Raw genomic sequence first — 230,686 nt, 5'->3', positions numbered from 1 at the left:
GGAGTGACCCAGCTCCTCCCTGCGCGCTACGAGGCGGAGGCCTCGGTGCTGGTCAGCGCCGAGCAGACCAACGAGGACAGACCGGCGGATCTGGCCCTCGCGCAGAACCTCACGCCCACCATCGCCCGACTGGTCGGGTCCCGGGAGGTAGCGCTGGAAGCGGCGCGTTCACTGCAACTTCCCGAGCGGGCCGTGCTCGGTCACGTCAGCGGCGAGTACGAACTGGGCCTCCAGATCATCACCGTGCACGCGAGCGCCGGCACCGGCACGCAGGCCGCCGCGATCGCGAACGCCGCCTCCCGCGCCGTCAGTCAGCAGCTGGGCCGCCTGGACATGGGCGGTTCCACCAGCATCAACGCACGGGTTCTCGACACCGCCAGCCCGCCGGCCCGGCCGGCCTTCCCGAGGCCGCTGCTGAACGGCGTGCTCGGAGCCCTGGCCGGGCTGCTGGCCGGTTGGGGCGCGACCATACTGCGCGACCGGTTCGACAGCCGGCTGCGCGACATCGGCCAGATCGAGGCGCGCCTGGGCCTGCCGGTGATCGGGGTGCTGCCGAAGCTGCCGCGCCGCTTCGCCCGCCATCACGCCGCCGCGCTGTACGCCCGCACCAACGTCGCCGACGCGGTGCGCGCCACGATCTCGACGCTCAGTGTGCTCACCGCTCCCCTGCCCCGTCGTCGGCTGCTGGTGACCAGCGCGCACGACGACGACGGCAAGGCGTTGGTGACCGCCCTGCTCGGTCTCGGCATGGCCGATGAGCACTGTCGGGCCACGCTGGTGGACGGGGCGGTACGGGACCCGGTGCTGTCGGGACACTTCCCGGAGGCGCCGCACACCTGGCAGCAGGTGCTGGCCCAGAAGTGCCCGCCGGTGCGCCTGGTCGACTTCCCCACCCTGACCGTGCTGCCGGCCGAGCCCCGCGAGGGCGCCGACACGGAGGCCCTGCACGAGCTGGGCGGCCTGCTCAACGCGCTGGGCGAGGACGAGGACTGCGTGATCGTCCACGCGCCGCCAATCCTGGCCGGACGGGAGATCTCGGCGTTCGCCCAGCACGCGGACGGCGTGCTGCTGGTCGTTCGCGCCGGCCGGACGAACCTGGACGACAGCACCCGGGCGGCCCGGCTCGTGCAACAGCTCGGGCTGCCGCTGGCGGGTGTCGTGGTGATCGGTGCGGTGCCCCGACCGGACCACCGCTCGAGCAGCGAGCAACCGGCCCTGGTGCCGGGCGCGACCCAGGATGCCCTGGCCCTGCCGGCGACGAGGGCGGGCGCTCAGGGCGCGGTCATCCGTGAGCTGGTCAGCGCCCTGATCGAGGACAAGTCCGGGCCGCCCGGACGGCACCGCCGACAGAGCTCGGGTGAGTCGGCCCCGGCCGGCAGGACCGTCGAAGGTAGGACGGTCGAGGGCACAACGGTCGAGCGCACGCCCGTCGACCGCAAGCCGGTCGAAAGCGCGACGGCCGGCAGCGTGCCGGTCGAGCGTCAACCGGTCGAGAGCACCGGGGGCGGCGTCGTGGCGCCCCCGGAGGCGCCGGCCGAGCCGACCCGGATCGAGGATGCCATCACCCAGCCGAACCCGGTGGTGACGGATGCCCCGGACCGGCCCGAGCAGGTGCCGACGCCCACCGCCCAGCCCGAGCCCGCGGCTCCGGCCTGGGGTGGCTCCCCCGCCGTGGCGGGTGTTCTCGGCCGACCGTTGGCCCGGCCCGAGACGGTCTGGCGGTCACCGGTGGTGGAGGCAGCGCTGCCGGAGCCTCCCCCGAACGCCCCGGTGGCCAACCAGACGGACCGCTGGCCGGCCTTCGGGCAGCAGTGGCTGGCCGCCGGGCGGCCGAGCGCGGAACGACCCTCCACCGGGCCCATCGTGCTGCGACGGGCGGTAGCCGTCGGCGACGCCGATCGCTGGGGCTGACGACGGCCGGAGCAACGGTCGGCGGCCCCGCCCACGACAGGCGGCCCGACCAGCTGGCTACAAACCACACTGAGAAGGAGACAGGCCGATGAGTGAGATGTTGATACCCACACAGGCGTCCGAGCCGTCGCTGGACGACCCCCGCGCCCTCTACTGCGATCTGCTCAAGAAGGCGTTGACCCGCTATGTCTTCCGCGAGACGTGGATGCCCTACCACCCACGTCAGGGCTCCCTGCACGGCCGGATCCTTCAGCACGGCCGGCACCTGCTGCGACGTAAGGGCCTGGAGCTGGTGCTCCAGTTCCCGTTCGACGCGGAGGCGCGGGCCACCGGCCGGGACTGGCCGCCGGAGGCCGAAACCATGATCGGGCTGCGGCGGCTGGACAACCTGGAGCGATGCGTCAAGGACGTGTTGGAGCGGGGCGTGCCCGGTGACCTGATCGAGACCGGTGTGTGGCGGGGCGGGGCGGTCATCTTCATGCGCGGGATGCTGCGCGCCTACGGCGACCGGGACCGGACGGTGTGGGTCGCGGACTCGTTCCGCGGCCTGCCGAAGCCGGCTCCCCACCGGGTCGAGGACGTCGAGGACGCGCTCTGGCAGGTGCCCTTCCTGGCGGTGTCGTTGGAGCAGGTGAAGGCGAACTTCGAACGGTACGGGCTCCTCGACGGCCAGGTGCGGTTCCTCAAGGGCTGGTTCTCGGACACCCTGCCGACCGCGCCGGTGGAGCAGATCTCGGTGATGCGTCTCGACGGGGACCTCTACGACTCGACGATGGTCGCGCTGCGCTCGCTCTACCCGAAACTCTCCGTCGGAGGCTACGTGATCATCGACGACTACCACGCGGTACGCGGCTGCAAGCAGGCCGTCGACGACTTCCGCGCCGAACACGGCATCGAGGACGAGCTGCACCAGGTGGACTGGACCTGCCGCTACTGGCGGCGGTCGCGCTAGACCTGGCCCGACAAGAGTCGGCGGGTGGGAGGTCCTGGGACCTCCCACCCGCCGACTTGCTACTCGTGCTCAGTTGGCCGGTGGCGTCTGCGGGTTGGCCGCTACCCACTGCGCCACCCGGTCCTCGCGCAGGGCGGCGAAGAGCGCCGGGGCCCGGACCTCGTCCAGCCGCACCGCGGACCCGGCCGGGGTCTGCAGGTTCGCGTCGCTGAACGGGACGGTGACGAACTGGACGGTCTCCGGCTTCACCTTGCGCAGCAAGAGGGCGAGGTCGGTGAGGTTCAGGTCGCGGTCGACGACAAGTGATTCGGCCGCGGTGGTGAGCACCCGGTCGAGTCGGGTCGGGCTGGTGAGCAGATCTGTCGCGGTGACCCGCTCGGCCAGGGCGCGTACCACGAGCTGCTGGTCGTGGATGCGGCCGAAGTCTCCGCCGGGCACGCCGTGCCGCTGTCGCATCAGGTCGTCGGCCGCCTTGCCGTCCAGGTCGTGGCAGCCGGCGGGCCAGGTGGTGCCGGTGTCCGAGGACTTGACGGTGTACGGCAGGCACACGTTGATCCCCTCCACCGCGTCCACCAGCTTGCGGACGGCGGCGAAGTTGGCCACCAGCACGCCGTCGAGTGGTAGCCCGGTGAGCTTGGCGACCGTCTCGGCGGCCAGGGCGGCTCCGCCGAACGCGAACGCAGCGTTGATCTTGTTGGGGCCGCCGGCCCAGGTCTGCCCCGCCGCGGGCACGTCGACGTAACTGTCCCGGGGGATGGAGACGACGGTGGCCGCCTCTCGCGCGGCGTTGACGTGCACCAGCATGATGGTGTCCGACCGCTGCCCGGGGTAGAGGGCCTGGTCCGGCTCGCCGTCGCGGGAGTCCGACCCGAGCAGCAGCAGATTGAGCGGCCCCGACTCCCACCTGCGGTCGTCGTGGGTGCCCTGGCCGAGGATGTCCTCGCGCTGGACCCGGCCCTCGTACCGGTGCTTCAAACCGAAGCCGACGGTGACGAGGCCGGCGCAGAGCACGCCGAACATCAGGAGCAGGGCGAGGCCCGCCTTCTTCCACCCGGCCATCGCCCGCCACCTCGACGGCGCCGGCGTGGCCGTGCGTCCGGGGATACCGGTCACCATCTTGACCACCTCTGCACGAACTATCGGGACGCTGAACCTGTTGTGTGGCAAGGGATGCAACCGCTCGGGACACGTGCCTGCCACACTCATGAAGCATTTAATCACTCTTTAGGGTCTCTATGCCGCTTTATCCTATTTGACCGGTTCTGCGGTGCCATTCTGGCCTTCGAGTTAGCGAGGGAGTTGGCATGTACGGAGTACCCACCAAGGGGCCACACATCGGAGGTGGCCTTGCCGCCACCGGGGTTGCCGTTCAGTCCTGGTTGCTGGTCGGCGTCGGGCTGGTAGTGCTGGGTCTGGCACTGTGGCTCGTCGCCATGTTGGGCCGCGAGCGATGACAGGTTCCCGACGCGGGTCGTGGCTGCGCGCCAGCGCAGGTGGCCTGATCGGAGTCGCCGCCGCCGTCGCCATGCTCTGGCGGTGGCACGACATCGCCAGCGCGGAGGCGTGGCTGAACGCCCATCTTGTCAACGCCGTCGGGTTGGCGGACACCAAATCCATCGGCGCGGCCGTGATCTTCCCACTGGACGAGCGCTGGGTCGGCTTCATGGTCTCCAGCGGCTGCTCGGTCGCGATGTTGTTGATCCCGCCGATCGTGCTCGCGTCGACGTTGATCGGGTTCCGCCGCATCTCCCTGACGCGTGGACTCAACGCCCTGGCGATGGCCGTCGCGCTGCTGGTCACGGTGAACCAGATCCGACTCGGCGCGGTGGTGGTCTCGATGCAGACCTGGGGCTTCAAACTGGGCTACGAACGCAGCCACGTGCTGATCGGCTCGGTGATCACGACCGCCGGTCTGATCGCCGTCACGATCCTCTTCGTGGTCCTGGTCAGCCGGACCAAGCGGATCTCCGGGACGGTCGCCGGTGTCCACTGAGACGCAGTCGCTCGCCCTGCTCAACACCGCGGCGTTCCTGCTGTGCGTCAGCTTCTGCGCGTACGTGCTGAGCATCCTGGTGTTCCACCTGAAGAGCGGACGTAGTCGGGGCGGCAGCCCGGACGGCTTCGACTGGCACATCATCGTGCCGTGCCGCAACGAGGCGTCGGTCATCGGCGACACCGTGCGGCGTCTGCTCTGCGACTTCCCGCAGGCGACCGTCTGGTGCGTCGACGACGCGTCCGACGACGGCACGCTGGCCGAACTGGCGGCCTTCACCGACCAACCGCGGGTTCACGTGATCCAGCGTCAGCTACCGGACGCGCGACAGGGCAAGGGCGCCGCGCTCAACGCCGCCTGGCGACGCATCGATCAGTCGTTGCCCGCCAACGCGGACCGTGGTCGGGTCATCGTCGGGGTCCTGGACGCGGACAGCCGACTCGACCCCCAGGGTCCGGTAGCCCTCTCCGGCCGTCAGTACTTCGGTTCGGCGCAGGTCGGGGCGGTACAGGTGGAGGTGCGGATGCTCCAGTGCGCGCCGCGCCGGTACGCAGAGCCGACCGCGGTCAGTCGCTGGGGACGGCTGCTGGTCAGGCTCCAGGACATGGAGTTCCGCGCCCCGATCGCCGCCATGCAGTCGCTGCGGCGACGCACCGGCAGCGTGGCGATGGGCGGCAACGGGCAGTTCACCCGACTGTCCCTGCTCAACGAGATCGCCGACCAGCACGGCACACCGTGGCACGGCGCCCTCCTTGAGGACTTCGAGCTGGGCCTGCACATCCTGCTGGCCGGGGGCCGCACCGAGTACTGCCCGGAGAGCTGGGTGGCCCAGGAGGCGCTGACCCGGATCCGCCCGCTGGTGCGGCAACGCACCCGCTGGGCCCAGGGGTCGATGCAGTGTGGCCGCTACCTCGGTAGGGTGCTGCGCTCGCCACGAATCGGCAACTCGGCCACCCTGGAGATCGCCCACTTCCTGGCCGCACCGTGGACCCAACTGCTCGGCACGCCGATCTACATCGCCTGCCTGGTGGTGATGTCCTACTACATCGACAACACGATGGGTGGACTGCGCGGCTGGTGGAGCAGTGGCGGCTGGGGCGTACCCCCGTTGGTGCTCGTCTTCGGCATCGGACCCTTCGCCCTGTGGGGCATCGTCTACCGGATCCGTTGTGAGCCGCAGCTGTCGATTCCCAAGGCCCTGCTGCTCGGAGTCTGCCACTGGCTGTACAGCTACGCCCAGTCAGTGGCGGTCTGGCTGGCCTTCGCCCGCATGGTGACGGCCCGCACGGACTGGCAGAAGACCGCCCGTGCCTCCGATCCGCCGCCGGCCCCGGCTCGGGCCGTGGGTCGAGTGGCCGTCGGCCAGACGGCCGTGGGCCGGGCCGCCGTGCCGGCCCAGCCGCGCCGGGCCCAGCAAGCACGCCGGTCGGGCCGCAACGACGGGCCACGGTCGATCCGACCGCCCCGGCACCTCAGCCACCTCACGCACCTCACCACCACCCCCACCACAGACCGCCCCGCAATCGCCCACATCAGAAAGTAGACATCTATGCCACGAGTTAGATCCGGTCTCGCCCGCACCGCCGCGGTGCTGGCCGGTGGTCTCGCCATGGTCGTCCTGGCGGCCTCTCCGGCGATGGCCGACACCTCCCAGTCCTCCGCCTCGGCGCTTCAGATCAGCCTGCTCGGTGGTGGCCTCGCCAGCTCCGGCACGGCGTCGGCCACCAACGACGGCACCACCGAGTCGATCTCCGGTAACCAGAATCCCCCGCTGGCCGTGCTCGGCGCGCAGACAGTCATCACCGCCGGGGTGCTCGCCCAGAACGTCCGGGCCTTCAACGACGGCACCTCGGCGGCCTGCGCCGGCGTGCTCGGCACCGGCGGCTCGATCACCATCGGTCCCGGCGGGTCGTGCCTCGTCACGCCCGGCGCGGCGGTGACGCTGACCCTCGGCACCAGTGGCCTCGCCTCGATCTCGCTCGTCGCCGACGCCATCTACTCGTCGTGCACCGCCACCAGCAGCCCGTCGGCGACCGGCACCGCGACCCTGGCCAACGCCCGGATCGTCTCGACGCTGCTGGGTATCGAGACGACCCTGCTCAACCTTCCGATCAACCCGGCGCCGAACACCGGGCTGAGCATCCCGGGGCTGATCGACCTGACCCTCAACGGCCAGTCCACCTCGGGCGTCGGTCAGCTCACCGTCAATGCGCTGAACCTCACGGCGCTCGGTGGAGCGCTGGCCGGGGTCAGCATCGGCACGTCGAGCTGCGGCGCCAACGCGGTCGCTCCCCCCATTCCGGTGATCCCGCTCGCCGGGGCACCGCTCGCGCTCGGTCTCGGCGCACTCGTGGCCGGCACCACCGGCGGGTTCTCGCTCTACCGGCGTCGCCGCGCGGCGGCCAGGAGCTGACCCGACATGTGTGCGAGCAGCTCGACACCGCGAGAGGTCCTGATCCTCGCCGGCACCAGGCCGGAAGGAGTGAAGACCGCGCCTCTGATCCACCGTCTCCTCGATGATCCGAGGTTCACGGTACGGGTGGCGGATACCGGTCAACAGCCGGGACGCGTCGCCGAGGCACTCGCCCCGTTCGGTCTCCGCCCGGAGGTGAGTCTGCGCCCGCAACGGCGTACCGGCTCGCTCGCCGAACTGGCGGCGGCACTGATCACGGGCATCGACGAGCTGCTCACACACCACCGTCCAGCGGCGGTCGTGGTGCAAGGGGACACCACGACCGCCCTGGCCGGCGGGACTGCCGCGTTCTGGCGGCACGTCCCTGTCGTCCACCTGGAGGCCGGACTGCGGACCAACGACCTGGACCGGCCGTTCCCGGAGGAGGCCAACCGGGCCATGCTCGCCCGTATCGCCGCACTGCACCTGGCGCCAACACAGGCGGCCCGGGCGAACCTCATCGGTGAGGGCATTCGCTCCAGCGCGATCGTGGTGACCGGCAACACCGTCGTGGACGCCCTGCACGACCTGGTCGAGCGCGGCATGGCCCAGGCACCGGACTGGGTCGACCCGGCCCGCAAGCTCGTCGTGGCCACCGTGCACCGACGAGAGAACTGGGGCCACGGGGTCGCGGCCACTGTGGACGGACTCCGTCGCCTGGCGCAGGCGTGCCCCGACGCCCAGATCGTGATGGTCGCCCATCCGAACCCGCAACTCAGCGCGGAGGTCGCCACGGGCCTCACGGGCGTGACCAACGCCCGGGTCACGCCACCACTGCCGTATCCACAGATGGTCGGGCTGTTGCGGGCGGCCGACCTGGTCGTCACCGACTCGGGCGGGCTCCAGGAGGAGGCCGCCACCCTCGGGGTGCCGTTGTTGGTCACCAGGGAGACCACGGAACGTCCGGAGGCCCTGACACCGGGCCGCGGCGAGTTGGTGGGCACCGATCCCGAACGGCTCCTCTCGGCCGGGCTCCGCCACCTCGCCAGCGGGCGGACCGCCGTCGTAGGGTCACCGTTCGGTGACGGGCGGGCGAGTGACCGCTCCGTCGTTGCCCTGGCGGGGCTGCTGAACGTACCGGCCCGTCGGGTCGTGCAGCGTCGCCGCACCGCCGCCGCCGTCAGCTGACGTCAGGCCGATACGGACAATCATCTAAATTTCGGGACAAACCTCTTTTACCCACTGATAATTGGCACATCGATCGGCAGCGCTCCGATCCGTCGGTCCAACAGTTCAGTGATCAGAGGAGTCGTCAGGTGCAGGCGAAGTTGAACGGGCAGCGTTCCGCGACGCTGCAGGGCAGATACTCCGCCCAGCACAACGCCTTCGGCGTCCTTCGCCTGGCGATGGCGTGTGGCGTGATCATCGCGCACGCCGGCCCGCTCGGCTTCGGCCAGCACAACCTCGGCGCGGCCACCTTCGGCCGGCAGAGCGACCTCGGCACCCTGTGCCTGTACGGATTCTTCCTGATCTCGGGCTTCCTCATCACCGACAGCGCGCTGCGCTCCACGCTGCGCCAGTACGTCCGCGCCCGCCTGCTGCGGGTCTTCCCCGGGTTGTGGGCCTGCCTGCTGGTCACCGCGTTCGTCTTCGCGCCGCTGGCCGCGCTGTACGAGAACGGCAACCTCGACGGGTTCTGGGGGCACCCGGAGGGGCCCTTCGACTACGTCACGACGAACTTCCTCGCCTCGATGGAGCAGTTCCCCATCTCCGGGTTGCTGGCCGACACCCCGTACGGCCTGATCGTCGGCGGGCCGAGCGCGTTCGACGGTTCACTGTGGACTCTGCGGTACGACCTGGCCTTCTACGGGATCGTCGGCATCCTGGTGGTGACCTCGGTGCTGCACCGGGCACCTCGCGCGGTGCTCGTCCTCACCGCCGTCTGTTACGCCCTGGTCCTGCGCGACTTCTTCACGGCGCCGACCTGGAGCTCACGTCCGCCGCAACACGGCGCGATCGGGCCGTTCCCGCTGCTCGGCGCGTTCGCCGCCGACTGGACGCTGATGCTCGGCTTCCTGTTCCTGCTCGGTGCCGCCGCCCGCCTGTACGCGCACCGGATCCCGATGACCAGGGAGCTGGCCGTGCTGGGCGGCATCGCGTTGGTCGGCTCGCTGTCGCTGGGCGGGTTCTTCGCGGTGGGCCTGCCGGCGTTCGCCTACCTGGTGCTCTTCGCCGCCGTCGCGCTGCCGAAGCGGGTGTCCGCAATCAGCCGCCGGCACGACTACACGTACGGCATCTACATCTACGGCTTCCCGGTGCAGCAGATGATCGCCCTGCTTGGCGGGGCCCGGTTCGGGATGCTCGGCTACATCGTGCTGAGCCTGCTCGGTGCCCTCCTGTTCGCCGTCCTCTCCTGGCACCTGGTGGAACGGCCCGCCCTCGGGTTCAAGACCGGCAGCGGACGCGCACGGCACCGGCGCGCGGGCCGCACCGCCAGCCCGCACGCCGTGCCGATCCCCAGCCCGGTGAGCGTCAAGGGCGCCGAGGCGCGCGCCGGCCGACACAAGGCGGGTGCCCGGCACAGCCGGTCGTCGAAGGACACCCCCGCCACGGCAGCCACCCCGCGCCGCGCGAATCGACTCACCGGAACGGCGGCGTCGTTCCTGGCGGTACCCGTACGGACCAGGAAGGACCTTCCGTTCGACCCGGTGAAGACGCCCACCTCGCACGCCCGGTCGGGTCGATCACACCGCGCGCCGACCACCTCGACGACACCGCCCCGCTGATCACGATGGGGCCGGAGCCAGGCTGGCTCCGGCCCCAGCACCGTCCGCAGGGGCGACCGGCTGACTCAGGCCGAGAAGTTGCGGAACAGCAGGGACGCCAGGGCGAGCGCCAACGCCAGGTTGAACACTGTGGCACTGGCGAACACCGCCACCGGTCGCCAACCCGCCTCCCGCAGCGACGCGACCCGGACCTCCAGGCCGATGCTGACGAAGGCCAGGATCAGGAACCACACCCGCAGGTCGTTGACGATGGCGATGGTGGCCTTGCCGTCCGCGCCAGCGGCGTCGAGGTACCAGGTGGCGATGACCGAGGCCGCGATGAAGCCGAGGACGAACTTCGGGAACCGCGTCCACAGCTCACCGAGGCCCGGTCGGGCCGCGCCGGGCCGTCGTTCCACCCGCAGTGTGAAGTACGCGGTGAGCGCGACCGCCACCACACCCATCAGGGCATTCTGGGTGACCTTGACGATGCTGGCGATCTGGAGCGCCTCCTCACCGGCCAGCGCTCCCGCCGCGGTGACCGCCGCCGTGGTGTCGATGTTGCCACCGATCCAGGCGCCGGCCACCGCGTCGGAGAGCCCGAACACATCGGCCAACCAGGGCAGGACGAAGATGGACGGCAGCGCGAAGACGATGACCAGACTCGCCGTGTAGGCCAACTGCTCGCGGCGCGCCCGCACGGCGCCGGCGGCGGCGATCGCCGCGCTGACTCCGCAGATCGACACCGCCGACGCGAGCAGCGCCCGCAGCTTGTCGTCGAGGCCGAACCTGCCGGCCAACCACCAGGTGAACAGGAACACCCCACTGATCAGCAGAATCGCCTGGGCGATCGCCGGGCCGGCGGCGCTGGCGATGACGGCCAGGTTGATCGACGCCCCGAGCAGCACCAGCCCGGTCTTGATGAAGAACTCGGTCCGGAACGCGGCGGCGATCCGGTCCCGCCACCCGAGCAGCGTGACAGCGACGTTGCCGAGCAGGCCGAGCAGGATCGCGTACACCGGGTATTCGATCGCCGCTCCGATGTCCTCGACGGCGGTGCCCTCGGCCCAGGCCGGGACGTTCTGCTCCAGATAGCGGGTGAGCGCGGCGAGACCGACCACGATCAGCACGCCGAGCACTGTCCACGCCCAGAACGCCCCGTCACGCGCCACATTTGTCGGCTCGACGGAATCGACCGCGGTCGACGACGTGTCGCGCTCGCTCTCGGTGGGTGCGTCGTCGGCGGAGGTGCCGGGCTCGTTCCCGGTGCGGGTCGCGTCGGCGGTCATCAGGGCACCAGCCCGGCGGGGATGGCACCGAGCAGGACCAGGGCAAGCAGGCCCAAACCGAGGATGGTGGCCGCCCAGTCCTCGTTGAACGCGAGCCGGGAATCTCCGGCGGTCTCCGGATTGGGCGGTGACGGATCGGTGGTCATGACGTACCTCCAGGAATGGCCCGATCCGGCCGTGGCGGGATCGGTTGAGGGGCGAGCAGGCAAGACGGGGCCCCGGTGACCGCACGAAGGCCGCCGGGTCGGTCGGACCACGGGGCGGCGGTGATTCGGCAGCGGGGCCAGAGGAAGGGTGCGGGTGGTGCCAGCCGGTCGGTGGTCAGCGACCCGGACAGAGCTCGGAGGCGACCCGCATCAGGTCAACGGCCCGACGCGAGGTGAGGAACGGACCGTCCGGCATTGGCCCATTTTCCTATCGAGTCGATAGGAATTCAAGACCGTGAGCGAGATTCCCCGCCAGCCGTCGGCGGCAGGCGGAGGCCTGAGCCGGCGGGATCAGGCCCTGTCCCTCTGTGGACGGAGCCCGTCCATGATCACCGACACGTAGCTCTCGGACAGCGCTCGTGATGCCGAATCCGACTTCGCGATCGCGTAGGTCACCTCACTGATCAACACGGTGACGACGGCGATGTCGATGTCGGTACGGATCGCACCGCCGTCGCGGGCCCTGATGATCAGGTCGAGCCCGACCTCGTTCAGGGCGGCTCGCTGCACCGCCGTGCGCGGAAGCTCCATTCCCCCGAGCCGCTCGCCCGAGATCCAGTGCGCGGACTGGAAGGCCATCACCTCGGTGAGGAAGCTTCGAAGAGCCAGTTCGGCATCCGGCTCGCGCAGCGCGTCCCGGCCGCGCTGAATGAGCGGTTCGAGCAACTCGGCCACTGCCGCGTCGATGAGAGCGTCCTTGCCGCCGAAGGTACGCACGACAGTGGCCGCTCCCACGCCCGCCCGCTGCGAGATCGCGTCAACGGTGATGTCGACGCGCCCCGCGGCGAAGAGGGCCTTCGTCGCCGCCAGCACGCGTTGGCGATTGCGGACGGCGTCCGCCCTGCGTCGGGTCACGCCATCGGCGGCAGGGGTTGACATCTGAAACGCCCATTCCATATCGTGAAGTGGAACATCTATTTCATTTAGCTTACGAAAGCCTCACCGGACCGCGCAAGCGGTGAACATGCCACCGGCGTGCTCCTCGCTGCGCCGGCAAGGAGACGTCGATGAACCAGCGGATTCTCATCTCCGGAGCCGGCATCGCGGGGCCGACCCTGGCGTTCTGGCTGGCCCGGCACGGCTTTGCGCCCACAGTGGTCGAGCGTGCGCCCGGCCTGCGTGCGGGCGGCAACGGTGTCGACGTACGCGGGCGGGCTGTTGACGTCGCCGAGCGGATGGGGATCATGCCGCGGGTCCGGGCGGCGGCAGCGGACGTCATCGGCATGTCCTTCGTGGACGGGGACGACCGGAGTGTGGCCCGCATCGACATGCGGGCAATCCAGGGCAGGGCCGCCAGCACCGAGGTCGAGATCATGCGCGGCGATCTCGCGGCGATTCTGCACGAGACGACACAGGACGATGTCGAATACATCTTCGATGATTCGATCCGCACCTTGAACCAGGACGACGATGGCGTGACGGTCACCTTCGAGCGCGCTCCGACCCGCCGGTTCGACCTGGTCGTTGGCGCCGACGGCACACACTCCACGGTGCGGGATCTGGCCTTCGGCCCAGAGTCGCAGTTCCTCAGACACCTGGGGCACTACTTCGCATCCGCCAACGCGGACCCTGGCCTGGGTGAGCAGCGGTGGGTGACGCTCTACAACCGGCCGGGCCGGGCTGCGGGAATCTATCGCTCGGGCAACCACTCCTCGGCGAAAGTGAACTTCCTGTTCCGCAGCAAGCCCCTGAGGTACGACCACCGCAACGTCGAGCAGCAGAAGCGACTGCTGAGAGAGGCGTTCGCGGACATGTCATGGCACGTCCCGGAACTGCTGGCGGGCGCACTCACCGACCCCGACTTCTACTTCGACGCACTGAGCCAGGTGCGGATGACGTCGTGGTCGTCGGGGCGCGTGGCGCTCGCCGGGGACGCCGCGCACTGTGCCTCACCGGCTGCGGGTGCCGGGGCGACGCTGTCTCTCATCGGCGCCTACCGACTCGCGGGAGAACTCGCAACCGCTGGCAGGGACCATCGGACCGCCTTTCGCCGGTACGAACAGGGCCACCGAAGGATGGTCCAGCGGAGTCAGTCGAACCTCTTCATCGGCATGATCGCGCCGAAGAGCCGGGCCGGCATCTGGGCTCGAAACACGATGGCCCGACTCCCCCTGCTCGGAGCCATGGCGGGAGTGGAACGACGCCTACAACCGAGGCTCCTGCCGCTGCCGCACTATGGGTCGGCCGCCGGGTCTCAGTCGAGCTAGGCAACCACCCGCAGTAGGCCGGGGCCCCGACGAACCAACCCAGAGGGGCCGGAGCCATCGCCGGCTCCGGCCCCGTCGGTACGCCCGATCCCCGCTACGGGGTCGGGTACTGGGCCAGATAGATCGGAGCGCCGACCTTCGTCATGTCGGCGGCGTCCCCGACGCCGTTGACCACATGGTCGATCGTGCCGGCGCTGAGGTTGACGGTCATGATGTGGTGCAGCCGCACCCCGGGCCGGTTCGGGACCTCGAAGCCGTTCTCGGTGTGGATCGACGGGTTGTTCTGGTTGAACACGTACACCCCGCCGCCGTACAGGGTGTGGTGACGCACCCGGTCACCGACCTTGTACCCGGCCCAGCCCTCGACCGCGCCGTTCATCCAGTCGGCCTGCGTCGGCGGGTCGTACGGCAGCTCGTTCTGGTAGAGGATCGTGGTGCCGTGCTCGCCGTTCCAGACCGTGTTGTAGCGCTGGAAGTGCTCGACGAAGAGGCCCGTCGCTGTCACGTGGTCGCCGTTGATGACAGCCCCGTAGCGGCCGGTGTTCGTACGCCAGCGGTCGGTGTCACCGTTGACGCCCTCGGTGAAGCCCTCGACGCCGTGATCACCACGCCACACCCAGGTGTGGTCGATGAGCACGTTGTCGCTGTTGACCTCCAGCGCGGTGTTCGTCCGCCCGATGTGCGGGCCGCCGACCCGGAAGTACACGTCGGAGAGCGTGGTCGGGTTGTGCGGGCTGCTCGCGTTGCGGCCGTGCTCGCGGCCGACCCGCAGCAGGACCGGCGACTCGACGAGGCCGGCGTCGATCGTGACACCGGCGACGATCACCCCGGGCACACCGGCCACGTCCAGCGGGATCGCGCCGTTCACGGCGGTCAGCGTGGCGTGCCCGATCCCCAGCACCACGGTGTTCGGACGCCGAACCTCGATGCTGCGCGCGATGTCGTACGTGCCGGGCGTGAGCAGCAGGTGCTTGCCGCGCGCCAACTGGCTGTTGATGACGCGTACCGAGTCCGACGGCTTGGCGATGAAGAAGTCGCCGATGCCGATGGTGCGCCCCGGCGTGATGCCGTCAGCCCAGGAGACGCCCCGGCTGTCGCGCTGCGCGGCGGGCACCCGCACCTGGTAGCGACCCTTGCCGTCGACGAAGAGGTAGGGCTTCTCCCGGCTCAGCGGGGTGGTCTCCACTGTGGTGTACGGCGGGTCGGGGAACGTGGCGTCGTCCGGCGCGCCCTCGACTCCCGCGAACACCTGGTTCCACACCGCGTTGGACCAACTGCCGACCTCGCTGTTGCGGGTCAGCCACTGTTGCTGTGAACCGTTCGTCGTGGCCGGCAGCCGGGAGTCGGCGATGAACCCGCCGCTGGCGTACTGCGGGCCGGCCGTGCAGTAGTCCATCAGCGACAGACCGCCGCCGCCGATGTTCAGGCGGCGCATCGACACCGCCTGGGAGACCGCCCAGAAGTTCGCCGACGACCGGCAGTCATCCTGGCCGGCCGCGTTGATGGTGAGCGAGAGGTTGGACAGGGTGCGCCAGAAGTTGACCAGCGCGAGGCAGTTGCCGGTGCCGCCGTCGGCGAGGCAGCGGTTGTAGACCTCCAGCTTGCCGTTGACGGTGACGTCGGTGGGCGAGGCGCCCAGGCCGGACACCTCGGTGTAGTAGCCGACCTTGGCCTGCAACGGCTGCGCGGCCGTGCCGTACGTGCCGGGCTTGAACAGGTAGGCGTGCCGCTCGGTGCCCATCTCGTTGTCGACCTGCCGGGCGTGCGCCGCGTCGAGGGTCTGCTGGATCTCGCCGACCGGCATGGACGGGTCGAAGATCGTCACGTTCGGGCCGAAGTCGGGTGCGCCGTGCGTCGGGCGGCCGGCGCTGGCCACCGTGCTGGTCATCGTGGTGGCGGTGGTCAACACCAGGGCGAGCAGGAGGGTACGACCGGATCTCCGGCGTACGCGTCGGGACAGGGTTGTCACGTGGTTCGTCCTCTCCGCTGGCCGGCGTACTTCCGGCGCAGCTGGGGGCGGTGAGAGCGCTCTCTGAGTCCTACGGCCGACGGTGGGGTCGCACCGAGGGTTGACATGTTTCTACCCCCTGAGCCGGCCGCGCGCCATGACCAGGGACGGGCGAACTTCGTCATGCGGTAATGCGGGCTGGCTCGTTGTCAGCCACGCAGCACCGACGCAAGCATGCCCAGGAGGGCCTCGTTGCGGCGGCCGGTGCTGAGCGGCGCAGTTCCGTTCCCACCGAGACGTGGATCAGGCCGGGGCGCATTCATCAGCGCACGGCAGACGGGTCGCCGGCCCGCCCATTCGAACGCTGACGCAGCTCCGGCCCACCCTCCTGCGGAGGGCGGGCCGGAGCGATGGCGCGAGAGGCGCAATGGCGCGTAAAGGCGCAATGGCGCGAGAGGTCAGCGCACCCGACGGCGGCCGTGGGTACCGGCGACGATCGCCACGCCGACAGCGGCGAAGGCGACCTGCAGCATCAGCTCGATCCAGTCGATTCCGCTGGTCTCGTCGACGCCGAGGGCACCGGCGACGAGTGTGCCGAGGATCGCCGCGACCACACCGATGAGCAGTGTCAGCCAGATGGGGATGTTCTGCTTGCCCGGTACGACCAGCCGGCCCAGCGCGCCGATGACCAGGCCGATGATGATGGCGGCAAAAAAGCCGGAAATTTCCACGGGAAGCCGTCCTTCAAGAGAGAGATGTAGTCGCCGGCTTGATTGCCCCAAGCAACCAACCCCAAAACATCCCCCAGCCCCGCCCCGCCCACGCACCCCCCAGCCCACGCGATCTTGCACTTTGTGCTGCCGTAATGCGGCTTACGCCACGTATGTCAACGCAGAAAGTGCAAGATCGCGGGAGAGTGGGTCTCCCGGACGGCGGCACCCCCCTACGCCGTCGATCATGGAGTTGTGGTGGTGCACAGAACGGTTGTTAGGGGCTAAAGCGGCCACCATAAGTCCATGATCGACGGAGTGGGGGGGTGCGGGGGTGCGGGGGTGCGGGGGTGCGGGGGTGCGGGGGTGCGGGGGTGCGGGGCGGGGGTGCGGGGGTGCGGGGCGGGGCGGGGGTCGGCGTTGGTGGGTCCCTCTGTGGGGCGGGAGCGGGTCGGTGGTCTCCGTCTGTCGTGGTCTGCTTTGGGTCGCCGGACCGGCGCTAGGATGACCGCCGTGCAGTTCGGGGTGCTCGGGCCGCTCGCCGTGACCACGGACGTCGGCGAGCCGGTGGTGGTGCCCGGCACCAAGGTGCGGGCGTTGCTGGCCGACCTGTTGGCCAACCGCAACCAGGTGGTCTCGGCGGACCGCCTCATCGACGATCTGTGGGGTGACGACGCACCCGCCAATCCGACCGGGGCCCTCCAGGTGCGGGTGTCGCAGCTGCGCAAGGCGCTCAACGATGCCGAGCCCGGCGCCCGCGAGCTGGTCGAGTCCCGGCCACCCGGCTACCTGCTGCGGGTCGACGCGGTCGACGTCGACCGCTTCGACGAGCTGGCCCGCTGCGCCGACGTCGACCGGCTGACCGAGGCCCTCGCCTTGTGGCGCGGCGAGGCGTACGCCGACGTGGCCGACGCCGAGTTCGTGCGGGCTGAGGCGGCCCGCCTCGCCGAGCAGCGCCTCGTCGTTCAGGAGCGGTTGGCGCAGGCCCGGCTGGCCCGGGGTGAGCATGACCTGGTGGCCGGTGACCTGGCTGAGCTGGTCGCGAGGCATCCGCTGCGCGAGGGCCTGCGGGCGGTGCACCTACGGGCGTTGTACGCGGCCGGCCGCCAGTCCGAGGCGTTGGAGAGCTATGCCGAGCTGCGGGCCCGACTCGCCGAGGAGTTGGGCCTCGACCCCGGCCCGGAGCTGGTCGCCCTGCACCGCAGGATCCTCGAACAGGACGCCAGCCTGAACGCCCCGCCGAAGGCCGCGATCGTCCGGGGCAACCTGCCGGCCCCGCTCGACGAGTTGATCGGGCGGGACGAGGCGCTGGCCGAACTGCGGGCGCTGCTGCCCCGGCAGCGGCTCGTCACGCTGGTCGGCCCGGGCGGCGTCGGCAAGACCCGGCTGGCCACCGAGACGGCCCGCGCGGCGTCCTACCCGGACGGCGTCCGACTGGTCGAGCTGGCCCCGCTCCCGGCCGGTGACGCCCGCGTCGCCGAACAGGTCCTCGGCGCTCTGGGCGCACACGAGGCCGTCGGAACAACCCAGTCCCCCGCCGATCGGTTGGTCACGGCCCTGCGGCACCGGCAGTTGCTGCTCGTGCTGGACAACTGCGAACACGTCATCGAACCGGTCGCCGAGCTGGTCGCCCGGCTGCTGCGCGACGTACCCGGGGTGAGCGTGCTGGCCACCAGCCGGGAGCCGCTCGGGCTGACCGGTGAGCTGCTCTGGGAGGTACCCCCACTGCCGGTGCCCGACGACGGTGACCTGGACGCGGTCCGGCGCTCGGCGGCGGCCCGGTTGTTCGTCGCCCGGGCGGCCGCGCAGCAGCGCGGTTTCCGCCTCGACGAGCCGACCGCGGCGGCGGTGGCCCAGCTGTGCCGCCGCCTCGACGGGCTGCCGCTGGCATTGGAACTGGCCGCGACCCGGGTCCGCGCGCTGGGCGTACGCGGGGTGGTGGACCGACTCGACGACCGGTTCCGGCTGCTCACCTCCGCGCAGCGGGACGTGCCACAGCGGCAGCGGACGCTCACCGCGGTGATCGGTTGGAGCTGGGACCTCCTGGACGAGTCCGACCAGGTGGTGCTCGCCCAGCTGGCGGTGTTTCCGGACGGCTGCACCCCGGAGGCCGCCGAGGAGGTCTGCCGAACCGACCTGGACGCCCTCGCCCGGCTGGTGGACCGATCGCTGGTGGTGCTCGACGATTCCGGCGCGGCCCCCCGCTACCGGCTGCTCGAATCGGTGGCCGCGTTCTGCCTGGAACGCCTCGCCGACGCCGACGAGGTACGTGGGCGGCACGCCTCCTACTACACCGAGCTGGCCGAACGCGCCGACCCCGGGCTGCGCGGGGCCGACCAGCAGCGGTGGCTGGCGCTGCTCGACACCGAGCTGGCGAACCTGCGGTCGGCGCTGGCGCACGGTGGCGGGCTGCGCCTGGCGGTCGCGCTGAGCTGGTTCTGGTTCCTGCGCGGCCGGCTCACCGAGGCACGGCGGGCGCTGGCCGTGCCCGGCGACGCGGAGCAGGAGGCCCGCGCGGCACCCTGGCGGGTCGGCTTCGCGCTGTCGCAGGGCGAGGTGATCGCACCGGACGACGTGCGCGCCGCCGTGGCCGCCGACCCGGACAGCCACGCCGCGTGGTTCGCTGCCAACGCGGTGATCGAACACGGCGACCTGGCCCTGGTCTCGGAGCTGCTACCCACCGCCGCCACCGACCCGTGGACCGAGGCGGCGGTGCTCACCTCCCTGGCCCACATCGCCCACGCCAGCGGTGACCAGGCCACCCTGGAGCGCACCGCGACCCGCAGCGCCGCGCTCTTCGCCGACCTCGGTGACCGGTGGGGTCGGCTCCGGGCGACGGAGTGGGTGGGTGGGCTGGCGGACATGCGCGGCGAGCACGAGCGCGCCGCCGCGCTGCACCGGGAGGGGCTGCGCTGGGCCGAGGAGTTGGCGCTGTGGCCGCAGGTCTGCGCCGAGCTGTCCTGGCTGGCCTGGCTCGCCGTGCAGACCCGCGACTACGCCCAGGGTCGGGAACTGGCCGAGCGCGCCTACGACCTGGCGGTGGAGCAGGGCTCGCCCGGCGCCCTGATCTTCGCGGAGATGAGCCTCGGGCTGGCCGCCCGCCGCGACGGCAAGCTCGACCTGGCCGTCACTCACCTCAGCCGCCTCGCCGACCTGGGCCGGGGAGAGAGCCAACCCGCGCTCTACCTGCCGATGGTGCTGGTGGAGCTGGGCTACGCGGTCGAGCAGGGCGGCGATCCGGACGCCGCGTTGGCCCTGCACGTCGAGGCGTTCGAGGTCGCCGAGGCGATGGCGACGATGCGCGACGCGGTCGGCCCGCTGGAGGGGATGGCGGCGGCGGTGCGCTCCCCCGAGGTTGCCGCCCGGCTGCTGGGCGCCGCGGCCGCCGCCCGGATCGCCACGCAGTCCCCCGCCGCGCCGGCCGAACGCGACGACACCGACCGGGTGACCGCACGCCTGCGGGCCGAACTCGGGCCGGAACGCTTCGACGCGCTGCTCGCCGAGGGCGCGCGGCTGAGCCCGGGCGAGGCCCGGGCCCAGCTCTGATTGGCGCTCAGGAGGTCACCTTCGGCTGGTACGAGGCGACGATCACGCCGCTCTTGTGCACCCGGGTGTCGACCAGGTCGAACGACGCCTTGACGTCGGCCAGCGGCGTGGTGAGGCTGGGGCCGCCCTCCAGCACCGGGTGGATCCAGAACCGGACCTCGTCCACCAGGCCCGCCCGGATCAGCTGGGCGGTGACCGAGCCGAAGCCGTACTGGATGATGTTCTTGCCCGGCTGGGCCTTGAGCGCGGTGACCGCCTCGACCAGATCGCCCTGGAGCACCTCCGTGTTGTTCCAGGTGGGGTTGGTCAGGGTGGTCGAGGCGACGTACTTCTTGACGTTGTTGAAGTACGCGGCGCCCGTGGTCGGGTCGCTCTCGTCCCTGGTCGGCCAGGCGGCGGACATGCCGTCGTAGGTGGCCCGGCCCATCAGCATCGCGTCGGCCTCCTCGGTCTGCGCCCCGGCGAGGCCGGCGGCCTCCTCGTCGAAGTACGGCATGGTCCACATCGGGTTCTCGATGACGCCGTCGAGGGTGATGTAGGTCGAGTTGACGAGCTTGCGCATCGGGATCTCCTGGGTCTCGGTCGTGCTCTCCGGTGACACCCAGAACTCTGCCGGAGCCCGCTTACGATTCGCTTCAGGTGCGCTTACCGGCGTCGTCGACCGGGCCCTGCTCCGGGCCGGTCGACGGGATCGGCAGCGCCTGCGGGGTCACCGTGCCGCCGCCGGTCGAGTGGGCCGGGGCGGGGCGGTCACCGCCGCGGCTGTGCAACCGTCCGCGCCCGGCCGGACCGGGCCGCCGGGTCACCTCGACGGTCACCATCCGCACCGGCGGTGGCGGCGCGGTGAAGCGCCCGACGCCCCACCGCACCCAGATCGGGATCCGGCCGGCGTCCGCCTCCGCGCGCAGCTTCTGCACCGTACGGGCCCGGTCGGTGTGGTCGACCTCCACCACGACGGGCGGACCGTCCGGACGGGCACACGCCACGTCGAGCACCGAGTGCCGCTGCTCCAGCGGCGGTGGCAGCGGCAGCACGCTGGGCGCGCGCCGGTAGACCCGCCAGCCCTGGGCCTCGGCCCACCGCACCACCGAGTCGATCAGCCGCGCGGTGACCTCGTCGGTGTCCAGGTCGACGAAGGTGACTTCGGCCAGCCAGCGACCCAGGTCCGCGGCCAACCGCTCGTCCTGCGCCGCGACCTCCACCGGCGCAGGATAACGCCTCAGCCGACGACGGTCGCGGTCGCGGCGAGGTGCCGGGTGAGCCAGCCGGTGGTGGCCGTACGGGCCGCCTCGGCGTTGGCCCGCGACAGGAAGTCGTGCCCCTCCCCGGCGAGCACCAGGTGCCCGTGCGGCACACCCCGGTCGGCGAGGGCCTGGGCGACCTGGGCCGACTCGCCCGCCGGCACGTTGGTGTCGTTGGCGCCGTGGATCAGCAGCACCGGCACGTCCAGCCGGTCGATGTGGGTCAGCGGGGAGAGGTCGCGCAGCAGGTCGGCGTCCCGGTGCGGGTCGCCGTACTTGCTGACCGCGGCGGCGGCGATCCACGGCTCGGTGCCGGCGAAGAAGGTCCGGAAGTCGGAGATGCCGCACTCGGCGACCCCGGCGGCGAACAGACCGGGGAAGTTCACCAGCACCGCGAGGACCAGGTAACCGCCGTAGGAGCGGCCCAGGACGCCGAGCTGGCCGGGCCGGGCGACGCCGGCGTCGACGAGGAAGTCGGCGCAGGCCGCCACGTCGGCGATCGCGCCGTAGCGGCCGGCGAGGTTGTCGGCGGCGACAAACGAACGGCCGAACCCGGACGACCCACGGACGTTTGGCGCGAAGACCGCGATGCCCTGCGCCACCAGGGCCTGGAACAGCGGGTTGTAACCGGGACGCTCCTGCGCCTCCGGCCCACCGTGCAGGCTGATCGCCGTCGGCCAGGGACCCGGCCCGGCCGGGCGGTAGAGCCAGCCGGAGAGCGGTAACCCGTCGCGGGCCCGCAGGTCGACCAGTTGCGGCGCGACACCCGCGTTGTCCGTACGCGGGACGCCCGTGTCCGGCCGCAGCGGGCGCGGCGCCCCGGTCGACGGGTCGACCAGCCACACCTCCCGGGGCTGCACCGGCCCCTGTGCGGTGAGGCAGAGCAGGCCGCCGTCGGCGGCGAAGACGGCGTCGCCGAGAACCTCGCCGGGGGCGGCGACGGCCCGCTGCACACCGCTGGCGAAGTCGAGCAGGCTCAGCTCGCTGCGCCCGCCGTAGGTGTTCCACAGCAACGCGCCGCGCTGCCCGTCCGCGCTGGGCGTGACGTGTTCCAGCTCGGCGTCCGGTCGTCCGGCGAGCCGGGTCGGCGGCTGCTCCGGTCGGGTCAGGTCGACCCGCACCAGCGCGGCGAGTTCGGAGTACGCGTCGGTGCGGGCCAGCACGCTCGTTCCGTCCGGGCCGAACCAACCCTGGTCGGTGCTGCCCCGCCCGGTGTCCGGGAAGAGCCGCCGGCGGACGCCGGTGGCCACGTCGAGCACCTCCAGCCAGCGGGCGTTACGGGGGCCGCGGCGCAGCAGCGCGGTGCCCGCGTCCGGGGTCACGTCCAGGAGGGTGAGCAGGTCTCCCTGGGCGAGCACCCGCCGGTGCCCGGTGGCCGCGTCGACAAGCAGGGCCTGCCCGTGCTCGTCGGTTTCGGTGACCGCCAGCACCGCGCCGTTCGGCAGCCAGCCGGCCAGCGCGGCGCTACGGCGGCCGAACCCGGCAACCTGGTGGCGTCGCGTGCCGTCCGGGCGCAGCACCCACAGCTCGGTGCGGGGCGCGCCACCAGGGGCGACGACACAGGCCAACCACTGGCCGTCCGGGGACCAGCTCAGCGCGAGAACCGGTTCGTCGCCGACGGGCAGCGCGACGGGCGCACCCGCGTCGACCTCGCAGACCCAGACGCCGGGCGTGCCGGCCCGGTCTGAGAGGAACGCCACCCGGCGGCCGTCGGGGGACGGCGCGGGGGCGGAGTCCTCGCTGATCGGCACCGGTGGTGACACCGGCCGGTGGCTCGCGGGTCGGGGCCGCCGGGTGGTGCGCGGCGGCTCAATCCGTACGCTCATCTAAACCCCGATCCGCTGCAACCAGAGCTCCAGCAGCCCCAGCTGCCAGAGCGCGTTGGAGCCCAGCGTGGTCCGCCGGGCGTTCGGCGCGTCCAGTAACTCCTCCAGGTAGTCCTTGCGGAACAGGCCCCGCTCGCGCGCCGGCCGCGCGGTCAGCGCGTCCCGCACGTCGTCGAGCAGTGGACCGGAGAGGTGCCGGATGGCGGGCACCGGGAAGTAGCCCTTCGGCCGGTCGATCACCTCGTCCGGGACGATGCCCCGACTCGCGGCCTTCAGCACCCCCTTGCCGCCCTGCGCCAGCTTCATGCTCGGTGGGCAGGCGGCGGCCAGCTCGACCACCTCGTGGTCGAGGAACGGCACGCGGGCCTCCAGCCCCCAGGCCATCGTCATGTTGTCGACCCGCTTGACCGGGTCGTCGACAAGCATCACCAGGCTGTCCAGGCGCAGCGCCGCGTCCAGCGCGGTGTCCGCGCCGGGCGCGCCGAAGTGCGCGGCGACGAACTCCAGGCTGGCGTCCTGGTCGAGCATCCACTCGGGCGCCAGGTGCCCGCCGAGCGCGTCGTGGCGACGATCGAAGAACACCCGGGCGTACGCCTCGACGGCGTCCGCGCGGGCCACGTTGGCCATCGGCGGGTACCAGTCGTAGCCGGCGAGAATCTCGTCGGCGCCCTGTCCGGACTGCACCACTGTGATGCGCTGCGAGACCTCCTCGGAGAGCAGGTGGAACGCGACGCAGTCGTGGCTGACCATCGGCTCGCTCATCGCCGCGATGGCCTCGTGCACGGCGGGCACGAACCGCTTCGCGCCGATGCGGATCTGCTGGTGGTCGGTGCCGAAGTGGCGGGCCATCAGGTCGGAGTAGTGGAACTCGTCGCCGCTCTCCCCCGCCGCCGCCTCGAAGCCGATGCTGAAGGTGGCCAGGCCGGTCTGGCCCTGCTCGGCCAGCAGGGCGACGATCAGACTGGAGTCGAGACCGCCGGAGAGCAGCACGCCGACCGGCACGTCGGCGACCATTCGCCGTCGTACGGCGGTGCGCAACGCCGCCATGAGCCGTTCCTGCCACTCCTCGGCGGACATGGTGGGGGCGGCGGCCCGGTTGAACTGCGGCCGCCAGTAGGTGGTGTCGGTGCTCCGGCCGTCTGCGGTGATCACCCGGACGGTGGCCGGCGGCAGCTTGCGGACCCCGGCGAGGATCGTGCGCGGTGCCGGCACCACCGAGTGGAAGCTCATGTAGTGGTGCAGCGCCACCGGGTCGAGGTCGGTGTCCACGTCACCGGCGGCGAGCAACGCCGGCAGGGTCGAGGCGAAGCGCAGCCGGCCCGGCCCCTCGGCCAGATAGAGCGGTTTGATGCCGAGCCGGTCCCGGGCCAGCACCAGGGTGTGCGTGGCCAGCTCGACCAGGGCGAACGCGAACATCCCGTAGAACCGTTCGACGCAGGCCGTCCCCCACCGGTGGTACGCCTTGAGGATCACCTCGGTGTCCGAGGTGGACCGGAAGGAGTAGCCGGCGGCGGTCAGCTCGTCGCGCAGCTCCCGGTAGTTGTAGACGCAGCCGTTGAAGACCACCGCCAGACCCAGCTCGTGGTCGACCATCGGCTGGGCGCCCGCGTCGGACAGGTCGATGATGCGCAGCCGGCGGTGAACCAGGGCCACCGGTCCCTGCTGCCACCGACCCTCGCCGTCCGGGCCCCGGGAGGCCAGGGCGGGGAGCATCCGCTCGACGGCGGCCAGGTCCGGTGACGCCCCGTCGAGGCGGAACTCGCCTCCGATACCGCACATGGCTCACACCTCTCATCGGCTGGATCCGCTGGGTGCGCTGACCGGTCCAGGCTTGGCGGACCGGGTTGCGTCCCGATGACGGGTGGGTCAAGCGTCGGTTACGCCGACGGTTCGTCGGCTCCACCGAGCAGCCAGGTGTCCTTCGAACCGCCGCCGCGCGACGAGTTGACGATCATGCTGCCGGCCGGCGCCACCCGGGTCAGCGCCACCGGCGCGACCTCTGCGGTGTCGCCGAGGAACACGAACGCCCGCAGGTCGACGTGGCGGGGAGCCAGCGCGGTGCCGTCGAAGACCGGGTGGGTGGTCAGCGCGATCATCTCCTGGGCGATCCACCGGTGCGGGGCCGCGAGGATCTGCTCCCGGACGGCGTCCAACTCCTCCGCCTCGGCGCGGGGGCCGATCACCACCCGGTCACCGCCGTACCCGTCGACCGGCTTGAGGACCAGCTCGTCGAGCCGGCCCAGCACCTCGGCCCGCTGCTCGGGCAGCCCACACAGGTACGTCGGCACGTCCCCGAGCAGCGGCTTCTCGCCCAGGTAGTACTCGATCAGCCGGGGCACGTACGCGTACAGCGCCTTGTCGTCACCGACGCCGTTGCCCAGCGCGTTGGCCAGTGTGAGCCGCCCGGCGTGCACGGCGGCGAGCAGCGGCCAGCCCAGCGGCACCCCGTCCGCGCCGGGCGCGTGCAGCAGCGCCTCCTCGTCCATCCGCAGGTAGATCACGTCGACCTCGCGGCGGCAGCCCTCGCGGACCAGCCGGACCCGGCCCTCCTCCACCAGCAGGTCGCTGGTCTCGGTCAGCGGCACGCCCATCTCGTCGGCGAGCAGCCGGTGTTCGAACCACGCCGGGTCACCGGGGCCGCTGCTGAGCACCACCACGGCGGGGTCGTCGGCCGCGGCCGGCGCGGCGGCGACCAGCGCCCGGTACAGCATCGCCGGCGTCTCGTCGGCGGGCAGCAGATCCGCCGGCACCGGCAGTTCCGGCAACACCGCCTGGGTCAGCCGACGGTTCTGCACCGCGTAGCCGATCCCGGAGGGCACCCGCAGGTTGTCCTCCAGCACGTACCAGCCGCCGTCCGGGTCCCGGACGAGGTCGGTGCCGGACACCTGGGCGCGGGTGCCCCGCCGGCCCATCAGCGCCCCGGTCGGGCGCAGGCCGGGTGAGGACTCCACCACCCACGCCGGCACCACACCGTCGGCCACCACCGCCCGGTCGGCGTAGACGTCGCGCAGGAACGCGTCGAGGGCGCGGGCGCGTTGCACCAGGCCGGTACGCAGGGTCCGCCAGTCGGCGGCGGGCACCACCCGGGGCACCAGGTCGACCGGGAAGAGCCGGGTGCTCGCCTCGCCGGCCACGCTGAACGTCACGCCCCGGGCCCGCTGCTCCTCGTCCCGGTCGTGTTCGCGTCGACGCAGGGCCCCGGCGCCGAGTTGGCGTAGGGCCGCGAGCATCGGGGCGTACGCCGGTTGCGGTCCGGCCGGTCCGAAGACCTCGTCGCCGGCGTCGGCGTACGTGGGCAGCGCCGGCGGCGTCGGCGTACCCGGCAGCGGCCCGCGGACCCGGCCCCGGGTCTCGTCGAGCAGCAGGTCGACCACGTCGGCCAACCGGCCCCGTCGTTCGTACGCCCGCCGCTGCCGGGCGGCGGAGCTGCCGCGTTCCAGCGCGTACCGGGTCAGCTCGCTGACCTGCTCCCAGTCCCCGGTCGCCTCCAACTGTGGGCGCAGGTCGCTCACCAGGCGGCGGACCGCCTGGGCGGCCGGCACGGGTCGGGCCGACCGGGGCAGATCGAGCAGGTCACCTTCCAACCCGGAGCGGGCCGCCCGCCACACGGCGGCGCGCAGCACCGGTGGTCGCACGGCCGTACGCTCCACCCCGGCGCGCAGGGCGGCGACCTCCCGTCGGACGAGCGCCCGGAACAGACCGGTGAGCAGGACGATGGTCTCCACGTCGGCGTTGGCGTCGGTGATCCGCAGCTCCACTGTGGGCACGTGCGCCGACGGCCGGACGTCGAAATAGATCATGGCGGGGTCGGTGATGGTCTCGGAGGAGATCAGCTCGGCGACCAGCGCCTCGTGGTCCGCGGCGCTGGTCACCTCGCCCGGGTCACCGGCGGTGGGCCACCGCTGCCAGACCAGGGACCGCACGCTGGCGTAGCCGCTGTCCTGGCCCATCCAGTACGGCGAGCTGGTGGAGAGGGCGAGCAGCACCGGCAGCCACGGCTGGACCCGGCGGGTGACCGCCACCGCCAGGTCCCGGTCGGAGACGCCGACGTGCACCTGCGCTCCGCAGATCAACTGCTCCCGGGCGAGCATCTGGTACTCGTCGAGCATCCGCCGGTAGCGGGAGGTGGGGGTGACGCTGGGGTCGCCGTCGGCGCGCAGCGGCACCGTACCGGCTGCCACGATGCCCAGACCGGCCCGGTCGGCGACGTGGACGGCCGCCTGACGCAGCCCGGTCAGCTCGGCGCGGATCTCGTCCAGGGTGCGGCAGACCGCGGTGTTGGTCTCCACCACGCTGCGGTGCAACTCGGCGGTGAACGAGGCCGCCGGCAACCGGTCGAGCAACTCCCCGGCGCGGGGCACCAACTCCCGGGTGTGCAGATCGACGACGTGGAACTCCTCCTCCACCCCGAGCGTGGCCAGGTCCGCCGGGTCACCGTCGTCCAGCGACAGGACCGGATTCGTACGGGGGGCGGGCAGCGTCCGGCCGTTGCCGGACCGGCTGACCGGCTCGTCGTACGTCGGCGCGTTCGTGGTGTTGTCGGCCATGGTCACCCCGGTTCGCGTGTCGGTGGTCTGGCTGTCCGACGAGCGTTCCCAGGGTTGGTACCGGGGGTGTTTCCGGCGCGTTAAGGTGACGCGCCCGTTCTGTCCGCGCTGCTCAGCGCTGCGCGGCCGGGTACTCGATGGTCGCGGCGACCCGGTTGGCGGTGGCGGCGCCCAGTTCCCGTTCGGTGAGCCACAGCCCCAGATCGAGGCCGGCCGACAGCGCGCCAGCGGTGACCCGGTCACCGTCGTCGACCACCCGCTCGTCGAGGACGGTGACGTCGTGGGCGCGCAACTCGTCGTACGCGTTGCGGTTGGTGGTCGCCCGCCGGCCGGTCAGCAGGTCGGCGGCGGCGAGCAACAGCGCACCGGTGCACACCGACGCCATCCACTGCGCCGATGCCGCCACCGCGGCCAGCTTCGCCGGCAGCACACCCCGCTGCGCCTGCGCCCAGGCACCCTCGGGTGCCCGGTTCAGCCATCCGCCACCCGGGACGATCACGCCGTCTGCCTGACCCAGCACCTCGGGCACCTGGAGTTGGACACCACGCATGCTGGTGACCAGCCCCGATCGTTCGACCGCGACCAGCGCCACGTCGAAGCCAGCCATCGACAACACCTCGAACGGTCCGAAGACGTCCAGTTCGTCGAAGCCGTCGAACACCACGATCTCGATCCGCATACGGCCCAGGATCTCCTGCTGGCCGGGCGGCGGCGAGTGGCATCCTTGCCACCATGCGTAAGCATCCTGCCAAGCATCGGGTCGTCGTCCTCGCCCTACCCCGGGTTGTCGCCTTCGATCTGACCATCGCGACGCAGGTGTTCGGCCATGAGGGCCACGGCCGGTACGCGATGACGGTGTGCGCAGTGGACGGTGGTTCGGTGTCCACCACCACCGCGGGCCTGGAGCTGACCGTCGCCGCGACGCTCGGCGCGCTCGACGACGCCGACACGGTGATCGTGCCCGGATTCCGCCGTAGCCCGGCACCGCCGCGTGCCCTCGAGGCGTTGCGGCACGCACACCGCCGTGGCGTCCGCATCGCGTCGATCTGCACCGGCGCCTTCGCGCTGGCCCAGGCCGGTCTGCTCGACGGCCGCCGCGCGACGACCCACTGGGCGCACGCCGATGCGCTCGCCCAGGAGCATCCAGGGATCGTCGTGGACGCGAGTGCGCTGTACATCGACGAGGGTGAGGTGATCACCAGCGCCGGACTCGCCGCTGGTCTGGACATGTGCCTCTATCTCGTCGGCCGCGACCACGGTCAGGCTGCCGCCATCCAACGGGCTCGCCACATGGTCACACCGCTGCACCGAGCCGGTGGTCAGGCCCAGTTCATCCCGGTCGGCGTTCCGGGTGAGGACGACGAGTTGGCCGAGGTCATCACGTGGGCGAGCAGCAACCTGCACCGCCCGATCACCGTCGCGGACCTTGCCCGGCAGGGTGTGATGTCCAGCCGTACGCTGCACCGCAGTTTCCGGAGCCGGTTCCGGATGAGCCCACGAGCGTGGCTGATCCAGCAACGGCTGCGGGCCGCCTGCGCCCTGCTGGAGAACGGCGGGATCACCATCGACGAGGTCGCACGGCGTACCGGCCTGGGCACGGCGACAAACCTCCGCGCGCATTTCCAGCGGGCTTTCGCCACCACCCCTACCGCGTACCGGCGGGCCTTTACACAGTGACCGTCCGACGGTGGCCGTGGCGCGGTGGTGGTGACAGCCGGTGGTGTCGGGGTGTCCCACCGGCCTGGACACCCCGACACCAGCAGTCTCGATTCGATCAATCCCGGTCAAGGAGCGGCCGGGGTCACCTCATGTTGGCCACCACGAACGGCGCGTGGCCGTGCAGGTAGTTGGTCCACCCACCGGTCACCGGCGCTCCCGGGCTGAGCAGGTTGGTGGTGTCGGTGCCGACGTCGAGCTTCCAGGCCGTCCAGGAGACGCCGTTCGCCTTCATCCAGTCGATCCAGGACTGCGCCTCCGGCAGGCAGGCCCGGCCGTCGAGACCGCCATCGGCGTTGCTGGCCCCCCACTCCGTGACGAACAGCGCCAGACCCGCACGGATCGCCGCGTCGCCCTTGGCGCGCAGCGACGCCCCGTGCGTGCAGGAGTAGAAGTGCAGGGTGTACATCAAGTTGGTGCCGGTGACCGGGCTGGCCGCCGCGACGTCCACGTCCTGTGACCAGGTCGGGGTGCCGAGCACGACGATGTTGTCCGGGTCGGCGGCGCGGATCGCGGACACCACGGCCTGGTGGTACGGCTTGATGACGTTGGTCCAGCTGACCTGGAGTGGCTCGTTGTAGGGCTCCCAGATGACGTTGGGCAGGTGGCCGTACCGGCGGGCCAGGTCACCGAAGAACGCCACCGCCTGGGACTGGTTGTTCTGCGCCTCGTGCGCGTGCCAGTCGACGATCACGTAGACCCCGGCGGTGACCGCGTTGTTGATGATGGTCTCCACCTGCGCGCGGGCCTTGTTCGGGTCGCTGAGGTACGCCCCCGCCGGCTCCACCCCCATGGCCGCGCGGATCACCTGGAGGTTCCAGTTGTCCCGCATCCAGCGCAGCGCGGAGAGGTTCTCGGCGTACGGGGCGGTTTCCCAGTTGAGCCACATGCTGCTGATGCCCCGTAGCTGCACCCGCGCGCCGTTCTTGTCGCACATCGTCGTGCCGCAGACCCGCAGTTGCCCGTGCCGCTCGACCGGCGTGCCGGTGGTCGGCGGCGGCGTGGTGGGCGGCGGGGTGGTCGGGGGCGGCGTGGTGGGCGGCGGGGTGGTCGGGGGCGTGCCACCGCCGCAGGACGCGCCGTTCACAGTGCAGTTGAGCGGGGTGCCGGTGCCGTTGGCAAGGAAGCCGAACGACGTTGACGCGCCAGCACCGAGAGTGCCGTTCCACACCACGTTCGTGAAGGTGTGGTGGCTGCCTGAGGTCGTCTGCTCGGCGTTCCACGACTGGTTGATGCTCGTGCCGGCCGGCAGGTCGAACTCGACCCGCCAACTGGTGATCTGGGCGGAGGTGTTGTTGGTGACGGTGACCTGCCCCTGGTAGCCGTTGCCCCAGTTGTTGGTCACGGAGAACACGGCGCTCGCCGCGCTGGCCGGGGTGGCGACCATCGCCACCGCCCCGGCGAGCAGGCCGGCGATGGCCAGAGTCGTGACAAGTCTCAGTGCGCGCATGCTGAACCCGCTTCGGATCGACGGTGGTGGTCTGAGGCGGGGCGGCGCCTGGGCGCACAATATCGATCAACGACTATGGGAGCAAGGTGGGAGCAGTGGTCGGAGGGATCAGCACCGGCGTCCCACACCAGGCCCGGCCCCGATCAGGCCGGTCCCCGCGGCGCTCAGGAGGCTCGGCGTACCCGGTAGGCCAGGTGGGTGACGCCGTCGCCCTCGACGACGCTGAACGGTCCGTCCAGCTGAAGTGGGGCGATCTTCAGGTCGGCGAAGAGCGGGACGCCGGCACCGAGCAGGACCGGGACGAGGTCGACGTGCACCTCGTCGAGCAGGCCGGCCTCGACGACCTGGGCGGCGATGGTGCCCCCGTTGACACCGACCTCCTTGTCCCCGGCGATCGCCTTCGCCCGGGCGATCGCGCTCTCGATGCCGTCGCTGACGAAGACGAAGGAGTCGTTCTCGGCTGCCCAGCCCTCCGGCACGCTGTGGGTGACCACAACGACGGGCACGTCCAACGGATGCCGCCCACCCCACCCGCTGGTGATGTCGAAGAGCCGCCGGCCGACGACGAGCGCCCCGGTCCGCTCGGTGAGGGCCCGCAGGTGCCGGGCGCTCGTGGCGGAGGTCCGAAAGGTCAGCTCGGGGTCGGCCGTCGGCGTCTCGACGTCGCCGTTCTCGTACCACTGGAAGAGGTACTCGAAGCCACCGTGGGACGCGTCCGCGATGTAGCCGTCCAACGACATCGTCGCCCCGGTCGTCACCTTCGTCATCGATCCACTCCTCGGTCCGTGCCGTGTCGGCTCGTCGACGAGGCCGGCTGCTCCGGCCCTCAATCAAAGGTCGAAGCCGGCGCACCGTCCTCGACACGTCGGCCGAGCTTTCCCCCAGTGTCGACCGAGGCCGTCAGGGGCGCAGGGCGTTGAGCACGAGGTCCGCGTACCGGCGCCACACCGCCGGGTCGCGCTCGTCGAGCACGATGAGCTGCCGGACCGCTCCGCAGAGGATCACCCGGATGTCCTGCTCGCCGGCGTCCGGGCGGATCCTGCCGGACGCTCGGGCTGCCGCCACCAGCTGCCCGATCAGGGCCAGGATGCGCGCGGCGGGCACCAGCCTGCCCTCGAAGAACGCGTCGGCGAGGACCCGGTCGCGGGCGAGGCGTCCGAACAGGTCGGGCACGAAGGAACACCACTCCCGGTACGCGTCGGCGCCGTCGAGCGCCGTTCGGATGCGCTGCTCCAACTCCTGGAACTGCCGCTGGACGACCGCGACGATCAGGTCATCCTTGCTGGGGTAGCTGCGGTAGACCGTCGCGCGTCCCACTCCGGCCCGCTCAGCCACCTGCGGCACCGTCACCTGGAGGCCCTGCTCGGTGAAGAGCTCCCGGGCGGCGGTGATGACCCGCTCCTGGTTGCGACGGGCGTCCAGACGCCGATGGGGAGTCTCCGGGTCGCTCGGCGTCGGCGGGGTCATGGCCTCAGTCTGCCCGCTCGGTCTCGTCGGTCAGCAGCGGCTCGTCGCCGTACACGGTGGTGAGTTCGACGTTGAGCACCGTGGCCACCCGGCCGAACGACCAGTAGTAGCCGATCACCTGGAGCACCTCCACGATCTCGCGCTCGCTGAGGATGTGCCGCACCTGGTCGAAGAGGTCATCGGAAACGCGTGGTGACCGCACCACCTCGGCGGCGAACCGGATAAGCGTCCGGTCGTACGCCGGCAGGTCCGGGTTGTCGGTGTCCCGGCTGCTGATGATCTCGCGAGTACGCTGGTCGACGCCGGCCGCCTCGGACATCGGGCCGTGCTGGGCTGCCACGAACTCGCACCCCGCGTACTCGGCCACCGTCAGGATGACCAACTCCCGCGAGCGGGCGGGCAGCTCCAACGAGGTGAACTGCGCCCTCGCGAGCTGGATGAAGAGCTTCACGGTGCCGATCGAGTGGGTCATCATCTTGACCATCGGATCGGGCGGCAGGGCGGACAGGAAGTCGCGGACGTCGGCGGGAATCGCGTTCGGGTCGGGGTCGGTGAGGCGGGGCATGACTCTCTCCTGTTTCTGGTCGTCGAGGTGGGTCAGGCGGGCAGGTCGAAGCCCGTTTCGCTGAGGTGGCGGAACCGACCGTCCTCGGCGTACGACCCGAAGATGGCGATCTCCCGCTTGGCGGTCGACCCGTCGACCAGGGTGATCTCGAAGACGTGTCGTTCGGCGCAGCGGAGACCGTCGCGCAGCTCGTCGAGGACCCGCACGGTGCCGCTGACGATCTGACCCCGCACCTGGGTCACCATCTCGACGAATCCGGCCCGGTCGAGGGTCTCGCCGTCGCTGCGGTGGGTGTAGTCGGGGGCGTAGAACTCGTCGAGCGCCTCGGTCAGGTCGCGCGTCGGCTCGAAGACCACCGCGCGCAGGGCGTCGCTGATCAGTACCGGTTTCATGGGGCTCCTCCTGGGTCACTGTCGATCACATCCGGACTCGTGGGTCCGCTTAACGTCCACCGTACCGGACTCCCGAGTCCACTTCTGGTGAGTGTCGTCACGTACCCCAGGGAGCGGCTGTGCCCGCCACGGCGGGTGCGGGTCCGCCGCTCCGGTCGTAGCGTGGGCGCATGCGAACCACCACGCTGGGCAGCACCGGACCCGAGGTCGGCGTCATCGGCCTCGGCTGCATGGGCATGAGCCACGGCTACGACATCACCGGCCCTCGCGACGACGACACGTCGATCGCCGTCATCCGACAGGCACTGGACCTGGGCGCGACGCTGATCGACACGTCCGACGTGTACGGGCCGTACACCAATGAGGAGCTGGTCGGGCGAGCGCTGGCCGGCGGGCACCGGGAGCGGGCCGTACTGGCCACGAAGGTCGGCCTGGTGCCCACCTCCCCCACCGGCGGCCCCGGCAACTCACTGAAGATCGGCAACAACGGCCGCCCGGAGCACATCCGGTCGGCGATCGACGAGAGCCTGCGCCGGCTCGGCACCGACCACGTCGATCTCTACCAGCTGCACCGGGTCGACCCGGAGGTGCCCATCGAGGAGTCCTGGGGCGCGATGGCCGAGGTCGTGGCGGCGGGCAAGGCCCGGCAGCTCGGGTTGTCCGAGGTGACTGTCGCGCAGATCGCGCGGGCCCAGACGGTGCACCCGGTCGCGTCGGTGCAGTCCGAGCTGTCGCTGTGGACCCGCGACCCGTTGGCCGAGGTGTTGCCGTACTGCGGCGAGCAGGGCATCGCCTTTCTGCCGTTCTCCCCGCTCGGTCGCGGTTTCCTCGCCGGCCGGTTCACCTCGTTCGACGACCTGCCCGCCGAGGACTTCCGGCGTGGCCTGCCGCGCTTCCAGCAGGACGCGCTGCGCGCCAACCTCGCCATCGTCGCCCGGGTCCGGGAGATCGCCGACCGGGCCGGCGTCAGCCCCGCGCAGGTCGCCCTCGCGTGGGTGGTCGCCCGGGGGGACCAGGTCATCCCGATCCCCGGCACCAAGACCCCGAAGTACCTGGTGGACAACTGCGCTGCCGCCGACGTGCGGCTCAGCGCCGAGGATCTGGCGGACCTGGACGCACTGCCCGCACCCGAGGGTGGCCGCTACTAGGGCGGATGTCCTACCGCTCTGGCGGCCCGGCACCATGCGGCCGGGCCGCCACCGGCGGGCCGAACCGGACCCCGACACCTGGCGAGTAGAGCACGCTCACCGGTGGCCCGACCGGTGCCGGCAGCCCGGCGGCGGCGACCAACTCGTCATCGAGGTGCAGCACCTCGGCCCGGTGCAGTGGCCAGCTCGGATGCCAGTTCGGCAGGTGCAGCGTGCGCCCGTAGGCCCGGGTGTGCAGCCCCCAGCGGGCGGTGACGAAGTGTTCGAGCGGGGTCGGCTCAACGATCCGCTCCCCCACCCGCACGACCATCTGGCTCGACGCGCCCGCCGGCCCCGGCCACCGTCGCCGGCAGCGGTAGGTGCGTCGGTCGCCGTCGCGATCCAACCGCATCGACGACCAGAGGTACGGCAGGCGCAGCGTCGCCCGCGCCACCAGCACCGGCACCAGGCGGGACGCGTCGAGCGACCGGAACACGACCGCTCGTCGGCCGGCGTCGTCGACGGAGTAGAGCCGGACGTTGGTCTCTGCGAAGGTGCCGAAGTACGGCACCCCCGGGCCACGGCCGAAGCCCAGCCCGACCATCCGAAAGCCGATCAGGCCCACGTAGCTGACCCCGTCCACGATGTCCGGACGGGTGCCGGCGGGCAGCAACGGCGCGACGAGGGCCGGAGCGACGGCCCAGTGCAGGAAGGTGAGGTCCTCCCAGCGCTGCCGCAGGACCGCCCAGGGGAACGCCTGCCGGGGCGCGTGGTCGACCGGTTCGGGATGCACGCTCTCATCCTGGCCCAGGCGGCAGGCCGGCGTGGTCTCAGGCGTGCGGACCAACGCTGACGGTGCCGATGGTCAGCGACGCCTCACCCTCCAGGATCTCGCCGACCCGGTCGACCTCCTCCCCCAGTGCGCGCTGCCGGGCGGCGCCGAGCGTCCGCAGCGGCTCGACTGTGACGTGGATCGAGCGCCCGGATCGGCGTTGATGCCACACACCGGCGACCACGCCGTCCATCAGCAGCACCGGGTAGTTGCCGGCCTGGCCACCGTTGAGCGCCCGCTCGGCGGCAGCGCCGGGGTAGAGCCGTTCGCGGGGGTGGCAGCCGACCGCGTACGCGTCGAAGTACGGCAGCAGCCGCAACCCGGACGGCCCGTCGTCGGGGAAGACGGTGTCGTCGGCGGCCACCCAGGCCCGGGTGCCCTCGACTGCCACCTCGGTCAGATCGAGCGAGTCGAACAGCAACGTCGCCCAGGCCGGGGGCACGGCCATCCACCGGGCGAACTGCGCCGGAGTGGCCGGCCCGTACGCGTACAGGTAGCCGCGGACGAGGGCGGCCAGAGCGGCGGGACCGGGCATCGGCGCGAAGTCGGGCAGCCACCGGGTCGGGCTGGTGTACGTGCTCGCCCGGCCGCGATTCGGGCCGAAGCAGACCACCCCACCCCGGGTGGCGGCGGTCATCGCCGCGACCCACCGGGGCCATTTGTCCTGGAACGCCTCCATGACCAGGTCACCCGCCCACGGTCCGGTACGGGCGACGACCTCCTCGGTCAGCTCGGCGGTGGTCAGGTCGGCCTCGGCGACCGCGTCGGCGATGGCCGCGAGGACCTGCTCGGTCTGCCGGGGCGTCAGCAGGGACACATTCTGATCCCAGGACGGTGCCGGCAACGCGGTCAGCGCCCCGACCCACATCGGCAGGTCCGCCGCGGCGAGCAGGTGTACGGTCCCGCGTGGCCCACGGGTCTTGACCAGTGTGCGGTCCGTCCACAGTGCCCGTCGTACCAGGGCACGGGTCGCGCCCTGCACCCGCAGCCCGATGGACAGCTCGGCGGCCGACGCGATCTGGGCGTGCGCGCCGCACATCGCCGACACCACGTCGGCGACGCTTCCGGCGTCCGGTGCCGCGTCCGCCGCCGGCGCGCAGAGCCGGTGCCGCGCCAGTCGTCGGGCGGACACCTGCGCCCAGCTCAGCTCGATCATCGCAGGCCCTCGAAGAACGCGCGGATGTCCGCCGCGTGCGCCAGCGGTTCGTCCATCGCCACGAAGTGGCTGCCCGGGTTGCCCTCCGGCCAGTGGACGATCGTGTTGTCTCGCTCGGCGAGGCGGCGCATCAGCGCGGAGCCGCCGCCGTACACACCGGACGGCACCCGCCGCTGGCCCGTCGGCCAGGCGAAACCGCCATCGTCGGCGACGGTGAGTCGCTCGTACATGGGCCACGACGACGTTCCCGACGTGCCGGTGAACCAGTAGAGGCTCACATTGGTGAGCAGGTGGTCCCGCTCGATGGCCTGCTCCGGCGTCGGCACCGTCATGGTGAACTCCTTGAACTTCTGCATCATCCAGGCCAGCAGCCCGACCGGCGAGTCGTTCCAGGCGTACGAGAGGGTCTGCGGCGCTGCCCGCAGCAGCGCGTGATGGTCGACGCCACCGCCCATCCACTGCTGCATCTGCTCCCACTCGGCACGTTCCGCCGCGCTCATGTCCGGCACGTCGGCGGCGGTCGGGAAGCCGAACCCGCCGTCGATGTGCACGCCGACGACCTGCTCCGGCGCCACCGCTGCCACCCGTGGCGCGATGTACGCACCGAGGTCGCCGCCCTGGGTGCCGTAACGGTGGTAGCCGAGGCGGGCCATCAGCTCGACCCACATCCGGGCGAGTCGGTCGATGGTGAACCCGGCCGGCGGCGCCTGCGAGAAACCGTAGCCGGGCACCGACGGCACGACCACGTGGAACGCCTGCGCGGGATCCCCGCCGTGAGCGCGTGGGTCGGACAGCGGGCCAATCAGCTCGGTGAACTCGACCACGGAGTTCGGCCAGCCATGTGTCAGCAACAACGGCAGCGCGTCCGGCTCCGGCGAGCGGACGTGCAGCACATGCACCTCCAAGCCGTCGATCTCGGTGACGAGCTGGGGGAAGTCGTTCAGGCGCGCCTCGTGGGCCCGCCAGTCGTATCCATTCGCCCAGTACTCGGTCAGCTCGCGCAGGTACGTCACCGGCACCCCACGGCTCCAGCCGGTGCCGGGCAGCGAGCGGGGCCACCGGGCTCGGGAGAGCCGGTCACGCAGGTCGTCGAGGTCCGCCTGCGGAATGTCGATGCGAAAGGGCGTCATGCCGGGAACGCTACGGCTCATATAGGACAGCTTCTGGCACACATCGCTGGCATTCTGGAATCATGTCCGACACCCCCGCCCGACTGCTGGGCCTGCTGTCGCTGTTGCAGACGCCCCGCGAGTGGCCCGGCAGCGAGTTGGCCACCCGCCTCGGCGTCAGCCTGCGCACCATCCGCCGCGACGTGGAGCGATTGCGCGACCTCGGCTACCCGGTGCAGGCGACGATGGGCGCGATCGGCGGGTACCGCCTGGTCGCCGGCAAGGCGATGCCGCCGCTGCTGCTCGACGACGACGAGGCCGTGGCAATAGCTGTCGGTCTGCGCACCGCCGCCGGTCACGCGGTGGCCGGCATCGAGGAGGCCTCGGTACGGGCGCTGGCGAAGCTCGAACAGGTGCTGCCGTCCCGGCTGCGGCACCGCGTCAGCGCCCTGGGAGCGGCCACCGAACCGCTGCTCACCTGGGACCGACCGACTGTCGACCCGGACCACCTGAGCGCGCTGGCCGCCGCCGTCAACAATCGTGAGCAGCTGCGGTTCACCTACCGCAGTCGCGACGGCGTGGACACCCAACGGCTCGTCGAGCCGTACAAGCTGGTGTCGGCGGGTCGGCGCTGGTATCTGGTGGGCTACGACAACGACCGCGACGACTGGCGGATCTTCCGGCTCGACCGGATCACCGACCTGCGGCCCACCGGGATCCGGGTCACCGCCCGGCCACTGCCGGCCTCCGACGCCGCCTCGTTCATGACGGAGAAGCTGCTTGAGCTGACGCCCGTCTACCGGGCGGTGGTCACGCTGCACGCGCCGATCGAACGGATGGCGGGCCCGCTCGGCGGCACCGGCGTCGATCTGGAACCGATCGACGCGACCTCGTGCCGGTTACGCAGCGACGCCGACACCCTGGAGTGGCTGGCGTGGCGTCTGCTGACTCTCGGTTGCGACATGGAGGTGCACGAGCCTCCCGAGCTGCTCGCGCACCTGCGGCAGATCGGCTCGCGGGCGACCCGCGCCGCCAGCTCGCCCGCAGCGTAGGACGGCCGGCGGCCCGGGGCATCGGCACGCCGGTCCGCCGTACGCTTGATGGAGCACAAGCGTTCAGAACAGGTGTTTCGGGGAGGAACTGGGCGTGACGCAGAGCGACGGGGAGCTTGTCGTACTCGCGCAGGCGGGAGACGCGGCTGCGCTGGGGGCGCTGCTGGCCCGGCACGAGGCCGGGATGCGGGCCGTCGCGCTGAGCGTCCTCGGTTACGGGCCGGACGCCGAGGACGCGGTGCAGGACACGATGGTCGTCGCCCTGCGTCGCATCGGCGAGGTCCGCGACCCGAGCGCTGTCGGCCCCTGGTTGCGAGCCATCGTCCGCAACAACAGCAGGATGGCGTTGCGCGGGCCCAGAGCCCTCCCGGTCGCCGAACCCGAGTGGTTCACCCGCCCCGCCGACACACCCACCCCGGAGGAGGCGCTGGACCGGGCCGCGATGCGCGACTGGGTGTGGCACTCCATCGGGCAACTGTCCGAACCTGACCGGCTCGTCACCCTGCTGCGGTACTTCAGCGACGCGTCCTCGTACGAGCAGATCGCGGCCGTGTGTGGCGTGCCGGTCGGCACCGTCCGCAGCCGCCTCAGCCACGCCCGCCGGGCGCTCGCCGGCGGCCTGCGGACGGCGGCGGACGCCGCGCACACGGACGTCGCCGCCTCGAACGACTCGCGGTGGCGGGCGGGCCGCGACATGATCACCACGGCGATGGGCGGCGACTTCGAGCGGGTGGTCCGCGAGAGCTGGTGGCCGGACGCCGAGATGATCGTGCCTGGCGGCCCACGCGGTGGCCGTGACCTGGCGATCAACGGCATGGACCGCGACCTGGCCGCCGGGGTACGTCAGCGGCTGCGCAGCGTGGTGGGCAGCGGCGACGTGCTGATCTGGGAAACCGACCTGATCAGCCCACCCGACGACCCGGAACACTGCCCACCCGCGGCACTGTGGTTGCAGGTGCTGCGCGAGGGCCGCGTACGCCAACTCACCCTCTTCCACCCCCTCCCCGCGCTGGCCTGAAAACTTCCTCCGACCGAGCGAACTTTCCCCGCGACCCGCGCATCTGGTCTGCGTCATGCACCAGTTGCCGTGTCGGCGGACGCCGCGCGGGTCTCGGATCGGGAGATAGTTCATGGGTTTCACCAGCCACGACGTCAGCGCCCTCGCACCCGGTGCCCACACGTTCACAGTGGATGGCGTTCGGCAGGTCTACCACGTCGCCGGCACCGGTCCGGTCTGCGTGGCGCACTCCGGCGGCCCGGGCATCGAATGGGCGTACCTGCGGACGCCCAGCCTTGAGACGCACTTCACGATGGTCTACGTCGAGCCGGTGGGCACTGGCGCGTCGGGGCAGCTCGACAACGCCGACGATTACCGTCTCGACACGTATGTCCGGTTCCTGCACGCCGTCGTCGAGCACCTCGGCGAAGACCGGGTGTACCTCCTCGGTCACTCGCACGGTGGCTTCGTCGTCCAGCGCTACGCGCTCGCCCACCCGGACCGGATCGCCGGCCTCGCCCTGTACGACACCTCACCCGTCACCGGCGCCGAGTTCTGGGGCGAGGCCATGGCCGGCCTCGCCGCCTACCCGCAGCGGCACCCGGACCGGCCGGAGGCGGCGGCGGTCCCGGCCGCCTTCGCGCAGATCGGCGGCGCGACGGACGACGAGTCGTTGGGGGCCGCACTGCGGGCCGCCCTGCCGGTGTACTTCGCGGACTTCTGGGACCGACAGGACGAGTTCGCCCCGTTTCAGGCGGCTGTCCGGATCTGGGCGACGCCGGCCGGCGCGCAGGACCCCACGCCCTTCGACGTGCGGGAAAACCTCGGTGAGATCACCGTGCCCGTCGTGGTGATCGTCGGGACGTACGACTTCATCTGTGGCCCCCGCTGGGCCGAGCAGTTGCATGCGGGGCTTCCGGACTCGCGACTGGTGACGCTGGAGCGAAGCGGACACTTCGCGCACATCGAGCAGCCGGTGGAGTTCACCGACGCCGTGGCGGAGCTGCTGAAGCGTTGACTCACAGCGGTGCCGCCCGTCCCGAGGTCCGTTCGTCACAGCGGGCAGACCTCGGGGTGCGGGTGCGTTGCACGGTCATAAGCTGATCGCTTTGCTGCACCGTGACGAAGAGGAGACCGCCGTGAGCCAGACCGAACGGATGGATTCCGTCGACGAGTGGAACGTGGCCGAGGACGACGGGGTCCTGGACGCCTCCGACACCCTCGACGACGACCGGGTCGGCGACCCCCTCGACACCGGCATCATCGCCGAGGACCACTGGACGGCGGCAAACCGGTTCGGCACCACGCCGGCCGAGGCGCGGGCTGGCGAGTCCCTGGAGCAACATCTCGCCCAGGAGGTGCCGGATGTGGACCCGTACGCCGAGGGTGGCGACGACGAGGACGAGCTGACCCGCCGGGGGTACGAGGCGGAGGCACGCGCTGGCCGTCTCGTCGCCTACGACGAGGGCGTTCGAGAAGACGACGAGGCCGAGTCGGTGGCGTGGGACGCCGGCATCGACGCGGGTGCCGCCAGCGCGGAGGAAGCGGCGATCCACCTGGTCGAGGACCCGGACGGGCCCGGCGACGGTCCGTTGCGCTGACGCCGTACCCGCCGCGCTCGGCACCGGAGTGGGGTGACGAGCGCGGCGGGGTCGGTCAGTGGATGACGACGGGCGTCCTGACCTGCTCGCCCTGCGGGTCGTCGAGCTGCGCCGGCTGACGTCGGCGCGGCAGGAACGCCGCCGGGATGATCGTGAGCACGACCAGCGCGAACGCGACCCAGAACGTGCTGGCGAACGAATTGGCGGCGAAGTCGAGCCCGCGCTCGATGAGCGACGGGTCCACCGGCATCTGCTGAAGCAGCTCCGGCCGCTGCTGGGAGGCGATGGCCAGCCCGGCCTCGGTGACCGGCTTGCCGCTCTCGTCCACCAGGCCGGGGATCGGCCGGGAACCGTTCAACTCGTTGGTGAGGATCACCGACATCACGGCGGCACCGACCGAGCCGCCGATCTGCTGGAGGATGTTGACCAGCGTCGAGCCGCGCGCCACGTCGTTGGCCGACAATGTCCGCAGTGCCGACGTCATGATCGGCATCATCGTGCCGCCCATGCCCAGACCCATCACGAACAGCGAACCGCCGAGCAGCCAGTACGAGGTCTGCGGGTCGACCTGGGTGAAGCCGAAGAACCCGACGACGATGAGCCCCAGCGCGAACGGGACGGTACGCCCGATCGGCACCCGGTCGGCCAACGTGCCGGCGATCGGCATGGTGATCATCGCGCCGATGCCCTGCGGGGCCATCAGCAGGCCGGCGGCCAGCGTCGATTCACCGCGCACCTGCAGGAAGTAGCTCGGGAACAGCAGGCCGGCGCCCATGAACGCGATGATGAACACGAACATCGTCACCGACGCGATGGTCAGACTGCGGTTGCGGAACAGCCGCAGGTCGAGCAGCGGGTGCCGGGGCTTGAACGAGTAGAGCACGAACGCCACCACCAGCGCGCCGCCGACCAGCATCGGGGCCCAGACCTTGGCCTCGGCGAAGGTGCCCGCCTCCGGCAGGGACGAGACGCCGTAGAGGAACAGCGCGAGACCCGGCGAGAGCATGAGCATGCCGACGAAGTCGAACGACTCGGACGGCTCGGGCGCGTCCTTCGGCAGCGCGAACTGCGCGTAGATAAGGGCGATCAGGCCGATCGGCAGGTTGATCAAGAAGATCCAGTGCCAGCTCGCGGTGTCGATCAGCCAACCACCGAGGATCGGGCCGCCGATCGGCCCCAGAAGCATCGGGATGCCGAGGACGGCCATCAACCGACCGATCCGGTGCGGACCGGCCGCCCGGGTCATGATGGTCATGCCCAACGGCATGAGCATGCCGCCACCGAGGCCCTGCAGGACCCGGTAACCGATCAGCTCGCCGATCGTGTCGGCCATGGCGCAGAGCCCCGACCCGATCGTGAACAGGGTCAGCGCCACCATGTAGAGCCGCTTGGTGCCGAACCGGTCCGCCGCCCACCCGCTGAGCGGGATCACGGTGGCGAGCGCAAGGGTGTAGGCGGTCATGGTCCAGGCGACGCGGGCGTAGGACGCGTCGAACTCACTCTGGAATTTGGGCAGCGCCACGCTGACCACCGTCACGTCGAGGATCGACATGATCGCGCCAAGGACGACGACGCCCGCCACCTTGAGCACCGCGGCGTCGAGTTTGTCCGATGTCGCGAGAGATTGCTGTGTCACTAACTCTCCTGAAGTCGATTGAGCCGGCCGACGGTGGGCGGTGGCGGCGATGCCGCGCCAACCGGGCGCGGGGCGCGACGTGCCAGGACGACGACGCGCGGAGGAAGACTAACCGCCCTCTGTGACGATTCGCCGCCGGATTTCGTGACGGACCGGCCGCGTATCCGATCGGCCGTCGGAACTGTGGCCGGACGTCGGGGTGGCAATCAGCCGGCACGGCCGCGAGATGGTGCCCCTGCGTAGCCGGCGATGCCGCCCTCTTCGCGTCGGTGGCCGCGCGGGATCGGGGCGGCGGGCGGCCCAGATGCTGAGGCGAGCTGACCGCCCCAGACGGCCCCGACCCACGCCTGTCGGTCGACATCGGGACCCGAACACCCGCCCCGCCCCGCACCGCCCCGCACCGCCCCGCACCGCACCGCCCCGAGATCGTGCTGGATCGTGGATGTAGTGGCCTCGATCGCCCCGCACACCACTACAACCAGGATTTAGTGCGATCTTGGGCGCGGGCGCAGGCGCGGGCGCAGGGCGCGGGCGGGAGTGCGATCTTGGGGTGGGGCGGAACACCGGGGCGGGGCCGGTCTGTTGCACTCGATGTGCCTGTCGATTCGCCGGCACCCACCGATCGGAGACACCCGTGGACCGCGCCCAACTCGCGAGCTTCCTGCGTACCCGCCGGGAGGCCCTGCAGCCCGAGGACGTGGGGTTGCCCCGGGGCCCTCGTCGGCGCACCGGAGGGCTGCGGCGTGAGGAAGTCGCCACGTTGAGCGGGATGTCCACCGACTACTACAGCCGGTTGGAGCAGCAGCGCGGGCCGCACCCCTCGGAGCAGATGCTCGCCGCCCTGGCCCGGGGCCTGCGGCTCTCCCTCGCCGAACGGGATCACCTGTTCCAGCTCGCCGGTCACGCCGTTCCGCGCCGGGCGGTGCGGGCCGACCACGTGAACCCGGGAATGATGCGCATCCTCGACCGGATGCACGACACCCCGGCCCAGGTGGTGAACCACCTCGGCGAGACCCTGGCGCAGACCGCGCCGGCCGTCGCCCTGCTCGGTGACGAGACCAGGTACACCGGTTTGGCGCGCAGCGCGCACCACCGCTGGTTCACCGACCCGACGGCACGGCAGCTGCACCCGGCGCAGGATCACCAGACACAGAGTCGCCTGCTCGTGGCGCACCTGCACGCGGCGTACACCCGTGACGGGCGCGGCTCACGGGCCGCCGCGCTCGTCGACGACCTGCTGGCCAGGAGCCCGGAGTTCGCGCAGCTCTGGCGGGAGCACCCGGTGCCCGCCGGCTACTGCCCGCCCAAGCACTTCGTGCACCCGGAGGTCGGGGCGTTGGAGCTGCACTGCCAGACGCTCGTGGATCCCGACCAGTCACAGACGCTGTTGGTCTTCACCGCCGTACCCGGGTCGCCGAGCGACGAGAAGCTGCGCCTGCTGGCCGTCATCGGCGGCCAGCTCGTCTGAACGCGATCAGCTCGGGCGGGGGTAGCGGGCTGGGCTGACCCCCAGGTAGCGCCGGAAGTGGCGGGTCAGGTGCGCCTGGTCGAAGAAACCGGCCGCGACGGCGGTCTCGACGGGCCGCTGCCCGGCGAGGAGCAGGCGACGGGCCAGCTCGACCCGACGGCCGGTCAGGTACGTGTGCGGTGGCACGCCGTGCGCCTGGGTGAACGCCCGGACCAGGTGGGTCGGGTGGGCGTGCAGCAGCTCCGCGGCCTCCCGAAGGGTGACGCCCTCGACGGTCCGGGCGTCCAGCAGCTCCCGTAGGCGCACCGCGAGGCCGTGTCCGGCCGGCTGGACACCGACCGGGCAGCGCTGGCGGAGTTGGTGGCGGAGCCGGTCCAGGATGAACGCGAGCCGGCTCTCGGCCTCGAACTCGTCGCCGGGTGCGGCGAGCACCTGGTGCAGGTGGTGGACCCGATCGCGCAGCCGCGGATCGGCCAGGTCCGGCTCGTCGACGGCCCGCCCGACCAGCTCGGCGTCGAGCACCGAGGTGTCGAGGTACAGGACCCGCTTGCGGAAGCCGTCGGGTGTGGCGGATCTGCCGTCGTGCGGCACGTACGGCGGGAGGAGGGTGACCGACGTGCGCAGCGCGCCGTGCCGGTGCCGGTCCAGGTCGAAGCGGACCGCGCCGTCGTCGACGATCAACAGCGTCCACACCTCGTGGATGTGCCGGGGGTAGGCGTGGTCGACGAAATGGGCGTGGAAGACCTCGGCGACCCCGGCTACCGCGGGTCGCCACGCGCTGACGTGCGAGCCCGCCGGGCGGGTGGCCACGCTAAGAACGTACAAGACCGGTAGGTGTTCGGGCGGGCAGGCTCGACGCCATGACCGAACCGATCCGCTTTCCCACCAAGATCGCCGTGCTGCTCCGCAACGACCTGGCGGGCTGGCAACGGCTGAACGTCACCGCCTTCCTGGTCAGCGGCATCGCGAGCACGCTGCCGGAGCTGGTCGGCGAGGAGTACCGCGACGCGGACGGCACCGGCTACCTGCCGATGTTCGGTCAGCCGGTGCTGGTCTTCGCCGGGGACCGGGCGACGTTGGTCGGCGCGCATTCGCGCGGCCTCGCTCGTGGCCTGCGGCTGGCGATCTTCACCTCCGAGATGTTCGCCACCGGCAACGACCGGGACAACCGGGCCGCCGTCCAGGCGGTCGGACGGGAGAAGCTCGACCTGGTGGGCCTGGCGTTGCACGCGCCGCGCAACGTGGCGGACAAGGTGCTCAAGGGGGCGTCCATGCACCCGTAATGGCATCCGGGGCGACGAAGACATTGATATCGGCCTGTATGACTGTAATGATTAACACACTTTACAGTTGTTTCGCCGCCCCGGAAGGACCCCCACATGGCGCGACGATCGGCCGGGCTCACGCCCCGCCACCCCCGCATCAGACTGATCTCCGCGCTCGCCGCGGCCCTGCTGGCCGTACCGACCGGTCTGGTCGTCGGCGCATCGCCCGCCACGGCGGCCGCGACGGGCACCATCACCGGGTACGGCGGCAAGTGCGTCGACGTGGCCGCCGCGAGCTCGGCCAACAACACCGCAGTCCAGCTCTTCACCTGCAACGGCTCCACCGCGCAACAGTGGACGGTCGGCGACGACGGCACGATCCGGGCGCTGGGCAAGTGCCTGGACATCGCCGCCGCCAGCACCGCCAACGGCGCCCGGGTGCAGATCTACGACTGCAACGGCACCGGGGCGCAGCAGTGGTCGCCCAACGCCGGGCAACTGGTCAACCCGACCTCGGGCAAGTGCCTCGACGCGACCGGCCAGAGTTCCGCCGATGGCACCCCACTGCAGATCTGGAGTTGCACCGGCACCGCCAACCAGACCTGGACGCTGCCCACCGGCGGCGGCACCACACCACCCCCGTCCGGTGGTTTCACGCACCCCGGCGTGCTGGTCAGCCGGGGTCAGCTCGACTTCGTCCGCGGCCGGGTGCAGGCCGCCGCGCAGCCGTGGGCGTCGGCCTACAGCCAGATGATGGGCAGCCGCTACGCCTCCCTGTCGCGCACCCCGGCGCCCCGTTCGGTGGTCGAGTGTGGTTCCTACTCCAACCCGAACAACGGCTGCACCGACGAGCGGGAGGACGCGATCGCCGCGTACACCGACGCGCTCGCCTGGTACGTCACCGGGGACGCCCGGTACGCGCAGAAGTCGATCCAGATCATGGATGCCTGGTCGGCGACGATCACCGCACACACCGGCAGCAACGGCCCCCTGCAGACCGGCTGGGCCGCCTCGGTCTGGCCCCGGGCGGCCGAGATCATCAAGTACACGTACACGAGTTGGCCCAACGCCAACCGCTTCGCCACCATGCTGCGCAACGTCTACCTGCCGGTGGTGCGCAACGGCTCGAACAGCAACGGCAACTGGGAACTGACCATGATGGAGGCCGCAGTCGGCATCGCCGTCTTCCTGGACGACCGGAGCGCCTACGACGCGGCGGTCACCCGTTTCCTCAACCGCACCCGGGCCTTCATCTACCTGCCCAGCGACGGCGCGTTGCCGTACACGATGCCCGGCAGCGGCCTGGACACCAGCGCGGAGATCATCGGCTACTGGCAGGGCCAGTCCACCTTCGTCGCCGGCCTCGCCCAGGAGACCTGCCGCGACTTCGTCCACACCGGGTACGGCATCTCCGCCATCTCGCACGTCGCGGAGACCTCCCGGATCCAGGGACGGGACCTGTACCCGCAGGTCGGTGAGCGGCTGCGCCAGGCGCTGGGCTTCCACTCGCGCTACCAGCTCGGCGAGGCGCCACCCTCCTGGCTCTGCGGTGGCAGCCTCACCCGGGGCCTCGGGCCGATCACCGAGGTCGGCTTCAACGCGATGAGCACCCGGTTGGGCAACGTCATGACCAACACCCAGACCCTCACGCTCCAACAACGTCCGGCCGGGACGAACAACCTCTTCGTCGCCTGGGAGACGCTGACCCACGCCAACAACCCCAACTGACCAGGCCGTCGTCGGGTGGCGCCGAAGGCTCGGCGCCACCCCACGACGGTGCTCAGTTCTCGGCCCCCAGCGCCTCCACCGGGCTGACCCGCGACGCCCGACGGGCCGGCAGCACCCCGGCCAGCGCGGTCAGCCCGACCAGCACCACGAAGAGCCCGGCCAGCGGCAGCAGCGGCGCGGTCAGCGGCGCCTCGATCCCGAGGGTCTGGACGGCCAACCAGGCGTACGGAATGCCGAGCACCAGGCCGATGGTCGCGCCGATCACCCCGTACAGGCCCGACTCGACGGTCAGCATGGTGCGCAGACCGGTCCGGGACAGCCCGATCGCCCTGAGCAGACCGGACTCGCGAACCCGCTCCACCACCGACAGCGCGGTCGTGGAGCCCACGCCGACCACAGCGATCAGCACGGTCAGGCTGACCAGACCGACCGCGATCCAGACCAGGGTGCGCACCAACGCGTCGTTGCGGTCCCGTTCGTCGGCGAGCACCGCGAGGCCCACCCCGTCACTGCCGCCGATCGCCTGCCGCAGCGCCCGCACCCCGGCGGTGCGACCGTCCTCGCCGGCCCCGGCCGCGTCGGCCAGCAGACCGGTGTACGCGGCCGGCACACCGAGCCGGTCCAGGTCCGCCGGATCGGCGAGGATGCCCGCGTGCAGCGGCCCGTCACCGGGCAGGACCGCTGCCACCCGCACGTCGACCCGGCCGGTGGCGACGGCGAGCGTGACCGTGTCGCCGGCCCGCAGACCCGCGTCCCGCGCGACCCAGCTGTTGACCACGATCCGGCCGGGGCCACGATCGGTCAGGGTGCCCTGGGCCACGTCCAGGGCCTTGGTGCTCGGCAACGCGGCCAGGTCCAGGTCGCTGGTCGGATAACCGGCCTCGACGTCGCCGAGCTTGTCCGCGCCGCGCAGCAGCCGGGCGTCGTCGACCCTCCGGTACGGCACCACCCGGGCCAGCGCACCGCGCGCCGCCTCGGCCCGGGTCACCACGGCCGGCGGCAGGGTCCCACCGTTGGTCGTGACCTCGAAGTCGGTCGGAGCCGACAGCGCCATCTCGCGGTCGGCGAGGATCTGCAACGACGCGCCGCCGATGACCACCCCGGAGATCAGGGTCACGCCGAGGGCGACCACGACGGAGACCGCAGCGGCGCGGCGTGGGGCACCGCCGATCCCGCCGACCGACATCCGCCCGATCGGCCCGAGCTGGCGCAGCGGCCAACCCACCACGGCCAGCACCGGGCGCACCAGCAGCGGGCCGAGGGCCACCAGCGCGAAGAACGCCAACGTGCCGGACCCGATCAGCAGGAGCAGTGGCATCGACGCGTCGTAGTTCGACTGCTCCGGCTTCGGCAACCGGCTGATCGTCCCGACCGCCGCCAGGATCGCGCCGACGGCCAGGAGCAGCCCGAAGGCCAGACGCAGCACGCCGATGCCGCGGCGGCCGGCGGTGGTGCTCGCCGACCGTAGGGCCTCCAGCGGGGAGACCCGGGCGGCGGAGAGCGCCGGCGCCAGCACGGCCAGCACGGTGATCACGACAGCGCCGATCACGACCGTGACCGCCGCCGCCAGCGGCAGGCCCGGCGTGGAGACCTGGTGGCCAGCGGCGCGCAGGACCGGCGGCAGCGCGTACCCGAGGGTGAGGGCGCTGGCGACCCCGACGACGCCGGCGACCAGCCCGGTCAGGGCGCCCTCGGCGGTGAGGGCCCCCACCAGGGTGGCACGACTCGCGCCGACCGCCCGCAGCAGCGCGAGCTGCCGCATCCGCTGGGCGAAGACGATGCGGAAGGTCGAGGTGACCACCAGCGCGGCGGCGGCGACCGCGATGGAGACGAACATGCCGACCAGGATGAAGAGTTTCCCGACCTGCTCGGCCACCGCGTTGGCCTCGGCGTCGCGTACCTCGACACCGGAGCGGATCGGCTGGGCGGCGACCACGGCGGTCACCCGTTGGCGGACCGCGTCGGCTTCGGTGCCGGGCGTCACCCGCACGTCCACGCGATCCACGGCCGTCAGTCGCGCCCAGCCGATCACGGCGCTCTCCGGGGCGTACGCGTCGTAGCCGGCGTCGGCGGTGGTCTCCACCATGGCGGTCACGGTGAGCGGAGCGGGCGCGCTGAGTTCGCCGCCGGTACCGCTGGTGGTGGTGCCGACCGACAGCCCGAGCCGCTCGGCGGTGCGCGGGGTGATCGCGATCTGGCCCGGGGCGTCGGGGTACCTGCCCTCGACGACCCGGACCGTGCTCAGCAGGCCGGCGCCCGGATCGGACTGCAGGTTGAGGTATCCCTCGCCGATGGAGACCCCGGTCGAGACCCGGGCGACCGCCTCGGCAACCCCGGGCACGGCCCGGATCTGCTGCACGTCGCGCACTGTGGGTGGCGGCACGTCGACGCTGCCGATCACCAGGTCGGTGACGGCCGGGGTGCCGCTGAGGTTGTCCCGCACGGTCCGTTCGGTGATCTGTTGCACCAGCACGGTGCCGAAGACGACGAACGACGCGACCAGGATCGCCAGGCCGGTCAGGATCAGCCGGCCGGGCCGCCGGGCGGCGGCGGTCGTCTGGGTACGCAGCACTGCCGCCCTCATCGGCGGGCCGCCAGGTCACGCAGGGCGTCGGTGACCGACACCTGGTTCGGCTTGTCGATCTCACCGGCCAGCCGCCCGTCGGCGAGCAGCACCACCCGGTCGGCGTACGCGGCGGCGATCGGGTCGTGGGTGACCATGACGACAGTCTGGCCGAGGTCGCGTACCGAGTCGCGCAGGATGGTGAGCACCTCCGCGCCGGAGCGGGAGTCGAGGTTGCCGGTCGGTTCGTCGGCGAAGACCACCTCGGGGCGCGCCACGAGCGCCCGGGCGAGCGCGACCCGCTGCTGCTGACCGCCGGACAGCTCGCTGGGCCGGTGGTTCAGGCGGTCGCCGAGGCCCAGCATCCGCACCAGGTGCGCGAGGAGTTCGGCGTCGGGCTGCCGACCGGCGAGGTCCAGCGGCAGGGTGATGTTCTGCGCGGCGGTGAGCTGTGGCAGCAGGTTGAAGGACTGGAAGACGAACCCGATCCGTTCCCGGCGTACCCGGGTCAGCGTCCGGTCCGACTGGCCGGTCAGCTCCGTGCCGCCGAGCAGGACGCGACCGGAAGTGGCCGTGTCGAGGCCGGCGAGGCAGTGCATCAGGGTCGACTTGCCGGATCCGGACGCGCCCATGATGGCGGTGAACTCGGCCCGGCCGAAGCCGACCGAGACCCCGTCCAGGGCACGGACGGCCGTGTCGCCGCTGCCGTACACCTTCACCAGGTCGACCGCGGCTACCGCGGTGTGGCTGGTCTCCGGCGGGGCGTGGGTTGTCATCGTTCCTCCAGTGGCTGCGTGGTGACCGGGAAAGCCTCGCCGCGACCGGCGGGCGGGCGCATCGGCCCGGGGCCGGGTATCGCCGGTGCGGGGTCTGCCTTTTGGCCGATCCGACACCTCCGTCCGGCTGGCTACGCTGGGTCACCATGAGCACGCCGGATCTTCGACGATGGTGGGTACGCCTGGCCCAGACCGCCGGGCTGGTGGCCATGGGGCTGCTCGCCCTCTTCGACCTGCGGTACAGCTCGCCCACGAGCCTGGCCGCCCTGCTGCTCCTGCTGGTACGGGTGGGGCTGGCGGTGGCGACGGTCCCGCTCTGGCTGCCGGTGCACCGACCGGGCTCCCGCCGGCTGCCGTTGGCCGCGCTGATACTCGCCTCGGCGTCACTGGTCGTGACCGCGGCGATCGTGATCATTCCCGACGGCCGCTACGGGCTCGGTGGCGGCAGCTGGGGGCTCGCCGAGTCAGCCGGGCTGATCGGGGTGGTCTTCGTGGTGACGCGCTGGGGCGCGCCCCGACTCGCCCCGGCGGCGGCGGTGGTCGCCGGGCTCGCCGTCGCCGCGCTGCCGCTGCGTTCCGGCGCCGACAGCCTCCTGGTGATCTTCGGTCTGCTTCAGGTGATCGCCGCTGCCGGCGCCGCCGGGGTGGGGCTCTACCTCCGCGTCGTGGCCGCCGGCCGGGAGCGGGCCATCGCCCTGGTACGGGCCGAGCAGCGTGCGGAGTTCGCCCGGGACCTGCACGACTTCATCGCCCACCACGTCACCGGCATCGTGGTGCAGGCACAGGGCGCCCGGTTCGTCGCCGAGCAGGACCCGCAGCGGGTGATCGTCGCCCTGGGGCAGATCGAGCGGGCCGGCGCGGAGACGATGGCCTCGATGCGGCGGATGGTCGGCATCCTGCGCAACCCCGACGCCCCGCCGGACGCGCCGCTGGCGCCACTGGCCGGGGTGACCGAGCTGGAACCGCTGCTGACCGGGTTCAACGGCGCGGCGAACGCGCCGGCACGACTGCACGTCGACGGCGACCTGAACGGACTGCCCGTGGAGGTCTCGACGTCGGCGTACCGGGTGGTGATGGAGGGGCTGACCAACACCCGCCAGCACGCGCCGGACGCGCGGTCCGTGGCCGTGGCCGTGCGGCGTACCCCGGACTGGTTGCTGGTCCGGGTCGCCGACGACGGCGCGTCGCCGCGAACCGCGCCGGCCCGGGGGCACGGCTTCGGCCTGATCGGCCTCACCGAGCGGGTACGCGCCCTCGGCGGCACGATCACCGCCGGGCCCGGCGTCACCGGTGGCTGGGTGCTCGACGCGGCGTTCCCGCTCCACGTGGCGGTGGCCCGGTGATCCGGGTGCTGATCGCCGATGACCAGGCCATGGTCCGGACCGGCTTCGGCATGATCATTGGCGCCCAGTCGGACATGGAGGTGGTCGGCGAGGCCGCAGACGGCGTCCAGGCCGTCGAGCTGGCCCGACGACTGCGCCCGGACGTGGTGCTGCTGGACATCCGGATGCCCCGCCTCGACGGTCTGGAGGCACTGCGGCTGCTCGCGGGGCCGGGCGTCGCCGACCCGATCCGGGTGGTCGTCGTGACGACCTTCGACCTCGACGAGTACGTGCACACGGCGCTCTCCAACGGCGCGTGCGGCTTCCTGCTCAAGGACTCCGGCCCGGCCCTGCTGGTGGAGGCCGTCCGCGCGGCCGTGTCCGGAGACGCGCTGATCAGCCCCTCGATCACGGTACGACTGTTGGAGCACCTCAGCTCGCCGGCCCCGGCGCGCGACGACGGCGGCCTGTCGCCACGGGAACTCGACGTCGTGAAGCTCGTCGCCCGGGGCCTGACCAACGCCGAGATCGCCACCCAGCTTTTCATCGCCGTGGGCACGGTCAAGACCCACCTGGCGAGCGTGCAGATGAAACTCACTGCCCGCAACCGGGTCGAGATCGCCGCCTGGGCCTGGGAACGCCGCCTTGTCGGCTGACGGGACGACGCCCTGGCCACCGCCCACCTATCATCGTCATCAGTCGATGACTGGTCCGCTGCGGTCACTCGAAGGCGAGGCGATCAACCATGCGCGATCATCCCAGGCGCGGCGCCCGGTCCAGGGCCGCCGCACTGGCCGCCTGCACGCTCACGGCAGTCCTGATGGCGACGGGCGCGACCCCGGCGTACGCGGCCGCCGACGACACCGAGCCTCCCACCGCCCCCGGCCCGATCACTGTCGCCGCCGTCGACACCACCTGGGTAGAGCTGACCTGGGCTGCCTCGACCGACAACGTGGGGGTGGTCCGTTACCCGGTCTCCGCGCGATTCGAGGACAGTGGTCTGACCTGGTCCACCGACACCAACAGCATTCGGATCACCGGCCTGCGGCCGTCGCGCACGTACACCTTCTTCGTGTCGGCGCTGGACGCGGCCGGCAACGGCTCACCGTCGAACCCGAGCCTGCGGCTGACCATGCCACCGGGGGACGACCAACCGCCGGGCGCGCCGGGTCAACCGGTGGCGTTCGACGTCACCGCCACGGCGGTCCGGCTGCGCTGGGCGCACTCGGTGGAGAACGCGGCTCTGGAACGGTACGAGGTGTTCCGGGTGGACGCAGGCGGCGCTCTCACGCTGGTCCGCGACGTTTCCCAGTACCCGCCGGTCAACAGCGCCACGATCAACGGGTTGGCGCCGAACACCACGTACACCTTCGTGGTGCGGGCCCGCGACGAGGTCGGACTGCTGTCCGCGCTGTCCGCACCAGTCACCGTCACCACCCTGCCGCCGCCGCCGAGCTGTGCGGTCCGGTCGATAGTGGGGCAGTGGTCCGACGGGTTCGTGGCGCGTCTGGCGGTCACGAACACCGGCCCGACGGCGATCGACGGGTGGACGATGAGGTGGCGGTTCTATGCCGGCCAGCAGGTGCGCAGCCTGTGGGGCGCGGAGGTGGTCGACCGCGACAGCAGCTACCTGCGGGTGCGCAACGTGCGCCACAACAAGGTGATCCCGCCTGGCGGCACCGCGTCGCTGGGGCTGGTCGCCACCGGCACGCAACTACCGGAGGAAATCACGCTGAACGGCGGCATGTGCACGGTGGCAGACGAATAACGCTCGCCTCCGGGGTCTGGCGTGCGCCGCGACATCTTGCGACGCTAACGCCTGTGTATGACTACGACCTGTTGGTGCTGGGCTCCGGGCCCAGCGGTCAGAAGGCCGCGATCGCCGCCGCCAAACTCGGCAGGCGGGTCGCCATCGTGGACCGCCGCGACATGATCGGTGGGGTGTGCATCAACACCGGCACCGTGCCCTCCAAGACCCTGCGCGAGGCCGTGCTCTACCTGACCGGCCTGAGCCAGCGCGACCTGTACGGCAGCAGCTACCGGGTCAAGGAGGACATCACCGTCAGCGACCTGGCGGCCCGGACCCAGCACGTCATCACCCGGCAGACCGACGTCATCCGCAACCAACTGTCCCGCAACCGCGTCACGATGATCACCGGCACCGGGCGTTTCGCCGACGCGCACTCGATCTGGGTCGACGGCGGCTCCGGCCGCGAGTCCAAGGTGACCTTCGACAAGAGCGTCATCGCCGCGGGCACCCGCCCGGCCCGCCCGGACAGCGTCGACTTCGACGACCGGACGATCGTGGACTCCGACGGCGTCATCAACCTCCAGGCCGTACCCCGCAGCATGGTCGTGGTCGGCGCCGGCGTGATCGGCATGGAGTACGCCTCGATGTTCGCGGCGCTCGGCACCAAGGTGACGGTGGTGGAACGCCGCGACCGGATGCTGGATTTCTGCGACGACGAGATCATCGAGTCACTCAAGTACCACCTGCGCGACCTGTCCGTGGCGTTCCGCTTCGGCGAGGAGGTCGCCGCCGTGGAGAAGCACCAGACGGCGGCGCTGTGCATCCTCAAGAGCGGCAAGAAGATCGTCGCCGACACGGTGATGTACTCGGCCGGCCGGCAGGGCCAGACCGACGACCTGGCGCTGGAGGCGGCCGGGCTGGAGGCGGACCGACGCGGCCGGATCACCGTCGACGCCAACTACCGCACCGCAGTGGAGAACATCTACGCCGTCGGCGACGTGATCGGCTTTCCCGCGCTCGCGTCCACCTCGATGGAGCAGGGTCGGCTGGCCGCGCAGCACGCCTGCGGCGAGCCGATCCGGGAGATGCACGGCCTGCAACCGATCGGCATCTACACGATTCCGGAAATCAGCTTCGTCGGGCAGACCGAGGCGCAGCTCACCGAAAGCTCGACACCGTTCGAGGTGGGCATCGCCCGGTACCGGGAGTTGGCGCGGGGTCAGATCGTGGGCGACTCGTACGGCATGCTGAAGCTGCTCGTCTCCCCCGACGACGGTCGACTGCTCGGGGTGCACGTGTTCGGCACCGCCGCCACCGAGATCGTCCACATCGGTCAGGCGGTGATGGGCTGCGGGGGCACGATCAACTATCTCGTCGACGCGGTGTTCAACTACCCGACGCTGGCCGAGGCGTACAAGGTCGCCGCCCTGGACGCGTCCAACAAGATCCGCAACATCACCCGCATCGACGGCTAGCCACCACCGCCGACCTCGACCAGCTCCGCCAGCTGAATGCGGTAGTCAGGGCAGGTCGAGATGTCCTCGTGCGAGCAGTTCAGCCCGGCCGCGAGCAGGTCGAGCGCCGAGCGCAGCGCCGCCATCCTGGCCTGCACCGCGTCGTGGTTACGGCGCAGTACGTCCTTTCGGGTGGCCGGGTCACCTGCGGCGAGGAACGCCCGGATGTCCGACAGCGACAGGCCGGCCTGCTTCGCGCGCAGAATCGAGGCCACCCTGAACAGGTCGTCGCGGGTGTAGCGGCGACGACCGCCGGTGACCCGGACCGGGCGGAGCAGGCCCACCGACTCCCAGTGCCGCAAGACGTGCGCTGGCAGGCCGAAGTGGTCGGCCACCTCGCCGATCGTCATCGGGCTTGACTTCATGTCGACATTAAGTCCCAGGCTGGCAGGCATGTCCAGTCTTCTAGCTGCCCTCGATGTCATTGAGAGCGAACCCACGGCCGTCGCACTGCGCGCCCGTTCCTACGAGTTGCTCGGCGACCTCACCGGCCGAACCGTCGTCGACGTTGGTTGTGGCAGTGGCCGTGCCGTCGGCGAGCTGGCCGGGCGCGGAGCCCACGCGGTCGGGGTTGACGTCGATCCCGAGATGATCGCCGTGGCCCGCGCGCGCTGGCCTGCCGGCGAGTTCCACGTCGGCGACGCCACCGAGCTGCCGATCGAGACCGGATCGGCCACGTACTACCGGGCGGACAAGGTGTTGCACGTGCTCGACGATCCGGCGCGGGCCGTGGCCGAGGCACGGCGCGTGCTCACACCGGGAGGTCGAGCCGTACTGCTGGGCCAGGACTGGGACCTGATCGCCATCGACTCGGACCAGCCGGAGACCACTCGCCGACTGGTCCACGCGCGGGCAGACTCGCTCCCGTCGCCGCGCGTTGCCCGCAGGTATCGCAACCTGCTTCTCGACGCCGGCTTCACCGACCCGGTCGTCGAGGTGCACAGCGCGGTGTTCACCGAGGACACCGCGCTCAAGCTGTTGCAACGGATCACCGACGAGGAGATCTGGCTCGCCGAGCAGGCCGAGCGCGCCCGGACGAACCGAATCCTCGTCGTCGTCCCGATGTTCCTCGTCGCCGCCCAAACCTGACACCAGCATCTCGACGACGGTAAAGCCCCTACCCACCTCATCCCCTACCGCCTCTCCTGGTGATCAAGAGGTTTCCGTCATCCGATCTGGCGTGTCGTGACGGAAACCTCTTGATCAACGAGGGCAGGGGTGGGTGGGGCCGGTGCGGGGCCCTGCCCCCCGCACCGGCCGGTGGGTGCGTCAGCCTGCGGAGCAGGTGGGGCTCAGGCTGCCGGCGGTGCCGTTGGCCTGGAACCCGAACTCGGTGGACTGCCCGGCACCGACCTGACCGTTGTAGGCGACGTTGGTCCAGTTCGTCGTGCCGCTGTTACCACTGCGGTTGGCGCTCCAGGCGTTGGTGACTGTGGCACCGGACGGCAGTCCGATCGACACCGTCCACCCGTTGAGCGCCGACGAGCCCGCGGTCACCCGTACGTTCGCCACGAAGCCACCGTTCCACTGGTTCACCGACACCGTGGCGGTGCAGCCACCCGTGCCCGGCGGCGGCGTGGTGGGCGGGTCGGTCGGCGGGTCGGTCGGCGGGTCGGTCGGCGGGTCCGTGGGCGTGGTGCCGTTGTTCAGCGCGGCGAGAACAGCGTCGTACGCGGGCTTCTTCGAGCCGTTGCTGTTGAACAGCAGCGGGGTCTGCGAAGCGCGCCACGAGTCACTGTCGCGGATGCCCCACACCGTGATGCCGTTGCAGCGGGCAACGGCCAGGCAGTCCTCGACGACGCTGCGGTACGTGTTCGCCGAAGCGCCCTGGATGTCCAGCTCGGTGATCTGCACGTCCACACCGAGCGCCGCGAAGCTCGACAGGGTGGTGCGGTAGTTGCTCACGTACGGTGAGTCGTTGTTGAAGTGCGACTGGAACCCGACGCAGTCGATCGGCACGCCACGGGCCTTGAAGTCGCGCACCATGTTGTAGACGCCCTGGGTCTTGGCGTGCGTCCAGTTGTCGGTGTTGTAGTCGTTGTAGCAGAGCTTTGCGCCCGGGTCTGCGGCACGCGCCGCCCGGAACGCCGCCTCGATCCAGTCGTTGCCGGTGCGCTGGAGGTTGGAGTCGCGACGGCCTCCGGAGCTGCCGTCGGCGAACGCCTCGTTCACCACGTCCCACGCCACGACCTTGCCGCGGAAGTGGGTGGCCACCTGCGTGACGTGGTTGAGCATCGCCTGCCGCAGCGCGCTGCCGCTCATGCTCTCCATCCAGCCGGGCTGCTGCGAATGCCACGCCAGGGTGTGACCCCGCACGTTCATCCCGCGGCTGCGGGCGTGGTTGACGATCTGGTCCGCCGCCCCGTAGCTGAACTGGTTCTGCTGCGGCTCGGTGGCGTTCATCTTCATTTCGTTCTCGGCGGTCACCATGTTGAACTCACGGTTCAAAATCGTGGTGTACGCGCTGTCGGAGAGCTTGAAGCCGGCCACCGCCGTACCGAAGTAGCGACCCTTCTCGGCGGCGGACGCGCCGAGCGTCGTCCCGGCCGAGGCGGGCGCCGTCGCGAACAGCGCCATGCCGGCGGCGAGGGCACCCGCGCCGGCCAGCGCGACTGCGGCTCTGGATGCCGCCTTCCATCTCGGACTTCTCATCGTGTGACTCCTTTGAGGGTGGTGGGGTGGGAGGGGAAATCAGGACACCGAACAGGCGGCACCGTTGAGCGCGAACGAGGTGGGCTTGCCGGTGCCGCCCTCGTGCGTGGCCTGGAAGCCGATCTCGACCGACGCGTTCGGGGCGATGGTGTTGTTGTAGGAGACGTTGCGGGCGGTCACCGCGCCGCTCACCGGGGCGTACTGGGCGTTCCAGCCGCTGGTGATGCGCTGTCCGCTGGGCAGCGTGAAGGTCAGCGCCCAGCCGTTCACGGCGGTGGCACCGGTGTTGGTGATGACCACGCTCGCGGTGAAGCCGCTGTTCCAGGCGTTGACCGTGTAGCCGACCCGACAGGCGCCGTCGGTCGGCGGCGGAGTCGTCGGCGGCGGAGTCGTCGGCGGCGGGGTCGTCGGCGGCGGGGTGGTCGGCGGCGCGGTGCCGTCCAGCCCGAAGAAGCGGATCACCTGCGCGGCGTCGACCGGCAGGTTGTGCGTGACACCCTGCATGCTGATCGCCTCGACCGGCGCCATCGGGCCGCTGCTGCCGTAGCGGGTGCGGGTGTGGCCGGACTGCGGGGAGTCGGTGTACGTCGGGGTCTGGCTCAGCCCGTGCACGTTGGTCCACTGCTTGACCTGCTCGCCGAAGTTCGGATAGCGCAGCGTCTCGTCGTTGGTGCCGTGCCAGATCTGCATCCGGGGTCGCTGGCCGGTGTAGCCGGGGTACGCCTCCCGGACCAGGTCACCCCACTGCTGCGCGGTCCGGATGAGTTGCCCGTTGGCGCACTGGCTGTTCCACTCCGAGGTGCCGCCGGTGGCGAAGCAGGCGAACGGCACCCCGGCGAACGAGGAGCCTGCCGCGAACACGTCCGGGTAGACGCCCAGCATGACGTTGGTCATCATCGCGCCGGACGAGGTGCCGGTGGCGAAGATCCGCGCGGGGTCGGCGGAGTAGCGCTGCTTCACGTAGTCGACCATCGACATGAGCCCGACCGGGTCGCTGCCGCCGCCACGGCGCAACGCCTGCGGTGAGTAGACGTCCCAGCACTTGCTGCTGCGGGTTGCCGACGGGTAGATCACGATGAACCCGTACCGGTCCGCGAGGGAGGCGTACTGGGTCCCCGAGTGGAACGCGGGGCCCGTCCCGGTGCAGTAGTGCATGGCCAGGAGGATCGCCGGTCGGGTCGCCACCCGGTCCGGGACGTACAGGTGCATTTGTAGGTTGGTGGGGTTGGTGCCGAAGTTGGTCACCTGCGTGAGCGTCGCCGCCGACGCGGGAGCGGCGAACGTCAACGCGGCGGCGGCCAGTGTCACGGCCGCCATGACGACGCCAAGCATTCTCGTCTTCAGTGTCATCGTCGCGATCCCTTGCGGAAAAAGGCGCGTGGAAGGGGACTTAAGTCGAGGACTGCCCTTCGCCCGACCTTGACCGCGGCTCGCGTGACCATGTCAGCTTCAATCGAGCACACTCGATTGTCAAGACTTCCGGAAACCTTTCGCCGCAACGGTTCTGGCGGCCACCTGCGCGGCAATGGGCATCGGCGGGCGTCTTCAGCGCCGCTGGGTGGCGATGAATTATCGGCACGTTTTCGGAACCTGCCAGGCCGCCGCTGGGCACACGGCACAACGGCGACCCGACCGGATGACCCGGCCGTCCGCACCGCCGCTCAGTAGATGTCCCGCCCTCGCTCGTCCGGCACCCCGGACTTGCGGTAGAAGTACGTGTTGATCTGGTCGCGCCACTCGGTGGCGCAGCGCACCTGCTCGTCGAGGCGTTCGGCGACCCGCTCGTACACGCTCGGGTCGATCATCCCGGTCAGCGTCTGCCACCTGCGTCGCATCACCATCACCTCCTCGACCCCGGCGAAGTGGGTGTCGTAGATGTGCTGGATGACCGTCGAGCCGCTGTGCAGCACGTGCCCGTACGGCACGTGGTGGAAGAAGAGCAGCAGCTCGTCGGGGCAGGTCTCGGGTGACTCGTACACCTGCGCCCAGTACGGCGGGTACTGGCCGGCGAAGCCGGTGCCCGACGCTCGGCTGCGGTCCACGCCGACGCCGTCGCGGTCGGCGAAGTGGTAGGTGCCCCACCGGGTGTACTCGTACCCGTCGATGCCGGGACCGTAGTGGTCGCCGGGGTTGACCATGAAACCGACACCCAGCGGGGCGGTGTAGCGCTCGTACGTGCGCCACGAGTCGTCCATGATCTCGTGCAGGATCCGCCGCACCAGCTCCGCGTCGGCGGTCGCCGACGGCGGAAAGGTCAACGTGATCCACTCGTCGAGGATCGCCGTCGGGTCCCGCCGAGGGTCCCAGGCCAGCCGGCCGAACGCGTACAGGTTGGCCTGCGCCAACGGATGCCCGGTCCAGAAGAGGTCGTCGCCGACGTTGGCGACGGCGACCATCCCGCCGCCCGCCGCCGACTCCCCCGTGACCACGTCGGCGATCGTCCGCCCGTCCGGCCCCCAGGGAGCGAAGCCGAGCACCTCACTCCACCACGGGCCGAGGTGGCAGACGTGCCGCTGTTGGCCCGTGTACTCCTGAGTGACCTGCAACTCCACCGCCAGCCGGGTCGCCGGCATCGCGGCGAACACCGGTGACACCGGCTCGCGCGGCTGGAAGTCCACCGGGCCGAACTTCACCTGGACGACCACGTTGGTACGGAACCGCCCGTCGAGCGGGGCGAAGTGGTCGTACGCGGCCCGAGCCCGGTCGGTGGACCGGTCCCGCCAGTCCTGGTGGTGGTTGTAGACGAACGCCCGCCAGTGCACCACTCCCCCGTGCGGGGCGAGGGCCTCGGCCAGCAGGTTCGCCCCGTCGGCGTGGTCACGGCCGTACGTGAACGGGCCGGGTTGCCCCTCCGAGTCGGCCTTCACCAGGTAGCCGCCGAAGTCCGGGATCCGGTCGTACACCCGTCTGGTGGTTCCGGCCCACCAGAGGCGTACGTTCTCGTCCAGCGGGTCGGCGGTCGGCAGGCCACCGAGGAGCACCGGCGCGGCGAAGCTGACCGACAGGTGCACCCGGATGCCATACGGGCGCAGCGCGTCCGCGATCTCGGCCACATCCCCGATCCGTTCGGTGAGCAACAGCGCCTCGGTGCGGGCCACATTGACGTTGTTCACCGATATCGCGTTGATCCCACAGGACGCCAGCAGCCGCCCGTACTCCCGCACCCGGGCCAGGTCGCCGCGCGGACGGCCGTCCTGCCAGAAGATCGAGCCGCCCGCGTACCCCCGTTCGACCTGGCCCATCACCGGGTGCACTGCCACGTTGTCCCAGTGGTTCAACATCCGTCGGCGCAGCGCCGGCTGGTGCCGCTCCGGGGGTCGGGCCGGGTCGAAGGCCGCCGCGCAGAGCCGGACCACGTGGAAGAGCCCGTACAGCAGGCCGGCGGGCGCGTCGGCCAGCACCACCGTCACGTCGCCGGCCCGCGCCAACACGAAACCCTCGTCGCCGAGCGTCCCGCCGTCGCCCAGCTCGACCAGCGCCGCCTCGCCGGCGGCGCGGGCCGCCTCCACCGCCGGATTGGGCAGCTCGGCGGCGTCGCGCAGGGCGATCACCAGGTCGACGTCAACGTCCCAGGACGGGGAGTGCCACACCCGTCCGCCGTAACGGGCGCAGGCGCGCGAGACCTCGTTGAGGACGGTGTCGACGAGCAGCCCCTCGCCGTGCAGGAGGATGCGACGCGCGCCGAGCGACCGGAACGCCTCCGGCGGCAGCCAGGCCGGGTGGACGCGCGGTTCGTCACCGTCCATCGACTCCTCGACGAACATCAGCTGCTCCAACTCCACCGACTCTTCGGCGTTCACCGGTCCTCCTTCAGCACGACAACCCCGTACGCCGGCAGCCGCAGGGCGCCGCCGGCCGCCGTACGGTCGCCGGTGAGCAGGTCGACGCCGCCGGTCCGGGCAGTCACCTCGACCGGCTCGGCGCGGTGGTTCAGCAGAAACAGCAGCCGCGACCCGTCCGCCGCGACCCGCACGGCGGATTCCAGGTCCGGCACGTCCGGGTAGGGCCCGAGCAGATCGTGCCGGGCGAGCACCTGCCGAACCACCCAGGACACTCCGGACTGGTCCAGCCCGGTGGCCACGTACCATCCGTCGCCGGCGCCGAAGGAGTTACGGGTCACCGCGGGGGTGCCCGCGTAGAAGTCGGCCTGGTACGTGCCGACGACCTGCGCGCCCTGCGGGATCACCAGCTCGAACAGCAGGCTCGCGTCGACGTCGACCTGATCCGCGCCGTCGCCGAGGCGGACCGTGTTGACCACCTCCGGGCCGCGGGCGTCCCACTCGTCGACCCGGACGCCCATGAGCTGACCGAGCGGGCCCGGCACGTCCATCAGGAACGCCTGGTCGTTCTCGTCCACCCGGCCCGACAGGTAGGTGGTCAGCACCGACCCTCCGCGCGTCGCCACCGCCTCCAGCCGCTGCGGCAGGTCACCCTTGAGCAGGTGCAGGGCCGGGGCCACGACCACGTCGTAGCCGGACAGGTCGGCGGTCACCGCGACGACGTCCAGGTCCACACCGGCGTCCCAGAGGGCCCGGTGGTACGCGAGCACGACCTGCTGGTAGCGGACCAGCCGGGACGGGCCGTCGGACAGCTCCAACGCCCACCAGCTGTCCCAGTCGAACAGCAGCGCCACCCGGGCCGGGGTCCGCGCGCCCAGTGACGCCGGGCCGAGCCGTTCCAGTTCGGCGCCCAGCTCGGCGACCTCCCGGAACACCCGGGTGTCGGAGCGACCGGCGTGCCCGATGACGGCGCCGTGGTATTTCTCGCTGGCCCCACGGGAGGCACGCAGCTGGAAGAAGAGGACCGCGTCGGCGCCGTGCGCCACCGCCTGCCAGCTCCACAGCCGCATCAGACCGGGGCGCTTCAACGGGTTGACGTCACGGCACGCGGTGAAGCTCGGGGTCTGTTCCATCAGCCAGAACGGCTGGCCGTCCTTGAGCCCGCGCATCAGGTCGTGGGTCAGCGCCATCCGGGCCGCCGACGCGTCGTCGGGCGGGTAGTTGTCCCAGGAGACGAAGTCCAGATGAGGGGCCCAGCGGTGGTAGTCGATCGGGCGGTACATGCCCATGAAGTTCGTGGTCACCGGCAGTGCCGGGCTGGACTCCCGGATGGCCGCCTTCTCGTCGCGGAAGTTCGTCAGCATCGCGTCGGAGGTGAACCGCAGGTAGTCCAGTGTGATGCCCGGAAACGCCGTGTGATCCGGACCGCGCCAGTGCTCGGTCAGCGCCGAGGGCGGCTCGATCTCGTCCCAGTCGGTGAAGGTGTGCGACCAGAAGGTGGTGTACCAGGCCTCGTTCAGCTCGTCGAGGGTGCCGTAGCGGTGGCGCAGCCAGTTCCGGAAGCCGGCCGCGCACAGAACGCAGTAACAGGCGCCGCCGTACTCGTTGCCGACGTGCCAGGCGAGCACCGCCGGGGTGTCGGCGTAGCGACGGGCGACCCGGCGGGCCAGCTCCGTCGAGAGCCGGCGGAAGATCGGCGAGCTGGGGCAGGAGTTGTGTCGCTGGCCGAAGCGGTGCTTGCGGCCCTCGAAGTCGGTCCGGGTCACCTCGGGGTACGCCTTCGCCAACCACGGTGGGTGGGCTCCGGTGCCGGTGGCCAGGCAGATCCCGCGTCCCTCGGCACTGGCCCGCTCGACGATCCTGTCCAGCAGCGCGAAGTCGTAGGTGCCCTCGGCGGGTTGGGTGAGCGCCCAGTCGAACACCCCGAGGGTGACCAGGTCGATCCGTGCCGTGTCGAAGAGACGGTAGTCCTGCTTCCACACGTCCTCGGGCCACTGTTCCGGGTTGTAGTCGCCCCCGAAGGGCACCTTGGCGCTGAGGGGCAGGCTCATCTGGTGAACTCCTCCCGGATCAGGTGGATCATCGGGTCGCCGACGCGCAGGTACGCCAGCACCGCGATCGACGCCAGCAGCATCAGCACCGCTTCGGAGAAGACCGCGGTGATCCCGGCCGCAGCGGCCAGCAGCAGGGCGCTGCCGACGGGAACACCGGGGGTACGTACGAGGAAGTGCACGGCCAGCCGGAGCACGTCGCGGGTGCGGAAGTCGAACAGCGAGGTGATCACCAGGGCGTTGGCCGCGCAGAGCGTCACGCCCACTCCGATCAGCACCAGCGGCACCGCCCACCAGCTCGACAGGCCGACAGCGTCGCGGTAGGCGAGGTTCACGGCGAGCACTGTCAGCCACAGCAGCGTCGGCACCCAGACGCGCAGCACGCCGAGCACGTTGGCCCGGTAGCCGTGCCAGAACAGGGTGGCCGGGCGCAGGTCGGTCAGGTCGGTTCGCTGGTGGCGCAGGGCGTACAGGGCGGCGGAGATCGCCGGGCCGACCGGTACCAGCAGGAGCGCGGCCAGCGGCAGGTTGCTCGGATCGCGGCCCAGCACCAGCAGCGGAAGCAGGGCGGGCAACGTGGTGAGCAGCAGGAGCAGCTCGACCACGAGCAGGATGTAGACGCGCGAGGTGATCCGCGACAGTGGCCCGTCGCCGAACTGTCGCCGGGTCTGAGTCGCGCCACTCACGCTCGCTCCCTCCGGTCGACTGAGCTGATCCGTGGTCGCCGGGGTCCGGCCGGGCCGCACCAGGCGACCCGACCGGACTCCCGCCGATCAGCCGTTGTTCTTCTGGAACCGCTCGTACGCCTTGTTGACCAGGTCGATGTACTGGTCGGAGTTCTTGGCCTTCAGCTCGGCCACGTACGCGTCCCACTCACTGAGCGGACGCTGACCGAGGGCGAACTTCAGCGTGTTCTGGGTGACGAAGTCCTTCAGCGGCGTCTCCCAGAGCGACACCTGCTCGCGCTCCTCGTCGCTCAACGGGGCCGGCGGGGGCACCACCCTCGGCTTGCGGGCGTCCATCACCTTCTGGAACTCCAGCTCCTCCGGCGAGAAGAACCCGCGAACCAGGTCGGGAGTGCCGCCGTAGGCGAAGACGCCGTTGTGGAAGCCGAAGTCCTTCTGCAGGTGCTTGGGCGCCTCCGGGTTGAGCCCGAGGAAGTCGACCCCGGGGTTGAGCGTGCGCTTGCCGGACGCGTCCTTGGTGAAGGTCGTGCCCTCGACGCCCCAGCGGGCAAACTCCAGGCCTGCGTCCGAATACCACAACCAGTCGATGAACTGCATCATGGCCACGAAGTTCTTGCTCTCCCGAGCCTTCGTGGAGATCATGATGCCGTTCTCCAACCGGGGGAACGGGTTGATCTCGCCAGCCGGGCCGATCGGCAGCGGGATCTTGGCCATCTTGGCGTTCGGCAGCGTCTTGGCCAGGTCGGGGCGGTGGTTGTTGACCAGGGTCTGCGCGTTGCCGGTGACCACGAAGGACTTGCCGTTGGCGAGCTTCTGGCGGGCCTGGTCGTCGGTCTGGGTGAAGCTTTCCGGGTCGAGCAGGCCCTCGGCGACGAGCTTGTGCAGGTAGGTGACCATCTGCTTGTACTGCTCGGACGCGCCGGTGTAGCTGAACTTCTTCGCCGCCGGGTCCCAGGTCGCGTGCTGGTAGTCCCAGCCGGCCTGGGTGCCGTGAGCGGAGCCGAGGATGTTCAGCAGCGCGCCGGTCGGGTTGGGCTTGCTGAAGAGGTCGGAGTACGGGTAGACGTTCGGGTACTTCGCCTTCATCGCCTTGAGCACCGTGTACAGCTCGTCCCAGGTCTTCGGGACCGCCAGGTTGAGCTCCTGCATGATGTCGGTGCGCACCAGCACCGTGTAGTCCTGCGTGGGCTTCTCGTGGAGGCCGGGGAGCAGGTAGAACTTACCGTCGGACTGCCGCAGGTTGTCGATCTCCGGCTGGAGGTTCCACTTGGTGATCTTGTCCTTGAGGTTGGGCATCAGGTCCAGGTAGTCGCTCACCGGGAGGATCGCCCCGGAGGACACGAAGGCGTTCTCCTGCGGGTGGTACGTCTTCGGAATGATCAGCGGGGCGTCACCGGCGCCGATCAGCAGGCTGCGCTTCTGCTCGTAGTCGCTCAGCGGCACGGCCACCGGATCGATCTTGACATTGGTCCGCTTGGTGAGCTCCGACCAGAACAGCCAGTCTTCCTTGAGCGGGTAGAACGTGTGGTTGTTGTAGAGGGTGGAGAACGAGAGAGCCTCGGTGGCCTTGAACTGGTCGCCGATGCCGTAGTTGGCCATCGCGCCGACCCGGTTCTCGGAGAGGTCGGTCGACTCACCGGGGTCCTCGGAACAGGCGGTGGCAAGGGAGAGCGCGAGCAGACCCGCGGTGGCCAAGGCCAGGCGGCGCCCCGTCTTGTGGAGCATGGCTCGTCCTTTCGGTGGTGGGGTTTCGGTGGGGAAGCGGTGCGGCGCCGGCGTCATCCCTTGACCGCGCCGAGCATCACGCCGCGGACGAAGTACCGCTGGACGAAGGGGTAGACCGCCAGGATCGGCAGGGTGGTGAGCACGATCGTCACGGCCTGGAGTGTGGCCGCGGCCTGCACGACGTCGGCCTCGGCCGCGCCTGACTGCTGTGCGTCGGTGGCACCCGCGATCAGGTTGCGCAGGTACACGGTGACCGGCAGCAGATCCTGCCGGTCGATGTAGAGGAACGCGGTGAACCACGAGTTCCAGAAGGAGACCGCATAGAAGAGCACCATCGTCGCGATGATCGCCTTCGACAGCGGCAGCACGATCCGCAGCAGGATGCCGTACGTGTTCAGCCCGTCGACGGCTGCGGCCTCCTCCAGCTCGCTCGGCAGACTCTCGAAGAACGCCTTCATGACCAGCAGGTTGAACACGCTGATGGCATTGGGGATCACCACGGCCCAGATGGTGTTCTTCATGCCCAGGCTGGTGACCAGCACGTAGTTGGGAATCAGGCCACCGGAGAAGAACATGGTGAACAGCGCGACACCGACGAGCACTCCGCGTCCCTTGAGCTGCGGCTTCGACAGCACGTACGCGTAACAGGTGGTCAGCACGATCGAGATGAGCGTCGCGACCACCGTGTACACCACAGTGTTGCGGTAGTTCGTCCAGAACATCGAGTCGGACATCACCAGCTTGTACGCGGTCAGGTCGAACCCGCGCGGGAAGAAGGTGACCTTGCCGGCGATGATGTACGCCTCTTCGCTGAGCGAGCGGGCCACGATGTTGAGGAACGGGTACAACGTCACGACCACGACGCCGAGCAGGACGACGGTGTTGACGACGCGGAAGATCCGGTAACCCCGGCTGTCGTCCGGCCCGCGCGTCTTCGGGGCGTCGATCTTCGTACCGAAGGTCACCACAGGCTCGTCCCCACAGTGCGACGGGAGATGATGTTCGCCGACAGGACGAGGATCAGCCCGATCACCGCCTCGAAGAGGCCGATGGCAGCCGCGTAGCTGAAGTTGCTCGACTGGAAGCCCATCCGGAACAGATAGGTGGAGACCACGTCGGCCGTCGGGTACGTCAACGGGTTGTAGAGCAGCAGGATCTTCTCGAACCCGACGGCCAGGAAGCTGCCGATGTTGAGGATCAGCAAAGTCATCATCGTCGGGCGGATGCCGGGCAACGTGATGTGCCAGGTCTGGCGCAGCCGGCCGGCGCCGTCGATCCGGGCGGCCTCGTACAGGTCCTCGTCGATGGTGGTGAGGGCGGCGAGGTAGAGGATCGTGCCCCAGCCGACCGTCTGCCAGACCTCGGACGAGACGTAGATGGTGCGGAACCACTCGGGTCTCTGCAGGAACGCCACCGGGTCGCCGCCGAACAGGCTGACGAGTTGGTTGGCCGTGCCCTCGATCGAGGTCAACTGCATGACCATCGCCGCCACGATCACGATCGACAAAAAGTGCGGCAGGTAGGACACGGACTGGACGAACCGCTTGAAGCGGCGGGCCCGGACCTCGTTGAGCAGCAACGCCAGCACGATGGGCAGCGGGAAGCAGAACAGCAGGGTCAGCGCCCCGAGCACCAGGGTGTTGGTGAACACCTCCCAGAACGTCGGGTCGCTGAGGAACATCCGGAAGTAGCGCAGCCCGACCCAGTACTCACCGAAGATGCTGCCGCCCGGCTTGAACCGACGGAACGCGATGATGTTGCCGATCATCGGCAGATATCGGAACACCAGGAAGAACAGCAGCGGCAGGATGGCGAGGGAGTAGAGCTGCCAGTCCCGGCGCAGTGCCTGCCGCCAACTGCGACGGCGTCGTGGCGAGCGCGGGGCAGGGCTCTGCGCCCGCTGCGGAGGACTCGGCGGCGCCGGCGGCGGTGGCCGCAGGGTGGATGTCATCCGTGGCCTCCTATGCCGACTGCGCAGCGGCCACGAGGGGCTCGACCCGCACCGAGGTGAGCAGTTCCCGCTCGAAACCGACCTGGCGTTCGGAGCCGACCAGTCGCAGCGGCAGGGCCGCCGCCACCTCGCCGCTGGAGCGGCCGAACCGCAGCTCGACGTCGCCGGGCTCGACGATCCGTCTGCCGGTCAGCCCGGTGAACGACGCCACGTCGGCAGGTACGCCGAACGTCACGTGCGCCACCTCGCCGGGCGCCAGCGGCAGCCGGGTGTAACCGATCAGCCGGACCACCGGACGGGTGGTCTGCGCGACCGGGTCGTGCAGGTAGAGCTGCACGACCTCGGTGCCGGCCCGCTCACCGGTGTTGGCGACGGTGATCCGCACCCGTACCTCGCCGTCGACCGGCCAGGCGGTCGGATCTTCACGCGGTTCGACCACAGTGGCGTCGGACCACTCGAAGGTGGTGTAGCTCAGCCCGTGGCCGAACGGGTACGCCGGGCTCGGGTCGATCGAGGAGACCTTGTTGCGCCGGCCGAGCGGTGGCGCGAGGTAGGTGCTCGGCAGCCCGCCGGCGTCGCGGGGCACGCTGACCGGCAACCGTCCGGAGGGGTTGACCGCGCCGGTGAGCACCTCGGCGAGTGCCTGCCCACCGAGCTGGCCGAGGAAGAACGCCTGCACCACGGCCGCCGCGTCGTCGAACTCCGGGCCGAGCGCGTACGGGCGGCCGGCCATCAGGACCAGGACGACAGGGGTGCCGGTGGCGAGAACGGCGCGGACGAGGTCGCTCTGCACGCCGGGTAGTCGCAGGTCGACGGCGTCGCAGCCCTCACCGGAGGTGCCCCGGCCGAACATTCCCGCCCGGTCGCCGACGGCCAGCACGCACACGTCGGCGGCGGCGGCAGCGGCGACCGCTGCCGGGATGCCCGAGGTGTCGTCACCGGTGACGGTGCACCCCGGCTCGTGGGTGAGCATCGGGACGCGCCGGGCCAACTCGTCGCGCAGTGTGGGGATGGCCAGGCCGAGCCCGAAGTCGCTGTGGTTGACGCCCACGTGGTTGGGGAACGAATAGCAGCCGAGCATGCCCATCGGGTCGTCGGCGACCGGGCCGACCAGGGCGACCCGGCTTGCCACGGCCAGCGGGAGGACGCCGGTGTTGCGCACCAGGACGACTGACTCCCGGGCCAGGCGAAGGGCAATCTCCTGGCTGGCCTCGTCGTCGAAGCGCAGGGACGCCACGTCGTCGGGCAGCTCCTGCCAGCCCTCGTCGAGCAGACCGAGCTCGATCTTCTGGATCAGCACCCGCCGCAGCGCGCAGTCGATCAGCGCCTCGTCGACCTCGCCGCGGCGGGCCGCCTCGACCAACGGTTCGCCGAAGGCGTCCACGGTGGGCAACTCGACGTCGATCCCGGCCCGCAGGGCGAGCCGGGCCGCGTCCGCGGCATCCCCGGCGACTCCGTGCAGGGTCTGCAGGAACCGTACGGCGAAGTAGTCGGCCACCACTGTGCCGGTGAAGCCCCACTCGTCACGCAACAACCCGGTCAGCAGCCCACGGTCAGCCGCGACGGGCAGGCCGTCGATCTCGGCGTAGGAGTTCATCACCGAGCGGGCGCCGCCGAGGCGCAGCGCCATCTCGAACGGCGGCAGGATGACGTCGGCCAGCTCGCGGCGGCCCATCGGCACCGGCGCGAGGTTGCGTCCGCCTCGGGAGGCGGAGTAGCCGGCGAAGTGTTTCAGCGTGGCCACCACACCGGCCCGCTCCAGGCCCCGCACGTAGGCGGCACCTGTCGTCCCGACCAGGTAGGGGTCCTCGCCGATCGTCTCCTCGGTACGACCCCAGCGGTAGTCCCGGGTGACGTCCAGCACCGGGGCGAGGCCCTGGTGCACACCGGCGGCCCGCATCGACCGCCCGATCCGATCGGCCATCGCCTCGACCAGTTCGGGGTCGAAGGACGCGCCCCAGCTCAGCGGAGTCGGGTAGACGGTGGCCCGCCACGCCGCGAACCCGGTGAGGCACTCCTCGTGCACCTGCGCCGGGATGCCGAACCGACTGGCGGCCACGATCTGCGCCTGCGAGGCCGCCAGTGACCGGGCGCCGAGCACCGGGTCGACCGGGGCGGTGCCGAACGGACGGGTCAGCTGGCCCAACCCGTACCGGATGACAGTGCTCCACGGCGGCAACTCGCTGATCATGTCCGACTGGTGCGGTGCGACGCCCTCGCCGCTGGCGTCGGCGCCAACCCAGACCCCGACGAGCTGGGCGATCTTCTCTTCGAGGGACATCTTCGGCAGGAGCGCGTCGGCCCGCTCGGTCGGCGACAGCCGCTGATCACGCCACGGCGCGGCGCCGCCGTCGGAGAGCGACTGACTTCTCATGCCCTGACCCCTTAGCTCCGGCCACATCCCCGTGCCCTGGTGGAACCAGTTCCGTGGCGGACGTTTCTCACGATCCGAAACTTTCCGGAAACCTGCGTAACCTTTTCGGCAACCTAAGTGTCCCATCGATGCCTGTCAAGTGTCCCAATCGGACTACCAGGGGATGTTTCCTGCACACGGTGAGCCCGCGATCGGCGTTCCGTTGCCAACGAGCCGCGCGATGTCCAGCCAATGCGCAGTCCGAGTGCGGCAACTACTGGCGTGAATGTCCCATCATGTTAAGGTCGCCCGAAACTTTCGGATGTTGTATGAGGCCGCGATGACAGAGCACCGCCCGCTCGACCCACCCGCCTCCACCACCATCGCAACCATCGCCAACGATGTCGGCGTCTCGGTCGCGACCGTGTCCAAGGTCCTCAACGGCCGCGGTGATGTCGCCCCCGGCACCAGAGCCCGGGTGGAGGCGAGCCTCGACCGCCACCAGTACCAGCGCCGCGCCCGGCGACAGGCGACCAGCGGCGGCCGGGTGGACCTCGTGTTCCACGAGTTCGACACGGGTTGGGCCATGGAGATCCTGCGGGGCGTCGAGGCGGTGACCTCAGCGGCCGGCATCGGGCTGTCGATCGCCCAGCTCGACGGCGCGCACCGCCCGCCGGCACGATGGTTGGAGGCGTTACTCGCCGACCGCCCCCTGGGCGTGGTGTTCGTCCTCTCCCACCTGGCCGAGGCCCAACAGCAGCACCTGCGCCGGCAGGGCATTCCGTTCGTCGTCGTCGACACCGACAGCGCCACCTCGGCCTCAGTGCCGACCGTCGGGTCGAACAACTGGAACGGCGGCCTGCTCGCCGCCCGGCACCTGCTGGAGCTGGGGCACCGACGGATCGCCATCATCTCCGGGCCACCCGACGTGCTGTGCAGTCGAGCCCGCGCGGCCGGCTTCCAGTCGGCCCACGACGAAGCCGGAATCGTGGTCGATCGCGAGCTGATCCGCTACGGCAGTTTCTCCGCCGGAGCGGGGCACGCCCACGGGCTGCAACTGCTCCAGCGGCCGGACCGACCCACGGCGATCTTCGCCGGGTCGGACATTCAGGCCATGGGGGTGCTCCGGGCCGCCCGTCAGTGCGGCCTGCGAGTGCCCGAGGACCTCTCGGTGATCGGGTACGACAACCTGCCGGTCTCCGCCTGGACCGACCCGGCGCTCACCACGATCAACCAGCCGTTGCGCGACATGGCCGGCATCGCCACCCAGATGTTGCTCGACCTGACCAGGGGGAACGAGCCGGCGACCAGCCGGATCGACCTGGTGACCGAGTTGGTCCTCCGGGAGAGCACCGCGCCCCCCGCCCATCCGCACTGACCCCGGCCCCTGCGAGGACCCGTGCCCCACACCGCCTCCACCTTCGACGACCTCCAGCGGTACGCACCCGAGGTCGCCGAACCCGACGACTTCGACGAGTTCTGGCGGGACACGCTCACCGGGGCGGCAGCCGTACCGGTGCTCGTCGACGTCCGCCCCGAACCCACCGACCTGCGGCTGCTCGACTCCTGGGACGTCACGTTCGCCGGCTTCGGTGGTGACCCGGTCCGCGCCTGGTACACCCGCCCGGCCGGGGTCAGCGAACCGCTGCCGGCCGTGGTCGAGTACGCCGGCTACGGGCGCGGGCGCGGTCTGCCCCACGAACGCCCGACCTGGGCGGTGGCCGGGTACGCGCACCTGCTGATGGACAACCGGGGACAGGCGGGGCAGCACGGCGCCGGGGACACCCCCGACCCGCACGGCGCGCCCGGCGGGCCCTGGCCGGCCACCTGGGGGATCCTCGATCCGCGCACCTACCACTACCGCCGCCTGATAACCGACGCGGTGCGGGCGGTCGAGGCGGTCCGCGCGCTGCCGGGGGTCGAGGGTGACCGGGTCACCGTGGTCGGCAACAGCCAGGGTGGCGGCATCGCCCTGGCGGTGGCGGGTCTCGTCGAGGATCTCAGCGCGGTGCTGACCACCGCCCCGTTCCTGTGCGACATGCGCCGGGCCGTCGCGCTCACCGACCTCGCGCCGTACGGCGAGATCGCCCGGTACCTGGCGGTGCACCGGGAGGCCCAGGAGGCGGTGTGGCGCACGCTGTCCTATGTCGACGGGGTGAACTTCGCGCGTCGGGCGACTGCGCCGGCGCACTTCGGCATCGGCGGACGCGACACCGTCTGCCCGCCGCGAACCGCCTTCGCCGCCTACAACCACTACGGCGCCGCGAACGGGAGGCCGGTCCCGCCCGAGCGGGAGATGCACGTCTACCCGTTCAACGGCCATGAGGGCGGCGAGGCCGTGCACGTGCGGCGTCAGCTGCGCTGGCTGGGCTCGGTCCTCCATCCAGCGCGGGCCTGAACGCCCGAGGCATCGTCGGGTGCTGATGCGTTGCCGGTGTTAGCGATAACACGCTATGGTGCGTCAGGCGAGGTGCAGGGCACACCTCCGCCACGGCTTCCCGGTCCGTCCCGCCAGATCCTCGACGGCCGGTGCCCGCCGTGCATCGCCACGACCACCAGTGCAGACGTCCGGGTTGTTGGTCGTGCCGCGCACCCCACCTCCGCGTACCGCGTCATGACGGCAGCCGTCTCGCCGGTGGCCGCTGATGTCGCGCACCCCCACCAGAGGAAGTCCCATGCGCAGTCCAACGCTCGTGCAACCCGTCCCTCTCGCACCGACCGGCAACGCACCGACGTCGAGGCCCCGGCGGGCTCGTCGATGGTGGACGGCCCTGGCCGCCGTCGCCGCCATTGTCGCCGCCGTGCCGATCGCGACCACTCCCGCCAGCGCGGAGTCCAACGGCGGCGTGCGCGTGATGCCGCTCGGCGACTCGATCACCGACGGATTCAACGTCCCCGGTGGTTACCGGATCGAGTTGTGGCAGCGGTTCACGTCCGGTGGTTACCGGATCGACTTCGTCGGCTCCCAGTTCAACGGGCCAGCCAGCCTCGGCGACCACGACCACCAGGGCCACTCTGGCTGGACCATCGCCCAGATCGACGCCAACGTGGTGAACTGGTTGCGGGCCACGAATCCGCGGACCGTGCTGCTGCACATCGGCACCAACGACATGTACGGCGACACGTCCGGGGCCCCGTCCCGGCTGGCCACTCTCGTCGACCGGATCACCAACACCGCCCCGAACGCCGACGTGTTCGTCGCGACGATCATCCCGAAGTCCGGCGCTGACAACCAGGTCCGGGGCTACAACGCCGCGATCCCCGGGATCGTGCAGAGCCGGGCCGCCGCCGGCAAACGCGTACACCTTGTCGACATGTACCGCGCCCTGACGCTCAGCGACCTGGCCGACGGGGTGCACCCGAACGCCACCGGCTACCGCAAGATGGCCGCCGCCTGGTACGACGCCCTCCGTGCGGTGCCCGGCAGCATCGGGGGCGACACCCCTCCGACCACTCCCCCTCCGACCACGCCCCCGCCCACCACGCCCCCTCCGACCACGCCCCCGCCGTCCGGTGACTGCCGCGTCTCGTACACGATCAACGCCTGGAACAGCGGTCTCACCGCGTCGGTCTCGGTGACCAACACCAGCAGCACGCCGGTGAACGGTTGGAGCCTGGCGTTCACGCTGCCCGGTGGGCAGAGCATCACCAGCGGGTGGAACGCCACCTACTCCCCGTCCAGCGGAGCGGTGACCGCCCGAAACGTGTCCTACAACGCGACGATCGCGCCGAACACCTCGGTCGACATCGGCTTCCAGGCAACCCACACGGGTGGCACCGGTCGGCCGGCCGCATTCACCCTCAACGGCACCGCCTGCACGCTCGCCTGACACCAACCGTCGCGGTGCCGGGTCACACCGGCTCGGCACCGCGCCGACGACCGCCGACGCGGGGGTCGAGCGGTCACTGCTGCGCAGCGCCGTAGAGCCGGCTCACGGTCTCGGCCACGCAGACGGGCTTGCCGCCGCTGTCGCTCTCCACGGTGACCGTCACGACCAGCTGCACACCGCCGCTGACCGGCGACACGTCGGCGATGGTGGCGGTGGCCCGTACGGCGGCGCCGACCCGCAGCGGCGCGGGGAAGCGCACCCGGTTCAACCCGTAGTTGACGCCCATCGCCACCCCCTCGACCCGGTAGAGCCCGCCCGCCAACGCCGGCAACAGCGACAGGGTGAGGTACCCGTGGGCGATCGTCCCGCCGAACGGCCCCGCCGCGGCTCGGACCGGGTCGAGATGGATCCACTGGTGGTCGTCGGTGGCGTCGGCGAAGAGGTCGACGCGGCTCTGCTCGACGCGCTGCCACGGACCGGGCCCGAGGCTCTCGCCGGTCGCGGCGGCCAGCTCCTCGAACGAGGTGAACACTCTCATGCCGGATCTCCCTACAGGTACTAGAAGGCGTTGACGCCGGTGAGCGCGCGTCCGATGAGGAGTTGCTGAATCTGACTGGTGCCCTCATAGAGCGTGGCGACCCGGGCGTCGCGCAGATACTTGCCGACCGGATACTCGTCGATGTAGCCGTACCCACCGAAGACCTGGACCGCGTTGTTGGCCGCGCGGACGGCGGCCTCACTGGCGAAGAGCTTGGCCATCGACGCCTCGGTGGCGAACGGCTGGTCACTGTCGATCAGGTCGGCCACCTGCCACACCAGCAGCCGGGCGGCGGCGGTGTCCACAGCGATGGCGGCGAGCAGTTGTTGGACGAGCTGGTGCCCCGCGATCGGCTTGCCGAACTGGGTGCGCTGCCCGGCGTAACCGACCGCCGCGTCGAGGCAGCCCTGCGCGATGCCGACGCACCCGGCGGCCACCGACATCCGGCCCTTGGCGAGGGTGGCCAGGGCCAGCCGAAATCCGGCGCCTTCGGCGCCGAGACGGGCCGTGTCGGGCACACGCACCTCGTCGAAGCCCAGCTCGCCGGTGGCCTGACCGCGCAGACCGAGCTTGCCGTGGATCTCCCGCCGGGTCAGCCCCGGGCTGTCGGTGGGCACCAGGAACGCGGTGATTCCTCGGTGCCCGGGGCCGCCGGTGCGGGCGAAGACCAGCGCGACGTCGGCCGTGGTGCCGTTGGTGATGAACATCTTCGTGCCGGTGAGCAACCAGTCGGTGCCGTCGCGGACCGCACGGGTGCGCAGTGCGGCCGCGTCCGAGCCGCTGTCCGGCTCGGTCAGCGCGAAGCAGCCGAGTGCGGTGCCGGCGCAGAGCCCTGGTAACCACTCGGCCCGCTGCTCCGCGCTCCCGTGCGCGGCAATCGACTTCGCGACCAGGCCGAGGGAGACCGAGACGATGCCACGCACCGCCGAGTCTCCCCGGCCCAGTTCCTCCAGGACCAGGCAGTACGCGAGGTGGTCGCCGCCGGAACCGCCGTCGGCCTCGGCGATGGTCAGCCCCAGGAAGCCCAGGTCACCGAGCATGCCGACGATGGCGGGGTCGACCGATTCGCGGCGGTCCCAGGCGGCTGCGTGCGGTAGCAGCTCGCGGTCGGCGAACTCGGCGGCCAACTGGCGGACCGCCGCCTGCTCGGCGGAGAGGGTGAGGTCCATGACGCACAAACTAGCGGTGATAGTTAAACGCGTCCAGACCGGGCGTTCACCGGTCGGAGCTCAGACCGGCGTGCCGTTCGGCCGTGAACGCGCGGGCCAGCTCGGTCCGCGAACGGATACCCAGCCGGTGGAACACGTTGCGCAGGTGGTGGTCGACCGTACGGGTGGAGAGGAACATCCGGGCGGCGATCTCCCGGTTGGTGGCGCCCTCGGCGACCAACTCGGCGATCCGCAGTTGCTGGCCGGTCAACAACCGCGCCGCGGGCAGGTCCGGCGGACCGATCGACTCCCCGGCCGCCCGCAGCTCCGTGGTGGCCTGCTCGGCCCAGCACTCCACCCCGAGCAGGCTGAACATCTCGCGGGCCTGGTGCAGGTGCGTCCGCGCGTCGCGAGGGCGTCGACTGCGGCGCAACTCCTGACCGAAGAGCAGTTCGGTGCGGGCCCGCTCGAACGTGCCGGCCTCGGTGGGGTGCAGGCGCAGCGCCGCCTCGAAGTCCCGTTCCGCGTCGGTGCCGCCCCGAGGGGCGAGCAGTGCGTGGCACCGCGCGGACAGGGCCCGGCGCAACGGGCTCGCGGTGCTGCTGGCCCACCTGTCGAACGCGGCGAGCGCGGCCGTCGCCGCCGGCCGGTGCGCCAGGTGCGCCGCCGCCTCCACCAGGTACGGAGTGGCCATCACCTGCACGAGGACCTGACCTCGGCGCGTGCCGAGCCGGGACAGCGACGCCAACCGGTCCGCCGCCTCGGCATGCCGGCCGTCCACCAGGTCGAGCACCGCCAGGGCCCACGCGGCGAGCGCGTGCGGGCGGCTGCCCGGCGTCGGCGACTCGCCGATCTCACGAATCCGCCGCAGGCTGGTCTCCCGATCGGCCCGGATCGCGGCGAGGACGGCCAGCATGCCCAGGTGGACGTTGGCGCAGTTGACCTGCCCGGTCGCCCGGGCGACGCGCAGCCCGTCGCGGGAGGTCTCGGCCGCCGCCTCGTGTCGACCCAACCAGTACTCGGCGACCGCCCGCAGCTCCAACGCCCGCGACAGCATGGACAGCTCACCCCGTTCCCGGGCCAGCTCGACCGCGCGTTCGGCGAGCCGGTGGGCCGCGCCGTCCACGGCCACCAGCAGTCCGGCCGCCGCGGCGCAGCTGAGCGCGGTGGGGGTCAACGCCGAACCGGTCAGCCGGTCACCCAGCACCACGGCGCGGCGCAGCGCGGGCCCGGCCCGCTGGTGGTCGCCCCGCAGGGTCGCCGCCACCCCGGCGATCAGACAGCCCATGACCTCCAGGGCCGGCGGGTCGCCTGGGCGCCGTAACGCCAGCGCCCGCCGTCCGACCTCGGCGTAGCGGTACTGGTCGCCCGTGAAGCAGACCGCCTCGCCGGCGCGTACCAGCCCGGTCAACGCCAGGGCACGGTCGGTGCCGGCCACCGCCGCGGTGGCGGCCAGCAGTGTGGCCGACGCACTCGAGGCGGTGCCGCAGCGCAGTTCCAGCTCGCCGCGGAGCAGGTCGGCGCGGCCCCGAACGACCGGGTCGACGCCCACCGCGCGGAGGCGGTCGAGCAGCAGCCGGGCCTCGTCGGGTTGTCCCCCGGCCCAGGCGTACCGGGCTGCGGCCAACAGACGGGTGGCGGTCAGCCTCGGCTGGTCGCTCAGTTCGGCGGCCCACCGCAGGGCCATCGAGGCGGCAGCCCAGCCGTCGGATCCGCCGACCGCCGCCTGTTCCAACTCGGCGGCGAGGGCCGGATCGGCACCCGCGGTCGCGGCGGCGAGGTGCATCGCCCGGCGCAGCCGTTGCCCGTCCGCGACCAGCACCTCGGCGAGCAGTCGATGCGCCGCGCGGCGCTCCGCGAGCGGCGCGCTGGCCGCGATCATCGTGCGCACCAGCGGCTGCGGGAAGGTGACGCCGCGTTGCTCGACGCGGACCAGGCCGGCGACCTCCGCCGGGGCGAGCGCCTCGACCTCGGCGCCCGCGGCCGCCGCGGCCCGAATCAGGGTGCCCGGCTCGCCGTCCTCATCGAGCGCGGCGAGCAACAGCACCCGTCGGGTCTCCGGGGGCAGCCGGTCCAGCCGGGCACGGTACGCGCGACCCAGCGCTCCGTCCGCCGGTGGCGCGGCGGGCAGCGACTCCTCGCCCCGCCACTGCCCGGCGGTCAGGACCTCGGCGAGGTCCACCAGCGCCTGCGGGTTGCCGCCGCCGACCGTGGCCAACGCGGTCAGTGCCGACGCGGCCGGCCGGTCGGGAAGCCGGTCGACGCTCTCGCGCCCGGCCAGCCGATCGAGTCGATCGGTGAGGACGGCGCGGCTCTCGTGCTCGGTCAGCGCGCGCAGTCGGTGTGCCGGTATCCCGTCGAGGTTGGCGGTGACGTCGGCGGTGAGCAGGACGGCGAGCGGCAGGTGCCGCAGTCGGCGGGCCACGAACGCCAGCACCTGCGCGGTCTGCGGGTCACCTCGGTCGATGTCGTCCATCGTGGCGAGCAAGGGCCGGTCCCGGGCGGCGGCGGTGAGCAGCCCGAGCACCGCCATCGACAGGGTCAACTGCCGGTCGGCCGGGCAGCTCTCCCCGGCGAGCGCGCGCCGCAGCAGATGGCGCTGCTCGTAAGGGAGCGCGGCGGCCCGGTCGAGCACCGGGTCGACCAGACGTTGCAGGCCGGCGTACGGCAGGGCGGCCTCCTCGGCGAGCCCGCTGCCGGCGAGCACTGTGCAGCCACTCTCGGCGTGTCGATGGGCGTAGCCGAGAAGCGCGGTCCGGCCCGATCCGGGCTCTCCGCGCAACAGCAGGGCACCGCCGGCGTTGGTCATGCCGTCGAGCAGGCTCCGGACAGCCCGGCACTCGTCGTCCCGGCCACGCAGCACGGTTAGTTGCACTCTTGATGCAGTAACCATGCCTGCCAGTGTTACCCATCGGAAACCGAATGGAAAGAGGGGGCGATATCGGGCCGGGCCGGAATCAGTCGGGCGCGACCTCGGCCAGCAGAGCGCCCACGGTCCGGGCCATCACCGCGCGGGCCTGGTCCACGCCGAGACCGAGCCCGTAGCGCAGCATCGACCAGGCCTGCCAGGTGCTCGCCGCGACCAGGGCGTTGAGCAACTGGTCCCGTCCCGCCCCGGCCTCGGCCAACTCGACGGCGAACAGCTCCTCGACCTCGTCGCGGACCCGTTCGATGTGCTTGAGACGGTTGCGGTGCAGCTGTTCGGAGACCGGCTCACGCATCTGGGCGGCCCGCGCCGACGGCGCGATGAGCTGGAGCAGCCGAGCCCGCTGCCGGCAGTACGCGTCGACCCGCTTCGCCAACGGCAGCCCGGGTGAGATCGGCCGGTAAGCGGCGTCCTGCTGGCGGAGCACCTCCGCGCCGCTGGCCTCGAAGAGCGTCTCCATGTCCTTGAAGTTGGTCCAGAGGGTGCGCAGCGAGATGCCGGCCCGCTCGGAGATGCGCTCCCCGGTCGGGCGGAGGTCGCCCTCGGAGATGAGCGCGAGATGCGCCTCGACGATGGCGGCGCGGGTCCGCTCGGCGCGGGCGGTACGCCCGTCGACCCGACCGGCCACATCGACTGCGTCCATCCGCCCTCGCCCCCTCACCGCCACGGCGTCCCCCGACGCACCGCCGAGTCTAGACAGGCGTTGATCAGCGGCTCCGGACGCTCCGCCGACGCCGTCATCCGGCCCGGCCGGTCAGCGAGACGCCGCCGTCGCAGACGATGGTCTGCCCGGTGATCCAACTGGCGTCGTCGGAGGCCAGGAAGGCGACCGCGCCGGCCACGTCGGACGGCAGACCGAGGCGCCCGAGCGGGTACCGCGCGGCAACCTCGGCCTCCCGTCCGTCGTAGAGGGCGGCGGCGAAGCGGGTCTTCACCACGCCGGGAGCGACAGCGTTGACCCTGACCGTCGGGCCAAGCTCCACGGCGAGGCTGGCGGTGAGGTGGTTGAGCGCGGCCTTGCTGACCCCGTAGCAGGCGATGCCGGGCGACGGACCGAGCCCGGCGATCGACGAGACGTTGACGACGCAGCCACCGCGCTCGCTCATGCCGGCGGCGCAGATTTCCTGCACCCAGCCGAGCGCGGCGACCACGTTCACGTCGAGGATCTTGCGGGCCGCGGCCAGGTCCAGCTCGACCAGCGGGCCGTGCACCGGGTTGATGCCGGTGTTGTTGACCAGCAGATCCACCGGTCCGAACGCCGCGGTCACCGCGCGCACCGCGGCGGCTCGATGCTCGGGATCGTCGGCCCGGCCCGGCACCGCGAGGGCGTGTGCCGGACCGCCGAGGGTGGCGACCGCCTCGGCCAGCCCTTCGGGGCGGCGGGCGGTCAGGCCCACCCGGGCGCCTTCGGCGACGAGGCGTTGGGCGATGGCCAGGCCGATTCCGCGACTGGCGCCGGTGACGATGGCGGCCCGGCCCGCGAGCCGGCCCGAATATGCATTCACGGTGCAGATAGTAGGAGCATCGATCGGTATCGGTCAACGCCTTCGACGGTCGGCCGGCAGGCCGTGCCGGCAGCACGCGCGCAGCCGTCCGACCGGGCGTGGTCAGCCGGGACCACGCCCGGTCGGACGTCGGGGCTGCGGGGCCTCAGGAGACGGTCGGCACCCCGTTCGCCGGCGGCGCAGCCGGGGTGGCGGTGTACTCGTTGACCGCCCCGTCCGCCTCGTCCGTCTCGTACGCCGGCCCGAAGTAGCTCTGCACTCCCCCGCTCACCCGGCTCAACCGCTGGCCGCCGTACCCGGAGTGGTCAGTGGCGGAGAAGCGCAGCGGCACCAGCCCGGGGCCCTGGAAGCCGCCCTTCTGCACGGCGTCGAGGACCTTCTCCCGGGTGAGGTCCTTGCCGGCGGCGAGCAGCGTCTGCACGAAGAGATAGCCGACCGACATCCCGTAGACGGTGTTGCCGTCGAACGGCGCGTCCCCGTTGTGCTCCTTGTTGACCTTCGTGAAGAGCTGGATCCACGGGTTGGCGGTGTCGTTCTGCATCGGCAGGTAGTTGGTGCCGACCATGCCCTCCAGCAGTGGCGCCGCCGCGCCGAGCTGCTTGGCCAGGGTCGGGTGGTCGGCGCCGACGTTGGAGACCAGCCACTGCGGCTTGAAGCCCAGCCGCGCCGCCGTGCCGACGGAGAGCGCGGTGAAGCCGGGCACCGTGGCGAGCACGACGACCTGGCAGCCGGCCGCCTTGAACGCGCCGATCTGCGGCGCCACGTTGGTGTTGCTGGTGACGTAGGTCTGCTTGGCCACCACGGCACCGGCGCCGAGCACCTTCTCCACGCCGGCCAGGCTGTCCCGGCCGAAGTCGTCGTCCTGCCCGAGGAAGCAGACCTTCTGGCCGGCCAGGTTCGCCTTCGCGTAGTTGGCCAGGATCTTGCCCTCGACCGTGTAGTCCGGGTTGAACCCGAACGTGCCCGGATACTTGTCCGGTTGGTCCCAGCTGCGGCTGCCGGAGGCGACGAAGAGGTCGGGCACCCGGTTGCTCTTGAGGAAGTCGAGCACACCGGTGTGCGTCGGCGTGCCCAGACCGTTGAGGATGGCGAAGACCTTGTCCTGGAGGACGAGCTGGCGGACCACCTGCTGGGTGTTCGCCGGGTTGTAGCCGTCGTCCATGATCTTGTACGTGATCTTGCGGCCGTGCACGCCACCGTTGGCGTTGACGTAGTCGAAGTACGCCTTCGTCGCCGGGGCGATCTTCGAGTAGCCGGCCGAGGCCGGCCCGGTCAGCGGCATGTGGGTGCCGACGACGATCTCGGTGCCGGTGACGCCTGGCACCGACGCCCCGCCGGAGCCGGGGCCGTCGTCGCCGCTACAGCCGGCAGCGGTGATGAGCAGGGCAAGGGTGCTGGCGATCGCGAGGCCGCGATGCGCTTTACGGTGCATGGGAAACACCGACCTTTCTCGGTCCGGTTTTCTGGGGAACGGTGTGGTGGTGGGGCGCCCGGCCGAGGCCGGACCGAGGACAGCTCAGGAACGCCGGGTCGGCCGCCTGGCCAGCAACGCCCGGCCGAGACGCGACAGCAGACCCTGCACACCGCCGGGGGCGGCGATCATGACGACGATCAGGGTGAGTCCGAAGATCGCCAGGGGGAGATTGCCCTCCATCCGCTGCGCCACCGCGGGCGAGAGCGTGAGCATCCCGGTCAGCGAGTGGGTGAGATCGGGCAGGGCGACCAGCAGGACCGCCCCCCAGAGCGCGCCGGTCAGTCGACCCAGGCCACCGATCACCACGGCCATCAGCAGGAACAGTGACAGGGTCAGCGAGAACGCGCCGGGTGAGACGCTCTGCGCGAGCACCGCCAGCAGCGCGCCGCCGAGCCCGGCGGTGGCGGCGCTGACCACGAAGGCGAGAACCTGGGTGCGGGCCACGTGGATGCCGGCGAGGCGGGCCGCCACCTCGTCGTCGCGGACCGCCCGGAAGGTCCGCCCGTACCGGCTGCGGATCAGGTTCGCCAGCAGCAGCAACGCGAGCAGGGTGGCCGCGCCGGTGACCCAGAGCTGCCACCGCTCGTACGGGAAGTACGGGCCGAGCGACAGCGGCGGCGGCTCCACCGGCACCGACAGCCCCTGCTCGCCGTTGAACACGCCGTCGAAGGTGACCGCCAGCGCCGGCACCACCACGGCCACCGCGAGGGTGAGCCCGGCCAGATAGGGGCCGCGCAGCCGGGCCGCTGCCACACCGACCACCGCGCCGACCGCGACCGTGCTGACGATCGCCGCGGCCAACGACAGCGGCAACAGCCAGCCGCCGGTCATTCCGCGGTCGGCGAACGCGGTCTGGCACAGCGCCACCGTGTACGCACCGGTGGCCATCAGCGCGCCGTGCCCGAGCGACAGTTGACCGTTGAGCCCGGTGAGGACTGTCAGCCCGGCGGTCGCGCACAGGTAGGCAGCCACTGTGGCGAGCTGGAAGTTGCGGAACGGCTCGACGGAGTAGCTGACCGCCACCAGTAGCAACCCGGCGGCCAGCACCACCGCGAGGTGGCGCAGCAGGGTGGAGCCCCGTCGCCGGTCGACAGGCCGACCGGCCGGGTCGTCGAGCTGCTCTCTCGGCGGCACGGCCGCCTTCGTGGCGCTCACACCCGCCTCGCCACGACCGGGGCGAACAGCCCACCGGGCCGGACCAGCAGCACCGCCAGCAGCAGGACCAGCACCGCGAGCGGGGTGAGGTCACTGCCGGCGTAGCCGCTCACGTAGGAGAGCAGCAACCCCACCACCAGCCCACCGACCACCGCCCCCGGTGGACTGTCCAGCCCGCCGACCACCGCCGCGGTGAACGCCGAGACGAACACCAGGTCCATCGCGTGCGGGTGCAGGCCCAGCTCGGTCGGCAGGACCAGCATGGCGGCCAGCGCGCCCACCCCGGAGGCGAGCGCCCAACCGAGGGTCAGCATCCCACCGACGTTGACCCCGAGCAGCCGGGAGACCTCCGGAGCGAAGGCCGCCGCGCGCATCCGCAACCCCACCGGGGTACGCGCGAACATCCAGGCCAGACCACTGACCACCACGCCGATCGTGGCGAAGACGAACAGGTCGTACGGGGACAGCACGGCGACGCCGCCCACGGTGAGGGCGGACCGGCTGAACGGGGCCTCGGCGGGGCGGAACTCACTGCCGTACACCATTCCCAGCACGGCCTGAATCAGCAGCACCAGCCCGAGCGCGACGATCACCGGGTTGAGCGGTGAGGCGTGATCGACATGCCGCATCACCACCCGGTCCACCAGCGCGCCGAGCAGCAGGCCGGCGACGATCGCGACCACGAAGCCCAGCCAGTAGGAACCGGTAGCGGTGCTGACGGTGTAGGCGACGTACGCGGCGGCGACGGCCATCGCCCCCTGGGCGAAGTTGACGACCCGCGCCGCCCGCCAGATGAGCACCAGGGCCAGCGCGAACGCGGCGTACACCGCGCCGCGGGACAGGCCGTCGACGGTGAGGAAGACGAAGCGGTCCAACAGTCCTCCCTCCGGGGGACGAGATGGTGGTCAGAAACCGAGGTAGGCGTGGCGCAGGTCGACGTCGTCGCGTAGCCGCGCCGCCGGGGCGGCGATCACCACCCGACCGAGGGACATCACGACGCCCTGGTCGGCGACGGCGAGCGCGCTGCGCACGTTCTGCTCGACCAGCAGGACGGTCAGGCCGGTGCGGTCGCGCAGTTGGCGGAGCAGGGCCATGGTCCGGGCGACGACCCGTGGCGCCAGGCCGAGCGACGGCTCGTCCAGCAGCAGCAGGCGGGGTCGGCCGACCAGGGCCCGACCGAGCGCCAGCATCTGCCGCTCGCCGCCGGAGAGCTGGTGACCGAGGTGCCGGCGGCGTCGGGCGAGCGGCTCGAAGAGCTGGTAGACCTCGTCGAGGGCCCGCCCGGCGTCGGCCCGGTCGCGCCGCCACAGCCCGCCCAGCCGCAGGTTCTCGTCGACGGTCAGCTCGCTGATCACGCCTCGACCCTCCGGGACGTGCGCCATGCCGCGTCGGACGAGCTGCTCCACCGGCGTGCCGCGAAGGTCCTCGCCGGCCAGCAGGACCTGGCCGGCGGCCGGGCGGATCATGCCGGAGAGCGCCCGCAGGAGAGTGGTCTTGCCGGCGCCGTTGGCGCCGACGACAGCGGCGATGGTGCCGGCCGGGACGGTGAGGTCGATGGCCCGCAACACGGGCGCGGCGCCGTAACCGGCGACCAGCCCTCGCACGACGAGCAGATCGGTGCCGCTCACACGGCACCTCCTTTCGTTCGCGACTGCGGGGCTCGAAAACCCGGCTCACTCCTCGCGCTCACGGTGAGACCTCTTCCTCGACGGTGGCACCGAGGTACGCGTCGGTGACCGCGGGGTCGTCGCGGATCTCGTCCGGGGTGCCGGCGGCGATGACCCGGCCGAAGTCGAGCACCACGAGTTCGTCGCAGACGGCCATCACCAGGTCCATGTGGTGCTCGACCAGGAGCACGGCGCAGGGGTCGGTGTCCCGCCGGGGCAGTTGGCGGACCAGCTCCCCCAGCTCGGCGATGTCGTCCGCCCCGAGGCCACCGGCCGGCTCGTCGAGCAGGAGCAGCCGGGGCCGGGCGGCGAGCGCGCGGGCCAGGGCGACCCGCTGGCGTACGGCGAAGGGCAGGGTGGTCGGTGCGGCCCCGGCATGCTCGGCGATGCCCAGCTCGTCGAGGATGGCCAGGGCGTCCGCGCGCAGCCGGCGTTCGTCGCGGTCGCTGGCCGGCAGCCCGAGCAGTGCCGGGACGAAGCCGGCACGGGCGGTGTGCGAAGCGCCGGTCATCACGTTCTCCAGCACGCTCAGCCCGGCGAAGAGCCCGGTGCCCTGGAGGGTCCGGGCGATGCCGAGCCGGGTCAGCCGGTGCGGCCGTGGTCGCAGCGGCCGGCCGTCGAGGGTGAGTGAGCCCGTCTCCGGTGCGACGAAGCCGCAGATCACGTTGAACAGCGTCGTCTTGCCGGCGCCGTTGGGCCCGATGACGCCCACCACCCGGTTGGGTGGCACCCGCAGGGACACGTCGTCGAGGGCGGTGAGGCCGCCGAAACGGACGCCGATGTGGTGCAGTTCAAGGCCGCGCTCCATCACCCATCCCTCTGTCGTGGCGGGTGTTTATTTACACTCGCAGTGTACGTTTCTCGGGTTAGGCGTCAAGACCTTCAATGCCCCCTTCACGCACGTGGACGGGGCGGCCGCCAGCGGCGACCGCCCCGTGACCGCCGTCAGGCGCTGGGACAGGTGTTGCGGTACTCCTGGATCTGCGAGCCGCTCGGGCCGGGGCAGAGGAACTGCTCGTAGCGGGTGTCGTCGTCGACGAACCTCTTCAACCAGGCCACCATCTGCCGCGCGGTCGGCGTGTTCGTGGTCTGTGGGAAGAAGTGGCTCGCCCCGTTCAGCTCCAGGTACGCCTTCTCGGCGGAGGACGGGATGCTGTTGTAGAACGGCACCGAGTGCGTCGCGACCGGCGCGACGCTGTCGCTCTCGCCGCCGATGATCAGCGTGGGCACCCGCAGCTCGGACCAGCTCTTGTCCGTGTTCCACGGCGCCAGCGGCACCGCCGCCTGCAACGACGGCCGCGACGAGGCCGCCTCCAGGCTGCCTCCGCCACCCATCGAGTGACCGGCCACCGCGAGTCGACTGCTGTCGATCCGGGTGCGCACCGAGCTGCGCTGGGTCAGGTAGTCCAGCGCGGCGAGCAGCTGACGGCCCCGACTGTCCGGCTGGTCCAGCCGGGTGTTCGTCTCGATGCCGATCACGACGAAGCCGTGCGAGGCGATACGCGGTCCGAGCCAGCTGATGCTGGACCAGGCCGCTGTGTAGCCGGGCGAGATGGCGATGGCGCCGAAGGTGCCCTCGCTGGTGCTGGTCGGGTAGTAGATGACGCCGCCGCCGAACCCGGTGACGCTCAGCGAGGACACGCTCTGCGACGCCGTGGCGAACGGTCCGCGACTGGCCTCCAGGATCGAGGTGGTCGGGGCGGGGCCGCGCTCGTACGGGCCGGCGGCCTGGGCGGCGCTGGACGACCCGGCCAGGGCGCCGCCGGCGGCCAGGACGGCAGCCAACGCGAGCCGGGTGGCACGGGCTGTGACGGAACGGGGACGGGTGGTGGTTGGTGAGGACACGTCGGGCACTCCCTAGAGTCGAGGGATATCGACGTGTGTCAGTTTTGGCTGCTCCGCCGATCCCGGCATCGGCGAAATCACCAGTCCGGACGTGAAATGCCGAGATCAGTCGTGTTTCGACCCTCTGACCAGGGGTAGCAGGGCAGGCGCCGGCCCGCCCACGTGCCATGGAGAGGTTCATTCAGTGGATTCCAGCAAGCCCGCCGAGGCGGCCAAGAACGCCGTGAAGAACGCCTCAGGAAAGATCGCCGACGCTCTCAGCCCGGATGTCCCCGGTGCGCCGGGGAGCGCGCCACCGACCGTCGAGGAGCCGACGACGCCGCACGACCCGCTGCCGCCGAAGCCGGAACAGGGGGCGCCGCAGACGCGCACGCCGACCGGCGCCGAGACCGGCGCGCCGACGACCGCGAACGGTCAGCAGGGGGCCTACCTCACGACCGCGAACGGGGCTCGGCTGCGCGACACCGACCACTCGCTCAAGGCCGGCCCCCGCGGCCCGGTGCTCCTCCAGGACCACCACCTACGCGAGAAGATCACGCACTTCGACCACGAGCGCATTCCGGAGCGTGTGGTGCACGCCCGCGGCGCCGGCGCGCACGGGGTGTTCACGGCGTACGGCGCCGCCGAGGCGGTCACCCGTGCCGGCTTCCTCAAGAAGGGCCGGGAGACCGACGTCTTCGTCAGGTTCTCCACTGTGCTCGGTTCGCGGGGTTCGGCGGACACGGTCCGCGACACCCGTGGCTTCGCCACGAAGTTCTACACCGACGAGGGCACCTTCGACCTGGTCGGCAACAACATGCCGGTCTTCTTCATCCAGGACGCGATCAAGTTCCCGGACATCATCCACGCCGGCAAGCCGCACCCCGACCGGGAGATCCCGCAGGCGCAGAGCGCCCACGACACCTTCTGGGACTTCGTGTCGCTGCACACCGAGGCGCAGCACCACACCATGTGGAACATGTCCGACCGGGGCATTCCGCGTTCGTACCGGACGATGGAGGGCTTCGGCGTGCACACCTTCCGCCTCGTCAACGAGGCCGGGGAGACGGTGCTGGCCAAGTTCCACTGGAAGCCGAAGCTGGGCGTGCACTCGCTGACCTGGGAGGAGGCCCAGCTGCTCGGCGGCATCGACCCGGACTTCCACCGACGCGACCTCTACGACGCCATCGAGGCCGGCGCGTATCCCGAGTGGGAGCTGGGCATCCAGGTCTTCCCGGACACTCCCGAGGAGACCTTCGCCGACATCGACCTGCTCGACCCGACGAAGATCGTGCCGGAGGAACTGGCCGAGGTGCAGCCCATTGGGCGGCTGGTGCTCAACCGGACGCCGACGAACTTCTTCGCCGAGACCGAACAGGTCGCCTTCCACCTCGGTCACCTGCCTCCGGGCATCGACGTCACCAACGACCCGCTGTTGCAGGGCCGGCTCTTCTCGTACCTCGACACGCAGCTCACCCGGCTGGGCGGGCCGAACTTCACGCAGATCCCGATCAACCGCCCGCACGCCGCCGTGAACGACATGCTGCGCGACGGCTTCCACCAGCACGCCGTGCACGCCGGCGTCGCACCGTACCGGCCGAACTCGCTCGACGGCGGCAACCCGTTCCCCGCCGGGGACGCCGAGCACGCCTTCGTCGACGTGCCGGTCACCGTCGCGCAGGCACCGAAGGTACGCGCGAATCCGGCCTCGTTCGACGACCACTACAGCCAGGTCCGCCTGTTCTGGCTGAGCATGTCGCCGGTCGAGAAGGAACACATCATCCGGGCGTACACCTTCGAGCTGGGCAAGTGCTACCACCAGGCGATCAAGGAACGCCAGCTGCAGAGCCTCGCCAACATCGACGCGGTGCTGTGCGAGCAGGTAGCCACCGGCCTGGGCCTGCCCGCACCCCAGCCGACCGTCGTCCTGCCCGACGTCACGCCCAGCCCGGCGCTGTCGCAGGTCGGTCGGGAGTGGCCGAGTGACGGCCGGACCGTCGGAATCGTCGTCGACCCCGCCGGCGACCTGGACAGCGTCGACGAGGTCCGCCGGGCGGTGTTCAGCGCCGGCATGGTGCCGCTGCTGATCGCCCCGCACGGCGGCATGGTGGGCGACCTGCCGGTGCAGCGCACCTTCGCCACCGGCCGGTCGGTCGAGTTCGACGCGGTCCTGCTGGCCGGAGCGCCGACACCCGCACCGGATGCCCTGCCCGCCCGCGACGCCAAGGCGGGCAGGCCCGCCCCGGCCACAGTGGACCCCCGCGTGCTGCTGCTCGTGGAGGAGTGCTGGCGGCACGCCAAGGCGATCGGCGCCTGGGGTGCCGGCGTCACAGTGCTGGAGCAGGCCGGCGTCGCCGGCACCCCGGGCGTCGTGGCGGCAGGCTCGGGCGCCGAGGCGCTGACCGCGGTGCAGCAGTTGATGGCCGCGCACCGGGTCTGGGAGCGGTTCCCCGCAGCGGTCGCCTGACCCCACCACCGACGAGGGCCGTCCTCCGCAGCACCGGGAGGACGGCCCTCGTCGCTCGGCGAGGCGGAATCAGCCGATGTCGGCCAACCGGGGCAGCACCTCGTCGCCGAGCCGCCGGGCGAACTCGACCGGGTCCCGATCCGGCGTCACCTGCACCTCGCTCACCCCGAGCGCCGCGTACGCGGACACCTCGGCGAGGAACGCGTCAGTGTCGTCCAGCGGCGCCTGGGAGGCGACCACCGTCTTCTCGATGGTGTCGTAGTCGCGGCCCTCGGCGGCGCAGTGCCCGCGCAACACGTCCAGCTTGCGGGCGATGTCGTCGATGCCACCGCGCCCGAACAGGTTGCAGGCGTCGGCGTACCGGGCCACCAGCAGCAGTGTCTTCTTCTCGCCGCCACCACCGATCATGATGGGCGGACGCGGACGGCTCAACGGCTGCGGCGAGTTGATGGTCTCGGCGAGCTGGTAGTGCTTCCCGTTGAACGGGCCGTCGTCGGCACTCCACATCTGAAGGCAGACGCGCAGCGTCTCCTCCAACCGCTCGAACCGCTCGGCCACCGGGACGACCGGCACACCCAGCCCGAGCTGCTCCCGCTCGTACCAGGAGGCGCCGATGCCGAGGCGGGCCCGGCCGCCGGAGAGCACGTCGAGGGTCGTCACGGTCTTGGCGAGCAACCCCGGGTAGCGGTACATCACGCCGGTGACCAGTACGCCCAGTGTCATCCGCTGGGTCATGGCCGCGACGTAGCCCAGCGTGGTGTACGCCTCCAGCATCGGCTCCTCGGCCGCGAACACCGCGTCCATCTGGAAGAAGTGGTCCATCACCGTGAACGACGCGACCCCGGCCTGCTCCGCGACTGTCGCCGCCTGCGCCAGGGTCGGCGCGATCGCCGCCGGGTCGGCCGGGATCGAGTAGTTCCAGTAGTGCAGTCCGAGCTTCATGTTCGGCACCTCCGCAACGAGCCTAGTGCCGTCCGACGTCCGCCGGGGGCGGCTCGGGACCGCCCTCGAATCGGGTCCTGCGCCGTCCATTACCGGATCATGACAATTCGTGGATCACGTGCGGATATCCGGCTGGCAGCTTTCGGTGCGTGATCCCACAGCCCACCAGGTCCCGGCCCGCCGAACTGGAGCCCGACGCGACGCGCGTCCGGTCTCGCCACCGCCAACGGACCGGACCCGCCAGTGTCTCCGCGCCCGTCGCCGCCGGATCACACCGGGCGCAGTGGGCGGACGCGGCGAAGGGCGTCTGCATCGTCCTCGTCGTCCTGTGGCACGTCGTCGTGAAGGACTACCTCCAGATCGACTGGCACGTCGGCGTACCGGTGCCGGGCTTCTGGGGAACGCTGGGTGAGCAGTTCCTGCCACTGCGGATGCCGCTGTTCTTCACCATCTCGGGCGTCTTCGCGGCGAACGCCGCCCAGCGGCCGTGGCGGGTCGTCGCCCGCAGCCGGATCGCCGGTTTTCTCTACCTGTACGCCGTCTGGCTGCTGATCCACACCGTGATCCTCGCCGCCGCGCCGGAACTGCCGACCGACCGCGCCACTTCGGCGCTCGGCCTGCTGGAGCAGCTCACCGTCACGCCGTCCAACCTCTGGTACCTGTACGCCCTGGCGCTGTACTTCACGATCGCCAAGGTGACCCGCCGGGTGCCCCGGGCGCTGGTCCTGGTGCCCGCCGCCGCGTTGTCCGCCGTCGCCGCCGCCGGCCTGCTCGACACCCCGGGCAACCGCGCCGGCCTCTACCAGAACCTGGTCTTCTTCCTCGCCGGGCTGTACCTGCGGCCGCAGATCCAGCAGTGGGCCGCCACCGCCAACCGCCGCCGGCTGGTGCTGACCTCGGGTGGCTACGTCCTGACGCTCGCCGCGATGGCGGTGACCGGCGCCCAGCAGTGGTTCGGAGTATGGCCGGCGGTCTCGGTGGTGGCAGTGATCTTCGGCATAACCGCCGCTGCCCGGCTGTCGCGATGGTCGGTGCTCAGCGAACCGCTGGCTAGGCTCGGCCGCATCACCCTGCCGATCTACGTCATCCACATGCCGGTCCTGGCCCTGCTGCACCGGCTGTTGCTCGTACCGGTTTCCGGGCTGGGTGGGTCCGCTCAGGGCCTGATCGTGCTCGGTTATCCGATTCTGCTGAGCGGGTTGGTGATCGGTCTGAGCCTGGCCGTTCACCGCGGGCTGCTGGCGGTTCGCGCGGGCTGGCTGTTCGCGCTGCCCGGCAGGCGCACGGTGGGGGCGGCCGGATGAGCGCCCTCGCCGAAGCCCTGGTCGACCTCGACGCGATCGCCAGCAACGTACGGACGATCGCGTCGGTCGCCGGCACCGGACTGATGGCGGTGGTGAAGGCCGACGGGTTCGGCCACGGGGCGGTGCAGGTGGCCCGGGCCGCGCTGCGCGCCGGCGCCTCCTGGCTGGGAGTGACCTCGACGGCCGAGGCGCTGACCCTGCGCGAGGCGGGTGTGACAGCGCCCACGTTGAGCTGGCTGCACGGTCCGGATGACGACTTCGGTATGTTGATCAAGAGTGGCGTCGACGTCGGCGTGTCCACGACGACGCACCTGCACGCCGTCGCCGACGCGGCCTGCCTGCTCGGCGCACCCGCGATGGTGCAGCTCAAGGCGGACACCGGGTTGTCCCGCAACGGGGCCGCCGGGGACGACTGGCCCGAGTTGGTCGGTTGGGCCCGCAAGTACGAACGAGAGGGCGGGATCCGGGTGCGCGGGGTGTGGTCCCATCTCGCCGACGCCGACCTGCCGGGCGCCCCGGCGCTCACCCGTCAGGTGGCGATCTTCGAGGAGGCGCTGCGGACCGCCCGGTCGGCCGGCCTGGACCCTGATCTCGTCCACCTGGCCAACTCGGCCGCCGCGCTCTCCGCACCGCGGACCCGATTCGACCTCTGCCGGATCGGGATCGCCCTCTACGGCGTGGACCCGTTCGGCGTGAGCGGTCCGGGTGAGTTCGGGCTGCACCCCGCGATGACTCTGCGGACGAGCGTGGTCAACGTCAAGCGGGTACCGGCCGGCACGGGCGTCTCCTACGGACCCGACCATGTGACCGGCACGCCGACCACGCTGGCGCTGCTGCCGCTCGGCTACGCCGACGGGCTGCCCCGTGCCGCGGGTGGCAGCGCCTCGGTGTGGCTCGCCGGCCGGCGGTGCCCGATCGTCGGGCGCATCGCCATGGACCAGTGCGTGGTCGACGCCGGGGATCTTCCCGTGACGATCGGCGACCCGGTCGTGGTGTTCGGCCCGGCCGAGGGCGACCAGCACCCGCCGACGGTCGTCGAGTGGGCCCGCTGGGCCGACACCAACCCACACGAGATCTTGACCGGCATCGGGGCCCGGGTGGCTCGCGAGCACCTCCACGGAAGGGCACGGAACTCATGACAACCCGACTGGCAGTGCTGTACGGCGGGCAGAGCGGCGAGCACGACGTGTCCTGCCGTTCGGCGGCGAGCATCCTCGCCCACCTGGACCGTGAGCGGTACCAGGTCACCGAGGTGCTCATCGACCGCGACGGCGGTTGGCACGTCGGCGGTCGACCCACGCCCCTGCCCGCGGCGTTGCGTGTCCTGCGCGCCCAGGACGTGGTGTTCCCGGCCCTGCACGGCCCGTACGGCGAGGACGGCACCGTGTCGTCGCTGCTGGAGTGGCTCGGCGTGCCGTACGTCGGCAACGGCGTCTTCGCGAGCGCCGCCGGCATGGACAAGGGGGTCACCAAGCGGCTCCTCGCGGCGGAGGGTCTGCGGGTCAGCCCGGGGGTGACACTGCGTGCCGGCGAGGCCCTGTCGGCCGAGGACCAGCGTCGGCTGGAGCTGCCGGTCTTTGTCAAGCCGGCCCGTGCCGGGTCGAGCCTGGGCGTCGCCAGGGTGGACGACTGGGCGGGGGTTCCCGCCGCGCTGGAGCAGGCCCGCCAGGTCGACCCGAAGGTGCTTGTCGAGCAGGGGGCGCGGGGACGCGAGATCGACGTGGCCGTCCTCCAGCACCCGGACGGTCGGGTGCAGGCCGGGCCGCCGCTGGAGATCCGGGTGACCGGCGCCGGCTTCTTCGACTACGACGCGAAGTACGACGGCGGGGCGACCTTCCAGATTCCCGCCCCGCTCGACGCGGCGACCACCGAGGTGCTTCAGGACCGGGCGATTCGCGCCTTCCAGGCCCTCGACTGCCGTGGGCTGCTGCGGGTCGACTTCTTCCTGCCCACCGAGGGGTCACCCGAGCCCATCGTGAACGAGGTCAACACGTTCCCCGGTTTCACCGCCGCGTCCCAGTTCCCGCAGATCTGGCAGCAGGCCGGCATCGGCTTCGCCGCCCTGATCGACATCCTGATCGCCGGCGCGCTGGCCGACCAGGACCACGGCCACCACAGCGGGTTGCCCCGGCCGCAACGCGCGGTCGACCACCTGGTGTGAGTCGGCGCCCGGTCACCTGATCGGGCACGCCCGAGGCCCTCGGTCGCCGTCCGACCCGACGACGGTGACGGTGGTGTTGGTGGTCGCCGCGCTGACCTGCGCCGCGGCGGCGACCGTCGTGCAGATGATCTGGTCGACCGCCTGCTCTGACAACGCTCGCGCGGCGATGTCCGCCCGCACCGTGAGGTCACCGGTCCGACCGGTTCCCGCCGTCACCGTGACCGGGTCCAGGCCCGCCGGAACGTCGCTGGTGAAACCCTGGGCACGTTCGTTCGCCTGGGGACCGGCCGCGAGCAGCGATAGCGCGGCGGCGGGCGACGGGGCCGTGTTGACCGGGCGGAGGACCAGCACCAGTTCGCCCCGCGCGAGCAGGTAGAGCCAGGCACCCTGGGCGGAGCCGCTGACCGGCGGGCGACCGGTGATGACAGTGCTGGGTCGTACCCCGCAGCCCGCCGCGACCAGCGTCAGAAGCAGTCCGCCGGCGAGCAGCGCGCGGCCCGTCCGTCGGCCGGTCACCCGGCACCTCCGGTGTCGGCCGTTTCGCGGGGCAGGCGGAGGGTGAACACCGCGCCGCCGTGGGTGCCGTTGCCTGCGACGAGACTCCCCCGTCGCTCCCCGTGGCGGTGCAGGCGCGCGTTCTCCCAGGAGATGGCGAGACCGAGGCCGCTGCCCTCGGAGCGGGTTCGCGCGGTGTCGGCCTTGTAGAGGCGGTCGAAGACGTGTGGCAGCACCTCCGGGTCCAGTCCGGGCCCCCGGTCGGCCACCTCGATGGTGACCCAGTCCGGGTCGGCGCCGAGTCGCACCGACACCGGCTCGGCACCGTGCCGGAAGGCGTTGCCGACCAGATTGGCGACGATGACGTCCAGTCGGCGGGGGTCCAGTCGGGCCACGATGCCGGGTGGCAACTCCGTTCGTACCCGGTCCAGCCAGCCGCGGATCCGCAGGGTCGCGGTGACCGCCGCGGCCACGTCCACGTCGTCCAGGGCGAGCCGCGCGGTGCCGGAGTCGAACCTGCTGATCTCGATGAGGTCGTTGACCAGTTGGGTGAGGTTCTGCGTTTCCTGGCTGACCAGCCGGGCGGCCCGGCCCGCGTCCCCGGGAAGGTGTTCCGCCTCCTCGTCGAGCACGTCGGTGACCGCCGTCATCGCGGCCAGCGGCGTCCGGAGTTCGTGCGAGACGTCGGCCACGAAGCGGCGGGCGTCGGATTCCAACCGCCGCAGCTCGCCGACCTGCCGCTCCAGCGTGCCGGCGGTGTCGTTGAAGGTCCGTGCCACATCCGCCAGTTCGTCGGCGCCCCGGACCGTCAACCGGGTGCTCAGGTCGCCCTCACCGAGGCGGCGCGCCGCTCGGCTGAGGTCGCGGACGGGTCGCAGGACTCCACGGGCGGACAGCAGGGCCAGCAGGACGGCGAGGACCAGGGACAACCCGCCGGTCAGCCATGCCCCGCTGGCGAGCTGGTCGATGCTCTGCTGCTCGGGCACGAGATTGCGCACCGAGTAGACCTCCAGCCCGGACGGGCGGGACGTGCCGTCCGAGCGGTCGAGTGCCAGCTGGGTACCGATGAGCAGCGCGGGCTCTCCGTCGAGTGAGACCCGCTGCCAGGCGATGCGACCGTCATGGACCTTCTGCCGCAGCTCGGGGGTGAGCGGGTCGGCGAGGTCGGGGCCGCCCTGCGCCCGCATGTCCCGGTAGACGACCACCGCGAAGCTCTCCCGGTCGCTGAGGCGCTGGGCCAACTGTTCGAGGTCGTCCTGGGTCGGCGGCAGCTGGACGATCGGGTAGACCTTGGTGATCTGGTCGGTCAGCGACATCACTGCGGCGTCCTGCGCCTGCTGCAGGATGACGGTCCGAGCCTGGAAGTAGCTGCCACCGGCCACCGCCACCGTCGTGGTCACGCCCAGCAGCGCGAACGCCAGGAGGAGCCGGACCCGTAGACCCGAGACCCATGCGCCGGCCCGGCGCCACAGCGTCACAGCGGCCCGAACCGGTATCCGAAACCACGCACCGTCTGGATGAAGACCGGCGCCGACGAGTCGGCCTCGATCTTGGCGCGTACCCGCTGGACGCACGCGTCCACGAGTCGCGAGTCGCCGAGATACCCGTGCTCCCAGACGGCCTCCAGCAGCTGCTGGCGGCTGAGCACCTGGCCCGGCGTGTGCGAGAGTTCGAGCAGCAGCCGCAGCTCCGTCGGCGCGAGGCTGACCGGCGTTCCGTCCTTGCTGACCACCAGCGCGGCCCGGTCGATGGTCAACTCACCGTGCTGTTCCGGGCCGGTCCGGTCGCCGCCACGCCGCGAGTCGCCACCGGTCCGTCGCAGCACCGCGCGGATGCGCGCCTCCAGCACCCGGGCCTGCACGGGCTTGACCACGTAGTCGTCGGCGCCGGCCTCCAGGCCCGCGACCACGTCCATGTCGTCGTTGCGGGCGGTGAGCATGATGATCGGCAGGTCGCCGAGCTGCCGGATCCGGCGGCAGACCTCGAACCCGTCCATCCCGGGCAGCATGAGATCGAGGACCACGACGTCGGACGAGGTCGTGCGCAGCCGCTCCAACCCCTGCTCACCGGTGCCCACCGCGTGCACGGTGTGGCCCTGTCGGGTGAGCGCCAACTGCAGTCCGTCGCGCACCGTCTGGTGGTCTTCGATCAACAGCACCTGGGACATGTCGGTAAGTATCCCATCATGAGATCTTTCGGGTTTCGGTCGTCGACGATGGCTGCGGAGGGCTCCGCGGAGAGAGCGGCACCGCGAAACCCGTCGAACGCACCAGGAACACCACCGCCCCCACCAGCGCCATCGTCGACGCGGCCGCGACCACGATGGCGATCAACAAGCCACGCTGCACCGAGGCGGCCAGACCGGGCACGACCACCAGCAGCGCCCAGACCAACACGACCAGCCCGACTGCCGCCTCGGCCACCCTGCGCCAGAGGCTGCCACCGTCCGAACCGCCTGTCGTGTCGCGGTCGCCGGACCAGGTCGCCAACGCTGCCGAGGCCAGGCAGAACACTGTCACCCCCAGCAGTACGCCACCGAGCACATCGCTGAACCGGTGCCAGCCCGCGATCATCGTGGCGGCGGCGATCACCGAGACCCCGGCCGCGCCCGGCGCCGCCAGCCAGCGCCGGGCCCACCCGGGCAGAACCAGCATGAACGCCAGCAGCAGGGCGGTCGCCGCCGCGACATGGCCGCTGGGAAAGCTGTTGTGGGTGGTGGAGCTCAGGACCTCCAGATCCGGGCGGGGCAGCTCCGATTTCACCGCGCCGGCCAGCTGCACCGCGCAGACGACTATGCCCACACCGACGACACCCGCCACCAGCCGCCGGCGGAGCACACCCACCAGCAGCACCACACCGAGCAGTGCCGCGATGAGGGTCGGGCTGCCGAAGGTGGCCAGCACGGTCTTGGCCGGGCCCACCAGCACGGTCTGCTGCTCGTAGCCTCCGCCCCGCTCGGCGCGCGGCAGGAGAACCCCGTCCAGCCACTGCCCGGGGTACGTCCGCACGAAGACGGCGGCGGTGAGGGTCAGGGCAACCAGACCGGACAGCGCCGCCGCGAGCAGCCGAAGCCCCAGAGGCACCGCGGCGCGGGCGTGGGGCAGCGGTCGCGCCGGACCGGGCGTCGACCGCCCGACGGAGTACAACGATCCGATGGACATGGCGACCATGCTTGCTTCGGCAGGTCCGTACCCCGTCCTCGAATTGTCTTGGTTCTGTCACAACCACCCCCACCGCTTCCGGAAAGCGGATCGTCGGCGGTGCGGCCGGGCGGGCCTGGACGGCTCGATGGGATTCACATGCTTACATGCAACTATGTTTTACCCAGCCGAGATCAGCCACCACTAGGGTCAGGGCGCCGATCGATGTTTCGGTCGGCGGTGCGAAAAATCCATCCGGAGTGAGTTGGGGAACCGGAAGGTGTTGGCAAATGCAGGGAACTCCAGCGGCCAGCCTGGTCATCGGCATCGCATCCTCGCCGGCCGAGCGGCGACATCTGGCCCGGCTGCTCGGCGGCAGTGACGCCTTCCTTATCGTCTCGACAGTCGACCAGGCACGAGACTTCCTCGGGGTGGTCGAGGCGCCTGCCGCCCCGGCTCCCCCGACCACCGCGGCGCTCGCCGAGGTGACGCCGAGCCCACAGCCACCGCCACCGGATCTGGCCGTCGACTCCGACCGCCGGGTGTTGCGCTGGCGCGACCAGGAGATCGACCTGACCCGGCTGGAGCACGACGTCCTGCTCTGCCTGGTGCACGCGCCCGGTCAGGTCTGGACCTACGAGCGCCTGCACCTCGAGGTCTGGGGCAACCGGCACCTCGGCCGGGGCTCCGACATCCACTCGGTGGTCCGCCGGGTGCGCGGCAAGCTCGCCAGTCTCAACGCCGCGGCGACGATCCACTCGGTACGCGGCGTCGGCTTCCGGCTCGCGCCCGTCTGATCACCCCGGGCGCGGTCCGGCCCGCCTGGTCGGGGACCAGGCGGGCCGGACTTCTTCGGCTAGTGCTCAGGCGTCAGCACCTGATGGGCGCCAACCCGAAGTTCTCCACCGTCGGGGTGGCGGTGTCGATCCTGGTCTGACGGGTCTGCGGCTTCCAGCCGTCCTTGGCCACGATCATCGTGAGCGGGTTGTTGCGGCGGTCCACCCAGTAGGCGTACTTGCCCGCGGCGTCGGTGGCGAAGGTGTACGACGCCGCCCACGAGTCGACCTGCACGACCGCGCCGGTGAGCGGCGAGGTCGCACCCTGGCAGCTGGTGCCGGTGACCGTACCCATGAGCTTGCCCCAGGTCTTCGGGGGGTTCGCGGTCATGGTCACCGCGACCGGTGCCACCGAGTACGGGGTGTTCTCGGAGATCGCGACCGCGCCGGAGTAGGTGCCCGGCTGGTCCACGTTCGCCGTCAGACCGACGGTGACGGTGACCTTCGCACCCGGTGCGAGGGTGACCGCCGACTTGTCGATGGTCATCCAGCTGACGTCGGCCGCCGACTCGGAGCATCCCTCGAAGCCCGGGAGCACCTCGCTGTCCGGGGCCGCGTTGAAGCTGCCGGACGAGCCGCCGATCTTGTAGAAGCCGCACGCCGCGCCGCCGCGGTACCGCGCGGTGTTCGAGTTGGGCAGGTTGGACCACGAACCGGCGGCCGGGTCGAAGGCGAAGCCGGCGTTGCTGATGGCCCCGCCCTGCGAGCCGCCGACGACGAGGAGCTTGCCGCTGGCGACGGCGTACGAGCTGGCCCAGTTGTCGGCCGGCGCGTCGGCGACGGCGGTCCAGGTGTTGGCACCCGGGTCGAAGGCGTAGCTGGATTTCTGCGCTGCGGATCCGTCGTTGCCGCCGGTGCAGTAGAGGACGCCGTCGATCCCGCCGCAGGAGGCGAAGGCCACCGACTTCGGGTAGTTGGCCATCGTCTCCCACGTGTCACCGGTCGGGTCGTACCGGACGACGCTGTTCGACATTGGCAGACAGGCCGCCGTCGTGCAGCCACCGACCGCGTACAGCTTGCCGTCGACGACGGCCTGACCGGCTGCGGCCCGCGGTGCCGGGTTGTCGGCCAGTTCCGTCCAGGTGTTGGCCCCCGGGTCGTACGACCAGGTCGCGGAGTCCGGGCCGGAGTCGCCCCAGCCACCGCTGACGATGATCTTGCCGTTCACCACGCCCGCGGTCACCGCGTTACGCGCGCCGGGAAGGTCGGCGATCGCCGTCCAGGTCTGCGCGGCCGGGTCGTAGGCGTAGTTCTTGGTGGTGGAGGCCTCACCGTCGCCACCACCGATCGAATACACCTTGCCGTCCAGGTTCACCACCCGGTTGTCCATGATCGTGGCCGGGTAGTTGGCGATGTCGGTCCACGGCGCCGCCTGCGGGCCGGTCGCCGCGCCAGCCGCCTTGGCCTCCTTGCCGGACGCCTTGGCGGCGAACGACGTCGGTACGGTGAGCCGCTGCTCCGGCGCGCCGCTGGACCCGAGCACCTGCTGCCGGGTGACAGTGGAGCCGTCCGCCCGCAGGAGTTCGAACCCGTTGTCCCGCTCACCGAACTTGACCTCGACCGGCGCGCCGCCGGTGTTCGTCACAGTGAACGACTTGCTGGTCTTGCCGTTGGGCATCTGGAGCGTGGCGCTCAACTGCGTCGGCGTCACCGCCAGTCGACCGGCCGCGAGCTGGAAGTTCGCGGTGGTCGCCCAGTCGGCCTCGACGTCGACCTGCTTGGTCTGGCTGACGTAGTTGCCGGCGGTCGCCGTGAACGGGTGCTCGCCGGTGAGCGACGAGTAGATCCAGTAGAAGCCGTCGGCCAGCCCCGGGTCGTCCGGGGTCGCCACGGTGACGGCCTTCTCGGCGGGCCGGTCCTTGCTGGTGACGGTCGCGCCGTTGACGTAGCTGTCGTCGTTCTTGTCGCGGACGTTGCCGACGACCAGACCGCCGTCGACCGGCACGCAGAGGACCTGGCTGCCGATCAGGACGTTGTCGACCTCCCACCACCACTCGTACGAGGCGTCGTAGTAGTGGAACCGCACCTGCACCTGCGCCTTACCGGCCGCCTGCGGGATCGGGATCTCGGTCAGCTTCGGCCCCCGGACGTCCGTCTCCTGCCGGAGCACGTTGGTCCAGGTGGCACCGCCGTCGATGCTCAGGTCCACGTCGGCGGTGTCGTCGTTGAGCTGGTTGAAGTCCTGGTTGAACCGGATGACCGGGGCCGTGACGCTGGTCAGGTCGACCACCGGGCTGACCAGCGAGGTGTCCTGGGTCGTGCCGGCCCCGTACGCGTCGCTGTCGATCATCGCGAAGTTGCCGCTGCCGCCGGTCAGGTTGCCCCGGTCGCCGTCGTCGGTGAACTTCCAGACCTGACCGCTGCCCGCGTTGTCGACGACGGTCCAGCCGGCCGGCGTGGTCGTGGCGTCGAAGGTCTCGTACTCACCGTCGGAGCCGTTCGTGTACCCGGGGGCGGTGGTGCAGGCGTTGCTGTCCACCGGCACGGCGACGTTGGCGGTGACGTTGCCCGAGCCGACCACGACCTGCTTGGTGACGGTCTGGTAGCCCGGGTACTGCGGCTCGTACTTCAGGGTGTACGTCTGCCCGGCCGGCAGCTTGATGCTGTAGCGGCCGTTCGACGGGGTGGTGTGGTCGTAGACGCCGGACACCCCCGTCACGGTCACCTTGGCGTACAACGGCCAGCCGTGGCCGGATCCGTCGGTGACCGCTCCGGTGACGTTGACGCTCGGCACCGCCGTGAGGGCGACGTTGAGCGTCGTGGTCGCGCCCTTGGCGACCGTCGCCGTCTTGGTGGTGCTGCCGTACCCGAACGCCGCGACGGCGACCTGGTAGTCGCCGGCCGGAAGCTGGGTGGAGAACTTGCCGTCGGCACCGGTGGTCAGCTCACGCTCGGACGCGCCGGTGAGCGTCAGCGTCGCCCCGGCGATCGGGGCGCCGGAGGTCGCGTCGGTGACCGTGCCGGCCAGCGTGCCGATGTCGCCGGTCGGGGCGGCGTTGAGCAGGGCGAGGGCGTCCAGTCGGCCTTCGCCGTAGACGTTGTTGTCGGCGGCGGTGCCGCCACACTGGTCGTCGGCCTTGTCGATCGCGGCGCCGTTGAGCAGCGCGCGGGTCGCGTTGACGTCGCCGACCAGCGACGGCGCCGCCGAGTACAGCAGCGCGATCGCGCCCGCGAGGTGCGGTGCGGCCATCGAGGTGCCGCTGATGGTGCCGTAGGCGCTGCCCGGGATGCTCGACCGGACGTTCACGCCCGGAGCGGAGATGTTGGGCTTGATCTCGCCGTTCTGACCGACGCCGCGGGCGGAGAAGCCGGCGACGTTGTTGTTGACGTCGTACGCGCCGGTCGAGTAGTTGCTGGCGAGGCTGCCCGGCGAGCCACTGGTCTCGCAGGCCGGCCCGCTGTTGCCGTTGGACCAGGTGCCGAAGATCCCGGAAGCGGTCCAGGCGTCCGTCACGTCCTCCATGAACGGCTCGTTGGACGGGTCCCGGGTGCCCCACGAGTTGTTGATGATGTTCGGGCGCTTGCTCGCGTCCGCGTTCTGACCGTTGAGGTCCAGCGGTTCGAGCATCCACTGACCAGAATTGATCAGAGCGGCGTCACTGGGGCAGCAACCGTTCGCCGCGATCCACTTGACCCCGGGGGCGACACCGATCTGGTTCGCGCCGTCGGAGCCGGCCATGGTGCCCATGGTGTGCGTACCGTGGCCGTCGCCGTCACAGGGGGCGGTGGCGCAGGCCCCGGTCGCGTTGGCGGCGTTGAACCAGTTGTAGTTGTGGTCGAACGTCCCGTCGCCGTTGTTGCCGCGGTAGGAGTTCACCAGCGCCGGGTGGTTGAACTGCACACCGGTGTCGATGTTCGCGATGGTGATGCCCTCGCCCTTGACGCCGTACTGGGACCAGACGTCGTCGGCGTTGATGTTGGCGATGCCCCACTCCAGGGCGTTCACCGTCTTCTCGTCGGTGCCCTTGGTCGTCTCCGGCACCTTGTACGAGACCGGGGCGTAGAGGCCCTCGACCTCCGAGTACCCGGCGAACTTCTGGGCCATCGCCAGCGAGCCGCTGTTCACCTTGATGGCGTTGGTGGCCCAGAAGGTCTGGTATTTGGTGCCCGAGCTGTCGAGGTCGGCCCGGATCTTGCCCTGGCTCGCGGCGGCCGTCTTGCGCAGCGCGTCCGCCACCGCCGTGCCACGCTTCGACCAGTCCTTGATGGCGCTGGCCTTGCTCAGGTCGGCCCGGTCCTTGAACCGGATCCAGAAGTCCCCTTCACTCTTGGCCTGGAGCTGCTTGGCGAGCTCCGGTCGGATCTTGTCCCCGGTCTGGGCGCCCGCCCCCATCGCACCGCCCGGCGCGGCCTGCGCGCCCGAGCTGATCGTCGCCAAGCATGTCGCGGCGAGGATCGTCGCCGCGCCGGCGCTCACCAGTGATCTGGCCGCGCGCCGCCATTGTGGACGTCTGAACATCGGTGCTGCCTCCCTCAGAACGACCCAGGGTGTAATGGGCCATGGTGGACCTCCCCCATGCACCGCGCGGGTCACGCCGGTTGCCCGAGTGGACACTATGATCGAGAAGAACGGACGATCAAGAACTTGCCGTGAGCAACTTGTCGCTAAGAGTTGCCCTGGCTGGCGGCGTGCTTGCCAATCATTGTCAGAACCATGACGAGAGCTGGGCAGGGATGCCCATCGATCCCGGGCGGTGCGGTGGCCGAGGACGACGAGGCAACGGTGAACAGGGGCGATCCGGCCGACGAGCCGTTCCCACTGCTCATCGCGGTGACCCCGTCGCCGGCCGAGCGCATCCGGCTCGCGGAGCTTCTCGACGGCATCGCACCGCTGCTGCTGGTCGCCGACCTCGACGAGCTGCGCCGGCTGATCGCCGCCCCGCAGCAGGCAGCCGCCCCGTCCGAACCGACGCCGGCCGCCGCCCTGGTGATCGACTCGGCCCGCTCAAGCGCCCGCTGCGGTGACCGTGAGATCGACCTCACCCGCCTGGAACACGACCTGCTGACCTGCCTGATCACCGAGCCGGCCCGGGTCTGGAGTTACGCCGAGCTGCACCGGTCGGTCTGGGGTGACGAGGGGCGCGAACGCAAGGCGGACGTACAGTCGCTGGTCAAGCGGTTGCGGCGCAAGCTGCACGACCTGGGCACCAAAGCCACCATCGATGTGGTGCGCGGTGTGGGGCTGCGGCTGACCGATCACCAGCAGGCGCGGGTCGAACGGGCCTGACAGCGACATCGCCTGAGCAGAGGGGCAACGGGTCAGATCAGCCCGGCCCGGGCCCACAGCAGACGCCCCGGCCCAGCGACCAGGCCGACGTCCGCCAGGTTGGCGTGCACCCGCGCCGCGGACCAGCGCAGGGTGGCACGCCAGTGCGGGTTGGCGCGGGCAGCGGCCCGGCCGACCGCCGGTGGAATGCCCACGGCCGCGTACACGTCGGGATGGACCAGGCGGTTGGCGATCGTGTGGGCTGCGCGGCCGACCAGCAGTCGGGCGTACGCCATGCCCACCGGACCGGTGGCCGCGACCGCGGCGGCCAGCTCCTCGCGGGCGAACCGGACGTGTCGCGCCTCCTCCACCACATGGATGCGGGACACCATCCGGATGAGCGGCTGGAGTGACTCGTCCGCCATGATCTCGCGCTGGAACGCGTCGAGGATCTCCTCCGCGATGAGGATCGCGGCGTACATCCGAGGGCCGCTGGCGGTGGCCTTGAGAAACCGCCCGAGGTGGTGGTCGACAGTACTCGCGCGGTAGACGGGACAACCCATCGCCTCGATCAGCCGGCCGAACATGATGGAGTGTCGGCACTCGTCGGCGACCTCGGTCAACGCGTACTGGGCCTGCCGGCTGGTCGGGTCGGCGCGGTAGTACTCCCGGATCAGCATCTGCATGAGGATCGTCTCGAACCACAGCCCGGCGCTGGCCGCGCTGGCCACCTCGTGCCTGGTCAGCTCGACGCGCTGCTCCTCGCTGAGCTGGTCCCACAGCGGCGTGCCGTAGAGGCTGCTGCGCTGTGGCGGGAGCCAGTAGGCGCCGGGGGTGTGCGGGGCGTCCCAGTCGATCTCGACGGTGGGGTCGTAGCTGGTCCGCAGTGAGGACGTGAGCAGGCGCTCGGCGACTGCCGCACGCCCGGTTTCCGCCGCCTCCATGGCTCCTCCATATTGACGTGACGACCAGTAACTGTTACGAGTAGTAGCATGCAACCGCCGCTCACCGGTGTCAATGCGTCCGACCCGCCTGCCACGCCCCCCGACGGCAGCCCGAAAGCAAAGGGCAACGGCCGCCGGGACCGCTGGGCAGACCATCGTGAGCAACGACGGCAGCAGCTGGTCGGTGCCGCCGTGCAGGCGCTGCTGCGGCACGGGCCGGAGGTCGACATGGAACAGGTGGCCGCCGCCGCGGGCGTCAGCAAACCGGTCCTGTACCGCTACTTCGCCGACAAGTCGCAGCTCTGGGTCGCTGTCAGCGAGGTGGTGGCGGCCCGGATGGTCGACACCATCGCGCCCGCAGTCGAACAGGTCCGCGAGGAACGTGACCTGGTCGAAGCGACGATCGACGCCTACCTGGGCGTGATCGAGTCGGAGCCGAGGCTCTACCGGTTCCTCATGCACCAGTCCGGCGACCCCGGCATCCACCAGGTGATCGCCGGCACCAGCCGGCAGGTGGCCGCCGGGCTCGCCCGGGTGATCGGTGACCGACTACGCACGCTGGGCCTGGACGCCGGCCCCGCCGAGCCCTGGGCGTACGGCCTGGTGGGTTTCGTACAGGCGGTCGGCGACTGGTGGACCACGCACGGCCAACCGATCAGCCGGGCCGCCCTCACCGACTACCTGACCGCCCTGCTGTGGAGCGGCATCGAGGGGGTACGGGCCAGCGCCGACCTGCCGCACGAGCTGACCCGCGCCCACGAGCGGATCGTGCCGTGAGCTACCACGGCCCGGCGGGTGTCGAGGGCACCACGGTGCGGGTGCACCTCAGCGGGCGGTGGGAGCCGGTCGACGGCCGCTTCCACTGGGGCGGACGGATCGAGCCCGAGCCACGGGTGGCCCAGCTGCTGCGCTCCGGCCGGCGCGACGTCGAGGTGCGCATCGCCGACCGCGTCCGGGCGGCCCGACTGGCCGAGGTCGATCCGTGGGGCGGCGTGCGAATCACCGGCGTGGGCGATCCGCCCTGGCCGCCGGTGGCCGACCCGACAGCGCCCGAGCTCACGGAGGAGTGAATGGAGACAGACGTTGCCATCATCGGCGCCGGCTTCGGTGGCCTGGGCGCCGCCATCCGCCTACAGCGGGCCGGGTTCACCGATTTTGTCGTCTTCGACCGGGGCGAGGACGTCGGCGGCACCTGGCGTGACAACAGCTACCCGGGCTGCGCCTGCGATGTCCCGTCGCACCTCTACTCGTTCTCCTTCGCCCCCAACCCCGGCTGGTCGAACACCTTCTCCAGCCAGCCGGAGATCTGGGACTACCTGCGCGGCTGCGTCGACCGCTTCGGCATTCGTCCGAGGCTGCGGTTGCGCCACGAGGTACTGGAGGCGAGGTGGGACGACCAACGCCAACGCTGGCTGCTGCGCACCTCGGGCGGCGACCACAGCGCCCGGGTCCTGATCTGTGCCGCCGGCCCGCTCAGCGACCCGGCCATCCCCAACCTGCCCGGGATCGACGAGTTCGCCGGCACCGTGTTCCACTCCGCCCGTTGGCGGCACGACCACGACCTGACCGGCCGGCGCGTCGCGGTGATCGGCACCGGCGCCTCGGCCGTGCAGTTCGTGCCACAGATCCAGCCGACGGTCGAGAAGCTGACGCTCTTCCAGCGCACTCCCGCCTGGATCATGCCGAGGCTGTCGCGCCGGATCAGCGGGGTCGAGCAGGCCGCGTTCCGCACCGTGCCCGGTGCGCAGCGGGCCGCCCGGGCAGGGCTCTATCTGCTACGCGAGAGCATGGGCCTGGGCTTCCTGCACCCGGCGGTCAACCGCGTCGCCTCGCGCCGGTCCCTGCGTACGCTGCGGCGTCAGGTTCCCGATCCGATCCTGCGGGACAAGCTCACCCCCCGCTACGCGATGGGCTGCAAGCGAGTGTTGATCTCCAACGACTACTGGCCGTCGCTCACCCGGCCGAACGTCGACGTGGTCACCGCCGGCATCGCCCGGATCGTGCCGGACGGTCTCGTCACCGACGACGGCGTCCACCACCGGGCGGACACCATCATCCTCGGGACCGGCTTCCACGTCACCGACTCCCCCGTCGTACGGCGCATCCACGGCCGGGCCGGGCAGAGCCTGGGCGACGCATGGACCCCCAGCATGCACGCGTACCGGGGCACGGCCATCGCCGGCTTCCCCAACCTGTTCTTCCTGCTCGGCCCGAACACCGGGCTCGGTCACACCTCGGTGGTGCTGATGATCGAGGCGCAGCTGCGCCTGGTGCTCGCGGCCCTGCGTCACATGCGGGCCAGGGGCATCCAGGCCATCGAGCCCACGGCGCAGGCGCAACGACGCTGGACCGAGCGGGTCGACCAGAAGATGACCGGCACCGTGTGGGCGACCGGTTGTCAGAGCTGGTATCTCGACAGCACCGGCCGGAACACCACCATCTGGCCAGGCTTCGCCACCAGCTTCCGGATGCGGCTGCGCCGGTTCCGGCCGGCCGACTACCAGGTCGCCACGGCCAGGAACACCCCCAACGACACGGAACGGGAGCACGCCGATGCGGTATGACCTGGCGGGCAGGACGGTGCTCATCACCGGTGCGGCGCGCGGCATCGGGGCGCAGATGGCCCGCGAGGCCGTCGCCCGGGGCGCCCAGGTCGCCGTCGTCGGTCTGGAGGGCGAGCTGCTCAAGCAACTCAGCGCCGACCACGACGCGCACTGGTACGAGTGTGACGTCACCGATCAGGCGGCGTTGGACGCGGCGGTGGCGTCCACTGTCGACCGCTTCGGTGGCATTGACGTTGTCGTGGCCAACGCGGGCATCGCCAACCTCGGCACCGTCGCCGTGGGACCGGTCGACGCGCTGGTCCGTACCGTCGAGGTGAACCTCTGCGGCGCGATCCGCACGGTCAGCGCGGCGCTGCCGCACGTCACCGCCGCTCGTGGCCACGTCCTGATCGTCTCGTCTGCCGCCGCCTTCACGGCGATGCCCGGGATGGCCGCCTACTGCGCGTCCAAGGCGGGCGTGGAGCAGTTCGCGAACGTGCTGCGCCTGGAGACCCGCCTGCGCGGCGTCACCGTCGGCACGGCGCATCCGATCTGGATCGACACCGACCTGGTCCGCGACATCCAAGACGACCTGGCATCGTTCCGCGCCACGCTGCGCCGGCTGCCGTGGCCGCTGTCCACCGTCGTGCCCGTCGAGCAGTGCGTCGAGGCCCTGCTCCACGGCATCGAGCGCCGCAAACGCAAGGTGTACGTGCCACGGTCGCTCGCCCTGGTGCAGGCGCTGCGGCCGGTGGTGCTGAGCGGCCTCTCGGACGCGTTGATCACCCGGTTCGGCGGCCGGACGATGGTCGACCAGATGGAGGACGAGGTGCGCCAGCTCGGGCGTTCGTTCGGCCGGACGTCGGTGGGAGAGCGGTCGTGAGCATCCACTTCCGGCGTGCGGGCAGCGGAGAGCCGCTCGTGCTCATCCACGGCATCGGTCACCGTCATCAGGCGTGGGAGCCGGTGTTCGACCGGCTCACCGCCCACCACGAGGTGATCGCGCTCGACCTGCCCGGCTTCGGGAACTCTCCGGTGCCCGCAACCGGCATGCCCGCCGACATGGCCGCCACCGTGGCCGGGGTCCTGCCGGCGCTGACCGAGTGGGGGCTGGAGCGTCCGCACGTCGCCGGCTACAGCCTCGGTGGGGCGATCGCCCTGGAGCTTGCCGCCACCGGGGCCGTCGCCTCGGCCACGGCCTTCTCCCCCGCCGGTTTCTTCACCCCGGCGGAGCGCCGGCGGGCGCTGGCCATCCTCCGGATGTTGCGGGCCAACTCGTACCTGCCCACCACGATCATGCGGGTCGCACTGCGCTCGGCGTACCTTCGGGCGTTGTGCTTCGCGCCGCTGATGGCCCGCCCGACGCTGCTGGATGTCGAGCGCGCGCTGGGCGACGCGCTCGCCCTGCGACGCGGGGTCGGCTTCAACGCCGTGGCCCGAGCCGCCCGCGACTATCGCTTCGACTGCCTTCGGCTGTCCGACCCGACGGTGCCGGTGACCATCGGCTGGGGTGACCGCGACCGGATATTCGGCGTCCACCAGGCCGAGCGGGCCCGTGCGGGCCTGCCGGCGGCACGGGTGGTGACGCTGCCCAGTTGCGGGCACGTGCCGATGAGCGACGACCCGGACCTGGTCGCCGGGCTCATCCTGGAGACCACCGGCGCCGTGCCCCGCACCGAGCGGACGATCCGTCCGGCCCCGACCAGCATCGCCAGTCAGGAAGATCACTTCACACTCTAAAAACTTGCAGGCTGTGCAAATTCGCTCCTAATCTCGCTCGCGTGACCGACACCGACCAAGCCGCGCCCGGGCGTCGCGACCGCAAGAAGGCGCAGACGCGGGCCGCGCTGACCGCCGCCGCGCTGCGGCTGGTCGCCGAACGCGGCCTGGAGCACGTGACGGTGGAGGAAATCAGCGAGGCCGCGGACGTGTCCTCGCGGACCTTCTTCAACTACTTCACCTGCAAGGACGAGGCACTCACCGACGATCCGGCGCTCGACGGCAACCCGGTCGTGGCGCGCCTGGCGGCCACACCTGCGCAGGTGCCAACGTTGCAGGCCGTCCGGCTGGCCCTCGACGAGGCGATCGACACGATCCAGGCCGACCGGGAGTTGTGGCGGCTGCGGCTGGCGGTCATCACCCAGAACCCCGCGCTGCTGCCCCGGCTGGTGCCCGGCAACATCGCGACGGAGCGAGCCATGGTCTCGGTCATCGCCACCCGCCTCGGCGTAGGTCCCGACCACGGCCTCCCGCCGCTCATCGCCGCTGTCACCAGTGCTGCCTTCCACACCGCGATGCTGCGCTGGTCCGCCGGCGACGACACCCGCCCCCTGCGCGACTTCGTGGACGAAGCCTTCTCCGCGGTGGCCGCCGGGCTGCCGGATCCGCCGTCCCCCTCCTGACCCGCCACTCCCCGCCCCGCCGCATCAGCTCCGGGGCCAGTCACCCCGCCACAAACCCGCCAAGGGAGCGTCAATGACCACCACCGTCCCGCCCGCCGACACCGCCGAGGTCGGCACGCGCATGTCGCGTCGGGAGGTTCTCCAGGCCCTTTCCGGCCTGATGGTCGGCATGTTCGTGTCCATCCTCGCCTCCACGGTGGTGGCGAACGCGCTGCCGCGGATCATCGCGGACCTGAACGGCAGCCAGACCGTCTACACGTGGATCGTCACCAGCGAACTGCTCGCCATGACGGCGACGGTGCCGCTGTGGGGCAAGATGGCCGACCTGTACAGCAAGAAGCTGCTGATCCAGTTGTCGCTGGGACTGTTCGTGGTGGGTTCGCTCATCGCGGGCTTCACGCCGAACGTCGAGGTGCTGCTGCTCAGCCGTGTCGTCCAGGGCATCGGCGCCGGCGGCATGACGGCGCTGGCCACGATCGTCATGGCGGCGATGATCCCGCCGCGTGAGCTGGGCCGCTACGCCGGCATCTTCGGCGCGGTCTTCGGTGTGGGCACCATCGCCGGTCCGCTGATCGGCGGACTGCTCGTCGACACGTCGTGGCTCGGCTGGCGCTGGTGCTTCCTGATCGGCGTCCCGTTCAGCATCATCTCCATCGCCCTGCTCCAGCGCACCCTGCACCTGCCGGTCGTCCGCCGCAAGGCGAAGATCGACTGGCTGGGTGCCCTGCTCATCACCTCTGGTGTCTCCACGCTGCTGATCTGGTCGTCCCTGGTCGGGAACAAGTTCGAGTGGGCCTCCGGCTGGACGGCACTGATGGTCGCCGGTGGTCTGGTCCTGCTGGCGCTGGCCGTGCTCGTCGAATCGCGGGCCGCCGAGCCGATCGTCCCGCTGGGCATCTTCCGCAACCGCACGGTCTCGCTGGCCACGGTCGCCAGCGTGCTGGTCGGTGTCGCGCTGTTCGGCGGCACCGTCTTCCTGTCCCAGTACTTCCAGATCTCGCTCGGCAAGTCGCCCACCGTCGCCGGCCTGATGAGCCTTCCGATGATCTTCGGCCTGCTCGTCTCGTCGACGATCGCCGGACAGCTCATCACGAAGTACGGCCGGTGGAAGGCCTACCTGGTGGCAGGCGCCGCGGTGATGAGCGTCGGGATGCTGCTCCTGGGCACCATCGACGCCGACACCAGCGTCGTCGTGCTGTCGATCTACATGGCCGTGCTGGGCATCGGCGTCGGCATGCTCATGCAGAACCTCGTGCTCGCCGCGCAGAACGACGTACCGGCCCACGAACTCGGCGTCACCACCTCCGTGCTGACGTTCTTCCGCAGCATGGGCGGCGCGATCGGAGTCAGCGCCCTCGGCGCGGTCCTGGCAAGTCGGGTGACCTCGCTGACGACCGAGCGGCTCGGTCCGGCGGCGACCGCCGGCGGCGGCTCCGCCGAGGTGCCCGACCTGTCCACGCTGCCCGAGCCGGTGCTGCGCATCGTGCAGGACGTGTACGGCATCGCCACCGCGGACCTCTTCCTGGTCGGCGCGCCGTTCGCGCTGCTCGCGCTGGTCGTCGTGCTGTTCATCAAGGAAAAGCCGCTGCACACCCTCAGCGGGGACGAACGACGCGTCCAGGAGGAGGCGGCGGCAAAGGTCGCGATTCACTAAGTCGTACGCCAGCAGAACGGGGGCGGGCCGGTTGGCCCGCCCCCGTTTCGCGTTTCTCGGTAACGACATGGTGTGAACGCGTTGCCACGTAACGTGAGATTGAGCCGGTCAACGGCTGACGCCAGACGTGCGCCGGGCCGCCACTGCGGCGGCGCCGCTCGGCCAACTGCCGGGTCGGACAGCTCGGCAACGTCGCGGCCTGTTCGGCCGCAGGAGGTGTGGACGATGCCCATGCTGTCGGTCTTCGATCCTCGGCACACTGTCGCTCCCCCGGGATACAGCCGCTGGCTCATCCCGACCGCGGCACTGGCCGTGCACGTGTGCATCGGCCAGGTCTACGCGACAAGTGTCTACAAGAACTCCCTCATCGCGCACTTCGACGTCAGCCAGACGGCGATCGGGGCGATCTTCAGTATCGCCATCGTCATGCTGGGCTCGTCGGCGGCGGTGGGTGGCCGTTGGGTGGAGAAGAACGGACCGCGCCGGGCGATGTTCGTCTCCGCCTGCTTCTGGGCCGTCGGGTTCCTGGTCGGCGCGCTCGGCATCGCGACCCAGCAGCTGTGGCTGCTCTATCTTGGATACGGCGTCATCGGTGGCATCGGGCTCGGCATCGGCTACATCTCGCCGGTCTCCACACTGATCAAGTGGTTTCCGGACCGCCCCGGCCTCGCCACCGGGCTGGCCATCATGGGGTTCGGCGGCGGCGCCCTGGTCGCCGGCCCGCTCGCGCGCCAACTGCTCTCCCTCTACGACTCCGGCTACAACCCCAACAACCCGGCCGCCGTGGCGTCGGGCCACGCCCTCGTGGCACTCTTCGTCACGTTCGGCATCGGCTATTTCGTGATCATGATGTTCGGCCCGTTCAACGTCCGGGTTCCGGCGCCGGACTGGCGGCCCGCCGGGTTCGATCCCGCGAGCGTCGCCACCCGACCCCTCGTGACGACGGCGAGCGTGTCGGCGTCGAACGCCGTGCGTACCCGGTCCTTCTGGTTGCTGTGGATCGTGCTGTTCTGCAACGTCACAGCGGGCATCGGCATCCTGGAGCAGGCAAGCCCGATGATCCAGGACTTCTTCCGGGACAACGGGACCGCCACCACGGTCTCGGTGACGGCGGCGGCCGGTTTCGTGGGGGTGCTGTCGCTGTTCAACATGGCGGGGCGGTTCGTCTGGTCGACAACGTCCGACCTCATCGGCCGCAAACCCATCTACATGGTCTACCTCGGCGTCGGCATGGTGCTGTACCTGCTGCTCGCCGTCGCGGGCCACTCGGCGACCGCGGTCTTCGTCCTGATCGCCGCCGCGATCATCTCCTTCTACGGCGGTGGCTTCGCCACCATGCCCGCCTACCTGCGTGACCTGTTCGGCACCTTCCAGGTCGGGGCCATCCACGGCCGGATCCTCACCGCCTGGTCGGCAGCGGGCGTCGCCGGCCCGCTGATCGTCAACGGGATCCTCGACACGCAGGGCAAGCCCGGCACGCTCACCGCGGCGGCGTACCGGCCCGCGCTGTTCACCATGGTCGGCATCCTCGCCATCGGGTTCATCGCGAACCTGCTGGTGCGTTCCGTGCCCGAACGGTTCCACGAACCGGACCGAGGACCGACCTCGCCCGTGGCGAAGGCCACCGTCACCGAGCCGGTCGCGCTCGGGCGGGACAGCCAACCGCCCGCGCCGCCGCACGTCGGTAACCAGACCGGGCGGCTCTGGTTGTCGTGGCTGCTGGTCGCGGTGCTCCTCGGGTACGGCATCATCCAGACCGCGATCACCGCCGCGAAGCTGTTCACCGGCTGACGCGTGGCGGTCCGTCGCGGGCCGGACCTCCTGCAATCGCTACGGAAAGGCACCCCGTTGAAGGGGCGCCTTTCCGTTGCGCTGATCCGCTCAGGGCCGGGTCGCCGACCGCTTCTCGGCGAGCCGCTCCCGTTGTGGCAAGACCGTGTACTTCGGATCGCGCGCCGACACCCGTCCCGCCTCGAAGACGCCGAACCGGGTGGCCACCGACGATGCCACGAGGGCGGCGCCGGAGATCGCCGCCAGCACCCGGCTGCGTCGGCTGAACAGCGCGGCGACGGTACCCACGCCGAGCAGCACGTCACCCGCACGGACCAGACGACCGCTGCGACCCTGCCGGTAGGGCTCACCGGTCAGGCCCAACCGCTCCATCCGGCGACCGCCGAGGTACTTGATGGTCGCCGCGACGACGGCGAGTCGCCGCAGCGGAGCGGTCTGGGCGGCGGGCGCCGCGATGAGGCCGACCCCGGTGGCGGCGGCGAGCGCGCTGCCACCGAAGACGAACGGCAGATAGGGGTACGCCTCGTGCCAGGCAGGTACGGCGGTGTCGGCGAGCAGCACCCCGGTGTACGTGGCCAGCGCCGGGGCGGTGGCAGCCGCGGCCAGCCCGGCGATGTCGCCGACTGGTGGTGCCAGCCGGCGGGCGAGGCCGAGAACACCGTGCTCGGGGAGCAGCGGCGCCAGCTCGGCGACCGCGGCCACACCAGCGGCCGGGCCGAACACGGCGAGGATCCAGGTGCCGACCGACATCGGCGACGTCACCTTGACCACCCGGAGCATGTGATGGAAGCGGGCCGGCCGGCCTAGGTCGTGGACCAGCAGGTACGTACTGGCGGCGACACCACCGAGGGCCGTCCAACGGCCCACAGTGCACAGCCCTGGTCGTCCGGTCAGTTGGGCGGCCCCGCCGATCAGTGCGCCTCCGGCGGCGAGACCTCCGGTGAACAGGTAACCGGCGATGTCGTACTTCCACACCGGCGGCTTCAACACCGGCCGGCCGTAGTAGGAGGCGAAGTTGGCCGGCGGCACCGTGAGCTGCTCACCGCCGCGGGTCATGACCGCCTGCCCAGGAATGCGACAACAGTGGCGGCGGTCATCGCCAGGGCGGCCAGGCCGGCACGCTTCCACATGGCCGGCAGGTCGCGGGTGGTCACGATCGGATCCGGTGGCAACCCGTACACCTCCGGCTCGTCCAACAGCAGGAAGAAGGCGCCGTCACCACCGACCCCGTCGTTCGGGTCGTGCCCGTACAACCTCGCCTCCGGCACGCCCCGCTCATGCAGCTTCGCCACCCGCGCGGCGGCCCGATCCCGCAACTCGTCCAGAGCGCCGTACTGGATCGACTCCGTCGGACACGCCTGCGCACACGCAGGGGTCATGCCCGCGCCCAACCGGTCGTAGCACAGCGTGCACTTCCACGCCCGGCCATCGGCCTTGCGTTGATCGATGACGCCGTACGGGCAGGCGGAGATGCAGTAACCGCAGCCGTTGCAGATGTCCTCCTGCACCACCACAGTGCCGAACTCCGTCCGGAACAGCGAACCTGTCGGGCAGACATCCAGGCAGGCCGCGTGGGTGCAGTGCTTGCACACGTCCGACATCATCAACCAGCGAAAATCCGTCCGCCCCTCCGCGCCGGAACCCCTCCCCGGCGGCTGCGCACCCGGCATCCCCAGGAACTCCGGTCCGCCCGACATGCGGGCAGCCGCACCGGGCGAGCCGGTGGGCAGGCCGGGGTCCGTTCCGGTGTCGGTGCTGGTACGCGCGCCGGCCGCCGCCGTCACCGGGCTGATCGCCGGCCCGTCCGGGTCCCCCGCGAACGCCGGAGTCGCCCAGCCGGCCGAACGGGGCTGCTCGACGAACGCGACGTGCCGCCACGAGTTCGCTGTCAACGCACCGGTGTTGTCGTACGACATGCCCAGCAGGTCGAGCCCACTCTCGGGGACGCCGTTCCACTCCTTGCAGGCCACCTCGCACGCTTTGCAGCCGATGCAGACGCTGGTGTCGGTGAAGAACCCCATTCGCGGTGGCGGGTTGTCGTAGCCGGCGTCCGGTGCGGGGTCCAGCGGCCCGTACAGGGCGTTGGCGTGGGGCATGGGTCAGAGCTCCTGGTCCGGGCCGCTGTCGGCGGAGTCGGTCGTGACCTGCGGTGGATAGTGCGGGCTCAGGTCGCCGGACCGTCGTCGGTAGTCGACGACGAGTTCCTGCAGCTCCAGGCCCCTGGGTCGGCGGCCGGGCCGGATGTCGCAGGTGCCGACCTTGCTCTCCTGGATGAGCACGTTCGGGTCCAGGCTGATGCCGAACAGGTCGTTGGCCGAGTCGCCGGTGACCAGTCCCTCGTAACCGAAGTGGTACGGCAACCACACCTGGTGGATGATCCGGCCGTCCACCCGCAACGGGGTGAGCCGATCGGTCACCAGCACCTTCGCCTCGATCGCCGCACGGGCGGTGGCCAGGTGCGCCCAACCCAGGTGGGTGAGACCACGTTCGGCCGCCAACTCCGGCGACACCTCGACGAACATCTCGGGTTGCAGCTCCGCGAGGGGCGAGACCATCCGGCTCATCGCACCGGCGGTGTGGTGCTCGGTGAGTCGGCTGACAGTGAACACGTACGGGAACACCTGGCTGTGCGGTTCCGGCGGGCTCGGGTTGAGCGTGTTGATCGGGTGGGTGTAGACCTTGCGGGTCGGGTTGGCCTGCTGTCGGTAGAGCGGGTTGCGCACCGGCGACTCGACCGGCTCGTAGTGGGTGGGCATCGGCCCGTCGAGCACGCCGGTGGGCGCGTACAACCAGCCTTTGCCGTCTCCCTGGAGGATGAACGGGTCGTCGCCGGCGATGCCCGCCACGCCCGAGGCGTCGTGCGCCGGTCGGTAGGACGGCGGTTTGGTCTTCTCGAAGTCCGGCACGTCGTAGCCGGTCCACTCGCTCTTGTCGGCGTCCCACCAGACGTAGCGTTTGCGCTCGGACCACGGGTTGCCGTCCGGGTCGGCGGAGGCACGGTTGTAGAGGATGCGCCGGTTGGCCGGCCACGCCCAACCCCACTCGGGTGCCACCAGGGACTGCTCCGAGCCGGGTTTGCGGCGGGCCGCCTGGTTGACACCGTCGGCGTACACCCCGGTGTAGATCCAGCAACCGCCGACGGTGGATCCGTCGTCCTTCATCTCGGTGAACGACGCCAGCGGACGGCCGGTGGCCACGTCGTACCCGTTGATCTCGCGCAGCACCGCCTCGGCGCTGGGCTCGGCGTTCGGGCCGTGCGTGGGGTAGTCCCACGCCAGGTCGAGCAGCGCACGGTCGCGCGGCTTCGTCGACGTCGCCAGCCGTTCCCGGATGACGCGACCGAGGTGGTAGAAGAACCACAGTTCGGAGCGGGCGTCGCCTGGCGGTTCGACGGCCTTCTCCCGCCACTGCAACAGCCGTTGGGTCTGGGTGAAGGTGCCCTCCTTCTCCACGTGGGAGGCGGCCGGTAGGAAGAACACCTCGGTGCGGCACCCCTCAGGGGCGATCTCGCCGGTTTCGATCTCCGGCGCGTTCTTCCAGAACGTGGCGCTCTCGATCTCGAACAGGTCGCGGACCACGAGCCAGTCGAGGTTGGCCATACCGAGACGCTGCGCCCGGCCGTGCGCCGAACCGACCGCCGGGTTCTGCCCGAGCAGGAAATAGCCCTTGATCTTCCCGTCGATCATGTTCAGCACCTGCTGGTAGGTGCCGTGGTCACCGGTCATCCGCGGCAGGTAGCCGTAACAGAAGTCGTTCTCCGGCGTCGCCGCCTCACCCCAGTACGCCTTCAGCAGGTTGACGCCGTAGGTGCGGGCGTTGCCCCAGAAGCCCTTCTGCCCGGGGTGCGCGATGCTGTCCACCCACTCGTCCAGGGTCGGGTGTTCGGCGTGGTGCGGCATCGGCAGATAACCGGGCAGCAGGTTGAACAGCGTCGGGATGTCGGTGGACCCCTGGATGCTGGCGTGCCCGCGCAGGGCCATCACCCCGCCACCCGGGCGGCCCATGTTGCCCAGCAGGAGCTGGATGATCGCGCCGGTGCGGATGTACTGCACGCCGACGCTGTGCTGCGTCCAGCCCACCGAGTAGACGAGCATGCCGGTCCGGTCCCGGCCGGAGTTCTCCGTCCACGCCCGGGCCAACTCCAGGAACTTCTCCTGCGGGACGCCGCAGACCCGTTCCACCATCTCGGGGGTGTAGCGGGCGAAGTGCCGCTTGAGGATCTGGTAGACGCAGCGTGGGTGCTGCAACGTCTCGTCACGTTCGGTCTCGCCGCCAACCGGCGCGCCGTGCGACTCGTTCTCCAGCCCGGACGCCGTCTCCCGCTGCGTCTCGCTGTCGCGGGTCGTCTGGTCCTGCGGGTGGCCCTGGTAGCGCCAGCTGGCCTGGTCGTAGGTGGCGTTGTCGTCGTTGAAGCCGGAGAAGAGGCCGTGCAGGTCCTCGGTGTCGGCGTACTCCTCGGTCACGATCGTCGCGGCGTTGGTGTATGCGACGACGTACTCCCGGAAGTCCAGCTCGTTGTCCAGGATGTAGCGCACCACCCCACCGAGCAGCGCGATGTCCGTGCCCGCCCGGATCGGCAGGTACGAGTCAGCCAGCGCGCTGGTGCGGGTGAACCGCGGGTCGACGTGGAAGACCTTCGCGCCTCGACGCTTGGCCTCCATCACCCACTGGAAACCCACCGGGTGTGCTTCGGCCATGTTCGAACCCTGGATGACGATGACGTCGGAGTTCGACAGGTCCTGCTGGTACTGGGTGGCGCCGCCACGACCGAAGCTGGTCCCCAGACCGGGGACGGTGGAGGAGTGTCAAATACGGGCCTGGTTCTCGATCTGGAGCGCCCCCATCGCGGTGAACAACTTCTTGATGAGGTAGTTCTCCTCGTTGTCCAACGTCGCCCCACCCAGACTGGAGATACCCAGCGTCCGGTTGAGCGGTCGACCCTCGGCGTCGACGTCCTCCCAGGTCTGCTCGCGGGCGGCCAGGACCCGATCGGCGATCATGTTCAGCGCCGTGTCGAGGTCGAGGTCCTCCCACTCGGTGCCGTACGGCCGACGGTAGCGGACCTTGGTCTGCCGCAGCGGACTGGTCACCAGGCTCTTGCTCGCCGCGCCCTTCGGACAGAGCCGACCCCGCGAGATCGGACTGTCCGGATCACCCTCGATCTGGCTGACCCGCCCGTCCTTCACGAACACCCGCTGACCACACCCCACAGCGCAGTACGGGCAGACAGAACGAGCCATCGAATCGGCGTCATCGGTACGGGCGGTCAGCGCCCGGGACCCATCGGACTTCGCCGCGGCGCCCCGGCCCAGCGGGTCCGGGCCGGTGAGCTGGCGATAGACCGGCCAGCCCTCGAACCAGCTGCGCACCCCCATCGCCGCACCTTCCCGACCAATCCCGCCAAATATGAACACTCTGACGTTAGTTGAGGTGCCGGCCCGGCCGCAGCGACATCACCAACAGTCATGCCTCTCCCAGCCCTTCGGTACGGGCCGGAAGAGGCATGGGTTACAGCGCTGGTCAGTGCGGCTGCGGCTGGCCGACGTGTTGATCGCTGAAGGTCCGGTAGCGGCGCAGCTCCCAGAACAACCAGCCGATGCTGATGATCGCCAACACGACGAAGACCAGGGAACCGGAGAACGTGTCCCAGAGGGTGTGCAGGACGACGACACCCAGGAACGTGCCGATGAACCCGAAGAGCCGGGCGACGCTCGGGCTCGCCAGCAACGCCCAGAGCGCGCCGGCGGTCAGCCCGGTCCAGGCGGTGTGACCGGCGGGCGCGGTCAGACCCCGGATGAAGAGCGTCTGCTCCACCGCGCCGATGTTGCCCTGCGAACTCAGCAGCGCGCTGAACGCGTAGCCCATCGTCTCCAGCGCGGCGAACCCCATGCCGGCGGCGATGCCGATGATCAGCCCGTCGGAGGGCACCCGGCGACGACGCTGGGCCACCACCGTGAACAGCAGTACCACCGGGACGATCAGCTTCGCCGACTCCTCGATCAACGCGACGAACAGCATCGGCAGGGTGCCGAGGCCGCGCAGGGTGTCGTACTCCAGGGTGCCGGCGACCACAGTGCCGATCACACCGCCGAAGAACGCCGACGTCACCAACACCGAAGCCGGCACCTGCCAGCGCCCGGTCCGGGCCTGCGCGAACGTCAGGAACGTCAACGGCACCAACGTCGCGCCGAGCAGGATCAACGCCGGTACGAAGTTCGGATTCTTGGTGCTGACCAGGGTCCGCAGCACCGCCAGATAAAGGATCAGCCCGATGACGAGCACCCCGACCCACGCCCACCGGCGCCAACGATCAGCCATACCGCGCAGTCTGGCGGACCAAGGTTACGAAGACCAGCTCCGGCCCCGACATCTGACGGCTCCCCACCGGCGGCGAAGTCCCTCTGTTCCGGGGCGGCGATCCACGCGAGTGATGGCTACATTGCACGGCAGCGCGATCCCTCTGCGCGGCAATGCTCTCCCCGGCACCAGCAGCCGGGCTGCTCCTGCATGTCCGAAGTCAGCGCTTCTGGAACATCACCGCCGCCACTTCCGCAGTCAGCCTGATTGCCCAATCGAGCTGCGGACAGTTGTCGCGGCTTCGGCACTCCAGGCACCCACCCACCCGCCATGGGCGGTCGAGTGCGCGCGTCCAATGCGTGTCCAGAACCCTCTTGGCGGTGAACAGTTCGGTTGCCGTGGAGATCGGCTCGTCGATCGGCATGGTCGGCACTCTCCCCGCGATCATGGTTAGCCCCACCTGGGGGCAGAGTCCGTTGGTCCTACTCCCCAGGTGGGTATGCCGCCGGGAACCTAGGAGTTTGCCGAAACCAGGGAACCCGACTACCCGACCAACCTATTCCTACCTGTAGGAGCAGGTCAAGCTAGAGCGCGGAACTTGTTGGAACAGGTTTGCGCGTGATCGAATTGAGGTGCCGAAACCAGGGGACCTATGGAGATCGACTCATGCCGACCGAGAAGGTGGACTACCGGCGCATCGCAACTGAGATCGCCGAGAAGATCAAGTCCGGAGAGCTCGCGCCGGGCGAGAAGCTACCGTCCACGCGGGAGCTCGCCGAGCAACACAGCGTGCACATTTCCACGATTAACCGGGTGATGACGATCCTCAAGGACCGCGAGTTGGTCGAGGGGTATCCCGGCAAGGGTGTCTATGTGGCCGAGTCCAAACAGTCGAGTTAGTCATGCCCCGGGGACGTCACCCGGCCCGAGATCCGGCATGGTCGGCAAGCCATTCTGTCGGCAGGGTGATCGTGTGGAACCACTCACGCGGCACCTGATCGAAATACGGCCCCTTGAGCACCGGCGTTCCGCCGCCGAAATGGTCGGCGGCTGCGGCGGCTCGCCTGACGTTGAACCACCAGCCACCAATCGCCCGGGATTGGACGATCCTGCCACCCTGGACGATACCTACGTTACGGTTCGGTCTGCCGCGAGTGCTGGTCGTCCAGATCAGGCCCTTGAAGTGGATGATGAAGTCGATGTTCGACCAGGATTCGCGCGTCGCCGGCCGGCCGAAGTCATCCGGACCCAGGTAGACGCCCTGCTCATCAATGGCGAAGAGCAGTTCCCGCCGCAACGCGCTGAGCACGTGACGACGCGACATGGCGAGGAAGGTGACCTCGAACCCCAGGCCGATGATGAAGAACATGAAGCGCTCGGTCAGGTCCTGCAGACCGATCACGATGGCCGTCACCGGCAACAGGCTGTACAGCACCACCGTGAGCCCGGCCCGGACCCGGCTCCGTCGGACCACGTACGAAGCTGTATTCACTCTCACGACTACACGGTAGCGAGCACCGCCACCGCTCCTCGTTCTGCGTAGGCTCACGGCTGTGCGCCCGTTGCTGATCGCCGAGACAGTCCTGGCGCCGTCATCCATTGTGGAGCGTTCGACCGGCGCGGGTTTGCTGGTGTGGAACGATCGCTCGCTGCGCGTGTTGGACGCGGACCTGACCGTCGCGCTGGCGTGGGAGCCCTCCGACGAGGACCCGATCCTGGCCGTCGGCGTGGCTCCGGACCGGTCGCGGTTCGCACTCTTGGGACCACGACAGGTGCAGGTCCGCAGCGCCGACGGCCGCGTCCGGTGGGCGGTCGAGCACGGCAGGGCCTTGTCGACAGGTTGGCCCCGGCCAACCTGTCACCTGAGCGGGGACAACCTGCTCTGGCTGTTCCTGCCCGACGGGTCCGGCGACCAACTCGTCGTGCTGGACGCGTCCGGCGGCGGTGCGGAGGTCGACCGGCGCCTGCTTCAGACCGTTGAAGGCTCCGCCACATTCGTCCTGGACGCCAATCGACAACACGTCGGGCTGCACATCTCGGTAGGACCGGAGACCTGTCTCAGTTACCGCTGGACGACGGACGATCGGCGGCTGCTCGCCGGGCACACCTTGAACGGCTGCCTGGCCGACATGAATGCCAGCGGGAGCTTCTATCTCTCCATGCCGCACGGCAGCGGCTGGATCGCGATACGCGATGGTGCCGACGACAGTGCCCGGGTGGAGCGCCGCTACGACGACATCCCCGAGTTCGGAGACTCCGACGACTACCGGATGCACGAGGCCGCAGCGGTCGTATCCGACGACTGGGTGATGGTCGGCGTTGCCACCGACCAGGGCGACGCTGAGCAGCATCTCCTGCTGTCCACCCGCACGCTGCGCCCGCAGACCGTCATGGACTACGGCATGGACGTCCCCCAGAACTCGATCCGGTCCTCCGGTGGGCAGGGCCACTGGTTGACGTACGACGCCCGCCTCGGGGTGCTCCGCCTCTGGCAACTCCGGGAGCCACACACGGACGAGGTCGAGGGCCAGCTCGCGCTGCTGTAGAGCTGTGGATCAGGGGCTGCCCGGTTGCGGTCGGCGATCCCACAGCACCAGGCCGGTGAGCAGCATCGCGACGCCCAGACCGACCATCGCCAACCCGACCGCCGTGTGCGCGCTGCCGCTCAGGTGACCGGCCACGATCCACCCGCTGTCGATTCCGAACGCCAGCGGCATGAGCCCCTGCGGGATCACCGGGATCCACCCGAGCGTCAGCAACCCCAGCGCCCACGCTGTCGACGTGTTCTCCCGATACCACTGCACGTCCCAGGTCAGCGGGAGCGCCGCCTCCGGGGGCCGGCTCCGCTGACCTGCCGCGGCGAGCACCGTCGTGCCGCGCTGGGCGAGCCGCTCGTCGGCCAGCCACACGCCACCCCACCAGGTCGCCACGCCGGACAGCAGCCCGACCACCGGTAGCAGCGGTGCCGTCTCCGGCGGACCCCAGATCATCAGGGCGAGCACCGGCGCGGCGGCGAGCAGCCCGGCAGCGGTGGCGACCAGCACGCTGACGATGTCGGTCGGGTTGTCAGCCGCAGTGGGGTGCCGCGGGTCGGCCACCGGGCGTACGCGCAGCAGCGACACCCACACCGGCGCCGACGCGCCCGCGCCGAGCAGGGCCGGCAGGGTGGAGAGCGCGGCCAGCGGGTCGACGTCGGGGGCGAGGATGATGCCGACGACGGTGAGCAGCACGCCGATCGGAGTGACCAGCACCAGCCAGGCCAGGGCACGTCCCCGGACCTCGGCCCGTTCACCGCCCGGTGTGGTGAACGGCAGCCACAACGCGGTGCCGTCCAGCCCGACCAGCCCGGCGGACATCGCCGCCGCGCCGAGCACGGTGAGCGTTCCGGCCCAGGGCAACAGCAGGTCCACGTCCGACAGCAGCGGCAGCCCGGCGAGCAACGCCCCGTACACCACAGCGAACGCCAGATACTGCAACCGCAACGGGTGCCGCATCCAGGACCGCAACTCGCGGCCGACTACCGCCCGCGTCGCGGCCGGGACCCATCCCGGCCACTCCCGCTCCGTCGTGGCCGGTGACGCCGCCGTGGTCCGGCGCGGCCGGAACGGCACGCCGGTGGCGATCACCCGTCGGACGAGCATGATGTACGCGGCGGCGCAGAGCGCCACGATGCCCACCAGGGCTGCCATCAGGCGCAGCCCTTGCCCGGATGGCCCGGTCACGGCGTCGATCGGCCAGGCGCTCGGCACGTACCCCATGGCCCGGACCACGTCCTGCGGCGCTGCCACGAGCAGTACCGACACCCATGGGAAGACGGCCCAGAGCGACCCGGCGACACCCATCGCCGTACCGGTGAGGACGCCGGTGAGCAGCGCCCCGGCCGGACCACCGGCGTGGCCGACGACCTCCAGCGCGATGGCCGAGCCGATCAGCCCGAACAGCCAGAGCAGCACCGCGCCGAAGGCGGTGACGAGGACCGCGACGGTGCCGTACCGGGCGGCGTGCACCGGCAGGGCGGCGAGTGCCACCAGCGAGACGGCCGGGCCGACCCCGATCGCCGACGCGGCGAGCAGGCCGATCGCGGCCGGGACACCGCCGATCGGCTCCAACCGCAGGTGGGCCGGGCGGACCCGGCCACGCCCGCCGCCGAGCAGCAGCGGCAGGACGATCCAGCCGAGAACCCACGCCCCGGCGAGCAGGCCGAGAGTGTGCTGGTCACCGTTGAGCGCGTACCGGATCAACCAGGCGGCGGCGAGCAGACCGACCAGGCCCGCCACCGTGGGGCCAGGGTGTTCGCGCAGCGAGCGACGGAACATCGTCGCGCGCATCCGGGCCGGTACCGTGATCGCGCCGAGGGTGCCGCCCCGCCCTCCGGGGACGGTGGACTGCGCGCTCATCGTGCCCCGGTCAGCCAGTCCAGACCGGCGCTGCCGGAGGCTTCGGCGCCGACCAACTCGACGAACCGGTCCTCCAGGCTGCTGCCAGCGGCGACCTCGGCGACCGACCCGGCGGCGACCACCCGGCCCTGATGGATCACGGTGACCTCGTCGCACATCTGCTCGACGAGCAGCATCGAGTGGGTGGACAGCACGCAGGTGCCGCCACCGGCCACGAACCGGCGCAACACCCGGCGAATGGTGGCTGCGGAGACCGGGTCGACCGCCTCGAACGGTTCGTCGAGCACGAGCAGTCGCGGCGCGTGCAGCAGCGCCTGGGCGAGGCCGAGCTTCTTGCGGGTGCCGGTGGAGCAGTCGGCCAACGGGGTGCCGGCGCCCTTGACCAGGCCGAGCACGTCGATCAGTTCGGCCGCCCGCTCGGCGGCCTCCGCCCGGGGCAGCCCTCGCAGCCCGGCGCTGTAGCGGAGCAGTTCGGCGCCGGTGAGGCGCTCCGGGAAGTCGAGGCCGTCGGGCAGCACGCCGGTCAGCGCGCGGGTCAGGCCGCGCTCGCGCAGCGCGTCATGGCCGAGGATCCGGATCTCCCCGGAGTCCGGAGTGACCAGGCCGACGGCCATTCCGATGGTGGTGGACTTGCCGGCACCGTTGGGCCCGACGATGCCGTGGAAGGTGCCGGAACGCACGGTCAGATCGATGCCGTCCACCGCGCGATGCGCCGCGAAGGTCTTGACCAGGCCACGGATCTCGAGTGCCGGGGGGATCACGCGCCGAGCATAGGTGACCTTCGACGATCGCGTAGTCCGCTGATCAACCGTCCACGGTGGCGACAACAGATCAGGCGACGTGCACCAGCCGGAAGCGTTCGGTCACCACCAGGGTGTCGTCATCCACTGTGAAGTCGGGATCGCCCAACTCGGCGCGTACCTCGGCGCTGTGCCAGAACGTCTCGTGCCCCGCACGCCACTGCGCCACCGACTCGTCGCCCTCCCCCTCGGCCAGGGCGTGTGGCAGGTCGACGTCGGCGAGCCGGACCACCCGTACGTCGGTCAGCTCGATGGCCGCGACCCGGCGACCGGCGGAGTCCACCACGGCCGACAGTTGACCCACCTCGGGCAGTGGCTCGTTCGCGCACTCGTACCCGATCAGCAGGCCCGTCGTCGAGGTCTTGGCCCCGGACAGGATCGCGCCCACGAGCTTGTCCCGCAGTGGCCCCGGAAACGCGAACTCGGCAAGCGGAAGATCATCGAGGTCCATCCGCGGAGCGTACGCGACCCGGCGCGCCGGGCCGGACCGTCGTCGACATGCCCACGGCGACGTGGCACGGTCTGATCATGGCCACCTACGATGTCGCCCTCGTGCTGCTCGTCGATCAATCGGGTGCGGTGTTGCTGCAGCACCGCGACGAGGATGCGGTCGTCTCGCCGGGCCAGTGGAGCCTGCCCGGTGGCCACGTCGAGCCCGGCGAGTCACCGGAGGAGGCGGCCCGCCGCGAGTTGCTGGAGGAGACGGGTCTGACCGCGGGTGAGCTGCATCCGCTGTGGAGCGGTCCGCGTCCGTACGAGGCCGGCTTTCCCCACACCGTTACCGTCCACGTGTTCCGTGGCACCACCACGGCTCGACAGGAGGACGTCGTCCTCGGTGAGGGGCAGGCCATGGTGTTCGTCCCCCGGGACGAGGTGCTCGACCGCGAGTTGGCGGTCTCCGCCGCGCTGGTCCTGCGCCTGATCTAGACCAGTCAGGTGTGGTGGATCGGGGTCGCCAGGTCGCTGAGCGGGCGTCCCGTGCCGCCCCAGGTCTGGGCGGTGATCTCGGCGGCGATCGCCACGGCCGTCTCCTCCGGTGTCCGCGCGCCCAGGTCCAGCCCGATCGGTGAACGGAGTCGGGCCAGCGCGCTCTCCGGGACACCGGCCTCGCGCAACCGGCGTATCCGATCGTCGTGGGCACGTCGGCTGCCCATCGCGCCGATGTAACGGGCCGGTGTGGCGAGGGCGACCTGGAGCAGCGGCACGTCGAACTTGGGGTCGTGGGTCAGGACGCAGAGCACCGTGCGGTCGTCGACGGTCGTCGACTCCAGGTACGCGTGCGGCCAGCGGACGACGAGGTCGTCGACGTCCGGGAAGCGCGCACGGGTGGCGAACACCGGGCGGGCGTCGCAGACCGTCACGTGGTAGCCGAGGAACTTGCCGATCCGGGCCATCGCGGCGGCGAAGTCGATCGCGCCGAAGACGATCATCCGGGGTGGCGGCACGTACGACTGGACGAACACGGCCACCTCGTCGCCACGCTGCTGCCCCTGCCGGCCCAGGTGGATCGTGCCGGTGACGCCGAGCGCGAGCATCCCGGTCGCCTGCCGGGCCGCCGCGTCGTCCAGATCGGGTGCGCCGAGGCTGCCCGCGACCCGATCCGGCCAGATCACCAGCTGGGCGTTCTCGACCGATGCGGTGGCGACCGGACGGCCGTCGCGGATCGCGGCGAGGACCTCGTCGAACTCGGCCATCGCCACGCTCGGTTGCACCAGGACCTGGATGGTGCCGCCGCAGGTCAGCCCGACGTCCAACGCGTCGTCGTCGCTGACGCCGAAGGTCTGGGTGCGCGCCGTGCCGGTCTGGATCGCGGCCCGGCAGAGTTCGTAGACGGCACCCTCGACGCAGCCGCCCGAGATGCTTCCCACCACGTCGCCGTTCGCCGAGACGGCCATCGCCGCGCCAGGTTGCCGGGGCGCGGACTGCCAGGTCCGGGCGACGGTCGCGACGGCGAACGCGACGCCCTCCGCACGCCAGCCGGCCAGCCCGTCGACGATGTCCCGCATGGCCGCACGATCCGCGAGCCCCGGCGGCACCGTCAACGGTGACCTAAGCAACTGCTTAGGTCACCGTTGACTTTGACCCCCGCCGGGCAGAGATTCTGCCGGACTACGGAGGTGCGACATGCAGGTGCCGGCACCGTTCGAGTACGAGCGAGCCACCAGTGTGGACCATGCGATCAGCCTGCTGGAGCGGTTGGGCGGGACAGCCCGCCTGATCGCCGGCGGGCACAGCCTGTTGCCGATGATGAAGCTCCGGCTGGCCAACTTCGACTATCTGATCGACATCAACGACCTGCACGGCGAGTTGGGCTACGTCGAGGCGGGCCCCGATGAGGTCCGCATCGGTGCGCTGACCCGGCATCGGGAGCTCCTCGAATCCCCCGTGCTGGCGACGGCGTTCCCGATCTTCGCCGACGCCGAACGGGTGATCGCCGACCCGGTGGTGCGCAACCGGGGCACGCTGGGCGGCTCGCTGTGCCAGGCCGACCCGTCCGAGGACCTGTCGGCGGTCTGCACGACGCTGGACGCGCGGTGCGTGATCCGTGGCCCGGGCGGCACGGAGCGGGTCGTGTCGATGGAGGAGTTCCACGTCGGGCCGTACGAGACGGCCGTCGCCGACGACGAGATCCTGGTCGAGATCCGGCTACCGGTACGGCCCGGCTGTGGCAGCGCGTACGCCAAGGTCGAGCGCCGGGCCGGCGACTGGGCCGTGGTGTCGGCCGGCGCGGCGGTGTGGCTCGACGGCGGCGCGATCGTCGACGCCCGGGTCGGGCTCGCGGCGGTCGGCCCCAACACCACCGGCATCCCGGCGATCTCGGCGACGCTGCGCGGGCAGGAACCCTCGGAGAGCCTCTACGAGCAGGCCGGGGCGATCGCCGCGGACAGTTGCGACCCGGTGACCGACCAGCGCGGCAGCGCGGACTACAAGCGGCATCTGGCCGCCGAGCTGACCCGGCGGACCCTGCGCCGGGCCGTCGAACGGGCGAGGAGCTGAGCATGCAGGTCACCATGACCGTCAACGACGTCGAGGTCACCCGGGAGATCGAGGGCCGGCTGCTGCTGGTGCACTTCCTGCGCGACGTGCTGGGTCTGACCGGCACGCACTGGGGCTGCGACACCAGCAACTGCGGCACCTGCGTGGTCTGGCTCGACGGCGAGCCGGTGAAGTCGTGCACTGTGCTCGCCGCGATGGCCGGCGGCCATCAGGTGCGTACCGTCGAGGGCCTCGCCAAGGGCGCCGAGCTGGACCCGATCCAGCAGGGGTTCATGCAGTGCCACGGTCTGCAGTGCGGTTTCTGCACCCCGGGGATGATGATGACCGCGCGGGCGCTGCTCGACCGCAACCCCGACCCGAGCGAGACGGAGATCCGGGAGGCGATCTCGGGTCAGATCTGTCGGTGCACGGGTTACGCCACCATCGTGCGCTCGGTCCGCTGGGCCGCCGTGGCGGAGGCGCAGGCTGCGGCCCAGGTCACCGAGACCACCGAATCGTCCGAGGCTGGCGAGATCGACAACGCCGGCCAACCCGCGGAGGCCGTCGCATGACCACTGTGCACGAGCGCGTGGACACGTTCCACGACAACGACCAGAAGCCCGTCGGGTACGGCCGGATGCTGCGCAAGGAGGACCCGCGCTTCCTGCGTGGGCGCGGCCGGTACGTCGACGACGTCCAACTGCCCGGCATGCTGCACCTCGCTATCCTCCGGTCGCCGGTGGCGCACGCCCGGATCGTCAGCATCGACACCAGTGCCGCCGAGGCGTCGCCCGGGGTGAGGGCTGTGGTGACCGGTGCGATGCTGGCGCAGCAGAACCTGGCCTGGATGCCGACGCTCTCCAACGACGTGCAGGCCGTGCTCGCCACCGACAAGGTGCGCTTCCAGGGCCAGGAGGTGGCGTTCGTCGTCGCCGACGACCGCTACGCGGCACGTGACGCGCTGGAGCTGATCGACGTCGAGTACGACGTCCTCGACCCGGTGATCGACGCGCGCCGGGCGTTGGAGTCGGACGCACCGCTGATCCGCGACGATCTGGACGGCAAGACGAACAACCACTGCTTCGACTGGGAGACCGGCGACGAGGCGGCCACCGAAGCGGTCTTCGCCCGCGCGGACGTCGTGGTCAGCCAGGATCTCGTCTACCCCCGGGTGCACCCGGCGCCGATGGAGACGTGTGGGGCGGTCGCCGACTACGACGCGGTCGACGGCAAGCTGCGACTCTGGTCGACCACCCAGGCCCCGCACGCGCACCGCACCCTCTACGCCATCGTGGCGGGCCTGCCCGAGCACAAGATCCAGGTGATCTCGCCGGACATCGGCGGCGGGTTCGGCAACAAGGTGCCGATCTACCCCGGGTACGTCTGCGCGATCGTCGCCTCGATCGTGACCGGCAAGCCGGTGAAGTGGATGGAGGACCGCTCGGAGAACCTGATCAGCACCGGTTTCGCTCGCGACTACATCATGCGCGGGGAGATCGCCGCTACCCGCGATGGCCGGATCCTCGGCATCCGCACCAACGTGCTGGCCGACCACGGAGCGTTCAACGGCACCGCCGCCCCGGTGAAGTACCCGGCGGGCTTCTTCGGGGTCTTCACCGGCAGCTACGACATCGAGGCCGCATACTGCAAGATGACAGCGGTCTACACCAACAAGGCACCCGGTGGCGTCGCGTACGCCTGCTCGTTCCGGATCACCGAGGCGGTCTACCTGGTCGAGCGGATCGTCGACTGCCTCGCCGACGAACTCGGCATGGACCCGGCCGAGCTGCGGTTGAAGAACTTCATCCAGCCGGAGCAGTTCCCGTACACGACGAAGACCGGCTGGGTGTACGACTCGGGCAACTACGAGCCGACGATGCGGCTGGCGATGGAGATGGCCGGCTACGACGAGCTGCGCCGCGAGCAGGCCGAGAAACGCGCCCGGGGCGAGCTGATGGGCATCGGCATCGCGTTCTTCACCGAGGCCGTCGGCGCCGGGCCGCGCAAGGACATGGACATCCTCGGGCTGGGCATGGCCGACGGCTGCGAGCTGCGCGTCCACCCGACCGGGAAGGCAGTGGTACGCCTCAGCGTGCAGTCGCAGGGTCAGGGCCACGAGACGACGTTCGCGCAGATCGTCGCCGAGGAGATCGGGATCCCACCGGCGGACATCGAGGTGCTGCACGGCGACACCGACAACACCCCGTTCGGCCTCGGCACGTACGGCAGCCGTTCGACGCCCGTCTCGGGCGCGGCGGCGGCCCTGGTGGCCCGGAAGGTTCGCGACAAGGCCCGGATCATCGCCTCGGGGATGCTCGAGGTGTCGGTCGCCGACCTGGAGTGGGAGAAGGGCGCGTTCCACGTTGCCGGTGACCCGGGCAGGTCCGTCACGATCCAGGACATCGCCCTGCGCGCGCACGGTGCGGGTGACCTGCCCGAGGGCATCGAGGGTGGCCTGGAGGCGCAGATCTGCTACAACCCGTCGAACCTGACCTATCCGCACGGCGCGTACATCTGCGTGGTGGACATCGACCCCGGCACCGCGCAGGTGAAGGTCCGACGGTTCATCGCTGTCGACGACTGCGGCACCCGGATCAACCCGATGATCATCGAGGGGCAGGTGCACGGCGGCCTGACCGACGGGGTCGGCATGGCGCTGATGGAGATGATCGCGTTCGACGAGGACGGCAACTGCCTCGGCGCGTCCCTGATGGACTACCTGATCCCGACGTCCCTCGAAGTGCCCGACTGGGAGACCGGTTTCACCGTCACGCCGTCGCCGCACCACCCGATCGGCGCGAAGGGCGTGGGCGAGTCCGCCACCGTGGGGTCGCCGCCCGCGATCGTCAACGCGGTCATCGACGCCCTGAAGCCCTTCGGCGTCCGCCACGCCGACATGCCACTGACGCCGTCGCGGGTCTGGGACGCGATGCGCGGCCAGGCCCGGCCGCCGATCTGAGGAGCCGAGGATGACCACCATCGCCGAACGCGCCCGGGAGCTGACCGACACCCGGGAGCCGTTCGTCCACGCCACAGTGGTCCGCGCGCAGGATCCGACGTCGGCGCGGCCGGGCGACGACGCGGTGATCCGGTCCGACGGCTCGATCGAGGGCTTCGTGGGCGGCGTGTGCGCGGAGAGTTCGGTGCGGGCGGCAGCCCTCGACGCCCTGCGCGACGGCACCGCCCTGCTGCTGCGGGTGCTGCCGGAGGGCGCGACCCCGTTCCCGGAGACGCCGGGGGCTCGGGTGGTGGTGAACCCGTGCCACTCCGGTGGGGCGATCGAGGTCTTCCTCCGGCCGATGCTGCCGGCGCCGGCGCTGCGCGTGGTCGGTGACACCCCGATCAGCGCCGCCGTGACGACACTGGCCGCGTTCCTCGACTTCGACGTCGTCACCGCCGACGACAGCACCGGCTGCACCGCTGTGGTGGTGGCCGGGTTGGGCAAGGGCGAGCCGGCGGCGATCCGGGCCGCGCTCGACGCCGGCGTCGGGTTCATCGCGTTGGTCGCCAGTGGTAGACGCGGCGTGGCCCTGCTCGACGAGCTGGGCCTCACCGACGCGGAACGCGCCCGCGTCCACACCCCGGCCGGGCTGGAGATCGGCGCGCGTACACCAGCGGAGATCGCCCTGGCGATCATGGGTGAGGTGGTCCGGGCCATCCGGGTGGACGGGTCGGCCCCGGCCTCCGGAGCGCCGGCCGCCCGACCTCAGCAGGCTGTCGACCCGGTGTGTGGGATGACGGTGCTGGTCGGGGCAGAGACGCCGCACACGCGCGTCGACGGGCAGGACTTCTGGTTCTGCTGCGCCGGTTGCCTCGCGAGCTTCACGGCGGCGTGACAGGTGTTCCTGACCGGCGTGGTGCTCGCCGCTGGAGCCTCGGTGCGGCTCGGCGAGGCCAAGCAACTGCTCCCGTACCGGGGGCGGACGCTGCTCGACGCCACAGTCGACCTGGCCCGCTCGTGCGGCTTCGACCAGTTGCTCGTCACACTGGGCGGCGCGGCGGGCGACATCCGCGACCGGGTGGACCTGACCGGCTGCCAGGTCGTGCAGAACCCGGCGTTCAGCACCGGCTGCGGGTCGTCGGTGCGCACCGCCGCGCGTGCGGTGGACCCGCGCGCCGACGCCCTCGTGCTGCTCCTCGGTGACCAGCCCGGCGTCCGCGCCGCGGACGTCCGCCGGGTCGCCGCGGCCGGCACCCCGCTGGCCGTGTGCCGGTACGCGGACGGCCTGGGCCATCCCTTCCGCTTCGGCCGCGAGGTCCTGCCCGAGTTGTACGACCTGCACGGCGACAAGGCCGTCTGGAAGCTGCTGCACTCCGGCCGCCACCCGGTGACCGAGGTGCCCGTCGACGGGCCGGTGCCGATCGACGTCGACACCCGGGCCGACTACGAGCGCCTGCTGGCGGGCGAGGCATGAGGGACGCCCTGGCCGTGCGGCACCGCCTCGACGCCGTCGACTACCTGGTCGACGACGGCATGGCGATGGCCCTGTTCCTGGCCCTGCGCCTCGGCCGGCCGCTGCTGCTGGAGGGCGAGCCGGGGGTCGGCAAGACCGCCGCCGCGAAGGCGTTGGCCCGCGCGCTGGAGACACCGCTGATCCGGTTGCAGTGCTATGAGGGGCTCACCGCGGGCGAGGCGCTCTACGAGTGGAACTATCAGCGGCAACTGCTGGCGATCCGGCTCGCCGAGGCGCACCACAGCCGGCTCACCGACGCGGACCTGTTCAGCGCCGAGTACCTCCAGGAACGGCCGATCCTGCGGGCCGTACGCCACCAGGGGCCGGTCCCGCCGGTGCTGCTGATCGACGAGATCGACCGGGCCGACGACGAGTTCGAGGCGCTGCTGTTCGAGTTCCTCGGCGAGGCCGGCATCACGATCCCCGAACTCGGCACCTTCACCGCCCGGACGCCACCGGTCGTGGTGCTCACCTCCAACCGCAGCCGGGAGTTGCACGACGCGCTGCGCCGCCGCTGCCTCTACCACTGGATCGACTTTCCCGAACCGGCCCGCGCCGTGGAGATCGTCCGCCGGGCCGTACCGGGCGCGGCCGGGCCGCTGATCCAGACGGCAGTGCAGTTCGTCGGCGGCGTACGCCACCGGGAGTTGGAGAAGGCGCCCGGCATGGCGGAGACCATCGACTGGGTGGGCGCGCTGTCCGTGCTGGGTGTCACCGACCTGGCCGCCGACGGTGTCGCGCAGACCATCGGCACCATCGCCAAGACCCCCGACGACCGCGCCGTGGTCGCCGCCGCGCTCGGCGCCTACCAGGAGAGCCCACCATGAAGATCACCAACGAGTTCGCGGTCACCGTCCCGATCGACCGGGCCTGGGCGGTGCTCACCGACCTGGAAGGGCTCGCGCCGTGCCTGCCGGGCGCCCAGCTGACCGACGTCGACGGCGACGTCTACCAGGGCCGGGTGCGGGTCAAGGTCGGACCGGTCGTCTCGGAGTTCGCGGGCACCGCCCGCTTCGTCGAGAAGGACGACGCCGCCTACCGCGGGGTGATCGACGCGAAGGGCCGCGACGCCCGCTCGACGGGGAACGCGTCCGCGCTGGTCACCGCCCACCTGCGGCCGGACGGCGACCGGACGCTGGTCAGTGTGGACACCGACCTGAAGATCTCCGGCAAGCTGGCCCAGTTCGGCAGCGGCATGATCAAGGAGGTGTCGGGCAAGCTGCTGGCCCAGTTCGTCGCGAACCTGGAGGCCAAGCTCGCCGCCGAACCACCGGCCCCGCATCCGCACGCCCAACCCGTGGCGGCCACGCCCACCGTGCCGCCCGCGCCCACCCCGGCGGCGTCCTCGTCAACCCCGGCGGCGTCCACCGCGCCGATCGAGCCGACTCCGGCCGCGTCCGCCACGGCGGTCGCCACCACGCCCAGCACCGCCGCCGTGGCACCCTCACCCGTCGAGCCGTCACCGGTCGGGCCGTCACCCGCCGGCCCGTCGCCGGTCTCGTCACGGCCAGGTTCGCCGCCGCCGGACGCGTCGTCGCCGGTCGCGTCGTCGGGCATCGCGCCGTCGGCCGTCGGGCCGTCGGGCGATGCCGTACGTGTCGCGCCAACCGCCGAGCCGGAGGCGCTCGACCTGCTCAGCATCGCCGGCGGGTCGGTCACCAAGCGTCTCGTACCGGTGGTCGTCGGTCTGGTCGCGGTCGGCGCGGTGATCGCCTGGCTGGTCGCGCGCCGGTGAGCCAGGGCGTGCTGCGCGGCGTCGACCGAGCCGCGTTCGCGGTGGCTCTCGCCAGCCGGCTGCGCCGGGCCGGGGTTCCGGCCGGGCTGACCGCCGTCGACGACTTCGTCCGTGCGCTCGCCGCCAGCCCGCCCGACTCGATGTCGTCGCTCTACTGGACCGCCCGGATCAGCCTGGTGCGACGGCACACCGACGTGCCCGCGTTCGACCGGGTCTTCGCGGCGGTCTTCGCGGACCCACCACCGTTGCCCCGACCGCAGCGGTCCGCGCCCCCGGCCGACAGTTCCGACGACGTGTACGTCCGGGTGCCGGCCGACACCGACGACGCGGGGCCGGGCGGCGGCCTGCCCTGGGCGACACTGCCGCCGGTGGTCGCCGAGACCCCCGAGCACGACACCCCGCTGCGACTGCCCGAGCGGCGCCCGAGCGCCCACACGGGGCTCGCCGACCGTCCGTTCGACGAACTCGACGCGGCTCAGGTCACGCAACTCGGCGACGCCCTGCGCGCGGCCGTAGCCGGCTGGCCGACCCGACGCACCCGGCGGCACACCGTCGGCCCGGCCGGCGCCCGGATCGCGTTGCGGGCCACCATCGCCCGGTCCCGGCGTACCGGCTGGGAGCCGATAGAGGTCGTCCGGGCGCGCCCGGTACGGCGGCCACGCCGGGTCGTGCTGCTCTGTGACGTCAGCGAGTCGATGCGGGCGCAGGCCACCGCGTACCTGCATCTGATGCGGGCGTTCGCGGTGGTCGCCGACGCGGAGGTGTTCGCGTTCGCCACGACGCTGACCCGGCTCACAGTGGTGCTCCGGCACACCTCGGCGGCAGAGGCGGTCGCACAGGCCAGCGCCGCCGTGACCGACCGGTACGGGGGCACCCGGATCGCCACCAACCTGCGCGCCCTGCTCACCTCCCACCACGCGGACGCCGTACGCGGGGCAGTGGTGGTGATCGGGTCGGACGGGTGGGACAGCGACCCGCCCGACGACCTGGCAGCGGTGATGGCCCGTCTGAGCCGCCGCGCGTACCGGATCCTCTGGTTGAATCCCCGCGCCGGCGCGCCCGGCTTCGCCCCTCGCGTCGGCGGGATGGCCGCCGCACTCCCCTACTGCGACCGGATGCTGCCGGCCGGCACCTTCCAGGACCTGCTTGTCGTCGCCCGTCAGCTCCAGAGCGTCACGTGCACCGACGGCCGGAAATGGCCGACGCTGACGCCCGCGCCGCGCATCATCGCCTGAATCGCCCTCGGCGTCGACGAGAAGCGCGACAGCTCCTCGGCGGCCGACATCGAGCCGGGGGTGGCGAGCACCTGCGCATGCCACACCGCCTCCATCGTCGCGTGCGGCCCCAGCACCTGCCCGAGCTGGCCCTGACGGATGTCCGGCGCGACGGTGAACGCGAGGGCCGGCGCCACCCCCCTGCCCCGCTTGGCCTCCCCCAGCGCGGCCGCGTGGCTCTGGAACAACTGCTGCCGCTCGTCCGGCACGGCGAGCCGGCGCAGCAGCGCCGGGACCGCGCCCCACTCGGTGGCGGCCGACGGCCCGAGCAGCCAGGTCTGTTCCCGCAGCTGCCCCGGTGACGCCGCCATGCCGGCCAGTGGATGCTCCGGACCGACGGCGATCACGAGCCGGTAGTTCATCACCGGCCGGCAGTCGATCGCGCTGTCGACGACCGACGGTTGCGGCCCGATCGCGATGTCCGCGGCGCGGGTCAACAGCAGCGACTCGAACGCCCCCGGGTTGCGCACGCTCAACTCGACGTCGAGGTCGGCGGCGCGCTTCGCGAAGAGTTCGATCAGGCCCGGCGCGGCGAACTCCGCGAACAGGCTCGACGCCGCGACCCGCAGCATCCGTCGGCCGCGCGTCGCGGCGCTGACCTCCAGGATGGTGCGGTCCTGCAGGCCCAGCAGTTCCGCCGCCCGACTGGCCAGCCGCAGCCCACCCGCTGTGAACGCGAGGCCCGCCGCCGTCCGGGCGAAGAGCTTGTCGCCGAACTCCTTGCGCAGTTGGGCGATGTGCAGCGACACCGCCGACTCGGAGACCTGAAGCTCCGCGGCGGCCTGTTTGACCGAGCCCAGCCGGACCACGGCGACGTACGCGCGCAGCTGTGTCGGGGTCATCGGCCCTCTCCCCGGCGATCCGTGGCTCGGCTCGGCGTCGAGACGAACGTCGATCATCCCGCGCTGGCCCGCGCCACCGCCAGCACCCGATCAGTCGGTGGTGACCGCCTGGTTTCCGGACACGCAGTACACGTCGCCGGAGTTCGCGGCGTGCGGCAGGTCGTGCAGGTGCGTCGCCAGGTCGGTCGCGGACGTCCACCGTTGGAAGGCCATCGACTTGTCGTCGCCCACCGCGATGTCGAAGCCGTCGAAACCCAGCGCGGTCAGGCGATCGAGACACCGGTCGGCGACCGCACGCGCGATGGTGGTGAACTCGAACGACAGCGCGGGCAGCGGGCGGGTCAGGCCGGCCAGCACCTCGTCCTCGAAGCCCTCAACGTCGATCTTGGTGAAGGCCGGCACGCCGTACGTCTCGATCAGCGCGTCGACGGTGACCACCGCCACCTCGATGTCGGTGTCCCACACCTGGCCCTCCCACCCGCCCGCGCCCTCGGCCGCGAGGACGAAATCCGGTGAGGCGGTGGACACTGTGGGGTTGGCGGAGTTGACGTGCAACCGGGTACGCCCGGGGAGCGCGCCACACGCCGCGTCGATCACCGTCACCTGGTCGTCGTCGGCGTAGATCGCCCGCAGGGCGCGCAGACACAACGGCTGCGGTTCCACAGCGACGACCCGGGCACCGAGGCGACGGAAGCTGGCGATGTGATCGCCCACGTGGGAGCCGATGTCGAAGACGAGGTCCCCGCCGTTGACGAAGCGGGAGTAGAAGGCGTCCATCCTCGCGTCCCGCTCGGGATCGCCGTAGTAGACGTCCAGCGACCGGTGCAGCAGGGACAGGGCCGGGTCGCTCCGGAGCGCGGCGATCCTGGTGGCGGTGCTAGCCGTCATCTGTCTGGGTCCAGTCCGTGAGAGAGGTGGCCGGGTCACGGCCCGAAGGCGGTCAGGAACCGGTCCCGGAAGGCGTCCATCCGCCAGACCGGCGCCTGCGGCCCGGGCTTCAGCCCGTCCTGCCAGCCCCACCCGGAGATCCGGTCCAGCACGGCCCGGTCCCGGGTGATGATCGAGATCGGCACGTCGTGGCTGGCGTTCTCGCCGGTGACGACCGCGGCGGGCTGGTGGTCACCGAGGACGATGAACACAAGGTCGTCGTCTCCGTAGGTCCGCACGTAGGAGATGAGCGCGCCGAGGGTGTACTCGATGGACTTCCGGTAGTCCGCCCGGATCTGGGCGGTGTTGCGGCGCTTGTCGTCCGACCTGCCCGCGCCGGCACCACGGTAGACCGCGCCGTCGCCGACGTCGGCCCAGTCGAGCAGCGGCGGGACGGGCGTCCAGGGCGCGTGACTCGACACCAACGCCAGCTCGGTCATCACGTTGCCGTCGCGCTTCGCCTGCTCCAGGCGCTGCCAGCTGGCCAGGGTGTACTGGTCGGGCGGGGTGCCGAAGCTGAACTTCGGGCCTCGGTACGCGAGCGTCCTGGCGTCGTAGAACCGGTCGTAGCCGAAGAAGGAGCCCTCCGGCCACGGCTTGGTGACGGCGGGCATCACGCCCACGGTCTGCCAGTTCGCGCGTTGGAAGGCGCGGTTGAGGGTCATTCGGTCACTGGCCAGCAGGGTGCGGTGGCGCTGATCGTTGTCGATCCAGAGTCCGGAGAGCAGTGTGTCGTGCGCGAGCCAACTGCCGCCACCGAAGGTCGGCGAGGTGAGGAAGCCGCTCTGCGCGGCGAAACCCGTCGCGCTCAGCTGACTGGTGCCGCGGTCGAGGACCGCACCTACCCACGGCGCGAACTCCGGGTCCTCGACGGCGTCCCGGCCGTAGCTCTCCACGAAGGCGACGACCACGTTCTTGCCGCGCAGCGCGGTCAGTAGCTGGTCGCCCGGGGTGTCGCCGAACGTGTCGGCCTCGATCAGGGCGCCGAACGTCTCGCGGTCGTCGAGGCGCAGGCGCACCTGGAAGCCGTGACCGTTGGCCAGGGTGGTCGCGGACGTATCGGCGACCGGTACGCCCTCGACCACCCGCACGTTGAACGCAGCGCAGGCCACCCAGACGACCACCAGCGCGGCAACGACCCGGGTGGTCCCGGTGCGGTGCCGGACCACCACCCCCCGCAGTCGCCGCATCGACAGCGTGACAAGTGTCGGCAGGACCACGACCACCACCGCCAGGGTGACCGCGGCACCGATGGCGGCCGGCCGGCCGTACGACTCGCTGAGGAAGGCGAATCCCTCGTCGAGGAGCGCCCAGTCGAGCACCGGGTCGAACGCCCGGCTCAGCGATGCGGTGAATCCCAGGTCGAGCAGCTTCAACAGGCCGAGCAGGCCGAGAGCCACGCCGGCCAGCGTCGCGACCATCCGGCTGCCACGAGACGGTAGGGCGAGCAGGAGGGCCACGACCAGTAGCGCCTCCAGGGGGATCCGCGCGAACGCCGCCGGGTTGAGCCGGCCGTAGTCGTACGGCACGGTGAGGACGAGCAGCACGAGCAGTGCGGCCAGCACGGTCGTCAGCCGGGCGGCGATGGAGCGTTTCGGCTGCTCCTCGACGTCGGCGCCGTCGGCGGTGCCGTCCGAGACCTCTACCTCCATGGCCCTCCGTCCCTGGCTCGGCAGCCGACGTACGCGCGTCAAGAGCGACAACCCGGGCATCCTTCCATGATCTTTATTGGTCGCGGCGTCCGGGAGGCTCAGACGCGAGCGGTCCCGCGTCGGGCGACGGTGACCGTGGGACGGTCCGACCAGGGCAGCCCGTCCGGCCGGCCCGAGCCCAGCGCCGTCGCGGCGCTCGGGGCACTGTGGCTCGCCGAGTTGCCCGCGTGGACCGTCGCGGCCGGGGTGGCGTGGGTGACGGCGCGGCGGCGGTGCCGGGTCGTCCAGAGCCAGGTCACGTCCCGCCCGAACGACTCGACCAGCAGCGCCACCGACACCACCAGCACCATTGTCGTCAGCGGCGCGGGCAGCACGTCGGCCATCGCCACCGTCAACACGACGCCCTGGATCGCGGCGACGACCTTGCTCCAGTAACGCGGCGGCGCGGATCCCCGCATCCACTCCAACACCCAGGTCGCGGCGCCGTAGAGGTAGCGCATCGCGCCGATCACGAGCACCCAGCCACCCACCGCGGGGGCCACGTGCAGGCAGAGCACCAGAACCAGGACGGAGTCGATCTCCATGTCGAAGCGCGCGCCGAGCTCGCTGGTGGTTCCGGTACGGCGGGCCGTGTACCCGTCGACAGCGTCGAGGGCCAACGCCACGCTGGTGAGGACGACCATCAGGGTGACCGGCGCCGACCGGCCGAACGAGTCGGCGGCCAGGGCCGTCACGCCGCCGACGAGGATCGCCCGACTCAGTGTCACCCGGTCGGCCGGGCTGAGCGCACCCGCGCCCGAGCGGGACATCCCGCGGCTCAGCAGGGCGCACAGGACCACCCCGTACGCCAGCCCCGCCAGCCAGCCCGCCGCGCCCAGACCGACCGTCTCCGCCAGCAGGGCCAGCAGGCCGATCTGCACGAGCAGTCCGATGACCGGACCAGTTCGAACCGTTGACATCGTGCCTCCGCGACTCTGGTGGGTGACCCTGACCGTCATCACGGAAAATATGACCGATCGGTTCATTCTGAACGCGACCCGCAGGGGTCCCACACAGAGACCTGCCCCTCGGCCGGCCGGTTAATCGTCCACCGTGGGTGCGGGTCGACAGCCGGTCCGTCGGTCAGGGCGCCGGCCGGGTCAGCACCTCGGCACCGTCGTCGGTGATCGCGATGGTGTGCTCGCTGTGCGCCGTCCGGCAACCCGTCGCGCTACGGAGGGTCCAGCCGTCGGCATCGGTGACCAGCGTGGCGGTGTCCGCCATCACCCAGGGCTCCAGCGCCAGCAGCAGCCCCGGGCGTAGCCGGTAACCGCGACCGGGGCGCCCGGTGTTGGAGACGTGCGGGTCCTGGTGCATCGTCGATCCGACGCCGTGACCGCCGAACTCCGTGTTGACCGAGTATCCCGCCGCCGTGAGAACCGAGCCGATCGCGTGGGAGATGTCACCGATGGGAACGCCGGGGCCGGCGGCGGCGATCCCCGCCTGCAACGCGCGCTCGGTCGCGTCGATCAGCGCGACGCTCTCCGGGGGCCGCACGTCGCCCACGATGAAGCTGATGGCCGAGTCCGCGACGACTCCACGGTGGGAGACGGCGAGGTCGAGCGAGAGCAGGTCCCCGTCGGCGAGTGGGTAGTCATACGGCAACCCGTGCAGTACGGCGTCATTCACCGACGTGCAGATGTAGTGGCCGAACGGCCCACGCCCGAAGGACGGCTCATAGTCGACGTAGCAGGACTGCGCCCCGGCCTCGGTGATCATGGCCTGCGCCCACCGGTCGATGTCCAGGAGGTTGGTGCCGACCACGCAGCGGCTCTTCAGCGTCTGCAGGATGCTGGCGACCAACGCGCCGGTGTCCTTCGCTCGCAGCACGTCGGTGGGGCTCAGGATCTCGATCATGCAGCGCCTTCCTCTGGCAACCAATAAGTATCCCGGCCATATTATCCCGGTACTAGAATCGGGGCATGGTCAGGTTGCCGCTCACTCCCGAAGAGCTCGAACGCGGACAGCGCCTCGGCGCGCTCCTGCGTCGGGCCCGTGGAGAGCGTTCGATGCTCCTCACCGCGCTGGACGCGGGCGTCTCGCCAGAAACCCTTCGAAAGATCGAGTCCGGCCGGATAGCCACCCCGGCCTTCCCGACCATCGCGGCGATCGCCGACGTCCTCGGACTCTCCCTCGACGCCGTCTGGTCGGAGATCAACACGTCGGACGGCAGCACCGAACTCCCCCGGCCGACACGCGGCGCCCGCGAGCGGTTGGCCTCCTAGCGCGCTGCGGTCGAGCCGGTTGACGCCGCCTCGGTCAGAACCCGAATGCACTGCGGGCTGTCCCGGCGCTGCCGGCAACGCGCTTCCCACGATAGTTAACCTAACAGTGATTCTTCCCGATCGGCATCGGGCAGACGCCCGACTGCGCAGGTCAACGACGGTGGCTAAGTTCGCCCAATGCCCACCAACATGATCAGTGCGGAGTCCGCGGGTACCTGGACGCTCGGCGACCTGAGCGTCAATCGGATCGGATTCGGCGCAATGCGCCTGACGGGTAACGGCAGCGCGGCGAGCGACCGCGCGCGGGTCATCGGACTGCTACGCCAAGCGGTCGACCTCGGTGTTAACCACATCGACACGGCGGCGTTCTACTTCTCGCCACTCCGGTCCGCCAACGAATTGATCAACACTGCACTGTCGTCGTACGCCGATGACGTGGTCATCACCACGAAGGTCGGACCGGGCCGCGACCCCTCGGGAGAGTGGCTGCCGCTGGCCCGGCCGGATGAGCTGCGTGGACAGGTCGAGGAGAACCTGCGCCAACTCGGCCGCGACCATCTGGATGTCGTGAACCTGCGCCAGCACGGACTGGAGTCGGTGGCGGAGCACTTCGGCGCGCTGGCCGAGCTCCGTGACGCCGGACTCATCCGGCATCTCGGCCTCTCCAACATCCGTCCGCAACACCTCGCGCAGGCGCAGGCGATCGCCCCGGTGGTCTGCGTGCAGAACACGTACGGTGTCGACACCCGACGTACGCAGGATCAGCTCGTGCGTACCTGCGGCGACCAGAGCGTCGCATTCGTGCCGTTCTTCGCGATCGCCGGCGACCGACGTGAGGCCGGCGGCGTGGCCGCCAACACGGCAGTAGAGGCCATCGCGCGCACGCACGGCGCGACGCCCGCACAGGTACGGATCGCATGGACCCTCAGCCGCGGCCCTCACCTGCTGGCCATCCCCGGTACCGGCAACCCCGATCACCTGGTCGAGAACCTGGCCGCCGGGGCGCTGGTCCTGTCGCCGGACGAGTTGGCCAGCCTCGAGTAGCGGCCCCGGCAGGATGCAGCCCCGCCCACGACCCGACGGGAGGCCCGTCACTGTGCAGGCAGCGACAACGCCCGTTCCCACCCCTCCGCGCGACACCTCGTGGCTCGTTGCCCGAGGACTCATCCCCGATCACGGCCCTCGGCGCGTCCTGGCCTTCGCGACCTTCGTCAACATGCTCGGAAGTGGCATCTTCATGGCCAGCGCCGTGCTCTTCTTCACCCGATCCGTCGGGCTTCCCCTTGCGCAGGTCGCTCTGGGGATGGGCATCGCAGCGCTCGTCGGGATGCTCGCCGGGGTTCCGGTGGGGCATCTCGCCGATCGTCGAGGCCCACGCGAGATCTATCTGCTGACCCTGGTCATCCGAGCCGCCACCATGGCCGCTCTGGCCTTCGTGCACACGTTCTGGCCGTTCGTCGTCCTGGTCTGCCTGACCCAGCTCGCGCACTCAGCCGGCGGGGCGTCTCGCGGTCCGCTGGTGCGTGGCTTCGGCGGCACCAACCTTGGCCAGTATCGGGCCTATCTACGGTCGGTCGCCAACCTCGCGGGATGTTGCGGCGCCCTCGCCGCCGGCGCCGCAGTACAACTGGACACCCGCGCGGCCTACCTGGCCCTGGTCGTGGGCAACGCCGTCAGCTTCGTGGCCTGCGCCGCCATCATCACTCGGCTGCCCTCGCTGCCGCCCGTACCAGCGCCCCAGCTGACCGGGCGCTGGATCGCACTGAAGGACAGGCCCTTTCTGGCAGTCACCGTGCTCGACGCCATCCTGGGGATACAGGGCCAGGTACTGGTCTTCGCGCTGCCAGTGTGGATCATCTCGCAGACCGACGCGCCACGCTGGTTCGTCGGGGTGGCCGTGCTGGTCAACACCGCCCTCGTGGCGACGCTGCAAGTCAGAGCGAGCCGGGGAGTCGACTCCAGCTCAGCGGCAGGTCGGGCGATGCGCCGCTCCGGGTTGGCGTTCCTGATCGGGATGGCCCTGATCTCCGCCACGTCGGCGATGCCCGGATGGGTAGCCGTCACGGTGATCACGCTGGGGGTCGCCGCACACACCGTCGGCGAGCTGTGGCACGCGGCGGGCTCACTCGAGTTGCAGTTCCGGCTCGCCCCCGCGCACGCGCAGGGGCAGTACATGGGAATCTCAGGACTTGGCACGGGCCTGGCCAACGTCGCCGCCCCTTCCATCCTGGGCCTGCTCTGCATCGCCTGGGGCGCCCCCGGCTGGCTGCTGATGGGCGGCATCTTCGTAGCGGTCGGGCTCGCCGCCCCGGCGGTCGTCCGATGGGGCGAGCGAACGCGCCCGGACTCAGCGGAGGCCACCTAGCCTCGTGACACGACGAGAGCTGGTCCCGGTCGACGGACGACCGGGACCAGCGGGTGGTGCGCTCAGGAGGCGGCGATGCCCTCCATGCCGATGCCGTCGGCGAACGTGGGCAGACCCTCCACAGTGGTGACGAGATTCAGGGACCCGTCCTCGTGCACCTTGTAGCCCTGCACGTTGCCAGCGGTGGCGTTCTGCACGTACAGGAAGCCGTCGCTGGTGGTCATGTCGATCGACCCACCGTTGGTGTCGGCGGCGACGTTCTTGACGAGTTCCAGCTTGCCGTCGTCGTCGACCCGGTAGGAACTGATGGTGGAGCTGCCGGCGTTGGCGACGAAGAAGTAGTCGCCGACACGCTGGATCCAGCACGTCGCCTGCTGCCCGTTGGGCACCGACGGGCCGACCTGGTCGAGCGCGCCGTCGTCCTCCAGCTCGAACCGGCTGACCGCGTTCGCGCCCGACTCGGTGACCAGCAACGAGTCATCGGTGTCGAAGGTGAAGCCGAACGGGGCGTTGCCCGCGTCGCTGACGACGGGGTTGCGGGACAGCTTGCCGTTGCGACCGATCTCGTAGCTGAACATGACGTTGGCGGCCTTCGTCGACACCAGGACGAACTCGCTGTCCGGGTCGATCTTGACCTGGGCCGGGGCGGTCCCGAACGCGGGCGGGTTGCCGTTGTGCAGCCCGAGCGACCGGTTGGCGTCCTCGATCCGTGACAGGCGCCCCTTAAGCAGCTCGAAGCCCTGCACCGAGCCCTCGCCGCCGGCGTTGAGGACGTAGACGAGGTCGCCACGGGCCGCGACGCTGACCGGCAGCAGACCGCCGGACCAGATGACCTGGAGCTTGTGCAGCCTGGTGCCCTCGACACGGAAGACCGTCACCGTGTTGCTGCCGGCGTTCACGGCGAACAGCAGTCCGCGGTGGTAGGTCAGGGAGCCCTGCGAGGCCAGCGCGTCGAGCGGCGCGCCGATGGTGAAGCCGCCCAGCCCTCCGGTCTCGTACTCGCCCGCCTTGGTGAGACGGCCGTCCTCGTCGCGGTCGTACACCTTGATGGTGTTGCCCTCGGCCTTGTTGGTCTGGACGAAGACAGCGCCCTCGACGCCGTCGTGGTGATCACCCCCCTTGCGGTCGTCGTGGTACCCGGGGCCACCGCCATCGGCGAAGGCGGCCCCGGGGATCGATCCGATGCTGGTCAGACCTGCGAGGAGGGCTGCCGCGAGCGCGACACTGCGCTTCATCACTGACTCCTTGTGCACCCGAAGGGAGGAATACGAGTTTTCCTCTCCTTCGAAAGCTATCGGAGCAGCTAGGCGGGTTGGTCGCAGTTACCCTAAAGCGGTAATTCCATTGCGATTTGCGAAATGACGAGACGAACGGGCGACTGTGGCGCTCGTCCGCCACAGCGCACGGGGCCGCACGGTCCGCAAACCGACGGTGATGGCGTGTCAGAACCACCGGATGGGATGCTGCACTGGTGATTCGCCACCACGCCGTCTGGGTCGGTCTGGCGATCGGGCTGCTCACCTGCTGTTCCGAGCCGCCGTACGCACTCCCCGACCGGGACGCGGCTGAGGTGCAGGCTGAGGAGGCGCGTCTCGCTACGCTCCTCCCCGCCGAGTTGCTGGGCGGGCCAGGCACCTGCGAGGTTCGGCTGCTGGGGCGAGACGGTTCTTCGTCGTTCGCCTGGGCGCACTGCGAAGCAGCACCGGGGGTCGGGATCGTCTCGGGAGTCTCCGTACCGGTGCGGGTGGACGGCGATCGCGTCACGCAGCCCGGCGATGGGAGCGAATACTCCGCGAGCGTGCGTCGCATGTTCCCGGAGCGGCTGGCGGAAAAGGTCCTCGACGACGACACCGACGTGCGGCCCTGACTGGTTCGGGCGACAACGACATCGCTGAGGCTGGACGCGGCGAGGTCCGGGGTCAGCGCGGGTCGGGCCACCACGGTTCGAGGAGGGTGGGGTCGGCCACGTACTGCCCTACCTGCGTCCGCTGCTCCGGAGTCAGCGACAGCGCCTGGAGTCGGGCGCCCCACTCGGGCACCCGGTCGGCCTTGTCCAACGCGGTGGCCAACTCGATGAGGCCGGCCAGCGCCATCGCCTGCTCGACCACCGGGGCGTCCTCGGCGCGACGGCGCATCCCCGAGTCGAGGGCCCGGTAGGCCGCCCGGTCGTCCATCTTGAACTCGCGCAGGATCCGCGCGTTGTCGAGCACCCGGGCCAGCCCGTCAAGCTCCGTCGACCCGCCGTACTCCACGTCGTCCGGTTCGTCGCGCTGAATGAAGACGATGGTGTTGCCGGACGGGTCGACGATGCTGAACCGCGACGCCCCGGCCCGGTAGCGGGTCATCCGAGGCAGGCCCTTGACCAGCACCTTGCCGTAGCTGCGGCGCATCGCCTCGGTGAACGCCGCGTGGTACGGCCCCACCGCGTCCACCATCACCAGGCACCCGCCGGACTGCTCCTTCGCCGGGTCGAGATCCTTCGGTGCCGGCCCGTAGTGCAGCTGGAACCCACTCCAGGTGAACGCCAGGTACACGTATGGCCTGAGTTGCTCATAAGCCACCTCGAACCCGAGGGCCCGCCAGAACGCCAGGGTCTCCTCCGGGGCTGGGCAGTGCAGCAGCGGCACCGTGGTCTCGTTCGGCTGGACACGGTCCATGTTGGTCGTCATCGTCACTCTCGGTCCGGTCGACAGGCCGGCCATTGTGCCAGCACCACCGAGCGGCTTCGACGGGTTTTGTCTCCTACCAGGGGAGGAGGACCGCTCCGACCACCGGCCGCGACCGGGGCTCGAGGTCGGACGCGATTGGCGTACGCGGCCACGAGCATCTACAGACATGACAACAGTTCTGCGCCGGGCGACGCGCTGGAACCGCCCACTGATGTTCCTGGTATCCGTGATGGCGGTGCTCGGCGTCGTCGCCGTCGTCGGCATCCTCGTCGACCCGCGCGTCCTCACCGGGGCGCCGATCTGGCTCAAGCCGTTCAAGTTCGCGGTGTCGTTCGTGCTGTACGGCGCGACGCTCGCCTGGATGCTCTCCCTGCTGCCGCGGCGCAGCCGGGCCGTCGAGAGGGCGGTCGTCGTCATCGTCGCGGTGGCGGTCGTCGAGAACGCGTGGATAGTCGGTCAGGTGATACGCGGACAGGCCAGCCACTACAACGCCACCACTCCGCTGAACACCATGTTGGTCGCGTCGATGGGCGCGGCGATCATGGTGCTGTTCTTCGCGCACCTCGTCATCGCGATCGTGGTCCTGATCCAGCGGATTCCCGATCGGGTGGCCGCGACCGCCGTCGGGTGGGGGCTCGGGCTGTCCCTGCTGGGCATGCTCGCGGCGGTGCCGATGGTGCTGCCGATGCAGGACCCGGGGATCGAGGGGATCGGCGGGGCGCACAGCGTCGGGGTGACCGACGGTGGGCCGGGGTTGCCTGTCGTCGGCTGGAGCACCACCGGCGGCGACCTGCGGATCGGGCACTTCGTGGGGCTGCACGCCCTCCAGGCGCTGCCGATCCTGGCGATCCTGCTGACCCGGTTCGCGACGCGATTGGACGAGCGCACCCGCGTCCGGCTGCTTGTCGTCGCGGGCGGCGCGTACGGCGTACTCACTGTGTTGTTGACGTGGCAGGCGCTGCGCGGACAGCCGCTGCTGCGGCCGGACGCCGGCACGCTCGCCGCGGTCGCGGCACTGGTGGTCGCGACCGCGGCGAGCGTGACCGGCGTGGTGCTGGCCCGCCGACGTCGCCCGGAACTGGCGCTGGCCGCGTGACCGGGACGCTGTTCTCCCTGACGTTCGCGGTGGCCGCGCCGTTCTGGGCGCTGATGATCCTGCTGCCGCGCTGGTCGTGGACCGCTCGGATCATCGCCTCGCCGCTGATCGTGCTGCCGGTCGTGGTGATCTACGCGCTGCTGGTGCTCCCGGCGTTCGGCGAGGTGCTGCCAGCCGTGGCGTCGCCGACCCTGGCCGGGGTGCGGGACCTGCTCGGTACCTCCGACGGTGCGGCGGCGGGTTGGGCGCACATGATCGCGTTCGATCTGTTCGTCGGGCGGTGGGCGTGGTTGGACAGCCGGGAACGGGGGGTACCGGCGCTGGTGATGGCTCCGGTGCTGGTGCTGACCATCCTGCTCGGGCCGCTCGGCCTGGCCGCGTACCTCGCGGTCCGGACCCGGTGGCGGCGGTCGGCGGCCGCCGCCACCGGCTCACAGCACCTAGGCTGACGACCGTGAGCTGGCCGGGGCGACTGTTCGACATGCGGGACGCGCTCGTGCGAATGGTGCTGCTCGACCTCGCCGGGGTGTGTTACCTGTTCGTCGTCCCGCACTCCAACAGCACGCCCACCACGGCACAGTGGATCCTCGCACTGCTCGCGTTCGCCGTGGCGCTGGTGGCGCACCGGTTGCCGGTGCTGAACCTGGTGGCACAGGCCGCCCTGCTGGCGGTCGGGATCAGCCTGGTCGACGACTTCACCATCAACCAGGTTGGTGCCAGCTGGGCGCTGCTCGAGGTCACCATGCGTGCGCGCCACGCGCGGCCCATCTGGCTGGCCGCCGTGCTGCTTGCCGTGGTCGACCTGACCGACTCGATCGGCGACCCGCCGCGCCGGTTCGCCTCCGGGGTCGTCGGGCTCGCCGTGGAGGTCGGCGTGCCGGTCCTGCTCGGCCTGGTCATCCGCACCAACCGGGAGTTGGGCCGGCAGGCCGTGGAGCGGGCCCTGGCCGAGCAACGCCAGCACGAGTCCGAGAGCCGCGCGGCTCGCGCCGACGAACGCAGCGCCATCGCCCGCGAGCTGCACGACGTCGTGGCGCACCATGTGGCGTCGATGGTCCTGCGGGTCGGCGTGGCCCGGCACGTGCTCACCGACCTCGACCCCCGGGTGGGCGAGGTCTTCGACGACGTGCACGGCACCGGCACCTCGGCCCTCGCGGAGCTGCGCCGGCTGGTCGCGGTGCTGCGCAACCCCGACGGGGTACGCGGCGACGCGGCGCTGACCGCTATCGAACCGTCCGCGCTGCCGGCGGCGATCGGCGCGTCCATGGATCGGGCCCGGCAGGCGGGTGTCATTGTGGAGGCCGACCTCGACCCGGCGATCGGTTCACTCGACGCGGTGCGCGGCATGGCGGTGCTGCGACTCACGCAGGAGGCGCTGACGAACGTGGCCAAACACGCGGGGGCCTCAGCGATCGCGCATCTCGTGGTCGCCGTCCGGGACGGCTCCGTGCACTGGGAGGTCACCGACAACGGGCGCGGCGGGGGGCCGGCGGCCGTGCCGGCCGGTGGCGGGCACGGCATCACCGGGATGCGCGAGCGTGTCGAGGTCCTCGGTGGCCGGCTGGAGGCGGGCCGGACCGGCACCGGGTGGCGGGTGCGTACCGTCCTTCCGGCAGTGGCCGCCGCGTCCACCGACGCGCCGGTCGGGTCGGTGCCCCGCGAGCGGGAGGCCCCGGCCGGGTCGCCCGCGCCGGAGCCGGCGTGATCCGGGTGCTGCTGGTCGACGACCAGCACCTCATCCGGGCCGGGCTGCGCATGCTCTGCGATGCTCAACCCGACATCGAGGTCGTCGGGGAGGCCGACAACGGCCGCGAGGCGATCCCGCTGGCCGGGCGGCTCCTCCCCGACGTCGTCGTGATGGACCTGCGGATGCCCGGCGTCGACGGGATCACCGCGACCAGCCGGATCCTCGCCGAACGCCCCGCCACCCGCATCCTGGTGCTGACCACGTTCGGCGACGACGAGCACCTCTACCCCGCGCTGACCGCCGGAGCGTGCGGGTTCCTGCTCAAGGACGCGCCCCCGACCGAGTTGCTGGACGGCATCCGCCGGGCCGCCGTCGGTGACAGCCCGTTCAGCCCTGAGGTGCTGCGCCGCCTCGTGCAGCGCGCGGTGCACGCCCGCCCGGGGTCGCCACCGGCTCTGCCGGGCCTGACCGCCCGGGAACGGGACGTGCTCGACCTGGTCGCCGAGGGATTGTCCAACACCGAGATCGCCGACCAGCTCCACATCGGTGTCACCACTGTCAAGACCCACATCACCAGCCTGATGACCAAGACCGACAGCCCCAACCGGGTACGCCTGGCCCTGTTCGCTCGCGGCGTCTGACGCTCAGGCCCGCACGCACGGCGTCTGCGGCTCAGGCCCGCATCCGCGCGGACACGGCGATGACGACCACCAGCGGCACGATCAGCAGGGCCGGGGCGACGACCGGCAGGTGCAGAGCGACAAGGGCGCCGACCGCCGCGCCGACCATGAGGGCCAGCAGCACCTGGGCCTTGGGACGCAGGCTGGTCCACGGGCTGCGCGCGGCGACCCCGGCGATCAGGCTGGTCAGCGTGCCGGTCAGGTACGTGGAGGACAGGCCGGACACCCCGAAGCGTTGGATCGCACTGCTCTGCACGCCCAGCGCGACAGCGGACAGCATCAGCAGCGCCAGGTGGACACCCGCGTCGGGGGTGTGCAGGGTGACCTCCCAGACGACGGCGAACACCACGAACACCGACAGCTCCAGGACCAGCGCCCAGGTGACCCGCCGGGGCCAGACCGGATCGTCGGGCTGCGCCGAGCCGACGACGCGGGCGCCGGCGAGGACACCGACGATGAAGCTGACGATGGCGCAGCCCGACGTCAGAGCCAGGTCGGCTTCACCTCTGCCGGCCGAGAGCCCGAGCAGGACCATGTTGCCTGTCATCACGCTGGCGAAGGCGCCGCCGAGGGCGAGGAAGCCGAGAGCGTCAGCGCTCCCGGTGAGGAAGGTGAGGACGACGACGAGCGCGTGCCGTCGCCGCAGCAGGCGCTCGTCCCGGGGCGGGGTGACGTGAGGGCGGGTGACGCGGGGCGCTGTGCTCGACACTGTCGGCCGCCTTCCGATAATTGTTCTTCGTATACACTTTGTGCGGACACGTTCACGGAGAGGCGACAAGGTGGCTGAAGACCTACGGGACAAGCTCGGCGCACAACACCTGCCGCTCCGCGATCAGGTCCTCGCCGCGCTGCGGACCGCCATCATCGACGGCGACTACCTGCCCGGGGAACGGCTGACCGAGGACCGGCTCGCCGAGGACTTCGGCGTCTCCCGCAACCCCGTCCGGGAGGCGCTGCGCGTCGCCGAGGCGGAGGGATTCGTCGTGATCCTCCCCCGCCGGGGAGCGGTCGTCGCCTCACCGAGCAGCGGGACCATCACCGACATGTTCGCCGTGCGCGAGCGACTGGAAGCGCTGGCCGCCCGGCTGGCCGCCGAGCGGGCCACAGCAGCCGACGTGGCCTCCCTACGTGCCCTGCTCGACCAGGGCCGCGAGGCGACGCAACGCCACGACCTGGCCCGGGTCGCCGAGCTGAACAGCACGCTGCACCTGCGCATCCTCCAGATCAGCGGAAACCCCTGGCTGTCGTCGATCGCCAAGTCGCTCTACCTCCATGTCCAGTGGGTCTTCCGGCTCGGAGCGGCCGAACGAGCTCCACACTCCTGGGCCGAGCACATCCAACTCGTCGACGCCATCGAGTCGGGCGACGGTGACCGCGCCGAGCGGGCCGCGCTCGACCACCTCGAAGCGGCATCCGCCGCCGCGTACGAGAACGCCGAAGGCGGCTACGGCACCCGCTGACGGGCATGCGGCTGCGGCACCCGCTACCGGCCGCACGCGTAGCCCTGCATCCCCCGCGGGTTCGCACCGGCGGCCAGCACTCCCGTCGCCGGGTCACGGGTCACCGCGCAGAGCCGACCGAGGCTCCACCCGTCGGTGACCCGCACCTCGTGCCCGTACGCCCGCAGCGCCGCCAGCACACCCTCGTCGAGCCGGTCCTCCACCACCAGGACACCGGGCTCCATGTCGCGGGGATAGAACGAGCCGGGCAGGCTGACCGTGTGCCACGCCGGCGCGTCGATGGCCTCCTGAAGGCTCTGCCCACCGACGAGGTGCCGCACCAGGAATGGCAACTGCCACTGGTCCTGCTGGTCGCCACCGGGGGTGCCGCAGGCCAGCACCGGCTCACCGTCGCGGTGCACCATCGTCGGGCTCAGCGTCGTACGCGGGCGGCGGCCCGGCGCCAGCGACGAGGCGAGCCCCTCCTCCAGCCAGAACATCTGCAACCTGCTGCCCAGCGGAAAGCCCAGCTCCGGAATCGTCGGCGAACTCTGCAACCAGCCGCCACTGGGGGTAGCCGAGATCATGTTGCCCCATCGGTCGACCACGTCCACGTGACAGGTGTCGCCCCGGGTCACCCCGTCCGACTGCACTGTCGGCTCTCCCGTTGTGGCATCGGTCGGTCCGGCAGGTCGGGCGGCACCCGGTTGGACGTGGGCGGGCAGGCGCGGCTGCGCCCCGTCCGGGCGGCCCGGCCGCAACTCCGCCGACGCGCGATCGCCGATCAGGGCGGCCCGCTCCCGCGCGTACTGCGGTGAGAGCAGCGCCTTGGCGGGCACGTCGGCCCCGTCGCCGTACCAGGCCTCCCGGTCGGCGAAGGCGAGCTTGAGCGCCTCGACCTGGGCGTGCACACCCGCGGCGGTCGCCGAGTCGTACGCGCCCGGGTCGTCGAGCGCGTCCAGGGTGGCCAGCGACTCCAACAGCACCGGGCCCTGGCCCCAGAAACCGGTCTTCGCCACCGAGTAGCCCTGCCAGTCGAGGGTGGCGGGCGGCTCCCAACTCGCCGAGTACGCGGCCAGGTCGTCGCCGGTGACCAGCCCGGCGTGCGGGCGTCCGCTGGAGTCCTGGAACGGTCGCCGGCTGAACGCGTCGATCGCCTCGGCGACGAAACCCGTGCTCCAGGCCCGGCGGGCGGCCTCGATCTGGGCCTCCCGGTCGGCACCGGCCGCCCGTCCCGCCTCGACGAGTCGGCGCAGGGTGTCCGCGTACGCCGGGTTGGTGACCAACTCCCCCGCGGCGGGCGGTCGGCCGCCGCGCAGCCAGAGCGCGGCGGAGGTGGGCCAGTGTTCCTCGAACAACGACCGGACGGCGGCCACCGTGTCACCGACCCGGCCCACCAGCGGGTGCCCGGCGCCGGCGTAGCCGATCGCCGGCTCCAGCACCTCGGCGAGGGTGAGCGTGCCGTGCTCGCGCAGCAGCAGGAGCCAGGCGTCCACCGCACCGGGTACTGCCGCCGCGAGCGGCCCAGCACCCGGGATGAGGTCCATGCCGAGGGACCGGAAGTGCGCGATGGTGGCGCCGGCCGGGGCTGGCCCCTGCCCGCACAGCACCTTCGGTCGGGGGTCCCGCGCGGTGGCCACGATGGCCGGCACCTCGCCGCCGGGCCCGTTCAGGTGCGGCTCGACCACGTGCAGCACGAATCCGGCGGTGACCGCCGCGTCGAAGGCGTTGCCCCCGCGTTCCAGGATGCCCATGGCCGACTGGCTGGCGAGCCAGTGGGTGGAGGACACCATGCCGAAGGTGCCCTGCAACGTGGGTCGGGTGGTGAACGTCATGACAGCACCTCACTGGGATCTGCGGTACGAACGTCGGGACCGGTGCCGTCCGGCCGGACCAGGTGGCAGGCGGCCATGCCGTCGCCGATGGCGGTCTGCGCCGGCACCTCCGTCGCGCACCTGTCGAAGGCGAGCGGGCACCGGGTCCGGAACCGGCAGCCGGACGGCGGGTCGAGCGCGGACGGCAGGTCGTCGCCGAGCAGCACCGGCTGACGGTGGCGCTGACGCACCGGGTCGGCCACCGGCGCGGCGGAGAGCAGCGCCTGCGTGTACGGGTGTGCGGGCCGGGCGAAGATCCGCTCGCGGCTGCCGGTCTCGACGAGTTGACCCAGGTACATGACAGCGATGTCGTCGGCCAGGTACTCGACAGCGGAGAGGTCGTGGGTGATGAAGAGGCAGGCGAACCCGATGTCGCGTTGCAGGTCGGCGAGGAGGTTGAGCACCGACGCCTGCACTGACACGTCGAGCGCGCTGGTGGGTTCGTCCGCGATGAGCAGCATGGGCTCGGAGATCAGGGCCCGCGCGATGCTGACCCGTTGGCGTTGCCCGCCGGACAGTTCGTGGGGATAGCGACGGGCCACCTCGGCGCGCAGGCCGACCCGTTCGAGTTGGGGGGCGACGCGGGCGTCCCGCTCGCGCCGGGAGATCCGCTTGCCGGCCAGCCGCAGCGGTTCGGCCACGATCTCGCCCACCAGCATGCGCGGGTCCAGTGACGCGGCCGGGTCCTGGAAGACGATCGACACCGCGCCGCGATGGGGACGCAGTCGCCGTCGGGACAGGTGGGTGACGTCGGTGCCCGCGATCCGGACCGTTCCCGCTGTCGGTTCGACGAGCCGCACCACGCATCGGCCCACTGTCGACTTCCCGGAGCCGCTCTCCCCCACCAGGGCCGTGACCTGGCCCCGCGGGATGGTCAGGGACACCCCGTCCACGGCACGCACCGGGCCGAAGTGCATCACCAGGTCCGCTATCTCCAGGGCGTTCGGCTGCGGCGTCATCGGTTCGCCTCCTGAGGGGCCATCTCGCAGGGGTGCCAGCAGGCCGCGACATGGTCGGTGTCACCGACATCCTCCAACGGCGGGGCTGCCGCCCGGCACCGCTCGTCGGCGGCCGGGCAGCGATCCGCGAAGGTACAGGCATCGGGTTGGCTGGCCAGCACGGGCACCAGCCCGGGGATCTCGGTCAACCGGTCGGTGCCGGCGTGCCGGCCCGGCTGCGGTGACGCCGACAGGAGCCCGGCCGTGTACCGGTGCCGGGGGTGGGCGAACAGGTCGTCCACCGACGCCCGTTCCACCACCCGGCCCGCGTACATGACGACGACGCGGTCCGCGATGTCGGCGATCACGCCGAGGTCGTGGGTGATGATGAGGACGCTCGTGCCGAGCCGGTCGCGCAGGTCCCGCAGCACCTGGAGGATGCCGGCCTGGACGGTGACGTCCAGCGCTGTGGTCGGCTCGTCGGCCACCAGCACCTTCGGGCCGCAGGCCACCGCCATCGCGATCATCACCCGCTGTCGCATGCCGCCGGAGAGTTGGTGCGGGTAGCTGTCGACCCGCTGGGCGGCGGACGGGATACCGACGAGCGTCAACAGCTCGACGGCGCGGGCCCGCGCCGCCCGTCGGGACATCCGCTCGTGGACCTGGAGCACCTCCCCGATCTGCCGCCCCACGGTGAGCACCGGGTTCAACGACGTCATCGGTTCCTGGAAGATGTAGGCGATCTCCCGGCCACGGACCCGACGCAGGGCAGACTCGCGGGCGCCGACCAGCTGGGTGCCGTCCAGGCGCACCGACCCGGTGACCCGGGCGCTGCCCGGGAGCAGCCCGGCGAGGCTCATCGCGGTGACGCTCTTTCCGCACCCCGACTCGCCCACCATCCCGACGATCTCCCCGGCTGCGAGGTCCAGGCTGACCCCGTCGACCGCCGAGACGGTGCCGGTCTCGGTCGGGAACGACACCGACAGGTCGCGGATCTCCAGCACGGGCGCGGGGGCGGTGGTCATCGCCGGTCTCCCTTCGGGTCGAGGGCGTCGCGCAGGGCGTCACCGAAGACGTTGAACGCCAGCGCCAGACCCATGATCACCACGCCGGGGAAGACGGCTGCCCACGGTGCGCGGGCGGCGAACTGCTGGGCGGTGGCGAGCATGGTGCCGAGGCTGGGCGCCGGGGGTTGGATGCCGAGACCGAGGAAGGACAGCACCGCCTCACCGAGGATCGCGGCCGGGATGGCGACGGTGGCCTGCACCAGGATCACCGAGGTCGCGTTCGGGAGGATGTGCCGGGCCAGCACCCACAGGTCGCTCGCGCCGTCCACGACGGCCGCCGCGACGAAGTCCAGCGACTTGAGGCGCAGCGTGTCCGAGCGGACGACCCGGATCACGCCGGGAATCTGGGCGATGCCGATGGCCACCGCGGCGTTGCCGAGGCTGGCGCCCCGGATGGCCGCCAACCCCACCGCCATGATCAGAAACGGGAACGCCAGCAGCAGGTCGGTGAAGCGCGAGATCACCGCGTCCCAGGCCCGGAAGTAGCCGGCGGCGAGCCCGAGCGGCACCCCGATGACCAGCGACGTGGCCACCGCCAGGAGCCCGACCTGCAACGACGCCCGCGCACCGAGCATGATGCGGGAGAGGACGTCCCGACCGAGGTCGTCGGTGCCCAGCAGGTGCCCGGCGGTGCCGGGAGGCGCGAACGTACGGGCGAAGTCGGTCTGGTCGACCGAGTAGGGCGCGAGCCAGGGCGAGAGCAGCGCGATGACGCCCGCCAGCGAGAGCACGACGAAGCTCACCACGGCGAGCGGGTTGCGCCGCAGCCGCCGCAGCACCCGCGTACGCCGGGTGATGCTGGCGGTGCCGGTCTCCGCGATCGGTACGGTGAGGACGGTCATGCCGGATCTCCCGTCACCCGGATGCGTGGATCGATGACCGAGTAGAGCAGGTCCACGAAGAAGTTGATCACGATGTAGGCCGCCGCGGTGAGCAGGACGACGGCCTGGATCACCGGGTAGTCCCGTTGGAACACCGCGTCGATGGTCATCTTGCCGAAGCCCGGCAGCCCGAAGATCTGTTCGGTGACGACCGCGCCCGAGATCAGCCCGCCGAGTTGGAGACCCACGACTGTCACCACCACGATGAGGCTGTTGCGCAGGGCGTGCCGGGTGATGACGGCGCGAGGTCGCAGGCCCTTCGCCTTGGCCGTGCGTACGTAGTCGGAGGAGAGCGAGTCGAGCATCGCCGACCGGGTCTGCCGCATGATGATGGCGGCCAGGCCGGTGCCGAGGATCACGGCCGGCAGGACGATGTGGTGCAGGTTGTCCACGGGGTCCTCCAGGATCGGCACGAAGCCGGAGGCGGGGAAGAGCCCGGTCGCCACGGACAGGTAGAGGATCGCCAGCAGGCCCAGCCAGAAGTGCGGCACCGACAGGCCGATCAGGGCCAGGCCGTTGGCAAGCCACTCCGCCGGGCGTCCACGACGGACCGCCGCGAGCACCCCGGCGCCGACGCCGAGCGCCGCCGCGATGAGGATCGCCAGGACGGACAGCTCGACGGTCACCGGCAGGGCGGTCGTGAGCATCGACGAGACCGGCGTGCCGGTGCGGATCGACACCCCGAAGTCGCCCTGCGCCATGCGCTCCACGTACTGGGCGAACTGCACGGGCAGCGGCTGGTCCAGCCCGTAGTGCCGACGGATGGCCTCCAGAGCCTCCGGCGACCGGTCCTCGCCGGCCAGGGCGAGGGCCGGGTCGCCGGGCAGCGCCCGTACTCCGACGAAGACCACGATCGTCGACAACAGCAGGGTCAGCGCCGACTGCCAGGCGCGGGTGAGCAGATATCGGGCCACGACGGCCTACTTGCCGAAGCCGGCGAAGGCCGCCCGGATCACGCCGTCGGGGTAGACCTGGAGGCCCTGGATCTGCTTGCTGACGGCGGTCAGGTTGCGCTGCCGGTAGAGGTAGATCAATGCGTCGTCCTGCTGGAGCAGCGTGACCGCCTGCCCGTACAGCTTCCTGCGCTCCTCGACGTCACCGGCCTGGCGGGCCTGGGTCAGCAGGGTGTCGAGCTGCGGATTGCTGTAGCCGGCGACGTTCTGGCTGGCGCCGGTGCCGACGAAGTTCGTGATGTTGGCGTCCGGGTCGATCCGGCCGCTCCACCCCAGTTGCAGCAGCTCGAAGTTGCCGCGGTCCTGCTCGTCGAGGAGCGACGAGTACTCCACCGGGTTGATCTTCAGGTCGAATCCGCCGTCCTTGACCATGGACTGCAACGCCTGCGCGAGACGCAGCGTGTCGGGGGTGTTCGAGGCGAGCATCGTGACCGCGTACGGCGTCTGCACGCCGGCCTCGGCCAGCAACTGCTTGGCCTTGGCCGGGTCGTGCGCCGGGCAGGTCTGCGCCTCGGGTGACGAGAACGTGCTCGCGGGCGAGATCGGGGAGCAGGCGGCGGCGTGCAAACCGTTGAAGACCGCGTCGACCAGGGCCTTGCGGTCGATGGCGTGCTCGAAGGCCTGCCGCACCTTCGCGTTCTGGGCGAGGGGGCGGTTGATGGGCTTCGCCGCGGTGCCGACGCCGTCGACGTTGCCGACGTTGATGGTCAGGCCCTGGTAGCCGAGGGACTGCGACTGGAGGACGGAGACCGCCGCGTCCTGCCGGAGCGAGGCGACGTCCTGGGTGGAGACCGAGTCGGCGACCTGCGCGTCGCCGGAGCGCAGGTTGGCGGCGCGGATGCTGGCGTCGGTGAGGATCCGCCACGAGATTGAGTCCAGGTGCACCTTGCTCGCGTCGTAGTAGTTCGGGTCCCGCACCACCTCAATGGAGTTCTGCGGCACCCGCTTGGCGAACTTGAAGGGGCCGACGCAGACCGGCGCGGAGGCGAAGTCGTCACCCTTGGTCCGCAGCGCCTGGGCACTCATGATCATGCCGGCCCGGTCGGCGAGGGCCCCGAGCAGCGGCGCGAACGGCTGCTTCAGCCGCAGAACGACGGTCTGCGCGTCCGGGGTGTCGACGCCGTCGATGGGGCCGAGTTCGCTCTTGCGCGCAGACCGGGCGTTGGTGAGGTGGCGTTGCAGGGTGGCCTTCACCGCGGCCGAGTCGAACGCCGTGCCGTCCGCGAAGCGCACGCCGGGCCGCAGCGGAATGGTCACCGTCCGGCCGTCGCCGCTCGTGGTGGGCAGGGCCGTCGCGAGCTGCGGTACGACCTGCGCCTGCTCGTTGACGTCGTAGAGCTTCTGGCACATGGCTTGGAAGACGTAGCGGGAGTAGAGGCTTCTCGACAGCGTCGGGTCCAGCGCGTCGGGCTCGGCGGAGAGGGCGATGACCAGCTTCCCGCCCTGCTTCACGGCGGCGGGGTCGGCGGGCGTACCGAACGAATCCTGGCCGGCCGCCTGGTCGCCGCCGGACGGGTCGCCGCCTTCGTTCTTCGACACCGGTGAGCAGGCGACGACCGTGCAGACGACGGCGGCCGCCGCCACGGCGGCCCGGAGTGCCCGGCTGGTTTCGCGGAGGGAGAGGTTCGTCATGGAGAGCTCCTCAAGTGGGCGATTCGGGGAGCGTATGTTGTATACGATGACCGCCGCAAGACCTCAGTGAATGGCTGACCAGGCACCCCTGGCACCCGGAACGAGCCGGCCGGCGATCAGCTCGCGGGCCGGGTCCGGCCGCCCCGAAACAGGCTGAGCAGGACGACCAGCGCGAGCACCGCCACCACCGCGCTGAAGACCTCGCCGGCCGGGCGCAGACCGATCGTCTGGATCAGCAGACCGACCGCGACCGCCGGCACACCGAGCATGGCGAACAGGATGGCGAAGAAGGTCGACACCGCCTCGGCCCGGTGCTGCGGCTCGGTCTTCATCGTGATCGTCGCGATGCCGTCACCGACCGCCACCCCGGACGCGACCCCGATGATCGCCGCGCTGATGAGCAACGTCGCCAGCAACGCCATCCACATGCTGAACGCCAGCAGGCCCGCCCCCACCACCAGGCCGGCGCAGGCGCTGGCCAGTGCGGCACGCGAGGAGAGCACGCGGGTCAGCAGTTGGCCGAACGCCGCACCGGTGAACGCCACGAAGACCACCAGCGCGGCCAGGGTGTGTGAGGTCATGTGCAGGACCATGCCGAGGAACAGCCCGCTCACCGACGTGAGCACCCCGAGGGCGGCGAAGCCCGCGCCGGCGGTGATCGCCGAGCGGATGAAGGCGCCGCGGATGGTCGCCGGCACGTGCAACCGCTGCACCCGCAGGGTCACCGGCGAACGTTCCCGGACCGTCTCCGGCACCCCGCGCAGCGCGATGATCGCGATCACCGCCAGGACCAGCACGATCACCCAGGGCAGCCGGAGCGGTTCGGGTGCCACGTCCGACACGATCCCGGACAGCAGGGTGCCGGTGGCCAGGCCACCCAGGTTCGCGAAGATCGACACGGTGGCGGCACGCTTCGGGTGCCGAGGGTCGATCAGCTCCGCCAACGCCGCTGTCGCCGTACCGATGATCAGTGCGGCGGACAGCCCGGCGAGAATCCGACCCACGATGATCATCGCCAGGTCCACGGCGGCGAGGAAGACGGCGTCAGCGGCGACCGAGAGCAGCAGCGCGATGAGGATGACCGGGCGTCGGCCGATCTGGTCGGAGAGCCGACCGAAGACCAGCAGCCCGACCACGACTCCCAGCGCGTACAGCGCGTAGACCACTGTCACTGTCAACGACGAGAACCCGAACTCCAGCTCGTAGAGCGGGTAGAGCGGCGTCGGCACCGTGGTGCCCACGAGCGTGATCCAGAACGCGAACGCGACCCGTACCGCCCCGGAGGTGAAACCGGACCGTGTCACCCGTCCAGCATGAATCTCGGTCCCGAGTCGAGGTGCGGTAACGGACCTAAACACCCGCATCAGGTGGCCGCGCACGGGCTGACGGTGGGAAGCGGAGCCGCACGGCACCGCTTCCCACCGCGTACCCCTAGGAGTTGTACGCCTGCGCGGTCACAGTGACCTGGCGGGCGAGGCCCGACCGGGCCGGCCAGGAGATCCGCACCTCACGGGTCTCCCCCCGGCAGGAGCCAGAAGTAGTTGTCGTCGTAGCGGCCCGGCAGGACCCGCTCACCGCTCTTGTCGCGCACGGCGAGGCGCACCAGGGCGGCGACCGTACGACCCTGGTTGCGGACCGTCGTGGTGACGGTGTTGCGCCCGTCCACGACGCGTACGGTACTCGACGACGTCGACAGGCGGGTGCTCGGCAGGTCGTTGAGCGCCCGCAACTGCTCGGCCTTGTCGTAGCGCCAGTAGGTGTTCTCCGCCAGCCCGGCGCGGGGGTGCGGGCTGTTTGGGCCTGCCTCTGGAGCTGATGCCGCAAACGATTCCGCTCCAAAGGCGCCGACCAACACCTCCTCACCCCGCGACGCTCCCCGCAGGGCGGGGCGGATCGGAGGTCACGGCGGCAGATCCCATTGGTGCGGCGACGCCGCGACTCCCGGAAGGTCAGCGAGGCGTCGACCCGTACCCGGGATCGTGGCGGCACCGCCGACGGCCGGCAGGTGACCACGGCGCCCGTCGACCACCTGGCCCGGGACGACCGCGCGCCCGACGGTCAGCTCGCCGGGCCGGTCTCCCGGCGGTCGGGGTCCCGAGGGTGGTACTCGGGGCGGAGCTTCGCGCTCGCGAACGCCGCCTTCACCGCCGCCGAGAGCGCGGCCATGTCGTACGCGCCGTGGTGCCGCTGGCCGTTGATGAAGAAGGTCGGGGTGCCGGTGACACCGCTGAGGTCGGCCGAGTCGACGTCCTCGGCGATCCGGTCCACGCCCATCCGCTTCACCATGTGCTCCCGGAACCCGTCCAGGTCCAGGCCGAGCTGTTCGGCGTAACCGAGCACCTCCACGGGATCGAGAGCGTCCTGGTGGGCGAGCAGCAGGTCGTGCATCTCCCAGAACGCACCCTGCTCCCCCGCCGCCTCGGCGGCCTCGGCGGCGAGTTGGGCATGCGGGTGGACGTCGGTGAGCGGCAGGTGCCGCCAGACGTACCGGACGTTGGCGAAGTCCGCCAACAGCTCCCGGACCACCGGCTCGGCCTGCCCGCAGTAGGGGCACTCGAAGTCGCCGTACTCCACCACCGTCACCGGCGCGTCGAGCGCCCCCCGCATGTGGTCGCGGTCCTCGTCGACCGGCAGCATCAGGTCGATGATCCCCTCGGTGACGCCCAGCAGCGCGCGGGTCCGCCGCGCCGGCGAGAGTCGTCCGACGGACCGGAACACCAGCCAGGTGACGACTGACGCGCCGAGGGTCGCCACGAGGATGCCGAACTTCGCCTCGTCCAGGGCCGGGCCGCTCAGGGCGTGGGTGGCGATGAGGAGGGCGACGGTGAACCCGATGCCGGAGATCGTGCCGACGCCCGCGACCGCGACCCACCCGACGGGTGGCCGGAACCGGTTGCCGCTGAGCCGGGTCACCAACCACGCGGTGGTCACGATCCCGGCCGGTTTGCCGACGACGTACGCGACCACGACCCCAAGCGTGACCGGGGAGGTCACCGCCCTGGCCAGCAGGTCGCCGTCGATCACGATGCCGGCGTTGGCCAGCGCGAACAGTGGCACCACCAGGTAGCTCGCCAACGGGTGGTAGAGCGTCTGCAACCGCTCGTTGGGCGACAGCGCCGAGGTGAGCCCGGCCCGGGCCATCCGGGCCAGTTGCGGGGTGGGCTGTTCCCGAAAGAGGCGGAACTGGTCGCTGGCCCGCTGCAGGTCGCCGCGGCCGGGATCGTAGGCGTAGGTCAGCAGCCCCATCACCAGGCCCACAGCGACCGGGTCGACACCGGACATTGAGACGGCGAGCCAGGCCGCCACCCCGAGCAGCGCGTAGACCGGCCCGAACCGCACCCCGCAGCCCCGGACGAGCAGCACCACGCCGAAGATCGCCGCCGCGACGACCAGCGCCGTCAGCGAGGGGTGATGCGGGTACGCGATGGCCAGCACCGCGATAGCCACCACGTCGTCGACGACGGCGACTGTCAGCAGGAAACCCCGCAGCCGTTCCGAGAAGCGTGGCCCGAAGACAGCGAGGGCGCCGAGCGCGAGCGCCGTGTCGGTGGCCATCACCGCACCCCAGCCCGCCGCGGTGGTGTGCCCGGCGTTGATGGCGAGGTAGATGGCGATCGGCACGAGCATGCCGCCGACCCCGGCCAGCATCGGCAACGCCAGGCGACGCCGTTCCCGCAGCTCACCGATGTCGAACTCGCGGCGCAACTCCAGCCCCGCGACCAGGAAGAAGAACGTCATCAGGCCGCTGTTGATCCAGGTGCGCACGTCGTGCGCCACCTGCCAGTCGCCGAGCCGGACCGAGAAGGGAGTGTTCCAGACCGACTCGTACGACGATGCGCTGAGGTTCGCCGAGACGAGGGCCGCCACCGCGGCGATCACCACCACCCGCGCGCCGCCGGTCTCGGTACGCAGGAACGAGCGCAGCGGAGCGTCGAACCGCCGGTCCCAGATGGTTCGGGCGGACCACCCCCGCTGCGTGTTGTCGCTCGTCACGGAAACAATCTTCGTCGCCCTGGACCGTCACGTGGTCCGGATTGCCACTCCTCCTCCGTGAACACGTCTCCTTGGCGGCACCCCTGCCGCGTCGATCTTGCAGTTTCGGTCACCGAGATGCGGGTTTCTGCGTCATATGCCGCGACAGAAACTGCAAGATCGCGCCCCGACTCCGTCGATCATGGAGTTGTGGTGCCTGATTTAGCGCCGTAGCAGGTGCTTTGTTACCCACCACAAGTCCATGATCGACGGGACGGGCGGGGCTTGACGGGCCGCTTGCTTCGCCTAGCGCGACTCCTTGGCGTTCGATCTCTGGGCATGCACGCAGCGCCACTGGTTGGTAGCGTGCCGGTGATGTTGCCGGTTGTCGCCGGCAGCGGTCCCCTGGGGAGGGTCGACGTGTGGGCGGACGACGCTGCGCTCGACGCGGCGGAGCGCCGGCTCGACGAGTGGGAGACGTCGCTCGCCGAGCGGGCGGCACGAGCGAAAGCGATGTCGGCGACGGTGCGGGATCTGACCGGCACCGCCCACGACACCGACCGGACCGTCGATGTCACAGTCGACTCAGCCGGCCTGCTGATCGACCTACGGCTCGACGAACGCGTCCGGCAACGACCCGCGGCGCACACCGCTCGGCAGATCCTGGAGACCACCGCTGCCGCGCGCGCCGACCTGCTTCGACAGGTCAGCGACGCAGCCACGGAGTCATTTGGCGACGACGCGAGCGCCCAGGCCATCATCGACTCGTACCGCAGCCGGCTCCTCCCCGACCAGGGATCGAACGATGCCCGCCGGTGACGGCATCCAGGTCGACCCGGACGACCTGACCGCCCACGCGGCCCACCTCGACCGCTGCGCCAGCAGCCTCGACACCGCCCAGCAGGCAGGCCAGCACGTCCGATTGGGCACAGACGCCTACGGGCAGCTCTGCGCGATGATGCCGGTGCTGCTCGACGGCCTCCAGCGCACCCTGGTCGACAGCATCGGCGCCGCCGCCGCATCGGTACGGGACACCGCCGGCAAGCTGCGGGTCGGAGCCGACCGCTACCGAAGCTCAGACGCCCACGCCAAGCAGCTACTCGACGGGGTGCGGCGACACAGGTGACGTCGAACCCGCTCGTCGCCGCCGCTGCGGACACCCCACCCAGCGCCTGGGCGGGCGTGTGGATCTGCGAGGACATCGAACTCATCGCCCAGGGCGTCCGCAGCGGCAGTTGGATCGACGGCAGCCTCGGCGTCGTGAGCGCCGGCCTGGACGCCCTCGCCCTCGTCTCCGACCCGGTCGGCGCCCTGCTCCAGTACGGGATCGCCTGGCTCATCGAACACGTCAAGCCCCTCAGCGAGGCGCTGGACTGGCTCGCCGGCGACCCGGCGCAGATCACCGCACACGCGCAGACCTGGCGCAACATCGCCGGGTCACTCCGCGACGACGCCGCCGAACTGGCACGCGCCGTGCGCACCGACGTCTCCGGCTGGGGCGGCAGCGCCGGCCCCGCCTACCGGGCCTGGACCGCCGAACAGCAACAGGCCATCACCGGCCTCGCCCAGGGCGCCGACACCATGGCCGCGATCACCGAAGGGGCCGCCGGCCTAGTGGCCGCCGTCCGACTCCTCGTCCGCGACGCCATCGCCGCGTGCGTGTCCCGCATCATCGTGTACGCGGGCGAACTCCTCATCACCGGCGGACTGGCCGCGCCGCTGGTCGTGGAGCAGGTCACGACCTTGGTGGCGTCGTGGGGCGCGCGGATAGCGCGGTTGTTGCGCGGGTTGCTGGCCAGCCTGCGGCGGTTGATTCCGGAGATGCGTCGGCTCGGCGACCTCATCGAGAAACTCAAGCAGGCACTGGAGCGGCTCCTGAAAGGTGAGGCGCCGCCGAGCCGAACCACGCCAGAGCCTGAGCCTCCGCGCGAGAGACCCGGCCATGGCGTGACGGAGCAGCAAAGAGTCCACGATCTCGGCATGGATCCGGCCACCGGGCGATTTCGTCCGGGCGAGGCGGAGACAGCGGTCCGTTTGGAGCAGGAATTGGGCGTGAAGCTGCAGCGCGCTCCGGCAGACTCCTCTGCCGACTGGGTCGACGAAGCCGGTCGGACCTACGATGCGGTGGGCAACTTCCCGGCCCAGTTCTTTGACCGGCAGTGGCCGCAACTGCAGTATCAGATCGAGCGACACTTAGACAAAGCAGACCTGGTGCCGGTGGACGTCGCGCAGTTCAACCCGGAACAAGTGGCCCGTATCGAACAGTTCATTGCGGACCGGAGCCTCGGTCCGCGAGTATTCATCGTGGGGAAGTAATGGCTAGCCTCATCGTGCTGAAACCCGGCGTCGACTGGACCGCGACCGGGGGGTTGTTCGACTGGACGCTGGAGTTCCTGATCTCCCGCCTCTCGGACCGACAGACCGCCGACCGCCTGCAGGAGATCGTCGACAACAACCTCGGGTCGTTGTGGATCGACGATTTACCTGCCCCCGCACAGCAGGAAATTGTCAACCACTGGCGCAACGGGCTGGTGACGGCTGGCGAGCGACAGCTGCCGGAAACCGAGCACAAGGTCGACGTCCTCCGTCGTCTTCAGGAGTTGGTTGACGCCACCTATTCCGCAGGATTCTCCGAGACGCACGATCCTGGGTAGGCCGTCCGACCGCGTACGAAGTCGAGTTCACGGACACTGGTGGCCGCACCGTAGCCACGGTCACGCTCGAAGCCGACCAGGTGTCGCGGTGCGGTGGCCACCGTTGACAGGTGTCCATGCGACCGTATGGCGGGGCGCGGGGGTTAACGTGCGGCAGGTGCGGCGAGCCGCAGGGAGATGTAGTTGCTGCCATTTGGGCCGGGCCGGTGGTCGCCGTCAGGCTTCCAGCCGAGTTTGCCGTAGAAGGACTGTGCACGGGCGTTGCGTTCCCAGACCTCGAGCAGGCCTGTCGTCAGCGAAGCCTCCGTGAGGTAGTCGACAAAGCTGGTGTGCAGGCGTACCGCGATGCCGTTGCCCCAATGGCTGGGCATCACGTGGATCTGGTGAAGCTGCCCGACCGTGCGGGCGTCCTTTGTGGGCGAATTTGGGCGTCCCATACTCAGGATGCCGACGATCTTGCCATCTAGAGTGGCGCACTTCACCACCCGATCTGGTGAGTCGATGGCGCGCGCCCACCCGTCATGGCGTTGCTGCGTCTGCGCCGGGTCGGCGAGGTCGTCGGCGCTGAGTCCTCCGGCGATGTAGTAGGCGCTGCGGGCTTGAGTGTGCACCGCGACTATGCGCTCGACATCTACAAGCGTGGCTTGTCGGATCATCACGGGGATGCCCATACCGTCTACTCCCATCTACTGGTCTCGATCTGTCCTGCTGACTCGAGGCCGACAGGGCTGGCCTTAGCCCCTCAGTGAGGGCAGCTCGCAACGAAAGCCCGAGGCTGGGTGTCGTCAGCCGCTGGTGAGGCGGCCCTCCTGGTCGTACCGGAGGCGACCGCTGGTCAGGGCGACGTGCAGCCCGTACCGGAGCAGCTTGTCGATCTTTTCGGTGCGTCGGCGGTAGCCGAGCCGCTCCAGGCCGGCACGCAGCAGCCGCTCCTCGTCCATGCTCGCTACGCCCTGCAGCGCGTGCACGAGGGCGTTGGCCACCTCCTCGGGTGGCACCTCCTCGAACGCGCGGTCGTTGCTCGCCTGGGTGACCCGGAACCCTCGGTAGGTCTGCGGGTCGACGCCATCGGGCCAGGCGTACCGGCTCACGGTCGGGTGCGTGTAGAGGCGGCGGGAGTCGACGAGGGAGAGTACGGCGGTGCGTCGGTCCTCCCGGGTACGGAGGAAGCCGAACCGGGCGAGAGCGAGGCGTGCCAGCCGGTGCTGCTCGATGGGCCCTTCCGCCTCGATGATGTCGCGGAGCGCGTTCCGCATCAGATCGCGTATCCGCTGGTCGGTGGCCAGGAGTTCGAGGTCGGCCTGGTCTCCGAGCGAGGTTGGGGCGTACGGGACGAATGGGCTTGCCGTGATGGCCTCGGCGGCCGAAGCCACCGTGACCGGCACGACGACGGGTACCACCGACGCACCCCGAAGGGGCTCTTCGTCGACCGCTAGACGCGGCTGCGGCAACTCGGCGGCCGGTGCCGGGCATGGCTGCTCCACGTCCGTTGCGGGGCGCGGCTGCGGCACATCGACGCTCTCTGCGACCGCCGACGACTCGTATTCGGATTGGGCGGTCGTGGGGGTCTCGGCTCGGGTGACCGCGTCGTCAACCCGGTCGAGCAGCGCCGACCGGTCGTGGATCCACGCCGGCAGCCAGAACCGTACGACCTCCGGCCAGCCCATGATCGAGCGGAGGAGCGCGGGTGCGGAGTCCCGGTCGGCCACGGTCGGGCGGGCGCTCCAGTCCGGGCCGTCGAGCATGACGGCCACCTGCCAACGGGAAGAGCCTGGTCTGCGTACGGCGATGTCGACTGTGAAGTCGGAGAGTCCGTGTGAGGTACGGACCTCGTGGCCGCGGTCGCGCAGCGCCGCGGCCACCTCTTCGCGGATCCGGCTGCGCCGCTCGGTGCGGTCGGTGGCGAGGTCGCCCAGGCGTTCCGCGCCGGCGGCGGCCATCTCGCAGTACGCCCGCAGGTGCTGTGTGCCCAGCGCCGACGTACGGGACAGGTCGATGTCGGACGGGTCGAAGGACGAGTAGAGGATTACCTGGCGGCGGGCGCGGGTGATGGCCACGTTGAGCCGCCGCTCGCCGCCGGCCTGGCTGAGCGGGCCGAAGTTCAACGGGAGCTGACCGCTCTCCAGGTTGGTGGAGAAGGCCAGGGAGAACAGGACGACGTCCCGCTCGTCGCCCTGGACGTTCTCCAGGTTCTTCACGAAGATCGGCTCCGCGACCGCGCCGGAGAGGTGCTCGCGGATGATCGGATCGGTGCTCTCCTCCAGCAGGTTGAGGATCAGATCCCGCTGCTGGATGTTGAAGGTGACCACGCCGACGGACTGGGTGGAGGTCGCCGGGTCGTGCAACCGCAGGGTGATGTCCGCGAGGATCGCCAGTGCCTCGACCTCGTTGGTGCGGGATCCGCCCCGGTCGTACCGGCCCTCGACGCGTCGCCAGCTGACGCCCGCCGAGCTCGCGGCACCGGGCGACGGGAGGCTGGAGAGCTTGTTGTCGTAGTAGTAGCGGTTGGAGAAGGCGATGAGGGATTCGTCGTGGCTGCGGTAGTGCCAGGACAGCCACCGTTGCGGCAGTCCCGACTCGACGGCCTCGCTGAGGATGCTCTCCAGGTCCTCCGGCACCGGGCCGTTGCCCTCGTCGATCTCGTCCACGCTGTGGCTGGCCTGCATGATGCTGCTCGGCGGCATCTGCCGGGAGTCGCCGACGACCACCACGGCGCTGCCCCGACCCATCGCGCCGATCGCCTCCGCGACGCGGATCTGCGAGGCCTCGTCGAAGATGACCAGGTCGAAACGTTGGCTCCCCGGCGCCAGGAAGTTCGCCGCGGACGCGGGGCTGACCAGCACGCACGGGGTCAGTGCGAGCACCGCGTCCGGGTACTGCTCGAACAGTTCCCGGAAGGACCGCCCGCCCCGCTTACGGCGCAGCTCCGCCGCGAAGTCGGCGAACCGGCCACGCCGGTCGGTCGGGCTGAAGGGGCGGCGCCGGACCAGCACCGACGGCAACTGTGTCGGCAGCGCGGACCGAAGCTCACCGGCGGCTGCCTCGAACTGGCTGATCTCGTCGTCGTGCAGTTCCGGGTCGAAGTACTGCAGACCGCCGGCCCGTACCCGCTCGGCGAGGGACGCCGCCGCGACTCCCCGCCGGTAGACCTCCTCGGCGAGATGCGCGGGCACCTCGGCGCGCAGCAGCTGGTCCCGATAGTCGGTGAGACCGGCCGAGGCGAGCACGTCGACGTGGGCCAGGACGGTCGCCCATCGGCGCAGCGGGAACAACTCCTCGCTCTGCAACTCGTGCAGCCAGGCCGCGCCGTCGCGCTGCCAGGCGTCGATCCAGTGCGAACCGCCCGCCCACAGGGTCAGCTCCGGCCCGCCCGAGCGCAACACCCCACGCCAGGCCCGCCATCGCGAGGCACATCGGTCGAGCATTGCCGCGTCGACATCGGTGAACCCGCTCTGGAACAGCTCCCAGGCCTGCGGGTGCTGGCTCAGCAGCGTCCGGCCAACCCGGGTCGCCTCGACCGCTTCCGTCAACCGTTCCTGCGCGTTCGGGTCCGTGGGCAACCATTGCGACAGCCGCAGCCCACCGAGCCCCAGCAGGTGTTGGTGGAGCGCGGCGGCCTGCGCTCGGGCGGCGACCAACCGGCCGGTGAGCACCTCCACCTGTTCCACGTCGAGCGTGGCGCCGGCCACCAGATGCACCGCCAACCGGTCCGCGATGGCCTGACGGCGCTTGCCCTTGCCGAACAACCGCTTCGCCGCCTCCTGGGCCTCACCGTGCCAGGCGGTCAGCTCCGGCCGGGCGAACACGTCCGGCCGGAAGGTGGCCAGCTCACCGGCGAAGCCCTGCTGGAAGGCCGCCAGGTTCGCCTGGAACCGGGCCACCGCCTCGTCCCACCGCCGGTCGCTGGCGTGCACTGTGGTCTGCCGGTCCGGCAACATTCCGCGTACGGCGAGCCAGGCGCCCGCCTGCAACTCGCTCACGGTCTCCGGGGCGGGCAGCTTCCGCAGCAACTCGACCAGGCGCCGGTACGCGGCGAGGTCGGCGCGGAGCCGTTCGAGCTCACCGGCGATCTCGGTGACCGCTGCGCCGTGCAGCCCGTCGAGGGTGCGGCAACCGCTGAGCGCCCACGGGTGCGCCGCCCGGAGCCGGGCCGACCGGGCGGCGGCCGGGAACTCCCGCAGTGTCGTCTCGACCTGCGCGCGTGCCGGGGCGGGTGCCTGCAGGTAGGCCACCGGGATCGGGGCGACCGGGCCGTCCCCGTACGCCAGGGTCTGCTCGTAGGCCGACCAGAGTGACATTCCGACGGGGTTGGTGGTGTGCACCTGGGCCGGGTACTCGGTCAGTGGGGCGAGCCGCGTCCGGTAGGCAGTCTCGACGGCCGTCCACGTGCCGTCGCCGCCCTGGTCGTACTGGTCGAGGGCGTCGCGCAACTGCTGGCGGATCGCGTTGAGGGACTGCTTGCGCCCGTGCAGGTCGAGCGCGAACGGCCCGAGGCCGATCTGCTTGAGGCGGCGCTTGACCACCTCCAGCGCGGCCTGCTTCTCGGCGACGAACAGCACCGACCGGCCCGAGCTGACCGCGCGGGCGATCATGTTGGTGATGGTCTGGGACTTGCCGGTGCCCGGCGGGCCTTCAAGAACGAAGGAGTGTCCGCGCTCGGCGCGCACGATGGCCTGCATCTGCGACCCGTCGGCGGGGATCGGCAGGTGCAGGTCCGCCTCGTCGACCATGACCTCGGCGTCGTCGGGGCGGGCCGGATCGTCGAAGGTGGCGCCGGACGACTCGACCAGGTGCCGGACGACGGGGTTCTCCATGAACCGGGGCCAGTGATCGGTGAGGTCCCGCCACATCTGGAAGGTGGAGAACTGCAACAGTCGAAGACTGGCGGTCTCGTCGATGCGGTAGTTGAGCCGGTTGTCGAGCAACCCCGTGTTGATCGCCGCGAGGGTCTTGGCGATGTCGATGCCGCGCTCGTCGAGGACCGGTCGCTCCAGCTCCGGGATTCGCACGCTGTGCTTGACCCGCAACCACTCGATCAGGCAGTAGTTCGGGCTGGCGACCTCGGTGCCGTCGATGATCATCGCGTACGGGCGACGGCCGCTGCCACCCTCGATGCGCACCGGTAGGAGGAACAGCGGCGCGTACGCCTCTCCCCCGGTCGTCTTCGTGTGCACCAGGGTGCCGATGGTCAGGTAGAGGTAGTTGCTGCCCGTCTCCTGCTCCATCGTGCGCGCCTCGCGCTGCAACGCGCGCATCGCCGTCTTGTAGCGGGCGTCGGTGACCGCGCCGTAGACCCGCCGGTCGGTACGCAGCTCCCGGGTCAGGATCTCGGCGTCGAGGTCCTGCGCCCGACGTGACCCGGCCAGCTCGTGGACCTGGCTGATGTCGTCCTGCGGGATGACCTGCACCTGCTTGCCATCGTGGATGAGGTCGTCGAGCAGGGCCAGCGCACCCGCCGGCACGTGCAGGTCCAGCCCACGACCACGCTTGGGCAGGTTGAGCAGCGGGTTACGCAGGCTCAGGTCAAGCAGCGACTTCTTCCACAGCTGGACGCGCGCCGGTGACCCGTCGGACTGCTGCGGGGCCTCCTCGCCCTCGTCGGCGAACTGGCGCAGCTTCGCGGCGGCGACGCCGGGCGGCAGGTCCAGGGACGCTGTTATCTCCGCCGTCGCCTCGGCGTCGACTGCGGCGGGCGTGATCAGTTCGTCGGGCGACGGCAGCGGCTGAATGCCGGAGCGATGGGCCAGGTGGACGTCGACAACGCCCTGCATCCGCTCACCGTCACCGCGGAAGTGGCCGAGCCCGACGCGTACCGCCTCGGTGAATGTCGCCGACTGCGCGCCCGGCCCGATGCGGGTCAGCTCGACCGGCACGGCACGGCCGGAGTCCACCATCGAGATCAGCAGGTTACTTTCGGTCACTGCGGCCGAGCCCAGCCGTTCCTCCTCCAGCAGGAAGCCGCCGAAGGCGTGCCCCGCGCTGATGAAGACGAGCGGGTGCAGCCCGGCCGCCTCCAGACACGCGGCGTACGTGACGGACAGGTCGAGGCAGTTGCCGAGCCGCCCGTCGAGCACCGCCGCTGTCGTCCGTACCTTTTGGCCGGTGTTCTCGAACGACGCCGGCAGAGTCTGGTAGGTGATCTCAAGTTGGCGCAACGCCTCGTACACCGCGCCGGCGATCAGCGCCGCCCGCTCCGAACCCTCCTGGTAGCCCTGCAACGAACCGGAGCCGGTCCGCGCGAGCAGGAGCTGGGCGGCAGCCCGCAGAACCGCCTCCACCGCCCGGGTGTTCGGCTGCACGAAAGCCGCCAGGCTGTCGTACAGGGCAGGGCTGTTGAACCACTCGTTGTGCGCCAGAACTCGTGACGGCGCGACCAGCCGCAGGGTCTGCTCCCCCGCCTGCACCCGGAGGATGTAGTCGACAGGGAACGCCTCGTCGGTGCGGTACAGCAGCACGCGGTCGGGCCTGAAGTCGAGGAAGTCGTCCCAACTCGTGCTGGCCCCGGGCCGCAACGGCGCGGTCAGGGTACGCGTCCACGGCTCGGTCAACGCCCCGTCCGGGCCTCGCAGTTCCAGCGTCACCGTGACATCGGTCAGCGGCACCGCACCTCGGTTGACGAGCGTGAGGTGACGCACCAACGGCACCCGGTTGTGCACCAGGGCGGCGTTGATCGCCGGCTGGACGATCAGCCCAACTTCGAGCTGGTCGTCGTCGGCGGTGAACTGCGCGAAGACGCTGTCGGACATGGGCGTTTCTCCAGGTGGGGAGACCGGGGAGGCCAGCCTAGCGGTCAACCGACCGGTGGAGATGGCCCCGGCCGTACGACGGCCGCGCTGCCGCCTGAGCGTGCTACCCGGGGCGCCGCCGGCTACCGGTACCCACCGGTGGGACAGGGGGTGACCCTGCCTCATCCCCATCGGGCGAATCACCAAGGCGCGAAGTCCGATGCACAGAGCTCAACGGTACTGACGCTGCTGGGCAGCAAGGATCTCCGACCTCACCTCCGTTGGCAGTTCAACCACCTCCACTTCTAGCCCGAACCCGCGCAGCGCCGCGGCAGCCCAGGAACGCGCGGTCGTGAAATGGTGGGCCGCCTTCGGGTCGGAGAGGCAGAGCACCAGGCGCGGCGGGTTCGGTAGCGACGAGGCCACGAACATCAGGCGGAAGGCGTCGGCGAGCACCTTGTGCTTCTGGGCGGACTTCGGCGGCCCCTGGTGTGCCCACGCCTCGACGAGGACGGTCAGGTTCTCGTCCGCCCCGTCGACCTCGACCCGGGACCCGTCCTCCAGCAGGAATCGCCGAGGGTTCAGCGCGCAGCCCAGTCGGACGCCGAGCAGCCCGAGCATCACGCTCTCGGCGTGCCGTTGCACTGCGCTGTCGCCGGCGGTCGGTGCCGGCCGAGTTTCCTGCCGCACGATCGGCGTCGACGTGCCGCCCTCCCCCGGGAGTTCGTTCACGATCTTGCCGGCAGGGCCGACGTATCTGCGGAGCCGACGGCTCTGTTCCAACCGGCGGCACACCTGGTTGATCGTCTGCCGCGGTTGCACGTCGAGCCGTCGGGCAAGTTCGTCGTCGTCGAGCGGCGTCCTGGTGCGCAGCAACTCCTGCACCACCCGCTCCGCGATCGTGAGGCCCCTCATCGACATCTGGTTCCCTTCGACTGGCTCGCTCACGGGCTGGTCGTCTGACTTCCGAACGCGTCGTCCGGCCCGTACGCCGTCCAGCGCCGGTCAGGTGGGCGCAACGGCGTGCCGCGTGAGTAGGCGGCGATACCGGTCATCAGGTTCGACCATGCCTCGGCCCGCCACGTGGCACCCGTCCGGCTGACCAGCAGCAGGCGTCTCCCGTTCCACCAGCCGTGCACCGCCGGCTCACCCTCGGACGCCACTTGGACGTCGGGGAAGTCGCGGAGGGCGTCGAGGGCGTCGATGACCGCCTGACGGGTGGTCCGGCCGCCGGTGACGCGGACGACGGAACCACTGTCGAGCCGGGCACCGGTGAGCCGGTCCACCGCGTCGTGCAACGCCGTGCGTCCCAGGATCCAGCCCAGTTCGGCCACGAAGTCGGTCTGCCCGAACAGCAGACCGAAGGTGTGTCCGCCCAGGCCGGCCGCGTACCGGCGGACCGTCTCCACCGGCACCGCCGCGAGCCATTCGGTCCATTCCACATACGCCTGCCGTAGCTCCTCGAATTGCTCGACGAGTTCGCTGTCCGGCTCGGTCCCGCGGTCGAGACCGCTGCGCAGCGCCACGAGCCCGATGGTGGCGAGGGCCGCGTGCTCGTCGTCCAGGCTCTCCTCCTGGTCCGTCATCCAGAGTTGCAGCACCACCCAGTAGAGGAGGTCGGACCAGTCGGCCGGATCCAGCCAGAGCCCGCCGGCGACCAAGGTCAGCACCAGCCGGCTGACGGCCAGCTTCGCCGGCAGCGACCACCCCTCCGACGCGTCGACCAGTCCTTCGATCTCACGTCGTAACCGGGTGCGCTGGCCTGGCGTGAGCGCGTCCAGCACCGTCGCGACAGGCGCCGCCCGGTCCGGTGAACCCCCCTCCGTCGTCCTCCGCTCCCCCTGGCCGGGCCGCCGCGAAGCGCCGTTGTCCTCGTCCGGATCGTCGAAGATCTCTTCGTCGGTCGGCGTTGGCCGGCTCCGGCCTTCCACGCCGAGGGCGAAACGCAGCAGCGCCGGCCCGACCGCCGCGGTGATCCGACCTTCGACCTGGCGCCGCCGGTTGCTGCCGGGCGGGGTGGCGATGCGGTCCGGGCGGACCGAGGCCAGGTGAGCGAGTGCCTCGACGAGCGCGGCCAGGTGTACCTGGTCGGCGATCACGAGCGGCAGCGACGTGTGTTCCAGCGGGGACGGGCGGTCGATGCGCGACAGCGCCGCAGTCACGTCGGTCACCACCACGTCGCGGATCTCGACGCCCATGTCGGTCGCCATGTGTACGGTCGCGCGCCCACCGGACAAAAGAGACCAGTCGGCCGCCGGGGCAGCGGCGTAGAGGTGGAGTTTGCCGTCGCTGTGTTGGTGGTCGAGCCGCAGCCCGTCGACCATGAGCCATGCCGGGGCCAGCTCCGCGTCGGCGAGAACGGTGGCCTCCACCCGCTCGACGTCGACGCGGACCCCGAGCACGCGGAGGGCCGCCTGCGAGGGGACGCGTTCGCCGGGTTCCCGTACGTGCAGACCCGCCGGCTGCGCCAGGTCCACTTCGTGGGCGGCTCCGGTGTCGATCAACGGGGCCGTCTCGGTCAGCAGGCCGAGCTCGCAGTTGCCACGCGTGGCCATGGTCCTGACCAGGGCGGCCATGCTGCAGTTGGCGCTGCCGGTCAGCGCCCACGACTGGTCGGCCGTTCTCCACTCCACGATCTTCGCGTGATGGTAGCGGCTGCTCTTCGGGGTGGCGACCACGCCCGCCGGCGCGCGTTTGACCACTCCGGCGAGGGCGTCCGGGTCGCACTGGACGTCCCGGGTGAGCAGAAGGTGCAGTTCGGCGGGTCCGAAGCGGTCGACCAGCCGGCGCAGCGCCTCCGCCCGCGGGTCGAAGAACGGGGCGGCGACCGCGAGCGACGTGACGGGCGTCCCCGGCACCGGAAGCTGCTCGATGATCGGACGCGCCGCCGTCGTCACCAGCGTCGGCTGGCCGGGGCCCTGCTCCGCCGGACGGGCGGTGAGCAGCGCCGCGACTCGGTCGAGGCGTTCCCGACCGAGGTTCTCCACCCAGACCGCAGCGGGCAGTCGACTCAGCCAGGTAGCGAGGTCATGGAACAGTTGCGGCACCGTATGGCCTGCGCCGCGCAGCAGCGTCCAGACCTCCGCGTTGTGGTGCCAGCCCGACGGGGTGGCGTTGCCGGACCCGATGGCAACCACGGCGTCCGTCTCGGAAGCGATCACCACGAGCTTCGGGTGGAAGGCCCCGCCTCCCTTGCAGACGACCGGTAGGGCCAGGTAATCGGCCCGGCGGGGCCCCTGGGTGAGCTCGTCGGCGTCGTACAGGATGGTGGTGCGGGCGCGGACGGCCTGCGCCTCCCGCAGGCAGACGTCCTCGAAGAAGGACAGGTCACAGGTGTACGTGAGGACGAGAACCTCTTCGGCGTCGGCGAGCGGTCGGCCGCGCAGCAGCGCCGGCGGGGCGGCTCCCCGCAGGTTCTCCCACGGCGTCACGACGTCACCTCCGTGGCGTGCCGGCCGGGACGCCAGGTGCCGCCATCGTGCGCAACCACACCCAGTTGCTGCATGACGTTGGTGAAGGTCGGCAGCCGGAGGGAGACCGCCCCCCGGCCTTCCCGGCCTTCCAGGCGCCACCGGTCGCCGACGCGGCGCAGGCGGGTGGGCAGGCGCAGGCCATACCGGGTCCACTGCATCTTTTGCCGGCTCACCGATTCGGCGCGTTGGAACAGCGCGGCAGCGAGGTCCGAGACGGCATCGGCCAGCGGGCGTTCGGCGTCGCGATCGAGCCACGCGACGACGTAGCCGGGGCCCAGGTCGTCGGGGAACGTGCCGACGAAGGCGTCCCGGGTCACCGGGTCGAGATGGTCCAGCCGTCGGGCGCCGACGGCGAGCAGCTGCAGCATGCCGAGCACAGTCCAGTCGTCAGCGTCGAGCGCGTCGTCGTACAAGTCGTGCTCGACCGGCAGCGGGGTGCCGGCGTGGTCGATCACTGGAGGGAGGCCGTCGACGAGCGCCTCGCGGACGGTTGCGTCCGGAAGAGCGCGGACGAAATCGGCGATCGCCTGCTCAAGGGTGCCGGTGCTGGACAACGGCGACACCAACCGCGCCCAGATCAGCCGCCACGCCCAGACCGACCAGTTACGCAGAAGCGCACCACGCCAAACGAGGGCATGTGGGTGCAGGTCCTCGCCCACCAACTCCAGCAGCCCTGGCCGGAAGCAGCACCACCGATCCATGGACATGTCGATCGACTCCGCCTCGACCTGCTCGCCGGTGAGCGCCCCCACCAACAGCGCAGCGCTGCGCCGATGGGTTCTGGCGTAATCGAGGTGGCCGCGGTCGACGAAGTAGGCGTTCCGCACGCACGTGCCGTCGGGGGCGTCGCCGATGGTGCAGACGCACAGGTGGCGCAGGGCACCGAGGTCCGCCACGGAGAGCGGCCTCTCCCGTTCCGACACGCTCAGCACCTCGTCGAGGGCAGCGAGCTGGTCGGCGTCGGCCGCCGGCCCGGGCAGGGGAATCCGTCCCCCATCGGTGAGACCGAGCACCGTCTCAATCCCCGCGTACGTCTGCAGATATCCGCCAGGTACTCGGCTATACGCGTCGGCCACTCGACCGACATCGACGGCACGCTGCCGGTCCAGTTCGGGCCGAATCGTGTTCACGCCGTGTGACCCGAAGGATCCCGCCCGTAGGTGGTGGTCGTCGCCGCTCTCGCCGTGCGTAACCGACACCGCGCCCAGCACGACCTCAGCGCGGCGGACCAGCGCGCGGAACTGTCCCAGGTCCGCCTTGTCTGTCCAGCCACGCCGCTGCGCCTCGATCGCGAGACGGGCGTGCAGGGCTAGGTAACGGGCGTGGGGGGTGGTGGTGATAACGCCAGGAATCAGCCCTGCGGCGTGCGTGCCGATCACAGTCTCGACGGCGAGCGGCTGGCGGCCGGTGTCCTCCGGAGTGTCGGGTTTGAGCGTCCACGCTGGACCCTGCATCGCGGTCACCAGTGCTTCCCCGGGTTCTTCGGCTGGTCGACGAGGTCCATCGCGCTACGGAAGCAGACGGACACGACGCGGCCAGCGAAGTGACGGATAGCCGACATGCTTGTGTTGTCAGCGGCGTAGGCGGCGGTTGCTGAGGCCGTGGTGGTAAACGCCGAGCAGACAGCGAATCACCAAGGCGCGCTGCGGCGACATCCTCGATTCCGATGGGTCGGCACGGGCGGGCGAGCTGTTGGCGAAGCTGCGCCAGAGCGGCTATGACGTCACCCACGACGAAGGGCTGGGTCGGTGAGAGTCCCGATCCGGAGAGGGCACGGCGACTGCTTCGCAAGCACCGCTACGCCTGGTGACGTGTCCCGAGCGGTCGGGGGCGCATTGACGGGAAGCCGTCAGAACAACCTCGGGATACGCCCTTCGTCAACCGTGGTGAGCTTGGCGGCTCCCTGTACCGGCAGGACGCCGCTAGCCGCCAGGTCTGCCACGGAGATCAGCCGCCCGACGCAGATGCGATCCAGTAGCTCCAGCTGCCGCGGTTCGGCAGCCACGCAACCGCCGAGCACCGCGAGGATCTCCAGCAGCTCGTCGGTGAGGTCGCTGCTCCAGCGGTTCAGCTCCTCGTCATCCAGCGGGGAGGAGCGACGTCGGTGGCGTTGGTGTGCGCAGCGATAGTTGAACCAGTGCCGGAGAACTCTCATCCCACCGACGTCGTACTCCCAGACTCGACGGTGAACGGGAGCGATGTGCCCGCTGCCGACCAGCAACGTCTCGCTGTCCGTATCCCAGGAGATGCTGTCGGGGAGGGCTCCCGGCTCGTCCGGTATCGCTGCCCGCACCTTCGGCACCGCCTCATCGACGAAGTCGCGGAACGAGGTCGGGCGCTCACCCAGGCTGATCTGCCCGAAGGTGTGCAGCCACAACACCTCACGACCGATCGACACCGCTGCGGCCCAGAGTTCGGTATCCGCGGTCAGCGGCACCCGTACGCCGGGGTGCTGCAGTTCCTCCCGAAACCGCTCGGTGTAGCCGGGGTGGGCGGTGACTGCGGCGACGTAGGCCATCACATCGGTGGCCGCCACCTCGGTACCGAGCGTTCCGGTCAGCATTACGCACAGCTCTGGGACGATGTTGGGCCGGTCGGTCGAGGTGTCGCAGTAGAGCGGGAAGACCCGCCCGCTGCGTCCATTGTAGTGGTGCAGGTCGGGTATCAGCTGGGTGAAGGTGACACCCGGACCGCTGTCGATCGGCTGGCTGTTCTGCTCGGTCAGGTAGATCTGGTGCGGTGACCGGACTGCCCACAGCGGTGGCCGTGGCCTCGCCATGAGCCGGCTGTCCGGCAGCACCCACTGCCGGTCGAAGGAGCGGTAGGCGACCCTTACCGCCGTCGGCGCTGGGCCCGTCTCCGCCGCGAGCGGCCCGGCCGGTTCCGGCAGCCCGGGCAGCGGACGGACGACGCTGTCGAGCGTGAGGTCCGGGGACTCGGGCAGCATCCGGCGACGGAGGTCCTCCCGGGCTTGGATGAACTTGCGCCAGCGGCGGCCGAGGGTGTCGGCGTCTGGGGAGTAGATCCAGGTCCTCCCTGCCGTGACGCCGCGGGACGACTCGGGAAAGAGCTGCTTCAACCCCGGGTAGCGATGCCAGTCGGTGTCGGACTCCGGCAGAAACGGTTCCCGCCAGTCCGCGCGGCACCGCTGCCATCCCGGGTCGGCGAGGCACAGCTCCTGCAACCGCCGGAGCTTGTCTTCCCGCGCGCCGGCCAGGGCGACCGTCCTGACCGTTGCCGGAGTTGTCCGGTCACCCTGGCCGTAGCGGGCGAACACCGCAACGCACAGCTGCCGCCCCACCTCCGGCCCGAAGAGGCGGGTGTGCTGCTGCGGCCGGTTCCCCTCAGGAGAAAGCTCGATGATCCACCCTTCGTCGCAGGTCCGCCGGAGGTACTCCCGCATACCCTCGAAGGACTTGCCCTTGACGAAGCTCGACGGCGTCACGAAGGCCACGATCCCCTGCGGCTCCCCGGGGTGGGCCTCGAAGGCCTTCCACAACGCCCAGCGCCAGAAGCACCACGGCAGCCCGTAGAGGTCCGACTCGTAGCGGCCTCCGCCAGGCACCCGAAATTCGTCGAGTGAGGGCCGATCCGGACGGGTCCCCGGAAGGAGGGGAGCCTTCCGCCGCTCTTCGATCCACGGTGCTCGGCCTCGCGTGTTCTCCACGTGCGGAGGGTTGCCCACCACAACCATGACCGGCATCTCACGCTTGATCCGGTTCGCCTCCAGGCGAGAGCGTTCGATGACCCGGTACGCCGCCCGCAGCCGGCCCTGCTGAGTATCGGGATCTTCCAGCGCGTCGGTGAGGAACCGGTACTCGGATGAGGGAAGTTCGGTGCGGAACTGCGCCTTCATCGCCTGATGCAGCCGAAGTTCGGTTACGGCGTAGGGCGCGGCCTGGATCTCGAAGCCAACGAGGCGCTGTTGAAAGAACTGTCGCAGCCGTGGGCCCCGCGCACCCGCGCCCTGCTTGGCGTCGATCGTCGCCGAGACCGCTCGTAACACCTCAACGAGGAAGGTTCCGGTACCCATGGCGGGATCCACGACAGTGACATCGTGGGCGGCGAACCCCCACGCGCGATCAAAACGGTCACGCAGAATCTCGTCAACAAAGTCGACGACAGCACCCGCCACGGGCTGTGGTGTGTAGAAGGAACCGCTGCGCCGCCGCAGCGTGGGGTCGTAGGTGGACAGGAAGCGCTCGTACAAGTCGGCGTGGATATCGCGCCGCCCATTTTCGATGCTGCTCCAGTCGACACAACCGATAACCCGCGACAAAGTGTCGATCATGCGCAGCTCGTAGGCTGCGTCGTTGTCGGTCAGCACCGCCAGTGCCCGGCCCATGAGCGAGTGCTTCTTGCCGAGCAGACGTGCGATCTCGTGGAGCGGGGTCTCGTCGAAGACGATCCCGTCGACGCGCGCGAGGAGAAGTGCGAATGTGACGGTCTGAGCGTAGGCGTCCGCGAATCCGGCGTCGTCCAGATCGGGGAAAAGTAGCTCGCGCCAGTCGTCTGCGAGCAGCGACAACTCCTCGTGGGCCACATCGCGGGTGGGGTCCGCGAGGATCGCACCGACCTCGTCTCGCAGCAGCCGGCACAGCCCGGCGACGATTCGGATCAGCTGGGCCAGCGTTCGCGGCTGTTCGGGCTGCCACAGCAGAAACTCCTGGATCAGGGCTTCGAACTCCGGCCCGGTCGCCCGCAGCGGGCGCCGACCGCCGGAGAGGTCGCCTTCCAGATGGACGACGGAGCCGGCCAGTTCTCCGTAGGTGTATCGCGCCCAGGCAACGCCGTCGGAATAGAGGACGTTCGGTAGGGCCTTGAGCTTCTCCCACTGCAGGCGCTCACGCTTTGTGGGGCGACGCCAGGTCGAGGGGACCCCGCGCCCGTTGGCCTTCAGTTCGACGTACCCCACGCGAACTCCGCCGACGTCCACAGCGAAGTCGGGGCGCGCGCGCACCACGTCGAGCCGGACCTCTCCGTAGGGAACCGCGTCGACTCCCAGGTGCCGGCCCATACGACGAAGCAACTCTTCCAGAGGACTGCGTAACTGATCTTCGGGATCACCACCCCGACCGGTCTTCTCGGCGACTCGGGCACCGAAGGCAGCCACTGCCTGGGTGGTGGGATCTGGCACCAGCCGTAGCTGACGCTCACTGGAAGGCGTATGACGGCGACGTGCGGGACTACCCATGAATCCCCCTGCAGCCGTTGGCTGGCCCTTCAGGATTACCGGCGCTTCACGCCGAGTACATCCTGCAATCGATCGATGGCGATGCGTGATTGCGGCTCGTAGGATCGGTACCGCCTATGCCCTGATCAGTAGTAACAGCACGCGCACCCGCGCCGCAGGTATCTCGGGTTGGATCGGCTATCAGCGGCGTAGGCGGCGGGCCTGGCGCAGTTGAACCGCGCCGAGTACGACGCGCTGAAGGAGTACCTACGGAGGATTTCGCCCGCCCTCGACAGGTCGCGCTCGCATGAGATGGAGCAGTTCGTCTTTGCGCGGGTGCGCCGGACCCGCGTACCAAGGTCCATCGTGGACCAGAAGCTCCGCATATCTCCGGCTTCGCACCTCTCAGCGGCGCAGGCGGCGCGAGCAGGCGCCCTCATGGCCCTCTCGGAGCAGGCACCGCCGGCCGGCTGGCATGCGCAGGTCACAGAAGACCCGGTGCCGGACGAGCTGATGGTCCTCTTCGGAGACGGTGGTCTCCCCCGGGTCGGTCATCGGCAGCACCAGCATCCACCGGCCGATGACCCGGGCCAGGCGTTGCGCGGCAGACAGGTCGGTGGAACGACCGGCAGGTGGATGACGTACCGCTGGCTCATCGGGCCTGGTCCCGCTCGTTGTGGGCGCGGGTCTGATCGGTCTGCCAGCGACGTAGGCCGGCCTTGATCCGGGCGGTCTCGCGGCGGCTCTCGGCGAGAGCGGCGTAGACGGCGGCCATGTCGACGGCGACCCGGTCGAGGAAGGCGTACACGTCGTCGGGGTTCAGACCGCGACGTCCGAACCCGACCGGCGGGAAGCGGCGCTCACGCACCTGCCACGGCAACAGACTGTTGTACGCGCCGGAGCGGTAGGTCGCACCACCGCTCGCCGTCCCTGGTCGCTGGTTTCTGGCGTTCATGTCTGCCTGCCTTCCTGCCCTCCAGGGATCTTCGGAAATGCACGGCGGCCGTTCGGGGGGACCGGCCGGCCGTGCTGTGATCAGCCTGCGACAGTCCGCAGTGGAAACGCAACGTTCTAAACCGCAATTTCGCTGTTGTGCATTGACTTTCTTTGCTGAAACCCGTAGGAGTTGCAGGAGCAGGTCACGCAGTGTTGCGTGTTGGAACCAGGGAGTGTGCGGATGCCTGACGACATCGGATCGACTGTGCCGCGCCGGCAACTCGGCAGGCTGCTGCGGCAGTTCCGCAACGAGGCCGGGGTGACGCTCGACGCCGCCGCCGAAGCCCTCGAATACAGCCGGCAGAAGATCTGGCGCCTCGAATGCGGCCAGGGCTCCGTCCGGGTTCTCGACGTCAAGGCGATGTGCGAGCTGTACGGGGTGTCGCCCGAGATGACCGAGGCGATGCGCGGGCTGGCCGCGGAGACGAAGTCGAAGGGCTGGTGGCACGCGTACGGCGATGCGGTCCCGAACTGGTTCGAGCTCTACGTCGGCCTGGAATCCGCCGCCGCCCACCTCCGCCGTTATGACGAGTCGCTCATCCCTGGACTCATGCAGACCAAGGAGTACGCCCGCGCGCTCTACCGCCTTGGCGGGATGCTGGGCGAGGAGGAACGCGAGCGGGCCGTACAGGTCCGACTTCAACGGCAGGCATTGCTCTCTCGGCGATTGCCAGCAGCTCCCAGGCTTGAGTCCGTGCTGTCTGAGGCGGTCCTCCGCCGTGGCGTTGGCGGCTCACCGGTCATGACCGAACAGCTCGCTCACCTCATCAAGCTGTCCGAGCTACCGAACATCAGCGTCCGGGTGCTGCCACTGGCAGCAGGCCCCCAGCCCGGAGCGGTCGCGGGATCGTTCGTCATCCTCGACTTTCCGACGACCAAGGGTGGCCGCGCCGCGCCGGAGCCGTCCGTCGTCTACAGCGAGTCGTTGACCGGGGCGCTCTACCTCGATAAGCCTGACGAGTTGGCCGCCTACCAACGCGTCTGGCGAGGGCTGGATGCGCTGGCCCTCGGCGAGGCAGAATCGACTGACATGATCAAGCGGATCGCTGGGGAGATGCGGCATGACTGACCTGACCGGCGCCGTCTGGCGCAAGAGCACCCGCAGCGGCGACAACGGCGGCGACTGCGTCGAGGTCGCCACCAACCTGCCCGACGTCGTTGCCGTACGCGACTCCAAGGATCAGGCCGGTCCGGCCCTCACCTTCACCGCCCAGGCATGGGCAGATTTCATTGCGACCGCTGGACGAGGACGACGCCCCAGCTAACTCCGGCCTCACCGCCGCCCACTGGCGAGCCACTGTCGAAGACGACGCCGGACACCTACTCGGCGAGGTGACGACCGTCGGTGTGGAACTTGTCCAACACCACGTACGTTCGGCGCATCGCTTCGCACGTTGCGGGATTTTCTGAGTTGCCGGCCAATGTCATCCTGGACATTGTGTTCCGGCGCGCACGGCCAGTCGGCAGCCGCGAATGATGACCGACCGCATCTGAGATCTGTGCCGCCCGCCAATCGAAACCGAATCAGTCTCGACCGGCCAGCCAGCACGATACCCGGAGTGGAGGTCGTGATGTCCCGGACAGTCCGACTTGGCGTAGCCGGAGCGGCGGCTGCCGCACTGGTCGCCGTCTTGGCACTGGCCGCGAACACGGCCACCACGAGCGCGCATCTCGCAGTCGCCGGGGGCGGCCTGTCACTTGCCACGGCCGCCGTCTTATGGGCCGCGGCGAATGCCCGTCGACGGCCTACGGCGCCCGACGTCCCAGAATCCAGCCCAAGACGACACGCGTTCGTCAGCTACTCCCGCAGCGACATCGGGTACGTCCGACGGCTCGTCGCATTCCTTCGTGAGCTCCACATCGACGTATGGATGGACGACCAGATCCCCAACGGGACCCGATGGGACCAGGTCCTCAAGGAAAGAATTGATACAGCAGCCGTGATTGTCCTGGTCATGTCCCCCTCGGCAGAGGAGTCGGATTGGGTGAACGCTGAGGTTGATCGAGCGCGGGCCCAAGGCAAGCCGCTCTTGCCACTGCTACTCAAGGGCGACGTCACGTTTGGTCTCAGCCGCATCCAGCATGAAGATGTGACGGGCGGACGGCTGCCCAGCACGGACTTCGTACGCCTGCTGCGTGAGCTCACTGACGCCGAGCAACCACCGCGCTCGGTACCGCCACCGGATGGTGCCCCTCGACGGTTGCTCCCGATTCCCAGTGAGAAGTACGTGGATGTCGGCCAGTTCCTGGCCGGACTCGCCGATAGTCGTCACCGCCGGATCGACGTGCTCGTCGGGATCGACGAATCAGGGAAATCAACGCTGCTGCGAAAGCTGGTCATGGACTATCGCGACCAGGGCGATGAAGTTCGTTACCTCGATCTGTCTCTGATCGACTGGCACCAAGCCCTGCTGACGCAGCCGGCAGCATCTGTCGTCTTCATCGACCACCTTGATCGAATCACGGAGGGTGAACGATTTCGGGCCGCTTTCGACATCTTCGACCGGGTGCTACCCGCGCTCTTCTCGGCAGGGCTGTCCCGCCTGATCCTCGCGCTCAGCACGGACTGGCGAGTGGGCTTCACCGAAGTCTACCGACTGCCACCGGAGGTGATGCTCAACAAGGCTATGCCCGACGTGCCGTTTGAGGCTCACTATCTCCGTACATATTCGGACGAGGAACTCACGACACTCTGCGGTGAGCTCGGCCTCGACGCCGACGAATTTCGTGATGTCTCGCTTCGCCGGGCCGGAGTCCTGGCCATGGCCTCCAACACGTCTGAACAGTGGCCGCACGCGACCCCGTCTCGCATCCGTGACATATTGGCGGCGCGGTGGATCGAGGCAGGCAACGGTTCACTTGACCGGGACGCGCGCCGTGCTATGTGGGAGCTGGTGGGAGCACTTACACTGCGGGGCGAACTGTTCGTCCTTGGCCTGGAACAGCTCGCTCACCTGCTAGGCGATCGGTTCGACCGCGCGCACCTGCGCGCCCAGATCGGCGGTCCGTTGCGTTGGGAGGCCGAGCACGTGGAGCCAGACTCGCCGGCGTGGGCCGACCTCGCGGCCGCCCGGGTTTTGCGTAGTGTCATCGGCGAGCGCACCACCACTCCGATCATCACGCCGCTGCGCACTTCCGTCCTCGACACCCTGAGGGATTTATACGATCCGGGCGACCTGACCACCCAAGTCGACCGGAAACTGACCTCCCTCGCCGGCACAGACTTCAGCGCGATGGGATACCTGGGTCCCGTTCTCGCTACGCTGCGTGCACACCTCTCCCCAGATCAGCTGCTCGTCTTCCGCGACCTGTCCTTGCAGGGCCCGGACCATTCCGAGGTACGGACGATCGGACCGCAAGTAGCTGCCGCAGTCGAAGAAGCGCTGTTGCACGCGATGCGGCGCTCGCTGCCCGACCTCGTCCGGATGCTGAATGAAGTTCCAGCCACCGAACGCAGCGCGTACCGGGGCGGGAGTCGCATCTGGCTGACCGCTCGGTCGTGGGCCTCCGGGCTGCCACTGCGGGCCTCGGCTGAGTCGACCCTCGCGGAGCTGTTGCCGCACGACAGCTCGTGGCGCTACGAAGACATCCTCGATATCGCGGTGACCGGAGCGACCACCAAGATGATGGACGGGAATGCGGCAGCGTTACACGCGTGCCTGAGCGCCCGTCATGACCAGGCCGAGCAGTACCTCGCGGACGTCTGGGATGGGGTCAACGACGGCGCGTGGGACCAGATCGACGCCACTACGCGGGCCTATGTCGCCTCACTGGACCTGCCTCCTGCCATGACCGGCAGTCTGACGGCGATCGACTGTCGACTGCAGCGCGCCCACCTGGGTGCTCAGGACGTCCAGGCGTGGCGGCTCATTGACTGCGAGTTGCTACTCGCCGACTTCCGGTCATGTAGGAACGTCGAGCTGGCTGACTTCAGTGGATCCAACTGGTGGTCCGCGATACTTCCACCACCGGCGCGTTACCACCTGTCGCGGTCCTCTGCCGATCCGCGCTTCCTGGCCTGGTGCGCGGCCCCGCCATGGAGTAATCCTTACTACACGAGTCAGTGGCCCACACCCTTCGACTGAAGGGACCACATCCCATGCCCACGCTAGCCAACGAAAAGATCCGCCTGATCGTCACCGCGAAATGCAATCTCGACTGCTTCTACTGCCACAACGAAGGTCAGGCCAAAGAAGAGACCTTCATCTCTCCGGAGCAGGTCGAGGTGATCAGCGGCGCACTCGACGCAGCCTCGCTGCGGGCGTCGGAGGTCACCATCAGCGGCGGCGAGCCATTGCTCCACCCGGACTTGGCCGAGATCATCGGGCTCGCCGACACCTTCGCCGATCACGTCACGATGGTGTCCAACGGTGTCCTGGCACGCCCGGCGCAACTTGAGATCCTCGCTCACAGAGGCCTCCGGAAGCTGCGCCTCGGCATAGATTCCCTCGACGACACAAAGCCGCGGCCGTCGCCCGGCAGGCTGGCGGCACCATTCCGGATTCAGGATCTGGTGGCTTCGGCGCGGGCGCTCGGACTTCTTGTCGACCTGAACACCGTAGTGACCCGGTATAACCGGAATCAACTCGGTGACCTGACGCGCTTTGCAGTCACAAACGGGATGTCGATCAAGTTTTTCGAGCATGTCGAGGTCGACGAGTACGGCACGGTGAACAGCGTCGGCGAAATGCTGCCGCGCCCGCAGGTGCCGGTGGAGCACGTGGAGCGGCAGATCAACCAGGCTCTGGGGACTACTGTCGAGCTGGTCGCGACACCCGAGTTCGGGGAGTCCAACCTCGCGTGCTGGGTAGACGGCGTCGAGATCCGTTACTGTCGTTACCTCTGCGCGTTCGGCCTCTGCTGGCTGACCGGCACCCGTATAGATCCGCAGGGGTTTGTCTACAACTGCATGGTCAATCGAGGGCTGGACCGGCTAGGGGACCCCGCACCATCGACTGTCCTCGGCGTCCTGGACCGGGCCTCTGCCCGACCGTGCAAGGCCAGGATCCGGAGCGGCTCGTGATTCTTGCTGTTGAGGGTCTGGACGGCGTTGGTAAGACCACTGTGTGCCGCCTTCTCGCCGCGCGACTCGATGCGCCGTACATCGGCCTGCCACCTCCCGAACTGCTACTGAAAACAACAACTCTGTTCCGTCGTCACGACTCGCTCGCACGGTATCTCTACTACCTGAGCGCGATCGCCGCGACGGATGCCGCGGCCCAGCCGGATGTGCTCGTGATCGCCGACCGGTATGTCGCGTCGGCCCATGCGCTACACCTTCACGTGGCCGGGGAGGCCGCCCAGATCCTGCGCAATCTGCCACTTCCGGCCCCGACGCTCACGTTCTACCTCACCGCCGACGAGCAGAGCAGACGTGCCCGCCTCAGCAGTCGATCCGTGCCCCTCGACCCCTTCGAACAGGCGCTCAACGAGAGCGAGTCTTTTCGAACGGCCGTCGCGCAGCGGCTGCAGTCCGGCCCGAACACTCACGTGATCGACACGACCGGGCAGACAGCCGACGATGTGGCGGATGCCGTTGTCAAGATCTGGGACAGGGCGGTTCACTGTGGCCGGGATGCCAGCACAGAACACTAACCAGGAGTTCTACTGCGGCGTGCAGTGCATCGTGCTGCAACGCCCGCAGCATGCGGCCGCCGCGCGGGTCCTTCTCGGCCTGCGGTACCGCACGGCAGGCGAAGGGCAGTGGGCCCTGCCCGGCGGGCATGTCGAATGGAACGAGTCCCCGGTCGAGACGGCGCGGCGGGAGCTTCTTGAGGAGACTGGCCTGCTCGGGCAGGCCGCAGTCATCGGGCCGACATTTTTCACCTATGGCACAGAAATTCCCTATGCCCACGTGCCTGTGCTGTTCGAGTCGACGCTCGGCACGCATCGGGTCGTACCTGAGGAGCGTTTCTCGGCACTCGACTACTTTTCGATCGATGCGCTGCCGAGGCCGCTGTTCGAACCGTCCAGACTCGCCCTCAGCGGAATCGCGACGACACCCTTCAACGCGCACTTCGGGGGGAGCACCGGCGCCTCCGTCCTGAAGGTCGACATGGCACTGCTCGACCCGGACCATCACCACAATCGCGCCTACACCGCGCTGCTGCTCTGTGACCAAGCTCGAAGCACCGTCGCTTCGACATGGAGTGACCGGCAGCGGCTGGCTCGCCCGTCACAGCGCTTAAGCTATCCGACCGTTGACGAGGGCATCAAGAAGTTCCAGCAGCTCATCCGGCGGAAGCTGCGGCAGAACTACTACGTCACCGGCGTTGGCGGCGACCTGCCGGTCGAATGGATACTGGGCCTGTTGTCCAATGGCGACGACCTTCAGATCGTCAGCAAGGCACTGCTGCGACGCCTCGTCAAGGACGACGAATTCCGGCGACTCTTCATGCAGGACGCGCACCTCTACACGCCGGGCATCGGAGAGCCCCTCGACACGCACGGCGCCAAGCAAGAGGTCTTGTTCGAGCTGTGATCCGGGCGACCGATCACCACCGCGACCTCGTAACGATCAGGTCTGGCCCAGATTTCGGCCCACGTCAGGGGGCACAATATATCTCGCAGACCGGGCTGCAGGAATTGCGGATCGATGACCGAGTTCAGTCGACCCTGTCCACAATAGCGGGCCGAAATTTGTCCGACATACGACCACGACAATTCGGGCCGGATAGACGACAGCGCGCCTCTTCGCTCACCGGGCTAACCTTTTCCCGTCCGCCCAATTAGGCAGCGAGCCCGGAGGTGCATGTCATGTTCATCGTGGCGACCCAGGACCCGAACACCCGCCGTCAATCCGAGGGAGCCGAGTCGGGGGCGGCCGTGTGGGGCGCCCTCCTGCCCATCGACGCCGGGCTCACGCAGGCCCAGGCCGATCGGCAGTTGGCCACCTACCTGGCCGGGGTGCAGGCAGGTGAGCCACTGTGCATCCGCGCGCACGGCAACGACGAGGAGATCGGTGACGCCGAGGCGGGCGCGAAGGACTGGGGTTGGACCTACAAGAAGCTGGCCCGGATGCTGGCCACCCACTTGGCTGCCACACCGAGCGTGGTCCTGATCCGCTCGTGCGCCGAGAAGGTCACCAACTTTCCCACGCAGATGGCGGTCCGCCTGGAGTCGAACTGGCCGGGCGCGAACCACCTCGACGGAGTCGCCATCTACGGCTACAACCTGTCCGTCAACATCAGCACGCCGGTCCCCTCGCCGCAGCAGCTGACAAAGAACGTTCAGGTGCAACCGGTCGTCGTCTCGTTGTGACCGGCGACCGCACCGCGCAATTCGCCCCGCACGCCGCTCTCTCGTAGAATTTGGTTATCCACGCGGCAAGCCGGCGCATTCGTACGGGCTCTGGCCTACGCGATGCGCCGACGTACCGAGCCTCGGCGTCAACTCGTCTGCCTGTGCTCACGCAATGACCCTGGGCATGCTGGTCGCGTGCGGCCTGACCCGAACCCGCCACGAACTCTAAAGCTCACCCAAACCATTCCACCCCCGACAGTACGCCGGCAGACAGCGCGTGGGAATTGCGCGCTGATGGCTCATGTCGGGGGTGTCTTGTATGGTCAGAGGCCTAGTGATCGCGCGTGTCAGCGCCTATAGAAATCGATTCTTGAAGGCAACGATCACTCGTTTCACCGATGGTGTCCTGATGTAACAAAATGCAACACGGAGAGGGCGGGAGCCGATGGCCGACGACATGGGATCGACAGTGCCGCGACGGCAGCTCGGGCGAGCGCTGCGCGACCTACGCACCGAGGCGCGGATGACGCTGGACGGCGCGTCCGAGGCGATGCAGTTCAGCCGGCAGAAGCTGTGGCGCATCGAGACCGGCCTCGGCCCGGTCCGCTCGGTGGACGCCAAGGCCCTGTGCGACCTGTACGGGGCGACGCCCGACCTGACCGGCGCCCTCGCCGCCCTGGCCGCCGAGACCAAAGCCAAAGGCTGGTGGCACTCGTACGGCGACGCCGTCCCCGACTGGTTCGAGCTCTACGTCGGCCTGGAATCCGCCGCATCCTTCATCCGCCGCTTCGATGAAGCACTCATCCCCGGACTGCTCCAAACGCGCGACTACGCCATGGCGATCTACCAGCACCGCCACGAGGTGACGGAAGAGGAACGCCAGCGTTTGGTTGAAGCACGACTGCAGCGGCAGACCCTCCTCCATCGGCGACTGCCTCGGGCGCCCAAACTCGAAGTGATCCTGGCCGAGGCAGCACTGCTCCGCAGGGTTGGCGATGCGGCAACCATGGCCGACCAGCTTCGTCGCCTACTGGAGGTCGGGCAGATTCCTAATGTCTCGGTCCGAGTCCTTCCGCTGACTGCCGGAATACACCGAGGCGCTGAGGCGGGCACCTTCGTCATCCTCGACTTCCCACCCGGCAACCGGACCACCCCCGAACCGCCGGTCGTCTACTGCGAGTCGTGGACGGGAGCGCTGTACCTCGACCGAGCCGAAGAGTACGCAGCCTATGAGCAGGTGTGGGCGAGCCTCGATGACTTGACCCTCGATGAGGCACAATCGAGCCAGCTCATCAATAAGATCATCGGAGAGGTCCACCATGGCTGATTTGATTGACGCCCAGTGGCGCAAGAGCACCCGCAGCGGCAGCAACGGCGGCGATTGCGTGGAGGTTGCCGACAACCTGCGCGGCTTCGTCGCCGTACGCGACAGCAAGGACCCGGCCGGGCCCGCCCTGACCTTCTCCCCCGCCGCCTGGACCAGCTTCGTCCGCTCCACCAGATCCGAGCACTGAGTCCTACACCAGATGGGAGCGCGCCCTGCATGCCTGCCGGACGCGCCCCCGTCGCCCAACTGGCCCGGCCGTCGCGGTCTTCGCTAGAGGTCGGGTCCGCGCCGGATCTGGGCGATCCGCCTGTCCAGGGTCCTGACGTGAGCGGAGCCCGGCCCGTACTCCGCGACGAGAGCCGGCCGAAGCGCCTCGAGATGTCGAAGACCCTCGCTGGTGCGGCCGACGGCGGGCAGCATCATGCCGAGGCGGTAGGTGGCGTCCCGGTGCAGGGGGTCGTACGGCTCGGCGAGGGCGAGGAACTCGGTGAGCTGCTTGACGGCCTCGTCGATGTTGCCGATCTCGGCGTGACTGACGCCCGAGTAGTAGTAGAGAACGGTCAGCTCGTCCCCACCGTTGACCTTCGGGAGAATTTCGTCGAGGACGGCCGCCACCCGACTGAACTCGTCGGCGAACCACAGCGTCGATGCCAGAGCCACCTGCATCTCCAGCTTCAGCGCCGGCTCGGCGGCCGCCCGCCCCACCGCCTCGTCGAGCAGATCGATGGCCTGCTGGAACTGCGAATCCTGGACCAGGTCGCCAACCTGCTGCTGGATCTCGATCGCCTCGTCGACGCTCAGCGGCGCCGAGGTCGTCGATGTCGGCTTCGGAACGGGGGCGGCTCCCCGCTGACGCGGCGCGGGTGCGAGTGGGCGGAGGAAGGGACGGCGCGGGTCACGGTTGCCGCCGGGTCCAGCGGGACCGGGCTGGGCGGCGATCGGAAGCAACGTCTCGTAGACGTCCTCTGCCGAGGGGCGGTCAGCGGGCCGCTTCGCCAGCATTCGTGCGACCAGGTTGTCGAGGTCGGAGGGCACCTCGGCGCGCAGCGCCCGCGCCGTCGGCGCCGGGGTGTTGACGTGGTGATCCTGGTAGGAGCGGCTGGTTGTCTCCAGGAACGGCACCCGGCCGGTGAGGGCCTCGTACAGGACACACCCCAACGCGTAGACGTCGCTCGCCGGCCCGACCGGGTTGCCCAGGGCCTGTTCTGGCGGCATGTAGGGCGGGCTGCCGACGGTCAGGCCGACCTGGGTCAGTCTTGGGAGGGCACTCGCGCCGCGCAGGATGGCCACCCCGAAGTCGAGGACCTTGACCACTCCCCCGTCGCTGACCATGAGGTTCGTGGGCTTGATGTCGCGGTGGACGACGTCGACCCGGTGGACGTCGACGAGGGTGGCCGCCACCTGGGCGGTGATGGCGACCGCCCAGGTGATCGGCCACGGGTCGGCGGCGTGGGTCCGGGAGGCGATGAGCTCTGCGAGCGTCTGCCCGTACACCAGCTGCATCACCAGGTAGATGCGGCCGGTCGACTCCTCGACCCCGAAGTCGTACACCGCGGGGATGCCGGGGAGTTCGAGGCGGGCGGTCGTGCGGATCTCCCGCAGGAACCGCTCCCGGTCTGCCGCCACCGCCTCGTTGAACGCCGCGTTCTCCGCGCTGCCGAACGTCATCGCCGGGCCGGGCGTGTTCCGCATCAGCTTGATCGCCACGCGGCGGTCCAGGTGCCGGTCGTAGCCGCTCCAGACGGCACCCATGCCGCCGCTACCGATCGGTGCGTCGACGCGGTACCGGTCCGCGAAGACCCACTCCTCAGCCGGTATCACGTCGCTCACCGCGCCCGTTCCCCCGAATCGTCACTCGCCGCTGGTCGCTGTCGCACGCTGCTCGTTCGCCCCGGAGACCTGACTGCGGAGCTTGCGCAACGCTTCGGCGCGAGACGGGCTCAGGATCAGCCCGTACGCCCGACGCCGGGCCTCCGCCTTGACGGCAGCCTGGAACTCCGGGTTGTCGAAGTACCGCCCGACGAACGTGGTGTTGCGATCATGGTTGCGGGCCACGATGTTGTCCAGCTCTGGGTCGGCCACCTGACCGAACCGTTCGATGTCGTTGTTGAGCGCGACCTGTTGCATCTTCTCGTCCTCAGCCAGTGAGATGATCTGCTGCACGAGCAGGATCTGATCGGACGAGCTGAGGTCGTAGCCGAAGCGTTCGTTGAGCTCCTCGATAACCTCGCTGAGCGGCTTCTCCTCGATCTGGCGGGCGGCGCCGCCGTCGGGCGAGAAGCCGGGGATGAGGTGCGCGCCGGACGGTTGCAGCGAGAGGTCCTCCTCGGCGCGCTTGCGGATGCGCAGGTGGCTCAGCGTGGCCGGACCGATGTCGACGCCCGCACCCGGCTCGGAGGGTAGCCGTCGGAGCAGGAAACGGCTGTAGAGGTAGAGCCGTTCCAGATCCTCGTCGCCGTACCCGACGACCTGGGCCAGGAAGCCGTACGCCCGGACGTAGTCGCTCACCGACGAGCGGAACTCCTCGGCGCGGTCCCGGTCGTCCTTGGCCAGGTGGTTGAACCGGTCGACCGCCGGCTCAAGGAACCGGTAGAGCGCGGCGTGCGCCTTCTCCAGTTGCCCGGCGGTCATCGAGGGTTGATCGGCGGCGAGCAGGGCTCGGGCGAAGGCGTCCATCTCCGAATCGACCAGGAGTTGAAAGTCCATCACCTCGCGCTGCTTGTCGTAGAGCAGGTTCGGGTCGGTCGGTTCGGTGATGGTGGTCTCGAAGTACGGCTTGAACCACTTCTGAATGTCTTCGGCCTTGTTGGCGAAGTCGAGCACGAAGACGTCGTCCTGCGTCTTGTCCGGGTGGATGCGGTTCAGGCGGGAGAGGGTCTGGACGGCTGCCACGCTGGCGAGCGGCTTGTCGACGTACATCGCCGCGAGCAGCGGCTGGTCGAAGCCCGTCTGGTATTTCTCGGCGACGACCAGGATGCGGTATTCGGTCTGGTTGCGGGCCGTGGCCTGAGGATCGCCGACCTTCGTGTACGCGAAAGCGTCCGGCAGAGCCGCCTCGGAGAACCCGTTGAGCTTCGACTCGGAGTAGTCGATGCCGTCGAGGGTGAGCGTGCCGGAGAACGCCACGATCGGCGCGCAGTCGGTGACACCACGCTTGTCGAGGTACTTGCGCATTGCCTGGTAGAGCCGCAGCGCGTGCTCACGGGAGCGGGTCACCACCATCGCCTTGGCCCGCTCGCCGATGCGCTCGCTGACCTCGGTGCGGAAGTGATCGATGATGATCTGCGCCCGTTGGTCCTGCGACTCGGGGTGCAGCTCGGCCGCCCGTACCAGCTTGGCCTTTGCCTTCTTCGGGTCGACCTCGGGGTCGGCGGCCTCCACGGCCTCGACCGCCGCGCTGGCCAGCCGCCACCGCGCCTCGTAGGTGATGTAGTTGCGCAGCACGTCGAGGATGAAGCCCTCCTCGATGGCCTGGCGCATCGAGTAGACGTGGAACGGCTCCATCTGGCCGGTCCCGGGGTTGCGGGTGCCGAACAGTTCGAGTGTCTTCTGTTTCGGCGTGGCGGTGAAGGCGAAGTAGGACAGGTTGGCGTGCCTGCCCCTGGCCAGGGCGGAGGCGGTCAGCAGGTCGCCGTCGGCGTCGATGTCGTCCGAGCCGAGCCGACCGAGCGCCTTCTTCAACGCGTTCGCCGACTCCCCCGACTGCGACGAGTGCGCCTCGTCGATGATGACCGCGTACCGGCGCTGGCCCAGCTTGGCGACCTTGTCCAGCACGAACGGGAACTTCTGCAACGTCGTGATGATGACGCGGGCGGCCGAGCCGGTAAGGGCGTCCGCGAGCTGCTGGGAGTCCTCGTCGATCTTCTTGACCACACCGGCCACGTGGTCGAACTGGTAGATCGTGTCCTGCAACTGCCGGTCCAGCACGACCCGGTCGGTGATGACGATGGCCTTCTCGAAGACCGGTTGGTTGTCCGCGTCGTGCAGGTTGGACAGTCGGTGCGCCAGCCAGGCGATGGTGTTCGACTTGCCCGAACCTGCCGAGTGCTCGATCAGGTAGTTGTGACCCGGCCCGTGATCCGAGGCGTGGTCGACCATCCGCCGCACCGCGTGCCACTGGTGGTAGCGCGGGAAGATCAACGGGCTGACGTGGGGGGTCGCCTTGCCCTTCCTCGGCACCTCGACATGCACGAACCGTTGCAGCAGTTCGAGGAAGTTGTCCCGCTGCCACACCTGCCGCCAGAGGTAGGAGGTCTGGTAGCCGTCGGCCGGCGCGGGCGGGTTCCCGGCACCACCGGACACCCCAGGCCCGTTCGAGCCGACGTTGAAGGGCAGGAACCGGGTCTGTTCCCCGGCGAGCCGCGTCGTCAGGAAGACCAGGTGCGGGTCAACGGCGAAATGCACGAGGGTACGCCGTGCGAAAATCAGCTCCTTCGCGTCGCGATTCTTGCGGTACTGGAGCTTCGCGTCCTCGACGTCCTGCCCGGTCAGCGTGTTCTTCAGCTCCGCCGTGGCGATCGGAATGCCGTTGACGAACAGGCCCAGGTCCAGCTCGTCGGCTGTTTTCGCCGAGTAGCGCAACTGCCGGACCACGGTGAGCCGGTTCGCCTGGTACTCGTCCAGCGCGCCGACGGCGAGAGTGTGGCCGGGCCGGAAGTAGCAGAGCAGGATGGTGACGCCCCGGTCCTTGACCCCGTTGCGGAGCACGTCGAGCGCGCCCCGCTTGTCGATCTCGACCGCGACGCGCTTCGCGAACTCCCGCTGGGCGGTGGCCAGGTCGCCGTAGGCGGTGATAAGCCGGTCGAACTCCTTCTTCTGGGTCGCCCCGATGAAGGTGTCAAGCTCGCCGGTGTCAAGACCGAGGTCGGGGCGGTAGCCGTTGGACAGCCCCCGGTGCCAGCCGGCGGCGAGAAGTTCAGCCTCGATCGTCGCCTCGAACGCCTGCTCCTTGTAGACGTGTGTGCTCACGACAGGTCCGCTCCCCTCCCGGTCGTCACGTCGAACTGCCCGGTGACCGCGGCCGTGATCAACGCCTGCCGCCGCTCAGCCAAAACCTCGATTTGTGTTTTGGCCACCTCTTTCAAATTATCGATGGCGCCCAATTCGGCTGCAATTCGGTGGGCGACGCTTTCCTGTTCACAAAGAGAAGCAGTAGGGACATTCAAACTGGCAATCAGACCGAGCGGCAAACCCGGCTGAGCCACAGTTGACACTGCCGCCCTAATTTGCTCCTGAACACTCGCGCTTGCGAGGGCAAACGCGAGCCAGGCTGAAGTCATCAACTCCGGCTGCGGCCGCAAGATTGCGACATTGCGATCCAACACCACTCGCGGAAAGCCGCGGGGCACTTCGGCAACCGCACCGATTGTGCCCTTGACCGACATCAGCACATCACCCTCCGTAACCCTAAAGGACCGCTCCATCGTCACGGCATCCTCGTCCGATACATGAGTGTCCAGGGCGGTGAGCCGGAGTTTGCCCGTCGACAGGTTCCGCGCAGTGAGGAGGGGCACGCCGGCATCGACACGAGGAGGAGGCTGATGGGAGCCGTCCCGCAGTAATGCAAGCGCCCGGATCAACTTCTGGGTTGTATTTGTTGCCTCAGAGAGATGAAGCTCGACAATGCTACGAGAACGCTCATCGAGCAGCCCCACCTGCACCCGGCGCACCGCCGCGACGGCGTCGATACGGCCGGTCTCGACGTCGAGGAAGTCGGCGATCCGTCGCTGCTCATCGAGAGGCGGGAGCGGAATCCGCAGAGCTTCGAGGTCAGGCATATAGATAGTAAGATGAGTGGAGCCGTAGGCCAGCCTCTTCCACTCCTCGACCATCGCCCGAAAGACGAGGAGGAGGTATCGGGCGTCTAGCTCTGGACCAGGCTTCCAGGTGACAAACGCCTGCGTCGTCGCCATTGGCTTACCGATACGGACGCTATATCCCACCGACGCGGTGCGGCTCAGCATCACCGTGTCAGCAGGGTGCAGCACGGCAGCACTGTTGGCGAGACCTAGTTCACTGATATGTTGTTCAGTTTCCATAAGCGGAGCCAAGCCATCAGCCCGCTTAGTCACATCGGGGGTCGTGACCCATGGAATTGCGCAGTTCTCCCAGTATTGGGGCTTATTCCGGTCGGGCGTATGGCCCGTGCCAATTTGGGCCACGTATCGCAATGGAACAACCTTCCAGTACACTGGGATACTGGATGTCCAACCAAGGTCAACGCCTCGCGTGAGAATCATCCCGTCACCTCGGAAAGCAACGCCTGGATCTGGGCCTCAAGGTCGCGGAGTTCGGCGTCGATCTCAGTGAGCGGCCTCAGCGGCTTGTAGACGTAGAAGTGGCGGGTGAACGGGATCTCGTACCCGATCTTGGTTTTGCTCTCGTCGATCCACGCTTCCGGGACGTGCGGGCGGACCTCGCGGTCGAAGTACTCGTGGATGTCCTCGGCGAGCGGCACGTTCTCGAAGTCGCGCAGGTCCGCGTCCGGGATGACCTCGCCCTTGACCTTCTGCACTTCCCCATCCGGGTCACTGATGGAGACGCTGTCCATGATGGCCTTCGCGGGAGCACCGGTCGGCCACAGCGCACCGCCGGCGACCGCGGCCGCCAGGAGTGCGTCCTTGGCTTCGGCCTTCGTCCGCCACACCGTGCCGAGCAGCGGCTTGAACGCGCCGATCAACTCGTCGCGGTGCGCGTACCGGGAAAGGGGTTTGCTCTCCGCGAGCGCGGCGAGCGTCTCCTCGGTGATCTCGAAGCGGAGCTTGAGCGGCCGTTCCACGGTGATCCGCTGGTAGCCGAAGTCCGTGGTGTGGAAGACCTTGACCTTGCCGTGGTTCGGGTGCGACTCGTCCGCCGCGATGGTGAGGGCCTGGCCGTAGAGCCGGGTGATGTGGGTGACCTGGTCCTCTGAGATCATCTTGCGTTTGTCACCGAGGCTCTTGCGCATCTTGACCCACTGGTCCCGGGCGTCGAGCAGGATCACCTTGCGCTTGAGGGCCTCCGCCTTCCGGTTGGACAGGATCCAGAAGTACGTGGAGATGCCGGTGTTGTAGAAGAGCTGGTCGGGCAGGCCGACGATGCCCTCAAGAAGGTCGTTCTCCAGGATCCAGCGGCGGATGTTCGACTCGCCGGACTCGGCCGCGCCCGTGAAGAGCGGCGAGCCGTTGAAGACGATGGCGATGCGGGACCCGCCCTTCTCCGGCGGCTCCATCTTGGAGATCATGTGCTGCAGGAAGAGGAACGAGCCGTCGTTGATGCGCGGCAGGCCGGCACCGAACCGGCCGGCGTGCCCGAGCGTGGCCTCGGCGTCGACCTCGTCCTTGACCTTCTTCCACTCCACCCCGAAGGGCGGGTTGGCCAAGAGGTAGTCGAACCGTTGGCCCTCGTGGCCGTCGTCGCTGAACGAGTTGCCCAGGTGGATGTTCGACGGATCCTGGCCCTTGAGCATCATGTCCGAGCGGCAGATGGCGTACGACTCAGCGTTCAGCTCCTGACCGAAGAGGCGCACCGTCGCGCTCGGGTTGAGCGATGAGATGATCTCCTCCGCCGCCGAGAGCATTCCGCCGGTGCCGCAGGCCGGGTCCAGCACGTTGATCACCGGGGCTCCGGTGAGGTGCTCGTTGTCCGGGCCGATGAGCAGGTTCACCATCAGCTTGATGACCTCGCGTGGCGTGAAGTGCTCACCGGCGGTCTCGTTCGAGATTTCGGAGAAGCGCCGGATCAGCTCCTCGAAGACGTAACCCATCTGGTGGTTGTCGACCCGCTCCGGGCTGAGGTCGATGTCCCGGAACTTCTGCACCACCGGATAGAGCAGCTTGGCCGACTGCAGGCGGGCGATCTGCGTATGGAAGTCGTACTTGTCGATGATCTCGCGGGCGTTCGGCGAGAAGCCGTTGATGTAGTCGGTGAGGTTCTTCGCCACGTCCGGGGCGGACGCGCCGATGGTGTCGAAGCTCTGCTTGGACGTGTTGTAGAACGGCAGGCTGGCCGCGAGCCGGAGCAACTGGTCCTTGTTGGTGAGCGTCAGTGAGGCGTCGCGGTCCCACACCGCCTTGCGGGTCGGCGCCATGACACAGTCCAGGCGGCGCAGCACGGTCAACGGAAGGATCGCCTTGCCGTACTCCGACTGCTTGTAGTCACCGCGCAGCAGGTCGGCGACTGACCAGATGAAACCGGCCAGGCTCTGGTGGGTACTCACGTCAACAGCTCACTTTCACAACTCGTCGGGGGCGGAACCGCCCCTGGTCCCAGCAGAATTCAGTCACGTGGGGGTCTCACCGTAGTCGCGTCACCGCGAATGGTGACAGCCCAAGATCGGTCACGGTTACCCCTCGTCCGGTGGACGTAGCGCTCCGCCGGTCAGGCCGATACCGAGGGCGTCCGCAGCCTCGTCGGCGAGCCGGCTCTGCATAACGGCCGTGTCGCGCAATTCCTGCACCTGGCGGAACGCCCGCCCGTACCGTTGCTGGTCCGGCAGCGTCATGACCGGCACCTGCAACCGGCGGACGTCGACCCGCACGATGGTGCTTCCGGTGGCGGCCGCGTTGACGTTCTCCTCCGCGCTGAGGAACCCCGCGAGGAACCACGCGTCCAAGCGCTGCGGGTCGGGGCGCAGCAGGAGATGCTGGCGGCCCAGCGGTCGACCGTCGTCCGCGGCAGCGGCGACGCGGGCGCGGTAGGGCCGGGCGAACAACTCCGGCAGGATGACATCCCCCGCACGGATCTCGACGTCTGCGTCGACGGTGGCAGCTCGACCAGCGGGTACCGCGCGCAGCAGCGTCAGCGCTCCGCCTCTGAGCAGGTCCGCGACAGCCGTCGTACGCCAGGTTTGCGGCTGTTTGCCGGCGGCGGTCCACCGCTCGCTCCGCTCCGTCACACCGATCAGCGCCTCCGCCGCGTGTCGCAGCTCGACGTGCATCCGCCGCACCTGGCGCAGGTGATCCGCGGGCCGGATCGCCACCGTCACCGACTGAACGTGCCGGGCCGGAGCAAGGTCGGTCGGCCCGGCGAGCAGATCGACGACCGGCACCGCCCGCGCCACCGAGGGCACGGCTTCGAACACCCCGCCGTCGTACGCCGACCAGGCACTGAGCGCGGCGTCGCGGACGGACTCCCAGCCCTGTCGGCCTGGCCCGGCTGCGTCGACGAAGAGCACGGTGTCGGGCGCCGTCTGAGCTCCGTCATCGGGTCGCGTCAGGACCCACAGATTCAGACCGATGTGCGGGGGTGGCGCGGCGCCGGCCGGCAGCGCGATGACCGCTCGGAGCGCCCCGCTCTTCACCAGCTCCGCTCGGATGCGGCGACCGGAGGCGCGTTCGGCGGTCGCGGGAGGCATCAGCAGGACTGCCCGACCGCCGGGTGCGAGATGGGCGAGACAGTGTTGGACCCAGGCCAGCTCGGGCTCACCCTTCGGTGGCAGGCCGAAGACCCAGCGCGGGTCGTACGCGAGGACCTCCTGGCCCCAATCGCGGTTGCCGTACGGGGGGTTACACAGCACCCCGTCGACTCCCAGGTCCGGGAATGCGTCGTCGCGCAGGCTGTCCCCACCTCGGATCTCGGCGCGGACGTTCCCGTACTGCAGTCCGAGGCGTGTCGCGGCCTGCGCCGCCTGAGTTGGCACCAGATCCTGCCCGTACAGTCGGCGAGCCCCACGACGGGCAGCTGCGGCCAGCAGCCCGCCCACCCCGCAGGCTGGGTCGTACACGTCGGCGGGGAAGCGCTTGTCGGGGCCGGGCAGCAGGTCGGCCATGAGATCCGCCACCTCCGCCGGTGTCCGGTACGTGCCGGTCGTGGTCGAATCGTCAGTGCCCCGCTCGCCGATAAGGTCGGCGACGACGAGCGCGCCGTCTACACGCACGGACCGCAGCAGCGCCCGCAGGACCCGGGCCTCGTCGCCACCGTAAGTCACCGCATCGCCCGTGAGGTCGGTGGCACGCCGGACCAGATCCCTGTCGGGCAAGTCCAAGACCCTGTCGACGTATGCGGGGGCGAGCCGGTGCGCGGCGAGCACCAACGGCAGCAGTCGTAATGGCTCACCCTTCTCGGGGCGTTCACGCAGAGCCGCTCGCATCTCCTCCGCCGGCGTCTCCGCCGGCAGCTGACCTCGACCACTGAGCCAGGAACGGACCGCGTCCAGGTCGTACGCGGGGCTTGCCTCGGTCCCGCCGGAGGGCGAGGGGAAGTCGGCGTGGCGGCGGCGCCAGTTACTGACAGTCGCCCGGCTGACGCCGGCCATGCGGGAGATCTCCGCAGCGGTGACCTGTGGCATGTCTGCTCCTCGTTGACAACCAGTCAGCGCAACTCTAGGACAGCAGACGGTTGATGGCAACAACGTGGTTGACAGTGCTTTCACGCGGTGCTTTACTTTCGCTGCTTTCGCCGCACTGGATGCGGCGCAATCCATCCCCCTGCGGCGTTACTGAACGCCGCCACGCCCCGATTCAGGAGAAGCCATGCGGAAGACCACGACCTTCGCCCTGCTCGCCACCGCTGTCGTCGCCCTCGGCTGCGGCGCTGGCTCGACCGACAACGCGAGCAGCTCCAGCAACGACGCCGGCGGCGCCAAGGGTGACGACAAGCCGAAGACCGCCAAGGTCGGCGAGCCGGCCCGGGACGGGAAGTTCGAGTTCACGGTCAAGTCGTCCAAGTGCGGCGTGGGCAAGGTCGGCAGCGCCCCGCTCGAGCAGAAGGCGCAGGGCCAGTTCTGCCTGGTCACGGTCAACGTGAAGAACATTGGCAAGGAAGCGCAGATGTTCGACGGCAGCAGCCAGAAGGCGTACGCGGCCGACGGTACCGAGTACTCCGCCGACTCCGGCGCGGCGATCTACGCGAACAAGAACGCCGAGACGTTCCTCAACGACATCAACCCTGGCAACCAGGTGAAGGGCGTCGTGGTCTTCGACATCCCGAAGAGCGTCAAGCTCACCAAGCTCGAGCTGCACGACTCGATGTTCTCCGGCGGCGTCACCGTCGCCCTGAGCTGACCCCTCGCGCCGAGGGCGGGACCCGCGAAGCCCGTCCTCGGCGTACCCCTCCCCCGCACCACCGCCACCCCGATTCTCAACGCGAGGAGATCGACGTGCGCCGTGCGAGCCAGCCGACCACGACCAGGCCCACCACGACCAGACCGACCAACCGCCGTGTCGTCCGCAAGGACGTCACCCGTCCGCCGTACGAAGCACCCACCCTCTTTGACCTCGACCTGCCCGAGCGGCCGGAGGGCACCTATCTGACGTCGGTCTACCAGCTCGAACGGGTGACGCCGACCGTCGATGGCCTTCATGAGGCGGTGAACCACCGCTACGTGCGACAGCACGATTTCCTGGTCGAGGAGCGCCTGGTCGCCGGTGCACCGGCGCTGCTGGTGCACGGGACAGTGCCGCGCCAGCGGGCCGACTGGTGCGATGTGCTCGCCTCGCTGACCGGAGAGGAAACCGACCTGGGGTTCAGCAGTGGCGGTGCCGCGTTGCTCGTCGCGGTGGACGGCAACGTCTACGCCCTCACCTACGGCACCGTCGGCCGTCACATGGTCGATCTGGACCTCGCCAACCCAGGCTTCGGGATCGGCTTCGCGGTGCGGTCGCTCGCCCCCGACGAGATCAAGCAGGTACGCCGGCGGGTGTTCGGCACCACCGGCCGGGTCGACCGCAACATGGTCCCGGGCGGTCAGCACATCCGGATGTACGGCATCGACAAGTGGGGCGAGATCGTCGGCCAGGTCTGCGGGCGGACGTTCAACCCGAACCTGACCGTCTGCCGTTCCACCGGCAAGGCCACCCCGGTCGAGGGCAGCGACACCCTGCGCATCCACCTCGGTGTCGAGCCCGCGAGCCTGCTCGCCGACCTGCGGGAGATCGATCGGGTCCGCAAGCAGGAAGCACCCTTCGCTGACCTGGAGTTCATCACCCAGATCCGTCCGGTGCCGGCCACGGACCCACGGCTGTCGACGGCGGAGGAGCAGCTGGACCGGCTGCTCCGGTTGCCGGATCCGGCGGAGGTCGGGCTGGCCGTACCGGGCCGGGTCTTCAGCGAGATCGAGCGGGTCCAGTCGTACAGGCTTCGGGTGCCGAAGTCCGGCCTCGCGCCGGCGCGTCTGCCGGAGCTCACGCTGGCGGACGTGCTCGCGCAGACCGAAGGCGTCCCGGACGGCGAGCGGTGGCCGTCGCTCTGCAACGGACGCGTCACCCTCTACGCGGACACGGCCGGCGAGGAGGAGATCGATTCCACGGCGGTGTCGCGGTGGATCACCGCACAGCTCGCGCACGGGGAGAGTCAGCTTCTGCTGCACGAGGGCGGCTGGTACGAGATCGGCGACCAGCACCGCAAATTCCTCCGCGACGAGATCGAGCAGATCCTGGCCAGGCCGGCCAGCTTCGCTCTCCCGGCCTGGACCGCCGACCTGCCGGACGAGGAGGCGTACAACTTCCGCGCCGCGGAGGTCTGCGGCCTGACCCTGCTGGACCGGAAGCTGCTGCGGACGGGCCAGCACCACCGCGGTTTCGAGGCCTGCGACCTGCTCGGGCCCGACAACGAGCTGATCCACGTCAAGCGGTCCAGGGGCAGCTCGGCCTTGAGCCACCTCTTCGCGCAGGGCGCGGTGTCGGTCGACGCGCTGCGGTACGAGGCCGACGCCCGCACCGCGCTCGTCGAGATGGTCAAGCGGCAGCCGTCGGGGCGGGTCGTCGACCTGAACTTCCAGCCCCGCAAGGTCATCTACGCGATCGCCCTCGGCTCCGGCAAGCCGCTCACCGTGGACTCGCTCTTCACCTTCGCCCAGGTCGCGCTCTACCGGGCGATGAAGTCCCTGCGCAACGAGGGCGTCGGGGTCGAAGTCGTCGGCATCCCGTCCACCTGATCCGTTCACGACATCAGCTCCACAGCCTCCCGCTCAACAGAGGAGAGAACCATGACCGAGCCTCACCACCAGCCGGACCCACCGGCCGAGCCCCCGGCTCAGCCTGGTACCCCGGCTCAGCCCGAGACCGTGGGCGCAACGAGCCCGCAGCCCGTCATCCGCAGAAGGTCCCAGGTCCGCTGGGTCATCGGAGGACCCGGTCATCAACACCTTCGAGGTGACCGGCGACTCCGCCTCCGTTCAGCAGGAGGAGACGGCCAGCACGAAGCGCTCCGGCGACAAGCTGACCGCGGTCGTGACCGACGTGTCGGAGCTGTGAGAACTCAGTGAACCTGTCCCCATCACTAGACGTCAGGAGGCGTCGTGCGCCCCGATGAGTTCCTCCGCGCCCTGACCCAGCTCCCCCCGCCCCTGCACGACCGCGTCCTCATCCTTCGTCCCTACACCCGCGCCACCCGCTGCGACGACTGCCAGGGCATCGGTGACGCGGTCCACCTCGCCCTCACCGCCGCCCACTACGACGAGCTGACCTCCGCCGCCGAGCTGCTCGACACCGCCGAGCGCCTCGCCGCCACGCACACCGAGCACTCTGGGCGCAAGGCCGACTGCCTGCCGCTTTCCGGCCAGGACCGTGGGCGCGGCCGGGTGCTCCGCTGGGCGCAGGCGTCCGGTCCGCTGGTGGCGGCGACCGACGCCAGCTGGAAGGGCTGCGCCGGTGGCATCGGGTACGTGGTCAGCGACGGTCACTACGGTCTGCTCGGGCGGGGCACCGGCCGGCTCGACCCGACCGGCAGGTCCCGAGTGCTCGTCGACGAACTGCGCGCGGTCGACTATCTGCTCACCGGGTATGACGAGGTGCCAGCGGGCATGACCGTGCTGCTGGACAGCCTGACGGCCGTGCGGTATCTGCACCGCTGGCAGGCCGGCGAGGCCGACGCCATGCCCGCCGGCTACAGCCTGCGGCAGCGCCGCTGGTCCGACAAGCCGACCCTGGTCCGGCTCGCCGAGCAGGTGGCTCACCGTCCCGACCTGACGTTCGCGCACGTCAAGGGGCACAGCGGCCACGCCCTCAACGAGGCCGCGGACGGCCTGTCGCACATGGCCCGCCGACGGCGGGAGGAGTCCTTCGACCTGCGTCCTCGGGCGCACGCCCTGGTCGACGCGTTCCTGCGCGACTGGCACGCGAACGCCACGGTCTGACCGCGCGACCGCGGTAGTCCGCACTTCCACCGCTCACCCCGGGCGGGTCGACGAGCCGTCGGCCCGCGGACACCACACGCCTGGAGACGACAATGACCCAGCCCGCACAGACCACCGCCCCGCTGATCGAGCTGATCTTCGACCGACTGGCCGCCGCTGACGACGTACCGACCGAGACCGCCGAACTCGTCCTCGCCGCCCTCACCGGCGAAGAGGACCTGACCGCCGCGCTCGCCGGTACTCCCACCCGGCTCGACCCCCGCTCCCCCGCCGACGACAGTCCGGCGGAACGGATCTGGTTGAAGTCGGTGACCGTCGCCGGGTTCCGCGGCGTCGGCCCGGAACGGACCATCCAGATCGGCCCCGGCCCGGGCTTCACCCTGGTCGTCGGCCGCAACGGATCCGGCAAGTCCAGCTTCGCCGAGGCCGCCGAACTCGCCCTCACCGGCGACAGCGCCCGTTGGGCCGACAAGACCAGCGTCTGGCGTACGGGGTGGCGCAACCTGCACAACCCGGACCCGTGCTGGGTGGATGTGGAGCTGCGCGTCGACGGGGTGGCCACGCCGACGCGGGTGCACCGGGCCTGGCCGGTCGGCGCGGAACTGGCCGACGCCGAGGTGACGGTCACCAGTGCTCAGGGCCGGCACGCGGACCTCTCCGAGCTGGGTCTGGCCCGCTCGCTGGAGCTGTACCGGCCATTCCTCACCGCGGCCGAGCTGGGCAAGCTCGCCGCGGGAACGCAGAGTCAGCTCTTCGACGCGCTCTTCGCGATCCTCGGGCTGGACGCGCTCACCGACGCCGACCAGCGTCTGCTGCGCGCCGCCCGGCCGCACGACACGGCAATCAAGGAGGTACGCGCACAGCGCGCCACCCTGGTCACCACGCTCGACGGGATCGCCGACGACCGGGCCCGGCGGACCGCCGTTCTGTTGCGCGGCCGGGGCGCGGTCGACCTCGGCGCGGTGGCGGCGGTCCTCGACGAGCCGGACGAGGCGACCACCGACCGGGAGGTGCTGCTCTGTCGGGAGCTTGCCGCCCTCGCCCCGCCGCCGGTCGACGAGGTGACCCGGCTGGCCGGTCAGCTGCGGGACGCGGCGGTCGAGGCCCAGCGGTACGACGGTGGCAGGTCCCGGGCGGCACTGCGGAGCGCCGAGCTGCTCCGCCTCGCCCTCGAACATCACGAGGACGAGGGCGACGGGTCGTGCCCGGTCTGCGTCACCGGCACCCTCGACGGTGGTTGGCGTGCCGCCGCCGCACAGTCGCTCGGCGAGCTTCGGCAGCGCAGCGTCGCCGCCCAGACGGCGACGACCCGGCTGACGGCTTTGCTGCGGCAGACGCACCACCTGATCGACGACCTCGCGGTGCCCGAAAGCCCCGGGTCGGAGCCGACGGTCGGGGCGCTGCGCAACGCCGTGGCCGCGCTGCGGCGCGTACCCGGGGAGCCGGCCGAGCTGGCCGACCACCTGGCGGCGCGGTACCCGGCGGTGGTGGCGGCGGTCGACGCGGCCCGCGCGTACGCCGAGGGGTTTCTGCGGCAGCGCGACACCGGCTGGCGGGCGGCGGCGGCCGACGTGCGCGAGTGGGTGGCCACCGCCGGCGGGCTGCCGGCGCGGGAGGCGACAGTGGCCCGGTTGAAGGCCGCGCGCGCCTGGCTGAAGGACGCCGGTACGGAGATCCGCAACGAGCGGGTCGCGCCGTTCGCCGAGCACTCGCAGGAAATTTGGGCGCAGCTGCGGCAGGAGAGCAACGTCGAGCTGGGATCGATGACGTTGGAAGGCGCGAACACCCGGCGGCGGGTGGTCTTCCCGGTCAGCGTGGACGGCGCCGACAACGGCACGGCACTGGGTGTGATGAGTCAGGGTGAGATGCAGGCGCTCGGGCTGGCGACGTTCCTGCCCCGCAGCTGCGCCCCGGAGAGCCCGTTCCGGTTCATCGTGGTCGACGACCCGGTGCAGAGCATGGACCCGTCCAAGGTGGACGGTCTCGCGCGGGTGCTCGCCGAGCTGGCCGAGCAGCGGCAGGTGGTCGTCTTCACCCACGACACCCGGCTGCCGGACGCGGTCCGCCGACTCGATCTCGGCAAGGCGCGGATCATCGAGGTGACCCGCGCGGAGAAGTCGATGGTGACGCTGCGGCCCGGCTCCGACCCGGTTACCCGCTACCTGGACGACGCGCACGCGTTGGCGCGCAACGAGGAGATCCCCGCCGAGGTGCGCGGACCGGTGGTTGCGGAGCTGTGCCGTTCTGCGGTCGAGGCGGCCTGCCACCGCTCGGTCTGGCGGAACCGGGTGGCGCGGGGTGTCCGGCACGCCGACATCGAGGAGGCGATCGAGGACGCGTCCCGACGGGTCGCCACCATCGTCGCCCTTGCGGTGTTCGACGACGCGGAGAAGGGTGGTGACGTGCTCGGCTGGCTGGGCCGCCGGCACGGACGACGTGCGGTGAACGCGTACCAGGCGTGTCGGGAGGGTGTGCACGGCGCGTACCTGGCGGATCTGCCCGGCCTGGTCGCGGACGCCCGCCTCCTCGCGGCGGCGCTGTCGTGACCGCGCCGACGCCACAGCGCTGCCTGGCGGCGGCCGATCAGCTTCTACGCGGGTCCGGACTGTTGGGAACAGTCGCGGTGACTGCGGGCTGGTGGCCGCGGGCCTGCGCCTGCCTGATCCGGCTCGCCCTCGAAGGCGGCGTCGACGCCTACTGGCGGCGGGTGAAGCCGACCGTCGCGGCGTGCCGGCAGGGCCGCGCGAAGCAGTTGATGCTGCGCGGCCGGCTCGGTCCGGGCCGCGAAACCGCCCGCCGGGTGGCGTTCGCCTGGGCGACGCTCTCCGCCGCCACGCACCACCACTGCTACGAGATGGCCCCCACGGCAGCAGAGCTGCGTCGCCTGCACACCGAGGTGAGCACCCTGCTCGCGCGACTTGATCCGACCGTGGACACCAGAGACTGACCACGTTCGCCTGCCAACTCGTCACGGGGCGTCTGGGCGAGCAGGTCAGCGCGACAGCTCCAGTGGCTTATGGTGATAAACCAGACACCCGGTGGGCTGGTGTCCGGTCCGGGCCGTGGGATTCACGCTGTTCAGCCGGAGGGTGGCCGATGACCGCGAACGCTCGCGACATCGACGACTGCTGAGATGGACTGGGCCGGATGGGCGTTGTTCGGGTTGGTCGCCACCGCAGCGCTCACCGCGGCGATGATCACCGCTCAACTGGCCGGTCTCACCCGGCTCGACATCCCCCTGGTGCTCGGGGCCTTCGTCACGGAGGACCCCGACCGGGCCCGGGTCGTCGGCTTCTTCCTCCACCTCTGCACCGGTCAGGGTTTCGCCCTGGGTTACGCGGCCACGTTCGCGCTGTTGCACCGGGCGGACTGGTGGATCGGGGCGCTGCTCGGGATTGTGCACGTCGGGATCGCGCTGACGGTGATTCTGCCGCTGCTTCCTGGTGTCCATCCGCGCATGGCCTCGCAACGGGCGGGACCGGCCAGCACGGCGGTGTTGGAGCCGCCCGGGCTGTTCGCCCTCAACTACGGCATCCAGACCCCGCTGGTCACGGCTGTCGTCCACGTCGTCTACGGGGCTTGTCTCGGGCTGCTCCTGCAGGCCAGGTGACCGGCGCTCGACCGCCGTCCCGGCCCGACACGGGCTGCTCCCCGGCGTGGCGCATCGAGGAGCGATCTCCATGAACGGCGGGCCACCGATCAGCGACTACGGTCTGCTGGGCGACACGCGCGCCGCCGCCCTGGTCGCGAGTGACGGCGCGATGGACTGGTTCTGCGTTCCCCGCTTCGACGGCGATCCTCTCTTCGGCCGACTGGTCGGGGGCCCGGATGCCGGAACGTTCCGGGTGGGCCCGGCCGGGCCGGCCTCCGTCGTTGAACGTCGTTACCGGCAGCACACCGCCACCTTGGAGACCACCTGGGCGGCGGGCGGCGGGCGGCTCCGCCTCACGGAGGCGATGGTGGCCGAGGTCAGCGGTCGCCTGCTGCCCACGACACTGATCGTGCGACGGCTGTCGGCCGAGCAGGCAGCGGTCGAGGCGGTGGTGGAGTTCGATCCCCGCCTTGGCGCGCGGCACCACCGGCCCCGAGCACAGCACCGGCGCCAAGGGCTCGTCTGTGAGTGGGGGGCGTTGGCGGTCGCGCTGAACAGCACGCCCACGTTCAGATGTGAACCCGGTCGGCCCACCTCGATCACGGTCCGGCCGGGACATCCGGTCACAGTCGTACTGGCCGTGGCCCACCGCGAACCGGTGATCCACGTCGACCCGACAGCCGCCTGGGAACTGCTCGTCGAGGACGAGGCCCGTTGGCGGTCCTGGACCGCGGAGATCGACGAGCGGTTGCCGTTCCGGGAACACGTCGTACGCAGTCTGCTCACCTTGCGGCTGCTGACCTACTCGCCCTCCGGAGCGCCGGTGGCCGCGCCCACCACGTCGCTGCCCGAGGATCCCGGCGGTGTACGGAACTGGGACTACCGCTATGTCTGGCCCCGCGACGCGAGCATCGGTGTCGGCGCCTTCCTCAGCGTCGGCAAGACCGACGAGGCGCGCGGTTTCCTCGCCTGGTTGTTGCACGCCACCCGGTTGCAACGGCCACGCCTGCCGGCGCTGCTCACCCTGCACGGCCGGCGCGTTCCAGCGGAACGTGACCTGGCCGGTTGGCCCGGCTACCTCAACAGCGTTCCGGTGCGGATGGGCAACGGCGCCGCCGGTCAACACCAGCTCGACGGCTACGGGTGGGTGATCGACGCCGCCTGGGTGTTCGCTCAGGCCGGGCACCGCCTCCCGGCCGAGACGTGGCGGGCGGTACGCGGTTTCGCTGACGTGGTCGCCGGTCGCTGGCGGGAGCCCGATGCCGGTATCTGGGAGGTACGGGAGCCGGCCCACCATGTCCATTCCAAGCTCATGGGCTGGCTCGCGCTGGACCGGGCCCTGGCCATCGCTGGCACTCATCCCCTGCCGGAGCGTCAACGTCGACGCTGGCAGGACGCCCGGGACGCCATCGCCGCCAAGGTCCGGACGCGCGGTTTCGACCCGACGGCGGGCAGCTACGTCCGCACCTACGGCTCGCCGGATCTCGACGCGGCCCTGCTCGTCCTGCCGCTGCTCGAGATGGACCGGACCGATTCACCCCGGGTACGCGGCACCGTCGACGCCATCCGGGAAAGACTGTCCGCCGGCGGTCCGCTGCTCTACCGCTACCCGCCCGGGCGGGACGGGCTGCCCGGCACCGAGGGCGCGTTCCTGCCCTGCTCGTTCTGGCTCGTTCAGGCCCTCGCCCGCACCGGGCGTCGCCGTGAAGCCGTCGAACTGTTCGAGGCCATGCTCGACCACGCCAGCCCACTCGGCCTCTACCCGGAAGAGGTGGACCCGGCGACGGGTGCCCACCTCGGCAACTACCCTCAGACGCTGACGCACGCCGCGTTGATACAGGCCGCGCTCGCCATCCGAGACGCCCCCACGCGGGTAGGGTTCCGATCATGACGATTCCGCACCTGACGGCCGCTGACGGCACGACTCTGCCGGCGATCGGGCTCGGCACGTACAAGCTGAACGGCTCGGCGGGTGTCGACGCGATCGGTCAGGCGATCCGAACGGGCTACCGGTTGATCGACTCGGCGGTGAACTACGAGAACGAGGGCGCTGTCGGCCGGGCCGCCCGGTCGGCCGGTGACGTGCGGGACGAGCTGGTCGTCACCTCGAAGTTGCCGGGCCGGCACCACCGCTACGACGAGGCGCTGACCACCATCGAGGAGAGTGTGTTCCGCACCGGCCTCGACCGGGTCGACCTGTACCTGATCCACTGGCCGAACCCCAAGGAAAACCTGTACGTGCAGGCGTGGCGGGCGCTGATCGAGGCGCGTGCGCGTGGCCTGGTGCGGCACATCGGGCTCTCCAACTTCCTGCCCGAGCACATCGAGCGGCTGGTGGCCGAGACCGGGGTGGCCCCGGTGGTCAACCAGATCGAGGTGCACCCGTATTTTCCGCAGCAGGAGGCGCTCGACTACCACCGGGAGCACGGCATCCTGGTGCAGGGGTGGAGCCCGCTCGGCCACGGCAACGACCTCCAGCAGCACCCCGTGGTCGTGGAGATCGCGACCGCGCTCGGCGTCAGCCCGGCGCAGACGATCCTCGCCTGGCACGTGGCCCGTCAGGTGATTCCGCTGCCCAAGGCCGCCTCCCCGCAGCGGCAGGCCGAGAACATGGACGTCTTCGGTATCACGCTCACCGACGCGCAGGTCGAGGCCATCACCGCGCTGGGCCGCCCGGACGGGCGCCTCTCGGACCAGGACCCGGCGGTGTACGAGGAGTTCTGATCGCCCCCGAGCATGCTCGACCAGCACCACGGAGCGTGATGCCTGCGGGACCGGACGCGGTAACGAGCGTGATGACTGTGAGGCATCAATATGCCTGTGAGTCATCACGCTCATCACCACATCGGCCGGCAACATTCACGGAGCCCGAACAGCGACAGCGTGACCGGTCGGGCGTTGTACCCGTCGCGGACGGTCACCTCGACCCGCTCGTTGGTGGTCGGCACTGTCGACTGCCCGTGCTCGCGGCTCTGCGGGGGCGTCGGCGGGACCACTCGTGATGGCCGGCACCGGCAAGACCGGTCGCCGGCTGGTCCAGACGTTGCGGGCGGCGGGTCACCACGCCCGGGCCGCCTCTGGCTCCGGTGAGGTGCGCTTCGACTGGTCGGCGGGCGGCATGAGAGCGGCGTAACAGGTGATCTGCCCGCATACCGCGAGCACCCCGACGTACCGTGAGATCGTGCCGACGAGAGAGACACTCACCAAGGCTGGCCTCGCCGAACTTCGCCGCTCGGCGCTCGGGACGGCGAATCCGCTCGGTGTCGCCGCCGACCTCGCGGAGGCCGTCGAGCAGGGCCGGTTGGAGGACCCTGACGACGCCGGGGACGCGCTGACACTGGCCGCCGAGATCGCGGAGATCCGGGCCAGGCCCGAGGCCGCGCTGCGGTACGCGGAGCAGGCCCTGGCGGCGTACCCGTCCGGCGATGATCCTCGGGCCGGGTTCGCCCGCGCGCTGCGGGCCCGCGCGCTGTTCCGGGCCGGCGGTCACGACGACGAGGCGATGGCGGAGTTGACCGCGTTGCGCCCGTTGCTGCTCGTGCAGCCCGACGCCCCCGCCTACGTCAGTGCCGCGCTGGACGCCGGTGGGCGTTCGGCGACCGCCGAGACGTGGCTGAGCGAGGCGGTCGACACGCTCCTCAAGGAACATGCGACAGCCGCGTCCGGGCCGGCCAGCACCGCCATCGACCCGGTGGTCGATCTCGGTCCGCCGGACGCGCCCGGTGTCGCCTTCTTCCTGTTGCAACAGCGCCATCGGGTACGACGCAACCTGAACCTGCCGCACGACCGACAGGACGACCTGGCGGACCGGCTGGAGACCCAGCTCGTCCGTCGGGCCGGTGAGCGTCGGGACGCCGAGTCGGATCTGCTCTTCTGGCCTCGGGCCGAGTTCGATCGCCTGCTCGCCGAGCATCCCGCCCTCACCGAGGTCTACGGGCCGGACTGGGACGCGCACCGGGGCCGGCTGGAGACGGAGCTGGTTCGGCTGCGGGGTGCCGGTCAGGCCGGGTTGGGCGTGTTCGGCGCGACGGTGGCCGGGTTGACGGCGTTCGCGGGTCGACGTGACGGCGATCCGGCCGACGCGGCGGTCCGCGCGGGCTACGCGGCCGAGGTGTCGGCACGGCCCAGCGCGCGGATCGCCTGGCCGCCGGAGCGCAACGACGCCTGCTGGTGCGGGTCGGGCCTCAAGTACAAGAAGGACTGCCTACCACGCTCCCGGAGCTGACCGCGGCGGCCGTCGCGCGGCGGCGGCCGACCTGGCCTGGAGTAGCGTCCCTGACGGCTTTGACGTTGGTAGCCGTTAGGAGAGCCTCGTGCTGGTCATCGCGCACCTCAGTGACACCCACCTCGACAGTCATCCCCGGTCGGCCGAGCGGACCGCCCGGGTCATGGACTACCTGCACGGCCTGCCACGACAGGTCGACGCGATCCTGATCACCGGGGACGTCGCCGACCACGGCGAGGTGGCCGAGTACGAGACCGCCGCGAAGCTCTTCGAATCCCCGCTGCCGGTCATGGTCTGCCCCGGCAACCACGATGTACGCGACGCGTACCGCAAGGGTCTGCTCGGTGACGACGACGGCGGCACCGGCCCGATCAACGCCCGCCACGACGTGGCCGGGGCGGTCTTCCTCCTGGCCGACTCCTCCGTGCCCGGTGCCGACGACGGTCACCTGGACGAGGAGACGATGGCCTGGCTCGCCGACGAGTTGGGTTCGGTGCCGGCCGGGACACCCACGTTCATCGCCCTGCACCACCCGCCGGTGGTGTTGCACCACCCGGTCATCGACCCGATGCGGCTACTGCCGGCCGACCCCCTGGCCGAGCTCGTCGCCGCCCACCCGCAGGTCGTCGCCGTGCTGACCGGGCATTTCCACACCGCCGCCGCGAGCACCTTCGCGGGCCGTCCACTGCGGATCGCCCCGGGTGTGGTCTCCACCCTGCGGATGCCCTGGGAGGGCGACGGCCAGTTGACCACCCAGACCCAGCCGCCCGGCGTCGCGTTCCACGTCTACGACGACGCGGGCCTGCTCACCACCCACTACCGGGTGGTGGTCTGAGGATGCACGGAGTCGCGGTGCTCGGCTTCCTGGTCGCCGTCGCGCCGATCACCGCCACGCCGGGCGCGAGCCTGACGCTGGTCGTCTCGCGGGTCGCCAGCGGCGGGCGGCGGCAGGGCTGGTGGGTGATCCTGGGTACGGTGACCGGGCTCTACGTGCACGCCACGCTGGCCGCTGTCGGCCTGGCCGCGCTGGTGCTCCGCTCGTCGCAGGCGTTCTGGGTGGTCAAGCTGGTCGGGGCCGGTTATCTGGTCGGGCTCGGGCTCTGGATGCTCTGGTCCGCGTCGCGCCGTCGCACGGAGGCGGGACGGCGACCGACGGTTTCCGCCCGGAGGTTGCCCTGGCGCGTGGACCACCCGTACCTGCAAGGGTTGCTCGGCAACGTGCTGAACCCCAAGGCCGCCGCCATCTACCTCACCTTGGCGCCGCAGTTCCTCGAACCGGGCCGACCGGTGCTGCTGCCGATGGTGCTGCTCGCCACGGCGCACGCCGCGCTGCACACCTGTTGGCTCGCCGGCTGGACCGTCGTCTCGGGTGCCGCCGCCCGGTTGCTCCGCACCGCATCGGTGCGACGAATGCTCGATCGGCTGACCGGCGTGATCCTGGTCGGCCTCGGCGTACGCGCGGCGACGACCTGATCGATCGGCGGGGATGACACGCCCGCTTGGTACCGATAGCGTCCCGGTGTGGACGATCACCGTCCAGGCCGATGTCACCGGAGGAGACGCCGATGTTCGAGGAGATCATGGGCATTCCGGCCCACCCTCTGCTGCTGCACGCCGCTGTCGCGTTCGTGCCGCTGCTGGCCCTGCTGACTGTCGGCTACGCGTTCGTCCCGCTGATCCGGCCGCACACCCGATGGGTGCTGGGTCTGCTGGCGGTGGGTGCGCCGGTCGCCGCCCTGCTGACCAAGCTCTCTGGCGACGCCTTCCTCGAGCGGATGCGCGCCGCCAACCGGGTCACCCCCGAGTTCCTGCCGAAGCTGGAGGCACACCAGGAGTTCGGTGACATCACGCTCTACGCCAGCATCGGGTTGGGGGTGGTGGCCCTGGCGCTGGTCCGGCTCGTCCCGCCGAGGGCCGCCGACGCCAGCGCGGATGGGCGACCCGCTCGGCCGCTGACCCTGGCGTTGCAGGTGCTGTCGCTGGTGGCCGCCGCCGTCACCGTGTATTACGTGGTGCGCACCGGCGACTCCGGGGCGAAGGCGGTCTGGGAGGGCCAGTGACGGTCAGGTGACCTCGTCGCGTGTTCGCCAGGAGAGCGCCACGAGCCACCCCGAGATGAGCACCGCTCCGACGGCGAAGCGAATGCGCGGAAATCGAGGGCTCCCACAAAAGGCGGGGTGCTGGTGCGGCCCGGTTGGGGGCCCGGGCCGCACCAGCGGGATGACGGTCAGCCGGCGTGGTACGCCCGGATGATCGTCTGGTCGATTCCGCTACCGCCGTTGGCGGCGGCCTTCACCCGCAGCGAGACTGCCTGACCGGCGGTGGCCTTCGGCAGCTCGACCCGGTAACTGTCGCCGCTGCCGGTGACCCGGGCCGACTTCCAGGTGGCGCCGTCGTCGGTCGACGTCCAGACCTGGAACGACGTCACCTTCTGCGTCTTCACACCGTGCGCCTGCCGGACGGCCAGCTCGGCCGTTCCGTCGACCGGGTGGTTGTTGTGGTCCATCGGCAGGGCGTAGTCGACCGCGAGCAGCGGCAACGGCACGCTCCCGGTGCCGTCCGGGCCGGCGGACCGGAACGTCCACGACGTGTTGACCTTAATGGAGATCGGCAGGATCAGGCTCGTGTCGACGTCGAGAGTCACCCGGTAGTCGGCCATCGACTGCGGAACGCTGAAGTCGCCGTACGGGCCGGACCGCTCGTCGACCAGCTTGCCGTCGCGGTACAGCGACAGCTTGCGCTTCACACCGACCGCCTCGCCCTGGAGGCAGTCGGCCCGCTGGTGCTGGTCGGTCAGCGTCACCATGTCCAGGTGCAGGTTGCCCCTGGACCGCGACGGCGGGGTGGCACAACTCCAGTCGGCGCCGGCAGGGTCGTCGTACCAGTCGGAGTGCAGCGGCTGCCGCGCCCAGACCTTGGACTGCTGGCTGCCCGGCCGGTACTGGCGCGGCGCCTCCATGGCCCCCAGTCCGCCGTAGACACCCTGGTCGGCCCAGACAATCTCGGGCGAGAGGTACGACGTCCGGCTCGGCGGCATGATGCCCTCGTAGGTCTGGGTCACCGGCACCCCGTCAGGAGTGGAGCCCGTGCGGACCAGCAGGGTGTACATCTCCGGTGAGTCGGTCTGGTGGAACCGCTCGTCGATGCGGGCCAGTCGGGCCTGCTCGGCCCTGGTCACCCGGAACGACGGGTCGGCCGGCACGCCGTTGGCGTACTCGTGCACGATGTTGTAGCGGTACGGCTTCGCGGTGCCGGCCGGTGAGTCCATGTTGACGGCCGCCCAGGTGCGCCGCGATCCGATGGTGGGCTTCGGGATCGCCACGCTGCGGACCGCCGTGGCCACGCCGAACCCGCTGATCTGGTGCCACCACGGCAGGCCGTTCACCGCGGTCTGGAAGGTGGTGACGTCGGTCCGGGTGGTCGTGGTGGCCGCCCCGTCGACGGTCGCCGTGACCGGCCGGGCCTGCGCCGGGTCGAGGGTCACGCTTCGGGGGGCGTGCACGTTCAGGTCACCCGCCGCGGTGAGGGTGCTCTCCTGCACGTCGCTGTCGACGTAGTAGGCGATCGACGCGCCGAGCACCGAGTACCGGCCTGCCGGCACCCGCAGGGTGAAGGTCTCCCCGGGCGTGCCGCCGCCCCCGCCGTAGAACAGCAGGGGGTCGGTGAGGTTGGCGACCATGAGGTTGATCCAGGTGTCCGCGCCGTCCCGCAGACCGGGCATCGGCTTGGTCTGGATCGTCAGGTCGTAGCTGGGCGGCTCGACGTAGAAGCTCACCGGGGTCGTCGCGACCAGCTTGCGGCCGGTGCGGGCGGTGACGGTGGCCAGGTAGAAGCCCGGCCGGGCGGCCAGCGCCGCACGATTGACCCGCAAAGTCGCCGCGGCGGTGACGCCGCGCTTGAGGGTCACCCGGCTCGTCGACAGCGACGCCGCGCCGCGCGGCACGGGCTGGCCGTCGTGGTTGACGATCGACACGTCGAGGTCGAGAACGGCAGTCGACTCACCGGTCCAGCTCAGCTTCGTCTCGTTGGTTCCGGACTGCGGGTACGCGAACGTGCCGAGGTTGACCACCGGCTGGTCGCTGGTCGGGCCGCCGAGGGCACGGGCCGCGTTGAGCCGGCCGGCGCCGACGGCGTACGGGTCGATGCCGGTGAGCGGGTCGGCGGCGCCGACGAGGGCGGCCTTGAGCCGCTCTCCGGTCCAGTCCGGGTGGCGCTGGGCGAGCAGCGCGGCGGCGCCCGCCACGTGCGGGCTCGCCATCGAGGTGCCGCTGATCGCCTCGTAGTACCTGTCGATCGGGTCCTGGAGGTTGGTGCCGGCGGCCCGGGCGGCGACGATGTCGACACCGGGTGCGACGAGCTCCGGCTTGGCCACGTTGCTGGTGACGAGCGGTCCCCGGCTGGAGAAGTCGGCGAGCTTGTCGTCGCGGTCGACGGCCCCGACGGTGAGCGCGGTGGCGGCCGACCCGGGCGAGGAGATCTGCGCGCCGCTGTTGCCCGCGGCGATGACGAACAGGGCGCCGGTGGACTTGCTCAGACCGTCGACGGCGAGCGAGAGCGGGTCGGTGCCGTCGTCCGGTGCGCTGCCACCGAGGCTCATGTTGATGACGTCGGCCCGGGTGGCGGCCCACTCCATGCCGGCGATGATGCCGGAGTCCTCGCCGGAGCCGCGGTCGTCGAGAACCTTGCCGATCACCAGCTTGGCGTCCGGCGCCACGCCGCGACGCTGACCGTGTGCGGCAGCGCCGGTGCCGGCGATTGTCGAGGCGACGTGCGTACCGTGGCCGTTGTGGTCGACGGCGTCACCACCCTCGGCGGTGAAGTCGGCCCGCTCGGCGACCCGGCCGACCAGGTCCGGGTGGGTGAAGTCGGCGCCGGTGTCGAGCACCGCGACCCGGACGCCCTTGCCGGTGTAGCCGGCCTTCCAGGCGTCCGGCGCGGCGATCTGGCCGAGGTTGCGGTCCAGGCCGGCGGGTCGCCCACCGCCGGTCAGGGCGGTGGCGTGCACCTTGCGGTCGAGCCAGACCTTCTTCGCGCCGGCGAGCAGCGAGTTGGTGGCGAGCTTCGCCGTTGCCGCGCTCTTCTTGGGTACGCGGCCGGCTACCGCGCCGATGCTGGGCAGCGGGAGCACGTCACCGAGCGCGGCCACCCGGGCGGACGCGGTGGCGGGCTGCACGATCAGCGGCAGCTCGGCGGAGTTGTCGTCGTCGTAGCCGTCGGCGATCAGGGTGGTGACGTCGAACAGGTCCGGGTCGAGGACCGGGCCGACCTGGGACGCGACGCGGGCGGGGATGACGTGCAGGTGACCGTCGGGGCCGCAGCTCTGGTGGATCACCGCGTTCTCGTCGACCGGCCGGATCGTGGCCTGCGGGCATCCCGAGCCGTTGCTGCGGACGGTCACCACGTCGCCGGTCAGCAGGGTGACGGCATGGGTCTTGCCGTCGACCGAGGCGGCGGGTGCGCCGGGTCGGTCGATGCCGCCGGCTGTGGCTGCGCCGCCCGGTAGGGCGGTCAGCGTCGTGGCCGTGACGGCAACCGCCAACAGCCACCGCGTTTTCCTGAGCATGGTGCTCCTCGTCTAATGTGGACGAAAGTGCCTCTTCGGGCAACTTCCCGCAAGATCATATGCAGGTCAACGATCTTCGGGGAGCCCTCGACGAGGAGGTTTTCACGCTCTTAACAGTGGGAGCACCCGCCGGCCGAGCAGGTCGATGCCGCCATGCGGCGTCAACCCGTGCGGGGTGCCGAACTCCACCCGACCCGCCCCGGCGTCGAACACCGCCGCCGCCTGCCCCGCGACGTGCTCGGGCGTGCCGGAGAAAGCGAACAGATCGAGCAGGTCGTCGCCGATCAGCGCGCCGGCGAGGTCGTCCTCCCGACGGCCGACGTGCTGCTGGATCCGGGCCAGCAGCTCCGGGTCCACCTCGATCGTCGGGTCGAGGGCGGCGACCACCGCCAGGTACATGGCCACCTCCCGGCGGGCCACCCGCCGTGCCAGCGCACCGTCCTCGTCGACGACGGTGACCGCGCCGAGCACGACACCAGTGCCGTCCGGGTCCGCGACCGCCGCGTCATCCAGCCAGGCGCGCATCATCCGGGCCATCGCCGGGTTGGCCGACCCGCCGACCTTGACCTCACCGGCGAACCCGGCCGCCGCCCGCGCGGTCTGCCGCCCCCAGGTGCCGACGAGGACCGGCACGTCGGCACGGGCCGGCGTGTACCGCAGCGACGTGCCCGGCGCGACGGTGAACTCCCCACCCTGGAAACCGCTGTCGTCGCCGGCGAGCAGCAGCCGCACGACGGCGACCGTCTCGACGATGCGCCGGATCGGACGGACCTGCGGCACACCGATCTCGTTGAGCCAGGTGCCCCGGGCCAGGCCCAGGTAGGCCCGACCCCGCGAGGCCAGGTCCAGCGCGGCCACCTGACCGGCGACCTCGACCGGGTGCATGGTGAACGGGTTGAGGCACGCCGCGCCGAGGCGGATCCGCCGGGTGTGCCGGGCCGCCACCAGCAACGGGAAGATCGGCGGTTGGTACATCAGGTCACCGAAGACCGACAGCACGTCGAAGCCGTGCCGCTCGGTCAACTCGGCAAGCTCCGCGTACTCGTCGGCGGACTTGTCGGACTGAAGGCCGATGCCGACCAGCCCAGCGCTCACGTCAGCTCCTCGGTGGGGATGTGCTGAAGGCCGGTCCGTTCGATGCGCATGATGAGCCGCTCGTCCGGGTCCGGACAGGCGACGTGGCTGTCCCGGGCCATCCAGTCACCCTCGGCCAGCGCCCGCTGCTTCGCCGGCAGCAACGGCAGGCACGCCGCCAGGGCGTAGAGGCAGAAGTGCCCCCCGGCCGGGATGGTCAGCCGATTCGACTCCGTCACGTCGAAGTGGTCGCCCGGCTTGAGGCCGCACACCGAGCGGCCCTCGATCCGCTCCACCACGACCCGCAGGTCGTACAGGTCGGTGGTGGGTTCCTCGGCGCTCATCGGACGGCCTCCGCGTGGTGGTGCACGATGCGCCAGGAGCCGTCCTCGCGGCGCAGGACGTCGGTGACCCGGAAACACTCGTCCGGCCGGCTGTCGGCGAAGCGGGCCCGCAGCACGTACCGGACCAGACCGGTGTCGCCCCAGGCGTCGGCACGCAGGTGTTCCGGCGCGACCGAGATCGGCGCCGACCCCGTCGCCCGGGTCGCCCGCCGGTCGCGCAGGTCGTCCAGCGCGGGCAGGCCGGACAGCAGGCCGTCGGCGTCGGACTCCCAGAACGTCAGGTCGGGGTGCAGGTGCGCGTCGAAGGCCGGCCGGTCGCCGAGGGACCGGTACAGGTCGGTGATGGTGGTGGTGAGCTCATCGCTCATCGGCTGTCACTTCCGATCGGGTACGGCGGTGCGGGGGTCAGGGCAGGTCGGCCAGGCGGGCGCGGAGCGGGTCCAGTCCCATGGGTCCGAGCGCCAACGCGGTGTGGTGGAAGCGTTTCCGGTCGAAGGCCGTACCCTCGCGCCGCTCGGCGTCCCGGCGGGCCTGCTGCCACAGCCGCGCGCCGACCTTGAAGGCCAGGGCCTGCGCCGGCCAGCCGAGATACCTGTCGACCTCGAAGCGCGCGGTCTCGGCGTCCAGACCGACGACACGGGTGAGGACGTCCACCGCGAGAGAAGGCGTCCAACGGCGTTCCTCGGTGAACCCGTTGCCGGCCGGGATCGGCAGCCCGAGGTGCAGACCCAGGTCGATGACCACGCGGGCGGCCCGCCACAGCTGACCGTCGAGCATGCCGAGCCGCTCGGCCGGGTCGGCGTAGAGGCCGATCTCGTCGGCGAGACGCTCGGCGTAGTGCGCCCACCCCTCGGCGTACCCGTGCACCTGGCAGAGGGTGCGCTGCCACGGGTGCAGGGCGCCGGTGGTGAGGGTGACGGCGTGCTGAAGGTGGTGGCCGGGCAGCCCTTCGTGGCAGAGCGTCCCGACGTGCCGCCACACCGGCACCGTCGACTCGCCGGTGGGCACCGACCACCAGATCGCGCCGGGACGCGTCAACGCCGGGTCGGGGGGCGTGTAGTACATGACCCCGGAGGTGGCGGGGCTGATCCGGCACACCACCCGGCGGGTGGCGGCCGGGATGTCGAAGTGGGTGCCGTCGAGCGCGTCGGTCAGCTGCTCGGTGCGCAGGCGCAGCCACTCCTCCAGGGCTGGCCCGGCCGCCACCCGACGGGCCGGGTCGGCGTCCAGGGCCGCCCGCGCGGCAGCCACCCGCTGATGGCCCAGCTCACCCGCGACGGTCCGCAGCTCGGCGGCGGTGACTGCCAACTCCGCCCAGCCGTACTCGTACACCTCGTCGAGGTCGACAGTCGCGCCGAGGAAACTGCGGGCGGTGACCCGGTACAGGTCGCCGCCCACACCGTCCACCTCGGACGCCGCGGGTGCCAGCTCGGCACGGAGGAACGCGGCGAAACCGGCGGTGGCGGCGGTCGCCAGCCGCGCGCCACGGTGCAGCCGAACGGCGAGCGGGCCGTCGGGGCAGCCGTCGACCAACCGCCCGTAGAAGTCGGCGGTGGCCCAGGAGGTGCACTGGTCGGCGACCACGAGCACCTGGCGGCGGGCGACCAGTCGTCCCTGCCGCGCCGAGCGGCGCAGCGTCGCGGCGTACCGGTCGAGGGCGTCGGGCACCTGGTGCAGGTGGTCGGCGACCACCGCCCAGTCGTCCTCGGTGTGCCGGGGCAGATTGTCGAAGAGCTGCCGGAGCAGGTGCACCGGCGTGGCCAGTGGGGCGAGCAGTCGGGTGGTGAAGCCCGCGTCGTACAGGTCGACCTCACTGGCCAGCCGGTCGAGCAGGGCGTCGGCCAGGGACCGCTCACCGGGGTCATGCGTGGTCGCCGCAGCGGCAGCCGTCGCGGTGCGTCGGGCCAGCTCGGCGCGGGCGTCGAACCCCTCCGGGGAGAGATCCGGAACATGAGACCCGGGGGTACGCCCCACCGCCTCGGCCGCCTGCGGGTCCAGCTCGGCGAGCGCGTCGAGGTACCCGTCGGCGACCTGGGTGATGCTGCTCATCGCGGCACGCCGAACCGGCCGTTGTCGTCGCGGTACGCCACCCCGCCCTTCATCACCGCGTGCAGGGTGCGCAACGCGGAGACCGAGCGGGTCGGGTCGTCGCGCAGCACCAGCAGGTCGGCGTGCCTGCCGGCCTCGACGGTGCCGAGGGTGTCGGCACGACCCAGCCACTGCGCGGGGCGGGTGGTGGCGGCCTTGAGCGCGTCCGCGACCGGCATCCCGGCGTCCACCATGAACTCCAGTTCACGGACGGTCGCGGTGGTCTCGTCGTAGCCGGCGTGCGGGGGCATGTCGCTGCCCAGGGCGATCGGCACACCGTTGCGGATGGCGTGCTGGAGGCTCTCCCAGTGTCGTGGGCCGGCCGCGAGGGCCCGGTCCATCAACCAGCCGGGCACCCCGGAGTCGCGGAAGAACTGCTCACAGCGGCTCACTACGATCGTCGGCACGTACCAGACACCCCGCTGGGCCATCAGCCGGGTGACGTCGTCGGTCAGCTCGTACCCGTGCTCGACGCAGTCGAGGCCCAGCTCGACGGCGCGGCGGACCGAGTCGGCCGGGCCGGCGTGCGCGGTGACCTTGCGCCCCCAGTCGTGTGCGACGCGGATGACAGCGGCCATCTCGTCGTCGAGCAGCTGCGGGGTGTCGATCGCCTCGTGCTGGCCGGCGATCCCGCCGGAGATGCAGACCTTGATCAGGTCGGCGCCGGCGCGGAGCTGTTCGCGGGTGGCCCGCCGGAACCCGTCCGCGCCGTCGGCCTCCAGGGCGTCGGCGTCCCAGCCGTGCCCGCCCGTGCAGCAGAGCGCGTGCCCCGCGGTGAAGATGCGCGGGCCGTCGACCGCGCCGGCCTCGATCCCCCTGCGCAGGGCGAAGTCGGCGTACCGGCTCTCCCCGACCAGGCGGGCGGTGGTGACACCGGAGTGCAGGGTGCGCCGGGCCGAGTCGGCCATCAGCAGCACCAGCTCGGCCAGGTTCGCGCCGTGCACCGTGTCGGCCAGGTGGCCGGGCAACCCCAGCGAGAGGTGGACGTGCATGTTGGTCAGACCCGGCATGACGTGCTCGCCGCCCAGGTCGACCACCCGGGCCACGCCGGCCTCGGCGAGGACGTCGTCGACCTGACCGACGGCACGGATCATCCCATCGGCGTCGATCCAGATGCCGCGATCCGGTTGGAGGGCGTCCTGGACACCGTCGTAGAGGGCGAGGTTGACCAGGACCTGTTCGGTGGGCATGCGCATGGGGCGTCCTCAGAGTGAGCGCGCGACGGTCGGGGCCGTGGCAGGGTCGGTGAGCCAGCAGGCGACGCTGCGGCCGCCCAGGTCGACGGTGGGCGGCTGCTCGCCGCAGGGCGCGAACGCGTGCGGACAGCGTGGCCGGAAACGGCACCCGGTGGGCGCGTTGGCCGGGTCGGGCACCTCCCCGGCGAGGATGGCGGGCAGGCGCGGGGTGGGCCCGATCTGCGGCACCGCGTCGATCAACGCCCTGGTGTACGGGTGTCGGGGCTCGCGCCACAGCTCGCGGGTGGGTGCGGCCTCGACGATCCGGCCCAGGTACATCACGGCGGTGACGTCGGCGATCTCGTGCACCAGCGCCAGGTCGTGGGAGATGAAGAGCATGCCCATGTCGAGATCGCGGACCAGCCCGACGAGCAGGTTGACCACCTGCGCCTGGGACGAGGCGTCCAGCGCGGTGACCGGCTCGTCCGCGATGATCATGCGGGGTTCCGGGGCGAGCGCGCGGGCGATCGCCAGGCGCTGCCGTTGACCGCCGGAGAACTGGTGCGGATACCGCTGGGCGGCGCTGGTCGGCATGGCCACCCGTTCGAGCAGCTCGTGCACCCGGGCTCGGCGGGCCGACCCGGTGACCGCCGCCGGCACGCCGTCGAGGAGTTGAGAGCCGATGGTGCGCCGGGGGTTCAGCGAGGCGTACGGGTTCTGGAAGACCATCTGCAGGCCGACCTCGGCACCGGAGCGGGGCCGCCAGCCCAGCGGGGTGACCGGTCGGCCGGCGTACTCGACGGTGCCGGCGCTCGGCGCGCTGAGCCCGACCGCGACGCGGGCGAGTGTGGACTTTCCGCACCCGGACTCGCCGACCAGGCCGACGATCTGGCCGGGCGACACCTCCAGGCTGACCCCGGCGACGGCCCGCACCCGACCCCGCCCTCGGGAGCGGTACTCGACCTCCACGTCGGTGAAGGACAGTCGCGCGGGAGCTGTGGTGTTCACGCGGCCACCTCCAGGTGCGGACGGACCACGCAGGCCACCGACCGGTCGGCTCCGGCGGGGGTGAGCGGGGGCGGGGCCTCACCGCAGGACGGTTCGGCGTACCCGCAGCGGGGTTGGAACGGGCAGCCGGTCGGCGCCTCGCCGGGTGCCGGCGGGGCACCCGGGATGGGCCGCAACGTCCCGCCGTTCTGGGTGCCGTGCGGTCGGGCGCCGAGCAGCGCGGCGGTGTACGGGTGGGTGGGGGCGGTGAGCAGGCTGCCGGTCGGGCCGGTCTCGACGACCCGCCCGGCGTAGAAGATGTAGCCACGGGTGGTGAGGGCGCTGAGCACCCCGAGGTCGTGGGTGATGAACGCGACGGCCAGCCCGGTCTCGGCGCGCAGCCGCTCCAGCAGGGCAAGGATGCCGGCCTGCACTGTGACGTCGAGGGCGGTCGTCGGTTCGTCGGCGATCAGCAGTCGGGGCCGGGCGGCCAGCGCGATGGCGATGGCCACCCGCTGCCGCATCCCGCCGGAGAACTGGTGCGGGTACGCGCGCAGCGCCCGCTCCGGGTCCGGAATGCGGACCTGGTCGAGCAGCTCCACCGCTCGGCGGGCGGCAGCTCGTCGGTCCATCCGCAGGTGCACCCGCATGTGCTCGGTGAGCTGCCGTCCGACGGTGAGCATCGGGTGCAGGGCCGCGCTCGGGTCCTGGAACACCATGGCGATGCCCGCGCCACGGACCCGCTGCCAGCCCCGGGCGTCCAGGCCGAGCAGTTCGGTCCCGGCGTACCGGGCCGAGCCGGTGACCGCCGCCCCCGGGGGCAGCAGCCCGAGCAGGGTCTGCGCGGTGAGGCTCTTGCCGCAGCCGCTCTCCCCCGCGATGCCCACCAGCTCACCCTCGTCGACGGTCAACGACACGTCGTGCAGGATCGGCAGCGGGCCACGCGGTGAGGGCAGGGTGACGGCCAGGGAGTCGACGTCGAGCAGCGGTGCCACCTCAGCGTCCCTTCGTGTAGCGGGGGTCCAGCCGGTCGCGCAGCGCGTCGCCGAGCACGTTGAAGGCCATCACCACGGTGAGGATGGCGAGGCCGGGGAACACGCTGACCCACCACATCGACAGGTCCTGCGCGCCGAGGGCCACCATCGAGCCCCACTCGGCGGCCGGTGGGCGCGGGCCCAGACCGAGGAACGACAGGGCGGCGAGCAGCAGCACCGCGTTGCCCAGCTCCAGGGTGGCCAGCACGATCGCCGGGCCGATGCTGTTGGGCAGCACGTCGCGGCGCAACGCCCGGATCGGCCCGACGCCGAGCAGGCGGGCGGCGTTGAGATAGTCGTCGCCGCGCATGCTCAGCACGGCGCTGCGGATGACCCGGGCGTAGACCGGCCAGGAGACGATGACCAGGGCCAGTACGGCGTTGCGGGTGTTCGGGCCGAACGCCGCCGTCACCGCCATGGCCAGGATGATCTGCGGGAACGCGAACACCAGGTCGGTCAGTCGCATCAGCACCTCGTCGACGAACCGGCCGACGTATCCGGCGACCAGCCCGAGCAGCCCGCCGACCAGCAGGGCCAGCGAGACGATGGCCAGGGCCAGCGGGATGGACAGGCGGGCGCCGTGGATGACCCGGCTGAGGATGTCTCGGCCGAGCGAGTCGGTGCCGAACCAGTGCGCCCCGGACGGCGACGCGTACGTGTCGGGGCTCTGCGCCAGCGGGTCGTACGGTGCGAGGACGTCGGCGAGCAACGCCAGCAGCAACCATCCGCCGAGGATGGTCAACGCCGCCACGGTGATCGGTTGACGCCACACCGGTCGGCTGCCCGAGCCGCCGCGCAGTCGGCCGAGCCAGCGGCGTCGGCCCAGGGCCCGCTCCGCCTTCGGGTCTGCAAGTGTCGTCATGACAACCGGATCCTCGGGTCGATGAGCCCGTACAGCAGGTCGACGGTCAGGTTGACAAGCGTGTAGACCAGCGCCACGAAGAGGCTGACGCCGAGGATCGCGGGCAGGTCCAGCGCCGTGGCGCTGCGGTACGCGTACTGGCCGACGCCGGGCCAGCCGAAGATGCTCTCGACAAGCACCGTCCCGGAGAGCAGCGAGGCGAACGCCAGGCCCGAGACGGTGACCACCGGGACGAGGCCGGCGCGCAGCAGATGCCGGCGCAGCACCACCCGGGTCGGCAGGCCCTTGGCGTACGCGGCCCGGATGTAGTCCTGCTGAAGCACCTCCAGCATCGCCGAGCGGACGAAGCGGACCAGCATCGCCACCGTCAGCGAGGTCAGCACGAGCACCGGCAGGGACAGGTGCTGGGCGGCGTCCCAGGCGACGTCCCACTGTCCGGCGAGTGCCCCGTCGACCGTGTACATGCCGGTGACCGTGGGCGGCGGGCTGAAGTCGGTGGACAGTCGCCCGCCGCTGGGGGCCAGGCCGAGTTGGTAGAAGAAGACGTACAGCACGACCAGGGACAGCCAGAACGGCGGGGTGGAGAGCCCGAGCAGGGCGCCGACCCGAACGAGCTGGTCGGTGAGCCGGCCGTTGCGGACCGCCGCGAGCATGCCGACCCCGGTGCCGATGAGCAGCGCCAGCACCATGCTCGGGAGGGCCAGCTCCAGGGTCGCCGGCACGTAGTGCAGCAGGTCGTCCAGGACGGCCCGCCCGGTCTGCTGGGAGTGGCCCAGGTCGCCGTGCAGCAGGTTGCCCAGGTAGTGCAGGTACTGGGCCCAGAGCGGCTGGTCCAGACCCCACTTCTCGCGGAAGGCGGCCACCGCGGCGGGGTCGTTGAGGGCCTGGTCGGAGAGGTTGGCGGTGACCGGGTCACCGGGGACCACGTTGACCAGACCGAACGTCACCACGGTGACGCCGAGCAGCAGGCCGGCGGTGACCGCCACCCGCTTGGCCAGGAAGGTCAGCAGCGGGTGGGCACCCCGGGGCCGGGACGCGGTCGTGGCGACCGCGCCCGGCTCACCGTCGTGGACTGTCGTCATGTCGTCGGGACTACTTGCGCCCGACCGCGGCGACGTCCACCTGCCAACCGGCGGCGGTGTAGTCCGCCCCGGTCAGGTCCGTGGTCGCCACGACGATGGAGGAGTTGCTGGCCAGCACGAGGTACGGCGAGGACGCGTTCATCAGCCGCTGCCACTCCTGCATGGCGGTGGCCCGGCCGGCCAGGTCGAGGGTCTCGGTGACCTTCCTGCCGGCGGCCACCACTGCCGGGTCGGCCCGCTCGACCGTCCAGCCGGAGCGCAGCGCGGTCGCCTGACCCGGTGCCATGTTGTTGATCAGTGAGTCGGCGACCGGGTAGTTCAGGCTCTGCGGGGTGAACCCGAGCGGAGACTTCCCGCCGCGCATCTCGTCGAGGAACGTGGTCAGCGGCTGCGGGTTGAGCTCCAGCTTGATGCCGGCCTCGGCGGCGTCGCCCTGCACCTTGGTGGCAACCGTGCCGAGGTCCACACCCTTGTAGGTGATGGCCGGGTAGGTGAACTTGACCGTCGGGTTCGTCAGGCCGGCCTCGGTGAGCAGCGCCTTGGCCTTGGCGACGTCCCGCTTGGACTCCTCGCCGGCCGGCAGCGCGCCTGGGAAGGCGGGCGCGACCAGCCCGGTGCCGGGGGCGGCGCCCTTGCCGTACAGGGCGGCGATCCCCTGGTAGTCGATGGCGGCGCGCAGGGCCTGGTTGAACTTCGGGTTCGAGGTGACCGCCGAGACGGCCGGGTCGGCGTTGAGGAAGAGGAAGTAGACGGTGTCCTGCACGCCGGAGGTCTGCAGGCTGCCCGGCAGTCCGTCGAGGAGCTTGCCGGAGATGTCCAGGGACACCTCGGCGGCCTCGGCGCGTTGCATGGTCAGCTTCTGGGTCTGCACATCCATGTTGCGCAGCACCACCCGGGAGAACTGCGGCTTCGTGCCCCAGTACTTCGGGTTCGCCTCCAGCACCACCTGCGACGAGGGGTCGTAGGACTTCAGCACGTACGGGCCGCTGCCGACGGAGTTGGTGTCCAGGTACTGCTGCGCGGTGTCGCCCTGGGCGGCGTCGGCGCCGTCGCGGGCGCCGTGCTCCTTGGCGACCTTGGCGTTGAGCACCGCTGTCGACGGCATCGACAGCACCACCGGGATGTTCGGGTCGGGGGTGGCCGAGGCGACGACGACCGTGCTGTCGTCGGTCTTGGTCACGGTCAGGCCGCTGACGGTGACCGCGGGGCTGGCCTTGATGTTCTTCAGCCGATTGAGCGAGAAGACGACGTCGTCGGCGGTGAGCGGGCTGCCGTCGGCGAACGTCACGCCCTGCCGCAGCTTGAAGGTGAACGTCTTGGCGTCCGGCGACGCCTGGTACGACTCGGCCAGCGCCGGGACCGGCTTACTCACATCCGTTCCCTTGAAGGTGAGCAGGGTGTCGTAGAGGGCGTGCACGGCGGTCAGACCGGTTGCCTCGTAGACCCGGCCGGGGTCGAGGGTCTTGAGCACGAACGAGGTGTTCACGGTGAGGGTCTTGGCCGTGCCGTTCGCGTTTCCACCACTGCCGCCGGCGCTACAGGCGCTGACGGAGAGGACGGCCAGCGTCGCCAGAGCGGACGCTCCGGCGAGGAGCCGGCGGGGAGACACCGACATGCTGTTCCTACCTTCGTATCGCGCGGCCCGCCGTGCGGGATCCGCGGGGCGTCGACGCCCGGCTGGCGGCGCCACGCATCGGCGGGGCCGATGGGATGACGGCGTCGCGGGCTTCTCGGGAAGCGTCGTCTCGGGTTGGATGTAGGCCGGACTGGGAGGTCGTCCGGTTCGTCTTGGTGCGGCATTGTCTAGTGGTGTCGAACGTTGCCGCCTGTTGTTCAGCGATACTAAACAGACCCGTATAGTCAGGTCAATCAAGATTCAGCCACACTGTTTTTGGAACGAGGACACATGCTCGGTGACCGACTCCGCGACCTGCGTCAGCAGCACTCCCTCACGCTGCGTCAGCTCGCCACAGCCGCCGACGTGTCCCCCGCCCTGCTCAGCCAGATCGAGAACGGCGCCACCGACCCCAGCCTCTCCACCCTGCGCAAGCTCGCCCAGGTCTTCGACACCTCGATCGCCGAGCTGTTCTCCGAGCCCGAGGCGCCACCGGTGCACGTCAGCCGCGTCGGCGCCCGGACCAGGCTGGCCGCGCCACCCGGCCAGATCACCTACGAACGACTCACCCCCGGCCGCGGCGACCTGGAAGTGCTCCAGGCCCACCTCGCGCCCGGCGACGCCAGCTCCGCCGAACCGTGGGCGCACCCGTCGACCGAATGCGCGATCGTCATCACCGGCGCTGTCGTCGCCGAGATCGGCGGTGAGTCGTACACCCTCACCGCCGGCGAGTCGGTCACCTTCGACTCGCGCCTCGCGCACCTCTACCGCAACGCCAGCGACCAGCGCGCCCACCTGATCATCGCGGTGACGCCACCGACTCCCTGACCGACCACGGTGGACAGTCGACGGGATCGACGGGACGCCGCGGCGGACTTAGCATGACCACGAATGGATCTTCGAGATTGGCCCCTGCCGACCCGGCAACCAGCCCAACCGAAGGGAGACGCGCATGCGTCGACCCCGTCATCTGGTCCTCCTGAGCCTCGGCGTGTCCGGCGCTCTGGTTCTCACCGCAGCCCCACCCGCGGCTGCGGCTCCGCCCACGCCCACCACGCCCACCGGCATCGTGGTCAGCGACGGCATGACCCAACCGGTGTTCTCGCTCGCCGACGCGATCGAGGAGCGGGTGTTCGTCCAGACCCCGGTGGACACCGACCACGACGGTCGGCCCGACCGGGTGGCGATCGACATCTCCCGGCCCCGGGAGACCGCCACGCAGGGCTTCAAGGTGCCTGTCATCTTCGAGCACAGCCCGTACCGCAAGGGCACCTGGGGTGACGTGCCGTACCCGAGCGTGCTGGTCGACGACCTGCCGCAGAACGGCCTGACCGACCGCAACGGGCGTCGCGCCCTCGACGTCGGCGCGCAACGGGCCCAGGCCAAGGCAAACCTGCCCGGCTCGCTCGACGACTACTACGTACCCCGCGGATACGCGGTGGTGCTCGGCCAGAGCGTCGGCACCGGCGACTCCGACGGCTGCCCGACCAGCGGGGACCAGGCCGAGACGCTCGGCACCAAGGCGGTCATCGACTGGCTCAACGGCAGGGCCAAGGGGTACGACGCCAACGGCGCCCCGGTCACCGCCGGCTGGACCACCGGCGCGGTAGGCATGACCGGTGTCTCCTACAACGGGACACTGCCCAACCAGGTGGCCACCACCGGCGTCAAGGGGCTCAAGACCATCGTGCCGGTCTCCGCGATCAGCAGCTGGTACGACTACTACCGGGCCAACGGCCTGGTGGTCGCGCCCGGGACGTTCCAGGGCGAGGACCTCGACATCCTGGCCCAGTACACCGCCGGGCAGGCGCGCGCCGAAGGGCCCTGCGCCGACGAGCTCGCGGACATCACCGCCAAGCAGGACCGGGTCACCGGCGACTACTCGAAGTTCTGGCAGGATCGCGACTACCTCGACGCCCGCGACGTCAAGGCCAGCGTCTTCGTCGTGCACGGCCTCAACGACTGGAACGTGAAGACCGAGCACTTCGCCGGCTGGTGGGACCAGCTCGCCAAGCGCGACGTCCCCCGCAAGATCTGGCTGCACCAGGGCGGCCACGGTGGTCCGGGCAGCAGCGCGTCGGTGACCCTTCCCGGTGGGCAGACGTGGACGTACAAGCAGACCGAGAACCGCTGGTTCGACTTCTGGCTGTGGAACGTGCGCAACGGCATCATGGACGAGCCGACGGCGGTGCTCCAGCGCGAGGACCGCGCCTACACCACGTACGCCAACTGGCCCGACCCGGCGGCACGGGAGGTCGGGCTGCGCTTCGCCGCGACGGACACCACCGCGCCGGGCGCGCTCACCACGGGTAAGCCGCCCAAGGCGCGTGTCGAGCAGAGCTTCGTCGACGAGGGCCGGACCATCCACCCGGACACCCTGGTGTCCAACCCGGACACCGCGAGCGCCAACCGACTCGCCTACCGCTCCCCCGAGCTGACGCAGAGCGTGCGGATCTCCGGGCGTCCGGAGATGCGACTGCGGATGGCGATCGACAACAAGCCGGACGCGAACCTCACCGCGTACCTTGTCGACTACGGCCCGGCCGGGTCGACCGCAGCCCCGACCGTGGTGACGCGAGGTTGGATGGACCCGCAGAACCGCAAGAACGCCGCTCGAACGTCGCCGGTGCGCCAGGGCAAGCTGTACGACTACCGGTGGACCATGGAGCCGAAGGACTACATCTTCCCGGCGGGACACCGGATCGGCGTGGTCGTCTTCTCCAGCGACCAGGAGTACACGTTGTTGCCGTTGGGCGGCACCGAGCTGCGGGTCGCGCCGAACGACAGCGAACTGCGACTGCCGGTTGTCGGCGGGCGGAGCGTCCTCGGGTTCTGATTTCCTCTTCGCGCTCCCGAGTGGGGCAGTCCGACACGTTCGGGCTGCCCCACCGCACGTCCGAACCACCCCGCCGGTGCTGCCCCGCCCGGTCGAGGCGATCATGGAGTTGTGGTGCCCGGCTTGGCCACGACGGAGCATTTTGTCACCCACCACAACTCCTTGATCGACGCTGGCCGGGCGTTGACGAACAGCCACTCTCCTCACGCGACGTCGTTCATGCCGGGGATCGAGCGAGCTTTCCGGTGCCCTGCCCAAAGTCCGCAAGGTCGTGCTCGATCCTTGATGTAGTGCTCTCGTGGCACGAGGAAGGCCCTGTTTCCTGGATCAAGCACGATCTTGCGCCGGGTTCGCACTGCGCTGAGCTGGGCCAGGCCGCACCGAACGACGCGGCAACCTCAACCAGGCCCCCCGCACCACCCGGCAACCTCAACCAGGCCCGACCACACGACGCGGAAACCCCGACCAGACGCGACCGGACCACTCGGCAATCTCAACCAGCCCCTACCGCCCCCACACGGCAAAGCAACCACGCCCCACCCGCACCACGCGGCAACCCCGACCAGGGTCGACCTCACGACGCGCCGACCTGTTGGTCAGTCCCGGTCCGGAGACACGAACGGTGCACGCAAGCATGATCCACTCGGATTCCGTGAAGTCGGGGCATCCTGGGCAGCGGGACACCGCGACTTGCAGGAACCCGAGTGGATCACGTTGGCCTGGCCGCCGTGTCGGGTTCGCCGGGCCGGCGAGGTGGGTGGTTTGTCGGGTTCGGTCTAGCGTGTCGGGTGGTCGGGGCCACCCCGGCGGCGGAATCGTGGGCCGGGCCGGGTCGTTATACCTGGCAGACCACCGCAACAGCCCGGCTCACCCCGGGCCGACCGCCGGAACAGCCCCCGGGAACACCCGGCAGGCCGCCTCGGTTACACCCCCGGAACGGCCGAGCACGACAACGGCCGGGCCCCCGCCGGGAAGACCCGGCAGGCCACTGCGGTTACACCCCCGGAACGGCCGAGCACGACAACGGCCGGGCCGCCGCCGGGAACACCCGGCAGGTCGCCTTGGTTACACCCCCGGAACGGCCGAGCACCTCAACAGGCCGCCGCCCTGCGGGTTGGCGGAATGATTCGCCGCCGGCACCCGTTGCACCCTGTCCCGACGCCGGCCCCCTCGTGCGGGTCGCCGGGCAGACGAACTTTCCCGCGCCACCATTCACCCCCCCTGGTGTGGTGTGGGTATCCCCCTTGAGGCAGAGGAGCACGCCATCATGCGTACCGATCTGATCCGTAAGACCGCCCTGACCGCCGCCGGCCTCGCCTTCACCGGCGGCGCCATCGCCGGCCCCGTCACCACCGCGTTCGCCGCACCCACCACCGGCAAGCCGGCCACGCAGACGCAGACCGACCGCAAGGGCGGCCACGGCGAGCGGGAGCTCGGTGTGCGCTACGAAGCCCAGCCGAACTTCTACTACTGCGGGCCCGCCGCGACCCGTAACGCCCTGAGCGTGCAGGGTAAGAACATCAACGT

General features: G+C 70.6%; 191 protein-coding genes and 3 pseudogenes (1 of these 194 cut by a window edge). 90 read left to right on the top strand and 104 right to left on the bottom strand.

All coding sequences use genetic code 11. From position 1 onward, the window contains the following. Together ABZU43_RS12655 and ABZU43_RS12650 are read left to right on the top strand one after the other, a co-directional pair. Positions 1–1,911 carry the 3' portion of a hypothetical protein gene (locus tag ABZU43_RS12655; RefSeq protein WP_355006648.1) on the top strand. The gene continues 99 nt to the left of window position 1, outside the view, so 1,911 of the gene's 2,010 nt are visible here — the last part of the coding sequence; its start codon lies off the left edge, out of view; the stop codon is at positions 1,909–1,911. An 88-nt stretch (positions 1,912–1,999) separates the two neighbouring features. Further along, positions 2,000–2,863 carry a TylF/MycF family methyltransferase gene (locus ABZU43_RS12650; protein ID WP_355006647.1) on the top strand — a complete coding sequence of 288 codons (864 nt, stop codon included), beginning with the start codon at positions 2,000–2,002 and terminating at the stop codon, positions 2,861–2,863. A 69-nt stretch (positions 2,864–2,932) separates the two neighbouring features. Here the strand turns inward: ABZU43_RS12650 and ABZU43_RS12645 are convergent, their stop codons facing one another. After that, the gene (locus ABZU43_RS12645) at positions 2,933–3,979 is read right to left on the bottom strand and encodes an LCP family protein (protein WP_355006646.1); all 1,047 of its coding nucleotides are present in this window, start codon (positions 3,977–3,979) and stop codon (positions 2,933–2,935) included. A gap of 188 nt (positions 3,980–4,167) precedes the next feature. On the opposite strand from ABZU43_RS12645, the gene ABZU43_RS12640 reads away from it, so the two are divergent. The 6 genes from ABZU43_RS12640 to ABZU43_RS12615 all read left to right on the top strand — a co-directional run bounded on the left by ABZU43_RS12640 (position 4,168) and on the right by ABZU43_RS12615 (position 10,034). Next, the gene (locus ABZU43_RS12640) at positions 4,168–4,317 is read left to right on the top strand and encodes a peptidase (RefSeq protein WP_088989215.1); all 150 of its coding nucleotides are present in this window, start codon (positions 4,168–4,170) and stop codon (positions 4,315–4,317) included. Further along, on the top strand, positions 4,314–4,856 hold the full coding sequence (locus tag ABZU43_RS12635) for a hypothetical protein (protein ID WP_355006645.1): 543 nt from the start codon (positions 4,314–4,316) through the stop codon (positions 4,854–4,856). The genes ABZU43_RS12640 and ABZU43_RS12635 overlap by 4 nt, the downstream gene beginning before the upstream one ends. Further along, positions 4,846–6,399 (top strand): glycosyltransferase family 2 protein, encoded by a 1,554-nt coding sequence (locus ABZU43_RS12630; protein WP_355006644.1) that lies wholly within the window; start codon positions 4,846–4,848, stop codon positions 6,397–6,399. Before ABZU43_RS12635 ends, ABZU43_RS12630 begins: the two co-directional genes overlap by 11 nt. 6 nt (positions 6,400–6,405) lie before the next feature. Next, positions 6,406–7,269: a choice-of-anchor P family protein gene (locus tag ABZU43_RS12625; RefSeq protein WP_355006643.1), complete on the top strand. Its 864-nt coding sequence runs from the start codon at positions 6,406–6,408 to the stop codon at positions 7,267–7,269. A 6-nt stretch (positions 7,270–7,275) separates the two neighbouring features. Then, positions 7,276–8,436 (top strand): UDP-N-acetylglucosamine 2-epimerase (non-hydrolyzing), encoded by a 1,161-nt coding sequence (gene wecB / locus ABZU43_RS12620; protein WP_355006642.1) that lies wholly within the window; start codon positions 7,276–7,278, stop codon positions 8,434–8,436. A 128-nt stretch (positions 8,437–8,564) separates the two neighbouring features. Continuing rightward, entirely contained in the window at positions 8,565–10,034 is a 1,470-nt protein-coding gene (locus tag ABZU43_RS12615; RefSeq protein ID WP_355006641.1) for an acyltransferase, read from the top strand. Positions 10,035–10,099: 65 nt separating this feature from the next. Here the strand turns inward: ABZU43_RS12615 and ABZU43_RS12610 are convergent, their stop codons facing one another. From ABZU43_RS12610 to ABZU43_RS12595, 4 genes are all read right to left on the bottom strand, one after another. Continuing rightward, entirely contained in the window at positions 10,100–11,302 is a 1,203-nt protein-coding gene (locus tag ABZU43_RS12610) for a putative sulfate exporter family transporter (RefSeq protein WP_355006640.1), read from the bottom strand. Beyond that, positions 11,302–11,448, bottom strand: a complete 147-nt coding sequence (locus ABZU43_RS12605) for a hypothetical protein (protein ID WP_355006639.1) — start codon at positions 11,446–11,448, stop codon at positions 11,302–11,304. Before ABZU43_RS12605 ends, ABZU43_RS12610 begins: the two co-directional genes overlap by 1 nt. A gap of 175 nt (positions 11,449–11,623) precedes the next feature. After that, the gene (locus ABZU43_RS12600; protein ID WP_355006783.1) at positions 11,624–11,704 is read right to left on the bottom strand and encodes a putative leader peptide; all 81 of its coding nucleotides are present in this window, start codon (positions 11,702–11,704) and stop codon (positions 11,624–11,626) included. Between the two features lie 95 nt (positions 11,705–11,799). Then, on the bottom strand, positions 11,800–12,387 hold the full coding sequence (locus ABZU43_RS12595; protein ID WP_355006638.1) for a TetR/AcrR family transcriptional regulator: 588 nt from the start codon (positions 12,385–12,387) through the stop codon (positions 11,800–11,802). Between the two features lie 128 nt (positions 12,388–12,515). On the opposite strand from ABZU43_RS12595, the gene ABZU43_RS12590 reads away from it, so the two are divergent. Then, complete coding sequence (locus ABZU43_RS12590) at positions 12,516–13,715, top strand: FAD-dependent monooxygenase (RefSeq protein ID WP_355006637.1); 1,200 nt, start codon at positions 12,516–12,518, stop codon at positions 13,713–13,715. A 94-nt stretch (positions 13,716–13,809) separates the two neighbouring features. Here the strand turns inward: ABZU43_RS12590 and ABZU43_RS12585 are convergent, their stop codons facing one another. Both ABZU43_RS12585 and ABZU43_RS12580 read right to left on the bottom strand, forming a co-directional pair. Then, positions 13,810–15,603, bottom strand: coding sequence for an adenylyl cyclase (locus ABZU43_RS12585; protein WP_355006782.1), 1,794 nt, complete (start codon positions 15,601–15,603; stop codon positions 13,810–13,812). A 518-nt stretch (positions 15,604–16,121) separates the two neighbouring features. Beyond that, positions 16,122–16,394, bottom strand: coding sequence for a GlsB/YeaQ/YmgE family stress response membrane protein (locus ABZU43_RS12580; protein WP_355006636.1), 273 nt, complete (start codon positions 16,392–16,394; stop codon positions 16,122–16,124). A gap of 483 nt (positions 16,395–16,877) precedes the next feature. Here ABZU43_RS12580 and ABZU43_RS12575 point away from each other — a divergent pair, with 483 nt between their 5' ends. Next, a complete protein-coding gene (locus ABZU43_RS12575) occupies positions 16,878–19,919 on the top strand; it encodes a BTAD domain-containing putative transcriptional regulator (RefSeq protein WP_355006635.1) in 3,042 nt (1,013 codons plus the stop codon). Between the two features lie 7 nt (positions 19,920–19,926). Here the strand turns inward: ABZU43_RS12575 and ABZU43_RS12570 are convergent, their stop codons facing one another. The 6 genes from ABZU43_RS12570 to ABZU43_RS12545 all read right to left on the bottom strand — a co-directional run bounded on the left by ABZU43_RS12570 (position 19,927) and on the right by ABZU43_RS12545 (position 28,212). Continuing rightward, entirely contained in the window at positions 19,927–20,481 is a 555-nt protein-coding gene (locus ABZU43_RS12570) for a dihydrofolate reductase family protein (RefSeq protein WP_355006634.1), read from the bottom strand. Positions 20,482–20,554: 73 nt separating this feature from the next. Continuing rightward, complete coding sequence (locus tag ABZU43_RS12565; protein ID WP_355006633.1) at positions 20,555–21,121, bottom strand: hypothetical protein; 567 nt, start codon at positions 21,119–21,121, stop codon at positions 20,555–20,557. A gap of 17 nt (positions 21,122–21,138) precedes the next feature. Next, complete coding sequence (locus ABZU43_RS12560; RefSeq protein WP_355006632.1) at positions 21,139–22,986, bottom strand: S9 family peptidase; 1,848 nt, start codon at positions 22,984–22,986, stop codon at positions 21,139–21,141. Continuing rightward, on the bottom strand, positions 22,987–24,765 hold the full coding sequence (locus tag ABZU43_RS12555) for an N-acetylglutaminylglutamine amidotransferase (RefSeq protein ID WP_355006631.1): 1,779 nt from the start codon (positions 24,763–24,765) through the stop codon (positions 22,987–22,989). A gap of 98 nt (positions 24,766–24,863) precedes the next feature. After that, positions 24,864–27,533 carry a carboxylate--amine ligase/circularly permuted type 2 ATP-grasp protein gene (locus ABZU43_RS12550; RefSeq protein ID WP_355006781.1) on the bottom strand — a complete coding sequence of 890 codons (2,670 nt, stop codon included), beginning with the start codon at positions 27,531–27,533 and terminating at the stop codon, positions 24,864–24,866. A gap of 112 nt (positions 27,534–27,645) precedes the next feature. Next, positions 27,646–28,212: a DJ-1/PfpI family protein gene (locus ABZU43_RS12545; RefSeq protein ID WP_355006630.1), complete on the bottom strand. Its 567-nt coding sequence runs from the start codon at positions 28,210–28,212 to the stop codon at positions 27,646–27,648. Between the two features lie 53 nt (positions 28,213–28,265). Between ABZU43_RS12545 and ABZU43_RS12540 the strand changes: the two genes are divergently transcribed. Next, the gene (locus ABZU43_RS12540) at positions 28,266–29,210 is read left to right on the top strand and encodes a DJ-1/PfpI family protein (protein WP_355006629.1); all 945 of its coding nucleotides are present in this window, start codon (positions 28,266–28,268) and stop codon (positions 29,208–29,210) included. Between the two features lie 124 nt (positions 29,211–29,334). Here ABZU43_RS12540 and ABZU43_RS12535 read toward each other — a convergent pair whose 3' ends face one another. From ABZU43_RS12535 to ABZU43_RS12515, 5 genes are all read right to left on the bottom strand, one after another. Next, a complete protein-coding gene (locus tag ABZU43_RS12535; protein ID WP_355006628.1) occupies positions 29,335–30,699 on the bottom strand; it encodes a cellulase family glycosylhydrolase in 1,365 nt (454 codons plus the stop codon). Between the two features lie 164 nt (positions 30,700–30,863). Beyond that, on the bottom strand, positions 30,864–31,466 hold the full coding sequence (locus ABZU43_RS12530; RefSeq protein ID WP_145780914.1) for a dihydrofolate reductase family protein: 603 nt from the start codon (positions 31,464–31,466) through the stop codon (positions 30,864–30,866). A gap of 133 nt (positions 31,467–31,599) precedes the next feature. Next, positions 31,600–32,166, bottom strand: a complete 567-nt coding sequence (locus ABZU43_RS12525; RefSeq protein ID WP_355006627.1) for a helix-turn-helix domain-containing protein — start codon at positions 32,164–32,166, stop codon at positions 31,600–31,602. Positions 32,167–32,170: 4 nt separating this feature from the next. After that, complete coding sequence (locus ABZU43_RS12520) at positions 32,171–32,731, bottom strand: hypothetical protein (protein ID WP_355006626.1); 561 nt, start codon at positions 32,729–32,731, stop codon at positions 32,171–32,173. A gap of 32 nt (positions 32,732–32,763) precedes the next feature. Further along, positions 32,764–33,123: a hypothetical protein gene (locus ABZU43_RS12515; RefSeq protein WP_355006625.1), complete on the bottom strand. Its 360-nt coding sequence runs from the start codon at positions 33,121–33,123 to the stop codon at positions 32,764–32,766. Positions 33,124–33,293: 170 nt separating this feature from the next. Between ABZU43_RS12515 and ABZU43_RS12510 the strand changes: the two genes are divergently transcribed. Further along, positions 33,294–34,271, top strand: coding sequence for an aldo/keto reductase (locus ABZU43_RS12510; protein WP_355006624.1), 978 nt, complete (start codon positions 33,294–33,296; stop codon positions 34,269–34,271). A 10-nt stretch (positions 34,272–34,281) separates the two neighbouring features. On the opposite strand, the gene ABZU43_RS12505 is transcribed toward ABZU43_RS12510, so the two are convergent. The 3 genes from ABZU43_RS12505 to ABZU43_RS12495 are packed head-to-tail and all read right to left on the bottom strand — an operon-like array spanning position 34,282 to position 37,368. Next, positions 34,282–35,043: a DUF2071 domain-containing protein gene (locus tag ABZU43_RS12505; protein WP_355006623.1), complete on the bottom strand. Its 762-nt coding sequence runs from the start codon at positions 35,041–35,043 to the stop codon at positions 34,282–34,284. Between the two features lie 37 nt (positions 35,044–35,080). Beyond that, entirely contained in the window at positions 35,081–36,238 is a 1,158-nt protein-coding gene (locus ABZU43_RS12500) for a winged helix DNA-binding domain-containing protein (protein ID WP_355006622.1), read from the bottom strand. Continuing rightward, a complete protein-coding gene (locus ABZU43_RS12495) occupies positions 36,235–37,368 on the bottom strand; it encodes an epoxide hydrolase (protein ID WP_355006621.1) in 1,134 nt (377 codons plus the stop codon). The genes ABZU43_RS12500 and ABZU43_RS12495 overlap by 4 nt, the downstream gene beginning before the upstream one ends. A gap of 62 nt (positions 37,369–37,430) precedes the next feature. On the opposite strand from ABZU43_RS12495, the gene ABZU43_RS12490 reads away from it, so the two are divergent. The 4 genes from ABZU43_RS12490 to ABZU43_RS12475 all read left to right on the top strand — a co-directional run bounded on the left by ABZU43_RS12490 (position 37,431) and on the right by ABZU43_RS12475 (position 40,997). Beyond that, complete coding sequence (locus ABZU43_RS12490) at positions 37,431–38,399, top strand: YafY family protein (protein ID WP_355006620.1); 969 nt, start codon at positions 37,431–37,433, stop codon at positions 38,397–38,399. Between the two features lie 94 nt (positions 38,400–38,493). Continuing rightward, the gene (locus tag ABZU43_RS12485) at positions 38,494–39,417 is read left to right on the top strand and encodes a sigma-70 family RNA polymerase sigma factor (protein ID WP_355006619.1); all 924 of its coding nucleotides are present in this window, start codon (positions 38,494–38,496) and stop codon (positions 39,415–39,417) included. A 112-nt stretch (positions 39,418–39,529) separates the two neighbouring features. Beyond that, positions 39,530–40,414, top strand: a complete 885-nt coding sequence (locus tag ABZU43_RS12480) for an alpha/beta hydrolase (protein ID WP_355006618.1) — start codon at positions 39,530–39,532, stop codon at positions 40,412–40,414. A 121-nt stretch (positions 40,415–40,535) separates the two neighbouring features. Beyond that, a complete protein-coding gene (locus tag ABZU43_RS12475; RefSeq protein ID WP_355006617.1) occupies positions 40,536–40,997 on the top strand; it encodes a DUF5709 domain-containing protein in 462 nt (153 codons plus the stop codon). A 55-nt stretch (positions 40,998–41,052) separates the two neighbouring features. Here ABZU43_RS12475 and ABZU43_RS12470 read toward each other — a convergent pair whose 3' ends face one another. Beyond that, positions 41,053–42,633, bottom strand: a complete 1,581-nt coding sequence (locus ABZU43_RS12470) for a DHA2 family efflux MFS transporter permease subunit (protein ID WP_355006616.1) — start codon at positions 42,631–42,633, stop codon at positions 41,053–41,055. Between the two features lie 634 nt (positions 42,634–43,267). On the opposite strand from ABZU43_RS12470, the gene ABZU43_RS12465 reads away from it, so the two are divergent. Next, complete coding sequence (locus tag ABZU43_RS12465; RefSeq protein WP_355006615.1) at positions 43,268–44,101, top strand: helix-turn-helix transcriptional regulator; 834 nt, start codon at positions 43,268–43,270, stop codon at positions 44,099–44,101. A 6-nt stretch (positions 44,102–44,107) separates the two neighbouring features. Here ABZU43_RS12465 and ABZU43_RS12460 read toward each other — a convergent pair whose 3' ends face one another. Continuing rightward, positions 44,108–44,911 (bottom strand): AraC family transcriptional regulator, encoded by an 804-nt coding sequence (locus ABZU43_RS12460; RefSeq protein WP_355006614.1) that lies wholly within the window; start codon positions 44,909–44,911, stop codon positions 44,108–44,110. A 50-nt stretch (positions 44,912–44,961) separates the two neighbouring features. On the opposite strand from ABZU43_RS12460, the gene ABZU43_RS12455 reads away from it, so the two are divergent. Next, positions 44,962–45,384: a DUF2000 domain-containing protein gene (locus ABZU43_RS12455; RefSeq protein ID WP_355006613.1), complete on the top strand. Its 423-nt coding sequence runs from the start codon at positions 44,962–44,964 to the stop codon at positions 45,382–45,384. Between the two features lie 96 nt (positions 45,385–45,480). Beyond that, a complete protein-coding gene (locus tag ABZU43_RS12450; RefSeq protein WP_355006612.1) occupies positions 45,481–47,094 on the top strand; it encodes a ricin-type beta-trefoil lectin domain protein in 1,614 nt (537 codons plus the stop codon). A 52-nt stretch (positions 47,095–47,146) separates the two neighbouring features. On the opposite strand, the gene ABZU43_RS12445 is transcribed toward ABZU43_RS12450, so the two are convergent. Together ABZU43_RS12445 and ABZU43_RS12440 are read right to left on the bottom strand one after the other, a co-directional pair. Further along, positions 47,147–49,666 (bottom strand): ABC transporter permease, encoded by a 2,520-nt coding sequence (locus tag ABZU43_RS12445; protein ID WP_355006611.1) that lies wholly within the window; start codon positions 49,664–49,666, stop codon positions 47,147–47,149. 8 nt (positions 49,667–49,674) lie between these two features. Then, entirely contained in the window at positions 49,675–50,433 is a 759-nt protein-coding gene (locus ABZU43_RS12440) for an ABC transporter ATP-binding protein (RefSeq protein ID WP_355006610.1), read from the bottom strand. A 146-nt stretch (positions 50,434–50,579) separates the two neighbouring features. On the opposite strand from ABZU43_RS12440, the gene ABZU43_RS12435 reads away from it, so the two are divergent. From ABZU43_RS12435 to sthA, 4 genes are all read left to right on the top strand, one after another. After that, the gene (locus ABZU43_RS12435; RefSeq protein ID WP_355006609.1) at positions 50,580–51,776 is read left to right on the top strand and encodes a histidine kinase; all 1,197 of its coding nucleotides are present in this window, start codon (positions 50,580–50,582) and stop codon (positions 51,774–51,776) included. Further along, positions 51,773–52,411 carry a response regulator transcription factor gene (locus ABZU43_RS12430; RefSeq protein WP_355006608.1) on the top strand — a complete coding sequence of 213 codons (639 nt, stop codon included), beginning with the start codon at positions 51,773–51,775 and terminating at the stop codon, positions 52,409–52,411. Before ABZU43_RS12435 ends, ABZU43_RS12430 begins: the two co-directional genes overlap by 4 nt. 89 nt (positions 52,412–52,500) lie before the next feature. Further along, positions 52,501–53,523 (top strand): cellulose binding domain-containing protein, encoded by a 1,023-nt coding sequence (locus ABZU43_RS12425; RefSeq protein WP_355006607.1) that lies wholly within the window; start codon positions 52,501–52,503, stop codon positions 53,521–53,523. A gap of 53 nt (positions 53,524–53,576) precedes the next feature. Then, positions 53,577–54,980, top strand: coding sequence for a Si-specific NAD(P)(+) transhydrogenase (sthA, locus tag ABZU43_RS12420; protein ID WP_355006606.1), 1,404 nt, complete (start codon positions 53,577–53,579; stop codon positions 54,978–54,980). Here the strand turns inward: sthA and ABZU43_RS12415 are convergent. Beyond that, complete coding sequence (locus ABZU43_RS12415) at positions 54,977–55,384, bottom strand: MerR family transcriptional regulator (RefSeq protein WP_355006605.1); 408 nt, start codon at positions 55,382–55,384, stop codon at positions 54,977–54,979. The genes sthA and ABZU43_RS12415 overlap by 4 nt on opposite strands. A 28-nt stretch (positions 55,385–55,412) precedes the next feature. On the opposite strand from ABZU43_RS12415, the gene ABZU43_RS12410 reads away from it, so the two are divergent. Then, positions 55,413–56,108 (top strand): methyltransferase domain-containing protein, encoded by a 696-nt coding sequence (locus tag ABZU43_RS12410; protein WP_355006604.1) that lies wholly within the window; start codon positions 55,413–55,415, stop codon positions 56,106–56,108. Positions 56,109–56,288: 180 nt separating this feature from the next. Here the strand turns inward: ABZU43_RS12410 and ABZU43_RS12405 are convergent, their stop codons facing one another. The 9 genes from ABZU43_RS12405 to ABZU43_RS12365 all read right to left on the bottom strand — a co-directional run bounded on the left by ABZU43_RS12405 (position 56,289) and on the right by ABZU43_RS12365 (position 70,237). Further along, entirely contained in the window at positions 56,289–57,596 is a 1,308-nt protein-coding gene (locus ABZU43_RS12405) for an endo-1,4-beta-xylanase (RefSeq protein ID WP_355006780.1), read from the bottom strand. A 114-nt stretch (positions 57,597–57,710) separates the two neighbouring features. Beyond that, complete coding sequence (locus ABZU43_RS12400) at positions 57,711–59,021, bottom strand: PHB depolymerase family esterase (protein WP_355006603.1); 1,311 nt, start codon at positions 59,019–59,021, stop codon at positions 57,711–57,713. Between the two features lie 311 nt (positions 59,022–59,332). After that, the gene (locus ABZU43_RS12395) at positions 59,333–61,471 is read right to left on the bottom strand and encodes an alpha-glucuronidase (RefSeq protein WP_355006602.1); all 2,139 of its coding nucleotides are present in this window, start codon (positions 61,469–61,471) and stop codon (positions 59,333–59,335) included. Then, a complete protein-coding gene (locus ABZU43_RS12390; RefSeq protein ID WP_355006601.1) occupies positions 61,468–63,501 on the bottom strand; it encodes a beta-galactosidase in 2,034 nt (677 codons plus the stop codon). The genes ABZU43_RS12395 and ABZU43_RS12390 overlap by 4 nt, the downstream gene beginning before the upstream one ends. After that, positions 63,498–64,187, bottom strand: a complete 690-nt coding sequence (locus ABZU43_RS12385; protein ID WP_355006600.1) for a DUF624 domain-containing protein — start codon at positions 64,185–64,187, stop codon at positions 63,498–63,500. Before ABZU43_RS12385 ends, ABZU43_RS12390 begins: the two co-directional genes overlap by 4 nt. 87 nt (positions 64,188–64,274) lie before the next feature. Continuing rightward, positions 64,275–65,912 (bottom strand): extracellular solute-binding protein, encoded by a 1,638-nt coding sequence (locus tag ABZU43_RS12380; protein ID WP_355006599.1) that lies wholly within the window; start codon positions 65,910–65,912, stop codon positions 64,275–64,277. Between the two features lie 53 nt (positions 65,913–65,965). Next, the gene (locus tag ABZU43_RS12375; RefSeq protein ID WP_355006598.1) at positions 65,966–66,877 is read right to left on the bottom strand and encodes a carbohydrate ABC transporter permease; all 912 of its coding nucleotides are present in this window, start codon (positions 66,875–66,877) and stop codon (positions 65,966–65,968) included. Then, complete coding sequence (locus ABZU43_RS12370; protein WP_355006597.1) at positions 66,874–67,863, bottom strand: ABC transporter permease subunit; 990 nt, start codon at positions 67,861–67,863, stop codon at positions 66,874–66,876. The genes ABZU43_RS12375 and ABZU43_RS12370 overlap by 4 nt, the downstream gene beginning before the upstream one ends. Positions 67,864–67,873: 10 nt before the next feature. Then, complete coding sequence (locus ABZU43_RS12365) at positions 67,874–70,237, bottom strand: glycoside hydrolase family 3 N-terminal domain-containing protein (RefSeq protein ID WP_355006596.1); 2,364 nt, start codon at positions 70,235–70,237, stop codon at positions 67,874–67,876. A gap of 319 nt (positions 70,238–70,556) precedes the next feature. On the opposite strand from ABZU43_RS12365, the gene ABZU43_RS12360 reads away from it, so the two are divergent. From ABZU43_RS12360 to ABZU43_RS12350, 3 genes are all read left to right on the top strand, one after another. Further along, complete coding sequence (locus ABZU43_RS12360; protein ID WP_355006595.1) at positions 70,557–71,594, top strand: LacI family DNA-binding transcriptional regulator; 1,038 nt, start codon at positions 70,557–70,559, stop codon at positions 71,592–71,594. A gap of 21 nt (positions 71,595–71,615) precedes the next feature. Further along, a complete protein-coding gene (locus tag ABZU43_RS12355) occupies positions 71,616–72,614 on the top strand; it encodes an acetylxylan esterase (RefSeq protein ID WP_355006594.1) in 999 nt (332 codons plus the stop codon). Between the two features lie 277 nt (positions 72,615–72,891). Beyond that, positions 72,892–74,046 (top strand): cellulose binding domain-containing protein, encoded by a 1,155-nt coding sequence (locus ABZU43_RS12350; RefSeq protein WP_355006593.1) that lies wholly within the window; start codon positions 72,892–72,894, stop codon positions 74,044–74,046. Positions 74,047–74,119: 73 nt separating this feature from the next. Here the strand turns inward: ABZU43_RS12350 and ABZU43_RS12345 are convergent, their stop codons facing one another. The 11 genes from ABZU43_RS12345 to ABZU43_RS12295 form a co-directional block, all read right to left on the bottom strand. After that, positions 74,120–74,584 (bottom strand): MaoC family dehydratase, encoded by a 465-nt coding sequence (locus ABZU43_RS12345; protein WP_355006592.1) that lies wholly within the window; start codon positions 74,582–74,584, stop codon positions 74,120–74,122. 20 nt (positions 74,585–74,604) lie between these two features. Then, complete coding sequence (locus tag ABZU43_RS12340) at positions 74,605–75,753, bottom strand: acyl-CoA dehydrogenase family protein (protein WP_355006591.1); 1,149 nt, start codon at positions 75,751–75,753, stop codon at positions 74,605–74,607. A 46-nt stretch (positions 75,754–75,799) separates the two neighbouring features. After that, complete coding sequence (locus ABZU43_RS12335; protein ID WP_355006590.1) at positions 75,800–78,625, bottom strand: AAA family ATPase; 2,826 nt, start codon at positions 78,623–78,625, stop codon at positions 75,800–75,802. A gap of 64 nt (positions 78,626–78,689) precedes the next feature. Continuing rightward, entirely contained in the window at positions 78,690–79,301 is a 612-nt protein-coding gene (locus ABZU43_RS12330) for a TetR/AcrR family transcriptional regulator (RefSeq protein WP_355006589.1), read from the bottom strand. Positions 79,302–79,395: 94 nt separating this feature from the next. Continuing rightward, positions 79,396–80,163, bottom strand: a complete 768-nt coding sequence (locus ABZU43_RS12325) for an SDR family oxidoreductase (RefSeq protein WP_355006588.1) — start codon at positions 80,161–80,163, stop codon at positions 79,396–79,398. Positions 80,164–80,308: 145 nt separating this feature from the next. Beyond that, on the bottom strand, positions 80,309–81,595 hold the full coding sequence (locus ABZU43_RS12320; protein WP_355006587.1) for an ABC transporter substrate-binding protein: 1,287 nt from the start codon (positions 81,593–81,595) through the stop codon (positions 80,309–80,311). An 84-nt stretch (positions 81,596–81,679) separates the two neighbouring features. Beyond that, positions 81,680–82,792 carry a branched-chain amino acid ABC transporter permease gene (locus ABZU43_RS12315; RefSeq protein ID WP_355006586.1) on the bottom strand — a complete coding sequence of 371 codons (1,113 nt, stop codon included), beginning with the start codon at positions 82,790–82,792 and terminating at the stop codon, positions 81,680–81,682. Next, positions 82,789–83,667: a branched-chain amino acid ABC transporter permease gene (locus tag ABZU43_RS12310; protein ID WP_355006585.1), complete on the bottom strand. Its 879-nt coding sequence runs from the start codon at positions 83,665–83,667 to the stop codon at positions 82,789–82,791. The genes ABZU43_RS12315 and ABZU43_RS12310 overlap by 4 nt, the downstream gene beginning before the upstream one ends. A 30-nt stretch (positions 83,668–83,697) precedes the next feature. Further along, on the bottom strand, positions 83,698–84,420 hold the full coding sequence (locus ABZU43_RS12305) for an ABC transporter ATP-binding protein (RefSeq protein ID WP_355006584.1): 723 nt from the start codon (positions 84,418–84,420) through the stop codon (positions 83,698–83,700). Between the two features lie 58 nt (positions 84,421–84,478). Then, complete coding sequence (locus ABZU43_RS12300; protein ID WP_355006583.1) at positions 84,479–85,267, bottom strand: ATP-binding cassette domain-containing protein; 789 nt, start codon at positions 85,265–85,267, stop codon at positions 84,479–84,481. A gap of 137 nt (positions 85,268–85,404) precedes the next feature. Further along, positions 85,405–86,304, bottom strand: coding sequence for an alpha/beta hydrolase (locus tag ABZU43_RS12295; RefSeq protein ID WP_355006582.1), 900 nt, complete (start codon positions 86,302–86,304; stop codon positions 85,405–85,407). 184 nt (positions 86,305–86,488) lie between these two features. On the opposite strand from ABZU43_RS12295, the gene ABZU43_RS12290 reads away from it, so the two are divergent. Further along, the gene (locus tag ABZU43_RS12290; protein ID WP_355006581.1) at positions 86,489–88,750 is read left to right on the top strand and encodes a catalase; all 2,262 of its coding nucleotides are present in this window, start codon (positions 86,489–86,491) and stop codon (positions 88,748–88,750) included. Between the two features lie 69 nt (positions 88,751–88,819). Here ABZU43_RS12290 and ABZU43_RS12285 read toward each other — a convergent pair whose 3' ends face one another. Then, positions 88,820–89,692: an LLM class F420-dependent oxidoreductase gene (locus tag ABZU43_RS12285; protein ID WP_355006580.1), complete on the bottom strand. Its 873-nt coding sequence runs from the start codon at positions 89,690–89,692 to the stop codon at positions 88,820–88,822. Between the two features lie 149 nt (positions 89,693–89,841). Here ABZU43_RS12285 and ABZU43_RS12280 point away from each other — a divergent pair, with 149 nt between their 5' ends. From ABZU43_RS12280 to ABZU43_RS12270, 3 genes are read left to right on the top strand one after another with little or no spacing between them, the layout of a single operon-like run. Beyond that, complete coding sequence (locus ABZU43_RS12280) at positions 89,842–90,996, top strand: acyltransferase (RefSeq protein WP_355006579.1); 1,155 nt, start codon at positions 89,842–89,844, stop codon at positions 90,994–90,996. Beyond that, a complete protein-coding gene (alr, locus tag ABZU43_RS12275) occupies positions 90,993–92,135 on the top strand; it encodes an alanine racemase (protein WP_355006578.1) in 1,143 nt (380 codons plus the stop codon). Before ABZU43_RS12280 ends, alr begins: the two co-directional genes overlap by 4 nt. Continuing rightward, positions 92,132–93,157 (top strand): D-alanine--D-alanine ligase family protein, encoded by a 1,026-nt coding sequence (locus tag ABZU43_RS12270; RefSeq protein ID WP_355006577.1) that lies wholly within the window; start codon positions 92,132–92,134, stop codon positions 93,155–93,157. The genes alr and ABZU43_RS12270 overlap by 4 nt, the downstream gene beginning before the upstream one ends. Before the next feature lie 12 nt (positions 93,158–93,169). Here the strand turns inward: ABZU43_RS12270 and ABZU43_RS12265 are convergent, their stop codons facing one another. Genes ABZU43_RS12265 through ABZU43_RS12250 form a run of 4 tightly spaced genes read right to left on the bottom strand, consistent with a single transcriptional unit; the run spans position 93,170 to position 96,813 of the window. Continuing rightward, entirely contained in the window at positions 93,170–93,673 is a 504-nt protein-coding gene (locus ABZU43_RS12265; RefSeq protein ID WP_355006576.1) for a hypothetical protein, read from the bottom strand. Then, entirely contained in the window at positions 93,670–95,130 is a 1,461-nt protein-coding gene (locus ABZU43_RS12260; protein WP_355006575.1) for a HAMP domain-containing sensor histidine kinase, read from the bottom strand. Before ABZU43_RS12260 ends, ABZU43_RS12265 begins: the two co-directional genes overlap by 4 nt. Continuing rightward, positions 95,127–95,819 (bottom strand): response regulator transcription factor, encoded by a 693-nt coding sequence (locus ABZU43_RS12255; RefSeq protein WP_355006574.1) that lies wholly within the window; start codon positions 95,817–95,819, stop codon positions 95,127–95,129. Before ABZU43_RS12255 ends, ABZU43_RS12260 begins: the two co-directional genes overlap by 4 nt. 16 nt (positions 95,820–95,835) lie before the next feature. Continuing rightward, positions 95,836–96,813, bottom strand: coding sequence for a phosphatase PAP2 family protein (locus ABZU43_RS12250; RefSeq protein WP_355006573.1), 978 nt, complete (start codon positions 96,811–96,813; stop codon positions 95,836–95,838). Between the two features lie 269 nt (positions 96,814–97,082). On the opposite strand from ABZU43_RS12250, the gene ABZU43_RS12245 reads away from it, so the two are divergent. Next, on the top strand, positions 97,083–97,589 hold the full coding sequence (locus ABZU43_RS12245; RefSeq protein ID WP_355006572.1) for a winged helix-turn-helix domain-containing protein: 507 nt from the start codon (positions 97,083–97,085) through the stop codon (positions 97,587–97,589). A 73-nt stretch (positions 97,590–97,662) separates the two neighbouring features. On the opposite strand, the gene ABZU43_RS12240 is transcribed toward ABZU43_RS12245, so the two are convergent. Further along, positions 97,663–102,087: a S8 family serine peptidase gene (locus ABZU43_RS12240; protein ID WP_355006571.1), complete on the bottom strand. Its 4,425-nt coding sequence runs from the start codon at positions 102,085–102,087 to the stop codon at positions 97,663–97,665. A 195-nt stretch (positions 102,088–102,282) separates the two neighbouring features. Between ABZU43_RS12240 and ABZU43_RS12235 the strand changes: the two genes are divergently transcribed. Further along, complete coding sequence (locus ABZU43_RS12235) at positions 102,283–102,855, top strand: winged helix-turn-helix domain-containing protein (protein WP_355006570.1); 573 nt, start codon at positions 102,283–102,285, stop codon at positions 102,853–102,855. Between the two features lie 32 nt (positions 102,856–102,887). Here the strand turns inward: ABZU43_RS12235 and ABZU43_RS12230 are convergent, their stop codons facing one another. Then, positions 102,888–103,778, bottom strand: a complete 891-nt coding sequence (locus ABZU43_RS12230) for a diiron oxygenase (protein WP_355006569.1) — start codon at positions 103,776–103,778, stop codon at positions 102,888–102,890. 48 nt (positions 103,779–103,826) lie between these two features. On the opposite strand from ABZU43_RS12230, the gene ABZU43_RS12225 reads away from it, so the two are divergent. The 8 genes from ABZU43_RS12225 (at position 103,827) to ABZU43_RS12190 (ending at position 112,168) form a co-directional block, all read left to right on the top strand. Beyond that, on the top strand, positions 103,827–104,555 hold the full coding sequence (locus ABZU43_RS12225) for a TetR/AcrR family transcriptional regulator (protein ID WP_355006568.1): 729 nt from the start codon (positions 103,827–103,829) through the stop codon (positions 104,553–104,555). Then, positions 104,552–104,848, top strand: coding sequence for a DUF4873 domain-containing protein (locus ABZU43_RS12220; RefSeq protein WP_355006567.1), 297 nt, complete (start codon positions 104,552–104,554; stop codon positions 104,846–104,848). The genes ABZU43_RS12225 and ABZU43_RS12220 overlap by 4 nt, the downstream gene beginning before the upstream one ends. Then, complete coding sequence (locus ABZU43_RS12215) at positions 104,849–106,342, top strand: NAD(P)/FAD-dependent oxidoreductase (protein ID WP_355006566.1); 1,494 nt, start codon at positions 104,849–104,851, stop codon at positions 106,340–106,342. Continuing rightward, entirely contained in the window at positions 106,332–107,204 is an 873-nt protein-coding gene (locus ABZU43_RS12210) for an SDR family oxidoreductase (RefSeq protein ID WP_355006565.1), read from the top strand. Before ABZU43_RS12215 ends, ABZU43_RS12210 begins: the two co-directional genes overlap by 11 nt. Next, on the top strand, positions 107,201–108,061 hold the full coding sequence (locus tag ABZU43_RS12205) for an alpha/beta fold hydrolase (protein ID WP_355006564.1): 861 nt from the start codon (positions 107,201–107,203) through the stop codon (positions 108,059–108,061). Before ABZU43_RS12210 ends, ABZU43_RS12205 begins: the two co-directional genes overlap by 4 nt. Before the next feature lie 41 nt (positions 108,062–108,102). Then, positions 108,103–108,723: a TetR family transcriptional regulator gene (locus ABZU43_RS12200; protein WP_355006563.1), complete on the top strand. Its 621-nt coding sequence runs from the start codon at positions 108,103–108,105 to the stop codon at positions 108,721–108,723. Between the two features lie 73 nt (positions 108,724–108,796). Then, complete coding sequence (locus tag ABZU43_RS12195) at positions 108,797–110,377, top strand: MDR family MFS transporter (RefSeq protein WP_355006562.1); 1,581 nt, start codon at positions 108,797–108,799, stop codon at positions 110,375–110,377. A 231-nt stretch (positions 110,378–110,608) separates the two neighbouring features. Continuing rightward, positions 110,609–112,168, top strand: coding sequence for an OFA family MFS transporter (locus tag ABZU43_RS12190; protein ID WP_355006779.1), 1,560 nt, complete (start codon positions 110,609–110,611; stop codon positions 112,166–112,168). A gap of 90 nt (positions 112,169–112,258) precedes the next feature. On the opposite strand, the gene nrfD is transcribed toward ABZU43_RS12190, so the two are convergent. From nrfD to ABZU43_RS12165, 5 genes are all read right to left on the bottom strand, one after another. Continuing rightward, complete coding sequence (gene nrfD, locus ABZU43_RS12185; RefSeq protein WP_355006561.1) at positions 112,259–113,224, bottom strand: NrfD/PsrC family molybdoenzyme membrane anchor subunit; 966 nt, start codon at positions 113,222–113,224, stop codon at positions 112,259–112,261. Next, complete coding sequence (locus ABZU43_RS12180) at positions 113,221–114,264, bottom strand: 4Fe-4S dicluster domain-containing protein (RefSeq protein WP_355006560.1); 1,044 nt, start codon at positions 114,262–114,264, stop codon at positions 113,221–113,223. The genes nrfD and ABZU43_RS12180 overlap by 4 nt, the downstream gene beginning before the upstream one ends. Positions 114,265–114,267: 3 nt before the next feature. Further along, positions 114,268–117,543 carry a formate dehydrogenase gene (fdh, locus tag ABZU43_RS12175; RefSeq protein ID WP_355006559.1) on the bottom strand — a complete coding sequence of 1,092 codons (3,276 nt, stop codon included), beginning with the start codon at positions 117,541–117,543 and terminating at the stop codon, positions 114,268–114,270. 145 nt (positions 117,544–117,688) lie between these two features. Further along, positions 117,689–118,486: a PrsW family intramembrane metalloprotease gene (locus ABZU43_RS12170; protein ID WP_355006558.1), complete on the bottom strand. Its 798-nt coding sequence runs from the start codon at positions 118,484–118,486 to the stop codon at positions 117,689–117,691. A gap of 199 nt (positions 118,487–118,685) precedes the next feature. Beyond that, on the bottom strand, positions 118,686–118,889 hold the full coding sequence (locus ABZU43_RS12165) for a hypothetical protein (protein WP_355006557.1): 204 nt from the start codon (positions 118,887–118,889) through the stop codon (positions 118,686–118,688). 242 nt (positions 118,890–119,131) lie between these two features. Here ABZU43_RS12165 and ABZU43_RS12160 point away from each other — a divergent pair, with 242 nt between their 5' ends. Next, positions 119,132–119,365: a winged helix-turn-helix domain-containing protein gene (locus ABZU43_RS12160; protein WP_355006556.1), complete on the top strand. Its 234-nt coding sequence runs from the start codon at positions 119,132–119,134 to the stop codon at positions 119,363–119,365. 16 nt (positions 119,366–119,381) lie between these two features. Here the strand turns inward: ABZU43_RS12160 and ABZU43_RS12155 are convergent, their stop codons facing one another. Next, on the bottom strand, positions 119,382–119,879 hold the full coding sequence (locus ABZU43_RS12155; RefSeq protein ID WP_355006555.1) for a hypothetical protein: 498 nt from the start codon (positions 119,877–119,879) through the stop codon (positions 119,382–119,384). Positions 119,880–120,018: 139 nt separating this feature from the next. On the opposite strand from ABZU43_RS12155, the gene ABZU43_RS12150 reads away from it, so the two are divergent. Further along, positions 120,019–121,011: a hypothetical protein gene (locus tag ABZU43_RS12150; protein WP_355006554.1), complete on the top strand. Its 993-nt coding sequence runs from the start codon at positions 120,019–120,021 to the stop codon at positions 121,009–121,011. 9 nt (positions 121,012–121,020) lie between these two features. Here ABZU43_RS12150 and ABZU43_RS12145 read toward each other — a convergent pair whose 3' ends face one another. The 3 genes from ABZU43_RS12145 to ABZU43_RS12135 all read right to left on the bottom strand — a co-directional run bounded on the left by ABZU43_RS12145 (position 121,021) and on the right by ABZU43_RS12135 (position 124,113). Further along, positions 121,021–122,862 carry a hypothetical protein gene (locus ABZU43_RS12145; RefSeq protein WP_355006553.1) on the bottom strand — a complete coding sequence of 614 codons (1,842 nt, stop codon included), beginning with the start codon at positions 122,860–122,862 and terminating at the stop codon, positions 121,021–121,023. Then, on the bottom strand, positions 122,859–123,623 hold the full coding sequence (locus ABZU43_RS12140) for an ABC transporter ATP-binding protein (protein ID WP_355006552.1): 765 nt from the start codon (positions 123,621–123,623) through the stop codon (positions 122,859–122,861). Before ABZU43_RS12140 ends, ABZU43_RS12145 begins: the two co-directional genes overlap by 4 nt. Before the next feature lie 70 nt (positions 123,624–123,693). Continuing rightward, complete coding sequence (locus ABZU43_RS12135) at positions 123,694–124,113, bottom strand: ASCH domain-containing protein (RefSeq protein WP_355006551.1); 420 nt, start codon at positions 124,111–124,113, stop codon at positions 123,694–123,696. A gap of 77 nt (positions 124,114–124,190) precedes the next feature. Here ABZU43_RS12135 and ABZU43_RS12130 point away from each other — a divergent pair, with 77 nt between their 5' ends. Further along, a complete protein-coding gene (locus ABZU43_RS12130) occupies positions 124,191–124,589 on the top strand; it encodes an NUDIX domain-containing protein (RefSeq protein ID WP_355006550.1) in 399 nt (132 codons plus the stop codon). A gap of 5 nt (positions 124,590–124,594) precedes the next feature. Here the strand turns inward: ABZU43_RS12130 and ABZU43_RS12125 are convergent, their stop codons facing one another. Then, entirely contained in the window at positions 124,595–125,668 is a 1,074-nt protein-coding gene (locus ABZU43_RS12125; protein WP_355006549.1) for an XdhC/CoxI family protein, read from the bottom strand. Positions 125,669–125,786: 118 nt separating this feature from the next. On the opposite strand from ABZU43_RS12125, the gene ABZU43_RS12120 reads away from it, so the two are divergent. Genes ABZU43_RS12120 through ABZU43_RS12085 form a run of 8 tightly spaced genes read left to right on the top strand, consistent with a single transcriptional unit; the run spans position 125,787 to position 134,062 of the window. Further along, on the top strand, positions 125,787–126,659 hold the full coding sequence (locus ABZU43_RS12120; RefSeq protein ID WP_355006548.1) for a xanthine dehydrogenase family protein subunit M: 873 nt from the start codon (positions 125,787–125,789) through the stop codon (positions 126,657–126,659). A gap of 2 nt (positions 126,660–126,661) precedes the next feature. Continuing rightward, positions 126,662–127,210: a (2Fe-2S)-binding protein gene (locus ABZU43_RS12115; RefSeq protein WP_355006547.1), complete on the top strand. Its 549-nt coding sequence runs from the start codon at positions 126,662–126,664 to the stop codon at positions 127,208–127,210. Next, the gene (locus ABZU43_RS12110; RefSeq protein WP_355006546.1) at positions 127,207–129,597 is read left to right on the top strand and encodes an aerobic carbon-monoxide dehydrogenase large subunit; all 2,391 of its coding nucleotides are present in this window, start codon (positions 127,207–127,209) and stop codon (positions 129,595–129,597) included. The genes ABZU43_RS12115 and ABZU43_RS12110 overlap by 4 nt, the downstream gene beginning before the upstream one ends. A 10-nt stretch (positions 129,598–129,607) precedes the next feature. Next, the gene (locus tag ABZU43_RS12105) at positions 129,608–130,474 is read left to right on the top strand and encodes an XdhC family protein (RefSeq protein WP_355006545.1); all 867 of its coding nucleotides are present in this window, start codon (positions 129,608–129,610) and stop codon (positions 130,472–130,474) included. A 3-nt stretch (positions 130,475–130,477) separates the two neighbouring features. Next, entirely contained in the window at positions 130,478–131,053 is a 576-nt protein-coding gene (locus tag ABZU43_RS12100; RefSeq protein ID WP_355006544.1) for a nucleotidyltransferase family protein, read from the top strand. Next, complete coding sequence (locus ABZU43_RS12095) at positions 131,050–131,919, top strand: MoxR family ATPase (protein ID WP_355006543.1); 870 nt, start codon at positions 131,050–131,052, stop codon at positions 131,917–131,919. The genes ABZU43_RS12100 and ABZU43_RS12095 overlap by 4 nt, the downstream gene beginning before the upstream one ends. Next, positions 131,916–132,827: an SRPBCC domain-containing protein gene (locus ABZU43_RS12090; RefSeq protein ID WP_355006542.1), complete on the top strand. Its 912-nt coding sequence runs from the start codon at positions 131,916–131,918 to the stop codon at positions 132,825–132,827. The genes ABZU43_RS12095 and ABZU43_RS12090 overlap by 4 nt, the downstream gene beginning before the upstream one ends. Next, the gene (locus tag ABZU43_RS12085; protein ID WP_355006541.1) at positions 132,824–134,062 is read left to right on the top strand and encodes a VWA domain-containing protein; all 1,239 of its coding nucleotides are present in this window, start codon (positions 132,824–132,826) and stop codon (positions 134,060–134,062) included. Before ABZU43_RS12090 ends, ABZU43_RS12085 begins: the two co-directional genes overlap by 4 nt. Here ABZU43_RS12085 and ABZU43_RS12080 read toward each other — a convergent pair. The 5 genes and pseudogenes from ABZU43_RS12080 to map all read right to left on the bottom strand — a co-directional run bounded on the left by ABZU43_RS12080 (position 133,987) and on the right by map (position 139,418). Beyond that, the gene (locus ABZU43_RS12080) at positions 133,987–134,943 is read right to left on the bottom strand and encodes a LysR family transcriptional regulator (RefSeq protein WP_355006540.1); all 957 of its coding nucleotides are present in this window, start codon (positions 134,941–134,943) and stop codon (positions 133,987–133,989) included. The two genes, ABZU43_RS12085 and ABZU43_RS12080, sit on opposite strands and share 76 nt — an antisense overlap. A 90-nt stretch (positions 134,944–135,033) precedes the next feature. Further along, positions 135,034–135,831, bottom strand: a complete 798-nt coding sequence (locus ABZU43_RS12075; RefSeq protein WP_355006539.1) for an FkbM family methyltransferase — start codon at positions 135,829–135,831, stop codon at positions 135,034–135,036. A 35-nt stretch (positions 135,832–135,866) separates the two neighbouring features. After that, positions 135,867–137,522 carry a sulfatase-like hydrolase/transferase gene (locus ABZU43_RS12070; protein ID WP_355006538.1) on the bottom strand — a complete coding sequence of 552 codons (1,656 nt, stop codon included), beginning with the start codon at positions 137,520–137,522 and terminating at the stop codon, positions 135,867–135,869. 284 nt (positions 137,523–137,806) lie between these two features. Beyond that, positions 137,807–138,481 (bottom strand): annotated as a pseudogene (locus tag ABZU43_RS12065) (CDP-alcohol phosphatidyltransferase family protein); the annotation flags it as partial. A 163-nt stretch (positions 138,482–138,644) separates the two neighbouring features. Beyond that, positions 138,645–139,418, bottom strand: a complete 774-nt coding sequence (gene map / locus ABZU43_RS12060; RefSeq protein ID WP_355006537.1) for a type I methionyl aminopeptidase — start codon at positions 139,416–139,418, stop codon at positions 138,645–138,647. 65 nt (positions 139,419–139,483) lie between these two features. Here map and ABZU43_RS12055 point away from each other — a divergent pair, with 65 nt between their 5' ends. The 3 genes from ABZU43_RS12055 to ABZU43_RS12045 all read left to right on the top strand — a co-directional run bounded on the left by ABZU43_RS12055 (position 139,484) and on the right by ABZU43_RS12045 (position 142,151). Next, positions 139,484–139,786 carry a helix-turn-helix transcriptional regulator gene (locus tag ABZU43_RS12055; RefSeq protein ID WP_355006536.1) on the top strand — a complete coding sequence of 101 codons (303 nt, stop codon included), beginning with the start codon at positions 139,484–139,486 and terminating at the stop codon, positions 139,784–139,786. A gap of 177 nt (positions 139,787–139,963) precedes the next feature. Further along, positions 139,964–140,830, top strand: a complete 867-nt coding sequence (locus ABZU43_RS12050; RefSeq protein WP_355006535.1) for an aldo/keto reductase — start codon at positions 139,964–139,966, stop codon at positions 140,828–140,830. Between the two features lie 52 nt (positions 140,831–140,882). Next, on the top strand, positions 140,883–142,151 hold the full coding sequence (locus ABZU43_RS12045) for an MFS transporter (protein WP_355006534.1): 1,269 nt from the start codon (positions 140,883–140,885) through the stop codon (positions 142,149–142,151). A gap of 62 nt (positions 142,152–142,213) precedes the next feature. On the opposite strand, the gene ABZU43_RS12040 is transcribed toward ABZU43_RS12045, so the two are convergent. Then, complete coding sequence (locus ABZU43_RS12040) at positions 142,214–143,386, bottom strand: beta-propeller fold lactonase family protein (protein WP_355006533.1); 1,173 nt, start codon at positions 143,384–143,386, stop codon at positions 142,214–142,216. Between the two features lie 236 nt (positions 143,387–143,622). Here ABZU43_RS12040 and ABZU43_RS12035 point away from each other — a divergent pair, with 236 nt between their 5' ends. Continuing rightward, positions 143,623–144,018 (top strand): hypothetical protein, encoded by a 396-nt coding sequence (locus tag ABZU43_RS12035; RefSeq protein WP_355006532.1) that lies wholly within the window; start codon positions 143,623–143,625, stop codon positions 144,016–144,018. A gap of 52 nt (positions 144,019–144,070) precedes the next feature. Here the strand turns inward: ABZU43_RS12035 and ABZU43_RS12030 are convergent, their stop codons facing one another. Further along, positions 144,071–144,820 carry a glyoxalase gene (locus ABZU43_RS12030; protein ID WP_355006531.1) on the bottom strand — a complete coding sequence of 250 codons (750 nt, stop codon included), beginning with the start codon at positions 144,818–144,820 and terminating at the stop codon, positions 144,071–144,073. A 166-nt stretch (positions 144,821–144,986) separates the two neighbouring features. Between ABZU43_RS12030 and ABZU43_RS12025 the strand changes: the two genes are divergently transcribed. From ABZU43_RS12025 to ABZU43_RS12010, 4 genes are read left to right on the top strand one after another with little or no spacing between them, the layout of a single operon-like run. Beyond that, positions 144,987–145,916 (top strand): hypothetical protein, encoded by a 930-nt coding sequence (locus ABZU43_RS12025; RefSeq protein WP_355006530.1) that lies wholly within the window; start codon positions 144,987–144,989, stop codon positions 145,914–145,916. Beyond that, complete coding sequence (locus ABZU43_RS12020; protein ID WP_355006529.1) at positions 145,913–146,365, top strand: ABA4-like family protein; 453 nt, start codon at positions 145,913–145,915, stop codon at positions 146,363–146,365. Before ABZU43_RS12025 ends, ABZU43_RS12020 begins: the two co-directional genes overlap by 4 nt. Before the next feature lie 5 nt (positions 146,366–146,370). After that, positions 146,371–147,621 (top strand): histidine kinase, encoded by a 1,251-nt coding sequence (locus tag ABZU43_RS12015; RefSeq protein ID WP_355006528.1) that lies wholly within the window; start codon positions 146,371–146,373, stop codon positions 147,619–147,621. Continuing rightward, the gene (locus tag ABZU43_RS12010; protein WP_355006527.1) at positions 147,618–148,244 is read left to right on the top strand and encodes a response regulator transcription factor; all 627 of its coding nucleotides are present in this window, start codon (positions 147,618–147,620) and stop codon (positions 148,242–148,244) included. The genes ABZU43_RS12015 and ABZU43_RS12010 overlap by 4 nt, the downstream gene beginning before the upstream one ends. 31 nt (positions 148,245–148,275) lie before the next feature. On the opposite strand, the gene ABZU43_RS12005 is transcribed toward ABZU43_RS12010, so the two are convergent. Continuing rightward, positions 148,276–148,992: a YoaK family protein gene (locus tag ABZU43_RS12005; RefSeq protein ID WP_355006526.1), complete on the bottom strand. Its 717-nt coding sequence runs from the start codon at positions 148,990–148,992 to the stop codon at positions 148,276–148,278. A 70-nt stretch (positions 148,993–149,062) separates the two neighbouring features. Between ABZU43_RS12005 and ABZU43_RS12000 the strand changes: the two genes are divergently transcribed. Next, positions 149,063–149,743 carry a GntR family transcriptional regulator gene (locus ABZU43_RS12000; RefSeq protein ID WP_355006525.1) on the top strand — a complete coding sequence of 227 codons (681 nt, stop codon included), beginning with the start codon at positions 149,063–149,065 and terminating at the stop codon, positions 149,741–149,743. 23 nt (positions 149,744–149,766) lie between these two features. Here ABZU43_RS12000 and ABZU43_RS11995 read toward each other — a convergent pair whose 3' ends face one another. The 9 genes from ABZU43_RS11995 to nhaA form a co-directional block, all read right to left on the bottom strand. Continuing rightward, complete coding sequence (locus tag ABZU43_RS11995) at positions 149,767–151,557, bottom strand: gamma-glutamyltransferase family protein (RefSeq protein WP_355006524.1); 1,791 nt, start codon at positions 151,555–151,557, stop codon at positions 149,767–149,769. Beyond that, the gene (locus tag ABZU43_RS11990; protein ID WP_355006523.1) at positions 151,554–152,555 is read right to left on the bottom strand and encodes an oligopeptide/dipeptide ABC transporter ATP-binding protein; all 1,002 of its coding nucleotides are present in this window, start codon (positions 152,553–152,555) and stop codon (positions 151,554–151,556) included. Before ABZU43_RS11990 ends, ABZU43_RS11995 begins: the two co-directional genes overlap by 4 nt. Next, positions 152,552–153,559, bottom strand: coding sequence for an ABC transporter ATP-binding protein (locus tag ABZU43_RS11985; protein ID WP_355006522.1), 1,008 nt, complete (start codon positions 153,557–153,559; stop codon positions 152,552–152,554). The genes ABZU43_RS11990 and ABZU43_RS11985 overlap by 4 nt, the downstream gene beginning before the upstream one ends. Beyond that, positions 153,556–154,443, bottom strand: coding sequence for an ABC transporter permease (locus ABZU43_RS11980; RefSeq protein ID WP_355006521.1), 888 nt, complete (start codon positions 154,441–154,443; stop codon positions 153,556–153,558). The genes ABZU43_RS11985 and ABZU43_RS11980 overlap by 4 nt, the downstream gene beginning before the upstream one ends. Beyond that, positions 154,440–155,396, bottom strand: coding sequence for an ABC transporter permease (locus tag ABZU43_RS11975; RefSeq protein ID WP_091399352.1), 957 nt, complete (start codon positions 155,394–155,396; stop codon positions 154,440–154,442). The genes ABZU43_RS11980 and ABZU43_RS11975 overlap by 4 nt, the downstream gene beginning before the upstream one ends. Before the next feature lie 6 nt (positions 155,397–155,402). Beyond that, the gene (locus ABZU43_RS11970; protein ID WP_355006520.1) at positions 155,403–157,067 is read right to left on the bottom strand and encodes an ABC transporter substrate-binding protein; all 1,665 of its coding nucleotides are present in this window, start codon (positions 157,065–157,067) and stop codon (positions 155,403–155,405) included. Positions 157,068–157,183: 116 nt separating this feature from the next. Beyond that, the gene (locus ABZU43_RS11965; RefSeq protein ID WP_355006519.1) at positions 157,184–158,371 is read right to left on the bottom strand and encodes an MFS transporter; all 1,188 of its coding nucleotides are present in this window, start codon (positions 158,369–158,371) and stop codon (positions 157,184–157,186) included. 203 nt (positions 158,372–158,574) lie between these two features. Then, positions 158,575–158,922 (bottom strand): hypothetical protein, encoded by a 348-nt coding sequence (locus ABZU43_RS11960; RefSeq protein ID WP_355006518.1) that lies wholly within the window; start codon positions 158,920–158,922, stop codon positions 158,575–158,577. Positions 158,923–159,125: 203 nt separating this feature from the next. Then, complete coding sequence (nhaA, locus tag ABZU43_RS11955; RefSeq protein ID WP_355006517.1) at positions 159,126–161,060, bottom strand: Na+/H+ antiporter NhaA; 1,935 nt, start codon at positions 161,058–161,060, stop codon at positions 159,126–159,128. A 354-nt stretch (positions 161,061–161,414) separates the two neighbouring features. Here nhaA and ABZU43_RS11950 point away from each other — a divergent pair, with 354 nt between their 5' ends. From ABZU43_RS11950 to ABZU43_RS11930, 5 genes are read left to right on the top strand one after another with little or no spacing between them, the layout of a single operon-like run. After that, the gene (locus ABZU43_RS11950; protein WP_355006516.1) at positions 161,415–161,858 is read left to right on the top strand and encodes a YbaB/EbfC family DNA-binding protein; all 444 of its coding nucleotides are present in this window, start codon (positions 161,415–161,417) and stop codon (positions 161,856–161,858) included. After that, complete coding sequence (locus ABZU43_RS11945; RefSeq protein ID WP_355006515.1) at positions 161,845–162,165, top strand: type VII secretion target; 321 nt, start codon at positions 161,845–161,847, stop codon at positions 162,163–162,165. The genes ABZU43_RS11950 and ABZU43_RS11945 overlap by 14 nt, the downstream gene beginning before the upstream one ends. Next, positions 162,162–163,355, top strand: a complete 1,194-nt coding sequence (locus ABZU43_RS11940; RefSeq protein ID WP_355006514.1) for a WXG100 family type VII secretion target — start codon at positions 162,162–162,164, stop codon at positions 163,353–163,355. Before ABZU43_RS11945 ends, ABZU43_RS11940 begins: the two co-directional genes overlap by 4 nt. Further along, the gene (locus tag ABZU43_RS11935; protein ID WP_355006513.1) at positions 163,355–163,693 is read left to right on the top strand and encodes a hypothetical protein; all 339 of its coding nucleotides are present in this window, start codon (positions 163,355–163,357) and stop codon (positions 163,691–163,693) included. Before ABZU43_RS11940 ends, ABZU43_RS11935 begins: the two co-directional genes overlap by 1 nt. Continuing rightward, on the top strand, positions 163,666–163,800 hold the full coding sequence (locus ABZU43_RS11930; RefSeq protein ID WP_355006778.1) for a DUF4926 domain-containing protein: 135 nt from the start codon (positions 163,666–163,668) through the stop codon (positions 163,798–163,800). Before ABZU43_RS11935 ends, ABZU43_RS11930 begins: the two co-directional genes overlap by 28 nt. Before the next feature lie 36 nt (positions 163,801–163,836). On the opposite strand, the gene ABZU43_RS11925 is transcribed toward ABZU43_RS11930, so the two are convergent. From ABZU43_RS11925 to ABZU43_RS11890, 8 genes and pseudogenes are all read right to left on the bottom strand, one after another. Beyond that, entirely contained in the window at positions 163,837–164,364 is a 528-nt protein-coding gene (locus ABZU43_RS11925) for a GNAT family N-acetyltransferase (RefSeq protein WP_355006512.1), read from the bottom strand. Between the two features lie 114 nt (positions 164,365–164,478). Continuing rightward, positions 164,479–170,439, bottom strand: a complete 5,961-nt coding sequence (locus tag ABZU43_RS11920; protein WP_355006511.1) for a DUF4011 domain-containing protein — start codon at positions 170,437–170,439, stop codon at positions 164,479–164,481. Positions 170,440–170,649: 210 nt separating this feature from the next. Beyond that, positions 170,650–171,333 (bottom strand): hypothetical protein, encoded by a 684-nt coding sequence (locus tag ABZU43_RS11915; RefSeq protein ID WP_355006510.1) that lies wholly within the window; start codon positions 171,331–171,333, stop codon positions 170,650–170,652. A gap of 29 nt (positions 171,334–171,362) precedes the next feature. Continuing rightward, positions 171,363–173,849 carry a hypothetical protein gene (locus ABZU43_RS11910; protein WP_355006509.1) on the bottom strand — a complete coding sequence of 829 codons (2,487 nt, stop codon included), beginning with the start codon at positions 173,847–173,849 and terminating at the stop codon, positions 171,363–171,365. Next, positions 173,846–175,345, bottom strand: a complete 1,500-nt coding sequence (locus tag ABZU43_RS11905) for a hypothetical protein (protein ID WP_355006508.1) — start codon at positions 175,343–175,345, stop codon at positions 173,846–173,848. The genes ABZU43_RS11910 and ABZU43_RS11905 overlap by 4 nt, the downstream gene beginning before the upstream one ends. A 395-nt stretch (positions 175,346–175,740) precedes the next feature. Continuing rightward, a complete protein-coding gene (locus tag ABZU43_RS11900; protein WP_355006507.1) occupies positions 175,741–179,004 on the bottom strand; it encodes a type ISP restriction/modification enzyme in 3,264 nt (1,087 codons plus the stop codon). A gap of 465 nt (positions 179,005–179,469) precedes the next feature. Next, a pseudogene (locus ABZU43_RS11895) lies at positions 179,470–179,720 on the bottom strand (hypothetical protein). Then, positions 179,717–180,019: a DivIVA domain-containing protein gene (locus tag ABZU43_RS11890; protein WP_355006506.1), complete on the bottom strand. Its 303-nt coding sequence runs from the start codon at positions 180,017–180,019 to the stop codon at positions 179,717–179,719. Before ABZU43_RS11890 ends, ABZU43_RS11895 begins: the two are co-directional and overlap by 4 nt. Positions 180,020–180,241: 222 nt before the next feature. On the opposite strand from ABZU43_RS11890, the gene ABZU43_RS11885 reads away from it, so the two are divergent. From ABZU43_RS11885 to ABZU43_RS11845, 9 genes are all read left to right on the top strand, one after another. After that, complete coding sequence (locus ABZU43_RS11885; protein ID WP_355006505.1) at positions 180,242–181,129, top strand: helix-turn-helix transcriptional regulator; 888 nt, start codon at positions 180,242–180,244, stop codon at positions 181,127–181,129. Continuing rightward, positions 181,122–181,325 (top strand): DUF397 domain-containing protein, encoded by a 204-nt coding sequence (locus ABZU43_RS11880; protein WP_355006504.1) that lies wholly within the window; start codon positions 181,122–181,124, stop codon positions 181,323–181,325. Before ABZU43_RS11885 ends, ABZU43_RS11880 begins: the two co-directional genes overlap by 8 nt. A 156-nt stretch (positions 181,326–181,481) precedes the next feature. Continuing rightward, positions 181,482–184,145, top strand: coding sequence for a TIR domain-containing protein (locus tag ABZU43_RS11875; protein ID WP_355006503.1), 2,664 nt, complete (start codon positions 181,482–181,484; stop codon positions 184,143–184,145). A 14-nt stretch (positions 184,146–184,159) separates the two neighbouring features. Beyond that, a complete protein-coding gene (locus tag ABZU43_RS11870; RefSeq protein WP_355006502.1) occupies positions 184,160–185,083 on the top strand; it encodes a radical SAM protein in 924 nt (307 codons plus the stop codon). Then, the gene (locus tag ABZU43_RS11865; protein WP_355006501.1) at positions 185,080–185,655 is read left to right on the top strand and encodes a hypothetical protein; all 576 of its coding nucleotides are present in this window, start codon (positions 185,080–185,082) and stop codon (positions 185,653–185,655) included. The genes ABZU43_RS11870 and ABZU43_RS11865 overlap by 4 nt, the downstream gene beginning before the upstream one ends. Beyond that, a complete protein-coding gene (locus ABZU43_RS11860; RefSeq protein WP_355006500.1) occupies positions 185,582–186,541 on the top strand; it encodes an NUDIX domain-containing protein in 960 nt (319 codons plus the stop codon). The genes ABZU43_RS11865 and ABZU43_RS11860 overlap by 74 nt, the downstream gene beginning before the upstream one ends. Before the next feature lie 275 nt (positions 186,542–186,816). Further along, complete coding sequence (locus tag ABZU43_RS11855) at positions 186,817–187,320, top strand: hypothetical protein (RefSeq protein WP_355006499.1); 504 nt, start codon at positions 186,817–186,819, stop codon at positions 187,318–187,320. A 427-nt stretch (positions 187,321–187,747) separates the two neighbouring features. Then, on the top strand, positions 187,748–188,629 hold the full coding sequence (locus ABZU43_RS11850; RefSeq protein WP_355006498.1) for a helix-turn-helix transcriptional regulator: 882 nt from the start codon (positions 187,748–187,750) through the stop codon (positions 188,627–188,629). Beyond that, positions 188,622–188,816 (top strand): DUF397 domain-containing protein, encoded by a 195-nt coding sequence (locus ABZU43_RS11845; protein ID WP_355006497.1) that lies wholly within the window; start codon positions 188,622–188,624, stop codon positions 188,814–188,816. The genes ABZU43_RS11850 and ABZU43_RS11845 overlap by 8 nt, the downstream gene beginning before the upstream one ends. Positions 188,817–188,899: 83 nt before the next feature. Here the strand turns inward: ABZU43_RS11845 and ABZU43_RS11840 are convergent, their stop codons facing one another. The 5 genes from ABZU43_RS11840 to ABZU43_RS11820 all read right to left on the bottom strand — a co-directional run bounded on the left by ABZU43_RS11840 (position 188,900) and on the right by ABZU43_RS11820 (position 198,896). After that, positions 188,900–190,459, bottom strand: coding sequence for a serine/threonine-protein kinase (locus tag ABZU43_RS11840; protein WP_355006496.1), 1,560 nt, complete (start codon positions 190,457–190,459; stop codon positions 188,900–188,902). A gap of 21 nt (positions 190,460–190,480) precedes the next feature. Then, positions 190,481–193,597, bottom strand: a complete 3,117-nt coding sequence (locus ABZU43_RS11835) for a DEAD/DEAH box helicase family protein (protein ID WP_355006495.1) — start codon at positions 193,595–193,597, stop codon at positions 190,481–190,483. Beyond that, positions 193,594–194,868, bottom strand: coding sequence for a restriction endonuclease subunit S (locus ABZU43_RS11830; RefSeq protein ID WP_355006494.1), 1,275 nt, complete (start codon positions 194,866–194,868; stop codon positions 193,594–193,596). The genes ABZU43_RS11835 and ABZU43_RS11830 overlap by 4 nt, the downstream gene beginning before the upstream one ends. Then, entirely contained in the window at positions 194,865–196,826 is a 1,962-nt protein-coding gene (locus ABZU43_RS11825) for a class I SAM-dependent DNA methyltransferase (RefSeq protein WP_355006493.1), read from the bottom strand. Before ABZU43_RS11825 ends, ABZU43_RS11830 begins: the two co-directional genes overlap by 4 nt. Before the next feature lie 126 nt (positions 196,827–196,952). Continuing rightward, complete coding sequence (locus tag ABZU43_RS11820) at positions 196,953–198,896, bottom strand: N-6 DNA methylase (RefSeq protein WP_355006492.1); 1,944 nt, start codon at positions 198,894–198,896, stop codon at positions 196,953–196,955. A gap of 184 nt (positions 198,897–199,080) precedes the next feature. Here ABZU43_RS11820 and ABZU43_RS11815 point away from each other — a divergent pair, with 184 nt between their 5' ends. The 12 genes from ABZU43_RS11815 to ABZU43_RS11760 all read left to right on the top strand — a co-directional run bounded on the left by ABZU43_RS11815 (position 199,081) and on the right by ABZU43_RS11760 (position 212,559). Beyond that, positions 199,081–199,611, top strand: a complete 531-nt coding sequence (locus tag ABZU43_RS11815; protein ID WP_355006491.1) for a DUF4352 domain-containing protein — start codon at positions 199,081–199,083, stop codon at positions 199,609–199,611. A 95-nt stretch (positions 199,612–199,706) separates the two neighbouring features. After that, positions 199,707–201,482 carry a DUF6119 family protein gene (locus ABZU43_RS11810; RefSeq protein WP_355006490.1) on the top strand — a complete coding sequence of 592 codons (1,776 nt, stop codon included), beginning with the start codon at positions 199,707–199,709 and terminating at the stop codon, positions 201,480–201,482. Between the two features lie 363 nt (positions 201,483–201,845). Continuing rightward, positions 201,846–202,682: an RNase H family protein gene (locus ABZU43_RS11805; protein WP_355006489.1), complete on the top strand. Its 837-nt coding sequence runs from the start codon at positions 201,846–201,848 to the stop codon at positions 202,680–202,682. A gap of 92 nt (positions 202,683–202,774) precedes the next feature. Next, on the top strand, positions 202,775–205,228 hold the full coding sequence (locus ABZU43_RS11800) for an AAA family ATPase (RefSeq protein ID WP_355006488.1): 2,454 nt from the start codon (positions 202,775–202,777) through the stop codon (positions 205,226–205,228). Between the two features lie 77 nt (positions 205,229–205,305). Next, positions 205,306–205,629, top strand: coding sequence for a hypothetical protein (locus tag ABZU43_RS11795; protein ID WP_355006487.1), 324 nt, complete (start codon positions 205,306–205,308; stop codon positions 205,627–205,629). 186 nt (positions 205,630–205,815) lie between these two features. Further along, positions 205,816–206,292: a hypothetical protein gene (locus ABZU43_RS11790; RefSeq protein ID WP_355006486.1), complete on the top strand. Its 477-nt coding sequence runs from the start codon at positions 205,816–205,818 to the stop codon at positions 206,290–206,292. A gap of 70 nt (positions 206,293–206,362) precedes the next feature. Continuing rightward, positions 206,363–208,165 (top strand): glycoside hydrolase family 15 protein, encoded by a 1,803-nt coding sequence (locus ABZU43_RS11785; protein ID WP_355006485.1) that lies wholly within the window; start codon positions 206,363–206,365, stop codon positions 208,163–208,165. After that, on the top strand, positions 208,162–208,998 hold the full coding sequence (locus ABZU43_RS11780) for an aldo/keto reductase (RefSeq protein ID WP_355006484.1): 837 nt from the start codon (positions 208,162–208,164) through the stop codon (positions 208,996–208,998). The genes ABZU43_RS11785 and ABZU43_RS11780 overlap by 4 nt, the downstream gene beginning before the upstream one ends. A gap of 457 nt (positions 208,999–209,455) precedes the next feature. Further along, positions 209,456–210,499: an SEC-C metal-binding domain-containing protein gene (locus ABZU43_RS11775; protein ID WP_355006483.1), complete on the top strand. Its 1,044-nt coding sequence runs from the start codon at positions 209,456–209,458 to the stop codon at positions 210,497–210,499. Between the two features lie 88 nt (positions 210,500–210,587). Next, a complete protein-coding gene (locus tag ABZU43_RS11770; RefSeq protein ID WP_355006482.1) occupies positions 210,588–211,334 on the top strand; it encodes a metallophosphoesterase in 747 nt (248 codons plus the stop codon). Between the two features lie 2 nt (positions 211,335–211,336). After that, entirely contained in the window at positions 211,337–211,972 is a 636-nt protein-coding gene (locus ABZU43_RS11765; RefSeq protein WP_355006481.1) for a LysE family translocator, read from the top strand. A 71-nt stretch (positions 211,973–212,043) separates the two neighbouring features. Next, entirely contained in the window at positions 212,044–212,559 is a 516-nt protein-coding gene (locus ABZU43_RS11760; RefSeq protein WP_355006480.1) for a DUF2231 domain-containing protein, read from the top strand. Between the two features lie 167 nt (positions 212,560–212,726). Here the strand turns inward: ABZU43_RS11760 and ABZU43_RS11755 are convergent, their stop codons facing one another. The 11 genes from ABZU43_RS11755 to ABZU43_RS11705 form a co-directional block, all read right to left on the bottom strand. Continuing rightward, on the bottom strand, positions 212,727–216,062 hold the full coding sequence (locus ABZU43_RS11755) for a S8 family peptidase (protein WP_355006479.1): 3,336 nt from the start codon (positions 216,060–216,062) through the stop codon (positions 212,727–212,729). A 102-nt stretch (positions 216,063–216,164) separates the two neighbouring features. Then, positions 216,165–217,157, bottom strand: a complete 993-nt coding sequence (locus ABZU43_RS11750; RefSeq protein WP_355006478.1) for an LLM class flavin-dependent oxidoreductase — start codon at positions 217,155–217,157, stop codon at positions 216,165–216,167. After that, entirely contained in the window at positions 217,154–217,480 is a 327-nt protein-coding gene (locus ABZU43_RS11745; protein WP_355006477.1) for a TIGR04076 family protein, read from the bottom strand. The genes ABZU43_RS11750 and ABZU43_RS11745 overlap by 4 nt, the downstream gene beginning before the upstream one ends. Continuing rightward, positions 217,477–217,848 (bottom strand): nuclear transport factor 2 family protein, encoded by a 372-nt coding sequence (locus tag ABZU43_RS11740; protein ID WP_355006476.1) that lies wholly within the window; start codon positions 217,846–217,848, stop codon positions 217,477–217,479. Before ABZU43_RS11740 ends, ABZU43_RS11745 begins: the two co-directional genes overlap by 4 nt. 37 nt (positions 217,849–217,885) lie before the next feature. After that, a complete protein-coding gene (locus ABZU43_RS11735; RefSeq protein ID WP_355006475.1) occupies positions 217,886–219,529 on the bottom strand; it encodes a DUF885 domain-containing protein in 1,644 nt (547 codons plus the stop codon). Further along, entirely contained in the window at positions 219,526–220,764 is a 1,239-nt protein-coding gene (locus tag ABZU43_RS11730; protein ID WP_355006474.1) for an amidohydrolase family protein, read from the bottom strand. Before ABZU43_RS11730 ends, ABZU43_RS11735 begins: the two co-directional genes overlap by 4 nt. 9 nt (positions 220,765–220,773) lie before the next feature. Next, positions 220,774–221,751 (bottom strand): ABC transporter ATP-binding protein, encoded by a 978-nt coding sequence (locus tag ABZU43_RS11725; protein ID WP_355006473.1) that lies wholly within the window; start codon positions 221,749–221,751, stop codon positions 220,774–220,776. Continuing rightward, positions 221,748–222,725 (bottom strand): ABC transporter ATP-binding protein, encoded by a 978-nt coding sequence (locus tag ABZU43_RS11720; RefSeq protein WP_355006472.1) that lies wholly within the window; start codon positions 222,723–222,725, stop codon positions 221,748–221,750. The genes ABZU43_RS11725 and ABZU43_RS11720 overlap by 4 nt, the downstream gene beginning before the upstream one ends. 1 nt (position 222,726) lies before the next feature. After that, complete coding sequence (locus ABZU43_RS11715; RefSeq protein ID WP_355006471.1) at positions 222,727–223,626, bottom strand: ABC transporter permease; 900 nt, start codon at positions 223,624–223,626, stop codon at positions 222,727–222,729. Continuing rightward, complete coding sequence (locus ABZU43_RS11710; RefSeq protein ID WP_196926229.1) at positions 223,623–224,708, bottom strand: ABC transporter permease; 1,086 nt, start codon at positions 224,706–224,708, stop codon at positions 223,623–223,625. Before ABZU43_RS11710 ends, ABZU43_RS11715 begins: the two co-directional genes overlap by 4 nt. 10 nt (positions 224,709–224,718) lie before the next feature. Beyond that, entirely contained in the window at positions 224,719–226,323 is a 1,605-nt protein-coding gene (locus ABZU43_RS11705) for an ABC transporter substrate-binding protein (protein WP_355006470.1), read from the bottom strand. A 291-nt stretch (positions 226,324–226,614) separates the two neighbouring features. On the opposite strand from ABZU43_RS11705, the gene ABZU43_RS11700 reads away from it, so the two are divergent. The 3 genes and pseudogenes from ABZU43_RS11700 to ABZU43_RS11690 form a co-directional block, all read left to right on the top strand. Next, complete coding sequence (locus tag ABZU43_RS11700; RefSeq protein ID WP_355006469.1) at positions 226,615–227,151, top strand: helix-turn-helix domain-containing protein; 537 nt, start codon at positions 226,615–226,617, stop codon at positions 227,149–227,151. A gap of 124 nt (positions 227,152–227,275) precedes the next feature. After that, positions 227,276–229,159, top strand: a complete 1,884-nt coding sequence (locus ABZU43_RS11695; protein WP_355006468.1) for a Xaa-Pro dipeptidyl-peptidase — start codon at positions 227,276–227,278, stop codon at positions 229,157–229,159. Positions 229,160–230,426: 1,267 nt separating this feature from the next. Continuing rightward, positions 230,427–230,686, top strand: a pseudogene (locus ABZU43_RS11690) (phytochelatin synthase); the annotation flags it as partial.

Origin of the sequence: Micromonospora sp. NPDC005205, assembly GCF_040608275.1 — a bacterium.
GTDB lineage: Bacteria > Actinomycetota > Actinomycetes > Mycobacteriales > Micromonosporaceae > Micromonospora.
The sequence above is the reverse complement of the archived record's forward strand: the minus strand, read 5'-3'. Positions and strand labels throughout refer to the sequence as shown.

What these genes read in the sequence shown, in the direction of transcription:
- ABZU43_RS12650 (WP_355006647.1), top strand. Translation starts at nt 2,000, where the DNA reads ATGAGTGAGATGTTGATACCCACACAGGCGTCCGAGCCGTCGCTGGAC.
- ABZU43_RS12645 (WP_355006646.1), bottom strand. Translation starts at nt 3,979, where the DNA reads ATGGTGACCGGTATCCCCGGACGCACGGCCACGCCGGCGCCGTCGAGG.
- ABZU43_RS12640 (WP_088989215.1), top strand. Translation starts at nt 4,168, where the DNA reads ATGTACGGAGTACCCACCAAGGGGCCACACATCGGAGGTGGCCTTGCC.
- ABZU43_RS12635 (WP_355006645.1), top strand. Translation starts at nt 4,314, where the DNA reads ATGACAGGTTCCCGACGCGGGTCGTGGCTGCGCGCCAGCGCAGGTGGC.
- ABZU43_RS12625 (WP_355006643.1), top strand. Translation starts at nt 6,406, where the DNA reads ATGCCACGAGTTAGATCCGGTCTCGCCCGCACCGCCGCGGTGCTGGCC.
- wecB (WP_355006642.1), top strand. Translation starts at nt 7,276, where the DNA reads ATGTGTGCGAGCAGCTCGACACCGCGAGAGGTCCTGATCCTCGCCGGC.
- ABZU43_RS12610 (WP_355006640.1), bottom strand. Translation starts at nt 11,302, where the DNA reads ATGACCGCCGACGCGACCCGCACCGGGAACGAGCCCGGCACCTCCGCC.
- ABZU43_RS12605 (WP_355006639.1), bottom strand. Translation starts at nt 11,448, where the DNA reads ATGACCACCGATCCGTCACCGCCCAATCCGGAGACCGCCGGAGATTCC.
- ABZU43_RS12600 (WP_355006783.1), bottom strand. Translation starts at nt 11,704, where the DNA reads ATGCCGGACGGTCCGTTCCTCACCTCGCGTCGGGCCGTTGACCTGATG.
- ABZU43_RS12595 (WP_355006638.1), bottom strand. Translation starts at nt 12,387, where the DNA reads ATGTCAACCCCTGCCGCCGATGGCGTGACCCGACGCAGGGCGGACGCC.
- ABZU43_RS12590 (WP_355006637.1), top strand. Translation starts at nt 12,516, where the DNA reads ATGAACCAGCGGATTCTCATCTCCGGAGCCGGCATCGCGGGGCCGACC.
- ABZU43_RS12585 (WP_355006782.1), bottom strand. Translation starts at nt 15,603, where the DNA reads ATGACCAGCACGGTGGCCAGCGCCGGCCGCCCGACGCACGGCGCACCC.
- ABZU43_RS12575 (WP_355006635.1), top strand. Translation starts at nt 16,878, where the DNA reads ATGACCGCCGTGCAGTTCGGGGTGCTCGGGCCGCTCGCCGTGACCACG.
- ABZU43_RS12570 (WP_355006634.1), bottom strand. Translation starts at nt 20,481, where the DNA reads ATGCGCAAGCTCGTCAACTCGACCTACATCACCCTCGACGGCGTCATC.
- ABZU43_RS12560 (WP_355006632.1), bottom strand. Translation starts at nt 22,986, where the DNA reads ATGAGCGTACGGATTGAGCCGCCGCGCACCACCCGGCGGCCCCGACCC.
- ABZU43_RS12555 (WP_355006631.1), bottom strand. Translation starts at nt 24,765, where the DNA reads ATGTGCGGTATCGGAGGCGAGTTCCGCCTCGACGGGGCGTCACCGGAC.
- ABZU43_RS12550 (WP_355006781.1), bottom strand. Translation starts at nt 27,533, where the DNA reads ATGGCCGACAACACCACGAACGCGCCGACGTACGACGAGCCGGTCAGC.
- ABZU43_RS12545 (WP_355006630.1), bottom strand. Translation starts at nt 28,212, where the DNA reads ATGCGGATCGAGATCGTGGTGTTCGACGGCTTCGACGAACTGGACGTC.
- ABZU43_RS12540 (WP_355006629.1), top strand. Translation starts at nt 28,266, where the DNA reads ATGCGTAAGCATCCTGCCAAGCATCGGGTCGTCGTCCTCGCCCTACCC.
- ABZU43_RS12535 (WP_355006628.1), bottom strand. Translation starts at nt 30,699, where the DNA reads ATGCGCGCACTGAGACTTGTCACGACTCTGGCCATCGCCGGCCTGCTC.
- ABZU43_RS12530 (WP_145780914.1), bottom strand. Translation starts at nt 31,466, where the DNA reads ATGACGAAGGTGACGACCGGGGCGACGATGTCGTTGGACGGCTACATC.
- ABZU43_RS12525 (WP_355006627.1), bottom strand. Translation starts at nt 32,166, where the DNA reads ATGACCCCGCCGACGCCGAGCGACCCGGAGACTCCCCATCGGCGTCTG.
- ABZU43_RS12520 (WP_355006626.1), bottom strand. Translation starts at nt 32,731, where the DNA reads ATGCCCCGCCTCACCGACCCCGACCCGAACGCGATTCCCGCCGACGTC.
- ABZU43_RS12515 (WP_355006625.1), bottom strand. Translation starts at nt 33,123, where the DNA reads ATGAAACCGGTACTGATCAGCGACGCCCTGCGCGCGGTGGTCTTCGAG.
- ABZU43_RS12510 (WP_355006624.1), top strand. Translation starts at nt 33,294, where the DNA reads ATGCGAACCACCACGCTGGGCAGCACCGGACCCGAGGTCGGCGTCATC.
- ABZU43_RS12500 (WP_355006622.1), bottom strand. Translation starts at nt 36,238, where the DNA reads ATGATCGAGCTGAGCTGGGCGCAGGTGTCCGCCCGACGACTGGCGCGG.
- ABZU43_RS12495 (WP_355006621.1), bottom strand. Translation starts at nt 37,368, where the DNA reads ATGACGCCCTTTCGCATCGACATTCCGCAGGCGGACCTCGACGACCTG.
- ABZU43_RS12490 (WP_355006620.1), top strand. Translation starts at nt 37,431, where the DNA reads ATGTCCGACACCCCCGCCCGACTGCTGGGCCTGCTGTCGCTGTTGCAG.
- ABZU43_RS12480 (WP_355006618.1), top strand. Translation starts at nt 39,530, where the DNA reads ATGGGTTTCACCAGCCACGACGTCAGCGCCCTCGCACCCGGTGCCCAC.
- ABZU43_RS12455 (WP_355006613.1), top strand. Translation starts at nt 44,962, where the DNA reads ATGACCGAACCGATCCGCTTTCCCACCAAGATCGCCGTGCTGCTCCGC.
- ABZU43_RS12450 (WP_355006612.1), top strand. Translation starts at nt 45,481, where the DNA reads ATGGCGCGACGATCGGCCGGGCTCACGCCCCGCCACCCCCGCATCAGA.
- ABZU43_RS12440 (WP_355006610.1), bottom strand. Translation starts at nt 50,433, where the DNA reads ATGACAACCCACGCCCCGCCGGAGACCAGCCACACCGCGGTAGCCGCG.
- ABZU43_RS12435 (WP_355006609.1), top strand. Translation starts at nt 50,580, where the DNA reads ATGAGCACGCCGGATCTTCGACGATGGTGGGTACGCCTGGCCCAGACC.
- ABZU43_RS12425 (WP_355006607.1), top strand. Translation starts at nt 52,501, where the DNA reads ATGCGCGATCATCCCAGGCGCGGCGCCCGGTCCAGGGCCGCCGCACTG.
- ABZU43_RS12415 (WP_355006605.1), bottom strand. Translation starts at nt 55,384, where the DNA reads ATGAAGTCAAGCCCGATGACGATCGGCGAGGTGGCCGACCACTTCGGC.
- ABZU43_RS12410 (WP_355006604.1), top strand. Translation starts at nt 55,413, where the DNA reads ATGTCCAGTCTTCTAGCTGCCCTCGATGTCATTGAGAGCGAACCCACG.
- ABZU43_RS12405 (WP_355006780.1), bottom strand. Translation starts at nt 57,596, where the DNA reads ATGGCGCTGTTCGCGACGGCGCCCGCCTCGGCCGGGACGACGCTCGGC.
- ABZU43_RS12400 (WP_355006603.1), bottom strand. Translation starts at nt 59,021, where the DNA reads ATGACACTGAAGACGAGAATGCTTGGCGTCGTCATGGCGGCCGTGACA.
- ABZU43_RS12390 (WP_355006601.1), bottom strand. Translation starts at nt 63,501, where the DNA reads ATGAGCCTGCCCCTCAGCGCCAAGGTGCCCTTCGGGGGCGACTACAAC.
- ABZU43_RS12380 (WP_355006599.1), bottom strand. Translation starts at nt 65,912, where the DNA reads ATGCTCCACAAGACGGGGCGCCGCCTGGCCTTGGCCACCGCGGGTCTG.
- ABZU43_RS12370 (WP_355006597.1), bottom strand. Translation starts at nt 67,863, where the DNA reads ATGACATCCACCCTGCGGCCACCGCCGCCGGCGCCGCCGAGTCCTCCG.
- ABZU43_RS12365 (WP_355006596.1), bottom strand. Translation starts at nt 70,237, where the DNA reads ATGAGAAGTCAGTCGCTCTCCGACGGCGGCGCCGCGCCGTGGCGTGAT.
- ABZU43_RS12360 (WP_355006595.1), top strand. Translation starts at nt 70,557, where the DNA reads ATGACAGAGCACCGCCCGCTCGACCCACCCGCCTCCACCACCATCGCA.
- ABZU43_RS12350 (WP_355006593.1), top strand. Translation starts at nt 72,892, where the DNA reads ATGCGCAGTCCAACGCTCGTGCAACCCGTCCCTCTCGCACCGACCGGC.
- ABZU43_RS12345 (WP_355006592.1), bottom strand. Translation starts at nt 74,584, where the DNA reads ATGAGAGTGTTCACCTCGTTCGAGGAGCTGGCCGCCGCGACCGGCGAG.
- ABZU43_RS12340 (WP_355006591.1), bottom strand. Translation starts at nt 75,753, where the DNA reads ATGGACCTCACCCTCTCCGCCGAGCAGGCGGCGGTCCGCCAGTTGGCC.
- ABZU43_RS12335 (WP_355006590.1), bottom strand. Translation starts at nt 78,625, where the DNA reads ATGGTTACTGCATCAAGAGTGCAACTAACCGTGCTGCGTGGCCGGGAC.
- ABZU43_RS12330 (WP_355006589.1), bottom strand. Translation starts at nt 79,301, where the DNA reads ATGGACGCAGTCGATGTGGCCGGTCGGGTCGACGGGCGTACCGCCCGC.
- ABZU43_RS12320 (WP_355006587.1), bottom strand. Translation starts at nt 81,595, where the DNA reads ATGCACCGTAAAGCGCATCGCGGCCTCGCGATCGCCAGCACCCTTGCC.
- ABZU43_RS12300 (WP_355006583.1), bottom strand. Translation starts at nt 85,267, where the DNA reads ATGGAGCGCGGCCTTGAACTGCACCACATCGGCGTCCGTTTCGGCGGC.
- ABZU43_RS12285 (WP_355006580.1), bottom strand. Translation starts at nt 89,692, where the DNA reads ATGAAGCTCGGACTGCACTACTGGAACTACTCGATCCCGGCCGACCCG.
- alr (WP_355006578.1), top strand. Translation starts at nt 90,993, where the DNA reads ATGAGCGCCCTCGCCGAAGCCCTGGTCGACCTCGACGCGATCGCCAGC.
- ABZU43_RS12270 (WP_355006577.1), top strand. Translation starts at nt 92,132, where the DNA reads ATGACAACCCGACTGGCAGTGCTGTACGGCGGGCAGAGCGGCGAGCAC.
- ABZU43_RS12255 (WP_355006574.1), bottom strand. Translation starts at nt 95,819, where the DNA reads ATGTCCCAGGTGCTGTTGATCGAAGACCACCAGACGGTGCGCGACGGA.
- ABZU43_RS12250 (WP_355006573.1), bottom strand. Translation starts at nt 96,813, where the DNA reads ATGTCCATCGGATCGTTGTACTCCGTCGGGCGGTCGACGCCCGGTCCG.
- ABZU43_RS12245 (WP_355006572.1), top strand. Translation starts at nt 97,083, where the DNA reads ATGCAGGGAACTCCAGCGGCCAGCCTGGTCATCGGCATCGCATCCTCG.
- ABZU43_RS12240 (WP_355006571.1), bottom strand. Translation starts at nt 102,087, where the DNA reads ATGTTCAGACGTCCACAATGGCGGCGCGCGGCCAGATCACTGGTGAGC.
- ABZU43_RS12235 (WP_355006570.1), top strand. Translation starts at nt 102,283, where the DNA reads ATGACGAGAGCTGGGCAGGGATGCCCATCGATCCCGGGCGGTGCGGTG.
- ABZU43_RS12230 (WP_355006569.1), bottom strand. Translation starts at nt 103,778, where the DNA reads ATGGAGGCGGCGGAAACCGGGCGTGCGGCAGTCGCCGAGCGCCTGCTC.
- ABZU43_RS12225 (WP_355006568.1), top strand. Translation starts at nt 103,827, where the DNA reads ATGCAACCGCCGCTCACCGGTGTCAATGCGTCCGACCCGCCTGCCACG.
- ABZU43_RS12215 (WP_355006566.1), top strand. Translation starts at nt 104,849, where the DNA reads ATGGAGACAGACGTTGCCATCATCGGCGCCGGCTTCGGTGGCCTGGGC.
- ABZU43_RS12210 (WP_355006565.1), top strand. Translation starts at nt 106,332, where the DNA reads ATGCGGTATGACCTGGCGGGCAGGACGGTGCTCATCACCGGTGCGGCG.
- ABZU43_RS12195 (WP_355006562.1), top strand. Translation starts at nt 108,797, where the DNA reads ATGACCACCACCGTCCCGCCCGCCGACACCGCCGAGGTCGGCACGCGC.
- ABZU43_RS12190 (WP_355006779.1), top strand. Translation starts at nt 110,609, where the DNA reads ATGCTGTCGGTCTTCGATCCTCGGCACACTGTCGCTCCCCCGGGATAC.
- nrfD (WP_355006561.1), bottom strand. Translation starts at nt 113,224, where the DNA reads ATGACCCGCGGCGGTGAGCAGCTCACGGTGCCGCCGGCCAACTTCGCC.
- ABZU43_RS12180 (WP_355006560.1), bottom strand. Translation starts at nt 114,264, where the DNA reads ATGCCCCACGCCAACGCCCTGTACGGGCCGCTGGACCCCGCACCGGAC.
- ABZU43_RS12170 (WP_355006558.1), bottom strand. Translation starts at nt 118,486, where the DNA reads ATGGCTGATCGTTGGCGCCGGTGGGCGTGGGTCGGGGTGCTCGTCATC.
- ABZU43_RS12165 (WP_355006557.1), bottom strand. Translation starts at nt 118,889, where the DNA reads ATGCCGATCGACGAGCCGATCTCCACGGCAACCGAACTGTTCACCGCC.
- ABZU43_RS12160 (WP_355006556.1), top strand. Translation starts at nt 119,132, where the DNA reads ATGCCGACCGAGAAGGTGGACTACCGGCGCATCGCAACTGAGATCGCC.
- ABZU43_RS12145 (WP_355006553.1), bottom strand. Translation starts at nt 122,862, where the DNA reads ATGAGCGCGCAGTCCACCGTCCCCGGAGGGCGGGGCGGCACCCTCGGC.
- ABZU43_RS12135 (WP_355006551.1), bottom strand. Translation starts at nt 124,113, where the DNA reads ATGGACCTCGATGATCTTCCGCTTGCCGAGTTCGCGTTTCCGGGGCCA.
- ABZU43_RS12130 (WP_355006550.1), top strand. Translation starts at nt 124,191, where the DNA reads ATGGCCACCTACGATGTCGCCCTCGTGCTGCTCGTCGATCAATCGGGT.
- ABZU43_RS12125 (WP_355006549.1), bottom strand. Translation starts at nt 125,668, where the DNA reads ATGCGGGACATCGTCGACGGGCTGGCCGGCTGGCGTGCGGAGGGCGTC.
- ABZU43_RS12120 (WP_355006548.1), top strand. Translation starts at nt 125,787, where the DNA reads ATGCAGGTGCCGGCACCGTTCGAGTACGAGCGAGCCACCAGTGTGGAC.
- ABZU43_RS12115 (WP_355006547.1), top strand. Translation starts at nt 126,662, where the DNA reads ATGCAGGTCACCATGACCGTCAACGACGTCGAGGTCACCCGGGAGATC.
- ABZU43_RS12110 (WP_355006546.1), top strand. Translation starts at nt 127,207, where the DNA reads ATGACCACTGTGCACGAGCGCGTGGACACGTTCCACGACAACGACCAG.
- ABZU43_RS12105 (WP_355006545.1), top strand. Translation starts at nt 129,608, where the DNA reads ATGACCACCATCGCCGAACGCGCCCGGGAGCTGACCGACACCCGGGAG.
- ABZU43_RS12095 (WP_355006543.1), top strand. Translation starts at nt 131,050, where the DNA reads ATGAGGGACGCCCTGGCCGTGCGGCACCGCCTCGACGCCGTCGACTAC.
- ABZU43_RS12090 (WP_355006542.1), top strand. Translation starts at nt 131,916, where the DNA reads ATGAAGATCACCAACGAGTTCGCGGTCACCGTCCCGATCGACCGGGCC.
- ABZU43_RS12080 (WP_355006540.1), bottom strand. Translation starts at nt 134,943, where the DNA reads ATGACCCCGACACAGCTGCGCGCGTACGTCGCCGTGGTCCGGCTGGGC.
- ABZU43_RS12075 (WP_355006539.1), bottom strand. Translation starts at nt 135,831, where the DNA reads ATGACGGCTAGCACCGCCACCAGGATCGCCGCGCTCCGGAGCGACCCG.
- ABZU43_RS12070 (WP_355006538.1), bottom strand. Translation starts at nt 137,522, where the DNA reads ATGGAGGTAGAGGTCTCGGACGGCACCGCCGACGGCGCCGACGTCGAG.
- map (WP_355006537.1), bottom strand. Translation starts at nt 139,418, where the DNA reads ATGATCGAGATCCTGAGCCCCACCGACGTGCTGCGAGCGAAGGACACC.
- ABZU43_RS12055 (WP_355006536.1), top strand. Translation starts at nt 139,484, where the DNA reads ATGGTCAGGTTGCCGCTCACTCCCGAAGAGCTCGAACGCGGACAGCGC.
- ABZU43_RS12050 (WP_355006535.1), top strand. Translation starts at nt 139,964, where the DNA reads ATGCCCACCAACATGATCAGTGCGGAGTCCGCGGGTACCTGGACGCTC.
- ABZU43_RS12040 (WP_355006533.1), bottom strand. Translation starts at nt 143,386, where the DNA reads ATGAAGCGCAGTGTCGCGCTCGCGGCAGCCCTCCTCGCAGGTCTGACC.
- ABZU43_RS12030 (WP_355006531.1), bottom strand. Translation starts at nt 144,820, where the DNA reads ATGACGACCAACATGGACCGTGTCCAGCCGAACGAGACCACGGTGCCG.
- ABZU43_RS12025 (WP_355006530.1), top strand. Translation starts at nt 144,987, where the DNA reads ATGACAACAGTTCTGCGCCGGGCGACGCGCTGGAACCGCCCACTGATG.
- ABZU43_RS11995 (WP_355006524.1), bottom strand. Translation starts at nt 151,557, where the DNA reads ATGACGTTCACCACCCGACCCACGTTGCAGGGCACCTTCGGCATGGTG.
- ABZU43_RS11990 (WP_355006523.1), bottom strand. Translation starts at nt 152,555, where the DNA reads ATGACGCCGCAGCCGAACGCCCTGGAGATAGCGGACCTGGTGATGCAC.
- ABZU43_RS11985 (WP_355006522.1), bottom strand. Translation starts at nt 153,559, where the DNA reads ATGACCACCGCCCCCGCGCCCGTGCTGGAGATCCGCGACCTGTCGGTG.
- ABZU43_RS11980 (WP_355006521.1), bottom strand. Translation starts at nt 154,443, where the DNA reads ATGACCGTCCTCACCGTACCGATCGCGGAGACCGGCACCGCCAGCATC.
- ABZU43_RS11970 (WP_355006520.1), bottom strand. Translation starts at nt 157,067, where the DNA reads ATGACGAACCTCTCCCTCCGCGAAACCAGCCGGGCACTCCGGGCCGCC.
- ABZU43_RS11950 (WP_355006516.1), top strand. Translation starts at nt 161,415, where the DNA reads ATGTTGCCGGTTGTCGCCGGCAGCGGTCCCCTGGGGAGGGTCGACGTG.
- ABZU43_RS11945 (WP_355006515.1), top strand. Translation starts at nt 161,845, where the DNA reads ATGCCCGCCGGTGACGGCATCCAGGTCGACCCGGACGACCTGACCGCC.
- ABZU43_RS11935 (WP_355006513.1), top strand. Translation starts at nt 163,355, where the DNA reads ATGGCTAGCCTCATCGTGCTGAAACCCGGCGTCGACTGGACCGCGACC.
- ABZU43_RS11925 (WP_355006512.1), bottom strand. Translation starts at nt 164,364, where the DNA reads ATGGGCATCCCCGTGATGATCCGACAAGCCACGCTTGTAGATGTCGAG.
- ABZU43_RS11920 (WP_355006511.1), bottom strand. Translation starts at nt 170,439, where the DNA reads ATGTCCGACAGCGTCTTCGCGCAGTTCACCGCCGACGACGACCAGCTC.
- ABZU43_RS11915 (WP_355006510.1), bottom strand. Translation starts at nt 171,333, where the DNA reads ATGAGGGGCCTCACGATCGCGGAGCGGGTGGTGCAGGAGTTGCTGCGC.
- ABZU43_RS11905 (WP_355006508.1), bottom strand. Translation starts at nt 175,345, where the DNA reads ATGCAGGGTCCAGCGTGGACGCTCAAACCCGACACTCCGGAGGACACC.
- ABZU43_RS11890 (WP_355006506.1), bottom strand. Translation starts at nt 180,019, where the DNA reads ATGAACGCCAGAAACCAGCGACCAGGGACGGCGAGCGGTGGTGCGACC.
- ABZU43_RS11885 (WP_355006505.1), top strand. Translation starts at nt 180,242, where the DNA reads ATGCCTGACGACATCGGATCGACTGTGCCGCGCCGGCAACTCGGCAGG.
- ABZU43_RS11880 (WP_355006504.1), top strand. Translation starts at nt 181,122, where the DNA reads ATGACTGACCTGACCGGCGCCGTCTGGCGCAAGAGCACCCGCAGCGGC.
- ABZU43_RS11875 (WP_355006503.1), top strand. Translation starts at nt 181,482, where the DNA reads ATGTCATCCTGGACATTGTGTTCCGGCGCGCACGGCCAGTCGGCAGCC.
- ABZU43_RS11870 (WP_355006502.1), top strand. Translation starts at nt 184,160, where the DNA reads ATGCCCACGCTAGCCAACGAAAAGATCCGCCTGATCGTCACCGCGAAA.
- ABZU43_RS11860 (WP_355006500.1), top strand. Translation starts at nt 185,582, where the DNA reads ATGTGGCGGATGCCGTTGTCAAGATCTGGGACAGGGCGGTTCACTGTG.
- ABZU43_RS11855 (WP_355006499.1), top strand. Translation starts at nt 186,817, where the DNA reads ATGTTCATCGTGGCGACCCAGGACCCGAACACCCGCCGTCAATCCGAG.
- ABZU43_RS11850 (WP_355006498.1), top strand. Translation starts at nt 187,748, where the DNA reads ATGGCCGACGACATGGGATCGACAGTGCCGCGACGGCAGCTCGGGCGA.
- ABZU43_RS11845 (WP_355006497.1), top strand. Translation starts at nt 188,622, where the DNA reads ATGGCTGATTTGATTGACGCCCAGTGGCGCAAGAGCACCCGCAGCGGC.
- ABZU43_RS11830 (WP_355006494.1), bottom strand. Translation starts at nt 194,868, where the DNA reads ATGATTCTCACGCGAGGCGTTGACCTTGGTTGGACATCCAGTATCCCA.
- ABZU43_RS11820 (WP_355006492.1), bottom strand. Translation starts at nt 198,896, where the DNA reads ATGCCACAGGTCACCGCTGCGGAGATCTCCCGCATGGCCGGCGTCAGC.
- ABZU43_RS11815 (WP_355006491.1), top strand. Translation starts at nt 199,081, where the DNA reads ATGCGGAAGACCACGACCTTCGCCCTGCTCGCCACCGCTGTCGTCGCC.
- ABZU43_RS11800 (WP_355006488.1), top strand. Translation starts at nt 202,775, where the DNA reads ATGACCCAGCCCGCACAGACCACCGCCCCGCTGATCGAGCTGATCTTC.
- ABZU43_RS11790 (WP_355006486.1), top strand. Translation starts at nt 205,816, where the DNA reads ATGGACTGGGCCGGATGGGCGTTGTTCGGGTTGGTCGCCACCGCAGCG.
- ABZU43_RS11785 (WP_355006485.1), top strand. Translation starts at nt 206,363, where the DNA reads ATGAACGGCGGGCCACCGATCAGCGACTACGGTCTGCTGGGCGACACG.
- ABZU43_RS11780 (WP_355006484.1), top strand. Translation starts at nt 208,162, where the DNA reads ATGACGATTCCGCACCTGACGGCCGCTGACGGCACGACTCTGCCGGCG.
- ABZU43_RS11765 (WP_355006481.1), top strand. Translation starts at nt 211,337, where the DNA reads ATGCACGGAGTCGCGGTGCTCGGCTTCCTGGTCGCCGTCGCGCCGATC.
- ABZU43_RS11760 (WP_355006480.1), top strand. Translation starts at nt 212,044, where the DNA reads ATGTCACCGGAGGAGACGCCGATGTTCGAGGAGATCATGGGCATTCCG.
- ABZU43_RS11755 (WP_355006479.1), bottom strand. Translation starts at nt 216,062, where the DNA reads ATGCTCAGGAAAACGCGGTGGCTGTTGGCGGTTGCCGTCACGGCCACG.
- ABZU43_RS11745 (WP_355006477.1), bottom strand. Translation starts at nt 217,480, where the DNA reads ATGAGCGCCGAGGAACCCACCACCGACCTGTACGACCTGCGGGTCGTG.
- ABZU43_RS11740 (WP_355006476.1), bottom strand. Translation starts at nt 217,848, where the DNA reads ATGAGCGATGAGCTCACCACCACCATCACCGACCTGTACCGGTCCCTC.
- ABZU43_RS11735 (WP_355006475.1), bottom strand. Translation starts at nt 219,529, where the DNA reads ATGAGCAGCATCACCCAGGTCGCCGACGGGTACCTCGACGCGCTCGCC.
- ABZU43_RS11730 (WP_355006474.1), bottom strand. Translation starts at nt 220,764, where the DNA reads ATGCGCATGCCCACCGAACAGGTCCTGGTCAACCTCGCCCTCTACGAC.
- ABZU43_RS11715 (WP_355006471.1), bottom strand. Translation starts at nt 223,626, where the DNA reads ATGACGACACTTGCAGACCCGAAGGCGGAGCGGGCCCTGGGCCGACGC.
- ABZU43_RS11710 (WP_196926229.1), bottom strand. Translation starts at nt 224,708, where the DNA reads ATGACGACAGTCCACGACGGTGAGCCGGGCGCGGTCGCCACGACCGCG.
- ABZU43_RS11705 (WP_355006470.1), bottom strand. Translation starts at nt 226,323, where the DNA reads ATGTCGGTGTCTCCCCGCCGGCTCCTCGCCGGAGCGTCCGCTCTGGCG.
- ABZU43_RS11700 (WP_355006469.1), top strand. Translation starts at nt 226,615, where the DNA reads ATGCTCGGTGACCGACTCCGCGACCTGCGTCAGCAGCACTCCCTCACG.
- ABZU43_RS11695 (WP_355006468.1), top strand. Translation starts at nt 227,276, where the DNA reads ATGCGTCGACCCCGTCATCTGGTCCTCCTGAGCCTCGGCGTGTCCGGC.